Here is a 224,801-nt window from a genome sequence, read left to right as displayed (position 1 = left end):
TCGGCCAGGGCCTGGTAGTTGCCCAGCAGTCCGGCGAAACCGGCCATGGCCAGGAGGATGCCCAGGGTGGCGAGCAGGGCGGACAGGCCGGCAGCCAGGCGCGCGCCCCAGTTGCCCGGCTCGCGCGGGCGCAGGCGCTTGGCATCGAAACTGCCTTTGAGCTTCATTCCGTGTTCCTCTGTAGGTATCCGGAATCAGACCTGTGCTCGCCCGTCGGGTTCCGCCCGGCTGCCGGGCGGTTGCGCGGTCAGATCAGGCTGGCGGTCGGGGCGACACAGGCAAAGTTGTCGGCCATCACGGCCATCTCGCACTGGTGGATCTGCGCGGCCGGAATGACCGTATCCTTGAGCGCCAGGTCACGGGTGGCCGAGGCGTCTTCCACCAGGGTGCAGCGATAACCATAGTCCTTGGCACGGCGCACCGTGGTGCTGACGCTGGAGTGGCTCATGAAACCGCAGACGATCAGGTCCAGGTGGCCAAGCTGCTGCAGCGTCTCGTGCAGCTTGGTGTTCTTGAACGCGTTGGGCATGCGCTTTTCGATGACGATTTCGTCGCCTTGCGGCTCGAGGCCCGGAATGAATTCGCCGGCCACACCCTGCGGGTCGAAGCGGCCACCGACGGTGCCGAGGTGGCGGACATGGATAATCGGGCGTCCGGCCTTGCGGGCAGCCTCGAGCAACTTGGCAATGTTCGCCACGGCCTCGTCCATGCCCGACAGCGCCAGTGGACCGCTCAGGTACTCCTTTTGCGCGTCGATGACGATCAGGCTGGCTTGGCTCAGCCTGGCCGGCGGGTAATCGCGGCCGGTGAGGCGGAACATCGTGGTTGGAACGGACATCAAGGGCTCCTTGGAAGGGCTTTTATCCCTCTATTCTCCCTTGCCTCGGCGCCAATGTGAATGGTTGACAACGCAGACGGCATGGTTACTGGCCTGTGGCTATCCGAACGGGAACCGGTGGAACATTTCAGCCGGGGGGCTGTTAGACTTTCGCACAGTCTGAAAAGGAGTACTCCGTGATCACATCCCGCCTGCGCACCCTGCGCGACCACATCCGCTGGGCGGTCAGCCGCTTCCATGAGCACGAGCTGTTCTTCGGTCATGGCGCCGACAACGCCTGGGACGAGGCCCGCCTCTTGGTGCTCGGTGCCGTGCATTTGCCCTGGGAGGTGGCCGACAGCTACCTGGACTGCCAGTTGGAGGATGACGAACGGGTGCGTCTGCAGCACTTGCTCAAGCGACGTATCGAGGAGCGGGTACCGACCGCCTACCTGCTGGGCGAGGCGTGGTTCTGCGGCATGTCGTTCATCGTCGACGAGCGGGTACTGATACCACGTTCCCCGATCGGCGAACTGATCGAGAAGCGCTTCGAGCCGTGGCTGGCCAGCGAGCCGGCGCGGATCCTCGACCTGTGCACCGGCTCCGGCTGCATCGGAATCGTTGCCGCCGATGTGTTCCAGGAGGCCGAAGTGGTACTGGCCGACCTGTCCTTCGACGCGCTCGAAGTGGCCAATCAGAATATCGAGCGCCACGGCCTCGACCAGCGTGTATTCACCGTGCAGGGCGATGGTTTTGCCGGGCTCCCGGGCCAGCGTTTCGACCTGATCCTGTCCAATCCGCCCTATGTCGACGCCGAGGATTTCGCCGACATGCCCACCGAGTACCACCACGAGCCCGAGCTTGGCCTGGCCTGCGGCAACGACGGTCTGGACCTGGTGCGACGCATGCTTGCCGAGGCCGCTGATCACCTGACCGAGAAGGGCTTGTTGATTGTCGAGGTGGGCAACAGCCAGGTCCATGTCGAAGCCCTCTACCCGGAGGTGGACTTCGCCTGGCTGGACTTCGAGCGCGGTGGCCACGGCGTGTTCATGCTGACGGCGCAGCAATGCCGGGACCACCAGGAGCTGTTTGCTTCGCGGGTATGAGGCTTCGGTCGCGGGGCATGCCCCCGCGATCGGGCGTCAGCGAGTGGCAATCCAGATCAGCAGGCCGGCCTGGAACACCGCAAAGGCGACCAGGCAGGTGATGGTGAAGCGCAGGCCGCTGTCCTCGCGGCGGTACTTGGCCACACGCTCGTCGCGCTCGCGCAGTTGCGCTTCCTTCTCCTGCAGTTTCTGCTCTGCCTGTTGCAGCATGGTCGCCGCTTCGAGCATGTCGACGCGCTGCACCTTCTCGTTGCTCCAGGCGCTCTTGAGCTGGCCGACCGCCGTTTCGACGGTTCGGGCCTTGAGCATCTGGCCGTCGGCATACTCCACCTCCAGCCCTACGCTGCGCAGCACGTGGTCGCGACGCAGGCGCGAGTCTTCGTTGAGGGCATCCTTGCTGGGCAGGGCCATGCCCTCGACCTGGTAGTGCGACCATTTGCGCTGCAGCCATTGCACGGCCTGGGCCAGCACGTAGCGGCCAAGGCCGCGGTTGAGTGGCTCCAGTTGCAGGCCGGCGTCGTCACCGATGCGCACGACACGCTGTTCATGGTCGACCCGCACGTCAAGGCGGTTCTGCTCCTTGCGTACCTTCTGGCCTGGCAGCAGGATTTCCATGCGCAGCAGGCTGTTGGCCTTGTCGTGGCGCTCGGCGTAGCCGAACTGCACGAAACGCAGCGGTCGCGCGCCGCTGTTGCGGTCGGTGGGCAGCGGCGCCAGGCGCAGCAGCTGAAAGTGCTCGGCGGCCAGGTCCGCCCAGGGCAGCGGCGCGCTTTCCGGTGGTTGTTCTTCGATCGCCTCGGCGGCGGGTGCATCGGTCATCAGGGCAATCCTCAAGTGCACGGGCCGGGTGATGCCATGCCTGTGCGCGCAACGCTTGCTGCACGATAAGGCTCTTTGGCATCACCGCCTCTTGCCATGCATTATCGGCAGCACCGGGCAAGACCTGAGGGGTAAAAGTGTCAGGCGGACTGCAAGCGGTGGATGAAGGCGACGATCCGCTCGCCCAGCTCGTGGGCCAGGGGCAGGTCAGGATTGCTGTAACTGTCGCGCTGCTCGCTCATCGCTCGCGGGCTGATGCGCAGCATATGGTTCATGCCATCGATCAGCACCAGCTCGGCGTCCGGTTTGGCGGCTTTCAGGCGCTCGGCGTCGTCGACCTCGACCTGCACGTCGTTGCGGCCCTGGACGATCAGTGCCGGTACCTGCAAACGCGAGAAGGCCCTGGCCGGGTCCTGGCGGAACAGTGAGATCAGGTAGGGCTGCACCGTCGGTCGAAACACCTCGCGCAACGGCGTGGGCACATCCAGGCTAGTCTGGCCGGCCTGCAGGCGGTCTAACAGGCTGTTGCCGCGGGCAAGTTGCGCCGGCGACAGGCGCTGGGCCAGTTGTTCACGCAGCACATCGGCAATGGGGCGGCCGCTGCCGGCCAGCGTGATCACCGCGCTGGCACCGGCTTGATTGGCGGCGAGGCTGGCGATCAGCGCGCCTTCGCTGTGGCCGATCAGGATCACCGGGCCGAAGCGTGGGTCGGCTTGCAGCTTGTGCGCCCAGGCCACGACATCGGCGACATAACCTTCGACGCTCAGGTCGCGTTCGTCGGGCGCCGCCGGCTGGCTGGCGGCGACCCCGCGCTTGTCGTAGCGCACGCTGGCGATGTGCTCGTTGGCGAGCAGTTGGGCCAGGCGTTTTAGGTTGTCGATGCGCCCGGATGCCGGGTTGTTGCCGTCGCGGTCGGTGGGCCCGGAGCCGGCGATGATCAGCGCCACCGGCGGCGGTGTGTCCTGCAGCGGCAAGAGCAGGCTGCCGTGCAGCACGCCATGGCCGGTGTCGAGGTCGATGGGATGCTTGAGCACGGTAGGGGCGGCGGCCTGGGCCAGGCTTGTGAACAACAGCAGGAGCAGGGCGACGATGCGCATCTTCGGATACTGCATGGGGAGATGTTCGATTTGACCTGGGGTGCGAACGAAGGTTCTCGCGATTTTTTTCGCAAAGCTGCGGCTTTCCGTATACTGGCGGCCTCTTTCAAGTTCAGGCTGATTTTCGCGGAGCGTCCATGTCCGGCAATACCTACGGCAAGCTGTTCACCGTCACCACCGCAGGCGAAAGCCATGGCCCCGCGCTGGTCGCCATCGTCGACGGCTGCCCGCCGGGCCTGGAAATCTCGCTGGCCGACCTGCAGCACGACCTGGATCGTCGCAAGCCCGGTACCAGTCGGCACACCACCCAGCGTCAGGAAGCCGACGAAGTCGAAATCCTCTCCGGGGTGTTCGAAGGTCGTACCACCGGTTGCTCGATTGGCCTGCTGATCCGCAACACCGACCAGAAGTCCAAGGACTACTCGGCCATCAAGGACCTGTTCCGCCCGGCCCACGCCGACTACACCTACCACCACAAGTACGGCATCCGTGATTACCGCGGCGGTGGCCGCAGCTCGGCCCGTGAAACCGCCATGCGCGTGGCGGCTGGTGCCATCGCCAAGAAGTTCCTGGCCACCCAAGGCATTCGCGTGCGCGGCTACATGAGCCAGTTGGGCCCGATCGAAATCCCCTTCAAGACCTGGGACAGCGTCGAGCAGAATGCCTTCTTCAGCCCCGACCCGGACAAAGTCCCTGAGCTTGAGGCCTACATGGATCAACTGCGCCGTGACCAGGATTCGGTCGGCGCGAAGATCACCGTGGTCGCCGAGGGCGTGATGCCGGGCCTGGGCGAGCCGATCTTCGACCGCCTCGACGCCGAACTGGCCCACGCGCTGATGAGCATCAACGCGGTCAAGGGCGTGGAGATCGGTGCCGGGTTCGCCAGCATCGCCCAGCGCGGCAGCGAGCACCGCGACGAGCTCACGCCAGAAGGCTTCCTCAGCAATAACGCCGGCGGCATTCTCGGGGGTATTTCGTCAGGTCAGCCGATCGTTGCCCACCTGGCACTCAAGCCAACCTCGAGCATCACCGTGCCGGGCCGCTCGATCGACGTTAATGGGGCCCCGGTTGACGTCATCACCAAGGGGCGCCATGACCCGTGCGTGGGCATTCGCGCCACGCCGATCGCCGAGGCGATGATGGCCATCGTGCTGATGGACCACCTGCTGCGCCACCGTGCGCAGAATGCCGAGGTGAAGGTCAACACCCCGGTGCTGGGCCAGCTCTGATCTAGCCAGGCACGGCCTCTTCGCGGGCAAGTCGGAGCGCCGAACCGCCGCTCCGACTTGCTCGCGAAGAGGCCTGTACAGGTCCCCACAAGGCCCATCCATGCACCCCATCCCATACTGGCGTCTGTCCAGCTTCTACCTCTGCTACTTCGCCTTGCTCGGTGCCACCGCACCTTTCCTGGCCCTGTACTTCGACCACCTCGGCTTTTCCCCGGCACGCATCGGCGAGCTGGTGGCGATCCCCATGCTCATGCGCTGCATCGCCCCCAACCTGTGGGGCTGGCTGGGTGACCGCAGCGGTCGGCGCCTGCTGATCGTGCGCCTGGGGGCGCTGTGTACGCTGGCGACCTTTTCCCTGATCTTCTTCGCCAAGAGCTACGCCTGGCTGGCGCTGGTCATGGCCCTTCACGCGTTCTTCTGGCATGCAGTGCTGCCGCAGTTCGAAGTGATCACCCTGGCGCATCTGCATGGGCAGACCTCGCGCTACAGCCAGGTCCGGTTATGGGGCTCGATCGGTTTCATCCTCACCGTGGTTGGGTTGGGGCGGTTGTTCGAATGGTTGAGCCTGGACATCTACCCGCTGGCGATGGTCAGCATCATGGCTGGCATCGTCATCGCCAGCCTGTGGGTGCCCAATGCCCAACCGGTCGAGCACGCCGAGCGGCGCGGGGCAGAGGGCTTTCTCAAGCAACTGGCGGCTCCGGGCGTGCTGGCGTTCTATATCTGCGTGGCGCTGATGCAGCTCAGCCACGGCCCGTACTACACCTTCCTCACCTTGCACCTGGAACACCTGGGCTACAGCCGCGGCGCTATTGGCCTGCTCTGGGCGCTCGGGGTGGTCGCCGAGGTGCTGATGTTCATGCTGATGAGTCGGATCTTTGCGCGCTTCCCGGTGCGCAGCGTGTTGCTGGCGAGCTTCTTGCTGGCCTCGTTGCGCTGGCTGCTGCTGGGCAGCCTTGCCGATATTCCGGCGGTGCTGATCCTTGCCCAGTTGCTGCATGCAGCCACCTTCGGCTGCTTCCACGCGGCCTCCATCGCCTTCGTCCAGTCCAGCTTTGGCGCTCGCCAGCAGGGGCAGGGCCAGGCGCTGTATGCGGCGCTGTCCGGCACCGGTGGCGCGCTGGGTGCGCTTTATTCGGGCTACAGCTGGAAACTGCTCGGCCCGCAGTTCACCTTTGGTATGGCCAGCGTCGCAGCGCTGGCTGCAGCCGTTATCATTGCCCTTCGTTCGCAACAGACCAGGAACAGCCCCTGATGAGCATTCTCAGCGTTTTTCATTCCAGCAGCCCGCAGCTGGCGAACAAGGTGCTGACCCACCATGAAGACATTGCCGCCACCCTGGCCGAGCAGGGCGTGCAATTTGCACGGCACGACCACGGCCTGCGCATTCGCCCAGGCAGCGCCGAGGCCCAAGTGCGCGAGGAGGCCGGTGGCCTGATCGACATGTTGATGACCACGCACGGTTGCCAGACCCTGATGCTGCTGAACCGAGACGGCGATCAGCCGACCGAAGTCGACCTGCGTGATGAGCACGTGCATGACGCCGTCGAGGTATTCGCGATGGTGAGCGGGCGAGGCCAAATCAGCCTGCGTCTGGGTGAGCAGGTATTTGCGCTGCTGTGCGAGAAGGGCGATGTGCTGGTAGTGCCTGCGCAGACTCGACGCTGGATCGATCTGGGCGATACACCGTTCTGCCTGGCCGTGCGCTTGTTTGGCAACGAGCAGGGCATCCGCATGACCGGCGACGAGCAGGCACGACAGTTTGCAGGGATGAGCGAGCTGTAATAGATCGCGGGGCAATCCTCTTCCCACAGAATCCCTTCGTGGAAGGAGGATTGCCCCGCGAAACGGGCGGCACTGTCAACGATAGGTCGGCAGGGCGAAACGTTGCTGGCTTTGCAGCATGGAGATAACAGGCAGTTCGCTGGCTTGCTCGGCCAGGTCGCGGCGAATGGCACTGATGGCCCAGGACAGTTGCTCGGCGCTGTGCAGTTGCGCATAGGAAAGCACACGACGAGTCACCGTGCCGTCGGCGGCGCGCAGGGTCAGCAGGATGCCGCCGTCCGGACGGGACTTGGTGTCGACCTGATAGGCCGGGAAGACCGAAACGAATTTTTCCTGGATGAGGTCCATATCAACTCCTGACGTGTAGGTTTGCAGACGTGAGTTGATGGTTGCAGTGACCGTGCCAGGCTTTGATATAAAATAAATTCCTTTAAAAACAATTAGTTAATTTGATTCGCGGGATTGACTGCCGGGCATTGTGCATGGTCGTGCATTTTGCACAGTGCATTTTGCAAGGTCATAGAGCCTGCCTCTCGGTCCCATAGAATCTGAACCTTTGCTGCCCGGCGACGGCCTGACACAAAATTGGGCCAACACACTTGTCAGGAGGTTCCAGATGTCCGACCAACAGCCCACCGCGATGACCGAAGAAGAATCCGCCGCCTTCGCTGAAGAAGTATTCGAGCGTGCCCGCCGAGGCGATGCCGCCATGCTCGAGCGCCTGCTTGACGGTGGCCTGCCGGCTAACCTGCGCAATCACAAGGGCGACACCTTGCTGATGCTGGCGAGCTATCACGGTCATCATGAGGCGGTGAAGGTGCTGCTGGCCCATGGCGCAGATCCCTTGATCGCCAACGACAATGGCCAATTACCGATTGCTGGTGCTGCCTTCAAGGGCGACCTGGCGATGATCCGGCTGTTCATCGAGCACGGGGTGCCGGTGGACGCGGCAGCCGTCGATGGCCGCACGGCATTGATGCTGGCAGCGATGTTCAACCGCAGCGAAATCCTCGACTATCTCCTGGCCCAGGGCGCCGACCCGGCCCGCCAGGATGCGCGTGGCGCTACCGCGCTGGTCGCGGCGCAGACCATGGGTGCCAGCGAAGCGGCCGCTCGCCTGCAGGCGCTGGTCGGCTGACACCTCGGGGGGTATCCTTGGCGCCTTTTTCGCCATTCGCCAAGCAGGGCCCCCCATGAAAAACCAGTTGCTCGAATTCATCAGCCTCATCGGCGCCGGTTGCCTGCGCGAGGCGGACATCGAGCGTATCGCCGACGAGGCCGCCCAGGCTTACGCCGACCCTGCCGCTTTTCTTGCGGCCAATCCCGACATCAACTACGACGACAGTTTCCCGATCCCGCTGGGCGAATGGGTGGTGCTCGGCAGTCTGCCGGACACCGTGGTGTTCCAAGCCGACAGCTACCAGGACCTGTTCCAGGCGATCAGCGATTCGTTCGACAAGAGCGTGCCCTTCACCCTCAAGCCCAAGCAGTTGGCACGTACCGAGCCGCTGACCGCGCTCAACCGCATCCAGGTGCAGATGGGTGCACTGAACAAGGAAGCGGGCGGCTATGTGCTGCTGAACTTCAGCCAGTTGCTCGATGACGAGCTGCAGATGGTGATGGTCGGTCAGCAGGACCTGGCGCGCGTGCTGGAGCTGGGCGCCGAGTTGGGCATCAAGGTGGAGCCGGCGTTGGAGGCCTTGAAGGTCGCGGTGCACGTCTGACGCGGCGATTGCCTGTTGCAGGGGCGGCGAGCGCCGCCCTCATGGGGTTCCCGCAGATCAGCCCAGCGCAGTATCCAAAAACATCATCACCGCAAAGCCGCCCATCAGGCCCAGCGTTGCCGAGGTCTGGTGGCCGTTGCGGTGAGTTTCCGGAATCACCTCGTGCGACACCACGAAGATCATCGCGCCCGCTGCCAGGCCCATGCTGATCGGGTAGGCGAGGGCGAAGCCAGTAGAGATGCCCAGGCCGATCACTGCCCCCAGCGGCTCCATCAGGCCAGAGCCGATCGCCACCAGCGCGGCCTTGAAATTCGACAATCCTGTGGCGCGCAGGGCCATGGCCACGGCCAGGCCTTCGGGAATGTCCTGGATTGCGATGGCGCTGGTCAGCGGCAGGCCGATGCTCATGTCACCGTTGGTGAAACTCACGCCGATGGCCATGCCCTCGGGCAGGTTGTGCAGGGTAATGGCGAGCACGAACAGCCACACCCGGCTGATTCGTTCGGCGTCGGGCCCACAAGGGCCTGTGCTCTCGTGCTCGTGTGGGGTGAATCGGTCCAGGCCGAGCATCAGCAACACCCCCAGGCCCATACCCAGCACGACGACGCCCGCAGCGGCGGGGCCGTTGCCGGTGATTTCCCGTGCCGCATCCAGACCCGGCAGAATCAGCGAGAACGAACTGGCGGCGAGCATCATGCCGGCAGCAAAACCCAGCATCACATCCTGGCTGCGAGCACTGACATCGCGCAGCACAACGGCCAGCACCGCGCCCAAGGCCGTGGCGCCAAAACCCGATAGCCCGCCCAGCGCCGCCAGGTGCAGGTTCTGTGAGTGATCGCCGTTGACGGCATTCCACAGGCTGGCCAGCAGCAGGAGTACGATCGCCAGCAGGCTCAGCCCAAGGCCTGCACTGAGCCAGGGGGTACTCAGCGCTTGCTGGCGCCAGGCATCGATGAGAGAAGGGGTGGCGGCGCTGTGGCTGTGGGCGGGTGGCATGGGAACCTCGAAAGCGATGGATGACAGCAGTTTATCCAGTGACCTGCGAGCCCGGCCAAGGATTCCCTTCTATCGCGCCGATAGCAGGCTATGCTCAGCCACAGGAACGTTCACGCAGGAGTTGCAGCATGGGGTCTACCTTCAACAGCCTGGTCGGGCTGGTCATTCTGGCCCTGGATATCTGGGCGATCATCAACGTGCTGAAAAGCGGCAGCGAGACAGGGATCAAGATCCTGTGGATTCTGCTCATCCTGCTGTTGCCGGTGCTGGGCCTGATCATCTGGGCAATTGCCGGTCCGCGGGGCAACGTTCGGCTCTGACCGTTCATCGTGACAAAATTTTCACACGGCATTAACCAAACTCCGCGCCGCACATTTAATGTATGGGCCCTTGCCGGCGATTGTCCGGCACAGGACTGCGAGGCTGCGTCCAGCGCCTTTCCCAACCCGAAATCCTAGGATCTTCCCATTCATGGCTAACACGGATGCCTTGAAGCAACGGGCCGCGTCGGCACCGTTCTCGCCGACTCTCAAATCGCACCTCGCCTACACCTTGCTCAGCGGATTGCTGATCATGCTGATGCTCAGCCTGGTGCGCCTGGCGCTGCTGATCTACAACAGCGACATGATCGGCGACACCCCGTACTCCACGGTGGCCGAAGGCTTCCTCAACGGCCTGCGCTTCGACCTGCGGGTGGTGGTGTACCTGAGCATCCCGCTACTGCTGGCCCTTAACAGCCCCTGGGCCATGGCGCGGCGCGGCTTTTTCCGTTTCTGGTTGACCGTCAGCTCCAGCATCGTGATGTTCCTTGGCCTGATGGAACTGGATTTCTACCGTGAATTCCACCAGCGCCTGAACGGCCTGGTCTTCCAGTACATCCAGGAAGACCCCAAGACCGTCATGAGCATGCTCTGGTACGGTTTCCCGGTGGTTCGCTACCTGCTGGCGTGGCTGTTCGGCACCTGGCTGCTGAGCCTGCTGTTCAAGGGCATCGACCGTTTGACTCGTGGTGGCCAGGGCAGCGGCCAGATCGTCGCTCAGCGCCGTGTCGCACCCTGGTACGGCCGCCTGGCGGTGTTCATGGTCATCCTGCTGGTGGCAGTGGTCGCCGCCCGTGGCACCCTGCGCCAGGGCCCACCCATGCGCTGGGGTGACGCTTTCACCACCGACTCCAACTTCGTCAACCAGCTGGGCCTGAACGGCACCTTGACGCTGATCGACGCCGCCAAGAGCCGTTTCGGCGAAGACCGCGCCAATATCTGGAAACCGGTGCTGGAAACCGGAGTCGCCCAGCAAAGCGTGCGTGACCTGCTGCTGACCCCCAACGACACGCTGGTCGATGCCGACCAGGCGGCCATCCGCCGCGACTTCGTGCCGCCGGCCGGCAACACCCTGCCGATCAAGAACGTGGTGGTGATCCTCATGGAGAGCTTCGCCGGTCACTCGGTGGGCGCCCTGGGGAGTCCGAACAACATCACCCCGTACTTCGACAAGCTGGCCAAGGAAGGGCTGTTGTTCGATCGCTTCTTCTCCAACGGCACCCACACTCACCAGGGCATGTTCGCCACCATGGCGTGCTTCCCCAACCTGCCGGGCTTCGAGTACCTGATGCAGACTCCCGAGGGCGGGCACAAGCTCTCGGGCCTGCCGGCGCTGCTCAGCGCCCGTGACTACGACGATGTCTACGTCTACAACGGCGACTTCGCCTGGGACAACCAGTCCGGGTTCTTCGGCAACCAGGGCATGACCACCTTCATCGGCCGCAACGACTTCGTCAATCCGGTGTTCTCCGACCCGACCTGGGGCGTTTCGGACCAGGACATGTTCGACCGTGCCAACCAGGAGCTGGCCCACAACTACGGCAAGAAACCGTTCTACGCCTTGCTGCAGACGCTCTCCAACCACACCCCGTACGCCTTGCCCAAGGACCTGCCGGTAGAGAAGGTCACAGGGCAGGGCCGCCTGGACGAGCACCTGACTGCCATGCGCTACTCCGACTGGGCTTTGGGCCAGTTCTTCGAGAAGGCGCGCAAGGAGCCCTACTTCAAGGAGACCCTGTTCGTGATCGTCGGCGACCATGGTTTTGGCAACCACCAGCAGGTTACCGAGCTGGACCTGGGTCGTTTCAACGTGCCGCTGCTGCTCATCGCACCGGGTATCCAGGACAAGTTCGGTGCGGTCAACCACACCGTCGGCACCCAGGTCGATATCGTGCCGACCATCATGGGTCGCCTGGGTGGCGACACCCGTCACCAGTGCTGGGGCCGTGATCTGCTGAACCTGCCTGCCGGTGACCAGGGCGTGGGCATGATCAAGCCATCGGGCAGCGAGCAGATCGTTGGCCTGGTGCAGGGGGATCACATCCTCATCGAGTCCAAGGACATGACGCCGCGGATGTATCGCTACCAGCTGGGGCGTGAGTTCAAGGCCGAATTGATCGAGAGCCCGGATCAGCCTGAGATGCTCAAGAAGCTCGAGGCCTATATCCAGACCGCGACCAAGAGCCTGCTGGACAACACCGCCGGCGTGGTTCACGGCAAGCCTGAGTAACGCTTGCCCGTAAGCAGAAGCCCGCCGATGATGGCGGGCTTTTTCATTTACGGCATCTGTCATCGCTTGCTGAAGAAATCTTCATCTCCATCCCTCAGCCACTCTGAACATCAGCCTTTGTGTATGGTCAGCTAAGTACGGATATCACTCACCGTTGTGCTTCCAAGAGGGTCGATCAATGAAAGAGTGGGAAGTCATCTTTGCTGATCAGAAAGGTGTACCGCAGTCCCTGCTGCTCAAAAGCGAGCACCTGCCCAGTGAAGAGGATGCGGCGCGGGCCATCCGCTCCAAGCTGTTTCCGCTCATGGATGAACTGGACCTCAACGATTTCCAGGACCGAAAACCTTCCCCTACCGCGCTGTGGCTCAAGGAGCAGAACGGCGTGATCATCACCACCATCCACGAAGCGCCCTGAACGGGGCACCTGGCAAGGTGCCGTCATCCGCACTACGCTGGACAGAGGCGTCGGTCTTCTGCGGGTCTACGCCGTTTTCATTCGCGTCTTGCATCAGCTCGAACTGCCAGGCCCCTTGCGGGCTGCCGGCAGGTGCGTAGTGCACGGAAAGTCTATCCCTTGGGTTTTTCAGGAGGACGTTTCATGAGCAGCCAGAACGAAGACATCAGCAGCAGCGTGCTTCGCCAGATGAAAGCGGGTGGTTTCGACTTCACCCAGATCCATCCCATCGAGTTCTATGCCACTTTTCCAGACGAAGTCGGGGCACGCCGGGCCGCGGGGCAATTCCGCGGAGAGTCGATCAATGCCCAGGTACACGAGCGCGATGACGGCGCCTGGCACCTGGAGCTGAGCAAGGTCATGTACGCCACCTACCGAGGGATCGGGGCTTTCGAGGAGGCCTTCGAGGCGGTGATTTCGCCGCTGGGAGGCGAGGTCGAGGGTTGGGGCGTCAAACAGGAAAGACCCATCGCCTGACGCGTTCGGGGCTGCGCTGCGGCCCCGCGCATTCCTCTCAAGGTCGCCGCTTGGCCATGTGCCCGAGGTAGGCGATCAGCGCATCGAGCTCCTGCTCGCTCAACACATCCTTCGAGAACCCCGGCATGCGTGCCTGCGGCCACTGCCTGAGGCTCTGCGGATCGCGAATGTACAGGCGCAGGTAACCCGGCTGGAAGTATTCGGTGGGGTTGTGCGGCAGGTTCAGGTCCGGCCCGAACTGGGCATCCCCCGCACCGTTGAGGCGATGACAGGCCAGGCAGTTCTGCTGGAACAACGCAAAACCCTGGCGTACCGGGTCTTGCGCGGGAAGCTCGGGCGCAGGCAGCAGGGCAGGGAAGCGCTCGGCGACCGGCGCCAGGCGACGGATGCTGGCGATCTGGTAGGGCCATTGTTCGGGGCGGATGCCACTTGCCTGCGGGTTGGTCCAGACCAGGTAGAACGGGCCGGCGCCGGGCTTGTCCTGGGCCAGCGCTGGCCATGGCTGGCGCGGATCTTCGACGGCCACCCAGGCCCGGGCCGGGCCTTCCTGCAGCAGCTGCGCAGCGGGCATCTCCGCGGCAAAACCATCCAGTGCCACCGCTTGCAGGTGATCGCCGGGCTTCACCCCTTCGAGCAGGGTCGCCAGCGGCACCGCACGGTAATGCATGGGGCGTTTGTAGGCGACGTCCTGAGGGATGTCGATAGCACGCGCCTGCGGGTGCTCGAGCAATTGCTCGGACTGCCATTGGCGTTGACCGTTGCCCAGATCCAGCGTCAATTGCGCGGCCGCCAGCGGCAGGCTGACCAACAGCAACAGCAAACTCAGGCAATGGCGCATGAGCGATCTCCAACCCGGAAAGGTCGGCAGATTACCCTTGCGCGGCGTGCGAATGCCACCGCTGCCTTCAGCCGAACAAGCGTGTCAGGTTCGGCAGGATCAGCAGCAACGTGGTGGCGAAGAGTATGAGTCCGGCTTGGCGTACTTTCGATTGTCTGAACATGGCGGACCGCCTTCTTGTTGTTATTCCTGAATAGCCTTTGGCTTCCTTGTCTTGCGTCGGGTCGATCACTATGGCGTATGAAACGCAGGCCTTGCGTGCCTCTTGCGTGGATGCCTACCCCAACAGTAGGGCGAACACCGGCCTTGTTTGAGAACCCTTTGTTCTAAGCGTGTCAACAGGCATTTCCGAACGTTATGAGGCCATTGGCCATTTAGCTGGCATGCTCTGACTAGACACATTGAGGATGCTGTAGGGGCAGGGCCTGCCAGGTGACCGTTCGTCAGTGCACACCTCTTGCTTGTACGTGTCTTTCGCGTCAGTCTCTACATCAGATTCCACTACATGTCGTTCAGGACTATCCCTATGTCGTTACGCATCTGCATCCTTGAAACCGATGTCCTGCGACCGGAGTTGACCGCGCAGTACCAGGGCTACGGAAGGATGTTCGAGCAGCTGTTCTCGCGTCAGCCGATCGCCGCCGAGTTTCGCGTCTTCAACGTGATGAACGGCGAGTATCCGCCCGAAGGTGAAACCTTCGATGCCTACCTTGTAACCGGCAGCAAGGCCGACTCGTTCGGTACCGATCCCTGGATCCAGACCCTCAAGGCCTACCTGCTCAAGCTTTATGAGCGGGGCGAGAAGCTGCTGGGGGTCTGTTTTGGTCACCAGGTGCTGGCGCTGGTGCTGGGCGGCAAGGCTGAGCGCGCCGATCGCGGCTGGGGTCTGGGTATCCACCGCTACAGCCTGGCTGCCCACGCGCCATGGATGGACCCTGAGGTGACCGAACTGACCCTGCTGATCAGCCATCAGGACCAGGTGACCGCGTTGCCTGAAGGCGCAACCCTGATCGCCTCCAGCGATTTCTGCCCGAATGCGGCCTATCACGTGGGTGACCAGGTGCTGTGCTTCCAGGGGCATCCGGAGTTTGTCCACGACTATTCCCGTGCGCTGCTCGATGCGCGCCAGGACGTTCTGGGGGATGAGGTGTATCACCAGGCGGTGGCGAGCCTGGCCACCGAGCACCAGGGCGATCTGGTGGGCGAGTGGATGCTGCGGTTCGTCCAGCAACCGCGCAAGGGCAAGCAGAGCGCGGCCTGAGCCTGCCGCTGCGTCGTTCTTTTCGCGGGCTTGTATGGCGCCGCCGCGAAAAGAACGACTCGCTAGCTAGCCCGTTACAACCATCCCGAGCGCTTGAAGCTCGCATACAGCCCTGCACATCCCGCCCCGATCACGCCCAGCACCGCAAAGTACCCATAGTGCCAGCTCAGCTCCGGCATGTTCTGGAAGTTCATCCCGTAGATCCCGGCAATGGCCGTGGGGAAGGCGAGTATTGCCGCCCAGGCAGCGAACTTGCGCTGCACGATGCTCTGGCGTGACGACTCCAGTAGCATGCCGATCTCGATGGTCTGGCTGGCGATGTCGCGGATGCCGACAAGGTCCTCCATCTGCCGCGTGACGTGGATCTGCACGTCGCGAAAGTACGGGCGCATGTTCTTGTCGATGAAAGGAAAGCTCAGGCGCTGCAGCTCTTCGCCGATCTCCACCATCGGCGCCACGTAGCGGCGCAAGCGCAGGATGTCGCGCCGCAAGCTGTGCAGGCGGCGGATGTCCTGCTCTTGCAGCGAGCCGCTGAGCACGCTTTGCTCCAGCTCCTCGATCTCGCCATGGATCGCCTCGCTGACGGGCTGGTAGTTTTCGGTGACGAAGTCGAGCAGGGCGTAGAGCACGAAGTCCTCGCCATGCTCGAGCAGCAGCGGCCGCGCTTCGCAGCGCTGACGTACCAGGGCGTAGGATTTCGAATGGCCGTTGCGGCAGGTGATGATGTAGCCGTTGCCCGCAAAGATGTGGGTCTCGATGAACTCCAGCTTGCCCTCATGGCGCACCGGCGAATAGGTGACGATGAACAGCGCGTCGCCGAAGGTTTCGAGCTTGGGGCGGCTGTGCTTCTCCAGCGCGTCCTCGATGGCCAGTTCGTGCAGGCCGAACTGGCGCTGCAGGTTGGCCAGCTCCTGGGCGTTGGGCTCCTCCAGGCCTATCCAGACGAAGTGCCCAGGCTTGCGTGCCCATTCGCTGCCCTCGTCGAGGCTGATGTTGGTGACCTTTCTCCCGGCGCTGTACACCGCCGCTGCGACGACTCGACCCATGGTTGCCTGCTTCTTCGGTTGGACACCCCGACAGCTTGGGCCGTGCTGCGGCGTAGAGCAAGCTGGCGGCTCAGGCCTGCGGCAACTCCCGCTCCATACGATCGATGCACTGCTGCATCTGCAGTCGGCATTGCTCCATCAGCGCCGGCACGTCCTGCTGTCCCAGGCCATGGGTGGCGATCGGTGGCAAGGAGCGGACGATCACCGTGCGCTGTCGCCAACTGTTGAGGCTCAGGCGCTTGGAGTAGCGGCTGACGCATACCGGCACGATCGGTACGCCGGCCTCGACCGCCATGTGGAACGCGCCTTTCTTGAACGCCAGCAGGTGTTCAGTCGGGTTGCGTGTGCCTTCGGGGAAGATCCAGATCGAGGTGTCGTCGCGCAGGATCCGCGTGGTCAGTCGCATCGCCTTGCGCGCCTGGTAGGCATTCTTGCGGTCCACCAGTACGTTGCCGCCGAGCCAGAACAATTGGCCGAACAACGGAATCCAGCCCAGGCTCTTCTTGCCGATGGCGACCGTCCGCCGTGGAACCACCTGGCCGAGGATGAACAGGTCGTAGTTGGATTGATGATTGGCGACGATCACGCAGCCGGGCGGCTGGTCCCACAAGGGGCCGACTTCAGCCTTGACCCGGATGCGCATGAGCCAGGCTGCCGGCACGCTGTAGAGGCGGGCGAACAGGCGGCTGTTATCGGGGTTGAAGGGGCGGCACAGGCCGATGACCAGGCCGACGGCGCCGACCAGCAGGAAGTGCAGCGCCAGAAGGAGCATGCGAAGCATATAGAGCATGATACGGCTCACACCAGACAGTCGCGGCGCAGTGTACGACCGTGCACTGGTCAGGGCAAACCGGCGAACGGAGCCCGGTCGCGTCCTGGCTTGCTGGAGCGGCACGCGGCGACTCCAGCAAGCCTGGTTTCAGCCCATGTGGCCCTTGTCGGCCTCGATCGCCTTGTCGAGCGTCTCCAGCAGCGCCTTGCGCACTTTGCGCTTGGTATTCTTGTGCGCCAGCATGTTCAGTTTCTTCAGTTCCCGCGCCGCGCTCAGCGCCGTTTCCTGGAGTTGCTCGGCGGGTACCACCTTGTCGAGGAACCCGGCCACCACTGCACCATGCGGGTCGAAGACCTCGGCATTGTTCACCGAGCGCTGGAAGGTCGAGCGGGTCAGGCGGTCGCGGGCCAGCTCGATCCCGGCATGGTGCATGGTCATGCCGATCTGGACCTCGTTCAGGCAGATCTTGTACGGGCCTTCGACACCGATGCGGTAGTCGGCCGACAGCAGCAGGAACGCGCCCTTGGCCACGGCATTGCCAGGGCAGGCGACGATCACCGGGAACGGGTGCGAGAGCAGGCGGCGGGCCAGGGTGGAGCCGGCGGTGACCAGGTCGATCGCCTCTTTGGGGCCGGCGGTCATCACCTTGAGATCGTAGCCGCCGGAAAGAATGCCTGGCTGGCCGGTGATGATCACCACGGCACGTTCTTCCTCGGCACGGTCCAGTGCTGCGTTGAAGGCGGTGATGACGTCAGGCGAGATCGCATTGACCTTGCCGTTGTTCAGGGTCAGGGTGGCAATGCCGTCTTCGGCGTGGTAGGTAATCAGCTCGCTCATGACAGAGTCCTTTGGGTGGCGTGGCGATGACGTTACCCAGCAGCGCAGGCCAGGTAAAGCGCCAAGGCTGACTGGCCGGTCAGCCTTGGCCAGCTACCCCGTGTGGCGTCGGGGCAGGTGTCCGGAATGCGGAAAAAGCGCAGGCCAGATTGGCAGCATCGCCCTGGCTGGCCAGCCTTTTCCGGGGCGAGGCTTAAGCGCATGAAAATTCTGAAAAAAATGCTTGCCAAAGGAAAGGTCTTCTACTAAATTAGCGCGCCTCGACAGGCTGAATGGCTTGAAGAGATCCGGTGAAGTGTCCGAGTGGTCGAAGGAGCACGCCTGGAAAGTGTGTATACGAGAAATCGTATCAAGGGTTCAAATCCCTTCTTCACCGCCACATTCCACAAGAAACCCCTGAATCGAAAGGTTCAGGGGTTTTTTGTTTGCGTGAAATCCGGCTTGGCGGGCTCGCCCGCGAACACCGACCAAGCCGGTGTCCGCAGGGGACGCGATATATTCAGAAACTGACCGAAGCCGACAGTCTTGCCGTGCGCGGCGCGCCCTGGAACAGATAGTTGTCGCCCAGGTAATCCCCCACATCGCGCCAGTAGCGCTTGTTGAAGAGGTTATCGACCGTCAGGCGCAGCACGGTGTCGTAGTCACCGATGCGGATGCGGTAGCGGCTGCCGATATCGAATACCGTGTAGCCGCCGACCTCGACGTTGCCTGCCTGGCTCGCGTACTTGCTGGCGCTGTAGCGTGCACCGCCGAGCAGTGCCAGGCCCGGCACCGGGAGGTTGTATTCGGCTTGCAGCGCCGCGCGCAGACGAGGCACGTTGATCGCCTGGTGGCCCTCGTAGGCGTCGGTGCCGCTGTTCTTCACCCGGGCGCGGATTGCGGCGGCGCTGGCGTGCAACTGCAGGTTGGATGTCACCCAGCCGCTGGCGCCGAGCTCCAGGCCGGTGTTCTTCTGCTGGCCTTGTTGCACATAGATCGGGGCCGTACCCTCCTGCGGGCGGGCGTACTGGTAGGCCTGGCGGATCTGGAACAGCGCTGCGCTCAGGCTCATGCCTTTCCAGTCGCGCTTGATGCCTACTTCCAGTTGGCGCGACAGGGTCGGGGCGAGGATCTCGGCAGCGTTGCTGGCGAACCAAGGCGCGGTACCGCCCGCCGACAGGCCTTTGGACCAGCTGGCGTACAGCGTGGTGTCCGCTTGCGGTTTGTAGATCAGGGCGGCGTTGGGCAGCAACTGGTACTGGCGGGTATGGCGGCCAGCAGCACCGGTTTCGTCCCAGGTCTTTTCGTCCAGGCGCACTTCGCGGGCGCCGAGTACGGTCTGCCATTGCTCGTTGAAGCTGATGCGGTCGCTGACGAACAGGCCGTACTGGCGGCTGTCCAGGCGGCGTTCGCTATGTCCGATCGGTTTTTCGGACGGCGCCAGAGCGGGCGCGCCGGTGTAGATGTTTCCGCTGCCGAGCCACTCGTTGTAATACGGACGCTGATCAAGGGTCCGGCGCTGGGCGCTGCTGCCGACAGTCAGTTCATGCTGCAGGCCCAAGGCTTGGAAACGTCCCTCGAGGGTGGCCTGGAGTTCGTCGGTGCGCCGGATGTCGTCGGGGCTGCGGAAGTCGTAGATGCCGTAGTCGCCGTTGCCGGAGAAGAACGCGTCGTCGCCGGAGCCCCAGGCGAACGCACTGTAGTCGTCAATCACCACCTTGCTGCGCGAAGCGCTGAGCGTGCCGGTCCAGGCTTCGTTGAAGCGGTACTCGAAGCGTCCGCCCAGGTTCAACGAGTCGTTCGTCACAGGCTTGGCCCAATGCTGGTAGGCCAGGCGGTCGTCCGGGTCGATGCCGTGGAGCACCTGGGTGCCGCCCAGCAACTGGTAGCCGGGCACCGAGCGCTGTTCGCGGTGCTGATACTCGACATCGAGTTGCAGGGTGGCGTCGGGGTTGATCTGCCAGTCGAATGCCAGCGAGGCGAAGTCGCGCTTGCCGTCGGCATGGTCGACGTAGGAACGGATGTCTTCATGGGCGAGGTTGGCGCGCAGGCCGAACTGTTTCTCGCTGCCGAACCAGCCGCCGAGGTCGGTGGCCAGGTAGCGTTCGCCCTGCTCGTTGGTCGAGACGGTGACACTGCGCACATCCTCGGCGCGCTTGGTCACATAGTTGACCAGCCCGCCGGGTTCGGACACGCCGCTCTGCAGGCCCGATAATCCCTTGAGCAATTCGACCTGTTGCTTGTTCTCCAGCGCCACGTTCTGCTCGCCGGCGATGGTCTGGCCATTGATCCGGTAGCTGCTGGCGGCATTCAGTTCGAAGCCGCGCACGTTGAAGTTCTCGTAGTAGCCGATCGGCGCGTAGCTTTCGCCGACCGAGGCATCGCTTTGCAGCACCTCGCTGAGCAGGCGTACCTGGCGATCATCGAGCAGTTGGCGACTGAACACGCTGACCGAGGCCGGGGTGTCGAGCAGCGGTGCGGCATGCCAGCCGCCGACCTGGGCTTCGCGAGGTTGATAGCCGTCATCGCCGCTGCGTTCGGTGACCTGCAAGGGGGCGAGGGTCACGCGTTCATCGGCCAGACCCTGGCCAGCATGCAGCGCAAGGCCCAGGCCAAGCAGGCCAAAGGGCAGGCGGGGGCGAAGCGAGGTCATGCAAGGCTCCTTGGAAGGCGGACGCGCCGGTTGCTCCGGCGGCATTCGGTGGGGCGGTTGGCAAAGGGGGCGCAATGGTAGCAGGGGTGTCAGGGGCTGTGCGGTGTTCTTTTCGCGGGCAAGCCCGCTCCCATGGGTATCACACTGCTCTTGCGTTCAGTGGGGTACCCATGGGAGCGGGCTTGCCCGCGAAAGGAACACCTCGATCATGCAGACGAACTCGAACCCGATCGTTTTACCTGGCGCTCGAGCGCTGACGCTGGCGCCAGGTGTCGTCGATCTTCGACCAGGTCTTGCCATCGGTAATGGCCAGCAGCTTGCGGCCATCCTTGAAAGTGGCGAGAAAGGTGGCTTCCTCCTCTTTGCCGCCAAGCCACAATCCGGCGAGCATGCCGACCGGCCCGGCCACCAGGGCGCCGGCTACACCCCAGCCTAGGGTGGCGCCCAGGTTGCGGTTCGATTCCAGGCTGGCGAGCCGGAGGTCCTTGATACGGGCCAGAGAGATACGCTCACCGGCCTGGCTGCGTGGGGTCTTGAGTGTGAGCGATCCGTTGCGATACTCGCCTTCACCTTGCAAGAAATCGCCGGATTGCACCGTGAGTCTTGTCATTGTGTCGTCCTGTCAGTGGAGGGGCTGTGACCAGCACCTACTGAGCGCCGCGCCCCTCGGCAAGTCAACGAGCAGGCGACGGAGGGTCGTGCGACCGGTTGTCGCGAGGCCAGATGCCATTAACGAACAACGGTCTTGAATCATCAGCAGGACGTCGCTTTTTCATAATAAAACTTCCCGGCATTGAATAATAAACCGGTCAGTCATTATCTGGAGTATGGGTACTCCTCAATACACCTGATGCATAACAGTTTGCGCAAATAACAGCGGCACACGGCTTATTTCTCCGTTCGGAAGATTGGCGTCAAAAAACACTGGACAGAAAGTTTCTGAATGTGTCAGTTTTTTTGCGCCTCACAAGGGCGAGTGACAGGATGCTCTCGCCGAAAGTTTGAGCGTTCCTGTCGAACATCAACTTTTCCGCAAACAAGGAAGTGTCTGCATGTCGAAAGTCAAAGCAAATGCTGTTGTTTCCGCTGCCTCGGTGTTGCAACCGAACGGGCCGAGTTCGGCCTTCGGGCTGATCAACAGTTTCGCCCACCAGTACGATCGCGGTGGTGCGAACATCAATGGCAAACCTTCGTTCACCGTCGATCAGGCAGCCACCCAGCTGCTGCGCGACGGGGCGTCCTGGAAGGACCTGAACAAGGACGGCACCATCAGCCTCACCTACACCTTCCTGACCAAAGCGCCGGCGGATTTCGTCAGCCGTGGCCTGGGCAGCTTCAGCCAGTTCAACAACCAGCAGAAAGCCCAGGCCAAGCTGGCCATGGAGTCCTGGGCCGACGTGGCCAAGCTGAGCTTCACCGAGGCAGCTTCGGGCGGCGACGGTCACATGACCTTCGGCAACTTCAGCGCCAGCAACGGTGGCGCGGCGTTCGCCTACCTGCCGTTCGACGGATGGGGTTCGCACAAAGGTGAGTCGTGGTACCTGATCAATAGCGGTTATCAGGTGAACATCAATCCCGACACTGGCAACTACGGTCGCCAGACCCTGACCCACGAGATCGGCCACGTGCTCGGCCTGTCCCACCCCGGTGACTACAACGCCGGCGAGGGCAACCCGAGCTACCGTGACGCTTCGTATGCACAGGACACCCGCGGCTACAGCGTCATGAGCTACTGGAGCGAAAGCAACACCGCGCAGAACTTCGTCAAGGGCGGCGGGCAGTACTACGCGTCGGCCCCGCTGATGGACGACATCGCGGCGATCCAGAAACTCTACGGCGCCAACTACGCCACGCGTTCGGGCGATACCGTGTATGGCTTCAACTCCACGGCTGATCGCGACTTCTACTCGGCCACCTCGGCTTCGTCGAAGGTGGTGTTCAGCGTGTGGGATGGCGGCGGCAACGATACTCTGGACTTCTCCGGGTTCACCCAGAACCAGAAGATCAACCTCAACGAGGCTTCGTTCTCCGATGTTGGCGGCATGATCGGGAACGTCTCGATCGCGAAGGGCGTGACCGTGGAAAACGCCATCGGCGGTTCGGGCAACGACCTGTTGATCGGCAACGCGGTGGCCAACGTGCTCAAGGGTGGTGCCGGCAACGACATCATCTACGGCGGTGGCGGGGCTGACACCCTCTGGGGGGGAAGCGGTGCGGACACCTTCGTCTATGGGGCCATCAGCGATTCTACAGCCAAGGCGCCGGACCGGATCATGGATTTTGTCAGCGGTCAGGACAAGATTGATCTGTCAGCCATCTCGGCGTTTTCCCAGGGCAAGCTACCGCTAGAGTTCGTCAGTGCTTTCACCGGACATGCCGGCGAGGCCGTCCTCAGCTACGACCAGGCGACCAACCTGGGCAGCCTGTCCATCGACTTCACCGGCAATAGTCTGGCTGACTTCCTGGTGACCACCGTAGGTCAGGCCGTCGCCACGGATATCGTGGTCTGACGGGCCGGGAGCGGCCCGCGTAGCGCTGCGCGGGTCGCTCCCAGCCACATGGACCACGCGAGGTGGATGGATGCGAGCAATCAAACGAATGATCGCGCTGGGCGCGATTCCCTTGATGTCTATGACCGAGGTAGGTATGGCGAGCAGCCTGCTACTCCCCAACGCCGCGCAACTGGCCGGGCGCTGGGCGCTTTATCCGCAGCAGCAGCAGGCCAATGCCTGCACCCTGCGCCTGTCGGCCAGCGAGGGCGCGCTTGACGGCGACCTGGCCTGCGCCGAGCGCTTGCTCGGGATTCGTCCGGGCAGTTGGCTGGTGACACCCGACACCCTGGCACTGGTGGGCGGCGACGGCAGCACGGTGGTGCATTTCAGCCGACAGGGCGCCGGTCGCTATACCTGGACTTCAGCCGCCGGCAGTGCAGTGGTGCTGGAGCGTGTGGACAATTAATTACCCGGCCAAGTTATAACGGCAATAAGGGCGAAACATGAAACTTCCGAGCAACAGGCCCGGCGCACTTTTGTGGGCGGCACTTGGCGAATTCAAATCGACGTTGATCAGCGTCGGTTGTTTTACTGCGCTGATCAACATTCTCATGCTCGTGCCGTCGATTTATATGCTGCAAGTGTACGACCGTGTACTGACTTCGCAGAATGAAACCACCTTGTGGATGTTGACCCTGATGGTGGTGGGTTTCTTCGTATATATGGGCGTGCTGGAAGCGGTGCGCAGTTTCATTGTGATTCGCGTCGGCCATCGACTCGAACAGCGCTTCAACCTGAACATCTATCGCGCCGCGTTCGAGCGTAACTTGCGCCAAGGTGATGGCGCCGCTGGCCAGGCCTTGAACGACATGACCCAGGTGCGCCAGTTCGTCACCGGCCCTGCGTTGTTCGCCTTCTTCGATGCCCCCTGGTTTCCGGTGTACCTGGCGGTGATTTTTCTGTTCAACGTCTGGCTGGGTGTGCTCGCCAGTGCCGGAGCCTTGCTGTTGGTACTGCTGGCCGTGCTCAACGAGCGCCTGACCCAGCGCCCGCTGGCCGAAGCGAGCAGCCTGCAGCAGCAGTCGAGCAGCCTGGCCGGCAGCCAACTGCTCAACGCCGAAAGCATCCAGGCCATGGGCATGCTCGGCGCGCTGCGCCAGCGCTGGTTCGCCTTGCACGGGCGCTTTCTCGAGTTGCAGAACCGGGCCAGCGACACGTCGGCAGTGATCACTGCCACCAGCAAGTCCCTGCGCCTGTGTTTGCAGTCGCTGGTGCTGGGCCTGGGTGCGCTGCTGGTGATCGAGGGCCAGATGACGCCGGGCATGATGATCGCCGGCTCCATTCTCATGGGCCGGGTGCTCGCGCCGATCGACCAGCTCATCGCGGTGTGGAAGCAGTGGAGCGGTGCCCACTTGGCCTACAAGCGCCTGGAAACCTTGCTGCAGGAGCATCCTGAACCACCAGTGCCAATGTCGCTGCCAGCGCCTGACGGTCAGTTGTCCATCGAGCAGGTCAGCGGCGGGCCACCGGGGCGCAGGGTCGCCACCGTGCAGCAGGTCAGTTTTGCCCTGGCGCCCGGTGAGGTGCTGGGGGTGCTGGGGGCTTCGGGGTCCGGCAAGTCGACCCTGGCCAGGTTGCTGGTGGGTGTCTGGCAACCGCTGGCGGGGCATGTGCGCCTGGATGGCGCCGAGCTTTCCCAGTGGGACCGCGATGCGCTCGGTCCGCATATCGGCTATCTGCCGCAAAGTATCGAGCTGCTGCGTGGCAGCATTGCCGAGAATATCGCCCGATTCGGCGAGCTCGACGGCCATAAGGTGGTGGAGGCTGCGCGTCTGGCGGGGGTGCATGAATTGATCCTGCGCTTGCCGCAGGGGTACGACACGCGCCTGGGCGAGGGCGGTGGCGACCTCTCTGGCGGCCAGAAGCAACGCATTGCCCTGGCGCGCGCGCTCTATGGCAGCCCGTGTCTGATCGTGCTCGACGAACCCAACTCCAACCTCGACAGCCTTGGCGAGGCGGCGTTGGCCAATGCCATCGTCCAGTTGAAGGCTCTGGGGCGCACGGTGGTGCTGGTGACCCATCGCAGCGCGGCGCTGGCCCAGGCTGACAAACTGCTGGTAATGAATGACGGGCGCGTGCAGGCGTTTGGCCCTGCGCGGGATATTCTCCAGGCGCTGGGCCAGGGCACCGCACAGCGGCCGCTGCAAGCCGGAGGTGGTGCATGAGCCGCGTGACGAGCGATGCACGCTTCTACGTGCGCCTTGGCTGGCTGCTGACCCTGCTGGGGTTTGGCGGATTCATGGCCTGGGCCAGCCTTGCGCCGCTGGATCAGGGCGTGGCGGTGCAGGGCACCGTGGTGGTGTCGGGCAAGCGCAAGGCAGTGCAGTCGATGGCTGCCGGGGTGGTCAGCCGGATTCTGGTCAGCGAAGGGCAGATGGTGCGTCAGGGGGAGCCGCTGTTCCGCCTCGATCGTACCCAGGTACAAGCAGATGTCGAGGCGCTGCAGGCCCAGTACCGCATGACCCAGGCCAGCCTTGCGCGTTGGCGCGGTGAACGGGACAACGTGGGGCAGGTGCAGTTTCCTGCGGAGCTGATGGATGAGTCCGATGCGCAACTCGGCCTGGTTGTTGAAGGTCAGCGCCAGCTGTTCGATAGCCGTCGCCAGGCCCTGGCCCGTGAACAGGGCGCGGTGTCGGCCAGCATCGAAGGCTCCCAGGCCCAACTGGCCGGCATGCGCCGGGCACGGGGCGACCTGCAGGCCCAGGCTGACTCCCTGCGCGAGCAGTTGGACAATCTGCGCCCGCTGGCCGGCGAGGGCTACATCCCGCGCAATCGGGTGCTCGAATACCAGCGGCAATTGTCCCAGGTGCAACGTGACCTGGCGCAGAACGCGGGCGACAGCGCGCGCCTGGAGCAAGGCATCGTCGAGGCCCGGCTCAACCTGCAGCAGCGCCGCGAGGAATACCAGAAAGAGGTGCGCACCCAACTGGCCGAGGCCCAGGTCAAGGCCGCGACGCTGGAGCAGCAGCTCAACTCGGCACGCTTCGAGTTGCGTCACAGCGAGATCCTCGCACCCGCCGACGGCATCGCCGTCAACCTGGGCGTACACACCGAGGGTGCAGTGGTGCGGGCAGGCGACACGTTGCTGGAGATCGTGCCGCAAGGCACAGCGCTGGAGGTGGAGGGGCGCTTGCCGGTGAACCTGGTGGACAAGGTCGCGCCGCAGTTACCGGTCGATATCCTGTTCACGGCCTTCAACCAGAACAGCACGCCACGGGTCACCGGCGAGGTGGCGCTGATTTCGGCCGACCAGTTGCTCGACGAGCGCAGCGGCCAGCCGTACTACGTGCTGCGCAGCACCGTCAGCGAAGAGGCGCTGGCGCGTTTGCAGGGCTTGTCGATCCGTCCGGGCATGCCCGCCGAACTGTTCGTGCGCACTGGCGAGCGCTCGCTGCTCAACTACCTGTTCAAGCCCCTGCTCGACCGTGCAGGCAGCGCCTTGACCGAACAATAAGGACGTTGCGATGAAATCATCTGCAACCGGTCTGCTGGCGGCCTGCGTGCTGCTGCCGACACTGGCCCAGGCCGGCATGGGGCCGTTTCAGGTCTACGAACAGGCCTTGCGCCGCGATCCAACCTACCTCGCCGCCTTCAAGGCCCGCGAGGCAGGCCAGGAGTACCGCGCCATCGGACGTGCAGGCCTGCTGCCCAATCTTTCCTACAGCTACAACAAGGGTCGCAACGATTCGAAAGCCAGCTACCTCGGTGATTCGCGTCGTTCGAGCGAAGACAGGCGCTATGACAGCTATGGCTCGACTTTCATCCTCCAGCAACCGCTGTTCGACTATGAAGCCTATGCCGCCTACCGCAAGGGGGTGGCCCAGGCGCTGTTTGCCGACGAGAGCTTCCGCGACCAGAGCCAACAGTTGCTGGTGCGGGTGATGACCAGCTACACCCAGGCCCTGTATGCCCGGGATCAGATCGCTATCAGCGTGGCCAGCAAGCAGGCCTACCGCCAGCAATTCCAGCAGAACCAGCGCCTGTTCCAGGCCGGTGAGGGGACGCGCACTGACATCCTCGAGGCCCAGGCACGTTTCGAGCTGGCTGATGCCGAGGAAATCCAGGCACGTAACGACGAGGATGCCGCATTGCGCGAACTCGGTGCGCTGATCGGCGAGCCGGCTGTGCGCATCGATGAGCTGGCGCCGCTGCGCAGTGGCTTCGCCTTCCCGCAGGTTACGCCGACCAGCTATGAGGCCTGGCAATCGCTGGCGCTGGCCAGCAACCCGCAACTCGGCTCGCAGCGCCATGCGCTGGAAGTGGCGCGCTACGAAGTCGAGCGTAATCGCGCCGGGCACCTGCCCAAGGTCAGCGCCTTCGCCACTTCGCGGCGCCAGGAGTCGGACAGTGGTAACACCTACAATCAGCGCTACGACACCAACACCGTCGGTATCGAGATCAGCGTGCCGCTGTTTGCCGGTGGTGGCGTCAGCGCTTCGACGCGCCAGGCCAGCCGGCATCTGGAGCAGGCCGAGTACGAACTGGATGGCAATACGCGCAACACGCTTATCGAACTGCGCAAGCAATACAACGCCTGCGAGTCCGGCGCCAGTCGCTTGCGTGCCTATGAGCGGGCGCTGCAGGCGGCCGAGGCGCTGGTGGTGTCGACGCGCAAGAGCGTGCAGGGAGGCGAGCGGGTGAGTCTGGATGTGCTCAATGCCGAACAGCAACTGGCGACCACCCGGCGTGACCTGGCGCGGGCGCGCTACGACTACCTGCTGGCCTGGATCAAGCTGCATTACCAAGCAGGGACCTTGAGCGAAGCGCAGTTGGCGCGGGTGGACGAAGCCTTCGTGGCGGCTGGCGGATAGGGGCGGCCAGTGGGCCGCTCCCTGTCGCAATTGCTCAGGCGGCGAAACCGCCATCGGCCAGCAGGCTGGCGCCGGTGATGTAGCCAGCCTCAGGCCCTGCCAAGTAGGCGACGAAGCTGGCGATTTCATCGGCATGCCCGTAGCGTCCGATCGCCATCAACGGGATCAGGCTGTCGGCGAACTCGCCGCTGGCCGGGTTCATGTCGGTGTCCACCGGGCCAGGCTGCACATTGTTGACGGTGATGCCCTGAGGGCCGAGGTCACGGGCCATGCCGCGGGTCAGGCCGACCAGCGCGGACTTGCTCATGGCGTAGGGCGCGCCGCCTGCGAACGGCATGCGTTCGGCGTTGGTGCTGCCGATGTTGATGATCCGGCCACCCTGGCCCATGTGTCGGGCCGCGGCCTGGCTCGCCACGAACACGCTGCGCACGTTGATCGCCAGCATGCGGTCGAAGTCGCCGAGGTCGAATTCGGTCACTGGCGCCACGGCCAATACGCCGGCGTTGTTGACCAGGATGTCGAGGCGGCCGAAGGCTTTGACGGTGTCGTGCACCGCTTGCTGTACCGCGCTGGCATCAGCGCTGTCGGCGCGCAGGGCCAGAGCGCGGCCACCCTCGGCGTTGATGGCGTCAGCCAGGGCCTGCGCGGGGGCAGCAGAGCTGACATAGGTAAAGGCGACCTGTGCGCCTTCGCGGGCCAGGCGCCGGACAATGGCGGCACCGATGCCGCGGGAACCGCCCTGGACCAGGGCGACTTTGCCTTCGAGGTTCGATACGTGGGACATGCTGCTCTCCTGAAGCGAGCAAGGCGGTGTGCCTTGGATGGGGCCAGTATCGGCGTGTGATTACCTGCTGATAAGATCGCAATCGCTATCATCAGAGTGAACTTCTGGTTGGGAATCGCTTATGGAATCCTTCAGCAGCCTCGAGTGCTTCATCACCAGTGCCGAGGTCGGCAGCTTCGCCGAGGCCGCCCGGCGTTTGTCCATCACACCTGCGGCGGTGGGCAAGAACGTCGCCCAGTTGGAATCTCGCCTGGGTGTGCGCTTGTTCCAGCGTAGTACGCGCAAACTGACCCTGACCGAGGCCGGGCAACGCTTTCTCGGTGAGGTGAGCGAGAGTTTTCGCAGCATCCAGTACGCTGTGGCCAACCTGGCCAGTAGCGAAGGTCAACCGGCCGGGGTGCTGCGGGTCAGCATGGGCATCGTGTTCGGGCGTTTGTACGTGCTGCCGTTGCTGGGAGAGTTCCTGCGCCGATACCCGGCGATCGTCCCGGACTGGCATTTCGACAACCGCCAGGTCGACCTCATCGGCCAAGGGTTCGATGCGGCGATTGGCGGCGGCTTCGACCTGCCGCCGGGTGTCGTTGCGCGCAAGCTGGCGCCTGCACACCGGGTCTTGGTAGCGGCGCCTGAGTACCTGCAGCGGCACGCGCCGATCCAGATGCCGGAACAACTACCCCAGCACGACGGCATCCTGATCCGTTCACCGCAGACCGGGCGAGTGCGCTCCTGGCCGCTGACCAGCCGCAACCAGGAGCAGCGCCCGCTGCACCTGCGCCAGGCGATGACGATGAGCGACTCGGATGCAGCCTGCGCTGCGGCGGAGCAAGGGCTGGGCATTGCCTTGGTGAGCATGCCGTTCGCCGTGCCGTACTTGGCCAGCAAACGCCTGTGCCGGGTGTTGCCGGACTGGTATGTGGACGATGGCAGCGTCAGCGTCTACTACGCCGAGCGCAAGCTGCTGCCGGGCAAGACCCGCGCGTTCATCGACTATCTGTTGGCGTGTTTCGAGGCGCAGCGGTTGGCGAAGCAGTTCGATGCGATGGCAGGCGCCTGAATCCTGCCGTCAGTCGACTTCGACAACGAACTGCACCTGCGCCACCCCGGCGAGCACCAGGCTTACTTCGTCATCGAGTTTCTTGCCGATCAACTGCTTGCCCAGCGGCGAGCGCGGGGTGATCACGGTCACCCGTCCAGGGCCTTCGCCGATTTTCAGCCCGGCGCCCTCGGGGCCGAGAAACAGCAACTGCTGGCGACCTTGCTCATCTTCAAGCGTTACCCGGTTGCTCAGCTGGATGCCGCGCGCCGGATCGTAGTCGCGCAGCAGTAATTGCTGGTAGCTCAGCAGCGCCTGGCGGATTTCGGCGGTACGGCGCGCCTGGCCGGTGGCGAGATAGGAGGCCTCGAGCCCCAGGGTGTCGTACTTGTTCTCGGCGATGTTCTCTTCGGCGGTGGCGGTTTCGTAGGCGGTCTGGGCGGCGCGGCGCAGCACCTCCATGTCGTGCTCGAGGGTGTCGATGATGCGCGCGAGCAGGGTTGGCTTGTCCATGGTCAGCGGCAGAACTCCAGCACGTTGGCCTGGCTCTTGTCGGTCGGTGCATTGCGGTTCTGCTGCAGCCAGAACTGGCATTTGGGGTTGTTCAGGTTGCGCGGGTTGGCCTCGATGGCCTGTTGGGCTTGCTGCGTGTTGAGGATTTCCTTGTAGCGCTCGAACATCGCCTGCTGCGCGTCGGCCGGTTGCGGCGGGGCAACTGGGGCGAGGGCGCTGCGTGCCGGTGCCACTGCCTGGGCCAGTGGCTCGACCTGCTGTGGCCACAGCTGCCAGGCCAGCCACAGGCTTGAAGCGATGGCGACGGCGCCGAGCCACAGGCCGAAGGCCACGCAGACAATCAACTGCAAAGGGTTCAGGGTGATCTTCAGTTCGCGGCGACGGGGCATCGTGGCCTCCTGGCAGGGGTCGATCGAGGGGCCATTGTCGCATGGCTGTGCGATTTGTTTTATTGCCGGGTGCGGGTAGCGCTTTTGTCGGTGCCGGTTTATCCGCACAATCCATGGTTTTCTGCGCTGCGAGGGGAGTGGTCGTGAAAGCCACCTGGGACATTTTCTGCACGGTCGTCGACAACTACGGCGATATTGGCGTCACCTGGCGCCTGGCGCGCCAGCTCGCCAATGAGCATGCGTTGACCGTGCGCCTTTGGGTGGACGACCTGCACGCGTTTGCACGCCTGTGCCCGGAGGCTGATCCACAGGCCGCGCGGCAATATCAGCAGGGCGTCGAGGTATGCCATTGGCCGGTCGATTGGCCCGCATGCGAAACCGCCGAGGTGGTGATCGGTGCCTTCGGTTGCCGACTGCCGGCGGCCTATGTCGAAGCCCTGGCCGAGCGCTCGACACCAGCGTTGTGGCTGAACCTCGAATACCTGAGCGCCGAAGACTGGGTCGAGGGTTGTCATGGGCTGCCGTCGCCACAACCCAATGGCCTGCGCAAAGTGTTTTTCTTCCCGGGCTTCACCGCCAATACCGGCGGCTTGCTGCGTGAAGGCGAACTGCTGGGCAAGCGTGCTGCGTTCGAGCAGGATGCTGCCGCGCGCAAGGCATTCCTTGCCGGCCTCGGCGTGAAGCCTGCGCCCGAGGCGCGACTGATGTCGTTGTTCGCCTACGAGAACGCGCAGTTGGGCCATTGGCTGGAAGCCCTGGCGGCAGACGATCAGCCCACCCACCTGCTGGTCCCCGAAGGTCGAATCCTGTCCGACTTGCATGCGTGGCTGGGTGAACGACTGGCCGTGGGCGAGGTGCGCCAGCGCGGGGCGCTGACCTTGCAGGTGCTGCCATTCGTCAGCCAGGACGACTACGACCGTATCCTCTGGTGTTGCGACTTCAATGCCGTGCGCGGCGAGGATTCCTTCGTGCGTGCCCAGTGGGCCGGGCGCCCTCTCCTGTGGCACATCTACGTGCAGGAAGAGAACGCTCACTGGGAAAAGCTCGAGGCTTTTCTCAAGATCTATCGACAGGGGCTGTCGGACGATGCCGCAGATGCACTGGTGGCGTTGTGGCGTGCCTGGAACATGGATCGTGACATGAGCGAGGCCTGGCGCGGGGTGCTGAAACACTGGCCGCAACTGCAGACGCACGCCCGGCAATGGTGTCTGGAACAGGCCACTCGGCCGGACCTTGCCACAGCGCTGGTACAGTTTTACCGAAATTGGATATGATATGCGGCCTCGATTTTTATAAATCCATCCAGATTCGGATACTTCGTAATGAAAACTGGTAAAGAGCTGAAACCCGGTACCGTACTGCGGATCGACAACGACCCGTGGCTGGTCCAGAAAGCGGAATTCACCAAGTCGGGCCGTAACAGCGCGATCATGAAGACCAAGCTGAAGAACCTGCTGACCGGCTACAAGACCGAAACCGTCTACTTCGCCGATGACAAGCTGGACGACGTGATCCTGGATCGCAAAGAAGCGACCCTGTCGTTCATCAACGGTGATGAATACACCTTCATGGACACCACCGACTACACCATGTACGAACTGAACGCCGAAGACATCGACGCCGTTCTGCCGTACATCGAAGAAGGCATGGAAGATGTCTGCGAAGCCGTCTTCTTCGAAGGCCGTCTGGTATCGGTAGAACTGCCGACCACCATCAGCCGCAAAGTCGTCTACACCGAGAACGCTGCTCGTGGCGACACTTCCGGCAAGGTCATGAAACCTGCCAAGCTGGCCAACGGTACTGAAATCCAGGTCGCCGATTTCATCGAAATCGACGAGTGGATCGATATCGATACCCGCGACAACAGCTTCAAGGGCCGTACCAAGAAGTAATCCTTCTGGCGCCCACAAAAAACCCGGCCTTGGCCGGGTTTTTTTGTGTCTGGCGTTTACTCAGACCGTCACGTGCAGGCGCACATCGACGTTGCCGCGGGTGGCGTTGGAATATGGGCAGACTTTGTGCGCCTTCTCCACCAGGCCCTCGGCATCTGCCTGGGCCAGGCCAGGCAGGTTGATGTGCAGGTCGATGTCCAGGCCGAAACCACCGGGGATCTGGCCGATACCGACCTTGGCAGTGATCGAGGCGTCGGCAGGCAGGGCTTTCTTCTCCTGGCCGGCGACGAACTTCAGCGCGCCGATGAAGCAGGCCGAGTAGCCGGCAGCGAACATCTGCTCGGGGTTGGTGCCTTCACCGCCAGCACCGCCCAGTTCTTTAGGGGTGCTCAGCTTGACTTCGAGCTTGCCGTCGCTGGAGCGGGATTTGCCGTCGCGACCACCAGTGGAGGTTGCTTCTGCGATGTACAGGGGAGTGACCTTTTGCATCTTGAGCCTCGCTTGTGTGCTGTGCGCCTTGGCGCTGGGTGGGTATGGGTTTAAATTAGCGCGCAATCATTTAGTGCGCAAGATAAATTTTTGACCATTCGTCCGACAGGCTTTCACAGCATAGTCCTCAGAGGCTTTTTTGCAGGCTGTTGCGCAGGTCGAGCAGTTCGGCCTGCAGCTTCTGCAAGCGTTCCACCGTGCGCCCGGAGGCTTCCAGGATGCAGTGCGGCACCTTGCTGGCCTCGTCGCGCAAATCACGGCCCTTGTCGGTCAGTTGCACCAGCACCACGCGCTCATCCTCGCGGCTGCGGGTGCGCTTGAGCAGGCCTTCGCTTTCCAGGCGCTTGAGCAGCGGGGTGAGCGAACCGGGGTCGGTCAACAGGCGCTGGCTGATTTCGCCTACGGTCAGGCCGTCCTGCTCCCACAGCACGAGCATGGCCAGGTATTGCGGGTAGGTGAGGCCCAGGGCCTGCAACAAGGGTTTGTAGACCTTGGTCATCAGCAACGAGGTGGAGTGCAGGGCGAAGCACACCTGATTGTCCAGCAGCAGCTCGTCGCAGGGGGCTTTGATGTCGGCGTTCATGCAGGTCCTTGAATGAGTTCAGTTAAGAATCTAGCACGCTGATCGTTAGCGCGCTCATCAACCACGCAGTCCACTGCGTAGCGCCAGGTCCCAGGGAGGGACAGGACTGAAGCGGCTCTTGAGGAATTCGAGCAGCAAGCGGCTGCGAGAGTTCGTTTCATGTTCGAGTCGTAGTGCATAGATACCGGTCGTTTCCGGTTCGGGCAGGCCGTTTTCGCAGAACAGCGGCAGCAGTTCACCGCGCAGCAGGTATTCGCTGACCAGCCAGGTGGGCAGGTGGGCGATGCCGAGGCCGGCGAGGGCGCCGAACAGCAGGGTTTCGGCATTGTTGGCGGTCATGCGCAGGCGTGCCGGGCGGTACAGGCGCACCTGGCCGTCGACGGCGAAGCGCCAGGCGAACGGTGGTGCCAGGCCATCCCAGTCCAGGCCGTCGTGCTGCGGCAGTTCGCTGGGACAGGTGGGCACGCCTCTGGCGGCCAGGTACGCGGGGCTGGCGCAGGCGATGCGCACCATGTAGGCCAGCGGAGTGGCGACCAGACGTGTGTCGGCCAGAGTGCCTGCGCGCAGCACCAGGTCGACCTCGCCCAGGTGGCTGCCGTGCATGTCGACGAAACTGTCGATCAGGCGCAGTTGCACATCGAGCCCGGGGTAAGCCACCAGGAAGTCCGCGATCGCTGGCGCCAGGTGGCGGCGGCCGAAGGCTGCAGGGGCATCCATGCGGATCAGGCCTTCCGGGGCATTGCTCAGGGATACCGCTTCGGCCCGTGCCAGGCGCAGTTCCTCGATGATGCGCCGGGCGCGCTCGGCGAAGGCATTGCCTGCCGGAGTCGGGCGCACGGCATGGGTGCTGCGCACGAACAGGCGGCTGCCCACGGCGTTTTCCAGGTTGTCGATGCGTCGGGCGACTGCCGAAGGCGTCAAGGGGTGACGGCGCGCGGCCGCCGAGAAGCTGCCGGTTTCGAGTACATCGAGAAACAGACTCAGTTGTTCGGTGAGGATATCTGGACTCATGACCCTTCCCATGCTTGTGCGTAAAACGCAAAGCCATTGTGCGCTGCTGTGCGTTTCCCTGCCAGCCTCCACTGGGTAGCATGCCTGGATTGAGAATGCAGTCGAATGAGGCACTGATGATCGAGTGGTTGATGTACATCGTTTTGGGCGCGGCGCTGGGCACCATGGGCGGCCTGTTCGGGATCGGCGGTGGGTTGATTGCGATTCCTGCACTGGGAGTGCTGTTCGGTCTCGACCAGCAGCTGGCCCAGGGTACGGCGTTGGTGATGGTGGTGCCCAACGTGCTGCTGGCGCTGTGGCGCTATCATCAGCGCAACCGCATCGAGCTGCGCCATGCCGTGCCGCTTTCGCTGTGCAGCTTCATCTTTGCCTGGCTGGGCTCGATCTGGGCGGTAGGGCTCGATGCACACTCCATGCGCCTGGGCTTCGTCGCGTTCCTGGTGGCGCTGGCGGTGTGGAACGTGGCACGCATGTTCATGAAAGCCAGCCCGCCGAGCAGCCAGCTGCGTTATCCCTGGCCGTGGCTGGGTGTGCTGGGCTGTTTCGCCGGTAGCATGGGCGGGTTGTTCGGCGTTGGTGGCGCGGTAGTGGCCACGCCGATCCTGACCAGCGTGTTCGGCACCACCCAGGTGGTGGCTCAGGGCCTGTCGCTGGCGCTTGCGGCGCCGAGCACCATGGTGACGCTGCTCACCTATGGCGTTCATGGCAGCGTTGACTGGCATGTCGGTATTCCGCTGGCGGTAGGCGGATTGCTCAGCATCAGTTGGGGCGTGAAGCTGGCCCATGCGCTGCCCGAGAAAGTGCTGCGTACGCTGTTCTGCGTGTTCCTGATCGTCTGTGCGGTGATGCTGGGCCTGGAGCTCTGACAACCTTTACCTGAAACCGTCGATCACATAGTCGGCCATGCAGTCGGTGATCGGCGAATGGCTTTGCGCGTTGCGCAGCAGCATCACATTGGCCATCGGCAACTGCGGCAGGCCCTGGTCTTCGCCGAGAATGCACAGCGAGTCGCCGATCAGGCTCTGCAACTGGGCCGTAACCGCCAAACCCGCGCCGACGATGGCAAAGATCGCAGCCAGGCTCGGACTTGTGTAGGCGATGCGGTAATCGATCCCCTGATGTTCGAGGGCGTTGCAGGCCCAGGAGCGGCAGAAACAGTCGGTGTTGAACATCGCCAGGGGTATCGGGCGCTGTTCGTGGGGGCAGAAGCCCTTGGCAGCGGCCCATACCAGGCGTTCCTGGCGCAGCAGTTGGCCCACCTCGGCACCTGGCTCGCGGGTGATGATCGTCAGGTCAAGGTCCTGGCGCAGCATCAATTGCTTCGATGGCTCGCAATGCACCTCTACCTGGATCAGTGGATAGCTGCTGGCAAAGCTGGTGAGTATCGCCGGCAGAAAGCGCATGGCGTAGTCGTCCGGTGTACCGATGCGCACTACGCCGACCATGTGTGGCATGCGCAAGGTGTTGAACACCTCGCCGTGCAGCTTGAGGATGCGCCGGGCATAACCGAGCAGCACCTGGCCCTCGGCGGTCAGGCGCACCTGGCGTCCGTCGCGCTCGAACAACTGGCGCTGGAGGATGTCTTCCTCCAGGCGTTTCATCTGCATGCTCACGGCCGACTGGGTTCGGTTGACGACCTCCCCGGCACGGGTGAAACCACCTTGTTCGGCGATGGCGACGAAGGTGCGCAAGACGTCGGCGTCGAGGCTCTGGTAGGTGGACATTGCATCAATCCTCCAGATGCAAGACATAAGAAACATTCGTTGGATTGATCCTAAGCTCGGCGCGAGACTGAAGCCACTCACACGGAGGGCTTCACGATGAAAGGTCATGTCGGTTTTACCCACACTTCCTTCTCCTTGGGCCAACTGCTTGCACAGGCGCTTGAGCGACTGTTGCGCTGGCAGCAGCTGTACCGCCAGCGTCGGCAATTGGCCAGCCTCAGCGACGATGCGCTGCACGATCTGGGGTTGAGTCGGGCAGATACCCTGCAGGAGGTGGAGCGTCCGTTCTGGGACGATCCGTTGCGCAAGTAATGGTGTCGCTGCGGGGCATGGCCGCCCCGCGGCGTTTACAGGCTGTAGTAGTAGCCGCGGCTGCGCAGGGCAACGATGCGTGGACGGCCATCGGCGTGGGGGCCGATCTTCTTGCGCAGGTTGCTGACGTGCATGTCCAGGCTGCGGTCATAGAGCGTCAGTTTGCGGCCCAGGCCGATCTGCGCCAGTTCCTGCTTGTCCAATGGCTCGCCGGGTTGGCGCAGCAGGGCTTCGAGGATGCGGCTCTCGGAGAGTGTCAGGCTCATCTCGCGCTGATCGATGCTGACTACCCCGCGCACGGGGCTGAAGGCCAGGTCGCCGATCTCGATCTGGGTGCTGGGCGCCGCCGGATGACTGCGGCGCAGCACGGCACGCAAGCGAGCCGTCAGCTCACGCGGGTCGCAGGGTTTGGCCAGGTAATCGTCGGCACCCAGCTCCAGGCCCAGGATACGGTCCAGGGGTTCGCCACGGGCCGACAGCATCAATACCGGCAGTTCGGCGTGGTCGCTGCGCAGTTGCTTGAGCAGCTCCAGGCCGCTGCCATCGGGCAGCATCACATCCAGCACCACCGCCGCCGGGGCGTGGGCGGCCAGGGCCTGGCGCGCGCTCTCGCCGTCGTGGCAGGCGCGGACCGCAAAGCCCTCCTGAGTCAGCCAGCTACCGAGCAGCTCGCACAACTCCTGGTCATCATCAATCAGTAACAGCTCGCTCATGACTCACTCAATTCAACCATTGTCGGCGTCTTCTGTGTCCGCCGCTGGCTAAGATACCGCAGACTGCCGACAACAGTGCAACGACCGATCCGATCAGGAACCACTGCTGCTGGTCGGTAAGCAGGCGTAGGGGGCTGGTGGTCTGCAGTTTTTCCACCGTAGCCTGCAGGCGCTGGTTGTCCTGGCGCAGGCGTTCGAGTTGGGTGCTTTGCCGGGCGCTGTCGGCATTTTGCAGCTGTTTGCTCAGTGCAGCGCGCTGTTTCTCGCTTTCCTCCAGACGTTGCTGCAGCTCGGTGATGCGCGCACCGGCTTCCAACGACAGAGGCTGTTCGGCGAGGGCGAGGGGAGAGAGCAGCAACAGGCAGAAAAGCAGCAGGGACATCGGACCTTGGCGCATCGGAACTCCTGATTCTTGTTCGATTCAGAAGGTTGTCGGCAGTGGGTCGCAATAGATGAATCCGGGGATTGCCTGGGCCTGTGCGCGTGCAAGTCGTCGTGAAGGCTTGCCCGCGAACAGGCTCGATCAGGCTCAGGGCAGCACTTGCTTGAACGGTTTGACCACCACCTTCTCGTACACGCCTGCCGCGATGTACGGGTCGGCGTCGGCCCAGGCCTGTGCGGCGGCAAGGGAGTCGAATTCGGCGACGATCAGGCTACCGCTGAAGCCGGCCGCGCCGGGATCGTTGCTGTCGATGGCCGGATGCGGCCCGGCCAGGACTACACGGCCTTCGGCCTTGAGCTGCTGCAGGCGCTCGATGTGCGCAGGGCGTGCAGCCAGGCGTTTTTCCAGGGAGTTTTCGACGTCGCTGGCGATGATGGCGTAGAGCATGTCAATCCTTGGGCTTAGGGGTGGAAGGGTCGGTGTCGTGCAGGTGGCGCGACAGGTACACGCCCTGGGCCACCAGGAAGATCACGGTCATGCCCAGGCTGCCGAAGACCTTGAAGTCGACCCAGAACTCCTGGAACGTGAAGGCGACGAAAAGGTTGGCTGCGCCGCAGACCAGGAAGAACAGGATCCAGGCCAGGTTCAGGCGGGTCCAGATTGTTTCCGGGAGTGTCAGGGCATGGCCCATGATGCGTTTGATCAATACCCGATCGCCGATGAAGTGGCTGCCGGCGAAGGCCAGCGCGAACAGCCAGTTGACCACCGGCGCTTTCCACTTGAGGAAGGTTTCGCTGTGGAAGGCCAGGGTGAGGCCGCCGAACACAAGGCAGGCCACCAGCGTCAGCAACTGACCCTTTTCGAGCTTGCGATGGCGCAGGAACAGCGCGCCGTAGACCACCACGGAGCTGATGATGAGCATCGCCGTGGCACTGTAGATGCCGCCGAACTCAAAGTTCTGGCCGGCGAATTCGACCGGGCGTGGGTCCAGCTTGTAGACGATGAAGAACAGCAGCAGCGGGATGAAATCGATGAATTGTTTCACAATGGCAGCCAGAAGCGGGATGTGACGGCATAATAACAAACATCGATTCCGGCGAAAGCGCTCCTCCATGAATGTTGATCTGCACTGTCACAGCACGGCCTCCGACGGCGCCCTGTCGCCCACGGCACTGGTCGCCCGCGCCCACGAGCACGGGGTGCGCACGCTGGCGCTGACCGATCACGATACCCTCGAAGGGCTCCCCGAGGCGCGCCAGGCGTGTCTTGACCTTGGCATGCAATGGGTCAGCGGAGTTGAGCTGTCATGCACCTGGGGCGGTGCGACCATCCATGTGCTGGGTTACAACTTTCCCCTCGATGCGCCGCCACTGTTGGAGGCCATCGAGCAATTGCACCGTGGTCGCTGGCTGCGCGCAGAAGACATTGCCAGGCGCCTGGCGGGCAAGGGCATGCCCGATGCGCTCGAGGGCGCGCGCGCCGTGCAGCAGGAGCTGGGCGACAGCGGCAACGCGCCGGCGCGCCCGCATTTTGCCGAATTCCTGGTGCGTGCGGGGCACGTCAAGGACCGCGGCGAGGCGTTCCGCAAATGGCTGGGCGCCGGCAAGCTGGGTGACGTCAAGTTGCATTGGCCGACACTCGAGGAAACTGTCGCGACCCTTCGTCAGTCCAATGCTTGGGTGAGCCTGGCCCATCCCATGCATTACGAACTGACTCGTAGCAAGCGCAGACGCCTGATCGCCGACTATATTCAAGCGGGAGGGCAGGCACTTGAAGTGGTCAATGGCATGATGCCGCCCGAGCAAGTGGGCACGATGTCCATCCTCACCCGTGAGTTCGGCCTGCTGGCAAGCGCTGGCAGTGACTTCCACGGCCCCGGCACCTGGGGCGAGATCGGTGCCTACCGGCCATTGCCCGAGGACCTGCCACCTCTGTGGCGCCGATTCAGCCATGAACAGCCTATGGCGGTATGAACAGGACGATTACGTGAGTCAATTCTTCCAGATTCATGCGGAGAACCCGCAAGCGCGCCTGATCAAGCAGGCCGTGGAGATTATCCGCAAGGGCGGGGTAGTGGTCTATCCGACCGACTCGGCATACGCCCTGGGTTGTCAGATCGGCGACAAGGCGGCGATCGAGCGGGTCCGGCGCCTGCGAGGCCTGAATAAAACGCACAATTTCACCTTGATGTGCTGCGACATGTCGCAGCTGGGGTTGTATGCCAAGGTCGATACCGGCACCTTCCGCCTGCTCAAGGCCCATATCCCCGGCCCTTACACCTTCATTCTCAACGGGACCCGCGAGGTGCCGCGCCTGTTGCTGCATGAAAAACGCCGTACCATCGGCCTGCGCGTGCCGGACCATGGCATCACCCTGGCGCTGCTCGCGGAACTGGGCGAGCCGTTGATGAGCGTCAGCCTGATCCTGCCCGGCGACGATGAGCCGATGACCGATCCCTACGAAATCCGCGAACGCCTGGAGCACCACGTCGATCTGGTCATCGACGGCGGCTTCGGCGATCTGAAGGCGTCCACCATCATCGACCTGTCCGGTGACGAGCCACAGCTGATCCGCGAAGGCTGCGGCGATCCCACACCCTTCCTGGTCAACGCGTGAACCAGGTGCAGGCCCCCGAGGCGCCGACGGTCGAAACCGAGGCGCCGCAGCAACTGCAGTTGGCGCTGGTCTACGGTGAAGCCCTCACCGAAATGCCGGTTGATCTGTACATTCCCCCGGATGCCCTGGAAGTCTTCCTCGAAGCCTTCGAGGGCCCGCTGGACCTGCTGCTGTACCTGATCCGCAAGCAGAACATCGATATTCTCGACATCCCCGTGGCCGAGATCACCCGGCAGTACATGGGCTACGTCGAGCTGATGAAGTCGGTGCGCCTGGAGCTGGCTGCCGAATACCTGGTGATGGCTGCCATGCTGGCCGAGATCAAGTCGCGCATGCTGCTGCCGCGCTCCAGTGAAATCGAGGAAGAAGAGGGCGATCCTCGCGCTGAACTGATCCGCCGTCTGCAGGAGTACGAACGCTTCAAGGCGGCCGCCGAGGGTATCGACGAGTTGCCGCGGATCGGGCGCGAGGTGCTGGTGCCGCAACTTGAGGCGCCGCAGGCCAAGGTGCGCAAGCTGCTGCCGGAAGTCGCGCTGGAGGAGATCTTGCTGTCCATGGCCGAGGTCATGCGTCGCAACGATCTGTTCGAAAGCCACCAGATCACCCGTGAGACCTTGTCGACCCGCGAGCGCATGAGCGAGGTGCTCGAGCGTCTGAAGGGTGGAGGCTTCGTACCCTTCATCGAGCTGTTCAGCGTCGAGGAGGGCAAGCTTGGTGTGGTGGTCACCTTCATGGCGATTCTCGAGCTGGTGAAGGAATCGCTGATCGAACTGGTGCAGAATGAGCCTTTCACCCCGATCCATGTCCGTGCCCGGGCCGAGTGACAGTAAAGAGCGCCGATGAACCTGAACGAACCCCGCGACCTTGCGTCGCTGATCGAGGCCTTTTTGCTGGCCTCAGGCAAGCCACAGTCCCTGGAGCGTCTCTTCGAATTGTTCGAGGAGGCAGAGCGACCGGCGCCGGCTGTGTTCAAGAAGGCCCTGGAGGTGCTCGGCAAGTCGTGCAATGGTCGCGCCTTCGAGCTCAAGGAAGTGGCCAGCGGCTACCGTCTGCAGATTCGTGAGGACTTCGCACCCTGGGTCGGTCGCCTGTGGGAGGAGCGCCCGCAGCGCTATTCCCGGGCGCTGCTCGAGACCATGGCCTTGATTGCCTACCGTCAGCCGATCACCCGTGGCGAGATCGAAGATGTGCGTGGGGTGGCAGTCAACAGCAACATCATCAAGACCCTGATGGAACGCGAGTGGATCCGCATCGTCGGCTACCGCGAAGTGCCTGGCCGCCCGGCCATGTTCGCCACCACCAAGGCGTTTCTCGATCATTTCAACCTCAAGAGCCTCGATGAGTTGCCGCCCCTGGCCGAGTTGCGCGAGATGGAGCCAGAACCTGTGCTCGACGACCTGGACGATGCGCCGGTGCCCGCGCACCTGCAGGCGTTGGCCGATGCCAGCCTGGGCGAGGATGGGCCGGAAGACGAGGGTGAACCGAAGGAGGAGACCAGCTTCCGCAGCCTGCTGGTGGAGCTGGATGCCATGGAAGAAGGACTCAAGATCGACTTCGATGACTTACGCGAGGAAGAGGATGTGGTCGAGGACGAGGACAAGTCCTGATCTGCGCTGGCCCTTTTCACGGGCTAACCGCCGGGCAGAAAAACTTTCTCATCCCGATGCGCCAGCCCCATGAACCACGTACAATACGCGCCCTCTTGGCGCATCCGCCGCCAAACCGCTTTCACTACACCGTACACCGGGAGGTGCCCAGATGAGTGACAAAGACCTGCAAGAAACCCAGATCACCCCGCCGTCCGGCGAAAAGCTGCAGAAAGTGCTGGCACGCATCGGTGTGGGTTCACGCCGTGACGTCGAAGCCTGGATCAGCCAAGGCCGCATCAAGGTCAATGGCGTCGAGGCTACCCTCGGCCAGCGCGTCGACCTGCACGATGCCATCGCTGTCGACGGCAAGCTGATCAAGCGCGAGGAAGCCGCCGAGGCGACCCGCCGCGTCATCATGTACAACAAGCCCGACGGCGAGATCTGCACCCGTGACGACCCGGAAGGCCGTCCGACCGTGTTCGACCGCCTGCCGCGCCCGAAAGAAGGCCGCTGGATCAATATCGGTCGTCTCGACATCAACACCACTGGCTTGCTGCTGTTCACCACCGACGGTGAACTGGCCAACCGCCTGATGCACCCTTCCTACGAGATGGACCGCGAGTACGCGGTGCGTGTCCGTGGCGAGGTCGACGACGAGATGATCGAACGCCTCAAGGCGGGCGTGATGCTCGAGGATGGCCCGGCCAAGTTCACCGATATCCAGAAGGCGCCGGGCGGTGAAGGCTTCAACCACTGGTACCACTGCGTGGTGATGGAAGGCCGCAACCGTGAGGTGCGTCGCCTGTGGGAGTCCCAGGGCATGGTGGTCAGCCGCCTGAAGCGTGTGCGCTTCGGCCCGGTGTTCCTCAACTCCGACCTGCCGATGGGCCGCTGGCGTGAAATGAGCCAGGGCGAGATCGACATCCTGGCCGCCGAAGTCGGGCTGCAGCCGGTGGCGCTGCCGACCCTCAACCTCAAGGCCAAGGACAAGCTCGAGCGCTTGCAGCGCAAGTCCACGCGCCCCATGGGGCGTGGCGAGCGCGTACGTGACTTGCGCCCAGCCAAGGATGCCGGCGAGCGTCAACCGCGCGCGGCCAGTGAGCGTCCGGCGCGTCCGGCTCGTGAGGAAGCACCGCGCAAGGGTGGCCGTGGCAGCACCGTTGCCGAACGCCCTAGCGAGATGCGCAAGCGTCCTGCACGTGCCGAAGGCGACAAGCCGGTTGGCCGTGGTCGTGGCAAGCCGCGTGGGTGATCGCATCCTGCGGTGAAAAGGCCAGCCTTCGGGCTGGCTTTTTTGTGCCTGGTCGAAAACTGAGCGTCCTCAAGCCCCTGAGTACGAAGCATTTTTCGTCACGCTGGAAAGTTTTTGAACCACCTTGTAACGAAATTTATACGAAGTCTGCCGGAATTGCCGTTCGGTTTCCTGCTTTGCAAGTTGGTGTAAACAGATCTTGCCGCATGCCGCGCTGTAGGGCCTTGCGCCGGCCATTCGTACTCTTGCCCAAAGCCCCGCCTCGCGCTGATATGACGGGCATTGCCACGTGCATCAGCCCACCACTGCAGTCGGGCCTACACAACAACAAATGGAGGCGCCATGTACGCCGATCACTACGCCATTGATGGCCCTTGCCACAGGACCGCTGCGTTTTTTCCCGAGGAAACGACGCAACGCGTTGACGCCTGCGCGCTCGCAGGGGTATACAATGCGCCGCGTTTTACCTGTGACCCCCTCGCGTACCACGCATTCTCGCCGACTCCCGGCTGATCCGCCTCAGGCTCCGTGCCAGGCGCGACGCCAGGGTCCGGGAACCCAAGGTAACCACCTTGCCTCATTCCGCTGTGCCACGAGCGCGGCGGGTCCGATTCCGTCACAGATAAAAACAAGCAGGTGACTTCGTTCATGAGTGGACACAATTCGCAGTCGTCAGGCGAACTCAAGCGTGGCTTGAAGAACCGCCATATCCAGCTGATCGCCTTGGGCGGCGCCATTGGTACCGGCCTGTTCCTCGGTTCGGCCGGGGTGATGAAATCCGCCGGCCCCTCGATGATCCTTGGCTACGCCATCTGTGGCTTCATCGCCTTCATGATCATGCGCCAGCTCGGCGAGATGATCGTCGAAGAGCCTGTGGCCGGCTCCTTCAGCCATTTCGCTCACAAGTACTGGGGCGGCTTCGCGGGCTTCCTGTCGGGCTGGAACTGCTGGGTGCTGTACATCCTGGTGGGTATGTCGGAGCTCTCCGCAGTCGGCAAGTACGTCCACTATTGGTGGCCGGAGATCCCGACCTGGGTCACTGCAGCGGGCTTCTTCCTGCTGATCAACGCGATCAACCTGATGAACGTCAAGGTGTTCGGCGAGGCCGAGTTCTGGTTCGCGATCATCAAGGTGGCCGCCATCGTCGGCATGATCGCCTTGGGCGCATATCTGCTCACCAGCGGCAGCGGCGGCCCGGACGCCTCGGTGACCAACCTGTGGAGCCATGGTGGCTTCTTCCCCAATGGCGTGAGCGGGTTGGTGATGGCGCTGGCGATCATCATGTTCTCCTTCGGTGGCCTGGAAATGCTCGGCTTCACTGCCGCCGAAGCCGACAAGCCCAAGACCGTGATTCCGAAGGCGATCAACCAGGTCATCTACCGCATCCTGATCTTCTATATCGGTGCCCTGGTGGTGCTGCTGTCGCTGACCCCGTGGGACAGCCTGGTGGCCAGCATCGATGCTTCCGGCGGCAGCTACGGCAGCAGCCCGTTCGTCCAGGTGTTCTCGCTGCTGGGCAGTGACGTGGCGGCGCATCTGCTGAACTTCGTGGTACTGACCGCGGCACTGTCGGTGTACAACAGCGGCACCTACTGCAATGCGCGCATGCTCTACGGCATGGCCGAGCAGGGCGATGCGCCGGCGGGCCTGGCGAAGATCGACCGTCGTGGCGTGCCGGTGCGGGCGATCCTGGCGTCGGCAGCGTTCACCCTGATTGCCGTACTGCTCAACTACTTCATGCCGCAGCATGCCCTGGAGTTGCTGATGTCGCTGGTGGTCGCGGCGCTGGTGATCAACTGGGCGATGATCAGCTACTCGCACCTGAAGTTCCGCCAGCACCTTGACCGTACCGGCCAGAAACCGCTGTTCAAGGCGCTGTGGTACCCGTACGGCAACTACCTGTGCCTGGCCTTCGTGGTGCTGATCCTGGGCATCATGCTGCAGATTCCAGGGATCCAGATTTCGGTCTATGCGATTCCGGTGTGGCTGGTGGTGATGTATGTGTTCTATGTGATCAAGAGCAAGCGCATGGCGCAGGCGGGCACTGCGGCGGGTAGCGTGGCCAAGTAAGCCGGTAGCTTGATTCGGGAAACCCGGTGCCAGGGGCTGGCGCCGGGTTTTTTGTTGTCTGATCGGGCCCTGTGGGGTCGGGCTTGCCCGCGAAAGCGCCCAACCAGGCAACCGCTAAATCTGCTCCAACAACCATCCGCGAAACGCCTTGAGCGACGGCAGCGCCTCGTTGCGCGGCGGATAGATCAGGTAGTAGCTGCGCTGGCTTGCAAACGCCTCGCCCGGGCTGAACAGCTCGCCCTTGGCCAGTTCTTCGGCCACCAGAATCCTTGGTACCAGGCCGATGCCGATCCCGGCGCGTACCGCCTGGATCAGATGCGATGTCAGCTCGAAGCTCGGCCCCAGGCGCATGGCGCGATGCGCCAGTTCATGATGGGAAAACCATTCGCCCCAGGCATGCGGATTGTTGGCGACATTGAGCAGCAACTCTTCGCTGATGCGCGCTGGCGTCCATGTGTCGGCAGCACCCACCGCCTGCGGCGGCAGGATCACCACCAGTTCCTCGGCATGCAGCCGGTGGCAGATCAGGCCCGGCAAGTCGTGGCTGGCCACACCGATGGCGGCATCGATTTCGCTGGTGTCGAAGTTGATCGCCTCGATGCGTGAATGAATGTGCACCAGCATCCCGGGATGCGCGCTGTAGAACGCGTTCAGGCGCGGCAGCAGCCATTTCGAACCGAAGGTGGGCAGTGTCGCCAGGCGCAGGGTACCGACCCCGGACTGGTAGGCGAGTGCCTGCAGCGTGGCACTGCGAATACGCCCAAGGGCTTCGCTCAACTCGCGCTGATACAGGCGCCCGACATCGGTCAATTGCACCTGGCGCCCTTCGCGGCGGAACAAGGTCAGGCCCAGTTGCTGCTCCAGCGCCTGGACCTGGCGGCTGACTGCGCTCTGGGTCAGCGACAGCTCGACGGCCGCGCGGGTGTAGCTTTCATGCCGGGCAGCGGCCTCGAAGGCCAGCAGCAAGGACATCGATGGGGTCAGGTGGCGGTAATTCATTCATGAAACTCATCGATAGCGGCAGGATTATCCGTTTGCCCTCGGCTGGAAAGTACAGGAACATTGGCCTATCCGTCATCCGGCCCGCAGTTATTCATGCCGGATGAGCAACAAAGCGTCGCCTGCCGGTGATGCCAGACCGTGAACCTGCCCATACAAGAGGCCATCCTTCGATGATCGCCCAGTTGCCCGTCCGTGCGCCTGCCGCCGGCTACCCCGAATTCCTCGAAGCCCTGAGTGCCAGCGGCTTCCGCGGCCAGATCAGCGCCGACTACGGCACCCGTACGGTGCTGGCCACCGACAACTCGATCTATCAGCGCCTGCCCCAGGCGGCCGTCTTCCCGCTCGATGCCGACGACGTGGCGCGAGTCGCCACGCTGATGGCCGAGCCGCGTTTTCGGCAGATCAAGCTGACCCCGCGCGGCGGCGGTACGGGGACCAACGGCCAGTCGCTGACCGACGGCATCGTCGTCGACCTGTCGCGGCACATGAACACCATCCTTGAAATCAACACCCAGGAGCGTTGGGTACGGGTGCAGGCTGGTGTGGTGAAGGATCAGCTCAACGCTGCGCTCAAGCCGCACGGGCTGTTCTTCGCCCCTGAGCTGTCGACCTCCAACCGCGCCACGGTCGGCGGCATGATCAATACCGATGCCAGTGGCCAGGGCAGTTGCACCTACGGCAAGACCCGTGACCACGTGCTCGAGCTGCACAGCGTGCTGCTCGGGGGCGAGCGACTGCACAGCCTCCCGATCGACGACGCTGCGCTGGAGCAGGCCTGCGCCGCACCTGGCCGGGTCGGCGAGGTCTATCGCATGGCGCGTGAGATCCAGCAGACCCAAGGCGAGCTGATCGAGACCACCTTCCCCAAGCTCAACCGTTGCCTGACCGGTTACGACCTGGCGCACCTGCGCGACGAGCAGGGCCTGTTCAACCTCAATAGCGTGCTGTGCGGCGCCGAAGGCTCGCTGGGCTATGTGGTCGAGGCCAAGCTCAACGTGCTGCCGATCCCGAAATACGCGGTGCTGGTCAACGTGCGCTACACCAGTTTCATGGACGCCCTGCGCGACGCCAATGCGCTGATGGCGCACAAGCCGCTGTCGATCGAGACCGTCGATTCCAAGGTACTGATGCTGGCGATGAAAGATATCGTCTGGCACAGCGTCGCCGAATACTTCCCTGCCGACGCCGAGCGCCCGACCTTGGGTATCAACCTGGTCGAGTTCTGCGGCGACGAGCCGGACGAGGTCAATGCCCGCGTCGAGGCCTTCGTCGAACACCTGCGCAGCGATACCAGCGTCGAGCGGTTGGGCCACACCCTCGCCGAGGGCGCCGAGGCAGTGACGCGCGTCTACACCATGCGCAAGCGTTCGGTGGGGCTGCTCGGCAACGTCGAGGGCGAGGTGCGGCCGCAGCCGTTCGTGGAAGATACCGCGGTACCGCCGGAGCAGTTGGCCGACTACATCGCCGAATTCCGTGCGCTGCTCGATGGCCATGGCCTGGCCTATGGCATGTTCGGTCACGTCGATGCTGGCGTGCTGCACGTGCGTCCGGCGCTGGACATGAAAGATCCGGCCCAGGCCGCATTGGTCAAGCCGATCTCCGATGCGGTGGCGGCGCTGACCAAGCGCTATGGCGGCTTGCTCTGGGGCGAGCATGGCAAGGGGCTGCGCTCGGAATACGTGCCGGAATACTTCGGTGAACTGTACCCGGCCCTGCAGCGGCTCAAAGGCGCATTCGACCCTTACAACCAGCTCAACCCGGGCAAGATCTGCACGCCACCCGACAGCGCCGAGGGCCTGACGCCGGTCGATGGTGTCACCCTGCGTGGCGACCTGGACCGTAACATCGACGAGCGCGTGTGGCAGAGCTTCGGCAGCGCCGTGCACTGCAACGGCAACGGCGCCTGCTACAACTATGACCCCAACGACGCCATGTGCCCGTCGTGGAAGGCCACCCGCGAGCGTCGCCATTCACCCAAGGGGCGCGCCTCGCTGATCCGTGAATGGCTGCGCCTGCAGGGCGAGGCCAATATCGATGTGCTCGCCTCGGCCCAGCGCAAGGCGTCGTGGATCAAGGGCCTGCCCAAGCGCCTGGCCAACCTGCGGGCCCAGCGTCAGGGCCAGGAGGACTTTTCCCACGAGGTGTACGACGCCATGGCCGGCTGCCTGGCGTGCAAGTCGTGCGCGGGGCAATGCCCGATCAAGGTCAACGTACCGGACTTCCGTTCACGTTTCCTCGAGCTCTACCACGGTCGCTACCAGCGCCCGCTGCGTGACTATCTGATCGGCTCGCTGGAGTTCACCATTCCGTACCTGGCCCATGCGCCGGGCTTGTATAACGCGGTGATGGGGTCGAAGTGGGTCAGCCGCCTGCTGGCCGACAAAGTCGGCATGGTCGACAGCCCATTGATCAGCCGCTTCAACTTCCAGTCCACCCTGACCCGCTGCCGCGTGGGAGTGGCCAGTGTGCCGGCGCTGCGCGAGCTGACCCCGGCCCAGCGCGAGCGCAGCATCGTGCTGGTGCAGGACGCTTTCACACGGTACTTCGAGACGCCGCTGCTGGCTTCGTTCATCGAACTGGCCCACCGGCTGGGCTACAAGGTGTTCCTGGCGCCCTACAGCGCCAACGGCAAGCCGCTGCATGTGCAGGGCTTCCTCGGTGCCTTCGCCAAGGCGGCGATTCGCAATGGCCGGCAGCTCAAGGCCCTGGCTGATTGCGGTGTGCAGTTGGTGGGGCTGGATCCGGCGATGACCCTGGTCTATCGCCAGGAATACCAGAAGGTCGACGGCCTGGAGGGTTGTCCGGCAGTGCTGTTGCCGCAGGAGTGGCTGATGGATGCGTTGCCCGAACAGGCAGCAGGGAAGGGCGGCAGCTTCCGCCTGATGGCGCATTGCACGGAGAAGACCAACGTTCCGGCCAGCACCCGGCAGTGGGAGCAGGTGTTTGCGCGGATGGGGCTCAAGCTTGCCACCGAGGCCACCGGTTGCTGCGGGATGTCGGGCACCTACGGGCACGAGGCGCGTAATCAGCAGGCTTCGAAGACCATCTTCGAGCAGTCGTGGGCGACCAAGCTGGACAAGGAAGGCGAGGCGTTGGCGACGGGTTATTCGTGCCGTAGCCAGGTCAAGCGCATGGCCGAGAAACAGCTTCGCCATCCGCTGGAGGTGGTGTTGCAGTACCTGGTGCACTGATCTTACGGCCTCTTCGCGGGGATGCCCGCGAAGAGGCCAGCGCAGCCTTCAACTGTGCAGCTCTCGCCCCAGCCGTGCCTGGCGGTACAGATACAGGCTCAGCACCAGCCCGCAAACCGCCGCACCTGCGGCGAACAGAAAGATCGACCTGAAGCCGAAGCCTGAGGCCACCGCACCGACCAGCGGCCCGGTGATCCCCAGCGACAGATCGATGAACAGCGAATACGCCCCGACCGCAGCCCCGCGGTTGGCTGCCGAAACCTGGTTCACGGCTTCCACTCCCAGTGCCGGGAAGACCAGCGAGAAGCCGAATCCGCTCAGCGCGGCGCCGACCAGGGCCAGCTCGGCGTTGGGTGCCAGCCATAGCATCAGCAGCCCCAGGGTTTCCACCGACAGGCAGGCGATGGCCACGCGAAAGCCGCCGATGCGGTTGATCAGATTGCCGAACAGCAGGCGTGCACAGATGAAGCTGGCGCCGAACAGGCTCAGGGTCAGTGCAGCGTTCGGCCAGTTGCGGCTGGCGTAGTAGAGGGTGATGAAGGTCGCGATGGTGCCGAAACCGATCGACCCCAGCGCCAGCCCCGAACCATGCGGGAATACCTTGCCCAGCACCTGCAGGAAGGGCAGGCGCTTGCCCGCCACCACTGGTGCTGCCTGCTTGGGCCAGGCCAGTGCCAGGCCCAGAATACCCAGCAGGATGACGCTCACGCCCATGCTCCACAGCCCCAGGCCCTTGACCATCAGCACCCCTAGCGGCGCGCCGACGGCCAGCGCGCCATAACTGGCGATGCCGTTCCAGGAGATGACCTTGGCGGTGTGTTCGGCGCCGACGCGGCCGATGCCCCAGCCGATCGAGCCCGAGCCCACGAGGCTCTCCGCGCTGCCCAGCACCAGGCGCCCGATGAGCAGACAACTGAGGCTCAGCCAGGGCAAGTGGGTGAGGAAGCTGCAGGCCAGCATGAACACCCCGCTCAGGCCGCAGCCGAACAGGCCCCACATCACCGCCTTCTTGCTGCCGAGGTTGTCGATGATACGGCTGGCGGTCGGGCGGCTGAGCAGGGTTGCCAGGTACTGGACGCTGATCACCAGGCCCGCGAGTACGGCACTGAAACCCAGGTCGTTGTGCACATAGCCGGGCAGCACGGCGAGGGGGATGCCGATGTTCAGGTAGCCGATGAAGGTGAAGAGAACGATGGAGACGACTTGCAGGGTAACCGCAAGAGGACGCGGTGAGTCGGGCATGGGGGCCTTCAAGGTTCTGGACTGTGTGAAAACGTGATGACGGGGATAACCCGCAGGTCAGCCGTTTTCACACGGTCGGTGGGGATGCGCGGTTATTCCTGATCGGCGCTGGATTGATCGTCACTGTCCTGCGAAGCAGGTGCCGGCTCGGCGGCGTGGGCGGTGACGGTTTGCTCTTCGGGGTTCAGGCTTGGGAAGGGAAGATTCGGGATTTCATGCATCTCGTCGTTCCTCGCAAGTGTGAGTGAAAGGGCAGCGCTTGGCGCGTTGGAAGCTTTTTAAAAGCTGGGGCAGGATACAGCAGTCTGGATGACAGTTTGAGATTTTTCCCTCTCGCTTGTCGGTTTTGCGGGCGAATAGCGGACGGTGTGCGCCTCGGTTTTGCTGTGAATGCATTCGCGGCGGTCCAGCGCCCCGATAAACTCGCACCTGCAGGCAGGTCACTATTCCTGTAGGCGCGGGCTTGTTGGAGCGTGGAGCCGCCGCGAAGAGAACGACGCGATCCAGCTGGCGTTATTTACGCCCTTCAGCCGTCTCAGCGACCTTGTCGGTGCGTGCACACATGATGAAGTCGTTGCGGTGCAGCCCTTTGATCGAGTGGCTCCACCAGGTCACGGTGACCTTGCCCCACTCGGTGAGCAGGCCGGGGTGATGCCCTTCGGCTTCGGCGATTTCGCCGACGGCGTTGGTGAAAGCCAGGGCGTGCTTGAAGTTCTTGAACAGGAACACGCGCTCCAGTTCCATGTGGCCGTCGCGCACTTCCACGCTCCAGTCCGGGATCTCGCGAATCAGTTCGGCCAGCTCTTGGTCGCTGACCTTCGGCGCGTCAGCACGGCAGGCTTCGCAGTGGGCTTGGTTCAAGGCATTCATGGAGGTTTTCCGCTTTCGAGTTGTTGTCGGCAAGACGGCTCAGGCCGCCTTGGGTGGGAATTTCGGCGCGTGCAGGCCCAACTGCATGGCGTGCTGGACCATGCCCATGATGTCCTCGTGGGCCAGATCGAACAGGCGCTTCATGTTCGGCAGGACGAAGTACACCGGCTGCAGGATATCGATACGGTAGGGCGTACGCATGGCTTCGATCGGATCGAAGGTTTGGTGTTCGGGTTCGCTGGACAGGCTGTAGACCGTCTCCTTGGGCGAGGAGAGGATGCCGCCGCCATAGATCTTGCGGCCCTGGGCGGTTTCCATGAGGCCGAACTCGATGGTCATCCAGTACAGGCGCGCCAGGTACACCCGTTGTTCCTTGGTCGCCGCCAGGCCGAGCTTGCCATAGGTATGGGTGAATTCGGCGAACCAAGGGTTGGTCAGCAGCGGGCAGTGGCCGAAGATCTCGTGGAAGATGTCCGGTTCCTGCAGGTAGTCCAGTTCTTCCGGGGTGCGGATGAAAGTGGCGACCGGGAAGCGCTTGCTGGCCAGCAGTTCGAAGAAGGTCTGGAAGGGGATCAGCGCCGGCACGCGAGCGACCTGCCAGCCTGTGGTGGCGCCCAGCACCTTGTTGACTTCGCCCAGTTGCGGAATGCGGTCATGGGGCAGCTTGAGCTGGTCGATGCCGTCCAGGTACTCCTGGCATGCGCGGCCCTCGATCACTTTCAACTGGCGGGTGATCAGGGTGTTCCACACCGCATGCTCTTGCTGCGGGTAGTCGATAAAACCCTGCGCATCGGGCTCGCGGGCCACGTATTGCGTCTGTTTCATGGAGCTCTCCTGGTGAGGGCTTTCTTGTTATGTGGGACTTGCCCTAGGAATAGCCTTACGCAGGCGGTTTTGCACGGGTCGATCTGCGGGGTGACAAGGAAGGAATGGGGTGTTTCTGTAACGATAATTTTACAAATAGAGGGTTGCCCCGAAAAATCAAGGGTATCAGGCTGGCAGTTAAGGTATTTTTGTCAGCTTATCTTTACGAATTTTCTGCGCGCCGATGAATAAAGTCGGTTGCCTCGGGGCCTTTCATGCGTATCAAAGTCCACTGCCAGAACCGCATCGGCATCCTGCGCGACATCCTCAACCTGTTGGTGGAGTACGGTATCAACGTGTTGCGTGGCGAGGTCGGCGGCGATCACGGCAACGCCATCTATTTGCATTGCCCGAACCTGATCAACCTGCAGTTCCAGGCCTTGCGTCCAAAGTTCGAAGCCATCGCCGGGGTATTCGGGGTCAAGCGCGTCGGCTTGATGCCCAGCGAGCGGCGGCACATGGAACTCAATGCGTTGCTAGGGGCGCTGGAGTTTCCGGTGTTGTCGGTCGACATGGGAGGCAGCATCGTTGCAGCCAACCGTGCCGCGGCGCAGTTGCTCGGGGTACGGGTCGACGAGGTGCCGGGGTTGCCGCTGGCGCGCTATGTCGAGGATTTCGACCTTCCGGAACTGGTGCGGGCCAACCAGTCGCGGATCAACGGGTTGCGCATCAAGGTCAAGGGTGATGTGTTCCTGGCCGATATCGCGCCCTTGCAGTCCGAACATGACGACAGCGAAGCCCTGGCCGGCGCGGTGCTGACCCTGCATCGCGCCGATCGCATCGGCGAGCGTATCTACAACGTTCGCAAGCAGGAGCTGCGTGGTTTCGACAGCATCTTCCAGAGTTCACGGGTGATGGCCTCGGTCGTGCGCGAGGCGCGGCGCATGGCGCCGCTGGATGCGCCGTTGCTGATCGAGGGCGAAACCGGCACTGGCAAGGAATTGCTGGCCCGTGCCTGTCACCTGGCCAGCCCGCGTGGCCAGGCACCGCTGATGGCGCTCAACTGCGCGGGGTTGCCGGAGTCAATGGCCGAGACCGAGCTGTTCGGCTACGGCCCGGGTGCGTTCGAGGGCGCGCGGGCCGAGGGCAAGCTCGGGCTGCTGGAGTTGACCGCGGGCGGCACGCTGTTTCTGGATGGGGTAGGGGAGATGAGCCCGCGCCTGCAGGTCAAGCTGCTGCGCTTTCTGCAGGACGGCTGCTTTCGCCGGGTCGGCAGCGACGAGGAGGTCTATCTCGATGTGCGGGTGATCTGCGCCACCCAGGTCGACCTGTCGGAGCTGTGCGCGCGGGGCGAGTTCCGCCAGGACCTCTATCACCGGCTCAACGTGCTGTCGTTGCACATTCCGCCACTGCGTGAGTGCATGGATGGGCTGGAGGGGCTGGCGCAGCACTTCCTCGACCAGGCCAGTCGGCAGATCGGTTGTGCATTGCCTCGCCTGGCGCCGGCGGCGATGGACAAGTTGAGCCAATATCACTGGCCGGGCAATGTCCGGCAACTGGAAAACGTATTGTTCCAGGCCGTGTCGTTATGCGAGGGCGGTGTGGTCAAGGGCGAACATATTCGTTTGCCGGATTATGGTGCGCGACAACCCTTGGGTGAATTTTCGCTGGAAGGGGAACTTGCGCAGATCGTCGGTCGCTTTGAAAAAGCGGTATTGGAAAGTTTGATGGCGGAGTTTCCAAGTAGTCGGGCGCTGGGGAAAAGGCTGGGGGTTTCCCATACCACGATTGCCAACAAGTTGCGTGAATACGCCTTGGGCAAGTCGGTGGATTGAAGAGGTTTCAAGTAATGAAGATTTAATCGGCGGTGTTGTTTTCGCGGGCAAGCCCGCTCTTACAGAAGCCCGCTCCCACGGAGATGTCGAGAGCGGACGAAGGGAGCGGGCCGTGGCGTTAGCCGTTGGAGCAACCGTTGCCCATCACGCGGTATTCGAGAATGTGCTTCTGGCCCTTGGAGTCTTCGTAGGTCATGCGTGCCGGCACCACTTCGCAGACATTCGGGACTTCGCTCATGGACAGCACCTTGGCGATGTCCAGGTGTTGCGAGTAACTGTACTGTTCAACCGGAATCTGCTCGGCGTTCGTTGCAACATCGTCGGCCATTGCCGCGCTGCAAACACTGCCAAGTACCAATACCAGTAAAGCTTTCATTTTCAATTTACCTGTCTAAGGTCGTGAAGGGGCACGCGGCACTTATGGCGCCGCGAGTACATCCAGAATTTTACTGTTGAATTAGAGCGGGATTAACGTGCCTTCGTGGGGGCTGTTACAAGAAGTTAATCGCCTTGCCGTTGCTGGCGAGATGAATTCTAGGAGTGTGCCTCGAATTGAAAAAGATCTGGTTTTGATAAAGTTTTTCGGGCTTTTGACAGAATCGGTAACAATCACAGGTACGAACGTATCGAATTCTTCAGTGATGGCCTGGGGCTCCGCGGGCTAGAGCGCCTTGATGAAATTTCGCCGCGGCGCATGCTGTTCGTTACTACCAACGTCGAATGGTCATGGTCGCTCTGGTACAGTTAAAACCGTCTCATACAAAAACAACTATTACACCGAGGTAACACAGATGAGTGCGGCTCCACTGTATCCCGTTCGTCCCGAGGTTGCGGCAAACACCCTGACCGACGAGGCCACCTACAAGGCCATGTACCAGCAATCGGTGATCAACCCGGACGGTTTCTGGCGCGAGCAGGCCCAGCGCCTGGACTGGATCAAGCCTTTCACCAAGGTCAAGCAGACCTCGTTCGACGACCACCATGTCGATATCAAGTGGTTCGCCGACGGCACTCTGAACGTTTCCTACAACTGCCTGGACCGCCACCTCGAAGAGCGCGGCGATCAGTTGGCGATCATCTGGGAAGGCGACGACCCTTCCGAGCACCGCAACATCACCTACCGTGAGCTGCACGAGCAGGTCTGCAAGTTCGCCAACGCCTTGCGTGGCCAGGACGTGCACCGCGGTGACGTGGTCACCATCTACATGCCGATGATCCCGGAAGCCGTGGTGGCGATGCTGGCCTGTGCCCGCATCGGTGCCATCCACTCCGTGGTCTTTGGCGGCTTCTCCCCGGAAGCGCTGGCCGGGCGCATCATCGACTGCAAGTCCAAGATCGTCATCACCGCCGACGAAGGCCTGCGTGGTGGCCGTCGCACGCCGCTCAAGGCCAACGTCGACCTGGCGCTGACCAACCCTGAAACCAACAGTGTGCAGAAGATCATCGTGTGCAAGCGCACCGGTGGTGACATCGCCTGGCACCAGCATCGCGACATCTGGTACGAAGACCTGATGAAGGTCGCCTCCAGCCATTGCGCCCCCAAAGAAATGGGCGCTGAGGAAGCGCTGTTCATCCTCTATACCTCCGGCTCCACCGGCAAGCCCAAGGGCGTGCTGCACACCACGGGCGGCTATCTGGTCTATGCCGCGCTCACCCATGAGCGCGTGTTCGACTACCGTCAGGGCGAGGTCTACTGGTGCACCGCCGACGTGGGCTGGGTCACCGGTCACAGCTATATCGTCTATGGCCCGCTGGCCAATGGCGCGACCACCCTGCTGTTCGAGGGTGTGCCGAACTACCCGGACATCACCCGCGTGTCCAAAATCGTCGACAAGCACAAGGTCAACATTCTCTACACCGCGCCAACCGCCATCCGCGCGATGATGGCCGAAGGTCAGGCGGCGGTCGCCGGTGCCGATGGCTCGAGCTTGCGCCTGCTCGGTTCGGTGGGTGAGCCGATCAACCCCGAGGCCTGGAACTGGTACTACAAGACCGTCGGCAAGGAGCGCTGCCCGATCGTCGACACCTGGTGGCAGACCGAGACCGGCGGCATCCTGATCAGTCCGCTGCCGGGCGCCACCGGCCTCAAGCCGGGCTCGGCAACCCGTCCGTTCTTCGGCGTGGTACCGGCACTGGTGGACAACCTGGGTAACCTGATCGAAGGCGCGGCCGAGGGCAACCTGGTGATCCTCGACTCCTGGCCGGGCCAGTCGCGCTCGCTGTATGGCGATCACGACCGCTTCGTCGACACCTACTTCAAGACCTTCCGTGGCATGTACTTCACCGGTGACGGTGCGCGCCGCGACGAAGATGGCTACTACTGGATCACTGGTCGGGTAGACGATGTGCTCAACGTTTCCGGGCACCGCATGGGGACTGCCGAGATCGAAAGCGCGATGGTCGCCCACTCCAAGGTCGCCGAGGCCGCGGTGGTAGGTGTGCCGCACGACATCAAGGGGCAGGGCATCTACGTCTACGTCACCCTCAATGCCGGCGAGGAATCCAGTGAGCAATTGCGCCAGGAGCTGAAGAACTGGGTGCGCAAGGAGATCGGCCCGATCGCCTCGCCGGATGTCATCCAGTGGGCGCCAGGCTTGCCCAAGACTCGCTCGGGCAAGATCATGCGGCGTATCCTGCGCAAGATCGCCACGGGTGAGTACGATGCGCTGGGCGATATCTCCACGCTCGCCGACCCGGGTGTGGTGCAGCACCTGATCGACACGCACAAGGCCATGAACCTGGCGACCGCGTGATGATGCTTTGGGGGTAGGCTGCCTTGCCCCGCGCCTTGCAACCAGACCCCGCCGGTAATCGGCGGGGTTTTTGCATTCTGTTACCCGACATTCATCGGTAACCCGCTGCTGTCACCGTGATTGCACTCAAACGGGGCCAAGGGAAACATTTCTGTGCCTTCAGGGTGCGATCCTGTAGCCGTTTTTTGCAGCCTTGCACCCTGCACTTGCCGGATTACAAGGCTTTGCCAATAATAGGCCCGCTTATTGCTTCGTCTAAAGGTTGTTTTCCTTTTGCGCTTGCATGTTTCGCAAGAGCTGTCAATATCGCCGCCCGCAGCTTCAGGCGCTTCTGTACGTAGTTGTCGCTTTGAAGAAATATCGACTACCGGGCTGTCGTTAAAATGCCACTCACTCGCTCGTGGTCTGCGACCTTGGTCGAACCCTGCGCGGCTCGCGTTGTACTCATTCGCATATCCGGCAATCGTGTCCCTGCCTGGTATTGCCCCGTACCGATGGAGTTACCTGATGAAGAAGCTTGCACTGCTTGGCGCCCTGGCGCTGTCTGTGTTTTCCCTGGTCTCGCAGGCCGACGAGAAGCCGTTGAAGATCGGTATCGAAGCCGCTTACCCACCCTTCGCCTTCAAGCAGCCTGATGGCAGCATCGCCGGTTTCGACTACGACATCGGCAACGCCCTGTGCGAAGAGATGAAAGCCAAGTGCACCTGGGTCGAGCAGGAGTTCGATGGCCTGATCCCGGCGCTGAAGGTGCGCAAGATCGACGCCATCCTGTCGTCGATGTCGATCACCGATGATCGCAAGAAGTCCGTCGACTTCACCAAGCGCTACTACCTGACTCCAGCCCGTCTGGTGATGAAGGAAGGCTCCACCGTCAGCGACAGCCTCGACGAGCTTAAGGGCAAGAAGATCGGTGTACAGCGCGGCTCTATCCACGACCGCTTCGCCAAGGAAGTGCTGGCACCTAAGGGCGCCACCGTCGTGCCTTACGGCACCCAGAACGAAATCTACCTGGATGTCGCCGCCGGTCGCCTCGATGGCACCGTGGCCGATGCCACTCTGCTCGAAGACGGCTTCCTGAAAACCGACGCCGGCAAGGGCTTCGCCTTCGTCGGCCCGTCGTTCACCGACGTGAAGTACTTCGGTGACGGCGTCGGCATTGCCGTGCGCAAGGGCGACAAGGCCAACGCCGATCGCATCAACGCTGCCATCGACGCCATCCGCGCCAACGGCAAGTACAAAGAGATCGAGAAGAAGTACTTCAACTTCGACATCTACGGCCCAGAGTCGAACTAAATCGTCGAGTTTCACCTGTGCAATGGTGCAAACAGCAGAATCTCTGAGGTTTGCACCATTTTTCATTCCCAAGTCCTGAGGAATCCCAATCATGTTGAAAGGCTACGGGGCAGTCATCCTCGAGGGGGCGTGGCTGACGTTGCAGCTCGCCCTGTCGTCGATGGCCCTGGCCATCGTTCTGGGCCTGATCGGCGTGGCCTTGCGGCTGTCGCCGGTGCGCTGGCTGGCCTGGCTGGGCGACCTGTACTCCACGGTGATCCGTGGCATTCCGGACCTGGTGCTCATCCTGCTGATCTTCTACGGCGGCCAGGACATCATCAACCGGGTCGCGCCACTGGTCGGCTACGATGACTACATCGACCTGAACCCGATGATCGCCGGTATCGGCACGCTGGGCTTCATCTTTGGTGCCTACCTGTCGGAAACCTTCCGCGGCGCCTTCCTCGGCATTCCCAAGGGGCAGGCCGAAGCGGGCGCGGCCTATGGCATGAGCAGCCGCCAGGTATTCTTCCGCATCATGGTGCCGCAGATGATCCGCCTGGCCATTCCCGGCTTCACCAACAACTGGCTGGTGCTGACCAAGGCCACTGCGCTGATTTCCGTGGTCGGTCTGCAGGACATGATGTTCAAGGCCAAGCAGGCGGCGGATGCCACCCGCGAACCCTTCACTTTCTTCCTGGCGGTGGCGGCGCTGTACCTGGTGCTGACGAGCGTTTCGCTGCTGGCGTTGAAGTATCTCGAGAAGCGCTACTCGGTGGGCGTAAAGGCGGCTGAACTATGATCTTCGACTACAACGTCATCTGGGAGGCCATGCCGCTGTACATCGGCGGTTTGCTGACCACCCTCAAGCTGCTGGCGCTGTCGCTGTTCTTCGGCCTGCTGGCGGCCATTCCGCTAGGGTTGATGCGGGTGTCGAAGCAGCCGCTGGTAAACCTGATCGCGTGGCTCTACACCTATGTGATCCGTGGCACGCCGATGCTGGTGCAACTGTTCCTGATCTACTACGGCCTGGCCCAGTTCGAGGCGGTGCGCGAGAGCATCTTCTGGCCGTGGCTGTCGAGTGCGACCTTCTGCGCCTGCCTGGCGTTCGCCATCAACACCAGCGCCTACACCGCCGAAATCATCGCCGGCAGCCTCAAGGCCACGCCTCATGGCGAGATCGAGGCAGCCAAGGCCATGGGCATGTCGCGCTTCAAGATGTACCGCCGCATCCTGCTGCCTTCGGCCATGCGCCGGGCGCTGCCGCAGTACAGCAACGAAGTGATCATGATGCTGCAGACCACCAGCCTGGCGTCGATCGTGACCCTGATCGACATCACCGGTGCTGCGCGCACGGTCAATGCCCAGTACTACCTGCCTTTCGAGGCCTACATCACGGCGGGCGTGTTCTACCTGTGCCTGACCTTCATCCTCGTGCGCCTGTTCAAGATGGCCGAACGTCGCTGGCTCAGCTACCTGGCGCCGCGCAAGCACTGACCGCTCTGTGAGAATCGACAGCATGTACAAACTCCAAGTCCAAGACCTGCACAAGCGCTACGGCAGCCACGAGGTGCTCAAGGGCGTCTCGCTCGAAGCCAAGGCAGGCGATGTGATCAGCATCATCGGCTCGAGCGGTTCGGGCAAATCCACCTTCTTGCGCTGCATCAACCTGCTTGAGCAGCCGCATGCCGGCAAGATCCTCCTCAACAACGAGGAGCTCAAGCTGGTCGCCGGCAAGGACGGCGCGCTCAAGGCTGCCGACCCCAAGCAGCTGCAGCGCATGCGTTCGCGCCTGTCGATGGTGTTCCAGCATTTCAACCTGTGGGCGCACATGACTGCACTCGAGAACGTCATCGAGGCGCCGGTGCATGTGCTGGGCATGAACAAGAAGGAGGCGCTGGAAAAGGCCGAGCACTACCTGGCCAAGGTGGGTGTGGCGCATCGCAAGGATGCTTTCCCCGGGCACATGTCCGGCGGTGAGCAGCAGCGTGTGGCGATCGCTCGCGCCCTGGCCATGGAGCCTGAGGTGATGCTGTTCGACGAGCCGACTTCGGCGCTCGATCCTGAGCTGGTGGGCGATGTGCTGAAGGTCATGCAGTCGTTGGCCCAGGAAGGCCGCACCATGGTGGTGGTCACGCATGAAATGGGCTTTGCCCGCGAGGTGTCCAACCAGCTGGTGTTCCTGCACAAGGGGTTGGTCGAGGAGCGGGGTAATCCGCGTGAGGTGCTGGTCAATCCGCAATCCGAGCGTCTCAAGCAGTTTCTCTCTGGCAGCCTGAAGTAAAAGCTGCACTCCTGCACCAGAATAGGGCATGCTGCGCAGCGAGCGCGGCATGACCCGTGCCTCACTCGACTTCAGGTTTCGGACCTAGCCTATGACCACCCAGCGAATCGGATTTCTTATCTGGCCCGGCACCAAGCCGCTGACCCTGGCCCTGGCCGAGGAAGTGCTGCAGGTGGCGCAGCGGGTGCATCCTGATGTGGTCTACGAGCTGGCATACCTGCAGGCCGAGCCTGCCGAAGCGGGCGCCTGGCGCCTGCCGGGCGAGCCCTGGAACGGTCGGCTGGAGGGTTTCCAGAAGCTTCTGGTGCTCGCTGACGAGCCGCCGCTGGCGGTGGGTTCGGCGCTGTCGGCGGCGCTCAAGCACCTGGCCCGCAGTGGCTGCATGATTGGTGGGTTGTCGGCGGGCGTGTACCCGTTGGCCTTGCTGGGCCTGCTCGACGGTTACCGGGCGGCGGTGCACTGGCGCTGGCAGGACGACTTTGCAGAGCGTTTCCCCAAGGTTATCGCCACCAGTCATCTGTTCGACTGGGATCGCGACCGCCTGACGGCCTGTGGTGGCATGGCGGTGACCGACCTGCTGCTGGCGGTGCTGGCCCGTGATCACGGGGCAGAGTTGGCCGGCGCGGTGTCCGAGGAACTGGTGGTCGAGCGCATTCGTGAAGGCGGGGAGCGTCAGCGTATCCCGTTGCAGAATCGTCTGGGCTCCAGCCACCCCAAGCTGACCCAGGCCGTGCTGTTGATGGAGGCCAACATCGAGGAGCCGCTGACCACCGACGAGATCGCCCAGCATGTCTGTGTCTCGCGCCGACAGTTGGAGCGGATCTTCAAGCAGTACCTCAATCGCGTGCCCAGCCAGTACTATCTGGAGCTGCGCCTGAACAAGGCGCGGCAGATGCTGATGCAGACCAGCAAGTCGATCATCCAGATCGGCTTGTCGTGCGGGTTCTCATCCGGGCCGCATTTCTCCAGCGCCTACCGCAATTTCTTCGGCGCCACGCCGCGGGAAGACCGCAACCAGCGGCGCAGCAGCAGCCCGTTCGAGTTGAGTTCGGCGCCGGCCGAGCGCGGTTGAGGTCGGGGCGAGTCCGCTTCCATAGCTGCCCCACTGATTCTGAGTTCGCCGGGGTAGCTGTGGGAGCGGGCTTGCCCCGCGATAGGGCCGCCGCGGGCGCCTCCCTCTCCTGTGAACACCCGTTCTCCCAATTTGCCCAACCCTCTCCCCGCCACCCCGTCAGCCCGTTACACTGCGCGATTGCGACAGTGTTTGTCGCATTGCCGAAAACCCAGGTAAAACAGGGGTTGGCGCTGTAACAAGTTGTCGCCTGGCAGCAAGGACAGGCGCCGATCAGTCCTTACAATCCCCCCATCGCTCGCCACTTTCAGGCCAGCGTTCCTCTTCAGGAGACTCAGATGTCCGTTGAGCAAGCCCCGGTGCAGCGTGCCGATTTCGACCAGGTCATGGTTCCCAACTACTCCCCGGCGGCCTTCATTCCTGTTCGAGGCGAGGGCTCCCGCGTCTGGGACCAGTCGGGCCGCGAACTCATCGACTTCGCCGGCGGCATTGCGGTGAACGCCCTGGGTCATTGCCACCCGGCACTGGTCAAAGCGCTGACCGAACAGGCCAACACCCTGTGGCACGTGTCCAACGTCTTCACCAACGAGCCGGCCCTGCGCCTGGCGCACAAGCTGGTGGATGCCACCTTTGCCGACCGTGCTTTCTTCTGCAACTCCGGCGCCGAAGCCAACGAGGCCGCCTTCAAGCTGGCCCGTCGTGTCGGGCATGACCGCTTCGGCCCGGAAAAGCACGAGATCATCGCCACCGTGAACAGCTTCCACGGTCGCACCCTGTTCACCGTCAGCGTCGGTGGCCAGCCCAAGTACTCCGACGGTTTCGGACCCAAGATCACCGGCATCAGCCATGTCCCGTACAACGACCTGGAAGCGCTGAAGGCACAGATCTCCGACAAGACCTGCGCCGTAGTGATCGAGCCGATCCAGGGCGAGAGCGGGGTGGTGCCGGCCGACAAGGCCTACCTGGAAGGTGCGCGCAAACTGTGTGACGAGCACAACGCCCTGCTGATCTTCGATGAAGTACAGACGGGCGTCGGCCGTACCGGATCGCTGTACGCCTACCAGCACTACGGCGTGACCCCGGATATCCTGACCAGCGCCAAGAGCCTGGGCGGTGGCTTCCCGATCGGTGCCATGCTGACCACCACCGAGCTGGCCAAGCACCTGGCCGTTGGCACCCACGGCACCACCTATGGCGGCAACCCGCTGGGTTGCGCCGTCGCCTGTGCGGTGCTGGACGTGGTCAACACCCCCGAGACGCTGGCCGGCATCAAGACCAAGCACGCGCGTTTCAAGACCCGTCTGGAGAAGATCGGCCAGGACACTGGCCTGTTCACCCAGGTGCGTGGCGTTGGCCTGCTGATCGGCTGTGTGCTGAGCGAGGCCTGGAAAGGCAAGGCCAAGGACATCCTCAATGCCGCCGAGAAAGAAGGCGTGATGGTGCTGCAGGCCGGTCCTGACGTCGTGCGCTTCGCGCCGAGCCTGGTGGTCGAGGACGCTGACATCGACGAGGGCCTGGACCGCTTCGAGCGCGCTGTGGCCAAGCTGACCCAGGGCTGATCGCCCTGCGGTCCCATCGCCGGGGCGGATCGTACTGCGCCGGCGATACCTGAATTCCAGTGCGGGTGCCTGCTTGTGCAAGCAAGGGTGTGCCCGCCGTTCTTCCGTGCCGACCGGGTCGGCCCGTATTCCAAAGGAGTGACACCATGCTGGTGATGCGCCCCGCGCAAATGGCGGATCTGAATGAAGTGCAGCGCATGGCTGCCGACAGCCCCATTGGTGTCACCTCGCTGCCCGATGACGCGGGCCGCCTGGGCGACAAGATCGCCGCCTCGGAAACCTCCTTCGCTGCCGAGGTGAGCTTCAACGGAGAAGAGAGCTATTTCTTCGTGCTTGAAGACAGCACCTCCGGCAAGCTCGCCGGCTGTTCGGCCATCGTCGCCTCGGCCGGCTATTCCGAGCCGTTCTACAGCTTTCGCAACGAAACCTTCGTGCACGCTTCGCGCGAGCTGAAGATCCACAACAAGATCCACGTTCTGTCGCTGTGCCACGACCTGACCGGCAACAGCCTGCTGACCAGCTTCTACGTATTGCCCGAGCTGGTGAACAGCGGCTTCGCCGAGCTCAATTCGCGCGGTCGCCTGCTGTTCATGGCCTCGCATCCCGAGCGTTTTGCCGACTCGGTGGTGACCGAGATCGTCGGCTACAGCGACGATCAGGGTGAATCACCGTTCTGGGACGCCATCGGGCGCAACTTCTTCGACCTCAACTACGCCGACGCCGAGCGCCTGTGCGGGCTGAAGAGCCGGACCTTCCTCGCCGAACTGATGCCGCACTACCCGATCTACGTGCCGTTGCTGCACGACGAAGCCCAGGAAGCCATGGGCCAGGTGCACCCGCGCGCGCAGATTACCTTCGACATCCTGATGCGCGAGGGTTTCGAGACCGAGCACTACATCGACATCTTCGACGGTGGCCCGACCTTGCATGCACGCACTTCGGCGATCCGCTCGATTGCCCAGAGCCGCGTGGTGCCGGTCAGGATTGACGACACGCCAGTCAAGGGCGGGCGCCCGTACCTGGTGTGCAACGGCCAGTTGCAGGACTACCGCGCCGTGCTGCTGGAACTGGACTGGGTGCCGGGCAAGCCAGTGGCACTGAGCAATGAAGCTGCCGACGCCCTGGGCGTCGGTGAAGGTGGCAACGTCCGTCTGGTTGCCGCCTGAGCCTGCGCGAAGCTGGCAAGCGCGATTCGCGGCAGGCAGAGGCCGCCGCACAAGGAGATAGCATGATCGTTCGTCCTGTACGCAGCAGCGATTTACCCGCGCTGATCGAATTGGCCCGCAGCACCGGTACCACCGGGCTGACCACGCTTCCTGCCAACGAGGAGCGACTGGCCCGCCGTGTCGGCTGGGCCGAGAAGAGCTTCAGTGGCGAAGCCGAGCGCGGCGACACCGACTACCTGTTCGTGCTGGAGAACGACGAAGGCCTGGTGGTCGGCATCAGCGCCATCGCCGGCGCTGTCGGTTTGCGCGAGCCTTGGTACAACTATCGGGTCGGCCTGACGGTCAGCGCCTCGCAGGAACTGAACATCTACCGCGAGATCCCGACCCTGTTCCTGGCCAACGACCTGACCGGCAACTCCGAGCTGTGCTCGCTGTTCCTGCGCAGTGACTACCGCAGCGGGCGCAATGGGCACCTGCTGTCGAAGTCGCGCATGCTGTTCATCGCCGAATTCCCTGACCTGTTCGGCAAGAAGATCATCGCCGAGATGCGTGGCATGTCCGACGCTGCCGGTCGTTCGCCGTTCTGGGAAAGCCTGGGTCGCCACTTCTTCAAGATGGAATTCAGCCAGGCCGACTACCTCACTGGCGTGGGCAACAAGTCGTTCATCGCCGAGCTGATGCCCAAGTTCCCGCTGTACACCTGTTTCCTGTCGGAGGCTGCGCGCAGCGTCATCGGGCGCGTGCACACCGACACCGAGCCTGCGCTGGCGATGCTCAAGCGCGAAGGTTTCAACTATCAAGGCTACGTCGACATCTTCGATGCCGGCCCGGCAATCGAATGCGAGACCGCGAAGATCCGAGCCGTGCGCGAGAGTGAAACCCTGGTGCTGGCGGTCGGTACGCCGGGTGACGACGCCACGCCTTACATCATCCACAACCGCAAGCGCGAAGATTGCCGTATTACCGCAGCGCCCGCGCGTCTGGCGGCCGGGACATTGGTCGTCGATCCGCAGACCGCCAAGCGCCTGCGCCTGGGCGTTGGCGATAACGTTCGCGCCGTGCCGCTGACTGCACCCCGGGAGACCCAATAATGACCACGCATTACATCGCCGGAAACTGGCAGGCCGGCCAGGGTGACGCCCTGCAATCGCTCGACCCGGTCAGCCAGGCCGTGGTCTGGCAAGGGCAGGGTGCGACGCCTGCTCAGGTCGAAGCTGCGGCGCAGGCGGCGCGCAATGCCTTTCCAGCCTGGGCGCAACTGAGCCTGGAGGCGCGCATCGCCGTGCTCGAAGGCTTCGCCGACCAGCTCAAGGCCAACGCCGACGAACTGGCCCGCTGCATCGGTGAGGAAACCGGCAAGCCCTTGTGGGAGTCGGCCACCGAAGTCACCAGCATGGTCAACAAGGTAGCGATCTCGGTGCAGAGCTACCGCGAGCGTACCGGCGAGAAGAGCGGCCCGCTGGCCGACGCGACCGCCGTGTTGCGCCACAAGCCGCATGGCGTGGTGGCGGTGTTCGGCCCCTATAACTTCCCTGGCCACCTGCCTAACGGCCATATCGTGCCGGCGCTGCTGGCTGGCAACTGTGTAGTGTTCAAGCCCAGCGAGCTGACCCCCAAGGTCGCCGAGCTGACGGTCAAGTGCTGGATCGCCGCCGGGCTGCCGAGCGGTGTGCTCAACCTGGTGCAGGGCGCCCGTGAAACCGGTGTCGCTCTGGCGGCCAACCCGGGCATAGATGGTCTGTTCTTCACCGGTTCCAGCCGCACCGGCAACCTGCTGCACCAGCAGTTCGCCGGTCGCCCGGACAAGATCCTGGCGCTGGAAATGGGCGGCAACAATCCGCTGGTGGTCGATGAGGTCAAGGATCTGGATGCTGCGGTCTACACCATCATCCAGTCGGCGTTCATTTCGGCCGGGCAGCGTTGCACCTGTGCGCGCCGTCTTCTGGTGCCGCACGGCGCCTGGGGTGACAAGCTGCTTGCGCGCCTGGTCGAGGTCAGTCGCAGCATCAGCGTCGGAGCCTTCGATCAGCAACCGACGCCGTTCATGGGCTCGGTGATTTCGCTGCAGGCTGCCGCTGCCTTGCTGGCTGCACAGTCCGAACTGCTGGCCAAGGGGGCGCAGGCGCTGCTGGAAATGACCCAGCCAAAGGCCGGCGCGGCCTTGTTGACGCCAGGCATCCTCGATGTGTCGGCAGTTGCCGACCGGCCCGACGAAGAGTTCTTCGGCCCACTGCTGCAGGTGATTCGCTACAGCGACTTCGATGCCGCGATCGATGAGGCCAACAACACCCGGTATGGCCTGGCGGCCGGGTTGCTGTCCGACTCGCGCGCTCGCTACCAGTACTTCTGGTTGCGCAGCCGCGCCGGCATCGTCAACTGGAACAAGCAACTCACCGGCGCCGCCAGCAGCGCACCGTTCGGTGGCGTGGGGGCCAGTGGCAATCACCGGGCCAGTGCCTATTACGCGGCGGACTACTGCGCCTACCCCGTGGCCTCGCTGGAGACCGCCAGCCTTGCCCTGCCGGCGACCCTGACGCCGGGCGTCACCCTATAACAACAGGTCTCGGAGCTAGCCGATGAAATCCTATGAAGTGAATTTTGATGGCCTGGTGGGGCCAACCCACAACTACGGCGGCCTCTCGTACGGCAACGTGGCCTCCCAGAGCAACAGCCAGCAGTGCTCCAATCCGCGAGAAGCGGCACGCCAGGGCCTGGCAAAAATGAAAGCCCTGATGGAGATGGGCTTCAAGCAAGGTGTGCTGGCCCCGCAGGAGCGCCCGGATGTGACTGCCCTGCGCCGCCTGGGCTTCACCGGCAGCGACGCCGAGGTGATCCGCCGCGCCGCCAAGGAGGCCATGCCGCTGCTCGTCGCCAGTTGCTCGGCCTCGAGCATGTGGGTGGCCAACGCCGCCACCGTCAGCCCCAGCGCCGACACGGCGGATGGGCGGGTGCATTTCACTGCAGCCAACCTCAACTGCAAGTACCACCGCAGCATCGAACACCCGACCACCAGTCGCGTGCTGGCGGCGATGTTCGCTGACGAGCAGCATTTCGCCCATCACGCGGCATTGCCGGCAGTGGCCCAGTTCGGCGACGAGGGTGCGGCCAATCACACGCGCTTCTGCCGTGCGTACGGCGAGTCGGGCGTGGAGTTCTTCGTCTATGGTCGCAGCGCCTTCGACGCGCGCTACCCGTCGCCACAGAAGTATCCGGCGCGCCAGACCCTCGAGGCCTCCCAGGCCGTGGCGCGGTTGCATGGCCTTGGCGAGGAAGGTGTGGTCTACGCTCAACAGAACCCTGCGGTGATCGATCAGGGGGTGTTCCACAACGACGTGATTTCGGTGGGTAACGGCGAGGTGCTGTTCTACCACGAGGACGCCTTCCTCGAGACCGACACGGTGCTTGGCCAGCTGCAGGCTAAACTGGCTGCAAAGGGCGGTAACTTCCAGGCCATCCGCGTGCCGCGTTCGGCAGTGACGGTGGAGGACGCGGTGCGGTCCTACCTGTTCAACAGCCAGTTGCTGTCGCGCGACGACGGTTCCATGCTGCTGGTGGTACCTGAGGAGTGCCGCAACAACGAGCGGGTTTGGAGTTACCTGAGCCAGCTGACCGGCCAGCAGGGTGTGGTGAAGGAGGTCAAGGTGTTCGACCTCAAGCAGAGCATGCAGAACGGCGGTGGCCCGGCCTGCCTGCGCTTGCGCGTGGCCCTGAAGGAAACGGAACTGGCGGCGGTCAATCAAGGCGTTATCATGACCGCCCCGCTGTACGACACCCTGGTGCAGTGGGTCGACAAGCACTACCGCGACCGTCTGGGCGAAGCTGATCTTGCCGACCCGCAATTGCTGGACGAATGCCGTACGGCACTGGATGAGTTGACCCAGATCCTGAAGTTGGGTTCGGTCTATCCGTTCCAACGCCAACCTTGATAGAGAGAATTTGCAATGTCCGACGCCCTGCGCCTGATCCTGGAAGATGAAGACGGCACCCAGCTGGAAACCTCCTGCACCCGCTTTGCGGTGGTCTGGCAAGGCAAGGAGGTGTGGATCCAGCAGGATGGCCGCGGTCAACTGCTGATCGGTGTCGATGTCGAGGAAGACGATACCGAGTACGCCAACCTGCTGCTGCGCCCAATGGCCACCAACCTGGTCAGCCTGCAGCTGGAGATGGAGCCTGCCGAGGTCGGTGAAGACGACGATCACGTGCACGGTCCGGATTGCGGTCATCACCACTAAGGAAATGCCCTATGCTCGCCCTCGGCAAACTGCTTGAGCTGACCCTGACCGATCACGAACCGGCCGAGAAGACCCAAGTGACCCCCAAGGGCGTGCGTTTGCGCTGGTTGGGGGAGGGCGCGCTGGAGGTGCGTCCGGCCGAAAGCGAAGATTGCGGGCTCGACCTGTTGTTGTCGGCTGGCATTCACGGCAACGAGACCGCGCCGATCGAGTTGCTGGAGCGGCTGCTGCATGGTGTGGCCAACGGCCAGATCAAGCCGCGTGCCAGGGTGTTGTTCCTGTTCGGCAACCCTGCGGCGATTCGCAAGGGCGAGCGCTTCATCGAGCAGGACATCAATCGCCTGTTCAACGGTCGTCACGAGCTTTCCAGTGGTTTCGAGGCGCTGCGCGCCGCGGAGCTCGAGCAGTTTGCCCGGGTGTTCTTCAGCAAGCCCGAGCGTACTCGCCTGCATTACGACCTGCACACGGCCATTCGCGGTTCGAAGATCGAGCAGTTCGCCCTGTACCCGTTCAAGGAAGGCCGCAAGCATTCACGCCGCGAACTGGCCCGCCTGGCGGCCGCCGGCATGGAGGCGGTGCTGTTGCAGAGCAAGTCGTCGATCACCTTCAGTGCCTTCACCTACGAACAACTCGACGCCGAAGCCTTCACCCTGGAGCTGGGCAAGGCCCGTCCTTTCGGGCAGAACGAACAGGTCAATCTCGATAAGCTGGAGCAGCGGCTTGTCCAGCTCATCGAGGGTACCGAGCCAGAGATCGGGCCCAGCCTCGATGGCCTGAAGCTGTTCAGCGTCGCCCGGGAAATCATCAAGCACAGCGACAGCTTCCACCTGCATTTGCCGGCGGATATCGAGAATTTTTCCGAGCTCAGCAAGGGCTATCTGCTGGCCGAGGACCTGGCCGAAACACGCTGGGTCGTGGAAGAGGAGGGGGCACGTATCATTTTCCCCAACCCCAAGGTCAGGAATGGCTTGCGGGCAGGGATTCTGATCGTGCCGGATTCCGGGCAGCGCCTGGAGTAGGGGTTCAGGGGTAAGTCAGCCTGGGTGGTAGGCCTAGTTCGTGTCGCAGGGCATTTTCGTTGAACGGTGCAGGATTGGTGTCGGTGTCGGGCGTGCTTGGATCGTCGTCGAAATCGAACAGGGAGCCCGGGTTTTCTAGCCCGACAGCCAAGCGCTCGGAGTTGTCGTTCACGCTTCCGGTCGCGAAGTTCCAGACGTGACAGAGCTCATGGTAGAGCATCACCAGTGATGGTGCGTCACGCCTGTGGGCCAGCGGGTTATAGCCGATTATGCAGTTCAGGATGCGATCGCCTCGCACGCCGTTTCGGATTGTCGGATCGCCTTGGGCGGGATCAAATCCAGCATAAGCATTGTCCAGTTCCGGGATCGGCGTGATGGCGACCTTCACCTTGTGCGCCACCAACTGTTCCAGAAGCCCCGAGGCACTCGGGCTGGCCCGCAGCATCACCAACTGGCGCCTGACTTTGTCGGTGTATGCGGGATCACCCTGGATATCGAAGGTGTCGAGGTATTGCGCTGGTAGCTGCGCATCGTGTGCCTCGTAGAGCAGTGGTGCGCTGAAACCGTCCTCGACGAGAATGCTGCTGGCGTTGCCGTAGAGTCGATCGTCCAGTGGTCCTGTGGACAGGCGATTATGGCCGGCAAAGGCCTCGATGGTCGCATTGCCCGCATTGACCCTCACGACGTCGTCGCCAGCGCCGGCATACAACGTGCTGTGGGCAGCGGCGCTGTGCAGGGCGTCGTTGCCCTTGCCGCCATCGATTTCCGCTTGCCGAACCCCTTCTACCACGACGTGGTCATCGCCGGCCCCGGCGTCAATGAGCACCGAGCCGGCATTCAGGGGCTGGCCGTCAGGAGGCAATTGGCCCTCGATCCGGATTCTGTCGTTGCCCTCGCCGGTCTCGATCACGATGCGGCTGTCGAGGGTGGACTCGACGAATACGTTGTCGTCGCCGGCGCCAGTACGAATATGCAGCATCTCTGTTTTTGCCAGGGCCAGCGTGTAGCGGGTAGCTTCGATGCGCAGCACGATGCCTTCGGGGCTTGGATGAACCGACAGTTCGGTGTCTGGGGCCAGTGCTTCGATCAGCAGCGTGTTGTCATGGCGAGTGATCGCCAGTGGGCCGCTTCTGTATGGCAGTTGCTGTGTCAGCACAAGGCCGGAAGGGGCGTGGATCTTGAGGTCTTCGGGCGCCATGGGCGTCTCCTTTCGTAGGGGAGGCTGCATTCTGGCGTTCGCTCGGTGGTTCCAGTGGTACTCCTGTACCGCCTGAATGGTCAGCATGAGGCGGATGACAGGGATTTAATTTGCCGCCTATTCCCTTTTCCTTTCCCCTGGGCGGTAATTGGCTTGTCAGTGACGAAAGCTCCGATTTAGCATCCGCTCATGTCGTTTTTGCCTGTTTGCAGCGGAAAAACTGTCCGTTTGCCGGTTTCCATCGCATAAACACACTGCACCTCGATTGCAGGACCGATATAATGCGGCCCTTTGCCGTCGTTTCGTCGATCCGACGCGTTAGCCAAAACGGCCGCCGTTTCCGTGGAAGAACCTATGAAAAGCGCAGAAATCCGTGAAGCCTTCCTTCGCTTCTTCGAAGAGCAGGGACATACCCGAGTCGCCTCCAGTTCGCTGATCCCGAACAACGACCCAACCCTGCTGTTCACCAACGCAGGCATGAACCAGTTCAAGGACTGCTTCCTGGGCGCCGAGAAGCGCGCCTACACGCGCGCTGTCAGCAGCCAGAAGTGCGTGCGCGCCGGTGGCAAGCACAACGACCTGGAAAACGTCGGCTATACCGCGCGTCACCACACTTTCTTCGAGATGCTGGGCAACTTCAGCTTCGGTGACTACTTCAAGCGCGACGCGATCACCTTCGCCTGGACCTTCCTGACCTCCGACAAGTGGTTGAACCTGCCCAAGGAGAAGCTCTGGGTCACCGTCTACGCCAGCGACGACGAAGCCTACGACATCTGGACCAAGGAAGTCGGCGTGCCGGCCGAGCGCATGGTGCGCATTGGTGACAACAAAGGCGCCCCGTACGCTTCCGACAACTTCTGGACCATGGGTGATACCGGCCCTTGCGGTCCGTGCACCGAGATCTTCTACGACCACGGCGCCGACATCTGGGGTGGCCCACCCGGCTCGCCGGAAGAAGACGGCGACCGCTACATCGAGATCTGGAACAACGTCTTCATGCAGTTCAACCGCACTGCCGACGGTGTCCTGCACCCGTTGCCCGCCCCGTCGGTGGACACCGGCATGGGCCTTGAACGCATCAGTGCGGTGATGCAGCACGTGCACTCGAACTACGAGATCGACCTGTTCCAGAGTCTGCTCGATGCCGCAGCCCAGGCCATCGGTTGCCGTAACGAAGCGCAGTCGTCGCTGAAAGTGGTCGCCGACCACATCCGTTCCTGCGGCTTCCTGATCGCCGACGGCGTACTGCCTTCCAACGAAGGCCGTGGCTATGTGCTGCGCCGCATCATTCGTCGCGCCTGCCGCCACGGCAACAAACTTGGCGCCAAGGGCAGCTTCTTCCACAAGGTCGTGGCCGCACTGGTCAGCGAGATGGGTGAAGCCTTCCCCGAGCTCAAGAGCCAGCAGGCGCACATCGAGCGCGTGCTCAAGACCGAAGAAGAGCAGTTCGCCAAGACTCTCGAGCAGGGCCTGCGCATCCTCGAACAGGACCTGGCGCAGCTGCAGGGCAAGGTCGTGCCGGGCGACGTGGTGTTCAAGCTGTACGACACCTATGGCTTCCCCATGGACCTGACGGCCGACATCGCCCGCGAGCGTGAGCTGACCATCGACGAAGCCGGCTTCGAGCGCGAGATGGACGCCCAGCGCGAGCGCGCCCGCTCGGCCAGCGCCTTTGGCATGGACTACAACAGCCTGGTCAAGGTCGATACCGCCACCGATTTTCTCGGATACAGCAGCACCGAAGGTCAGGGCAAGATCATCGCCCTGTACAAGGATGGCCAGTCGGTCGATCAGTTGGGTGAAGGCGAGGAGGGCGTGGTCGTCCTGGATCGCACGCCGTTCTACGCCGAATCCGGCGGCCAGGTCGGTGACAGTGGCTACCTGCAGGCTGGCGCTGCGCGCTTCGATGTGCGCGACACCACCAAGACCGGTGGTGCATTCCTGCACCACGGTGTGGTGGCCAGCGGCGCGCTGCTGATTGGCGCCCCGGTCGAAGCCCGCGTGGATGCCGACGTGCAGCACGCCACTTCGCTGAACCACTCCGCGACCCACCTGCTGCACGCTGCACTGCGTGAAGTGCTGGGCGAGCACGTCCAGCAGAAGGGCTCGTTGGTCGACAGCCAGCGCCTGCGCTTTGACTTCAGCCACTTCGAGGCTGTGACGCCTGCGCAGATCAAGGCACTCGAAGACATCGTAAACCGCGAAGTGCGCAAGAACTCCGCGGTCGAAACCATCGAGACCGATATCGAGACCGCCAAGCGCAAAGGCGCCATGGCGCTGTTCGGTGAGAAATACGGCGACACCGTGCGCGTGCTGAGCATGGGCGGCGATTTTTCGGTAGAGCTGTGCGGCGGCATCCACGCCAAGCGCACCGGCGATATCAGCCTGTTCAAGATTATCAGTGAAGGTGGCGTAGCCTCCGGTGTGCGTCGTATCGAGGCGATCACCGGTGCTGCGGCGCTGGCCTACCTGAACGCTGCCGAAGAGCAGGTCAAGGAAGCGGCGCAACTGGTCAAGGGTAACCGCGACAACCTGATCGACAAGCTGTCGGCTGTGCTCGAGCGCAACCGTCAGCTGGAGAAGCAGCTCGAGCAGCTGCAGGCCAAGGCCGCCAGCGCCGCAGGGGACGATCTCTCCAGTGCGGCCGTTGAGGTCAAGGGTGCCAAGGTGCTTGCCGCTCGCCTGGATGGGCAGGATGGCAAGGCGCTGCTGGCGCTCGTCGATCAGCTGAAGAACAAGCTCGGCCATGCAGTGATCCTGCTGGGCAGCGAGCATGAGGGCAAGGTCGTGCTGGTGGCCGGCGTGACCAAAGACCTCTCCAGCCAACTCAAGGCTGGCGACCTGATGAAGCAGGCCGCTGCGGCGGTGGGCGGAAAGGGCGGTGGTCGTCCGGACATGGCCCAGGGTGGTGGCGTCGACGTCGCTGCGCTGGATCAGGCCCTGGCACTGGCCGTGCCGTTCGCCGAGCAGGGGCTTTGAGATGACGCGCCCCGCAGTCTGGTTGCGGGGCGCGTCAGGAAGGATTGTTTACTGGGTGCCCTTCGTGGGCTGAGGCACTTTGAAATGGCGTTGATCGTACAGAAATTTGGCGGCACCTCCGTTGGCTCTATCGAGCGGATCGAGCAGGTGGCCGACAAGGTCAAGAAACACCGCGAGGCAGGCGATGACCTGGTGGTTGTGCTGTCGGCCATGAGCGGGGAAACCAACCGCTTGATCGACCTGGCCAAGCAGGTGTCCGATCAGCTGGTTCCGCGTGAACTGGATGTGATCGTCTCGACCGGCGAGCAGGTGACCATTGCGCTGCTGGCCATGGCGCTGATCAAGCGTGGCGTGCCGGCGGTGTCTTACACCGGCAACCAGGTGCGCATCCTGACCGACAGCGCGCACAACAAGGCGCGCATCCTGCAGATCGATGACCAGAAGATCCGCGCCGACCTCAAGGCTGGCACCGTGGTCGTGGTCGCAGGTTTCCAGGGCGTCGACGAGCACGGCAACATCACCACCCTCGGGCGTGGTGGCTCCGACACGACCGGTGTTGCCCTGGCGGCAGCGCTGGGGGCCGATGAATGCCAGATCTACACCGATGTCGATGGCGTCTATACCACCGATCCACGTGTGGTACCGCAGGCCCGTCGCCTGGAGAAGATCACCTTTGAAGAGATGCTGGAAATGGCCAGCCTCGGTTCCAAGGTGCTGCAGATCCGTTCGGTGGAGTTCGCCGGCAAATACAACGTTCCGCTGCGCGTGCTGCACAGCTTCAAGGAGGGTCCGGGTACCCTCATTACCATCGATGAAGAGGAATCCATGGAACAGCCGATCATTTCCGGTATCGCCTTCAACCGTGATGAGGCCAAGCTGACCATTCGTGGCGTACCGGACACCCCGGGCGTTGCTTTCAAGATCCTCGGCCCGATCAGCGCCGCGAACATCGAAGTCGACATGATCGTGCAGAACGTCTCGCACGATAACACCACCGACTTCACCTTCACCGTGCACCGCAACGAGTACGAAAAGGCTCTGAGCGTGCTGGAGAACACCGCTCGTGAAATCGGTGCCCGTGAAGTGATCGGCGATACCAAGATCGCCAAGGTGTCGATCGTTGGCGTCGGCATGCGCTCCCACGCGGGCGTGGCCAGCCGTATGTTCGAGGCCCTGGCCAAGGAGAGCATCAACATCCAGATGATCTCTACTTCCGAGATCAAGGTGTCGGTGGTGATCGAAGAGAAGTACCTGGAGCTGGCCGTACGCGCGCTGCACACCGCGTTCGAGCTCGATGCGCCTGCCCGACAGAGCGAGTGACGCATTGCCCCGGGGGGCGCGGCTTTGGCCGCGCCCTTCGCGTTTCTGGCTGTCATGCGGGTTACTGTCCTTTCCTGCCTGACAGCCGATAAGGAGGGCTGGGCCTTCGTCCCGACCAGCCCTCTGTTTCCAACAGACTGTTGTCCCTGAATGAACTGCGTGAGGAGAAAGCTATGTTGATTCTGACTCGTCGGTGCGCCGAGAGCCTGATCATTGGTGATGGTGAGATCACCGTGACGGTCCTGGGTGTCAAAGGCAACCAGGTACGAATCGGTGTGAGTGCCCCTAAGGAAGTGGCTGTTCACCGCGAGGAAATCTACCTGCGGATCAAGAAAGAGAAGGACGAAGAACCAACCCTTTAATTTTTTTGAAGTTTTTTTCAAAAAAGGGTTTGCAAACGGGGAGGGGTCTGGTTAATATACGCCCCGTGTTGCGGTGAGGTGGCCGAGTGGCCGAAGGCGCTCCCCTGCTAAGGGAGTATACCTCATAAGGGTATCGGGGGTTCGAATCCCCCCTTCACCGCCATTCTTCGTGTAGGGCGCTGTAACTGGTCAAAATGCTTAAGTCGTTGAAATTAAACGAAAAAGTACTTGGCAAAACGGTTTAGCGAACTATAATGCGCGGCAAGACACGGACTCATAGCTCAGCTGGATAGAGTACTCGGCTACGAACCGAGCGGTCGGAGGTTCGAATCCTCCTGAGTCCGCCATACAATGAGGCGGTTTTCTTTGGAAGACGCATCATTTCACCAGTGGTAATCTGGTCTAAAACTACCATCGACGGACTCATAGCTCAGCTGGATAGAGTACTCGGCTACGAACCGAGCGGTCGGAGGTTCGAATCCTCCTGAGTCCGCCACTTTCTGAAGTGGCTTTGCTTGTCGAGAAATCTTCAAGAAGAGAAGCTTCGAAACCAGTGGTAATCTGGTCTAAAACTACCACCACGGACTCATAGCTCAGCTGGATAGAGTACTCGGCTACGAACCGAGCGGTCGGAGGTTCGAATCCTCCTGAGTCCGCCACACCAAAAAGCCCGCTCCTGTAGCGGGCTTTTTCTTTTCTGCCGTTCACGAATCTGTCAGTGCAACGCGGCTAGACTCCATATAAACCCCTGCTGCACATCGATGTGCTTTTTCGCTGTTGTGCGCCGTCGCACTGTTGGCTTCGAGCGTTGTCACAGCTTTATCGCGCAAACGATTGTTCCAGCCAAAAATTTAAGCGATCAGACAGCTTGAGCAGTGTATGATTGCGCCCGTCAGCCCCGCCGGGGCTTGTGGAATACCACCATGGACTTACCCAGTAGTTACCCCTTAATCCGCTTTATCAAGCCAGATCTGACCGATTGATTCTCCCGGCGTGCTCCGCTGCTGGGAGTGGAGTTCGCCTATGACCGAAGTCGAAGTAAAGAAAGTCCAAGAGAGCCTGCAGGATCGCCTCGCCCAGGTGATCGAGCTACTGCAGCGCCAGCGCGTCGTTGAGGACCTGACTCATCGTCAGGAAGGTCAGCACAACGACCTGGTGGAAAACCTCGTCCACCGCCAGAACCTGGTCGAGCTGCAGCGCAAGCTCGATGATCTGCACCCCGCCGACATCGCCTATATTCTCGAAGCCTTGCCCCTGGAAGATCGTCTGACGGTCTGGCAGCTGGTGCGCTCGGATCGTGACGGCGACATCCTTCTCGAAGTTTCCGACGCCGTACGTCAGACGTTGATCGCCGACATGGACGATCACGAGCTGCTGGCTGCGGCAAAGGAAATGGACGCAGACGAACTCGCTGACCTGGCGCCTGAGCTGCCGCGTGACGTTGTCCATGAGCTGATGGAAAGCCTCGATGCCCAGCAGCGTGAGCGCGTGCGTTCGGCCCTGAGCTACGACGAGGAGCAGGTCGGTGCGCTGATGGACTTCGAGATGGTCACCATCCGCGAAGACGTCAGCCTGGAAGTGGTACTGCGTTACCTGCGTCGGCTCAAGGAGCTGCCGGGGCACACCGACAAGCTGTTCGTGGTCGATTACGACGGCATTCTGAAGGGTGTGCTGCCGATCAAGCGTCTGCTGGTCAACGACCCGGACAAGAAGGTGGCGGAGGTCATGGCGACCGACCCTGTCAGCTTCACGCCCGAGGAAGATGCCTACGATGCTGCGCAAGCATTCGAACGTTATGACCTGGTTTCTGCACCGGTGGTCGACAAGAGCAATCGCCTTATCGGCCGTCTGACCATCGACGAGATGGTTGACCTGATTCGTGAAGAGAGCGAAAGCGAAGTGCTCAACATGGCCGGCCTGCGCGAGGAAGAAGATATCTTCGCCTCGGTCTGGCGTTCGCTGCGCAACCGCTGGGCATGGCTGGCCATCAACCTGATCACCGCGTTCGTTGCCTCGCGGGTGATCGGACTGTTCGAAGGGTCGATCGAAAAGCTGGTAGCCCTTGCGGCGCTGATGCCTATCGTCGCCGGTATCGGTGGTAACTCGGGTAACCAGACCATCACCATGATCGTGCGCGCCATGGCGCTGGACCAGGTATCGCCAGGCAACACCCGTCGTCTGATGCGCAAGGAGCTGGCGGTATCGCTGATCAACGGTCTGATCTGGGGCGGGGTGATCGGGGTAGTGGCGTTCCTGCTCTATGGCAGTTGGTCGCTGGGTGTGGTGATGACTGCGGCAATGACCCTGAACCTGCTGCTGGCGGCGTTGATGGGGGTATTGATCCCCATGACACTGGTGCGCCTGGGGCGCGACCCGGCGATGGGTTCGAGCGTGATGATCACTGCCGTAACCGACAGTGGCGGCTTCTTCATCTTCCTCGGTCTGGCGACACTGTTCCTGCTCTGACGGGCAGGGGTAGCCCTCCGGGCGGGCTGATTCAGCTCAAACGAAAAAAGCCAGCTTGCGCTGGCTTTTTTCGTGGGCGTTGGAAACCTCAGGAGGCGTCGGCAGCCATTTCCACATCGTGAGCGATGAGGGCGACCAGCGCGTTCTGCTGGCGGTGGGTAAGTTGACGGAAGCGTTGCAGCAATTCGCGTTCGTGCAGGGACAGCTCAGGGCTGTCCAGGCGCATGCTCAGCTCGTCGCCCAGTGCACCTTCCTGGATGAGACTTTGCTCCAGGCGGGCGATGATCTCGGAGTTCATGCTGCGGTGATGGTTGCGCGCTACCTCGGCAATGCGCTCACGCATCCCGTCAGGCAGGCGGACGACGAACTTGTCAGCGGTGCGGCTGGAGTAGATAGCCTGTTTCATTGGGCGCATATAAATTGACCGGTTGTTCTGGTTCAGGGGAAGCGGTTCTCAAATTGGCCGCACGGTAGTGGGTTCGACCGTCGCGACGACAAAATGTTCAACCGTGATGTGATTTTGGATGCTCATCTTGCCTCATGGTCGCCGTTTCCTTGGCGTCAATTCTGTGACAAATAGTGATCCGGGTAAAGGCTTTATGCCAGTACCAATTATCAGAAATGAGTACTGGTTTGAAAAGTTTTACTCTTTCCCATCTCGCCCTGTTGTCAGGCCTTTGCTGTCAAAATCTTGTAAAGTTCGACAAGACCTGGGGAAAATCATCAAACCCGCAAGATTTCCCTATCCTTGAGCATAGTGGCTATGCAACATGACGCAAGCGTTCCCCATCAGGCCGAAGCGCCCGACGTTGACGTTTTGACCGCGCCTGCGCAAAAAATTCCCTGGCGATGCCATTAATATGCAATTGAATCGCCGCGCAGCTTGGAGGCGCTGAGAAATCGCGGAAAGGGACTACATGGAAATGCCAGTATTGGGCATGACAAACGGTCGAGCGCTGGTTACCATGCTCGCCGCCGACAGCCTGCGCCGCGTCGGGTGGCTTCTCCAACCCACTGAATTTGCGTAGAATGCGCGCCGTGATGTCCCCTTAGTTCAACGGATAGAACAAGCCCCTCCTAAGGGCTAGATGCTGGTTCGATTCCAGCAGGGGACACATCCTTCCTTTCTCGCCTTTCCCTCGCTCCCGCTTGCCACTGCTATCCGATGATTCGGCTGCAGGCGTTTTTGCCTGCGCAGCAGCCTGCCGTAATGGCCAGCGTTGCACCGGCCATCGCGGTCATGCCACTCAGACGGACTGCGCCTTTTCCTTGTCTTCCTGCTGCTTGCTGGCCTCACTCCCCTGGGCCACGTCGGCCGTGTTGGCTGCTGCGCGTTCAGCCTGTTGTTGCAGCTTGGCCTGGGTCTTGAGTTCGACGTCTTCCTTCATGCGTTGGGCGATCTGCTCGTCGATCTTCTGTTTCTTCTCGGGAGGCAGGGCGTTGTAGTCCTCCTCGGTCATGCCGAGCTCCTGCAGGATCTTCTCCTTGATCTTTTCCGCTGGCGACTTGGACATGTAGTCGCGGAACTCCTGCAGCGCATTGCTGGCTGCAGGTTTCGACGAACTGGCCTGCTGACGTGCGCCAATGTCAGGGTTCTGCAGGGCCACCTTGAGCTTGGCGAAAGCTTCCTGACGAGCGTCTTCGGCATCTTGCTGCGAGGTACTGCCTTGATTGTTCTGCTGCGCTGCTGTGTTGCTGGTGGTCATTGCCTGACGCTGCGGCATGAAATCGGCCTGCACAGCGTCATGGTTGACCCGGCTTGGCTGCTGCAATGCAGTCTGCCAGCCCAGCCCGTTGAGGCTGATCATCATGTGTTTCCTCCTTGGATGGTAGTCGCGTTTTGCAAGTGGCAAAACCTGTGCCATTTGGCTCAAGCCAAGCCTGGCGGGGGTTGTAGCCGAGCAGCAGGTATCACCTGGGCAGCGGATTGCCCATCGGAGGAAGCGCATTGCCGGTATCGGCAACAGCCGCTGTTGCAAAAAAAGACCCGCAGCACCCCAAGGCGCTGCGGGTCAAAACGGCCAACGCCGCTTCAGTGCTGATCAGATATGCAAGGCATGCCCCAAAGCTCGCAATGCCGCTTCCTGCACGGCCTCGCCCAAGGTCGGGTGGGCATGGATGGTGCCGGCCACGTCTTCCAGCCGCGCGCCCATTTCCAACGATTGGGCGAAGGCTGTGGACAGTTCGGAAACCGCCACCCCGACGGCTTGCCAACCGAGGATCAGATGGTTGTCGCGACGTGCAACCACGCGCACGAACCCGCTTTTCGACTCAAGGCTCATGGCTCGCCCGTTGGCCGCGAAGGGGAACTGCGCAACGATGCAGTCCAGGCCTTCGGCGCTGGCCTGCTCAGGCGTCTTGCCAGCCACCACCACTTCCGGATCGGTGAAGCACACCGCAGCAATCGCGGTGGGCTCGAAGCGGCGGGTCTTGCCGGCGATAAGTTCGGCGACCATCTCGCCCTGGGCCATCGCCCGATGTGCGAGCATCGGTTCGCCGGCCACGTCGCCGATCGCCCAGACGTTGCGCATGCTGGTCTGGCAGCGCTCGTCGATGGCGATCGCCGCACCGTTCATCTTCAGCGCCAGGCTCTCCAGGCCGAAGCCCTGAGTGCGTGGTCGACGGCCAACGGCGACCAGTACCTGATCGGCTTCCAGGCGCAGCTGTTGGCCTGCACCGTCGCGTGCCGACAGGCAGCCATGTTCATAGCCTTCGACGCTGTGTCCCAAGTGCAGTGCGATGCCGAGTTTTTTCAGCGACTCGGCCACCGGTGCGGTCAGCTCGGCGTCGTAGGTGGGCAGGATGCGATCACGCGCCTCTACCACGCTCACACGAGCACCGAGCTTGCGGTAGGCGATGCCCAGCTCCAGGCCGATATAGCCGCCGCCAACCACCACCAGGTGTTGCGGCAGGCTTTTCGGTGCCAGGGCCTCGGTAGAGGAAATCACCGGCCCGCCCAGCGGCAGCATCGGCAACTCGACACTGCTCGAGCCGGTCGCCAACAACAGGTGTTCGCACTGTATGCGCTGGCCGTCGACCTCGACGTTCTTGCCGTCGAGGATCTTCGCCCAGCCATGGAGCACCTTCACCCCATGTTTCTTCAGCAAGGCAGCCACACCGCTGGTGAGGCGGTCGACGATGCCGTCCTTCCATTCGACGCTGCGGGCAATGTTCAGGTGCGGTGTCGAGACGCTGATACCCAGTGCCGAGCTGTCAGCATACCGGCTGGTCTGGTGGAACTGCTCGGCCACGTGGATCAGCGCCTTGGACGGAATGCAGCCGATGTTCAGGCAAGTGCCGCCCAGTGCCTGCCCTTCGACCAGCACGGTGGGAATGCCCAGTTGCCCGGCGCGGATGGCGGCCACGTAGCCGCCGGGGCCCCCGCCGATAATCAGCAGGGTGGTATCGAGGATCTGTTGCATGCTCACTCCACGAACAGGCAGGCGGGCTGTTCCAGCAGGCCGCGCACGGCCTGGATGAACAGGGCGGCGTCCATCCCGTCGACCACGCGATGGTCGAAGGAGCTGGACAGGTTCATCATCTTGCGCACCACGATCTGGCCATCGATCACCACGGGGCGCTCGACCATGCGGTTGACGCCGACGATCGCCACTTCGGGGGTGTTGACCACCGGCGTGCTGACGATACCGCCCAGGGCGCCGAGGCTGGTCAGGGTGATGGTCGAGCCGGACAGCTCTTCCCGACTGGCCTTGCTGCTGCGCGCGGCATGGGCCACGCGGGCGATCTCGCTGGCGTTGCTCCACAGGCTGCCGGCTTCGGCGTGACGCAGTACTGGCACCATGAGGCCATTGTCACCTTGGGTGGCGATACCCACGTGTACGGCGCCGTGGCGGGTGATGATCTGGGCCTCGTCGTCGTAGGTGGCGTTGATCTGCGGGAAATCGCGCAGGGCGACGACCATGGCGCGCACCAGGAAGGGCAGCAGTGTGAGCTTGCCACGGCTTTCGCCATGCTTGGCGTTGAGCTGCTGGCGCAGGGCTTCGAGCTGGGTGACGTCGATTTCCTCGACATAGCTGAAGTGCGCGACACGGCGCTTGGCATCCTGCATGCGCTGGGCGATCTTGCGGCGCAGGCCGATCACCGGCACCTGCTCGCTGTCGGTGCGCTTGCCGTAGCCAGCTGGCGCCTGGCCGAGGGCGGTCTGTGGCTTGCTGATGAAGGCGTCGAGGTCTTCGTGCAGGATGCGCCCGGCCGGGCCGCTACCGTGCACGTAGCGCAGCTCGATGCCGGCATCCAGCGCACGCTTGCGCACGGCAGGTGAAGCCAACGGTTTCTCATGCGCCTCGCGCGGGACGATGGGCGCGGCGGCGTGGCTCGTCGCTGGTTGCGGACGGTTTTCGGGCTGCGGCTCGATCTTCGTCTGGGCTGGCGCTGGCGCGGCGTGCGCCTCGGCCGGCTTGGCCTGCGGTGCGTCGATGTGGTTGCCGCTGCCTTCGACTTCGATACGGATCAGCTCGCTGCCGACCGCCATGACCTCACCGGGCTGGCCACCCAGGGCCAAGACCTTGCCGCTGACCGGCGAAGGAATTTCTACCGTGGCCTTATCGGTCATGACATCGGCCACCACCTGGTCTTCTGCGATCACATCGCCGACCTTGACGAACCATTCCACCAGCTCGACCTGCGCGATGCCTTCACCGATATCCGGCATCTTGATGACGTGCGTGCCCATTCAGACCTCCATGACCCGTTTCAATGCCGCACCTACCCGCGAAGGACCTGGGAAGTAGGCCCATTCCTGTGCGTGGGGGTAGGGGGTGTCCCAGCCGGTGACGCGCTCGATCGGCGCTTCGAGGTGATGGAAACAATGCTCCTGGACCAGCGAAACCAGCTCGGCGCCAAAGCCGCAGGTACGGGTGGCCTCGTGGACCACCACGCAACGCCCGGTCTTCTTCACCGAGGCGACGATGGTTTCCAGGTCCAGCGGCCAGAGGCTGCGCAGGTCGATGACTTCGGCGTCGACGCCACTCTCCTCGGCGGCCACTTGGGCCACGTAGACCGTGGTGCCGTAGGTCAGTACGGTGACATCGTTGCCGGGGCGGGTGATCGCCGCCTTGTCCAGCGGCACCTTGTAGTAGCCGTCCGGCACGGCACTGTGCGGGTGCTTCGACCAGGGGGTTACCGGGCGGTCGTGGTGCCCGTCGAACGGGCCGTTGTACAGGCGCTTGGGCTCGAGGAAGATCACCGGGTCGTCGCACTCGATCGAGGCGATCAGCAGGCCCTTGGCGTCATAGGGGTTGGATGGCATCACCGTACGCAGGCCGCAGACCTGGGTGAACATCGCTTCGGGGCTCTGGCTGTGGGTCTGGCCGCCGTAGATCCCGCCGCCGCAGGGCATGCGCAGGGTCAGCGGCGAGATGAATTCGCCGGCCGAACGATAGCGCAGGCGAGCCATCTCCGAGACGATCTGGTCGGAGGCGGGGTAGAAGTAGTCGGCGAACTGGATTTCCACCACCGGGCGCAGGCCATAGGCGCCCATGCCCACGGCGGTGCCGACGATGCCGCTCTCGGAGATCGGTGCATCGAATACCCGCGACTTGCCGTACTTGGTCTGCAGGCCTTCGGTGCAGCGGAACACGCCGCCGAAATAGCCGACGTCCTGGCCGTAGACCACCACGTCGTCGTCGCGCTCGAGCATGACATCCATGGCTGAGCGCAGGGCCTGGATCATGGTCATGGTAGTGGTGGCCATGGCGGTTTCCGGGTTGATGCAGTTGTTGTGATCGTTCATTTCAAACCCCCAGTTCCTGGCGTTGCCGGCGCAGGTGATCGGGCATTTCCTTGTACACGTCCTCGAACATCGAGGCGGCGCTGGGGATATGGCCATTGGCGAGGGTGCCGAACTGTTCGGCGTCCTTCTGTGCCTTGATCACCTCGGCTTCGAGCTCGGCACTGACGGCCTGGTGCTCTTCTTCGGACCAGTGGCCGGCCTTGATCAGGTGCTGCTTGAGGCGCAGGATCGGATCGCCCAGCGGGAAGTGGCTCCAGTCGTCGGCAGGGCGGTATTTGGATGGATCATCCGAGGTGGAGTGCGGGCCGGCGCGGTAGGTGACCCATTCGATCAGCGTCGGGCCCAGGCCACGGCGGGCACGTTCGGCGGCCCAGCGCGAGGCGGCGTACACCGCGATGAAGTCGTTGCCGTCGACCCGCAGCGAGGCGATGCCGCAGCCCACGCCGCGGCCGGCGAAGGTGGTCGACTCGCCACCGGCGATGGCCTGGAAGGTGGAGATCGCCCACTGGTTGTTGACCACGTTGAGGATCACCGGGGCGCGGTAGACGTGGGCGAAGGTCAGGGCAGTGTGGAAGTCGGATTCGGCAGTGGCGCCGTCACCGATCCAGGCCGAGGCGATCTTGGTGTCACCCTTGATCGCCGACGCCATGGCCCAGCCGACCGCCTGCACGAACTGGGTCGCCAGGTTGCCACTGATGGTGAAGAAGCCCGCCTCGCGCACCGAGTACATGATCGGCAGTTGGCGGCCCTTGAGCGGGTCGCGGGTGTTGGACAGCAGCTGGCAGATCATTTCCACCAGCGACACGTCGCGGGCCATCAGGATGCTCTGCTGGCGATAGGTGGGGAAGCACATGTCGGTGCGGTTCAGGGCCAATGCCTGACCGCTGCCGATGGCTTCCTCGCCCAGGCTCTGCATGTAGAAGGACATCTTCTTCTGGCGCTGGGCGACCACCATGCGGCTGTCGAAGATGCGCGTCTTGAGCATGGCGCGCATGCCCTGGCGCAGCACCTGCGGGTCGATGCCCTCGGCCCAGGGGCCGACAGCATTGCCGTGCTCGTCGAGCACACGCACAAGGCTGTAGGAGAGGTCCGCAGTGTCGGCGGGCTCTACGTCGATAGGTGGTTTACGGACTTGACCGGCATCGTTCAGACGCAGGTAGGAGAAATCGGTCTGGCAGCCTGGCCGGCCTGTGGGCTCGGGCACATGCAAACGCAGGGGGGCGTACTCGTTCATGCTTTTTACGCTCGCTCGAATGTTGTTTTTGTGAGCTCTGAAGCGGCCGCCGCTGCCTACTGGCTTGTGACTGGTAGGTCAGCGTCATTTACATCTTAGAGGCTGGGCCGAAGAATTTTTCTCTCAAGTTCATTGCCTTTATCGCGTGGCGCAGATAAACATTCTGAATAAACACAAGAATCAGGTGAATTTTCCTCATGCGTAAACTCGATCGCACAGATATCGGCATTCTCAACAGTCTCCAGGAGAACGCCCGAATCACCAACGCAGAGCTTGCGCGCTCGGTGAACCTCTCGCCGACTCCCTGTTTCAACCGGGTCAAGGCGATGGAGGAGCTGGGGGTCATCCGCCAGCAAGTGACCTTGCTGTCGCCCGAAGTGCTGGGCCTGGATGTCAACGTGTTCATCCATGTCAGCCTGGAGAAGCAGGTGGAGCAGTCATTGCATCGCTTCGAGGAGGAGATCGCCGAGCGACCCGAGGTGATGGAGTGCTACCTGATGACGGGCGATCCGGATTACCTGCTGCGCGTGCTGTTGCCGAGCATCCAGGCGCTGGAGCGCTTTCTCGATTACCTGACGCGGCTGCCGGGGGTGGCGAATATCCGCTCCAGCTTTGCGCTGAAGCAGGTGCGCTACAAGACCGCGTTGCCGTTACCGGCCAATGGCATGACCTTGCGCGAGTAGTTGTCAGTTCAGGCCCTATCGCTCTACAGGGTGCTTGATATTTTAAACACCCCCGGCCTATGTTGTGGCTGTCGCCGTTCGCGGCATGCCTACAACAACAAGGACCAGCGTCATGACGACCGAGCGCCTGACCGGCATCGACGAAATCGAATGCGTCACCCCCGACCTCAACGGTGTCCCGCGCGGCAAGGTAATGACCGGCGAAGGCTTTCTCGAAGGCCGGCGCCTGCAGATGGCGCGTGGCGTGCTGCTGCAATGCATCATGGGCGGCTACCCGCCGGCGAAGTTCTACGGCAGCGATGATGGCGACCTGGCGCTGGTCGCCGACCCTGGGCAAACCCATGTCCTGCCTTGGAGCGACAGCCCTCGGGCACTGGCCATCTGCGATGCGGTCGAGCTCGATGGTACGCCCTCGGGGCTTTCGACCCGTGGCCTGCTCAAGGCGGTGATCGCCCGTTATGCGGCGCTGGGGCTTGCGCCGGTGGTGGCCACCGAACTGGAATTCTTCGTGTTCGCCCCGAACAGTGATCCGGGCCAGCCGTTCCAGCCACCGCTGGGCAGGGACGGGCGTCGCGAGCTGGGCCATTCGGCCTTCAGCGTCAGCTCCAACAATGGCCTGCGCCCGTTCTTCAGCGAGGTCTACCGGTGCATGGCAGCACTGGGCTTGCCACGTGACACCTTCATGCACGAGATGGGCGTCAGTCAGTTCGAGATCAACCTGTTGCACGGTGATCCGCTGTTGCTGGCCGACCAGACCTTCCTGTTCAAGCACCTGCTCAAGGAGGTTGCGCTAAAGCACGGTTTGACCGTGGTCTGCATGGCCAAGCCGCTGGCGCATACCCCTGGCAGTTCGATGCACATCCACCAGAGCCTGGTGGAGATCGGCACCGGCCGTAACGTGTTCAGTGACGAAGAGGGCAGGGCAACCGACACCTTCCATCATTTCATCGGCGGCTTGCAGGCGTGCATGGCCGACTTCACCGCGCTGTTCGCGCCCAACGTCAATTCCTACCAGCGTCTGTGCCACCCGTACGCATCGCCGAACAATGCTTGCTGGTCAGAGGATAATCGCGCTGCCGGCCTGCGCATCCCGGCCAGTTCGCCGGTGGCGCGACGTGTGGAAAACCGCCTGCCTGGCGCCGACACCAACCCTTACCTGGCGATCGCCGCAAGTCTCGCGGCCGGGCTGCATGGTATCGACCACAAGCTGCAGCCCACGCCGGCGATCCAGGGCGAGTTCGTGGTGCCCGAGCACCTGAGTCTGCCCTGCACGCTGCACGCGGGGATCGAGCGCTTGCGTCGCAGCACGTTGGCGCGGGAACTGTTTGGCGAGGAGTTCATCGAAGGCTACGTCGCCACCAAGACCCTGGAATTGACGGATTTCTTCAATGAGATCACGCCGTGGGAGCGTAGGGTGCTGGCCGCGCAGGCCTGATCGCGACAGAAGCTTTGCCCGGCGCGCCGCTCCTGGCTTTTTTTCATTGCCAGGGGCCCGCGTCCGGGAAATTGCCCTTATGCTTGCCAGCAGCACCACACCTGCCCAAGGAGCCCGCGGGGACGCATGCGCCAGATCTGGAAGTCATTTCGCTCGTTGTACTTTGCCGCCCTGATGATGCTGATCGGCTCAGGCCTGTTGAGTACCTACCTGGCGTTGCGCCTGGCTGCCGACCATGTCGACAGCCTCTGGGTCGGTGCGCTGATGGCGGCCAACTATTTCGGCCTGGCAGTGGGCGGCAAGGTCGGTCACCGATTGATCGCCCGGGTCGGGCATATTCGTGCGTATGCCACCTGTGCCGGCATTGTCGGCGCGGCGGTGCTCGGGCATGGGATGACCAACTTCGTGCCCGCCTGGATCGGCCTGCGGATGATCGTGGGCCTGGGCATGATGTGCCAGTACATGGTCATCGAGAGCTGGCTCAACGAACAGGCCGATGCCAAGCAGCGCGGTGCGGTATTCAGCGGCTACATGATCGCGTCCTACCTCGGGTTGGTGCTGGGTCAGTTGATCCTGGTGGTGCATCCGGCACTGGGGCCTGAGCTGCTGATGCTGGTCGCCATGTGCTTCGCCCTGTGCCTGGTGCCGGTGGCGATGACCCGGCGCATTCACCCGGCGCCGCTGCGGCCGGCGCCGATGGAGCCGAAGTTCTTCATCAAGCGGGTACCGCAGTCGTTGAGTACTGTGCTTGGCGCGGGCCTGATCGTCGGTTCCTTCTATGGTCTGGCCCCTCTGTATGCGGCGCGCCAGGGGCTGAGCACCGAGCAGGTCGGTCTGTTCATGGGTTGCTGTATTTTTGCCGGGCTTCTCGTGCAATGGCCTCTGGGCTGGCTGTCGGATCGTTACGATCGGGCAGTGCTGATCCGCAGTGTATCGATCGGCCTGGCGGTGGTTTCGCTGCCGCTGGCGCTGTTGCCCAGTGTGCCGCTGGAGTTGTTGTTCGCGGCAGGCTTCATCGTTTCGTTGCTGCAATTCTGCCTCTACCCATTGGCCGTGGCGTTCTCCAATGACCACGTGGAAAGCGAGCGACGGGTATCGCTGACGGCGATGCTGCTGGTCACCTATGGCGTGGGTGCGAGCATCGGTCCGCTGGTGGCGGGCGTTCTGATGAAGGCGTTGGGCGCACAGATGCTCTATGCCTTCTTCACCTTCTTTGCCCTGGTGCTGGTGTGGCGTATTCGGCCGAAGGCGGTCACCGGGCTGCACCAGGTGCAGGATGCACCGCTGGGCCACGTGGCTATGCCGGCGGCAGGTTCGCCTCTGTCGGCTGCGCTCGACCCGCGGGTCGACGAGCAGACCGTGCAGGACGTGATGCAGGCGCCGGTGGCGGCGGAGGATACCGAGGCCGAGGAAGAGAAGGACACAGCTGCCAAGGCGCCGCAGGCCGAGGCAGACAAGTCGGTTTGACGCAGGCTGTGCCGGCCCTGTCGCGGGGCCCCACGGACCAGAACGAAAACGCCACCGATCGGTGGCGTTTTTCATTTGAGCTGGACGATCAGTAGTCGTCCTTGTCGAACCGCCGTGCTTCGCGCTGCAACTGATACACGAAGCTCTCGATCTTGCGCTGGCTTTGCCCATTCAGGTTGTGGAAGCGAACGCCGGCGAAGGTGGTGTTGATCCGCTCTTCGAAGTGCAGGTGGCGCAATTCCACCATGACGTCGGTCAGGCCCAAGGGATTGGCCGCCTTGAAGCGCTCGTACACCTGGCCCAGTTGCAGGCGGTCTTCGACATTGCCGTCGAAGCGCAGCTTGCAGCCGGTGGCGGACACGTCGAGCAGCTTGCCGCGCAGCGCGCCGTTGCCTTTGAGGTGGGTGCCGTCGAGGATGATGTCGACCAGTTGCGACAGTTTCAGCGCTGCGCGGAACGCATTGCGGCGCTGGTGGTAGGTCATTTCGGTGGGGAGCGGGCCGCGGTAGCAGCGGTGGCCATCGACTTCGCCGATGGTCAGCGGAGTATCGCACTCCCAGGCAATGCGTACGCCATCGTGGAAACCTTCGACACGGAAGGGTTCGCCGTTCTCGATGAATTTCTCGCCATCACGCGGGATCATTTCGTCCAGTGCCAGAACGTTGGCGTCCCGGTCCACCTGTACCACGTAACTCTGGAAGCGCTGGCTGCGCTCATGGAAGCTGATGATCAGCGGATCGTGGCTGTCCATCAGCTGGCGCAGGTTCGCCGAAATCTCCAGAGGAGTGGTCAGCACTTTTGGTGGCTGAGGAGCATCGGACTCATTGAACACGGGTAATCAATCTCCAGGCAAAAACGACACACGCAAGTAACGGCATTTTGCCAGTATGTTCCGTGCCTTGAATAGGAATAATCACACCTGGCTGATCGCCCGGGGCTTGTCCATGGGGGAGGTGGTGCCACGGCTATCGTACAGCGACGGAGAGTCGCCGCCGTTGAGGATTCTGATCTGGTTGGCCGTGGCGTGCTGTTGCACCTGGATGACCCGGCCGTTGGTCTCGTTGACCTTCTGGCAGGTGTCCATCAACTGGGTCAGCACATCGAGTTGCTGCAGGATGATCTCGCCGTTGGGCGATTGTGCAGCAACGGCCTGCACACCTGCCCGGTCGGCGCTGAGGCCGAGCCCGTTGAGCAGGTGATTGCGCCGCATGCCCTGCTGCTCGAGCAAGACGATCAGCGATTGCTTGCGGGCGAGGATGGTCTCCAGCACCTGCATGTCCCGACCGTGCAGGGCGACCGTTTCCTTCTGGAGCAGGTCGAGCAGTTCCTGGGTCGGCGCGATGTCGTCTTCGATCAGTTGCAGCAGTGTGGTGTCGTGCATGGCTGGCTCTTGGCTCTGGCGTCCTGGAAGTCAGCGCACCGTAAGGTTAGCGCTGCGCTTCGAAATCAAGCAGTTTGCTGGCGACCCGGCCGGCATCGACCTGGTAGCTGCCGTCTGCGATCGCCTGCTTCAACTGGGCCACACGGGCGCTGTCGACTGCTGGTTGATCGCGCAGCTTGTCGCTGATCTTCTGCAACTGCTGGGCCTCTTGACTGAGGTGTACCGCTTCTCCGCTGACGCTGGCAGGCTTGCCTGCATCGCTGGCAGCACCGGTTTTTTCGGTGTTGCCCGATGTGGCATTGCCGCGAACGCCGCCCGTTATGGACGGAGAGTTATTCAAACGACTGAAGTCGATGACCATGATCAGAAACCTCTGGGTAAATAGGACGCTTGCCTTTGTTTCGGCTAACCCGAAACAAACTTTAGGCACAAATGTTTTGCCGTCCGTCAGCAAACCCGCGTATCCCGATTTCTGACACAGTTTAGGAAAAGCGGTTCATCGCCGCCAGTCCCGGGGCCCTGCAATATTTCGTCGGCGAGGATCCGCCGGCGGCTTCTTTCTACATCGCCACTTCGACCTGGCCCGGCCCGACCACCGTGGCCTTGACCACGCGCTGGGAGTTGAGATTACGCACGCGGATCTGTTCGGTCAGGCCGCCTTTGCTCAGGGCTTCGCCTGGCATGCGTACGCTCAGGCCGCCACTGCGGGCGGTGATCACCACGTGGTCGCCCTTGCGAATCACATCCGCCTGTTCCAGTTGCTGCAGCGTCAGGACCTGGTCGAGGACGGTCGGGCGCAGCAGTTTCATGCCCACGGCCTGGTCGAGTTCGCTCAGAAAGCCCTGGCCCAGGGTGCTGACGTCACGCTCGCGCAGGGCCGCGTCACCTTCACCGATCACGCTTTCGCGCTTGAGCGGGCGGGTCATGACCACCACGTCGCGAAACAGCTTGACCTGTGCCGGCACGAACACTGTCCAGGGCGAAGTACCGTCGCAACGTACCCGCACCGTCACTCGCCCAAGCGGCTGTGCCGGGCTTTCCAGCGAGGCGTCCAGTTGCTGGCTGCACACCGGCATACGCAGGCGTGGGTCAAGATTGTTGACCTGGATGTCATAACGCCCCACGGTCTGGGTGCGCGTCATGTAGTCTTCGACGGTGAATTCAAGAAACCCTTGGGTGACACCGATAAGCTGTTCAGGCAAGGTAAACGAATCCGCCAGCGTGCGGGCGCCGGATGCGATCAGGCATGCAATGGCCAGGGGGATGGCCAGCAGGCGCGTCAGTCGTCGGAAAAATGTCGTTTTCGTATACATACGCTCAAAAAAGCAAAGCCCGTGCCGACTTGTTGGCAAGCGAGCAGAAAAATAGAAGGAGTCTGGCATGGCTGGCGTTATGGATTCGGTCAACCAGCGCACGCAACTGGTTGGACAGAATCGCCTCGAGCTGCTGTTGTTCCGTCTCAATGGCGATCAACTCTACGGCATCAACGTGTTCAAGGTCCGGGAAGTGCTGCAGTGCCCGGAGCTGACACTGTTGCCCAAGTCCCATCCGGTGGTGCGCGGTGTGGCGAACATTCGTGGGGCGACCATCCCCATCCTCGACCTGTCGATGGCGACGGGGCTGCCGGGCCTGAAAGAAGAGACCCGCAACAGTTTCGTGATCATTACCGAGTACAACACCAAGACCCAGGGTTTCCTGGTGCATTCGGTCGAGCGCATCGTCAACATGAACTGGGAAGAGATCCACCCACCACCCAAGGGTACCGGGCGTGATCACTACCTGACGGCGGTCACCCGGGTAGATAACCGCATGGTCGAGATCGTCGATGTCGAGAAGGTGCTTGCGGAAGTGGCGCCGTCCTCGGAGTCGGTCTCCGCCGGCGTGGTCGATGCCGAGGTGCAGGACAAGGCCGTGTTGCTGCGGGTACTGACCGTCGACGATTCGTCGGTGGCGCGCAAGCAGGTCAGCCGTTGCCTGCAGACCGTGGGCGTGGAGGTGGTGGCGCTCAACGACGGCCGCCAGGCGCTGGACTACCTGCGCAAGCTGGTGGATGAGGGCAAGCGGCCGGAAGAAGAGTTCCTGATGATGATCTCCGACATTGAAATGCCGGAAATGGACGGCTATACCCTCACCGCCGAGATTCGTAACGATCCGCGCATGCAAAAATTGCACATCGTCCTGCATACTTCGCTATCGGGCGTGTTCAACCAGGCGATGGTCAAGAAGGTTGGCGCTGACGACTTTCTGGCCAAGTTCAAGCCGGACGACCTGGCCCAGCGCGTAGTCGATCGGATCAAGGCAACGCATTGAAACGGCTGGGGCAAGCCCCGGCGCAAGTGATTGAAAAGAGGCGGCAGCATTGTCTACGGGTAATTTGGATTTCGAACAGTTCCGGGTATTCCTGGAGAAAGCCTGTGGCATCCTGCTGGGCGAAAATAAGCAGTATCTGGTGTCCAGCCGTCTCAACAAGCTGATGGAGCAACAGGGCATCAAGAGCTTGGGTGAGCTGGTGCAGCGCATCCAGACCCAGCCCCGCAGTGGCCTGCGCGAGCAGGTGGTCGATGCCATGACCACCAACGAGACCCTGTGGTTTCGCGACACCTATCCGTTCGAAGTACTGAAGAACAAGGTGATTCCCGAGTTCATCCGCAGCAACCCCGGTCAGCGCCTGCGCATGTGGTCGGCGGCCTGCTCGTCGGGGCAGGAGCCGTATTCGATCTCGATGGCCATCGATGAGTTCGAGCGCAGCAACCTGGGCCAGTTGAAGATGGGGGCGCAGATCGTCGCTACTGATCTTTCCGGCGCCATGCTCAATAACTGCAAGACCGGTGAGTACGATAGCCTGGCGATTGCCCGTGGCTTGTCGCAGGAGCGCCTGCAGCGCTACTTCGACCCGAAAGGGCCGGGGCGCTGGGCGGTGAAGCCGGCGATTCGCAGTCGGGTGGAGTTTCGCTCTTTCAACCTGCTCGACAGCTATGCGGCGCTGGGCAAGTTCGACATCGTGTTCTGCCGCAATGTGTTGATCTACTTCTCCGCGCAGGTGAAGAAAGACATCCTCATGCGTATCCATGCGACGCTCAAGCCAGGGGGGTATCTGTTCCTGGGGGCTTCGGAGGCGCTCAATGGCTTGCCGGATCATTACCAGATGGTTCAGTGCAGTCCGGGGATCATCTATCAGGCCAAGTGAATGAAAAGGCCGGTATCGAGAGATACCGGCCTTTTCGTTTTCGGGACTGCGAACACAAGACCTTGCCTGTGCCTTTGTCTTCAGGCGGCAAGGTCAGGATCGTTGGAGGTTGCGATCAGAAGTCGTACCGTATCTTCGCCGAGAACACATCGGCATTGAAGCCCGACTTGCCCACGTAGTCGTAATTGAGCCCAAGGGTTACCGCACCCAGCTTGTAGTCGGCTCCAATGCCCGCCTCGTAGCTGTTGCGCACGGCACTCGCGCCGCGGGTCACGAATGGCGTGTTGCCAAGCAGGAAGGTCGAGGTGCTGTTGGTCTGGTCGGCGGCAAAGTCGTGGTAGCCCATCAGCTTGAACTGCGGCTCCAGGGTCCCGACGCCAATGGCATAGCTGCCCGCCACCCGCACACCTGCGCCGAGTTCGAGCGCTTCGTAGCGTTCATCTTCGACCTTGAGCGCGGCGGACGAGCCTTTCTCGCGATAGCCATCGATGTCGACACGGCTGTAGCGCGCGGCCACACGCGGCTCGACCAGCAGTTGCGGGTTGATGTGCCAGGTGTAGCCACCGACCAGGTTCACGGCCAGCTGGTCGCTGTCGTAATCGGCCTTGGCTCGGGTATCAGCGATCTCGCGCTTGCCTTCGTTGTCGCCCAGGCCGTAGGTCAGGCTGGCGTCGACGAAGTAGTTGCCCAGGGTGTAGGCGCTGTACAGGGTGAAGGCATGGCTCTCTACCGAAGTCTTGTTGCCACTGCTGCCGTTGACGTCGGTGTCCAGGAAGCTGTACGCCAGGCCCAGGGTGAGCTGGTCGTTGAGCTTGCCATCGGCACCGACGGCAATGCCGCGACTGTAGGCGTTGTAACCGGCCACGCCGTCACGGTTGTTCTGGGTGGCGTCGCTGTACAGCGATTGAATCCACACGCCGGCCTGGCTGAAGCCTTCGCCCGAAGAGGCGCCACGCAGGCTGCTGGCACGGCTGCTGATGGCGTTGCCGATCATGCGCTGGCTTCCGGTGGCCGCATGGCGGGCGCCGCCGTTGACTTCCGGGGTCAGCTGGCGGGCCAGTCTCGCGACCTGGGCCTGGTCTGCGGTGGCGGCGTAGGCCAGCAGCGGGTCACCTTTGGGCAGTTGAGCCAGGAGGCCATTGTTGATGGCGTTACCGATCGCGCCCTGGGCATTGCCGTTGCCGCCGCCTTCCTTGACGATTTCGGTGATCTCGTCGACCGGCTTGGTCGTGACTTGTGCGTAGATCTTGTTGTCTTCCACCGCGCTGCTCTGCACGCGCAGCAGTGCCGAGGTGCTGGTGACCTGGATGCCGTTGGGGTCAAGGTCGTGGCCTGCGGTGTCCACCAGCTGTACCTGGCCGGCCTCGACCAGCAGGTAGCGCGATCCGGACGGCTGGAAGTCCTCTTCGTCGGCGTGCAGGGCGATGCGCGAGCCTTGTTCGAACTTGCTGGTGCCGCTGACCTTGAGTACCGCCACGCTCGGGTCGGTTTCGCTGGACAGCTCCAGGCCCAGCGCCGAGTTGCCGGCGATCGACAGGTTGCCGTCGATCACGGTGCGGGCCGCGGTCAGTGACAAGGTTGCACGGGTGTCGTCGCTCAGGTTGCCGACTTCGATCCAGCCACCAGGCTTGAGGCGGATGTCCGGGGTGCTGTGGGGCAGGTAGTGGGCCTGGAACTCGCTGTCACCTTCGATCTCGATGTTGCTCAGCCCGTCCAGCATGCCGGTGATCTGGCTGCCCTCGCGCAGGATGAGTTCGACCGGCCGATTGCTGTGGCTGGCGTCGATGGCCACCTGGGCCATGATGATGCCGCTGTTGAAGATGTTCAGGTCGCCGTGGTCGCGATACCAGGGTTGCTGGCCGGGGGCGTCATATGCGACATCGCCGATGCGAATGCCGGTGCCGCTCAGGGCGTAGATCGAGCCACGGTTGTCGATGTGTCGCCCGAGGCTGGTGGTCAGGGTTGCACCGTCGAGCGCGATGGCCTGGCTATTGGTGTCGCTGGCGACGATATTGCCGTGGTTTTCGATGCTGTCCAGGCGGGTTGGCATGCCGGTGGCGCCGCCGCGCGAAGTGGCGTTGACGCTGATGGCATTGGGGCCGCTGCTTTCGATGGCGCCGCGGTTGATGATCTTGCCCTGCACGGTGGCACCGGCGAGGTTGAGAGTGATCGCGTTGTAGCCATAGGCGCGGATCTTGGCATTCTGGGCATTGACCACGTCGCCCTTGATCAGCGTCGATTGACCGGTGGCGCTGGCCAGGTTGATGCCGTAGGCCTCTCGTCGGTTGATGATGCCGATGCCGGTGCCGGCCTGGAGCGTGCCCTGGTTGATCAGGTTGCCATCGAGCGTGGTATTGCTGATTTTCAGCGCATTGCCATCGAGGCTGGTGCTCCTGACGAAGGCCTGGTTCACCAGGTCGCCGGTCACCTGGCTGTTGCGCAGGGTGAGGGCATCGCTGCGATTGACCATGTCCACGGAGGTGCGGTCGTTGTCGTTGATCGGGCTGTTGAAGGTCAAGCCGCCCTGTACGGTGGCGTCGTCGAGCACGACCGCACTGCGGGAAATATTGGTGAAGCTGCCGCCGAACTCGAGCCCGTTCGCGTAGCTCTGGTGGCTTGAGGTGAAGCCGGCATCGGTAAGCTGGACGGTCTGGCCGTGGGCAGGCAGGGCGCAGGCGGCAATTGCCAGGGCCAGCAGGGTCTTGCGATAGGTCAGCGGGGACACGGTTTCTTCCTTGGAAGGCAATGGGGACAGTGCGCATCCATGCTGTGCCTGAAACCGTAACTAGTGGCCTCATGCCACATTTCTGCGCGGTCGCGAATGCTACTCGTAGTGATGGCAAAATAACACTGGTCTGTTGACGTCAATTTTTTGGATTGCCGCTTTTGCCGCTCTGCAATTGCCGCTCACCCGCCACCAAGCGGAAGCACTTTGCCGCTTTTCTGGCATTGCCGCTGCTCACTGATACAGCCGATGCCCGGTATTACTGGGGTTGCGCCTGTTGGCACAGGCCTTGCTATAGCTTGGCCAACGCAACGCTGGTCAACCTTCGAAGGTTCCCCGACATGAGCATCAGCTTCGACAAGGCCCTCGGCATCCATGAAAAGGCACTGGGCTTCCGCGCCCAGCGCGCCGAGGTGCTGGCCAACAACATCGCCAACGCCGACACGCCCAACTACAAGTCGCGTGACATGGACTTCTCCTCGGTGCTTGCCGCCGAGGCAGACAAACAAAGCAACGGGCGTATCTCGCTGACCCGCACCAACGGCCATCACATCGAGGCCGAAGGCCTGGCCATGGCCGACGACAGCCTCAAGTACCGCACGCCGATGCAGCCGTCGATCGATCAGAACACCGTCGATGCCCAGATCGAACAGTCGAACTATGCGCAGAACGCCATCGACTTCCAGGCCAGCTTCACCTTGCTCAACAGTAAATTCAAAGGGCTGGTATCGGCCCTGCGTGGAGAGTGACCATGTCCCTTGCCAGTGTCTTCAACATCGCCGGTAGCGGCATGAGCGCGCAGAACACGCGCCTTAACACCGTCGCCTCGAACATCGCCAACGCCGAGACCGTCTCCTCGAGCATCGATCAGACCTACCGCGCGCGCCACCCGGTGTTCGCCACCACCTTCGAGCAGGCCCAGAACGGTGCCGGCCAGTCGCTGTTCGACGACCAGGGCCAGGCCGGCCAGGGGGTGCAGGTCAAGGGGATCATCGAGGACCAGAGCAATCTGGAAGCCCGCTACGAGCCCAATCACCCGGCGGCGAACAAGGACGGCTACGTCTACTACCCGAACGTCAACGTGGTCGAGGAAATGGCTGACATGATCTCCGCCAGCCGTGCGTTCCAGACCAACGCCGAACTGATGAACACCGCCAAGACCATGATGCAGAAGGTGCTGACCCTGGGTCAGTGATTGAGGAGCGCAACGCATGGCAGTCAATATCAATGATGTGCTCGCCAATTCTGGTGTTAGCAACGGCACCAAGAAGCCAACCAGCGAGCCGACCGACAAGAACGCGCTCGGCAAGGATGCCTTCCTGCAGTTGCTGGTCACCCAGATGCAGCACCAGAACCCGCTCGACCCGCAGGACAACGGTGAGTTCGTTGCCCAGCTGGCGCAGTTCAGCAGCCTGGAGGGTATCCAGACCCTCAACGAGTCGGTCAATGCCATTACCGGTTCGCTGGGTTCGTCTCAGGCACTGCAGGCGTCGTCGCTGGTCGGTCGCTCGGTGATCGTGCAGAACGACAAGGCGTTGGTCGATCCGACCAAGAGCTTCAATGGTCAGGTCGTGGTGCCGCAGAACATCGAGAGCGGCAAGGTCACGATCAAGGACAAGGATGGCAACGTCGTCAAGACCATCCAGTTGGGCGAACAGAAGAAGGGCACTGCCGACTTCATCTGGGATGGCACCAACGACAAGGGCGAGAAGGTTGCGGCGGGCAATTACACCTTTACCGCGACGACCACCGTCGATGGCAAGGCTCAGGAGATGTACACGCTGCTGCCAGCCACCGTCACCAGTGTCACCGTGGGCGGCACTGGCGGCGAGATGATGCTCAACCTGGCGGGTATCGGCAAGGTCGGCATCTCCAAAGTACAAACCATCGGAATCTAAGGCCGGCCTGTTCGGCAGAAGGAGCAAAGCATGTCTTTCAATATCGGCCTTAGCGGTCTCTACGCAGCCAACAAGCAACTCGACGTTACCGGCAACAACATCGCCAACGTCAATACCACAGGTTTCAAGTCGTCGCGTGCCGAGTTCGCCGACGTCTACGCCGGTGCCAACCGCCTGGGCGTGGGCCAGAACCAGGTCGGTAACGGTGTGCGCCTGGCGGCGGTGTCGCAGCAGTTCACCCAGGGTGACGTGAACAACACCGGCAACGTGCTGGACATGGGCATCCAGGGCCAGGGCTACTTCGTCCTCTCCGACAACGGCTCGCTGACCTACACCCGTGCCGGTGCCTTCCGCACCGACAAGGACAACAACGTGGTCACCTCCGATGGCCTGAACCTGCAAGGTTATGCCGCCGACAGCACCGGCAAGATCCAGAAGGGCATCCTCACCAACCTGAAGATCGATACCTCGGCGCTGGCCCCCAAGGCCACCACCCTGATCGACCAGGGCATCAACCTGAACTCCTCCGCCGACACCATCCCGCTGGAAGTGTCCAACGGCGCGACCCCGCCGGTGATGGTGCCGAACAAGCCGTTCGACCCGGCCGACCAGTCGACCTACACCAAGTCCTTCCCGACCAAGGTGTACGACAGCCAGGGTAACGAGCACACCATGGAGCAGTTCTACCGCAAGACCGGCACCAACGAGTGGACCATGTACACCCTGGTCGATGGTCGCAACCCGCTGAACCCGGGCAGCACCACGCCGCTGACCGGCACCATGACCTTCAACTCCGACGGCAGCATCAAGGCCATGACCACCGACAACACCACGGTGCCGGCGGCCAACTGGAGCGTGACCAACAACACCTTCAGCCTCAAGGGCTGGATCCCGGCCGCGAAGGATGCCGCAGGCAACTGGGCGGCCAACGGTTCGGATGGCAATGCCGACGGCATGCGCCTGGCCATGAACAGCACCACCTCGTACAACACCGAGACCGCGCGCATGTCGCAGAACCAGGACGGCTATGCCACTGGCATCCTGTCGAGCCTGTCGATCGACTCCACCGGGGTGATGTTCGCAAGCTTCAGCAACCAGCAGTCTCGCGCCATCGGCCAGGTTGCGATTGCCAGCTTCGCCAACGACCAGGGCCTGCAGCAGATTGGCGGTACTCGTTGGAAGGAAACCTTCTCCTCGGGTATTCCGGGCATCGATGCGCCGAAGACCGGCACCCTCGGTTCGGTCGAGTCCAACTCGCTGGAAGCGTCCAACGTCAACCTGACCCAGGAGCTGGTCGAGCTGATCAAGGCGCAGAGCAACTACCAGGCCAACGCCAAGACCATCTCCACCGAGAGCACCATCATGCAGACCATCATCCAGATGACCTGATGGTCGCTGGCTGAGCGTGTCTGGATGAACCCCTTTCCCGTGAAGGGGTTCGTCGTTTTTGCAGGAGGGATCATGAAAAAGTTGGCTGTCGCGCTGCTTGCGGCGCTGTGTCTGCTCCAGGCCCAGGCCGGTACCGCGCCGTGGTGGCGTTGGGAAAGTCAGGTGGATGGGCGACTGGTGTGTTCGCAGTGGTCGCCGGGGGAGGGCTGGAAGCGATTTGCCGGGCCTTACAACAATGGCGGGTGTCGCGACTAGCAACACTGCTATTGCTGAACTTTGGCACCCCCTTGCCGCCAGCGGCAAAGCAGCGCCGGATAACCGACGTTGCACCCTCGATGAAATTCGCTAAAGGCCCGTATTCACGGGCTTTTTCTTGCCTTGGAGAAAGTTGGTTCGGAACTTGCTTTACAGCCTGCACAGCAACGGTGAGCGGCAATCGATCGCCAGTGCAGCGGAGGATGACTGTGGACAAGATGCTTTACGTGGCCATGACCGGCGCCGCCCAGAATGCGGTGGCACAGAAGGCCCACGCCAACAACCTGGCGAACGTTTCCACCACTGGTTTTCAGCGTGACCTGGAGCAGGCGCGCTCGATGCCGGTGTTCGGCGACAGCTTTCCGGCGCGTGCCTTCGCCATGAGCGAGCGGCCTGCCACCGACTTTACCGCAGGCCCGATGATCGAGACTGGTCGCGAGCTGGACGTGGCGGTCAGTGGCAATGGCTTCATCGCCGTGCAGGCCCCGGATGGCAGCGAAGCCTACGTACGCACCGGCAGCCTGAACATCGACGCCCTCGGCGTGTTGCGCGCCGGCAATGGCATGCCGGTGATCGGCAATGGTGGCCCGATCGCCATTCCGCCCGAGCAGAAGGTCGAGGTCGGTGACGATGGCACCATCAGCATCCGCGCCATGGGCGAAGACCCGCGCGTCATGGCCGAGGTCGATCGGATCAAGCTGGTCAACCCCGACATCAAGAGCATCAGCAAAGGCCTCGACGGCCTGATCCACACCAACAGCGGCCAGCCGGCCGATGCGGACGTCAATGTCCGCGTGGTGTCGGGCTTCCTCGAAGGCAGCAACGTCAATGCCGTCGAAGAGATGACCTCGGTGCTGGCCCTGTCTCGCCAGTTCGAGCTGCACGTCAAGATGATGAAAACAGCCGAGCAGGGCGACGAAGCCATGGCTCGGGTTTTGCAAATCAGCTAATCACTTTTGAACGAGTGCCGTAAAACAGGCGCACGAGGAGAACACTAAATGCTTCCGGCTCTCTGGGTCGCTAAAACCGGCCTGTCCGCACAGGACACCAACCTGACGGTCATCTCCAACAACCTGGCCAACGTCTCGACCACTGGTTTCAAGCGTGACCGTGCCGAGTTCCAGGACCTGTTGTACCAGACCAAGCGCCAGCCTGGTGCCCAGTCGACCCAGGATAGCGAGCTGCCTTCGGGCCTGCAGGTCGGTACCGGTGTGCGCATCGTCGGCACCCAGAAGAACTTCCAGACCGGCAGCCTGCAGACCACCGAAAACCCGCTGGATCTCGCGGTCAATGGTCGTGGTTTCTTCCAGGTCCTGCAGCCCGACGGCACTGTCTCCTACACCCGTGACGGCACCTTCCACCTGAACTCCGATGGCCAGGTCGTGACTGCCAACGGTTTCGCCCTGGAGCCTGCCATCGTCGTGCCACCGGAGGCGCAGACCTTCACCGTCGGCCAGGACGGCACCGTGTCGATCACCACCACCGGCAACCCGGCCGCGCAGATCATCGGCAACATCCAGACCGCGGACTTCATCAACCCGGCCGGCCTGCAGGCGATTGGCAACAACCTGTTCTTCGAGACCGCTGCCAGCGGTGCGCCGCAGGTCGGTACCCCGGGCCTGAACGGTTTCGGCACCACCCTGCAGCAGACCCTGGAAAACTCCAACGTCAGCACCGTCGAAGAGCTGGTGAACATGATCACCACCCAGCGCGCCTACGAGATGAACTCCAAGGTCATCTCCACCGCCGACCAGATGTTGTCGTTCGTCACCCAGCAACTGTAAGTCCTGGCTCTAGCTACCCGGCCGCTGTTGCAGCGCCTGTTACACCGTGAGGTAAGCGTCATGAATCGTCTGTTGTCCGTCGTCGCCCTGGGAGGGGCTGTGTTGCTGGCCGGTTGCGTTGCGCCGACGGCAAAGCCCAACGACCCGTACTACGCGCCTGTACTGCCGCGTACACCTTTGCCGTCGGCGGCCAACAACGGTTCGATCTACCAGGCCGGGTTCGAGCAGAACATGTATGGCGATCGCAAGGCGTTTCGTGTCGGTGACATCATCACCATCACCCTCAACGAGCGTACCTCGGCGAGCAAGAACGCCGGTTCCCAGATCCAGAAGGACAGCAACGCCAATATCGGCCTGACCTCGCTGTTCGGCACCACCCCCAACACCAACAACCCGTTCGGCGGCGGCGACCTGTCGCTCAACGCGGGGTACAAGGGCGAGCGTGCCACCAAGGGTGCCAGCCAGGCCAGCCAGGGCAACACCTTGACCGGCTCGATCACCGTGACGGTGGCCGATGTACTGCCCAACGGCATCATCGCCGTGCGCGGCGAGAAGTGGATGACCCTCAACACCGGCGAAGAGCTGGTGCGTATCGCTGGTCTGATCCGCGCCGATGATATCGCCACCGACAACACCGTGCCGTCCACGCGAGTGGCCGACGCGCGCATTACCTATTCGGGCACCGGCTCCTTCGCCGATGCCAGCCAGCCCGGGTGGCTGGACCGCTTCTTCATGAGCCCGCTTTGGCCCTTCTGAGTACGGATGACCATGTTCAACGCCAGGCAGTTGATTGCCGCGACCTTGCTCCTGTCCTTCGCGTTCGGTGCCCACGCCGAGCGCCTGAAGGATATCGCCAGCATTTCCGGCGTGCGCGCCAACCAGTTGATCGGCTACGGCCTGGTGGTCGGGCTCAACGGCACCGGTGACCAGACCACCCAGACCCCGTTCACCCTGCAGACCTTCAACAACATGCTGTCGCAGTTCGGCATCAAGGTACCGCCAGGTTCGGGCAACGTGCAGTTGAAGAACGTCGCTGCAGTGTCGGTGCACGCCGACCTGCCGGCCTTCGCCAAGCCCGGCCAGGTGATCGACATCACCGTGTCCTCGATCGGCAACTCCAAGAGCCTGCGTGGCGGCAGCCTGCTGATGACCCCGCTCAAGGGGATCGATGGCAACGTCTACGCCATTGCCCAGGGCAACCTGGTGGTCGGTGGTTTCGATGCCGAAGGTCGCGATGGCTCGAAGATCACCGTCAACGTGCCGTCGGCCGGTCGCATCCCTGGCGGCGCTTCGGTCGAGCGAGCGGTGCCGAGCGGCTTCAACCAGGGCAACAGCCTGACCCTGAACCTCAACCGTCCTGATTTCACCACCGCCAAGCGCATCGTCGACAAGGTCAACGAACTGCTCGGCCCGGGCGTTGCCCAGGCGCTGGACGGCGGTTCGGTGCGCGTCACCGCGCCCATGGACCCGAGCCAGCGGGTCGACTACCTGTCGATCCTCGAGAACCTGGAGATCGATCCGGGCCAGGCCGTGGCCAAGGTCATCATCAACTCGCGTACCGGCACCATCGTCATCGGCCAGAACGTCAAGGTATCGCCGGCCGCCGTCACCCACGGCAGCCTGACCGTGACCATCACCGAAGACCCGATCGTCAGTCAGCCGGGGCCGTTCTCCAACGGTCAGACTGCCGTGGTGCCACGGTCGCGGGTCAATGCGCAACAGGAAGCCAAGCCGATGTTCAAGTTCGGCCCGGGGACCACGCTGGATGAAATCGTCCGTGCGGTGAACCAGGTCGGCGCGGCACCGGGCGACCTGATGGCGATCCTCGAAGCCCTGAAACAGGCCGGCGCCTTGCAGGCCGACCTGATCGTGATCTGAGGACGCTGGCGATGAATCCGAAGAGCCTGGTTTCAAGTTCCGCCGACAGCGGCGCCTACACCGACCTCAACCGTCTGAGCTCGCTCAAGCACGGGGACCGTGACAGCGATGCCAACATCCGCAAGGTGGCCCAGGAGTTCGAGTCGCTGTTCATCGGCGAAATGCTCAAGGCCTCGCGCAAGGCCGGCGATGTGCTGGCTGCCGACGATCCGATGAATACCGAGACGGTCAAGCAGTACCGCGACATGTACGACCAGCAGTTGGCCGTGAGCATGTCCCGTGAAGGCGGCGGTATCGGCCTGCAGGACGTACTGGTGCGTCAGCTGTCGAAGAACAAGGGTGTGCGCCCGAACACCAGTCCGTTCCCGCGTATCGACGGCAATGCGCCGGCGCTGTGGGGCACGAAAGTGGTCGCACCTGCCCACGCCACCGAATCGACGTCCACCCGCAACGACGTTGCGGCGCTCAATGCGCGGCGTCTGGCGCTGCCGGGCAAGCTCACCGACCGTCTGCTCGCCGGCATCGTGCCGTCGGCGGGCAATCCTGCGGCGACCAACACCGCGGCGTTGCCGGGCCGTGGCGACATCCCGCCCGGTGGCGTGGCCACCGGTGACTGGGAGCCGGCCCAGGCCTTCGCCGCGCCAGGGCGTGGCATGCAGATTCTCGGGCGCGCGGTGGCCCAGCCGCCGCTGGCGCCGAAGAAAGCCTTCGCCGACAGCGACGAGTTCGTCGCCACCATGCTGCCGATGGCCGAGCAGGCCGCCAAGCGCATCGGTATCGACCCGCGTTACCTGGTGGCCCAGGCCGCCCTGGAAACCGGCTGGGGCAAATCGGTCATGCGCAACACCGATGGCAGCAGCAGCCACAACCTGTTCGGCATCAAGGCCACCGGCAATTGGCAGGGCGGCGAGGCGAGGGCGATCACCAGCGAGTTCCGCAACGGTCAGTTCGTCAAGGAGACGGCCGCGTTCCGTTCCTACGACTCTTATCAGGACAGTTTCCACGACCTGGTCAGCCTGCTGCAGAACAACGCGCGCTATCAAGATGCGGTGAAGGCGGCCGATAACCCAGAACAGTTTGTGCGAGAGCTGCAGAAGGCCGGGTATGCCACCGACCCGAACTACGCCAGCAAGATCTCGCAGATCGCAAGACAGATGAAGTCGGACACGAGCTACGCAATGCTCGGGACCACCACGCAACTTTAAGGGCAGCGAATCATGGCGAGCTTGATCAATATTGGCATGTCGGGGCTGGGTGCCGCGCAGTCGGGGATGTACACCCTGGGTAACAACATCGCCAACGCCGATGTGGACAGTTACTCGCGCCAGCAGAACGTGCAGAAGACCAAAGGCTCGCAGCAGAACGGCAACGTCTTCATCGGCAGCGGCACCACGCTGGCCGACGTGCGCCGGGTGTACAACTCGTTCCTCGAGAACCAGCTGCGCACCACCACCTCGCTGTCCAGCGATGCCAACTCGTACCTGAACCAGATCAATCCGCTCGACACTGCCCTGTCGAGCGCTGACACCGGTATCACGGCTGCCCTGAAAAGCTTCTTCACCGCCATGCAGGACGCTGCGGCCAAGCCCAACGAAGATGCCTCTCGCCAGTTGCTGCTGACCAGCGCGCAATCGCTGGCCAAGCGTTTCAACACCCTGTCCACGCAACTCAATCAGCAGAACAGCAACATCAACGCCAACATGGCGTCGATCGCCGATCAGGTGAACAAGCTCACCTCGACCATCGCCCAGTACAACGACCAGATCTCGCGCGTGTCGGCGATCCAGGGCCAGCCGAACGATCTGCTCGACCAGCGTGACGGCGCCGTGCGCGAACTGAACAAGCTGATCGGCAGCCAGGTGGTAGAGCGCGAAGGCAACTACGACATTTACCTGCCCAACGGCCAGGCATTGGTGCTGGGCAAGACCACCCAGACCCTCGAGGTCGCGCCAAACCGCAACGATCCGACGCGCATGAGCCTGATGATCAACCGCGGCAGCACCAAGATGGACATCACCGACACCACCACCGGTGGCGAGCTCGGTGGCCTGCTGCGCTACCGCAAGGACACCCTGGACCCTGCGCTCAACGAGCTGGGCCGGGTGGCACTGGTGGTGTCCGATGCGATCAACAGCCAGCTCGGCCAGGGCGTCGACAAGAATGGTGAATTCGGCGCGCTGCTGTTCGGCGACATCAACAGCGCCAAGGCCATCAGCGAGCGCAGTATCGCCCGCCAGGGCAACAGTGCAGGCTCCGGCAACCTCGATGTGACCATCAAGGACACCGGTAAGCTCGGCACCAGCGACTACCAGGTGACCTTCACCAGTGCCACCGGCTACAACGTGCGCAAGCTGCCCGAAGGCACCGACATGGGCAACTTCGACCTAAACGACAACCCACCGAAAGTGATCGATGGCTTCAGCCTCTCGCTCAATGGTGGCGCCGTTGCCGCTGGTGACAGCTTCAAGATCACCCCGACCCGCAACGCCGCAGCCGGTATCGAGTCGGTGCTCACCGATCCCAAGCGCCTGGCGCTGTCCGCGCCGTTGGGTGCAGTGAGCGGCTCGGGCAACAAGGGCACCGGGCAGATCACCCAGCCGAACCTGACCTCCAAGCTGGACATCTACAACGCCACCGATCGTACTCAGTTGCAGACCGGCCTGAAGTATTCGACCCCGGTCAAGCTGGTGTTCGGCGACGACTCCGCGTCCCCCCAGGGCTACACCCTGTACGACGCCAAGGGCAACTCCATCGGCACCGGCACCATCGTGCCCGGCCAGAGCAACAAGCTGCAGCTCTCGGTGCCGATGGTCGATGGCGCCGGTAACCCGATCATGGACGGCGCCACCCAGCGCTCGTTCACCTTCGAGATGGACGTCGCGGGCGCGCCGAAGAACGGTGACAGTTTCACCGTCTCGCTGACCGGCGCAGGCTCGTCCGATAACCGCAACGCCAAGTCGGTGATCGACCTGCAGACCAAGTCCACCGTGGAAGTCGGTGCCGACGGCAAGGGCATCAGCATGACCGATGCCTACGCCAAGCTCGTGTCCAACGTCGGCGGCAAGGCCGGCCAGGCAAGCATGGACTCCGACGCCACCAATGCCCTGCAGAAGTCGGCGCTCGATGGGCGCAACGCTGTCTCTGGGGTGTCGATCGACGAAGAGACCGGCAACCTCATCAAGTTCCAGCAGTACTACACCGCGTCGTCGCAAATCATCAAGGCGGCCCAGGAAACCTTCGCCACCTTGATCAACAGCCTTTAAGGAGCCGTAGACCGTGCGCATTTCCACTTCGCAGTTCTACAACACCAGCAGCGCCAACTATCAGCGCGGCTTTTCCAACGTGGTGAAAACCCAGCAGGAATCCAGCGACGGCATCCGCGTGCGTACTGCAGCCGACGATCCGGTAGGCGCCTCGCGCCTGCTGCAGCTCGAGCAGCAACAGAACATGCTCGACCAGTACAAGAGCAACATCACCAATGTGCGCAACTCGCTGAGCACTTCCGAAAGCACCCTCGATGCCATCGGCAAGGTGCTGCAGCGCGTCAACGAGCTGGCGATCAGCTCGGGCAACGCCGGTTTCACCGACGCCGACCGCAAGGCCAACGCCGACGAGCTGGGTTCGCTGGAAGAGCAGTTGTTCTCTCTGATGAACAGCAAGGACGAGAACGGCAAGTACCTGTTCTCCGGTTCCAAGGGCGACACCCCGCCCTACGTGCGCAACGCCGACGGCACCTACAGCTACCAGGGCGACCAGGGCCAGCTGAAACTGCAGGTGGGCGACATGCTCAGCCTGGCGGCCAACGAGACCGGTTTCGATGCCTTCGAGCAGGCACTCAACACCAGTCGCAGCCAGACCACCCTGACCGCTCCAGCGGTGGACGATGGTCGGGTCAGCCTGTCCAACGGCCAGGTGTCCGGCAGCGCGACGTTCAACGACCGCTTCCGCAGTGGCGAGCCGTACCGCGTCGAGTTCCTCAGCAGCACTCAGTACCGAATCCTCGATTCGGGCAACAACGACGTGACTCTGGAAGCCTCACAGGGCGGGACCTACAACCCGAATGCCGAGAATGGTTCGATCTCCTTCCGCGGTGTCGACCTGCGCCTGAAGATCACCCTGCAGCCGGGCGACAACCCGGATGCCGCGATTGCCGGCCACACCTTCAACCTGAGCTCCAAGCCCGACGCCATCGCTGGCTCGCGCAGCCCGGGCAACACGTCCGGCACTCAGGTCAATAACGCCACCATCAGCAACCAGGCGCAGTACAACGCCTCGTTCCCAGGTGGCGGCGCGGTGCTCAAGTTCACCAGCGCTACCGACTTCGAGCTGTATGCAGCGCCGCTCACCGACAACAGCCGGCCGATCTCCACCGGCACCCTGGCGGGCAACACTGCCACGGCCTCGGGCGTGAGCTTCCAGTTGTCCGGTGCACCCAATGCGGGTGACTCCTTCGCGATCAAGGTCGACACCCACCAGAATCAGAACATGCTCAACACCATTGGCCAACTGCGCACCGCGTTGAGCGTGCCGATGGACAGCGACCCCAAGGCGCGCCAGAACTTCCTCGCCTCGCTGGACTCGGCAATCGGCAACATCGCCAGTGCCACCAACCAGGTGAGCTCGTCGATCAGCGCCATCGGTGGTCGCGGCGCGGCATTGGATGTCCAGGCCGAAACCAACGAAGCGCTGGGCAACGAGAACGCCAAGACCCAGAGCTCGATCCGCGAAAGCGACCCGGCCACGGTGATGCTGCGCCTGCAGATGCAGACCAACATGCTCCAGGCCTCGCTGCAGTCCTACGCCAAGATCGCCGGCCTGTCGCTGGTCAACTACATCTGAACCCAGATGCGGGTGATCGCGGGGTGATCGTCCCACGAGCCTGCCTCGCCACCCGCCGGTCAGCGCCGGACCGGGTGGCAGCCGGTCCCGCGGTTCAATCGCTTGAGTGAGTCCTAGTGAACGCACATCCCCTCGTCAGCATCGCCATCCCCGCGTTCAATCCCGAGTTCTTTCGCGCCACGCTGGCCAGCGCCATCGGCCAGGATTACCCGAACCTGGAGATCGTGGTCTGCGACGACAGTCGCGGTGACCAGATCGCGGCGATCTGCGAAGAGCTGCGTGTCGGTTGCACGGTGCCCTTGCGTCATGTGCGCAACCCCGAGCGCCTGGGTTTTGCCCGCAACCTGCAGCGCTGCCTGGAGGAATCGTCGGGCGAGCTGATCAAGTTTCTCTGTGACGACGACGTGCTGTTCGGCACCTGCATCAGCCAACAGGCCAGGGTGCTCAGCGATCACGCCAAGGTCAGCATGGTCATCTGCCAGCGCCTGCTGTGTGCAGCCGACGATGTGCTGCTGCCGGCGCGTTGGCTGAACTTCGTCATTTCCCTGAACAGTGCCGTGATCAATGGCACCGACCTGCTCGAAAGCGTCGCCGATGGCGTGCCCAATCTGTTTGGCGGGATCAGCCACGCGCTGCTGCGCCGTGACGAGGTGCAGGCCTACCTGCCGGCGCTGGTCGGGGAGGGGCAGGGCTTCGCCGCACGCCTGGACCTCGCGCTGTACGCCTGCCTGCTGCGTCGTGGTCACCTGTGCAGCCTGGACCAGGTGCTGAGCCTTGAGCGCGTGCACGCGGGGCGCCTGAGCCACCAGGGCAGCATGGTCGAAGCTGCCAGGACCGAATCCGAATGGCTGCTGCAGATGCTCGCCGAGTCCACTGGCGAGCCAGCGCCGGCCGATGGCTGGGTGCGCACCCTGCCGCTGGCCGAATACACCGGGGCGGCCGATCAGGTCTGGGAGGAAATGGACCTGCGCCGCTTCTTCTCCGGTCAGATGGCCAACCTTGGCCAGCAGATCGGTACAGACAGCATCAGCTTCGACGAGCTGTATGCCGAATGGCTGGCGTCGCGCCAGTTGTCTGCGGGCCAGGTCAGCCTGCTGCCCAAACGCATCGAGCAGTGGCCCCGCCAGCCGCGCATCGCGGTGGCGGTGCTGGCCGATGCGGGCGACGAGAAGGCCTTGCGCACCACCTTGCAGAGCCTGCAGGGGCAGTCCTATCCCGCCCGCAGTACCTTGGTGCTGGGCCCGGCGGCGCTGGCTGGCCAGGTACAGGGCGATGCCCGGCACTTGCACAGCCAGGGTGATCACTTTGCCGAACTTGGCCAGTGGCTGGCCACCGCCCAGGATATCGACTGGCTATTGTTGCTGCGCGCCGGTGACCGTGCGCACCCTCATGCACTGGTGATCATGGCCGAGCGCATGGCCTTGCGTGGCGATAGCCTGTGCCTGTACATCGACGAAGGCGCCAACGACAACCTGGCGCCGTCGTGTCCGATCTTCAAACCCGACTTCAACCTCGACCTGATGCGCAGCCTGCCCTATGTCGGTCGGCTGCTTGCCTTCGATGCCAAGGCGCTGCGCGAACTTGGCGGCTTCGATTCCAGCTTCGCCACGCTCGCTCCCCACGACCTGCTCTGGCGCATGGTCGAGGCCCACGGCCTGCAGGTGGTCGAGCACATCGCCGAAGTGCTGGTGCAGTGTCACCACAGCTACGCCGACTGGCTCAACGATGCGCAGGCGCATGTGCAGGCCCCGCGTGTGCTGCAAGCACATTTCGAGCGCCTGGGCGTGCAGGCGCGGGTTTCGGGTATCGAAGGCAGCATGATGACGCGGGTCACCTACCTGCACCCCCAAGCCGCCAGTGTCTCGATCCTCATCCACGCCGCGGGCGAGCTGGCGGTGCTGATGCGCTGCGTGGAATCGCTGTTCGCCCATACCGCCTACGCTGATTTCGAAGTGTTGCTGGTGGCCAGCAGCGAGACATCCTCCGAGGTGCGCGACTGGCTGGGCGGCCTGCAGGGGTTGGGCAGTGACCAATTGCGCGTTTGCCAGGCGGATGCCACCGGGCGGGCGCAGAGCCTCAACGAGGCCAGCCGTCAGGCCCGCGGTGAATACCTGCTGCTGCTTGATGCCACTTGTGTGCTGTTCGACGGCCAATGGCTGCAGGAATTGATGCATCTGGGGCAGCGCCCGGAAGTCGGCCTGGTTGGCCCCAAGCTGTTCGACAACAATGGTTCGGTGCTCTCGGCCGGCCTGGTGATGGGCATGAATGGCACTGCCGGCACGCCGTTCCTGAGCTGTGCGGTGAATGCCGACGGCTACATGAACCGCCTGAGCCTGGTGCAGAACTGGAGCGCCCTGGGCCTTGACTGCCTGCTGGTGCGCGCAGCGCTGTTCGCCGAGCTGGGTGGGTTGGATACCGCGGCGTTCGAGGTATCGCTGTTCGATGCCGATTTGTGCCTGCGGGCGCGCGAAGCGGGCTACCTGTCGGTGTGGACGCCGTTCTCGCGGGTCGCCCAGGTGCCGGTGCCCGCTCAGGAACAGCCCGCACCGCAAAGCCTGCTGGCCGATCAGGAGCGGCTGTATGAGCGCTGGCTGGCATGGGTTGCTTTCGATCCTGCCTACAATCGCAACCTCAGCCTGAAGCTGCCGAACTTCAACTTCGAGCCGGGCCTGCGCGGTGGTTGGGATCCGTTCATTGCGCGCGCCATGCCGTCGGTGATGGGGCTGCCCAGCAGCACCTCCGCCATCGGCCACTATCGTGTATCGCAGCCGTTCGCCGAGCTGGAAAAGGCCGGCTGGATCCAGGGCCGCATCGACTACAGCGCACCGAGCCTGATCGAACTGGAGCGGGAAAAACCTGATGTGGTGATCCTGCAGTGCCGCTACACCCCGGCCAGCCTGCGCGATATCGCTCGCTTCAAGCGCTTCTCCAACACCCGGCGCATCTACGAGCTGGACGACTACATCATCGATCCGCCGAAGAAGAACGATCACGCCCGCAACCTGCCGCGCAACATGCGCGAGCTGGTCAGCGAAGCCATCGGCCTGTGCGATCGCGTGGTGGTCTCTACCGAACCGCTGGCCGATGCCCTGTCGAGCATGCACAGCGACATCCGCGTGGTCCCCAACATGCTCGCCGCCTCTTTGTGGACGGGCCTGCGCAGTGAGCGTCAGACAAGTGCGCGGCCGCGTGTAGGCTGGGCGGGCGGCACCAGCCACCGCGGTGACCTGGAACTGCTGCTGGAGGTGGTGCGCACGCTGGCCGACGAAGTCGACTGGGTGTTCTTCGGCATGTGCCCCGAGATGCTGCTGCCTTACGTGAAGGAGTTTCACCCGGCCATTTCGTTCGGTGACTACCCGCGCAAGCTGGCCAGCCTCAACCTTGACCTGGCCCTGGCACCGTTGGAGCAGAACCTGTTCAACGACTGCAAGAGCAACCTGCGGCTGCTCGAATATGGCGCCTGCGGCTTCCCGGTCATCTGCACCGACACCAAGGCTTATGCCGGCTACCTGCCGTGCACCCGCGTGGCAGACAACACCACGGCGCAGTGGCTGGAAGCGATCCGCATGCACCTCGACGACCCGGCTGCCAGCTATCGCCAGGGCGATGCTCTGCGCGAGGCGGTACTGAGCGACTACGTCCTCACCGAACATCATCTGCAGCACTGGGCCAACGCCTGGCTGGCTGACTGAAATCCAGGCGCCGGGCCCAGGCCTTGCGCAGAACCGAACACTTGAACAGGTGCCTTATGATCGATACCGCAACCGGCTCGCACACCGACGTGACCGTTGTCCTGCTTGGGCATGACCAGGCGGATCACCGCGCCCGCGCACTCCACTACTACGCCGGTCAAGGCGTTGCGTGCCTGGCGCTGGAGCCGGCAGGCCAACTCGGCGAACTGCTCGATCAGGTGAAAACGCCTTTCGTCTGCCTGGCGCTGGATGCCGACTTCGTTCTCGCCGATGCGCTGGGCAAGGCTGCTGCCTCTCTGGCTGCACAGCCCCAGTTGAAGGGTGTACAGGGGCATGCCCTGGCCTATGCGGCGGGCAACTGCAAGCTCAGCTACCACAAGCTGGGTGCATTCGCCGCGCCCGAGGCCGCAGAGGACGCTCTGGCGCGCGTGCGCCGTTATGGTCACAGCGGGCAACAGGCTTGGCGCGCGGTGCTGCGTGTCGCTACCCTGCAGACCGCGCTGGCAGGCCTGCCGCAAGCGCTGGATGCCGCGGGCTGGCGTGTGGCGCTGGGCTACGCGATCCTGCTGCAAGGCGAGATCGGCAGCCTCGAGCAGACCGATGTGGTCTGCGAACTGCTGAGCAACGACCTGGGCGCAGCCGCCCGCGAAGAGCGCCTGACCCAGACCGTGCGCAGCCTGCGCCAGTGGGATGAAGCGGCGGGTGTGTGTGCCGGCGAAGAAGGTTTCGTGGTGCTCAACCGCTTCGTGCGCAGCAGCTACGATCAGGGCGAGACGCCGCTGCTGTTCAGCTCCGACTGGGCCAGCGTGATCGACGACCCTGAACAGACCTTCGAGCCGCGCCAGTATGTCGAGCTGCCGTACTACAACGGCAGGCTGTTCCAGCGTCTGAGCGAAATAGAGTTTCTCTGCCATGCCTGGCCGACTGGCGAGCGTCATCTGCATGCGCTCGAAGGCGCCTGGGTGCGCCAGCACGACCTGCTGCAAGTGCATCCGAACGACACCAACGACAGCCTGCAGCAGCGCTACCTGCAAGCGCTGGGCCTGGGCCTGTTCAACCAGGACGTATGTCAGCGCCTGGTGCCGCTGCTGACCGGCGCCAAAGACACCCACCATGTTCGCGAAATGCAGGATTGGCTGGTGCGCCTGCGCAGCGTTCCGGCACCTGATGCCCGCGCATTGCTCGAGATGACGCCGTCCGGCAAGGTGTTGGCCGCCATTGCTGCCGCGACCCCGGCTGAAGCCGACCGAGCTCGCGCGCAGCGCTTCCTGGCGCGCCACCCGGCTGCGCAGATCGCCTTCGTGGTGCTGGACCTGGAAAACGACGACCAGGCGCTGCAGGCCACCTTCGACAGCCTGCTGGCCAGCGGCCTGCGCAACTTCAAGCTGGTGGTGCTCAAGGGCGGCAAGCCCCCGGCTATCACCACCGCGCGCGATACCCTGCACTTCATCCAGGTCAACGAAGGCAACTGGGCGACCCACCTGAACCAGGTGGTGAAACAGCTTTCCAGCGAGTGGCTGCTGCTGCTCGATGCTGGCGACGTGCTGCTGGCCGGTGGCCTGTTGCGCCTGGCTGTCGAGCTGGCCCAGGCGCCGGGCTGCCAGGCGATCGCTGCCGATGAAGTGCAGCGCGACAGCGAAGGCCGTCTGCTTGACGTGACCCGTCCGGGCAGTGACCTGGACCTGCTGCGCAGCCAACCAGGCCTGATGTCGCGGCACTGGCTGGTGCGTCGCCAGGCCGTGGTCGATCTGGGTGGCTACAGCGAGTCCTATCGTCATGCGCTGGAGTACGACCTGTTGCTGCGTCTGGTCCAGCAGCAGGGTGTCGGCTGTCTCGCGCACATGGACGACTACCTGGTCATCGGTCAGCAGCCCGAGCAGGCATTGACCGACGAAGCGGCCAAGGTCCTCAACCGCCACCTGACCGAGCTGGGCTACCGCGCCCAGATCAGCGACCAGGGCAGTGCAGGCCTGACCATCGATTTCCGTCATACCGCCACGCCGCTGGTCAGCATCCTGCTGGCGGGCGAGGGCGATACCGCGCAACTGCAGGTGTCGCTGACCGGGATCTTCCAGCGCACCCGTTATCCGCGCTTCGAAGTGGTGGTGGCCTTGCCGGGGCACGACAGCGCAGGGCAGGCGGCGATTGCCCAGACCTTTGGCACACGCGTGCGGCTGATTGCCGGTGAGGCGCATGCCTCGCGCGAGCAACTGCTGGCGCTGGCCGCCGGGCAGGCGCGTGGCGATTACCTGGTGCTGCTGTCCGAGCGCTGCCACGTAATCACTCCGGCCTGGATCGAGTCGCTGCTCAACGAGGCCCAGCGCCCTGAGGTGGGGATCGTCGGGGCCAGCTTGTGGGGGCGCGGCGAGGTCCTGCTGCATGCTGGCTACGAGCTGCTCGACGGCGGCCAGGTCAATGCACCGTGGGCCGGTGCCTCGGCGGCACGCAGCGCCGCGGCGCGCTGGCCGCTGTCGGTCCGTGATTGCCCGGCGGTATCCGGCGATTGCCTGATGATCGGCCGCGAGACCTTCGAGCAGTGCGGTGGCCTGCCGACAACGGGTGCGGCGGACCTGGCCCTGTGCCTGGCGGTACGCAGCAACGGTCTGATGGTAGTGTGGACGCCGCGTGCCAGGCTGATGGGCAACGAGCTGGTGGTGCCTGCCGGGCAAGCTGTGCAGGCGCTGGCCGAGCAATGGCCCGGCGCGTTCCAGGGGGTTGCGCGGCTCGACGGTCAGAGCGCCGCGGGTGCGCCGCAGTGGCTGGCACAGCTGGGGTGACTGGCGCGCTAATTGCAAAAAAGCCGGGTTAAGCCCGGCTTTTTCATGCCCGCTGGCAAATTATTGACAGGCCGCCACCGTGATGGTCAGCGGCCTGTCCTGATCCTGGAGTTCGCCCCCCAATGTCGACCGCTGCGCAGCTGGATGCTCTTTCGCTCGAACAGGCGCTGACGCGCCTGCGCCTGATGTTCACCAAGCCGGGGCATCCCTACTACCTGCTGGCGCCTGCCTACCGCGATACCTCCTCCGGTATCGTTTCGATGCACTACCTCTGCCACATGCTCAACCTCAATGGCCGCGAGGCATACATCTACGGCACCGATGTGGTCAATCCAGACCTGAAGACGCCGCTGTTCGACCCGGCCGTCGCCCGCCGCCACCTGGCCGAGGGCAAGGTGCCGATCGCGGTCTATCCCGAAGTGGTCAGCGGCAACCCGCTGGAGTGCCCGGTGGTGGCGCGCTACATGCTCAACTTCGAGAGCTTCATCAGCGGCAAGAGCATGAATGCGGCGGCGACCGACTTGATCTTCTACTACGCCGAACGCCTTGCCGAGGCCCGTGGCGATGTCAACGTCGACCTGCTGTGCCTGCCCACCATTGACATCGAATTGTTCGCCGCCGGCGCTGCCGATTGTGCTCGCGAGGGCGCCTACCTCTACCAGAACCGCCACCCGCTGGAGATGATCGACTACGACCAGTTGCCTGCCGGCATTCGCCTGCTCAGCGTGGCCAATGCCCTGAGCCTGGTGGAGTTGGCCGAGGTGCTGCGCCATGCCGAGGTGCTGTACACCTACGAATGGTCGATGACCTGCGTGATCGCGGTGCTGTGTGGTTGCCCCGTGCTGTTCATGCCGGGGCATGGCGTGGATCAGCAGGTGCTCGAGAACAGCTTCTTCGGTTGCGTCGGCTTTGCCATGGCCGACCAGCCGCACGCCCTCGAACAGGCCCGGGCCACCGTTGGCGATGGCCTGCAGCGTTATGTGCAACGTACCGCATCGTTCTGGCAGCAGATGGACACCTTCATCGCCAAGACCCAGGACGCAGCCGTGCGTGAAGCCGCGGGCAACCGGCACGGTATGCTCGACTGGCTGCGGCAGCGCTATCCGCTGCCCGCCCAGGTACAGCGCCTGCAGCAGGCGTTGTCCGGGCCACAGGCGCCCAAGCTTGCCGTGCTGGTGCGTGATCATGGTGACCGCCAGGCACTGCTGCATACCCTGGAGAGTCTTGACCGTGGCCTGTATCGACAGTTGCAGGTGCATGTGCTGGGTGAGTGCGACCCGCAGCGTGTCGGTGTGCAATGGCATGCCTGCGATCCACGTGAGCCGGTGGCGACGATCAACACGGTGCTGAGCGATAGCGCAAGTGACTGGTGCCTGCTGGTCGAGGCTGGCGAGACCTTCGTCGCCAGCGGGCTGCTGGCGCTGGCGGTGCGTTTGCTCGATGCGGCCGATGACTGCCAGGCGGTGTACGCCGACGAAGGGCTGCGCCGCGAGGGAGGGGAAATCGAGCTGGCGCTGCGTCCGGACCTTAACCTCGACCTGCTGCTGGCCATGCCGGGCAGCCTGTCGCGGCACTGGATCTATCGGCGCGAGGCGCTGGCGGCAGGGTTCGCCAGCGACTGCGGGCGAGCCTTCGAACTTGGCCTTCAGTTGAGTTTGTTGCTTGAGCGCGGGTTGGGCAGTGTCATGCATGTCGCCGAGCCTCTGTTGATCGGCAATGGCGAGCCGCTGGCGGCCTGTGCCGACGAACAGAGGGTCATCGAGCATCACCTGCGCCTGCGCGGCTATGAACGGGCGCAGGTCTTGGCCCTTGACGACGTGCCGGGCGGTTATCGCATCGACTACGGCCATGCGCATGTCGCGTCCGTGAGCATCATGGTGCCGTTGCGCGGGCAACTGGTCGACTTCCAGCGCTGCCTGGAAACCCTGCTCACGCACACCGCCCATGAGCAGTTCGAGGTGTTGCTGATCGAGGCGGGCAGTGAAGACCCGGCACTGCTCGAATGGCTGGATATGGTGGGGCAGATCGGCGATGGGCGCTTCCAGGTGCTGCGCTACATGCCAGGCCAGCCATGGGCTGCGTTGTGCAACGCGGCTGCGCAGGAGGCGCGGGGTGATTATCTGGTCTGGCTCGACGGCCGCGCCGCGGTGCTCGATGGCAACTGGTTAGCGGCGCTGCTCAATCATGCCCAGCGCCCCGAAGTCGGTGCCGTCGGTGGCAAGTTGCTGGTTGGTGACGGCACGGTACGCCAGGCCGGCTTGCTGCTCGGGATCGACGGCTCTGTGGGACCGGCGTTCGCCGGCCTGCCTGCGCAGTCTGCGGGCTACATGGCGCGCCTGGGGCTGGAGCAGAACTTCGCTGCTGTTGGTGGCGAGTGCCTGATGCTGCGGCGCGAACTGTTCCACGAGGCAGGCGGCTTCGATGCCAGCGAGTTGCTGGCGCCCTGGGCCGATGTCGACCTGTGCCTGAAACTGTATCAGGCTGGCTATCTGAATGTCTGGACACCGCATGCGCGTTTGCTGCTGGATGCGCCACGCGATGCGCTGGCCAGCGAAGAGCAGCACGACGCGTTGTATGCACGTTGGTTGCCGCGTCTGGCACATGACCCGGCCTACAACGGCAATTTCTCGCTGCGTGCCGGGCAAGGTTTCGTGCTGCAAAGCAATGACCTGAGCTGGCGACCGCTGCTCGGCAAGGTGCCGCGAGTGTTGGCTTGCATTGCCGAGCAGGATGAGCAGGCTCTGTCGCGTCTGATCCATCCGCTGGGTGCGATGTGCGAAAACGCGTTGCTCGACGGTGCCGCGACCGTCGGGCTGTTGTCTGCGGTGGAGCTGGAGCGTTTTGCCCCGACCAGCGTGATCCTGCAGCGACCGCTGGATGATGCAGGGCTGCTGACCCTGCGTCGGCTGAGTGCATTCTCCCGGGCGCTGAAAGTGGTGGTGCTCGACAGTTATCCCGCGCTTGCACAGTTCGAGTCCAGCGAGGATCTGCTGCAGCGCCTGCAGGCGGCGTTGATGCACGCTGACCGGGTACTGGTGTCGACCCCCGTGCTGGCCGAGCGGCTGCAGGGGCTGCACCACGATATCCGGGTGTTGGAGAGCGCCTTGCCGGTCGGCTGGGGCCGCCTGAAGGGCGAGCGACGCGCAGGAGACTTGCCACGTCTTGGCTGGATCGCCGGCAAGGACGACGAGATGCTCGAACAGGTAGTGCCGGCCTTGTCGGATGAAGTCGAGTGGGTGGTGCTGGGTGAGTGTCCCGGTAGCTTGAAGCCGTTCGTCAGCGAGTCGCACCCAGCGGTCGAGCCAGGGCGTCTCGGCGAGGCCCTGGCGGCGTTGAATCTCGATCTGGCTCTGGTGCCCATGGCCGACTCGATGGAAAACGCCTGCTCTGGCGACATGCGCGTGTTGCAGCACGCGGCCTGTGGTCATCCGGTGATCTGCAGTCGAGTGCCGGGCTTTGCCGCAGGCGATGCCTTGCCGCTGTCGCGTGCGGGCAACCAGCCCGACGAGTGGCTGCAGGCGATCCGTCTGCACTTGTCCGACCGCGACGCGTCGGCGGCATTGGGTGATGCGTTGCAGGCGGCGGTGCGTGGGCAGTGGCTGCTCGAAGGGACGCGACTGGAGAGCTGGCGCCGCGCCTGGTTACCCGATTGAGGGGGGGGCCGCAGTGAGGATGTGACGCTGCGGTGTCCATTCGACAAAAAACGCGTGACTTGAGAGTCACTTCGCGCATCTTCACTGTATATTGTCCAAACTAGGAGCCGCCGTCGCGCAGCCAAAACGTGGTCAGGAACAGGGGCGTCCCGTGTTTCCTGGCGTTTCGTCGTTGCGTACGCCGTGGGCTACTTCGCTGTTATTGAACGGGAAGCCACATGATTGGCATTAAAAGCATCGCCAGTTACCTGCCGACTCAAGGGGTAGACAACTACGCCCAGGGCGCAAAATTCGGCAAGGACCAGGATTTCATCTTCGGCAAGATCGGCTCCACGTTCTTGCCGCGCAAGGACAGCGAGCAGGAAACTTCCGACCTGTGTGTCGAGGCCGCGCGCAATCTGTTCGCCGCCAATCCTTCGCTCGACCCTGCCAGCATCGATGCAGTGATCGTCGTCACCCAGAATGGCGACGCCGAGGGCCTGCCGCACACCGCCGCCATCGTCCAGCACAAGCTGGGGCTTGCGACCCATGTTGCGGCGTTCGACGTTTCGCTCGGGTGCTCGGGCTATGTCTACGGCCTGTACGCGATGAAGGGCTTCATGGAAGCTGCGGGCCTGAAGAACGGCCTGCTGATCACCGCCGATCCGTACTCGAAGATCGTCGACCCTGAAGACCGCAACACCACCATGCTGTTCGGTGACGCCGCCACCGCGACCTGGATGGGCGAGGGCGCGGCCTGGCAACTGGGCAAGTCGCTGTTCGGTAGCGACGGTGCCGGTGCCGAGCACCTGCGCACCACCGATGGCAAGTTCTTCATGAACGGTCGTCAGGTCTACAACTTCGCCCTGGTCAAGGTACCGGCGCACCTGAACCAGTTGCTCGAGGCCAGCCAGCTCAAGGCTGACGACATCGACCTGTATTGCCTGCATCAGGGCAGCGCGGCCATCGTCGATGCGGTGTCGGCGCGCTTCGATGAGGGCGCGCACAAGGGCAAGTTCGTCAAGGACATGGTCGAGACCGGCAATACCGTTTCCTCCAGCATTCCGTTGCTGCTGGAGAAGCATGTGCTGGGTTCGACCCACAAGCGTGTTGCTCTCAGTGGCTTTGGCGTCGGCTTGTCGTGGGGTTCGGCGATCATCGAACGCACTGATTGAGTGTTGTCGCGGTATCTGCAAAAGCGCCGAACGGGTAACCGTTCGGCGCTTTTGCATTTCTGCTGTCTATTTGGCAGTTCTGCGGGCCCCGGCGGACGCTGTATTTCTGGCGTCAAACCCTTGATTTCATTGGGGTGGCAGCGTGCCACTAAAAAAAATCGCAAAACCCCCTAAAGCAAACCGCCACGACGACGATAACCATTACGAAGGTTCTCTAGGCCACACACCCGGCAAACGCCAGGGCCGGAAGCCGCAGTACCCAATCCAACGAGGAATTCGTCATGGCTTTGACCGTTAACACCAACACCACCTCTCTGGGCGTTCAGAAAAACCTGAGCCGTGCTTCCGACGCTCTGAGCACCTCGATGACCCGTCTGTCGTCCGGCCTGAAAATCAACAGCGCCAAAGACGACGCCGCTGGCCTGCAGATCGCTACCCGCATGACCTCGCAGATCCGCGGTCAGACCATGGCTATCAAGAACGCCAACGACGGTATCTCCATCGCCCAGACCGCTGAAGGCGCGATGCAAGAGCAGACCAACATCCTGCAGCGTATGCGTGAACTGGCCGTCCAGTCCCGAAACGACTCCAACAGCCAGCAAGACCGTGACGCTCTGGACAAAGAGTTCCAGTCGATGCTGTCGGAAATCGACCGTATCGCCGACTCCACCCAGCTGAACGGCAAGAACCTGCTGGACGGTACCGCTGGCGTCATGACCTTCCAGGTCGGCTCCAACTCCGGCTCCGCCAACCAGATCACCGTGACTCTCAGTGCCGCGATGAAAACCACCGGTACTGGCGCTGCGCTGACCGCCCTGGCTGGCAAGAGCATCACCGGTGCCAACAGCACCGCCGCCGAGCAGACCTTCACCGCCGCCATCAGCGCAATCGACGCTGCCCTGCAGGCAATCAACACCAACCGTGCTGACCTGGGTGCCGCCCAGAACCGTCTGACCAGCACCATCAACAACCTGCAGAACATCAACGAGAACGCCGAAGCTGCTCGTGGCCGTGTACAGGACACCGACTTCGCTGCCGAAACTGCCCAGCTGACCAAGCAGCAGACCCTGCAGCAAGCTTCGACCTCGGTTCTGGCCCAGGCCAACCAGCTGCCGTCGGCAGTTCTGAAGCTGCTGGGCTAATCTGCCTGATAGCTGCTGGCGGGGGAGTGCACTTGCGGCGCTCCCCCGCCTTTTCATTACGAGGTGGTGGACATGGACATGAGCGTCAAGCTGAACCTGTCTTATCCGGCCGCACGTTCGGCCGAGCAGGTTGCCGACAAGCCGGTCTCGCGGCCGTTGGAAGCATCCGCCGAGGGTGGCAAGAAGGACGCGGTCAAGGTGCACGACACTGACAACGTCAAGAAAGCCGTCTCGCAGATCGAGCAATTCCTGAAAGAAACCCGACGTAATCTTGAGTTTTCCACGGATGAAGAATCCGGCAAGATTGTCGTCAAGGTCATCGCCAGCGAAACCGGCGAGCTGATCCGTCAGATTCCCTCCGAGGAGGCCCTGCGGATCGCCGAAAGCCTGCGCGATGTCAAAAGTGTACTGTTCAACGCCAAGGTCTGACCGGCGGCGAGCATTGCGCGTTACGAATCATGCCGGCCTTGCAGGAGCGAGGCGGGCGCGTTGAAGAGAGGGGCAGGACATGGCAGCAATTACTCCTAGCACAGGCGTGGGCTACGGCCTCGAGATCAGCAAGATCGTTGATGCCTTGGTGAAGTCCGATACTTCGGCCAAGTCCAACCAGATTGCTCGGCAGTCGAGCAACAACTCGGCGATCCTCTCGGGCATCGGCTCCCTGCGTAGCGCTCTCACGGCGTTCCAGGACGCCATGAAGAAGCTCAACGACAAGGATGCGCCTTCCTTCAACGCCTTTGCCGGTACGTCCGCCAACGAAAGCGTGGTCAAGATCAAGACCACCAACAGTGCGGTTGCCGGTACCTACGATATCCGGGTAAGCCAACTGGCCACTGGCTCCAAGGTCGCCAGCCAGCAGTTCGCCGGGGGGGGGACCTCAGCGATCAGCGAAGGTGAGCTGACCATCAGCCAGAACGGCAAGACCTACAAGGTCAACGTTGCTGCCGGTTCCACGCTGCAAAGCGTGCGCGACCAGATCAACAAGGAACTGGGCAAGGAAGGCATCACCGCCAACGTCGTCAACGAGGCGGGCGGTTCGCGTCTGGTGTTCGGCTCTACCACGACCGGCAAGGGCAGTGACATTTCCGTTGGCGGTATCCCCGAACTTACCATCGATGGCACGCAGAAGATGGTGGGTGCGGGGGGCGGCTTTATCGACGCCTTGGCACAGGATGCCGAGTTCTCCGTCGACGGTTTGAAGCTGACCAGTTCCAAGAACGTCGTCGACAACGCGGTCAGTGGCCTGAGCCTCGAGCTTACCGGCACCACTTCGCCCACTGCCACGACCGGGGTCAAGGTGAGTGTGACACTCGATAACGATGGCCTGAAGAAATCGGTTCAGTCGTTTGTCGATGCTTACAACACCCTGCGCAAGGCTGTTACCGCCCTGACGACACCGACCAAGGACTCTTCCGGTAACGTGACCAGCCTGGGCCCGTTGACCAACGATCCGACCACGCGCTCGTTGCTGAGCGACATCGGCAAGGTGGTCGCCGAAGCCGGTTCGGGCACCCAGCTCAATACCCTTAGCCAGCTGGGTATCAACACCCAGAAAGACGGCACGCTTGAGTTCAACAGCACCAAGTTCACCGCTGCACTGAACGACAAGAAGCTTGGCTCGGAGATTCAGGGGCTGTTCACTGCCGACGGTGGCGTTTTCGACCGGATGACCAAGGCCCTCGATCCCTACGTCAAGACCGGCGGTTCGCTGGATTCGCGCAAGTCGGCGCTCGACAAGGTGACCAAGAACCTGCAGGACCAGCAGGCTGCGCTGGACCGCCGTACCGAGCTGCTGACCACCTCGCTGACCAAGAAGTACGCAGCGCTCGACACCGCCCTGGGCCTGATGAAGAAGCAGGGCGAGCAGATCGTCTCGATCTTCGATGCGATGAATGCCCAGGCCAAGAAAGGCTGATCGCTAAGCGGCGACAAAAGCCCGGTGACACCTTGCAGGTGTACCGGGCTTTGTGTTTCATGGCTAAAGTTTTTTGACGAGCTGGCGATACAGCAGGTATACGCAACCTTTTCGCTGCAATGAGGTAGTTCCATGAACCCGATGTTGGCCCTTCGGCAGTACCAGAAAGTCAACGGTGCTGCGCAGACTTCCGAAGCCAGTCCGCACCGTCTGGTGCAGATGCTGATGCAGGGCGGTCTTGACCGAATGGCCCAGGCCAAGGGCGCCATCGCGCGCAAGGACGTCGCCCAGAAGGGCATTCTGATCGGCAAGGCCATCGACATCATTGGCGGCCTGCGCGAAGGGCTGGATCTGGAGAATCACGCCGACAGCCTGACCGACCTCGACAACCTGTACCAGTACATGAGCCGTCGCCTGATCGAAGCCAACGTCCACAGTGACCCGGCGATCATCGACGAAGTGGCGCGCCTGCTGATCACGGTCAAGGAAGGCTGGGACGCCATCGGCGAACAGGTGCCGGCAGAGTAATTCCAGGAGGCGCACATGAGCGAAGTGATTGCACGTATCGAAGAGACCCGCGATGCCTTGCTGGCAGCGTTCGCTGAGCGCGACTGGGATGCGGTGGGCAAGCTCGACCTGGCATGTCGCGTGTGCGTCGAGGATATCCTGGCCGAAGCGCAGGAAAACGATGCACAGGTCAGGAGCAGTCTGGATGAATTGCTGGCGGTGTATCGGCAATTGATTGAATTTGCAAGTGGTGAACGTCAATCGATAGTCGACGAGATGACGCAGATCCGTCAGGCAAAAAACGCGACAAAGGTATACCATCTGTTCAGCTGATCGCTGGGCAATGCAAGAAGCTGCGCGCCATTAATTTGACTGTGTGCTGTTTTTTGACTTAACTAGTGGCTGTTTTCGAAATTTCAGACGTCCGAACACTGACCATTTCAGTCGGAATGATGTCGAGCACGCCTGCGGGCGCCGATATGACTAGGGAAGTTAGTATTGAATGTGGCGTGAAACCAAGATCCTCCTGATCGATGACGACAGCGAACGCCGCCGCGATCTGGCGGTGGTCCTGAATTTTCTCGGCGAAGAGAACCTCTCCTGCTCCAGTGCGGACTGGCAGCAGTCGGTAGAGGCATTGTCTTCGAGCAGGGAAGTCCTGTGTGTGCTGATCGGGGCTGTGAATGCACCGGCGAGTGTCCTGGGCCTGCTTAAGACAGTGGCTGCGTGGGATGAGTTCCTTCCAGTTCTGCTTCTAGGTGAAATTTCTTCTGCCGAGTTCCCTGAAGACCTGCGCCGGCGCGTGCTGTCCAACCTGGAGATGCCGCCCAGCTATAGCCAGTTGCTCGATTCGCTGCACCGGGCCCAGGTCTACCGTGAGATGTACGACCAGGCGCGCGAGCGCGGTCGTCAGCGCGAACCCAACCTGTTCCGCAGCCTGGTTGGCACCAGCCGCGCGATCCAGCATGTGCGGCAGATGATGCAGCAGGTGGCCGACACCGATGCCAGCGTGCTGATCCTCGGTGAGTCCGGCACGGGCAAGGAAGTGGTCGCGCGCAACCTGCACTATCACTCCAAGCGCCGTGAAGCGCCTTTCGTGCCGGTCAATTGCGGGGCGATCCCTGCCGAGCTGCTCGAAAGCGAGCTGTTCGGACACGAGAAGGGCGCCTTCACCGGGGCGATCACCAGCCGTGCGGGGCGTTTCGAACTGGCCAACGGCGGTACCCTGTTCCTCGACGAGATCGGCGACATGCCGTTGCCGATGCAGGTCAAGCTGCTGCGCGTGCTGCAGGAGCGTACCTTCGAGCGGGTTGGCAGCAACAAGACCCAGAGCATCGACGTGCGCATCATCGCGGCGACCCACAAAAACCTCGAGACCATGATCGAAGAGGGGACCTTCCGCGAAGACTTGTACTATCGCCTGAATGTCTTCCCCATCGAAATGGCGCCGCTGCGCGAGCGTGTCGAGGACATTCCGCTGCTGATGAACGAGCTGATCTCGCGCATGGAGCACGAGAAGCGCGGCTCCATCCGTTTCAACTCGGCCTCGATCATGTCGCTGTGCCGGCATGGCTGGCCGGGCAACGTCCGTGAGTTGGCCAACCTGGTCGAGCGTATGGCGATCATGCATCCGTACGGGGTGATCGGCGTTGCCGAGCTGCCGAAAAAATTCCGCTACGTCGATGATGAAGACGAGCAGTTGGTCGACAGCTTGCGCAGCGATCTCGAAGAGCGCGTGGCGATCAACGGCCATGCGCCGAACTTCTCCAGCCACGCCATGCTGCCGCCGGAAGGCCTGGATCTGAAGGACTATCTCGGCAGCCTTGAGCAGGGGCTGATCCAGCAAGCCCTGGACGACGCCAACGGCATCGTTGCCCGCGCCGCCGAACGCCTGCGCATCCGTCGAACCACGCTTGTCGAGAAGATGCGCAAGTACGGCATGAGTCGCCAGGGCGGCGAAGACCAGGCCGAAGACTGAAGCCCCGCCCCTTGCAGGCGCAACCTCGCGTTGCGCCTGCAAGGGGCTGGTGTGTTTTCAGAAACCCCATCCCCGGCACGGCTATTGCTACACCGCAGGCAAAGTACCGTTTTTATGACGGTCAGCCATGCGAGAGAGCACGATGCCCCAGGCCGCCCACATCTCCCGAGCCCCTGAGCAGCAGGGACGCACCCCGGTCGAACAGGAAAGTCGACAAGGGCTCGAGCAGGCGTTCGCCCTGTTCAACCAGGTTTCCTCCCAGCTCAGTGAGTCGTACAACATGCTCGAGGCCCGCGTCAGCGAGCTCAAGGGCGAGCTGGAGGTGGTCAGCGCACAGCGCATGGCCGAGCTGGGTGAAAAGGAGCGTCTGGCCAACCGCCTGCAGCATTTGCTGGATCTGCTGCCTGGCGGGGTGATCGTCATCGACGGCCAGGGCTATGTGCGCGAAGCCAACCCTGCCGCCTGTGAGTTGCTCGGTGCGCCGTTGGTCGGTGAGCTCTGGCGCCAGGTCATCGCCCGCAGCTTCGCGCCGCGAGAGGATGACGGCCACGAGGTGTCACTGCGTGACGGTCGACGCTTGTCCATTGCCACCCGTTCGCTGGATGCCGAGCCCGGTCAGTTGGTGCTGCTCAACGACCTGACCGAAACCCGTCGCCTGCAGGGACAACTGGCGCGTCACGAGCGTCTGTCGTCGTTGGGGCGCATGGTTGCCTCGCTGGCGCATCAGATTCGCACGCCCCTGTCGGCGGCCATGCTCTATGCCAGCCATCTGGCCGACGACCAGGGCGGCCTGGCTCTGGAAACCCGTCAGCGCTTCGCCGGCAGCCTGAAGGAGCGTCTGCACGAGCTTGAACATCAGGTGCGCGACATGTTGGTGTTCGCCCGTGGCGAGTTGCCGCTCAATGACCGGCTGACCCCAAAGGCATTGTTCCAGGCGCTGCAACAGGCTGCGCACTCCCATGTGCAGGGCCATGCGGTGCGCTGGCAGTGCGACACGCACTTGGGCGAGTTGCTGTGCAATCGCGACACCCTGGTTGGCGCCTTGCTCAATCTGATCGAGAACGCGCTGCAGGCAAGCTCGGAGCCCGCGCGCCTGAAAGTACACCTGTTGCGTCGGGGGCAGAGCCTGCACCTGTGCGTCAGTGATGCTGGCAGCGGGATCGACGCGCAGCTGCTGGCGCGCCTGGGCGAGCCGTTCCTGACTACCAAGGCCACCGGCACCGGCCTCGGCCTGGCGGTGGTCAAGGCGGTGGTCAAGGCGCATCAGGGCAGTCTTGAGCTGCGCTCGAAAGTCGGGCGTGGCACTTGCGTGCGGGTGGTGCTGCCGCTGATCGACGGGCAATCGACGGAGGTGCAGTGATGGTCAAGGTTTTGTTGGTCGAGGACGATCGTGCCTTGCGCCAGGCATTGGGCGATACCCTGGAGATCGGCGGGTTCGACTACCGCGCCGTGGGTAGTGCAGAAGAGGCGCTGGACGCCGTGGCCGAAGAGGCCTTCGGGTTGGTGGTCAGTGATGTGAACATGCCGGGGATGGATGGCCATCAACTGCTTGCGCAACTGCGTCGTCACCATCCGCAACTGCCCGTGCTGCTGATGACTGCGCACGCTGCAGTGGAGCGTGCGGTGGAGGCGATGCGTCAGGGCGCTGCCGACTACCTGGTCAAGCCGTTCGAACCCAAGGCGTTGCTGAGTCTGGTCGATCGTCATGCCGCGGGGCACCTGGGTGTCGAAGAGGAGGGGCCGGTGGCCAGTGAGCCGGCCAGTCGGCAGTTGCTCGAGCTGGCTGCCCGCGTGGCGCGCAGCGACTCCACGGTGTTGATCTCGGGCGAGTCGGGTACCGGCAAGGAAGTGCTGGCGCGTTACATTCATCAGCGCTCGGCGCGCGCCGCGCAGCCATTCGTGGCGATCAACTGCGCGGCGATTCCAGACAACATGCTCGAAGCCACGCTGTTCGGTCACGAAAAAGGCGCGTTCACCGGTGCCATCGCGGCCCAGGCGGGCAAGTTCGAGCAAGCCGATGGCGGCACCCTGTTGCTCGACGAGATTTCCGAAATGCCACTGGGCCTGCAGGCCAAGCTGCTGCGCGTGCTGCAGGAGCGGGAGGTCGAGCGGGTCGGCGGGCGCAAGCCGATCACCCTGGACATTCGCGTGCTGGCCACCACCAACCGTGACCTGGCTGGCGAAGTCGCTGCCGGGCGCTTCCGTGAAGACCTGTACTACCGCCTTTCGGTCTTCCCGCTGGCCTGGCGCCCACTGCGCGAGCGCAGCGCCGATATCCTGCCGCTGGCCGAGCGCCTGCTGGCCAAGCATGTCGGCAAGATGAAGCATGCGCCGGTTCGCCTGTCGGCCGAAGCGCGGGCATGCCTGCAGGCGCACGCATGGCCTGGCAACGTGCGCGAGCTGGACAACGCGCTGCAGCGAGCGCTGATCCTGCAGCAGGGTGGGGTGATCGAGGCGGCGGATTTCTGTCTGGCGGGCGCCATTCCCTTGTCACCAGCAAGCAGTGATATCACAGAGCCATCATCGCTTGAATCGGCTTCTGAGTCCAGTGGCCTGGGCGACGATATGCGTCGTCATGAATTCCAGATGATCATCGATACCTTGCGCGCCGAACGTGGGCGTCGCAAGGAGGCTGCCGAACGGCTGGGCATCAGCCCGCGTACGCTGCGCTACAAGCTGGCGCAGATGCGCGATGCGGGGATGGATGTCGAGGCCAGCCTGTACGGGTAAGTGCCTTTGCGGAGCGACTTTGCGAAGGCTGGCACCTTTGTTGCTTTAACCGTTTTACCCGCTGCATCAGTGTCAAAAAAATGCGGCCGCCGGAGAGAGAAGTTCATGAGCCAAGGTGTTGAATTCAATCGTCTGATGTTGGACATGCGCGCGATGCAGGCCGATGCCATGTCGCTGCCCAAGGTCGCCGCTGCGCCTGAGCTCGCCCCGGGCCAGAGCAGCTTTGCCGACATGCTCGGCCAGGCCATCAACAAGGTCAGCGATACCCAGCAGGCATCGAGCCAGTTGGCCAACGCCTTCGAGATCGGCAAGAGCGGTGTCGACCTCACCGACGTGATGATCGCCTCGCAGAAGGCCAGTGTGTCGTTCCAGGCCCTGACCCAAGTGCGCAACAAGCTGGTCCAGGCGTACCAGGACATCATGCAGATGCCGGTTTGAGGACGAATTGAGTCATGGCCGAAGCAGTCGTCGATAACGCCCCCGCCAAGAGTGGCCCGCCCGTGGCCAAGCCGCCGCTGTTCGGCATGGCGTTTCTGGAAAACATCTCGCAGATGCCCATGCTGCGTCAGGTCGGTCTGCTGGTCGGGCTGGCTGCCAGCGTGGCCATCGGCTTTGCCGTGGTGCTCTGGTCGCAGCAGCCGGACTACCGTCCGCTGTATGGCAGCCTTGTCGGCATGGACACCAAGCAGGTCATGGAAACCCTGGCCGCCGCTGATATTCCCTACACCGTCGAACCCAATTCCGGCGCGCTGCTGGTCAAGGCCGATGACCTCTCCCGTGCCCGCATGAAATTGGCCGCCGCCGGCGTGGCGCCAAGCGATGGCAACATCGGTTTCGAGATCCTCGACAAGGACCAGGGCCTGGGTACCAGCCAGTTCATGGAGGCGACCCGTTACCGTCGCGGCCTGGAAGGCGAATTGGCGCGTACCATCTCCAGCCTGAACAACATCAAGGCTGCTCGCGTGCACCTGGCCATTCCGAAAAGCTCGGTGTTCGTGCGTGACGAGCGCCGCCCGAGCGCTTCGGTATTGGTCGAAATGTTCCCGGGCCGCAACCTGGAAGCCGGTCAGGTGATGGCCATCGTCAACCTGGTCGCCACCAGCGTGCCGGAGCTGGACAAGTCGCAGGTCACCGTGGTCGACCAGAAGGGCAATCTGCTCTCCGATCAGTTGCAGGACACCTCGCTGACCATGGCCGGCAAGCAGTTCGACTACACCCGCCGCATGGAAGGCCTGCTCACCCAGCGTGTGCACAACATCCTGCAGCCGGTGCTGGGCAACGACCGCTACAAGGCCGAGGTGTCCGCCGACGTCGACTTCAACGCCGTCGAATCCACCTCCGAGCAGTTCAACCCTGACCAGCCGGCGCTGCGCAGCGAGCAGTCGGTCAACGAGCAACGTGCCAGCAGCCAGGGCCCGCAGGGTGTTCCCGGCGCGCTGAGCAACCAGCCGCCAGCTGGTGCTGCTGCACCTGAGAACGCTGCCGGTACCGGTACCCCGGCCGGTGCCATCGCCCCCGGCCAGCCGCTGGTCGATGCCAACGGCCAGCAGATCATGGACCCGGCCACCGGCCAGCCGATGCTTGCACCGTATCCGTCCGACAAGCGCCAGCAGAGCACCAAGAACTTCGAGCTGGACCGCTCCATCAGCCATACCCGCCAGCAGCAAGGTCGCCTGACCCGCCTGTCGGTGGCCGTGGTCGTGGACGATCAGGTCAAGGTCGATGCCAACGGCGAGACCACCCGCGCGCCCTGGGGCGCCGAGGACCTGTCGCGCTTCACTCGCCTGGTGCAGGATGCGGTCGGCTTCGATGCCAGCCGCGGCGACAGCGTGACCGTGATGAACGTGCCGTTCTCCGCCGACCGTGGCGAAGTGCTGGCCGACATCCCGTTCTACTCGCAGCCCTGGTTCTGGGACATCATCAAGCAAGTGCTGGGCGTGGTGTTCATCCTGGTGCTGGTGTTCGGCGTGCTGCGCCCTGTGCTCAACAACATCACCGGTGGCGGCAAGAGCGCGGCCACCGACAGCGACATGGAACTGGGCGGCATGATCGGCCTGGACGGCGAGCTCGGCAACGACCGCGTCAGCCTTGGCGGTCCGAGCAGTATCCTGTTGCCAAGCCCGAGCGAAGGCTATGAGGCGCAACTGAACGCAATCAAGGGCCTGGTGGCCGAAGACCCGGGCCGTGTCGCCCAGGTCGTGAAAGAGTGGATCAACGCCGATGAGTGACAACCGAGCCGTTACCGCCAAGCTGAGCCGCGTCGACAAGGCGGCGATTCTCCTGCTGTCCCTGGGCGAGACCGATGCAGCCCAGGTCCTGCGCCACATGGGGCCCAAGGAGGTGCAGCGGGTTGGCGTCGCCATGGCGCAGATGGGCAACGTGCACCGCGAGCAGGTCGAGCAGGTGATGAGCGAATTCGTCGAGATCGTCGGCGACCAGACCAGCCTGGGCGTCGGCTCCGACGGCTATATCCGCAAGATGCTCAACCAGGCGCTCGGCGAGGACAAGGCCAACGGCCTGATCGACCGCATCCTGCTCGGTGGCAACACCAGTGGCCTGGACAGCCTGAAGTGGATGGAGCCGCGTGCCGTGGCCGATGTCATCCGCTACGAGCACCCGCAGATCCAGGCCATCGTGGTTGCCTACCTCGACCCCGACCAGGCCGGTGAAGTGCTGAGCAATTTCGACCATAAGGTGCGCCTGGACATCGTCCTGCGCGTCTCCTCGTTGAACACCGTACAGCCGGCGGCACTCAAGGAGCTCAACCAGATCCTCGAGAAGCAGTTCTCGGGCAACTCCAACGCTGCGCGCACCACCCTGGGCGGCATCAAGCGCGCTGCCGACATCATGAACTTCCTCGACAGCTCCGTGGAAGGCCAGCTGATGGATGCGATCCGCGATATCGACAGCGACCTGTCCGAGCAGATCGAAGACCTGATGTTCGTCTTCAACAACCTGGCCGACGTCGACGACCGTGGTATCCAGGCGCTGCTGCGCGAGGTGTCCTCGGACGTGCTGGTGGTCTCGCTCAAGGGCGCGGACGAGAAGGTCAAGGACAAGATCTTCAAGAACATGTCCAAGCGTGCTTCGGAACTGCTGCGCGACGACCTGGAGGCCAAGGGGCCGGTGCGGGTCAGCGATGTGGAAACGGCGCAGAAGGAAATCCTCACCATCGCTCGACGCATGGCCGAGGCCGGCGAGATCGTGCTCGGTGGCAAAGGCGCCGAGGAAATGATCTAAGCGATTTCGCGCACCGTTCTGACTGGCGCTGACCCTGTGGGAGCGGGTTTGCCCGCGAAGGCGCCAGGTCAGGCCACGCGTTGCTCCTGCTGACGCATTCGCGGGCAAGCCCGCTCCCACGGGGATCGCGTTGGCTGAACATGGTTTCGAGAACATGACAGCATGTCCACCAAAGAACATCCCAGCGACCTGATCCGCGCCCGCGACCTCGAGGGTGTCGATATATGGGCATTGCCCAGCTTCGATCCGGAGCCCGAGCCTGAACCTGAACCTGAGCCCGAGGTGGTCGAGGAAGTCGAGGAAGTGCCGCTGGAGGAAGTCCAGCCGCTGACCCTCGAAGAGCTCGAAGCGATTCGCCAGGAGGCCTACAACGAAGGCTTCGCCACCGGCGAGCGCGAGGGTTTCCACAGCACGCAGCTCAAGGTGCGCCAGGAGGCCGAAGAGGCCCTGACGGCCAAGCTGGCGAGCCTGGAGCAATTGATGGCCAACCTGCTCGAGCCCATCGCCGAGCAGGATACCCAGATCGAGAAGTCCCTCGTGCACCTGGTCGCCCATGTCGCCCGTCAGGTGATCGGTCGCGAGTTGGCCAGCGATTCCAGCCAGATCACTCATGTGTTGCGCGAGGCGCTGAAACTGCTGCCGATGGGCGCAGACAATATCCGCATCCACCTCAATCCGCAGGATTTCGAGCTGGCCAAGGCCCTGCGCGAACGCCACGAGGAAAGCTGGAAGCTGCTTGAAGACGAGTCGCTGCTGCCAGGCGGTTGCCGCATCGAGACGGCTCACAGCCGCATCGATGCCACCATGGAAACCCGCATGGAGAAGGCCGTGGCGCAGTTGTTCGAGCAGTCCCATGACCAGTCACTGCATCCTGCCGCGCCGGATCTGTCGGTCGACCTGGACAGCCCCGATGCGCCTTGAACGCACCAGTTTCGCCAAGCGCCTGGCCGGCTATGCCGAGGCGGTGAATCTCCCGGAGCAGCCTGTGGTCGAGGGCCGTCTGCTGCGCATGGTCGGCCTCACCCTCGAAGCCGAGGGCTTGCGCGGCGCCGTGGGCAGCCGCTGCATGGTGATCAACGACGACAGCTACCACCCGGTGCAGGTCGAGGCCGAAGTGATGGGCTTTGCGGGCAGCAAGGTCTTTCTCATGCCGGTCGGCAGTATCGCCGGTATCGCCCCCGGTGCGCGGGTTGTGCCGCTGGACGACAGCGGCCGCCTGCCCATGGGCATGAGCATGCTTGGGCGGGTGCTCGATGGTGCCGGCCGTGCCCTCGATGGCAAGGGCGGGATGAAAGCCGAGGACTGGGTGCCGCTGGATGGCCCGGTGATCAACCCGCTGAACCGTGATCCGATCAGTCAGCCGCTGGATGTGGGCATCCGCAGTATCAACGGCCTGTTGACTGTCGGTCGCGGCCAGCGCCTGGGTCTGTTCGCCGGTACCGGTGTCGGTAAGTCGGTGCTGCTGGGCATGATGACCCGCTTCACCAAGGCCGACATCATCGTGGTCGGCCTGATCGGTGAGCGGGGCCGCGAGGTGAAGGAGTTCATCGAGCACATCCTGGGCGAGGAAGGGCTCAAGCGCTCGGTGGTGGTCGCTTCGCCGGCCGACGATGCACCGCTGATGCGCCTGCGCGCAGCCATGTATTGCACGCGCATCGCCGAGTATTTCCGCGACAAGGGCAAGAATGTCCTGTTGTTGATGGATTCGCTGACCCGTTTTGCCCAGGCGCAGCGGGAAATCGCCCTGGCCATCGGCGAGCCGCCCGCCACCCGTGGCTATCCGCCGTCGGTGTTCGCCAAGTTGCCCAAGTTGGTCGAGCGCGCGGGTAATGGTGAGGCGGGTGGTGGTTCGATCACCGCGTTCTATACCGTGCTTTCCGAGGGGGATGACCAGCAGGACCCGATCGCCGATTCGGCACGTGGGGTGCTGGACGGACACTTCGTGCTGTCCCGGCGCCTGGCCGAGGAAGGGCATTATCCGGCGATCGACATCGAGGCTTCGATCAGCCGGGTGATGCCGCAGGTGGTGGATGCCGACCATCTGCGCCAGGCGCAGAAGTTCAAGCAACTATGGTCGCGCCTGTCGCAGAGTCGCGACCTGATCAGCGTGGGTGCCTACGTGGCCGGTGGCGATCCGGAAACCGACCTGGCCATTGCCTTGCAGTCCAAGCTGGTGGCGTTCTTGCGCCAGGGGCTGGACGAGAGTGTCGGCATGGCCGAGAGCGGCGAGCAGCTGGGCGCGGTGTTCGCCCCGCCGGCGGGCGGCTGATAGGCCATGGCCCTGCCCAGTCGTGCCGCGCGCCTTTCGCCGGTGGTGGAGATGGCCGAGGAGGCCGAGCGCAAGGCTGTCCAGCGCATGGGCCACTTCCAGCAACTGGTGGCCCAGGCGCAGGCCAAGCTCGCCGAGCTTGAGCGTTTTCGCGAGGACTACCAGTTGCAGTGGATCAACCGCGGCAGCCAGGGCGTTGGCGGCAGTTGGTTGGTCAACTACCAGCGCTTTCTGGGGCAGTTGGAAACGGCCATGACCCAGCAGCGCCAGAGCCTGACCTGGCACCAGAACAACCTCAAGAATGCCCGCGACGCCTGGCAACAGGCCTACGCCCGGGTCGAGGGTCTGCGCAAGCTGGTGCAGCGTTACCTGGACGAAGCCCGCCGGGCCGAAGACAAGCGTGAGCAGAAGCTGCTCGACGAGCTGTCACAGCGCTTGCCCAGGCAGAATCATTTTCCAGGCTGACACCGCTCAAAGCCGCTGCGCTTGCGGCCCAGCCGGGCTGCTGCTAAACCTTCCTGAGTCGTAGCCATCATCGAAGGAATCGCACGCATGGCAGTCGAAACTGATTTTTCACCGGACGAAAAGCAGCTGACGATCAAGGTCAAGGGCCGTTTCGATTTCGGCAAGCATCAGGAATTTCGTGACGCCTACGAGCGCCAGCACCCGGCGCCGGACTCGGTCGTGGTGGATCTCAAGGATGCGACGTACCTGGACAGCTCCGCACTGGGCATGCTGCTGCTGTTGCGCGATCACGCCGGTGGTGACCACTCGGATATCAAAGTGATCAATACCAGTTCTGATGTGCGCAAGATCCTCGCCATTTCCAACTTCGAAAAATTGTTCGACGTCAGCTGAGGCCGCTCATGCCCGCCGAACAGGGATTGAGGGTGCTGATCGCCGAGGACGGTGCCGCGGACCGCTTGCTGCTCGCGCAGATCGTGCGGCGCCAGGGACACGAGGTGGTCACTGCCGAAAACGGCGAGCAGGCCGTTGCGCTGTTCGCCGAACAGAGGCCGGACCTGGTGCTGCTCGACGCCTTGATGCCGGTGATGGATGGATTCGAGGCGGCGCGACGGATCAAGGCCATGGCCGGTGAAGCGTTGATACCGATCATCTTCCTCACCTCGATGAACGAGGAGCAGGGGCTGGTGCGTTGCCTGGAAGCCGGCGGCGACGATTTCATGGCCAAGCCGTATAGCGCAGTGATTCTGGCTGCCAAGATCGGCGCCATGGATCGCCTGCGTCGGCTGCAGGCCACGGTGCTGGAGCAGCGCGACGAACTGGCCCGGCATCACCATCACCTGCTCAACGAGCAGCGCGTAGCCAAAGCGGTGTTCGACAAGGTCGCCCATTCCGGTTGCTTGAGAAGCAGCAACATCCGCTATCTGCAGTCGCCCTACGCATTGTTCAACGGCGATCTGCTGCTGGCGGCGTTCGCGCCTTCGGGCGACATGCATGTGCTGCTGGGTGATTTCACCGGTCACGGCCTGCCGGCGGCCGTGGGGGCGATGCCCCTGGCCGAGGTGTTCTATGGCATGACCGCCAAGGGCTATGGTTTGGTCGAGACGCTGCGCGAGATGAACGCCAAGCTCAAGCGCATCCTGCCGGTGGACATGTTCTGTTGTGCGCTGCTGCTGAACCTGAGTTTCGAGCGTGGCACGGTCGAGGTGTGGAACGGGGGCATGCCCGATGGCTATCGTTTGTCGGCCGCCGGCGAGGTGCTGTCTGTGCTGCAATCCCGGCACTTGCCGCTGGGCATCCTGGCGCCCGAGCATTTTGACGACCGCACCGACATACTGCCGCTGGCAGCGGGGGAGCGATTGTTCCTGCTGTCCGATGGCGTGGTCGATACCAGCGATGCGACGGATCGATTGTTTGGTGTGGAGCGCTTGCGTGAGGTGTTGGCGGCCAACCGCGATTCCGGGCAACTGTTCGATGAAGTGATGCAGGCGCTGGAGCGTTTTGGTGGTGTGCCGCGAGACGACATCAGCCTGTGCGATATCCGCATGGCCGAACCTGGTGGCCTGGCACCTGTGGCGCCGGTGTATTCCGACAGCGGTCGCTCCAGTCCGCTGGATTGGTCGTTGTCGCTGGTGCTGCATGCCGACAGCCTGAAGCGCTTCAACCCGGTACCTTATCTGTTGCAGTTCCTCCAGGAAATCCATGGTCTGCGTCCCAGCAGCGGGGTGTTGCACAGTGTGCTCGGTGAGCTGTATTCCAATGCGCTGGAGCACGGGGTGTTGGGCATGGACTCACGGCTCAAGCAGGATGCCGAGGGATTTGCCGAGTACTACCGCGAACGCGGTCGGCGCCTGGCCGCGTTGTCCGAGGGCTTCGTGCAGATCGCACTGAGGGTGGAACCCATGGCGGCAGGTGGTCATCTGACAGTTGAGATCAGCGACAGTGGCACGGGTTTTGATATCGAGAAAGTCTTGGCGCGCCCTGCGTCGGAAAAAGGTTTCAGCGGGCGTGGGCTACAGTTGGTACAGCGCTTGGGCGTCAAGGCTCAATGGCTCGACGAGGGGCGGCGGGCGCGGGTGGAGTTCGGTTGGTGAGCGGCCTCGGCGATTGAGGCATAATCAAGCTTGATCAAGGAGTGAGCAAGTGACACACGAGCATATCGATCAAAAGGTCCTTAGCGACCTGCAGGAGGTCATGGAAGATGGCTACCTGCAGTTGCTGGAAACCTTCCTGGAAGACTCCGAGCGCCGTCTCAGTCAGTTGCACGAGGCCAAGGACGCCAGCGAGTTGGGGATGGCCGCCCACAGCTTCAAGGGCAGCAGCAGCAACATGGGCGCAGTTGGCCTGGCCAGTCTGTGCCAGCAGCTCGAGGAGCGTGTGCGGCAACAGCCTTTGTATGGCATCGAGGACCTGATCAATCGGATCGACCAGGAGTTCGTCGAGGTCCAGCGCTTCTACCGTAGCGAGCGCGAGCGGGTTTCTGCAGGCTGACGGCAAAATTGGCGCGAGTTTTGCCTGTCTTCACCCAGATTCTATTTCGGTTCACTGGCGTGGAGAGTTTCAATGCCTGTCGCATCCAATCCCTTGTTGCAAGCCGGCCTCGCCAACGCGACCTCGCGGGCGACCAGTCCTGCGGCGGACAAAACCCCGCAAGCACCGGGCAACCAGGGCAGCGGCTTCGACCAGCTGATGGCCCGACAGCAGAGCGACAAGATGCCGGTGCGCAACGACAAGGCCTCTGTACCGGCGCCCAAGGACAAGCCTGACTTCAATGCCGGCGGCAAGGGCGGCAACGACCGATCTTCGCCGGTTGCCGGTAATGGCAAGAACTTGCCAGCCAACAGCAACAAGGCCGCATCGGCCGCTGACAAGAACAACCAGGGTAGCGACAGCACTCAACAGGCTGGTGACAGTACCCAGCAGGCCTCCAGCGACGGCAATCAGGCAAGTGACTCGAGCTCCCTGGACGCCAGCCTGGTGGCAGGGCAGGTGACCGACGCCCAGGCGGGTGCGCAATTGCTCCAGGCCCAGGCCGAAGCTGTCGCCCCTGTGCTGCAGGCCGCGATCCAGCAGCCTGCTGCGCAACCGGTCCCTGAAGAGCTGGCGCCGCCGGTCGCCGAGCAGGATGACAGCGACTTCGATCCCGAGGCCGACGCCCTGGCGAACATGCCGACCTTGCGCCTGGCGCTCGAGCAGAGCGCCCAGGCCAAAGGCACCACCTCGACGCACGCCTCTGGCCAGGGTGACAAGACCCAGGCCCAGGACGACAGTGCCCAGGCCAACGTCAATACCTTGGCGAACCTGGCGGTCAAGCCTCAGGGTGAATCCGAGCGTGGACAGTCACAGCCTGGCGAAAAAGGCTTCTCCGAGCTGTTGTCCAATGGTCTGAAGGACGTCAAGCATGCCGACAGCGACACCCGCGTGGACGACTTCGCCAATCGCCTGGCCAACCTGACCCAGGCCGTCACCGCCAAGACTGCCCATGCCGTACCGCCGACCAATCCGCTGCACCAGCCCCTGGCGATGAATCAGGGGGCCTGGACCGAAGGGTTGGTCAATCGCGTCATGTACCTGTCGAGCCAGAACCTCAAGTCGGCCGACATCCAGCTCGAGCCTGCCGAGCTCGGCCGTTTGGACATCCGCGTCAATGTCGCGTCGGACCAGGCCACCCAGGTGACCTTCATCAGTGGTCACGCCGGCGTGCGCGATGCGCTGGACAGCCAGCTGTACCGTCTGCGCGAACTGTTCGCCCAGCAGGGGCTGGCCCAGCCTGACGTCAACGTCGCCGACCAGTCGCGTCAGCAACAGCAGCAGGCCCAGCAGGGGGGATCGAATCTGTCTGGTGTCGCTGCGCGTCGCGCCGGGGAGGCGGGCGAGGACGGTGAGCTGGCCGATGCTTCGCGGCCGGTGGAGCAGCAGGTGGTGATCGGCGACAGTGCGGTCGATTACTACGCCTGATCATTCGGGGCTGCGTCTGACACCGGTGCGGGCTTTTGTGAGCAACTGTCTTGCTCAAAATCTAGAAACCAGCCCAAATCCCTGTGGGAGCGGGCTTGCCCGCGAAAAATACACCGCGCTGCCTGGCACGGGCTACGCCCGTGTTCGCGGGCAAGCCCGCTCCTACCACCTCCTCAAGCCCGCTCGGCCAAATCTGGCATAACACTTGCTCAGCCACGTCATCCTTTCTTGAAACCCCGATGGACGACGGATTATTGGCATGGCGAAGAGCGACGCAGTCAAAGACCCCGCCACTAAAGGCAAACTGAAGCTGATCCTGCTGCTGGTGCTGGCCTTGCTGCTGGCCGTGGGCCTGTCGGTGGGCGCCACCTGGTTCATCATGCACAAGAGCGAGCCTGCACCTGCGGCCGACCCTGCCGTGGCCAGCGTCAAGCAAGCGGCGATCTACGAGCCCCTGGCGCCGGCCTTCGTGGTCAATTTCAACCAGAACGGCCGCCAGCGCTACATGCAGGTGAGCATTACCCTGCAGGGCCGCAACCAGGCTGACCTCGATGCGCTGAAAGTGCACATGCCGGTGATTCGCAACAATCTGGTGATGATGTTCTCCGGGCAAGGCTTCGACAGCCTGGCCAGCAGTGCCGTGGGCCAGGAAATGCTGCGCCAGAAGGCCACTGCGGTGGTCCAGGAAGTGGCGCAGAAGGAAGTCGGCAAGCCGGTCATCGACCAGTTGCTGTTCACCAATTTCGTATTGCAGTAGGAGCACACTCGATGGCCGTGCAGGACCTGCTGTCCCAGGATGAGATCGATGCCCTGCTGCATGGGGTCGACGATGGGCTGGTACAGACCGAGAGCGCTGCCGAACCCGGTGGCGTCAAGAGCTACGACCTGACCAGCCAGGACCGGATCGTCCGCGGTCGCATGCCGACCCTGGAGATGATCAACGAGCGCTTCGCCCGTTATACCCGCATCAGCATGTTCAACCTGCTGCGTCGCTCCGCCGACGTGGCGGTGGGTGGCGTGCAGGTGATGAAGTTCGGCGAGTACGTGCATTCGCTGTACGTGCCGACCAGCCTCAATCTGGTCAAGATCAAGCCGCTGCGCGGCACCTCGCTGTTCATCCTCGACGCCAAGCTGGTGTTCAAGCTGGTGGACAATTTCTTCGGTGGCGACGGTCGCCACGCCAAGATCGAAGGCCGTGAGTTCACCCCGACCGAGCTGCGTGTGGTGCGCATGGTCCTGGACCAGTGCTTCGTCGACCTCAAGGAAGCCTGGCAGGCGATCATGCCGGTGAACTTCGAATACATGAACTCCGAGGTCAACCCGGCCATGGCCAACATCGTCGGGCCCAGCGAGGCGGTGGTGGTCTCGACCTTCCACATCGAACTCGATGGCGGCGGCGGCGACCTGCACGTGACCATGCCGTATTCGATGATCGAACCGGTGCGCGAGATGCTCGATGCCGGTTTCCAGTCCGACCTGGACGATCAGGACGAGCGTTGGGTCAAGGCCCTGCGCGAGGACGTGCTGGACGTCAATGTGCCGCTCTCGGCCACCGTTGCCCGTCGTCAGCTCAAGCTGCGCGACATCCTGCACATGCAGCCGGGCGATGTGATTCCGGTAGAGCTGCCCGAACACCTGGTACTGCGCGCCAACGGCGTGCCGTCGTTCAAGGCGCGTCTGGGCTCGCACAAGGGCACCCTGTCGCTGCAGATCATCGACCCGATCGAGCGCCGCTGACGGCGAGCCGGTCGCACTACGAATTGAAAGCCTGTCGAGGACTTTATGGCTAACGAAAACGAGATCACCTCCCCAGAGGAACAGGCCCTGGCCGATGAGTGGGCGGCAGCCCTGGAAGAAACCGGTGATGCCGGCCAGGCGGACATCGATGCGCTGCTGGCAGCTGACAATGGTCGCTCCTCCGGCGCAGGTCGCCTGCCGATGGAAGAGTTCGCCAGCTCCCCGCGGCCGAGCGAGAACGTCGGCCTGGAAGGGCCGAACCTGGACGTGATCCTGGACATTCCAGTGAGCATCTCCATGGAGGTGGGCGCCACGGAAATCAGCATTCGCAACCTGCTGCAACTGAACCAGGGGTCGGTCATCGAGCTTGATCGCCTGGCAGGCGAACCGCTGGATGTACTGGTCAATGGCACGCTGATCGCCCATGGCGAAGTGGTGGTGGTCAACGAGAAGTTCGGCATTCGCCTGACCGACGTGATCAGCCCCAGCGAACGCATCAAGAAGCTGCGCTGAGTGAAGGGCCTGATACGCGGCGTCGCCGCCCTGGGCACATTGCTCGCCAGCGAGGTGGTGATCGGCGCAGCTGACCCCGCGTCGGTGCCGGCCAGCACGACCACGCCCGGCGGCATGGGTGGGCAACTGGCGCAGATGGTCTTCGGTCTGCTCGTGGTGGTGGGCGCCATCTTCCTGCTCGCCTGGCTGTTGCGCCGCCTGCAGGTGGCACAGCCGCGCGGCGGGCAGGTGATCGAGATCGTCGGCAGCCGAGCCCTCGGCCCGCGCGACCGCCTGCTGCTGGTGCAGGTGGGCAAGGAACAGATCCTGATCGGTCATAGCCCTGGCAGCATCGAGGCGCTGCACGTCATGGCCGAGCCCGTGGAGGTGCCTGTCGGCGCGCGCCAGGCGGCACCGGAATTCGCCCAGCGGCTGCTCGAGCTGATGGGCAAGGACCAGAAGGACAAGAAGTGATGAGCGGCGCGCTGCGCTTACTGTTGACCCTGGCGCTGCTGCTGGCCGCGCCTGTGGCCCTGGCCGCCGATCCGTTGTCGATCCCGGCCATCACCCTGTCCAATGGGCCTGACGGCCAGCAGGAATATTCGGTCAGCCTGCAGATCCTGCTGATCATGACGGCGCTGAGCTTCATTCCGGCGTTCGTCATCCTGATGACCAGCTTCACCCGCATCATCATCGTCTTCTCCATCCTGCGCCAGGCCCTGGGCCTGCAGCAGACACCGTCGAACCAGTTGCTCACCGGCATGGCCCTGTTCCTGACCATGTTCATCATGGCGCCGGTGTTCGATCGGGTGAATCGTGACGCGTTGCAGCCCTACCTGAACGAACAGATGACCGCGCAACAGGCCATCGACAAAGCCCAGGGGCCGCTGAAGGACTTCATGCTGGCGCAGACCCGGCAAAGCGATCTGGACCTGTTCATGCGCCTGTCCAAGCGCACCGACATCGCCGGCCCCGACCAGGTGCCGCTGACCATCCTGGTGCCGGCATTCGTCACCTCCGAGCTCAAGACCGCGTTCCAGATCGGCTTCATGATCTTCATCCCGTTCCTGATCATCGACATGGTGGTCGCCAGCGTGCTGATGGCGATGGGTATGATGATGCTGTCGCCGCTGATCATCTCGCTGCCGTTCAAGATCATGCTGTTCGTCCTGGTCGATGGCTGGGCGCTGATCATGGGCACGCTGGCCGGCAGTTTCGGCGGCGTCTGAGGCCGCTCAAGGAGAGTTTTCGATGACCCCTGAAGTTGCCGTCGACCTGTTCCGCGATGCGCTCTGGCTGACGGCCCTGATGGTAGCGGTACTGGTGGTGCCGAGCCTGCTGGTCGGCCTGCTGGTGGCGATCTTCCAGGCGGCCACGCAGATCAACGAACAGACCCTGAGCTTCCTGCCGCGCCTGCTGGTGATGCTGATCACCCTGATCGTGGTCGGTCCGTGGCTGGTGCAGAAGTTCATGGAATACATGACCGGCCTGTACAGCGGCATTCCGCAGTTGATCGGATGATGAGCCCATGCTCGAGCTGAGCGCCGCGCAGATCGGCACCTGGGTCGCCACCTTCATCCTGCCGCTGTTTCGCGTGGCAGCGGTGCTGATGACCATGCCGGTGTTCGGGACGCGCATGCTGCCGGCCCGCATACGCCTGTATGTAGCGGTCGCGATCACCGTGGTGATCGTGCCCGGCCTGCCACCGCTGCCCGAGTTCGAGCCCTTGAGCGTGCGTGGCGTGCTGCTGTGCGCCGAACAGATCATCGTCGGCGCGCTGTTCGGGTTTTCCTTGCAGATGCTGTTCCAGGCGTTCGTCGTCGCCGGGCAGATCGTGGCGATTCAGCTGGGCATGGCGATGGCCTCGATGATCGACCCGGCCAACGGCGTCAACGTGGCGGTGGTCGGGCAGTTCCTGACCATGCTGGTGAGTGTGCTGTTCCTGTTGATGAACGGCCACCTGGTGGTGATCGAGGTATTGACCGAAAGCTTCACCACGCTGCCGGTGGGCAATGCCCTGGTGGTCGCGCATTTCTGGGAGATTGCCGGACGCCTGGGCTGGGTGCTGGGAGCGGGGCTGGTTCTGATCCTGCCAGTCATCGCAGCCCTGTTGGTGATCAACATCGCCTTTGGTGTGATGACCCGAGCCGCGCCACAGCTGAACATCTTCTCCATTGGTTTCCCGCTGACCCTGGTGCTGGGGCTGGCCATCTTCTGGGTCGGGCTTGCCGACATCCTCTCGCACTACCAGCAACTGGCCAGCGAGGCCTTGCAGTGGCTGCGTGAGCTGGCACGGGCGCCCTGAGCATGGCAGAGAGCGAGAGCGGTCAGGACAAGACAGAGGAACCTACCGAGAAGCGCAAGCGCGACGCACGGGAAAAGGGTGACATCGCCCGTTCCAAAGAGCTCAACACCTTCGCGGTGACCCTCGGCGGCGCCGGCGCCTTGCTGGCCTTCGGCGGCCACCTTGCCGAAACCCTGATGACGCTGATGCGCGTTAACTTCAGCCTGTCGCGCGAAGTGATAGTCGACGAGCGGGCCATGGGCGCCTTCCTGATGGCCTCGGGCAAGATGGCCATCTGGGCCACCCAGCCGGTGCTGGTGCTGCTGTTCGTCGTATCGTTCGTGGCCCCTATCGCCCTGGGCGGCTTTCTGTTTTCCGGCTCCTTGCTGCAGCCCAAGTTCAGCCGGATGAACCCGCTGTCCGGGATCAAGCGCATGTTCTCGCTGAACTCGCTGACCGAACTGCTCAAGGCGGTGGCCAAGTTCTTCCTGGTACTGGTGGTGGCGCTCGTGGTGCTGGCCAACGACCGCGAGGCATTGATGGCGATTGCCAAGGAGCCGCTCGAGCAGGCGATCATCCACAGCGTGCAGGTGGTGGGCTGGAGCGCCTTGTGGATGGCGGCGGGTCTGCTGCTGATCGCCATCGTCGATGTGCCGTTCCAGCTCTGGCAGACGCACAAGAAGCTGAAGATGACCAAGCAGGAAGTGCGCGACGAATACAAGGATACCGAGGGCAAGCCGGAGGTGAAGCAGCGCATTCGCCAACTGCAGCGCGAGGCGTCGCAGCGCAGGATGATGGCGGCGGTGCCCGAGGCCGATGTGATCATCACCAACCCGACGCACTATGCCGTGGCGCTCAAGTACGACCCGGAGAAGGGCGGTGCGGCGCCGCTGCTGCTGGCCAAGGGCACCGACTTCCTGGCGTTGAAGATCCGCGAGATCGGCCAGGAGCACAAGGTACAGATCCTCGAATCGCCGGCGCTGGCACGGGCGATCTACTACTCGACCGAGCTCGAGCACGAAATTCCGGCCGGGCTGTACCTGGCGGTGGCGCAGGTGCTGGCGTACGTGTTCCAGATTCGCCAGTACCGCTCGGGCAAGGGCAAGCCGCCCGAGCCGCTGAAGAAGGATCTGCCGATTCCCCCGGACCTGCAGCGCGACAATTGATCCTGTAGGAGCGGGCTTGCCCGCGAAAAGAACACCGCGGTGGACCGCGAAAACACCGCAACAGACCGCCTGGCCCCGCACCCCGGCAAAGTTGGAAAGCTTCTTGCAAAGCCACGCCCAAGCGCCGTCCAGGCGTCAAAGTTTTGCTTGAAGAGGATACCCGGTGGATCGCGCACAGTTAATCAGCAACGCCCGTAACAACCTGGCCGGTCTCGGTCGGGGGAACCTGGGTGTGCCGCTGTTGCTGCTGGTGATGCTGGCAATGATGATGTTGCCCATCCCGCCGTTCCTGCTCGATGTGTTCTTCACCTTCAACATCGCGCTGTCGATCGTGGTCCTGCTGGTCTGCGTCTACGCCCTGCGCCCACTGGATTTCGCCGCCTTTCCGACCATCCTGCTGGTGGCGACGCTGCTGCGCCTGGCGCTCAACGTCGCCTCGACCCGCGTGGTCATGCTCCACGGCCAGGAGGGCCACGGAGCGGCGGGCAAGGTGATCCAGGCCTTTGGTGAGGTGGTGATCGGCGGCAACTACGTGGTCGGTGCGGTGGTGTTCGCCATCCTGATGATCATCAACTTTGTCGTGGTGACCAAGGGTGCCGGGCGTATTTCCGAGGTGAGCGCGCGCTTCACCCTCGACGCCATGCCCGGCAAGCAGATGGCCATCGACGCCGACCTCAACGCCGGCCTGATCGACCAGGCCCAGGCCAAGGCGCGTCGTGCCGAGGTCGCCCAGGAGGCCGAGTTCTACGGTTCGATGGACGGTGCCAGCAAGTTCGTGCGTGGTGACGCCATCGCCGGCCTGCTCATCCTGTTCATCAACCTCATCGGCGGCATGCTCATCGGCATGCTGCAGCATGGCATGACCTTCAGCGACGCCGGCAAGGTGTACGCTTTGTTGACCATCGGTGACGGTTTGGTGGCGCAGTTGCCCTCGCTGCTGCTGTCCACTGCGGCCGCGATCATGGTCACCCGCGCCTCGGGCTCCGAGGACATGGGCAAGCTGATCAACCGGCAGATGTTCGATTCGCCCAAGGCGCTGGCCGTTTCCGGCGCGCTGATGGTGGTGATGGGGCTGGTGCCGGGTATGCCACACATCGCCTTCCTCAGCCTCGGCGTGCTGGCCGGCGGCGGCGCCTACATGGTGTGGAAGAAGCAGCAGAAGGCCAAACTCATGGCCGTGCAGGAAGCGCAGCGCCAACAGGATCTGCTGCCATCGCCCCAGCGCGCCATGGAAACCAAGGAGCTGGGCTGGGACGACGTCACGCCGATCGACATGATCGGCCTGGAAGTCGGCTATCGCCTGATTCCGCTGGTCGACCGCAACCAGGGTGGTCAGTTGCTGGCGCGGATCAAGGGCGTGCGCAAGAAGCTCTCGCAAGACCTGGGCTTTCTCATGCCCACCGTGCACATTCGCGACAACCTCGACCTGCAGCCCAGTGCCTATCGCCTGACGTTGATGGGAGTGATCCTGGCCGAGGCCGAGATCTACCCGGACCGCGAGCTTGCGATCAACCCTGGGCAGGTGTTCGGCACTCTCAATGGTATCGCCGCGCGCGACCCGGCCTTTGGCCTGGAGGCGGTGTGGATCGATGTGGCCCAGCGCGCCCAGGCGCAGTCCTTGGGTTACACGGTGGTCGATGCCAGCACCGTGGTCGCCACTCACCTGAATCAGATCCTGCAGAAGCACTGCCACGAGCTGATCGGCCATGAAGAGGTCCAGCAGTTGCTGCAGGTGCTGTCCAAGGCATCGCCGAAACTTGCCGAGGAACTGGTGCCGGGTGTCATTTCCTTGTCGGGGTTGCTCAAGGTCCTGCAGGCCTTGCTTGCCGAGCAGGTGCCCGTGCGTGACATCCGCAGCATTGCCGAGGCCATCGCCAACAATGCCGCCAAGAGTCAAGATACCGCCGCGTTGGTGGCTTCGGTGCGGGTCGGCTTGTCACGCGCCATCGTGCAAAGCATTGTCGGCGTTGAGTCCGAGCTGCCTGTGATCACCCTTGAACCAAGGTTGGAACAGATCTTGCTCAATAGTCTGCAAAGGGCCGGGCAGGGTCAGGAAGACGGTGTTCTTCTTGAACCGAGCATGGCCGAGAAGTTGCAGCGTTCGCTGATCGAGGCGGCGCAGCGCCAGGAGATGCAAGGCCAGCCGGCCATTCTCCTGGTCGCCGGCCCGATCCGTGCCATGCTGTCGAGATTCGGTCGTCTGGCCGTGCCCAACCTGCATGTGCTGGCGTACCAGGAAATACCGGACAACAAGCAAGTCACCATCGTTGCCACCGTGGGCCCTAACGGCTGAGGTAGTGGGTTATGCAAGTTAAGCGTTTTTTCGCCGCCGATATGCGTCAGGCCATGAAGCTGGTCCGTGATGAGCTTGGCGCCGATGCCGCAATCATCGGCAACCGGCGTATCGCCGGCGGTGTCGAACTGACGGCCGCGCTGGACTACAAACTGTCCGCCCTGGCCCCACGCGTGCCGAATGTCGAGCTCGAGGACGAGCTGCGCAAGACCCATTCGCGCATCGCCACCGCCCAGGCCGAGCTGGACGGGCGTGGTGACGCCGAGCTCGGCAACCGGCAATTGTTTGCCGGCCTGTCGCTGACCGCGTCCGAGCCGCTGGTCGAGCCGCATGTGGATGTTCCGGCGCCCGCGCCGGCCCCTGCGGCCCCGACGGTCGACAAGCGCGTCTTCGACGCCATGCGTTCGGAGCTTTCGGGCTTGCGCGAGCTGCTTGAAGTGCAGCTTGGCTCGCTTGCCTGGGGCCAATTGCAGGGCAACAAGCCGCAGCAGGCCAACCTCTGGCGTCGCTTGCAGCGCCTGGGCCTGTCTGGCCCGATCGCCCGTGATCTGCTTGAGCGGGCCGGTGAGATCGAAGACCCGCGTCAGGCTTGGCGCATGGTCCTGGCGCACCTGGCGCGTCTGATCGAGGTGCCTGAGGTGGAGCCGATCGAGGAGGGCGGGGTCATCGCCATGGTCGGCCCGGCCGGCATGGGCAAGACCACCACCCTGGCCAAGCTCGCCGCGCGCTATGTGCTCAAGTACGGCTCGCAGCACCTGGCGCTGGTGAGCATGGACAGCTACCGCATCGGTGCCCAGGAGCAGCTCAAGACCCTCGGGCGCATCCTCAATGTGCCGGTGACCTACGTCGATCCGGGCCAGTCGCTGGCCCAGGCCCTGGAGCCACTGCTGCGCAAGCGCGTGGTGCTGATCGATACCGCCGGCCTTCAGGCCAGCGATCCGGCGCTGCGCATGCAGCTCGAATCGCTCGCCAGCCGCGGCATCGCCGCCAAGAACTACCTGGTACTGGCCACCACCAGCCAGAAACAGGTGCTGACCGCCGCCTATCACAGCTACAAGCGCTGTGGCCTGGCCGGTTGCATCCTGACCAAGCTCGATGAAACGGGCAGCCTCGGCGAAGTGCTGAGCCTGGCCATCAGTCACGAACTGCCCGTGGCCTATCTCACCGATGGTCCGCGCATTCCTGACGACCTGCAGTTGCCGCGCAAGCATCAGTTGGTGAGCCGCGCGGTCAGCGTGCAGTTGCAGGAAGAGCCCAGCGAAGAGGCCATGGCCGACATGTTCGCTGATCTCTACCACAATCCCGATAAGCGCGCGGGTTGAAGATGAACGGCGCAGGGGGTCGACAGCGGCCCTTCAAGTGGGCAGGTCCCACGCGAGACAAGGTAAAGAACAGACATGGGTAGCATGCATCCCGTACAGGTGATCGCCGTCACCGGTGGCAAAGGTGGCGTCGGCAAGACCAACGTTTCAGTGAACCTGTCCCTGGCGCTGGCTGAACTCGGCCGCCGGGTCATGCTGCTGGACGCCGACCTGGGTCTGGCCAACGTCGACGTGCTGCTGGGGTTGACCCCCAAACGTACCCTGGCCGACGTCATCGAAGGACGCTGCGAGCTGCGCGACGTGCTGTTGCAGGGGCCGGGCGGCGTGCGCATCGTGCCGGCGGCCTCGGGTACCCAGAGCATGGTGCACCTGGCGCCGGCCCAGCATGCCGGGCTGATCCAGGCGTTCAGCGAGATCGGCGACAACCTCGATGTATTGGTGATCGACACCGCTGCAGGTATCGGTGACTCGGTGGTCAGTTTCGTTCGCGCGGCGCAGGAAGTGTTGTTGGTGGTGTGCGACGAGCCCACCTCGATCACCGACGCCTACGCCCTGATCAAGCTGCTCAACCGCGATTACGGCATGAATCGTTTCCGCGTCCTGGCCAACATGGCGCAGAGCCCGCAGGAAGGACGCAACCTGTTCGCCAAGCTGACCAAGGTCACCGACCGTTTCCTCGACGTGGCCTTGCAGTACGTGGGCGCCGTGCCCTACGACGAATGCGTGCGCAAGGCGGTGCAGAAGCAGCGCGCAGTGTACGAGGCCTTCCCGCGCTCCAAATGCGCCCTGGCGTTCAAGGCCATTGCGCAGAAGGTCGACAGCTGGCCGCTGCCGGCCAACCCGCGCGGGCACCTGGAGTTCTTCGTCGAGCGCCTGGTACAGCCCACCAGTGCGGGGCCGGTGCTATGAGCGCGAGCGGATTCAAGATGTACAGCAAGGCGTCCAAGGACGCTCAGTACGAGCTGGTCGAGCGCTATGCCCCGCTGGTCAAGCGGATTGCCTATCACCTGTTGGCACGCCTGCCGGCCAACGTGCAGGTCGAGGACCTGATCCAGGCCGGCATGATCGGCCTGCTGGAAGTGGCCAACAAGTACGACGCCAGCAAGGGTGCGAGTTTCGAGACCTATGCCGGCATCCGCATCCGTGGCGCCATGCTCGACGAGGTGCGCAAGGGTGATTGGGCGCCGCGTTCGGTGCACCGCAACACGCGCATGGTCAGTGACGCGATTCGCGCCGTCGAAGCAAGAACCGGTCGTGACGCTAAAGATCACGAGGTTGCTGCCGAACTCCAATTGAGTCTCGACGATTATTACGGGATTCTGAACGATACCTTGGGCAGCCGCCTGTTCAGTTTCGACGACCTGCTGCAGGACGGCGAACACGAAGGGCTGCACGAGGACGGTGTCAGCGGCCAGGTCGAGCCGTCGCGTGACCTGGAAGACGAACGCTTCCAGGCTGCACTGACCGATGCGATCGCCAACCTGCCGGAGCGCGAGCGCCTGGTCCTGGCGCTGTACTACGACGAAGAGTTGAACCTCAAGGAAATCGGGGAAGTGCTGGGGGTCAGCGAATCGCGTGTCAGCCAGTTGCACAGCCAGTGCGCGGCGCGTCTGCGCAGTCGGTTGGGTGAATGGCGAGCGCGGTGAACCCGGGTTCGATGCAGTCGTTTTACGTGGTGCCGAATTGATTGAGCGCGCGCTTGTGAGACGAGCGCGTTTAAGACTGCTTGGAGGTCTAATTGAACAAAGATATGAAAATCCTCATCGTTGACGACTTCTCGACGATGCGGCGGATCATCAAGAACCTGTTGCGTGATCTGGGCTTCACCAACACCGACGAAGCCGACGATGGCACCACGGCTCTGCCGATGCTCGAAAGCGGTCACTACGACTTCCTGGTGACCGACTGGAACATGCCTGGCATGTCCGGCATCGACCTGCTGCGCAAGGTGCGCGCCCACGACCGTCTCAAGGGCATGCCGGTGCTGATGGTGACCGCCGAGGCCAAGCGCGACCAGATCATCGAAGCGGCCCAGGCCGGGGTCAACGGCTATGTGGTCAAGCCTTTCACCGCGCAGGTACTCAAAGAAAAGATCGAAAAGATCTTCGAACGCGTCAACGGCTGAGCCATGTCTGGGGGCGCTATGGAATCAAGAAACGATTCTCTGGGGGAGTTCGAGTCGACCCTGAAGAAGCACGCCGAGCAACTGGTGCAAAGCCTGGAACGCGGCCAGTTCGGCGAGGCGGTGCAGCTGATCCACCAGCTCAACCAGACCCGCGACCGCGGCCTTTATCAGGAAGTGGGCAAGCTCACTCGCGAGCTGCACAGCGCTATCGTCAGTTTCCAGATCGATCCGCGCATGCCGCAGGCCGAGGAAGTGTCGCAGATCACCGACGCCACCGAACGGCTGTCCTACGTGGTCCGGCTGACCGAGAACGCGGCCAATCGCACCATGGACCTGGTCGAGCAAAGCACGCCTGTGCTCAACGATCTGGCATCCGAAGCCCAGAACCTGTCTGCCGACTGGCAGCGCTTCATGCGCCGCGAGGTGGCAGCGCCTGAATTTCGTGAACTGGTCAAGCGCGTCGACAGTTTCCTGACGCACAGCGCCGAAGGTAACCGCAAGGTGGCCGGCCATCTCAACGATATTCTCCTGGCTCAGGACTATCAGGACCTGACCGGGCAGGTGATCAAGCGGGTGACCGCGCTGGTCACCGAAGTCGAAAGCAATCTGCTCAAGCTCGTGTTGATGGCAAGTCAAGTCGACCGCTTTGCCGGCATCGAACATGACCACGATCAATTGCGCGCTGAAAAAGATGAAGAAAAACATCCAACTCGGGGTGAAGGTCCGCAGATTCATGCCGATAAGCGTGAAGACGTCGTGTCCGGTCAGGACGATGTCGACGATCTGCTGTCCAGCCTGGGTTTTTAGGGAGCACGTTTAATGAGCTTCGGCGCCGATGAAGAAATCCTTCAGGATTTCCTGGTAGAAGCCGGCGAAATCCTCGAGCAACTGTCCGAGCAACTGGTCGAGCTGGAAAGCCGACCTGATGATGCGGACCTGCTCAATGCGATCTTTCGCGGTTTTCACACTGTAAAAGGGGGCGCCGGCTTCCTTCAGCTCAATGAGCTGGTGGAGTGCTGCCACATTGCCGAGAACGTCTTCGACATCCTGCGCAAGGGAGAGCGCCGGGTCGATGCCGAACTGATGGATGTGGTGCTCGAAGCGCTCGACACGGTCAACAGCATGTTTGGCCAGGTTCGCGAGCGCAGCGACATCACCCCGGCCACGCCAGAGCTGCTCGCCGCGCTGTCGCGCCTGGCCGAACCGGCCAGCGCCGATGCCGTGGCACCGGTTGCCGTGGCGGCGGTCGTCGAGGCACCGGCTGCCGAGGCGGACATCACCGATACCGAGTTCGAGCAACTGCTTGACTCCCTCGACGCGGTCAAGGCCCAGGCCGAGGCGGCCGAGCGGTCGCACGGCGAAGCCGTTTCCGGCAGTGCCGACGAGATCACCGACGCCGAGTTCGAGTCGCTGCTCGACCAACTGCATGGCAAGGGTCAGTTCTCGCCGGAAGTCGCGGCGAGCGAACCGGAGGCTGCAGTCGCGACGCCGGCCGGTGACGAGATCACCGACGAAGAGTTCGAGGCGCTGCTCGACCAGTTGCATGGCAAGGGCGCTTTTGCCGCCGATGCACTGCCGAGCGTCGAAGCCACCGCCTCTGCGCCAGCGGCCGAACCTGTCGGCGATCACATCACCGACAACGAGTTCGAGGCCCTGCTGGACCAACTGCATGGCAAGGGCAAGTTCAGTGGCGATGCCGTCGCGGCTGAAGCGCCAGCCGTTGCCGTGGCTGCCGCGCCTGCTGCCAAGGCCGAAAGCAAGCCTGTCGCCAAGCCGGCGCCTGCCCCCGCCGCGGCTGCCAAGCCGGCCGCTGCTCCGGCACCGGCACGCGCTGCAGCGCCGGCTGCCGACAAGCATGGCGCCAGCGAAGCGGAAACCACGGTGCGGGTCGATACTGCGCGCCTGGATGAAATCATGAACATGGTCGGCGAACTGGTGCTGGTGCGTAACCGCCTGGTGCGCCTGGGCCTGAACAGCGGCGACGAGGCCATGTCCAAGGCCGTGTCCAACCTCGACGTGGTCACTGCCGACCTGCAGACCGCGGTCATGAAGACTCGCATGCAGCCGATCAAGAAGGTCTTCGGCCGCTTCCCGCGCCTGGTACGCGACTTGGCCCGCCAGCTCAAGAAAGAGATCAACCTGGAGCTGGTCGGCGAAGAGACCGACCTGGACAAGAACCTGGTCGAGGCCCTGGCCGACCCGCTGGTGCACTTGGTGCGCAACGCGGTCGACCATGGCGTCGAGACCCCCGAGGAACGCGAGGCCTCCGGCAAGGCGCGTACCGGTCGGGTGGTGCTGTCGGCCGAGCAGGAGGGTGACCATATCCTGCTGTCGATCTCCGACGACGGCAAAGGCATGGACCCGAACGTCCTGCGCGCCAAGGCGGTCGAGAAGGGCCTGATGGACAAGGATGCAGCCGACCGCCTGAGCGAGTCGGATTGCTACAACCTGATCTTCGCCCCGGGCTTCTCGACCAAGACCGAGATCTCCGACGTGTCCGGCCGCGGTGTGGGCATGGATGTGGTGAAGACCAAGATTTCCCAGCTCAATGGCTCGATCAACATCTTCTCGGCCAAGGGCCAGGGCTCGAAGATCGTCATCAAGGTGCCGCTGACGCTGGCAATCATGCCGACGCTGATGGTGATGCTGGCCAACCAGGCGTTCGCCTTCCCGCTGGTCAACGTCAACGAGATCTTCCATCTCGACCTGTCGCGCACCAACGTGGTCGATGGCCAGGAAGTGGTGATCGTGCGCGACAAGGCGCTGCCGCTGTTCTACCTCAAGCGCTGGCTGGTCCAGGACCAGCAGCATGAGGAGCAGCTCGAAGGGCATGTGGTGATCCTGTCGGTCGGTACTCAGCGCATCGGCTTCGTGGTCGACCAGTTGGTCGGCCAGGAAGAGGTGGTGATCAAGCCGCTGGGCAAGATGCTGCAGGGCACCCCGGGCATGTCCGGCGCCACCATCACCGGTGACGGTCGTATCGCGCTGATCCTCGACGTCCCGAGCATGCTCAAGCGTTACGCCGCCCGGCGTATTTGATTTCGGCGGCGTGGCCTGGCGGTCGCGCCGCCTAACGGAGTGTTTATGGCAGTCAAGGTCCTGGTGGTGGATGATTCCGGTTTCTTCCGCCGCCGTGTCTCGGAAATCCTCTCGGCGGACCCGACCATCCAGGTGGTCGGCACCGCGACCAACGGCAAGGAAGCGATCGACCAGGCGCTGGCGCTCAAGCCTGACGTGATCACCATGGACTACGAGATGCCGATGATGGACGGCATTACCGCCGTGCGGCACATCATGCAGCGCTGCCCGACGCCGGTCCTGATGTTCTCTTCGCTCACCCACGAAGGTGCGCGTGTCACCCTCGATGCGCTGGACGCAGGGGCGGTCGACTACCTGCCGAAGAACTTCGAGGATATTTCGCGCAACCCCGAGAAGGTCAAGCAGATGCTGTGCGAGAAGGTCCATACCATCTCGCGCAGCAATCGCCGTTTCAGCAGCTTCGCCAGCCACGCGCCAAGCCCGGTTGCCAGCGCTGCGTCGAGCACCAGCCATGCCCCGGCCAGCACCTTGGGCAGCGCTGCACCGACACGCCCTGCGGCGCCGGTACGCAGCGTTGCGCCTGCCGCCAGCCATTCGCCGGCGCCCAAGCGCAAGCCCTACAAGCTGGTGGCCATCGGCACCTCCACAGGCGGCCCGGTTGCCCTGCAGCGGGTGCTGACGCAACTGCCCGCCAACTTCCCGGCCCCCATCGTGCTGATTCAGCACATGCCTGCGGCGTTCACCAAGGCCTTTGCCGAGCGCCTCGACAAGCTGTGCAAGATCAGCGTCAAGGAGGCCGAGGACGGTGATGTGCTGCGTCCAGGCCTTGCGCTGCTGGCCCCGGGAGGCAAGCAGATGATGGTCGATGGCCGTGGCACGGTGAAGATCCTGCCGGGGGACGAACGCCTGAACTACAAACCCTGCGTGGACATCACCTTCGGCTCGGCGGCCAAGACCTACGGTGACAAGGTGCTGTCGGTCGTGCTGACCGGCATGGGTGCCGACGGACGCGAAGGTGCTCGCCTGCTCAAGCAGGGCGGCAGCACCGTATGGGCCCAGGACGAGGCAAGCTGCGTGATCTACGGCATGCCCATGGCGATCGTCAAAGCCAACCTGGCCGACGCCGTGTACAGCCTGGACGAGATCGGCAAGCACCTGGTAGAGGCCTGTGTCTGATGGATGTTCTTAGCCTTATCGGCCTGATCCTGGCGTTCGTCGCCATCGTCGGCGGCAACTTCCTCGAGGGCGGCCACGTCGGTGCGCTGCTCAACGGCCCTGCCGGGCTGATCGTCATCGGCGGCACCCTGGCCGCGGCGCTGCTGCAGTCGCCGCTGTCGGCGTTCAAGCGTGCGTTGCAGATCCTGCGCTGGATCTTCTTTCCGCCTCGGGTCGACCTGGCTGGCGGCATCGATCGTGTCGTCAACTGGAGCCTGACTGCGCGCAAGGAAGGCCTTCTGGGGCTGGAGGGCGTCGCCGATGCCGAACCGGACCCGTACGCACGCAAAGGTCTGCAGTTGCTGGTCGATGGCGCGGAGCCTGAGTCGATCCGCAGCATTCTCGAGGTCGACTTCCTCACCCAGGAGAGCCGTGACATCCAGGCTGCCAAAGTCTTCGAGAGCATGGGCGGCTACGCGCCGACCATCGGTATCATCGGTGCGGTGATGGGCTTGATCCATGTGATGGGCAACCTGGCCGATCCGTCGCAACTGGGTAATGGCATCGCCGTAGCCTTCGTCGCCACCATCTATGGTGTGGCCAGTGCCAACCTGATCCTGCTGCCGGTGGCCAACAAGCTCAAGGCCATCGTCCTGCGCCAGTCGCGTTATCGCGAGATGCTGCTTGAGGGGCTGCTGTCGATCGCCGAAGGCGAGAACCCACGCTCGATCGAGCTGAAGCTGCAAGGCTTCATGGAGTAAGCCATGCGTCGTCGTCGCCATACCGAGGAGCACGAGAACCACGAGCGCTGGCTGGTCTCGTACGCCGACTTCATCACCTTGCTGTTCGCCTTTTTCGTGGTGATGTACTCGATTTCCTCGATCAACGAGGGCAAGTACAAGGTCATTTCCCAGGCGCTGATCGGAGTGTTCAACGACCCCGAGCGCAGCCTCAAGCCGATCCCGATCGGCGATGAGCGCCCGCTGACGATCAAGCCGGCAGAACCGTTGATCAAGGACAGTGACCAGGTCGATGCAGGCCTGGGACAGACCAGCGTCGACCCGCTCAAGACCATCACCGACCAGGTGGCCGATGCTTTCGGCGACTTGATCAAGTCGAACCAGATGACCGTGCGTGGCAATGAGCTGTGGGTGGAGATCGAACTCAACTCGGCATTGTTGTTCGGCAGCGGCGATGCCATGCCCAGCGACATCGCCTTCGAGATCATCGAGAAGGTGGCCCGGATCCTCAAGCCGTTCGCCAACCCGGTGCATGTCGAAGGCTTCACCGACAATCTGCCGATCCGCACTGCCCAGTACCCGACCAACTGGGAGTTGTCGTCGGCGCGCGCGGCGAGCATCGTGCGCTTGCTGGCAATGGAAGGGGTGAACCCGGCGCGCATGGCCTCGGTGGGTTACGGCGAGTATCAACCGGTCGCCAGCAACGATAGCGCCGACGGCCGGGCGCGCAATCGTCGCGTGGTGCTGGTGATTTCGCGCAATCTCGAAGTGCGCCGCAGCCTGACGGGCTCCGGCAGCGCCAACGCCACCCCGGACGCAGCGTTGCGCCGTGCTGGCACACAAAGTGCACCAGCTACGCCAGCCACGACGGTCGGGAGCAATCCCGTCAAATCTCCGTCACCGAATCTATAGAACCGTTCCCGGCGGGACATTTCGCCCATGCTGGGAGGAAGCAACGCACGATGAGAGTCTGGGCAGTAGCCAATCAAAAAGGTGGCGTCGGCAAGACCACCACCACCATCGCCCTGGCCGGCCTGCTGGCCGAGGCGGGCAAGCGCGTGGTCGTCGTCGACCTCGACCCGCACGGCTCGATGACCAGCTATTTCGGGCACAATCCCGACGCCCTGGAGCACAGCTGCTACGACCTGTTCCTGCACAAGGGCGTGGTGCCCGAGGGGCTGCCGGGGCAGTTGCTGCTGCCGACCAGCCATGAGCGTATTTCGTTGCTGCCCTCGAGCACTGCACTGGCGGTGCTGGAGCGCCAGTCGCCGGGCCAGAATGGCCTGGGCCTGGTAATCGCCAAGAGTCTGGCGCAGCTGTGGCAGGATTTCGACTTTGCCCTGATCGACAGCCCGCCCTTGCTGGGTGTGCTGATGGTCAACGCCCTGGCGGCCAGCCAACAACTGGTGATCCCGGTGCAGACCGAGTTCCTCGCGGTAAAGGGCCTGGAGCGGATGGTCGGCACCCTGGCGATGATCAACCGCTCACGCAAGCAGGCGCTACCCTTCCAGATCGTCCCGACCCTGTTCGACCGTCGTACCCAGGCCTCGCTCGGCACGCTCAAAGTGCTGCGCGACACCTACGGCGAGCAGGTCTGGCAGGGTTACATTCCGGTCGACACGCGCCTGCGCGATGCCAGCCGCAACGGCGTCACGCCCTCGCAGTTCGACGGCAAGAGCCGCGGTGTGATCGCCTACCGGGCGCTGCTCAAGCACCTGCTGACCTACCGCAACGCATTGCAGGTGGCCTGATGAACCGTGCCCCGCAGATCACCAGCAAGCCGCAACTGGCCCTGCAGTCTTACCTCGATGGCCTGTTGCAGGAAGCCACCGAGCCGGTTGAAGTGCCTGAGGCGCCGCCGCTGCCGACAGTGCAGCCACAGGCAGCCGAGCCCAGCGACGAATTCGCCGCTGCGGTTCGTGAAGAACAAGCCCGCGATGCCGTCCGCCAGCCTGAGTCGGTGGTGGCGCTCAAACCCTTTGCCGAGCCTGCGCCCAGGATCCTGCCGACGCTGTTGCCGCCGGTGGAGCCGGTGGTCAGCGTGGTCGAAGAGCAAGTGCTGGCCGAGGCTTCGATTCCGGTGCTGACCCAGACCCAAGCCATAGAGCCGGTCGCCCCGCTGGTCGAAGTCCACCTGCCGTCACCTGCTGCACCGGTGCCGCCGGCTACCGTCGACGGGCGTCCGGCCTGGGCTGCGGAGCCTTTCGAATGCCTGCTGTTCGACGTCGCCGGGCTGACCCTGGCGGTGCCGCTGGTGTGCCTGGGGTCGATCTACAGCCTGGCCGGCCAGGAGCTCACGCCGCTGTTCGGCCAACCGGACTGGTTCCTCGGCATCCTCAGTTGCCAGGCCGGCAACTTGAAGGTGCTGGACACCGCGCGCTGGGTCATGCCTGATCGCTACCGTGAGGATTTCCGCCAAGGTTTGCAGTACGTGATTTCCGTGCAGGGCTACGAGTGGGGGCTGGCGGTGCATCAGGTCAGCCGCTCGCTGCGCCTGGACCCGGCCGAGATCAAGTGGCGCAGCCAGCGTGGTCAACGCCCGTGGCTGGCGGGCACGGTGATCGAACACATGTGCGCCTTGCTCGACGTTGCCGAGCTGGCCGAGCTGATCGCCAGTGGTGCGGTCAAGCAGATGAACACCAAACACAACTGAATCGGCGCCGCATCTGCCGCGGCAACGACGAGCACACCGCCGACGGCGGTACAAGAGGGCTAGGGGAATGAAAAAGTCGTCTGCACAAGGTTCCGAAGATCCGATCCTGCAGTGGGTCACCTTCCGTCTGGACAACGAGTCCTACGGCATCAACGTCATGCAGGTGCAGGAAGTCCTGCGCTATACCGAAATCGCTCCGGTGCCGGGTGCGCCGAGCTATGTGCTCGGTATCATCAACCTGCGCGGCAACGTGGTCACCGTGATCGACACCCGCCAGCGTTTCGGCCTGATGCCTTCGGACGTCACCGACAACACCCGTATCGTGATCATCGAGGCGGACAAGCAGGTGGTCGGCATCCTGGTCGACAGTGTGGCCGAAGTGGTCTACCTGCGTCAGTCGGAGATCGAGACTGCGCCGAACGTCGGTAACGAAGAGTCGGCCAAGTTCATCCAGGGCGTGTGCAACAAGAACGGCGAGCTGCTGATCCTGGTCGAGCTGGACAAGATGATGACCGAGGAAGAGTGGTCGGAGCTGGAGAACATCTGAGGTGATCTTCGAGGCTGCGGTAATCCTCCTGGCGCTGTTGTGGGCGCTGAGCCTGTGGTTCTTCCTCAACTACAGCAAGCGCCAGCGCGAGCTGGCCAGCCAGCAGGCCCAGGGAGATGCGCTGCGTGATCAGCGCATCAGGGACCTGGCCAAACGTCTGGATGACTACCAGAACGTCACCGTGCGCATGGGTGAAGCCATCCATGAACTGCGCGCGGCGGTCGCGCCACTGCCTGACAGGCTCCTGCAACTGGAGCAGCGCGACCCCAACAATGTCACCTTCTCCCAGGCGGCCAAGTTGGTGGGAATGGGCGCAAGTGTGTCCGAACTCACCGAAAGCTGCGGGCTGACCCAGGCCGAAGCGGAGTTGATGAGCAAGTTGCATCGGCGCGACTGAGTGTCGACCGGCACTGATTCGAGCCTGTCATCGCGGGCCGCTTTGCGGCCCCGTTTTCTCCCCTCATTCCCTGAGCCAGGATTGGCTGCCGCCTACCCGTACTACCGGTCCCAGCGGTAACAGCTCGTCCACCAACCGCTGCGCCTGTGCCAGGTCAACGAACAGCCATGAGTTGATGCGTTGGATACCACAGGTTGTTTATCTCGGGCAGCGTATTCAATAGCGCAGCCCCGATCATCCGACTGAGCCGGGCGGCATGGCGATAGAAACCGGCTGTTAGATAGATGTGCCCCTGCACCGGCTAGCTCAATGGCGCTACGGCAGCAGCGGGTTGCCAGGGGTGATGTCACGCTCGCCCGGCGCCGAGTCGTCGAAGTTCTCCGGTACCTTGCCACGCAATTGCCAGGCGAAGGCAATGATTTCGGCGATAGTCAGGTACAGCGCTTCGGGGATCTGCTCACCCAGCTCCAGGCGTGCCAGCAGGCTTACCAGTTCGGCGTTCTCGTAGATCGGCACTTCGTGTTCGCGGGCCAGGGCGAGGATGGCTTCGGCCAGTTCGTCCTCACCCTTGGCGCTCAGGGTGGGCGCCTGATCACCGTCGTAGCTCAGGGCAATGGCCTGGCGGGGGGCTTTGTTGCTCATGCGGTTTCATCCACCCAGCGTTGTTCCAGTCGTGTGCGCGGACCTTGTGGCGGGATGCCGGGATGACATTCCAGATCGCCAACGTCCAGGCCCCGTGCCAACAGGCGTTCGCGCAGGCTGCCAAGCTGGCTGTCGATCAGTTCGGCGGTTTGCGGGCGCTCGGCCCACAGCTGGCCGCTGAGTCGGCCTTGGGTGAGCTGGGCCTGGACCTGTAGTGGGCCCAGCGGCGGCAGGTCGAAGGCCAGGTCGATGCGCCACAACGACTCGAGCGGATCGCGCTGCTCGCGCTGCGAGTCGGCTTGCTGCCGTGGGGTGTCCTCGCGTTGCAGCTTGGCCTGCAGCGGGATGAACTCCTGGCCGTGGCGCAAGGGGATCTCGGTTTGCCAGGTGGTCTGCTGGTTGCCGCTCTCGGTGATACCGGTCTGCTGCAGGCTGGCCAGTTGATGACTTTGTACCCGCGAAATGGCGGCGGCGGCCAGGCGCAGCAGTTGCTGCAGGTCGCCTTTTTCTTCCAGGCTCTGCAGCAGACGTGAGGGCAGGGGGAAGGTGCCGGGCTGCGGGCGGCTGCTGACTTGGTCGAGCATGCCCAGGGCGCTGCGGGCCATGCCCGGCAGGACCTGGGCCAGGGCGGTGGCGGCCAGCGCCGGATTGAATGTGGGGTTGCCCGGAACGCTCGGCAAGACCTGCGCCACCAGGCGCACCAGCTGCGCCTTGAGGTCTGGAGCCACTCCCGCGCCAAGGCCGCCGAGCAGCTTGGCTTCGAGAAACGCGCCACTGTTGTTCAGCGCCTGGGCGATGCTCTTGGCGTCGCCCAACTGTGCGGGGGTTGGCAGGCTGGCCAACAGGCGCGCGGCGGTAGCGCTCAGCTCGCTGTTGCCAGCGGGGGCGTTGGCGATCTGCTGCAAGGCGTTGAGCAAGGTTGGCAGCGATGCCTGACGGCTTGTTTGGGTCAGCAGTTGCTGGGCGATGGTCAGTTGATCCTGGCGCCCGCTCAGGGGTACGAAGCGCAGCGACTGGTCGCCTTGCACCAGCGCGCTGAGCAGGCTGCCGACCGCCAACGGACGTGGGCTGTCGATGGTCAGGGTGGCGCCGGCCTGGCTGCTGTTGAGCAGGCTCACCAGCGAGCGGAACGCTGTAGTCTGCGCCGCATCGCCCGGCAGTGCCTGGCTGGTCAGCACCTTGCCCTGCAGCAAGGTGCCGATCGGTATCTTGCCGGTGTCGAGCTGAGTGAGAGTGGCGATGTTGCTGGCGCTGGCCTGTTGCAAAACCACCGCCAGGCGGTTGCTATCGGCTTGGCCAAGCGTGATCTGGCTGCCGGGGGGCAGGGGCTGGTTGGCACTGGCCTGCACCTGCGCCTGGTTGCCGTTGGGCAGGCTCAGGCGCAACAGCATCATGAAGTCCTGGCCTACCTGGCGCAGGTTCAGCACTTCGGCCTGGGCAGTCTGGCCCGGGGGGATCAGGCCGGGTTGCGCTTGACTCAGGCGCAGCAGCTCACCGGTCAGGCTGGCCTTGGCCACCTGCGCTGCGAATGCGCTTTGTGCGCCGAGACTATTGATTTCCGTCATGATTGTATACAACCTGTCGAGCCAGCCCTCTTGGCAGCGGGATGGCACATGTAATAATGCCGGTCGCGTTGCCACTGCCAGTATAACGGCCAGTGGCAGGGCGACTTGAGACAAGGGTGTTGATCTGCGGTGTTTCATTCGCGGGCAAGCCCGCTCCCACAGGATCGCTGCTGCCTCTGTGGGAGCGGGCCTGCCCGCGAAGAAGGCGCCACTGCTCGACACGCCATGAACAGCATAAGGCGAAACCGTGACCCTCCACCTCCAAGCCGCGAACCTTGCCTGCGAGCGCGACTGGCGACTGCTCTTCGAGCACCTTGACTTCGAACTGCGCCCCGGCGACATGCTGCAGGTCAGCGGCCCCAATGGCAGCGGCAAGACCAGCCTGCTGCGCCTGTTGGCCGGCCTGATGCAGCCGACGGCAGGGCAGATCCTGCTCGATGGCCGCGCCCTCGGCGAGCAGCGCCATGCCCTGGCCAGTATCCTGCTGTGGATCGGGCATGCTGCCGGGATCAAGGAGTTGCTGACGGCCGAAGAGAACCTTGCCTGGCTCTGCGCCCTGCATCGACCCGCGACCCGCGAGGGCATCTGGACGGCTCTCGAGGCGGTCGGCCTGCGCGGATTCGAGGATGTGCCTTGCCACACCCTCTCGGCCGGCCAGCAGCGCCGCGTCGCCCTGGCCCGCCTGTACCTGGACTGCCCGCCACTGTGGATCCTCGATGAACCGTTCACCGCCCTCGACAAACAGGGGGTGGCCCAGCTCGAAGCGCACCTGGCCGCGCACTGCGAGCAGGGGGGCACGGTGGTGCTGACCACCCATCACAACCTTGAGCACAGACCGTCCGGCTACCGTGAACTCAACCTGGGGCAGTGGGCGGCATGAGCGTATTCCTTCTGTTGCTGCGCCGCGAAGCGCGCCTGTTGTTCCGTCGCCCGGCGGAGCTGGCCAACCCGCTGGTGTTCTTCGCCATCGTCATAGCGCTGTTTCCGCTGGCGGTCGGCCCCGAGACGCAATTGTTGCAAACCTTGTCGCCTGGACTGGTCTGGGTCGCGGCTTTGCTGGCGGTATTGCTGTCGCTGGACGGCCTGTTCCGCAGCGATTTCGAAGATGGCTCGCTGGAGCAGTGGGTGCTATCACCGCATCCACTGCCATTGCTGGTGCTGGCCAAGGTTTTGGCGCACTGGACCTTTTCCGGGCTGGCGCTGGTATTGTTGGCGCCACTGCTGGCGCTGATGCTGGGTTTGCCAGTCGCCTGCCTGCCGGTGCTGCTCGGCTCGCTGCTGCTGGGCACTCCGGTGCTGAGCTTGCTGGGGGCGGTGGGCGCGGCGTTGACGGTCGGGCTCAAGCGCGGTGGTTTGCTGCTGGCGTTGCTGATTCTGCCGTTGTATATCCCTGTATTGATCCTGGGCAGTGGTGCGTTGCAGGCGGCGTTGCAGAATATGCCCGCGACCGGACACCTGCTCTGGCTGGCCAGCCTGACCGCCCTGGCCGTGACACTGACACCCTTTGCGATAGCGGCCGGCCTGAAGATCAGCGTCGGCGAATAACGAGTCCCGGGCACCGAAGCCCGGCAAAGACCCTGGATGTACCCTGATGAAAATGAGCTGGACGTGGTTCCACAAACTGGGTTCCCCCAAATGGTTCTATGCCATCAGCGGCCGTATGCTGCCGTGGCTGACCATCGCTGCCGTGCTCCTGCTGCTGGTGGGCATCGCCTGGGGCCTGGCTTTCGCCCCGCAGGACTACCAGCAGGGCAACAGCTTCCGCATCATCTATATCCACGTACCTGCGGCCATGCTCGCGCAGTCCTGCTACGTGCTGCTGGCGGTCGCCGGTGTGGTGGGGCTGGTGTGGAAGATGAAGCTGGCCGACGTCGCCCTGCAGTGCGCCGCCCCCATCGGGGCCTGGATGACCGCGGTGGCGCTGGTCACCGGGGCGATCTGGGGCAAACCGACCTGGGGCAGCTGGTGGGTGTGGGACGCGCGCCTGACCTCGATGCTGATCCTGCTGTTCCTGTACTTCGGCATCATCGCCCTGGGCCAGGCCATCAGTAACCGTGACAGCGCCGCCAAGGCGTGCGCGGTGCTGGCCATCGTCGGGGTGGTCAACATCCCGATCATCAAGTACTCGGTGGAGTGGTGGAACACCCTGCACCAGGGCGCCACCTTCACCCTCACCGAAAAACCGGCCATGCCCGCCGAGATGTGGCTGCCGCTATTGCTGACGGTGCTGGGGTTCTATTGCTTCTTCGGCGCCGTGCTGCTGCTGCGCATGCGCCTTGAAGTGCTCAAGCGCGAAGCGCGTGCCAGTTGGGTGCGCGAAGAGGTGCTCAGCAGCCTGGGCCGGGAGACCGTGCGATGAGTTTCGCCTCCTTCAGTGATTTCCTCGCCATGGGCCATCATGGCCTGTACGTGTGGTCGGCCTATGGCATCTGCCTGATGGTACTGGCGATCAATGTCGCCCTGCCGCTGCAGGCCCGCCGCCGCTACCTGCAAGAAGAGGCGCGCCGTCTGCGCCGGGAGAACCACCAGTGAATCCGCAGCGCAAGAAACGCCTGTTGCTCATCCTCGGCCTGCTGGTCGGCGTCGCCGTAGCCCTTGGCTTTGCCCTGAGTGCCCTGCAGCAGAACATCAACCTGTTCTACACGCCCACCCAGATCGCCAACGGCGAGGCGCCGCAGGACACACGCATTCGCGCCGGCGGCATGGTCGAGAAGGGCTCGGTGCAGCGCTCGGCCGACTCGCTCGACGTACGCTTCGTGGTCACCGACTTCAACAAATCGGTGCCGATCACCTACCGTGGCATCCTCCCGGACCTGTTCCGCGAAGGGCAGGGCATCGTTGCCTTGGGCAAGCTCAACGCCGAGGGCGTGGTGGTGGCTGACGAGGTGCTGGCCAAGCATGACGAGAAGTACATGCCGCCTGAGGTGACCAAGGCGCTCAAGGAGAGCGGCCAGGCCGCCACTGCCGGCGAGGTCAAGCCATGAACGCTGCCCTGGTGATCCCCGAGCTTGGCCAGTTGGCGATGATCCTGGCGATCTGTTTTGCCGTGGTGCAGGCCAGCGTGCCGCTGCTCGGTGCCTGGCGTGGCGACCGTCTCTGGATGAGTCTGGCGCGCCCTGCGGCCTGGGGCCAGTTCGCCTTCCTCGCCTTTGCCTTCGCCTGCCTCACCCATGCCTTCATGACCGACAATTTCTCGGTCGCCTATGTCGCCCACAACTCCAACACCGCACTGCCCTGGTACTACAAGTTCAGCGCCGTGTGGGGCGCCCACGAAGGCTCGCTGCTGCTCTGGGCGTTGATCCTGGGTGGCTGGACCTTCGCCGTGTCGGTGTTCTCGCGCCAGTTGCCGCAGGTGATGCTGGCGCGGGTGCTGGCGGTGATGGGCATGATCAGCACCGGTTTCCTGTCGTTCCTGATCATCACCTCCAACCCGTTCACCCGCCTGCTGCCACAGGTGCCCACCGACGGTCGCGACCTCAATCCGCTGCTGCAGGACTTCGGCCTGATCGTCCATCCGCCGATGCTGTACATGGGCTACGTGGGCTTCTCGGTGGCCTTCGCCTTCGCCATCGCGGCGTTGCTCGGTGGTCGCCTGGATGCCGCCTGGGCGCGCTGGTCGCGGCCCTGGACCATCGTCGCCTGGGCCTTCCTCGGCATCGGCATCACGCTCGGCTCCTGGTGGGCCTACTATGAGCTGGGCTGGGGCGGCTGGTGGTTCTGGGATCCAGTGGAAAACGCCTCGTTCATGCCATGGCTGGTCGGCACTGCGCTGATTCACTCGCTGGCAGTGACCGAAAAGCGCGGGGTGTTCAAGAGCTGGACCGTGCTGCTGGCCATCGCGGCGTTCTCGCTGAGCCTGCTGGGTACCTTCCTGGTGCGCTCCGGGGTGCTGACCTCGGTACATGCCTTCGCCGCCGACCCGTCGCGCGGTGTGTTCATCCTGATCTTCCTGCTCTTCGTGGTCGGCGGCTCGCTGACCCTGTTCGCCCTGCGCGCACCGGTGGTCAAGAGCCACGTGGGCTTTGGCCTGTGGTCGCGCGAGACGCTGCTGCTGGCCAACAACCTGGTGCTGGTGGTGGCGGCCTCGATGATCCTGCTGGGCACGCTCTACCCGCTGGTGCTCGACGCCCTGACCGGCGCCAAGCTGTCGGTCGGCCCACCTTACTTCGATGCGTTGTTCCTGCCGTTGATGGCGCTGCTGATGGTAGTGCTGGCGATTGGTGTGCTGGTGCGCTGGAAGGATACGCCTGGCAAATGGCTGTTCGGCATGCTGACGCCGGTGCTGATCGGCAGCGCGATCCTGGCGCCGGTCGCCGGGCTGATCGTCGACGACTTCGACTGGCCGGCGCTCAGCGTCTTCGCCCTGGCCGCCTGGGTGGTGCTCGGCGGGGTGCGCGATATTCTCGACAAGACCCGTCACAAGGGCCTGCTCAAGGGGCTGCGCGGCCTGCATCGCAGCTACTGGGGGATGCACCTGGCGCACCTGGGGTTGGTGGTGTGTGCCCTGGGTGTGGTGCTGTCGAGCAACAACAGCGCCGAGCGCGACCTGCGCATGGCGCCGGGCGAAAGCGTCGAACTGGGCGGTTATCACTTCCTGTTCGAGGGGGCCAAGCACTTCGAGGGGCCGAACTTCATCTCCGACAGGGGCACCATCCGTGTGTCGCGCGAGGGGCGTGAAGTGACCGTGCTGCACCCGGAAAAACGCCTGTACACCGTGCAGCAATCGATGATGACCGAGGCCGGTATCGATGCCGGCTTTACCCGCGACCTCTATGTCGCCCTGGGCGAGCCACTGGAGAACGGTGCCTGGGCGGTACGGGTACACATCAAGCCCTATGTGCGCTGGATCTGGCTGGGCGGCTTGCTGACCGCATTGGGCGGGCTGCTTGCAGCGCTCGATCGGCGTTATCGGGTCAAGGTCACGGCGCGGGTGCGCGATACATTGGGCCTGTCTGGAGCGACGGCATGAAGCGTTGGATCATGGTAGTGCCATTGGCGGTGTTCCTGCTGATGGCCGTGTTTCTGTACAAGGGGCTGTTCCTCAAGCCCGACGAACTGCCGTCGGCGATGATCGGCAAGCCATTCCCGGCATTCTCGCTGCAGAGCGTGCAGGGCGACCGGACCCTGACCCAGGCCGACCTGCAGGGGCGACCGGCGCTGGTCAACGTCTGGGGCACCTGGTGCCCATCGTGCAAGGTCGAGCACCCTTACCTGAACCAACTGGCCGAGCAAGGCGTGGTGATCCACGGCATCAACTACAAGGACGACAACGCCGCCGCGCTCAAATGGCTGGCGGAGTTCCACAACCCTTACCAGCTCGACATCCGCGACGAGCAGGGTACTCTGGGCCTGGACCTTGGTGTATACGGCGCGCCGGAAACCTTCCTCATCGACGCCAAAGGCATCATCCGCTACAAGCATGTCGGTGTGGTCGACGCCACGGTCTGGCGCGAGCAACTGGCGCCGCTTTACCAGGGGCTGGTCGATGAGGGGCGGCCATGAAGCGCTGGCTTGCCGCCGCCATACTTGGCTTGAGCCTGGCCGGCATGGCCAGGGCGGCCATCGATACCTATCAGTTCCGCGACGATGCCGAGCGCGAGCGCTACCAGCAACTGACCAAGGAACTGCGCTGCCCCAAGTGCCAGAACCAGGACATCGCCGACTCCAACGCACCGATCGCCGCCGATCTGCGCCGGGAAATCTTCCGCATGCTCGGCGAAAACCAGAGCAACCAGCAGATCATCGACTTCATGGTCGATCGCTACGGCGACTTCGTACGCTACAAACCAGCGCTGACGGCGCGTACCTGGTTGCTCTGGTTCGGCCCTGGCGTGTTGCTGGCTGGCGGCTTCGTGGTGCTGGCGGTGATCGTCCGTCGGCGTCGCAGCCCGGTGGCGCAGGGCAACTCCGAACTCTCCGTGGACGAACGCGAACGTCTCGCCAAACTGCTGGATAAAGAACAGACCCATGACTGAATTCTGGCTGAGTGCGGGCCTGCTGTTGCTCGCCGCCCTGGCTTTCCTGCTGATCCCGATCCTGCGTGGCCGCCGCCAGCAGCAGGCCGAAGAAGACCGCACCGCGCTCAACGTGGCCTTGTATCAGGAGCGGGTCGCTGAGTTGACTGCGCAGCAGGAGGCCGGGGTGCTCGACGCCGGGCAACTGGCCAAGGGGCGCGACGAGGCGGCCCGTGAACTGCTGTCCGACACCGAAGGTAGCGAGGCGCCGCGTCAGGGGCATCTGGGCAAGACCCTGCCGCTGGTGGCTGCCGTGCTGGTGCCGGTAATGGCGCTGGGGTTGTACCTGCATTTCGGCGCCGCCGACAAGGTCGAGCTGACCCGTGAGTTCGCCGATGCGCCGAAAACCATGCAGGAGATGACCACGCGCCTGGAGCGTGCCGTGCAGGCTCAGCCGGACTCTGCCGAGGGCCTGTATTTCCTCGGCCGCGCCTACATGGCCGACCAGCGTCCTGCCGATGCCGCCAAGGCCTTCGAGCGTGCGGTCGCCCTGGCCGGTCGTGAACCCGAGCTGCTCGGGCAGTGGGCCCAGGCGCAGTACTTCGCTGCCGACAAGCAGTGGAGTGCGCAACTGCAGAGCCTGACCGACGAAGCACTCAAGGCCGACCCGAACGAGGTTACCAGCCTGGGGCTGCGCGGCATCGCTGCCTTCGAGGGCGAGCACTATCAGGAAGCGATCGATTACTGGCAGCGCCTGCTGGCGCAACTGCCTGAAGGCGATGCCTCGCGCGCCGCCCTGCAGGGCGGTATCGACCGTGCCGCCGACAAGCTCAAGGCCGATGGCGGCAAACCGGTGCAGGCGGCGAGCCTGACCGTGCGTGTCGAGCTGGCCGCAGCGCTCAAGGACAAGGTCAAGCCGGACGACACCGTGTTCATCTTCGCCCGCGCCAGCAACGGCCCGCCGATGCCGCTGGCGGCCAAGCGGGTGACTGTGGCGCAGTTGCCGATCGAAGTGCAGCTGTCGGATGCCGACGCGATGATGCCGCAGATGAAACTGTCGGACTTCGCTGAAGTCCAACTGGTTGCGCGCGTATCGCGTGCCGGCCAGCCGACCCAGGGCGAGTGGATCGGCCAGAGCGCGCCGCTGGCTACCCGCGGCCAGCCAACCCAGCACCTGACCATCGACCGTCCCGACCGATAAGAGATTGCCGCCATGAACCGCAGCGTACGCCTGACCCTGATCACCCTGGCCCTGGGGCTTTCTGCCTGTACGGTGCACCAGCCAGGCGAGCGCGAGTCGCTGCCACCGATCGAGACCACGCCACCACCGCACCAGGGGCCGGTGGTCAAGCCGCTACCGGGCGGACAGCCCGCACCGCAGCCTGGCGCGCCGTCCGGTATTCCCAAGCCGATGCCACGCACCTCCGCGAGCTTCGCGCCCCCGCCAGGCGGTGCCAGCCACTGGGACCCGAAGCTTGGCGTCTATGTGCTGGAGAAGCAGCCCAACACCTTCTATCGTCAGCGCACCTACTACCGTTATGACAAGGGCTGGAGCTGGTCGCTGAGCCCCAATGGCCCATGGCAGGAAACCGACAGCAGCGGTGTGCCGGGCGGGTTGGGCAGGGCCTTCGCGCAGTAAGTATCCTTCACGTCCCTGTCGTGGGCTCGCCCCCGCGATAGAGGCCCTCGCAGTCTCCCGCCGAACTGGCATAATCCCCCTCTGAATCGAACCGGAGGGTGGCATGAGCAAGACAGTCCTGGTACTGGTGGAAACCGTCGATGATTACCTGCCGCTGCTGGAGCAGGCCGGTTACCGCCTGATTCGTGCCCCATCCCCGCAACGGCGAGCGCAAGCCATCGCCGAGCATGCCGAGCAGATCGATGCTGTCCTCACCCGTGGCCCGCTGGGCCTGACCGGTGCTGAAATCCAGGCACTGCCCAAACTCGAAATCATCTGCGTGATCGGCGCAGGCTATGAGCAGGTCGACCTGGCCGCCGCCAAGGCCCGTGGCATCACCGTCACCAACGGTGCTGGCGCCAACGCAGGTCCGGTCGCCGATCACGCCATGGCCCTGTTGCTGGCAATGTTGCGCGACATTCCCCGGGCCGATGCCAGCACCCGGCGCGGTGAATGGAACCGGGTCATCAGCCCATCGGTGAGCGGCAAGCGCCTTGGCATCATCGGCCTTGGCGCCATCGGCCAGGCCATCGCCAAGCGTGCAGCCCAGGGCTTCGACATGAGCGTCAGCTACCACAGTCGTACGCCGCGTGGTGATGTGCCCTACACCTGGTACGACAGCCCGTTGCAACTGGCCCAGGCCGTGGACATCCTGGTGATCGCCACCCCGGGTGGTGCCGGTACCCTGCATCTGGTCGATGCCCCGGTGCTCGAGGCGCTGGGGGGCGAGGGGTATCTGGTCAATATCGCCCGCGCGAGCGTGGTCGATACCCAGGCGCTCGTGCAGGCATTGCAGGCAGGCGTCATCGCTGGCGCAGCATTGGATGTCTTCGATGACGAGCCTGCCGTGCCCGAGGCACTCAAGGTGTTGGGCAATACCGTGCTGACCCCGCATGTCGCCGGCCAGTCGCCGGAAGCGGCGCGCGACACCGTGACCCTGGTGCTGCGCAATCTCCAGGCATTCTTCGCTGGCGAGCCGGTGCTCACGCCAGTACTGTCGTAATCCCAGCTTTCGATCCCGCCTGACAAGGAGTGTGTGCATGCAACTTGAGATCTTCCAGGTCGATGCTTTTTCGGCCGAACCGTTTGGCGGTAACCCAGCGGCGGTGATTCCGCTGGACAGCTGGCTGCCGGACGATGTGCTGCAGCGCGTCGCCGAAGAGAACAACCTGTCCGAGACGGCCTACTTCGTGCGTAACGGCGAAGGCTTCGACCTGCGCTGGTTCACCCCGGCCGTGGAGGTCGATTTGTGCGGCCACGCCACCCTGGCTTCGGCCTGGGTGTTGTTCGAGCAGTTGCATGAGCAGGCCGAGGTGTTGCGCTTCAATACCCGCAGCGGTGAGCTGCGCGTCAGTCGCGGTGCAGATGGCTTGCTGGCCATGGACTTCCCGGCCAAGCAACCTGTGGCGGTGGACATCCCCGATGGCCTGCTCGAGGCCCTCGGCCTGCCGAGCGCCCGCGCGCTGTACCGCTCGGATGACTTCGTGGTGGTGATCGATGATGCTGCGTTGATCGATCCACTCAAGCCCGATTTCGTCGCGCTGTCGGCCTTCGATGTGCGTGGCATTGCCGTGACTGCGCCGGGGCGCGGCTTCGACTTTGTCACCCGCTGGTTCGGCCCTCGCGTGGGGATCAACGAAGATCCGGTGACCGGCTCGGCACACACCTCGCTGGCGCCTTACTGGTCCGAGCGCCTCGGCAAGCGCAGCCTCAGCTGCGAGCAGGGCGGGGTGCGCAAGGGGCAGTTGCATTGCGAGGTGCCGGGTAACGGCCGGGTGATCATCAGTGGGCGTGGGGCGCTGTATATGCGAGGGACAGTGTTCATCTGACTGGCGAGGGTGGCTTGCGGGTCTCTTGTGGGAGCGGCGGTTCGCCGCTGCGACTTGCCCGCAAAGAGGTCTGTAGCGGTACCGCTATACTTTGCAGCTTCCCCACCCGCCAGGAGCCCATCCCATGTCTCATACCAAGCACGGCGCCTGCCTCTGCGGCGCCACCCGCCTGACTGCCACGGTCGAAAACCTCGAAGTCAACGCTTGCCACTGCAGCATGTGCCGCACCTGGGCCGGGGGCCCGATGTTGGCAGTGCACTGCACCCAGCCGCCCAGTTTCGAAGGCGCTGTTCCCAGCGTCTTCCGCTCCTCCGACTGGGCCGAGCGGGGCTTTTGCGGGCAGTGTGGCACTCACCTCTACTACCGGTTGATCGCCAAGAACGAATACGCCTTGCCGGTCGGCCTGCTCAAAGGCGATGACTGGCAGTTCACGATGCAGATCTACGTCGACGAGCGCCCGAGCTGGTACTGCTTCTCCAATCAGACCCAGGACCTCACCGGCGAGCAGGTCATGCAGCTGTTCAGCTAGGCCTGCTCCAGCAGCCATTCGGCGAACACCTCGGCGGCGGACGAGGGCGGGTTCTGTCGGTCGTGCACGAGGTAGTCGGCCTGGCCGGTGCGGACCACGAAGTCCGACACCGGTCGGATCAGCCCGCTTTTTATGCGTTCGCGAGCCATGGCTTCCCAGCCCAAGCCCACCCCCATGCCCTGCAGCACGGCATCGAACACCAGATTGACCTGATTGAAGGTCAGCGCATCGGCCGGCGGCTGGTAGCGCAAGCCGAAATGGCTGAACCAGTCATGCCAGTCCAGGCAGTTCCAGGCCGAGGCATCCAGCTGAATCAGCGGTAGCCCCTGCAACTGCGCAACGTTGTCGATGGTGGGCAGCGCGCGTGCGGTACTGGCGATCGGGAAGATCACCTCGTCGAACAGCTTGCTGGCCTGCAACGAGGCCCAGCGGCCATGCCCATAGAGAATACCGAGGTCGTAGTCGGCGATCAGGCTCTCGTTGATGTCGTTGCTGGCGTGGATATTCACCGTCAGTTCTGGATGCTGCTCGTTGAACCGCAGCAGGCGCGGGAACAGCCAGTACTGGGCGACGGCGTGGGTGCAGATGACACTGACGTGTCGATCGCCGTGCCCGCTCTTGAGCCGCTGCACGTGGGCCAACAGTTTGTCGAGCATCGGCTCGACGAAACCGTGGAACTGCGTGCCCGCGGTGGTCAGGACGATGCCTCGGGCGCGTCGCTCGAACAGCTGTGCACCGAGATGATCCTCGAGCAGGCGGATCTGCTTGCTCACCGCGCTTTGCGTCAGGTACAGCTCGCCTGCTGCACGGGTGAAGCTGCCGGTGCGTGCCACGGCTTCGAAGGCGATCAACGTGTCGAGGGGCGGAAGGTGACGGCTGTAGCGGCTCATGGTGGTTGCGCCTGCTGGGATTACAGAGCGTCAGCATACTCAGCTGAAAGCCATTCCTCCAGGGAATGGCTGCATGCCCATTCATCTTTTGTCGGTCAAGCGTGCAACCGGTAGCCTGCGCGCATCCACCAACAGGAGAGACAAGGTGAAACGCGGGGTGATGTATGCCGGCACGGCTGGCGCAATGTGGGGGGTGGTACTGATGGTTCCGGAGGTGCTGCCAGAGTTCAATCCGGTGTTGCTCAGCACCGTGCGCTATGTGATGGTCGGCTTGATCTCGGTGCTGCTGGCACTGCCCATGGCCCGCCAGTTGCGACGCCTGACGGTGGGCGACCTGTGGATGCTGTTGCGCCTGTCGGTGATCGGCAACCTGCTGTACTTCATCTGCCTGGTGGCGGCGATCCAGCGCGTGGGCGTGGCCCCCGCCTCGCTGATCGTCGGTGTGCTGCCGCTGACCATTACTCTCTATGGCCGCAACGACAGCGGGGCGGTGCCGCTGTCGCGCCTGATCGGCCCTCTGATGCTGATCCTGCTCGGCATGTCGTGCATCAACCTCGAGACATTCGCCTTCGCAGCAGGCGATGCTGGCGACAAGTTCATGGGCCTGGTCTATGCGCTGGTCGCCCTGGCCTGCTGGACCTGGTACGCCGGGGAGAACAGCCGCTACCTCAAGCAGTGCGCACGTTTCGACAGCCACCAGTGGTCGGTGCTGTGTGGCGCGGTTACCGGTCTTGTCAGCCTGGTGCTGCTGGCCATTCTGGCCCTGTGGTTCCCGCAGCAATTGCAGGCGCAGGCCAGTGTCGAACGCTGGTGGTTGTTCTGGGTTGCCGCGCTGGGTTGCGCCGTGCTCGGCTCCTGGTTGGCCATGGCCTTGTGGAATGCCGCCTCCAAGCGTCTGCCACTGACCTTGAGCGGGCAACTGATCGTGTTCGAGACGCTGTTCGGCCTGCTGTATGCCTTCCTCTGGCGCCAGTCTGGCCCAACCTTGCTGGAGGCAGCAGCCATCGTGCTGGTGATCGGTGGCGTGCTGTGGTCGATGCGCCAGCACGACGTCGCCCCCGGACTTGCCAAATCCGTGCATTCCTGAGAAAAGGGCGGCCTCGAAATCTGCCGCAAGGAAATGACCGTGACTCAGGAACTGCACATCACCGAGATCCAGGAAGGCGACGGCAAGGCCGTGGTCAAAGGCGCCCTGATCACCACCCAGTACACCGGCTGGCTGGCCGACGGCAGCGAGTTCGACTCGTCCTGGTCGCGCGGCAAGCCCTTCCAGTGCGTGATCGGTACCGGCCGGGTGATCAAGGGCTGGGACCAGGGCCTGATGGGCATGCGCGTGGGCGGCAAGCGCAGGCTGCAGGTACCCGCGCACCTGGGCTATGGCGAGCGCTCGGTGGGCAGCATCCCGCCGAACTCGGACCTGACCTTCGAGATCGAGTTGCTCGAGGTGCTGACGCGGGATGATTGATGTCCAGTTGTTGCAAGGGTGACGTAATTCGGCAACATCGATGGTCCAACATGGCTGCTGCCAGGGAGGGCCAGCATGGAAGAGCCCATCAGGCGGCCGGTGCCTTGCACCGCCGCCGGCAAGGATGGTGCACAAGCAAGGATGCTCCCCGTCCTTAGCCGAACGAGCCCTGCCATGAAGTGGATGCAATACCTGCGACGCCGTCACCTGTTTCTCGGTCTCACCCTCGCCGCGGTGCTGATACCGCTGACCCTCGATGTGGTGCAAAGCCGCGACCAGCACGGTGATGGAACCCAGACGCTGGTGTTCCTGCGCCATGCCGAGAAGCCCGGCGAGGGGCTGGGGCAACTGAACTGCCAGGGCCTCAACCGCGCCATCGACCTGGCCACGTTGCTGCCGGAGCGTTTCGGCGCTGCCGACTACGTGTTCGCCGCCGACCCCGGCCGGCATGTCGAGGAGGGCAGCGAGGATAAACGCTACAGCTACATCCGCCCGCTCATGACCATCAGCCCCAGCGCCATCCGCCTTGGGCTGCCGGTCAATATCGACTTCGGCGCCAACGACTACGACGATCTCGCCGAAGAACTGCTGCGCGCCAAGTACCGCAACGCCACGGTCTACACCGCCTGGTCGCACGGCTACCTGCCAGACCTGATAAACGCCGTGGCTGGCAAGGCCCTGGGCGAGAAGCGCGTCATCACCTCGGACTGGGACGGCGATGATTTCGACACTCTGTACGTGATCACCCTGACCTGGCATGACGGCAAGGCCACCATGCTCAGCCGCAACGTGCGTCAGGAACTCGATGGTGGGTCCGAGGTTTGCCCGACCTGATTCAGACGTTTCTGACTCGGTCGGGGTGTCCAGACTGACTTATTTCCAAGTGACGACAGGGCACTGTTCACGGGTTTCCGGAAATCCGATTCCGGGCGTGAGGAATGCGGAGTTGCATGGAAATCGATCGGTCTTATCGGTTCATCGGTCATCGCGGCGTGACCTTCGACGTCATCGAGTTCACCGTGAGGGCCGATAACTGCTGCTGGCTCAATACGCTGCATATTCCAACAGCGGGCCGACATCAGTATCGCGTGGTCGGCAAGGTGAAGGAACTGTACGAGCGGATGCAGGCCGGGCAGTTGCCCTGCGTGATGGTGGTGGCGGTTTCATTGCCGTTGACGCGTGAGCAGGCGGATCAACTCAATATGCAGCGCTGGACCGTGGCGAGTGTGGTTTCGGGAGCTGTGGGCGGTGCGGTTGCGGCCGTGGCAGGTCCGCTGGCTGGCGGGTTGACAAAAGCCAGCGTGGTTCCGCTTGTCGCCTCCCGTCTTCCCACCTTCCATGCCGGCGATGTCCTGATAGGCATAGACGCGAGAGTCCGTGGTGGTATCGGGCCGCAGCACTCCTCGATTGCTGTCAGGCTTTACCAATGATGCTGGATATGTATGAAGATCCGGTGCAGATAGGCCTGATGCTGGTAGTGACGGTTATCATTGACCATGTCATCAGATCGCCTGTCTGGCGCAAGTGGCTTGGGCTGTTCCTATTTCCCTTTGGGTTGTTCAGCCTACTTTTCGTCCAAGCCTGGTCCTACTACGGCATTGATCTAATGTTGTGGAAGGCGTGGTGCATGATGATGGGGTCATGCTTGTTCTTTCGTCGCTACCACCATGTGCAACGGGACTGATTGCACACTGTTGGCTACAACGCCCTTCGACGCTCATCCTACGGGATGTCGAGGGGCGTTGGCCTTTAAGGGCTACCGCCCCAACCGCCGCACCGCAGTTCTACTTCCCTGATACCAGAAGCTGGGGTTAAGCATGTCGCTCGATGATCTGCTGCAGCCGATTTTGATCATGATCATCTGGTGGACACTGGATCGCTGGACCGTATCACCCTGGCGCGGATGGGTAGGGCTGGCCCTTCTAGCGGGTGGCTTGGCCAGCTTTTTATGGACCGAAATGTGGAGAGTTTTCGGTCACGAAATAATCATGTGGAAGTCGTCCGCTGTATCCATCGGCATTTTTCTCATGCTGCGCAGCAACCGGCAGGTCGACCAGTCGTAAGCATCACTGGGAGAGTGGGGCAGCTTGTGACAAGGCCGCCGCGCCTTCAGGATGACGATACGGCGGCCTCGAGCTGAATTTACCGCCCCAGCCGCATCGGCCAGCCCACCACCTTCTTCACCCGTGGCGTCGCATAGGTGCGCACTTTCGACGTGCTCAGCCCCAGTCGCACCAGCGATTCGGCGATGGTCACCGCCGCACTCACGCCATCAACCACTGGCACGCCGGTACGCTGGCGAATCTGTTCGTCGAGCCCGGCCATGCCGCCGCAGCCCAGGCAGATCACCTCGGCCTTGTCGTCACGCACGGCACGCTCGGCCTGTTCGACGATGGCCTCCACGGCGCGCTGCGGATCAGCTTCCAGCTCCAGCACCGCCAGACCGCTGGCCCGCACCGAGGCGCAGCGGTCATACAGTCCGGACAGCTTCAGGCGATCCTCGATCAGCGGCACGGTGCGGTCCAGCGTGGTGACTACCGAGTAGGCATGGCCCAGGTACATCGCGGTGCTGGCGGCGGCATCGGTGATGTCCACCACCGGTACATTGAGCAACTCCTGCAAACCTTCGCGGCCGTGCTCGCCGTACCCGGCCTGGATCACCGCGTCGTAGGGCTGGTCGTAGGCCAGCACCCGGTCCATCACGGCGATGGCGGCCAGATAGCTCTCGAAATTTCCCTCCACCGACTCTGCGCCGAACCAGGGCGTCAGCCCGACGATCTCGGTGCCGGGCGCTGCAACGCTGCGCGCCTGTTCGGCAATGGCCTCGGTGATGGCTTCGGTGGTGTTGACGTTGACGATCAGAATACGCATCAAAGAACTTCCCTTGATCAATGGCTGCTGTGGTCGACGGCGATGGCTTCGCCGCTGACGTCGAGGTATTGGCGATTGCGCGGTGCGATCAGCAGGTAGAGCGCGGCCGCGGTACCTGCACCGATCAGCCAGGAGAATGGCGCGACGCTGTGGAAGTGCGGTACCAGTGCCAGCACGATCGCCAGCAGGGCCGATGGAATGAACGCCGCGAGTGCGCGCAGGTTGACGCCCCGCGAATAGTGGTAGGCACCGGCCGGGTTCTCGCTGTACAGCTCCGGCACGTTGATCCGGCCTTTGCGCAACAGCCAGTAGTCGGACATGATCACCCCGTACAGCGGGCCAAGCAGGGCGCCCAGGCCGGACAGGAAGTACACGATCACCAGCGGGCTGTTGTACAGGTTCCACGGGAGGATCAGCACCGCCACGGTGGCACTGATCAGCCCGGCGCGGCGGAAGTTCAGGTGGCGTGGTGCCAGGTTGCTGAGCACGAAGGCCGGGGCGACGAAGTTGGCCATGATGTTCACCGCAACGGTGACGATCAGGAAGGCCATGCAGCCCAGGACCAGGAACAGGGTGTTGGGGATGGTAGCGACGATCTGGGTCGGGCTGTCGATCACCTGCCCGTTGATCTGGAACTGTGCGCCGCACAGCACCACGGTGATCACCGCAAATACCAGGATGTTCACTGGCAGGCCCCAGAAGTTGCCGACACGGATGGTCCTGCGGCATGGCGAGGACCGGGCGAAGTCGCAGAAGTTGAGCACCAGGGTGCCGTAGATTGCCAGCCAGAGCGCGCCGCCGGCAAAGATGTTGCGCCACATCTCGTAGCCGGTCAGCGGATCGGCCACCGACCAGGCGATGCGCGCATCGTTCTTGAAGAACATCCAGGCGGCCAGGCTCGCCACGGTCAGCAGGATCACCGGCCCGGCGAAACCTTCGTAACGGCGCACCATCTCCATGCCGTAGGCGAGGATCACCAACTGCACGATCCAGATCGCCACGAAGCATACCCAGCCCAGGCTCGACAATCCGAGAATGCTGTCGTGGTCATAGGCGGCTACCTGTGGCCACACGGCGGTGAGCAGCACGCGCAGTACCACCGAGGCCAGGTAGGTCTGGATACCGAACCAGGCGATCGCGATCACCGCGCGGATCAGCGCGGGAATCTGCGCGCCATGGATACCGAAGGCGATGCGGCTCATGACCGGGAACGGTACGCCGGTCTTCTGGCCCATGTAGCCGGAGAGGTTCATGAAGAAGTAGACAAGCGCGGCACCGATCGCCAGAGAGACCAGAATCTGCCAGCCGCCAAGGCCCAGGGCGAACAGCCCCATGGCGAAAGAGTAGTTGGCGATGTTGTGCACATCGTTGGTCCACAGGGCGAAGATGCTGTAGCCACCCCAGCGCCGACCCTCGATGCGGGTTGGCGCAAGATCACGGTTGTGCAGGCGTGGACTCAGCTCGTACGGTCCGGCGGGGTTTTCCAGCGTGGTGGCGGTGGGGCTGGTGCTGGCAACGGAAAGTTCAGGGGCAAGGTCGAGACTGCTACTCATTCCGGCGGCTCCTGATGCGCTAGGACTGCGATGAGGCGGGCTTGCGCACGGGCTCGCCTTCTCGTCTGTGCAGCATTGGCATCACTGGGTTCTGGGCGCTAGCGGCCTGCGGGGCAGGCGCTGCGTGTTCTTGTGTATTTATGTTTTGTTTAAGTTGTATACAAAACACAAGTTCACTTAAGCCAGTTCCATGCCAGAGAGGGCACAGTTTATGAGTTGCTATTACTTTGACTTTGACCTTTTGTTTAATAACTTTATGAAAATAAAGAACTATAAACTGACCATTTGATCAGTATTTATTTTGCATTCACTTATTAGTTGATTTTAGAGTCAATTTTTATCGCCTTCCCGGTGTAACGTGTTGGGGCATGTCCGTAACCAGTGCACACAAAAATGGCACTCTAGGTGACATTCTTGTGTACAAATCTTGGGTCATGCCATCGGTGGCAGGCGCCGCTTGACCGGTGTCTTCTTGATGATCGCGGTGTTGGTCTCGGCGAGGGTGTTGAGCCGGTCAAGCAGGGTGTCCAGCTGTTCCATCGAGCGCACATGCAGGCGGGCGATGAAGCAGTCCTCGCCGGTAACCTTGTCGCATTCGGTGAACTCGGGAATGGCGACGATCTGCCGCTCGACTTCCTGCAATTGCCCCGGCAGCGGCCGGATTCGCACGATGGCCTGTAACTGGTAACCGAAACAGCGTGGGTCGATTTCCACGGTGTAGCCGCGAAGCACGCCGCGTTCCTCCAGGCGGCGCAGCCGCTCGCTGACGCTGGGGGCGGAGAGGCCGCTGATCTGCGCCAGGGCCTTGAGCGAGCGGCGCGAATCCTCCATCAGGGCATTGATCAGCAGTTGGTCGATATCGTCGGTCATACTTGCCTCGTCAGGTAAAAGTGCAAATCTGCCTTGATAGTAAAGGCGATTGGTGATTCTGGCCTTGTTTATCCGCTGGAGTGCCCATGTCCGCGCCAGCATACTGTTGCCATCTTCGACAGGAGGCATGAGATGGACAGTTCGATTCGTCGCGGCTCGCTGGAAATGGTCGCCGCCATGCTGATTTCCGGAACCATTGGCTGGTTCGTGCTGGTGTCCGGGCAGCCGGTGCTGGACGTGGTGTTCTGGCGCTGCGTCCTGGGCGCTGGCACCTTGCTGCTGATTTGTGCGGTCATGGGCTTCCTCAAGCCGGGTATCCTGAGCCGCACCACCTTCCTGTTGGCGGTGCTCAGCGGGGTCGCCATCGTCGGCAACTGGTTGTTGCTGTTCGCCTCTTATTCGCGCGCCTCGATCGCCATCGGCACGGCCGTGTACAACGTCCAGCCGTTCCTGCTGGTGGGCCTGGCGGCGGTGTTTCTTGGCGAGCGGATTACCGCAGCCAAGCTGACCTGGCTGACACTGGCCTTCCTCGGCATGCTGGCGATCGTCAGCGCTCACGGGCAAGGGCAGGGCGGCGATGAGTACCTGCTGGGTATCGGCCTGGCATTGGGGGCGGCGCTGCTCTATGCCGTGGCGGCATTGATCATCAAGCGCTTGAGCGGGACCCCGCCGCACCTGATTGCCTTGATCCAGGTAAGTACCGGCGCACTGCTGCTGGCCCCTTGGGTCGGGTTCGGCGGGCTGCCGGCAGCGCCTGCTGCGCTGGGTAGTCTGGTGACACTGGGGGTGGTGCATACCGGGTTGATGTACGTGCTGTTGTACAGCGCCATCCAACGCCTACCCACGGCGCTGACCGGCGCCCTGTCGTTCATCTATCCGATTGCCGCGATCCTGGTGGACTGGGTAGCCTTCGGTCATCGCTTGGCACCGCTGCAGTGGCTGGGCGTGGCGCTGATCCTGCTGGCGGCGGCAGGGATGCAGCAGGGCTGGTGGTTCAGGTCGCGCAGGGCGGCCTCGGCCTCACAAAGCAGGTAGAATGGCGGTTTTTCGCTATGCGGCCCGCCATGACCTCCCCGATCCACACTCTGGAGCAGCACCTGCTCACCGCCCTCGACCCCGCGCCTGTCGAAACCCGTCGTCTGTTCCATGGGCGTGGCCGTTGCTGGCCGGGCCTGGAGCAGATCACCGTCGACTGGCTCGACGGGGTGCTGTCGGTCGCGCTGTTCCGCGAGCCGCCCGATGGCCAGTTGGCCGAGCTCGAGGCGATGCTGCGTGCCCTCGCCGAGCGCCCGCAATGGAGCGGCCAGGCGATCCTGCTGCAGCACCGCTACCTGCCCGACAGCCCTGGTCAGTGGCTGCTCGGCGAGCCCTGCCAGCAGCGCGAGGTGATCGAGGACGGCTTGAAGTACCTGCTGGATCTGGGCGTTCGCCAGAACAACGGATTGTTCCTGGACATGCGCTACGGTCGCCGCTGGGTGCGGGAGCAGGCGGCGGGCAAGCGGGTGCTGAATCTCTTCGCCTACACCTGCGGGTTCTCTGTGGCGGCCATCGCCGGTGGCGCACAGCAGGTGGTGAACCTGGACATGGCCAAGTCGGCGCTGTCGCGTGGGCGCGAGAACCACCGCCTCAATGGCCATGATGCGTCATGCGTCGCTTATCTCGGGCATGAGCTGTTCAAGTCGTGGGGCAAGGTGCGCAAGTACGGCCCGTACGACCTGATCATCGTCGACCCGCCGACCTTCCAGCGCGGCAGCTTCGTGCTCACCCAGGACTACGCCAAGATCCTGCGTCGTTTACCCGAACTGCTGAGTGAGGGCGGGACAGTGCTGGCCTGCGTGAACGATCCGGCGATCGGCCCGGAATTTCTCATCGACGGCATGGCGCAGCAGGCGCCGCAGCTGGCGTTTGTCCAGCGCCTCGAGAATCCACCGGAGTTTCCCGATGCCGACCCACAAGGCGGGTTGAAGGCGCTGGTCTTCCAACGGCAGGGCTGAACCCGAGGACTCGGGTTCGGCCCGGTCGCTGATCAGTATTCGGACAGCGAAAACTCGGTCAGGCAGAAAGTCGGCACCCCGGCGGCTTGCAGGCGGCGCGAGCCTTCGAGTTCGGGCAGGTCGATGATCGCTGCAGCTTCGAATACCTTGGCACCGGTACGGCGCACCAGGTTGGCGGCCGCCAGCAGGGTGCCGCCGGTGGCGATCAGGTCATCGAAGATCAGCACCGAATCGCCGTCGCACAGGCTGTCGGCATGCACTTCCAGGAAGGCTTCGCCGTATTCGGTCTGGTAGGGCTCCGAGAGTACGTCGGCCGGCAGTTTGCCCTGCTTGCGGAACAGGATCAGCGGCTTGTTCAGTTGGTGGGCGATGATCGAGCCGATCAGAAAACCCCGTGCATCCATGGCACCGATGTGGCTGAACTCGGCCTCGACATAGCGCTCGATGAACTGGTCGGCGACATAGCGCAGCCCGCGTGGCGACTGGAACAGCGGAGTGATGTCACGAAAGATCACGCCCGGCTTGGGGAAGTCCACTACCGGGCGGATCAGGGCTTTGAGGTCGAAGGTGTCGCTGTGCATGGGGCGGGTATCCTGGAAAAACGTGGCGTCAGTATACCTTGCCGTGGCAGCGATCAGACCTCCATCGCACCACCGGCCAGCGCGCACAGTTGGATCGGGTCGAGGATGTGCACTTCCTTGCCTTCGGCCTTGAGCAGGCCGTTCTGCTGGAAGCGGGTGAACACGCGCGACACGGTTTCCACCGCCAGGCCCAGGTAGTTGCCGATCTCGTTGCGCGACATGCTCAGGCGGAACTGGTTGGCCGAATAACCGCGGGCGCGGAAGCGTGCCGAGAGGTTGACCAGGAAGGTGGCGATCCGCTCGTCGGCGGTCTTTTTCGACAGCAGCAGCATCATCTGCTGGTCGTCGCGGATCTCGCGACTCATCACCCGCATCAGTTGGCGGCGCAGTTGCGGCAGTTGCACCGAGAGCTCATCGAGGCGTTCGAAGGGGATTTCGCAGACCGAGGTGGTTTCCTGGGCCTGGGCCGAGACCGGATAGGCTTCTGTGTCCATGCCCGATAGCCCGACCAGTTCGCTGGGCAGGTGGAAGCCGGTGATCTGCTCTTCGCCGGCATCGCTGAGGCTGAAGGTCTTGAGGGCGCCGGAGCGTACAGCGTAGACCGAGCCGAAATTGTCACCCTGGCGGAACAGGAACTCGCCCTTCTTCAGTGGGCGGCCGCGCTTGACGATTTCATCCAGTGCGTCCATGTCCTCGAGATTGAGCGACAGGGGCAGGCACAGAGGGGCCAGGCTGCAATCCTTGCAATGGGCCTGGCTGTGAGGGCGCAGTTTGACTGGCTCGGACATTTCTTTCGATCCTTGTGATAAAGCACACATAAGCTGTAAGGGTAACCTACAGCTGGACTAGAGGCCAGCCTGCACTTTTTTGGTGCGGCTTGGCGACGCCCTGCGTGGATGACTTCGGGCGCCTTCTACCAATCCATGGTGTGCCTGACAAGGCGGACTGTCCATGCGGTGTAACGTCTCGGAAAAACGACTAGATGACCCGGGAAAAACGTTGGCGATTGTGCAGGTCCAGGTAGGCATCGAACACCATGCAGACCGAGCGCACCAGCAGCCGACCTGCCGGCAGCACCTTGATACCGCGGCTGTCGAGAGTGACCAGGCCGTCGCGCTGCATGGCCTGCAGTTGCGGCCAGAGCCCTTTGAAGTAACCACGAAAGTCCAGGGTGAAAGCCTGCTCGATCTGCTCGAAGTCCAGTTCGAACTGACAGATCAGTTGCTGGATCACGGCCCTGCGCACACGGTCATCCTGATTGCACAGCAGGCCACGCTGGGTCGCCAGTTGGGCGCTGGAGAGGGTGTCCTGGTAGGTGTTCAGGTCGCTGCTGTTCTGGCAGTAGAGATCGCCGATCTGACTGATGGCCGAAACCCCCAGCCCCACGAGGTCGCAATGACCGTGGGTGGTGTAGCCCTGGAAGTTGCGTTGCAGGGTACCTTCCTCCTGGGCGATGGCCAGTTCATCGTCGGGCAGGGCGAAGTGGTCCATGCCGATATAGCGATAGCCGGCGGCGGTGAGTTGCTCGATGGTGTTGTGCAGCATTTCCAGCTTGGCGGCCGGGGCTGGCAGCTCGGCGGCGTCGATGCGTCGCTGGGGCATGAAGCGTTCGGGCAGGTGCGCATAGTTGAACACCGACAGGCGGTCCGGCTGCAGGCGAATCACCTCCTCGACGGTGCGGGCGAAACCTTCCGGGCTCTGGCGTGGCAGGCCGTAGATCAGGTCGAGGTTCACCGAGCGGAATTGCAGGGTGCGTGCGGCTTCCACCAGAGCGCGGGTCTGCTCCAGGCTCTGCAGGCGGTTGATCGCTCGCTGCACGGCCGGGTCCAGGTCCTGCACGCCGAGGCTGACACGGTTGAAGCCCAGCTCGCGCAACAGGCCCATGGTCGACCAGTCGGCCTCGCGCGGGTCGAGCTCGATGCCGTAGTCACCCGAATCGTCATCCAGCAGGTTGAAATGCTGGCGCAGGCAGGTCATCAGCTGGCGCAGTTCCACATGGCTGAGAAAAGTGGGGGTGCCACCGCCGAAATGCAGTTGTTCGACCCGTTGCTTGGGGTCGAGGTGACAGGCGATCAGCTGGATCTCCTGCTCCAGGCGCTGCAGGTAGGGCGCGGCGCGGGCGCGGTCTTTGGTGATGACTTTGTTGCAGGCGCAGTAGTAGCAGATGTTGGCGCAGAACGGCACGTGCACGTACAACGACAGCGGGCGCACCGCACGGCGGCTTTCGCGCAGGGCATGCAGCAAGTCGAACGAACCCACTTCGCCATGCAATTGCACGGCGGTCGGGTAGGAGGTGTAGCGTGGTCCGGCCAGATCGTAGCGACGGATCAGGTCGGCATCCCAACGTAGGTCGTCGAGCATGTGGGCAGTCCCCGGATAGAGCAGCAGTGCCCGGAGTCTAGATATGTCTGTAGGAAGGGGTCTTGACTTGTATCAAGCCGAGTCGGCAGTCACCTGGTGCAACACTCTCAGGCGATCAATGCCCCATCAGCCAGTGCTGGTGCGGCCCAGGTAGCGTCCACAGGCCGAACAGCATCACCAACACTCCGCCCGCCATGCGCACGCTGCGCCGTCGTAGCAGCGAGTTGGCCCGTTCTGCGGCCAGGCCCGTGGCCAGCAACACTGGCCAGGTGCCGACACCGAATGCCAGCATCAGCGCCGCGCTGTACGCGGCGTTGCCCTGGCTCGCCGCCCACAGCAAGGTACTGTAGACCAGCCCGCAGGGCAGCCAGCCCCACAGTGCGCCGAGCAGCAGGGCCCGCGGCAGGCTCGAGACCGGCAGCAGACGCGACGCCAGCGGCTGGATGTGTCGCCACAAGCCTCGGCCCAGGGCCTCGATACGGGTCAGCCCGCTCCACCAGCCGGCCAGGTACAAGCCCATGGCGATCAGCAGCAAGGCTGCCACCACTCGCAGCAGTTGGGCGGCAGGGCTGCTGGCCAGGGCCCAGCCGGCCAGGCCCAGCAGCAGACCAGCGGCCGCATAGCTGAGTACGCGGCCGAGGTTGTAGGCGACCAACAGGCGCAGGCGGCGGGCGCGCTGTTCGGGCGGGATGGCCAGGGTCAGGGCGCCCATCAGGCCGCCGCACATGCCCAGGCAGTGGCCGCCGCCCAGCAGGCCGAGCACCAGGGCGGAACCGAGCAGCGGGAGCAGGTCAGACACGCGGGGTGGGATCCTTGTCGTCGGGCTGTTCGGGCTTGGCTTCTTCGGGTTTCACGGCGGCCTGGTGGCGCGGGTCCTGATCGTCGAACAGGATGCTGTGGGCAGGGCCCTCGAGGTCATCGTACTGGCCGCTGTCCACGGCCCAGAAGAAGATGTACACGGCCACGCCGACGAGCAGCAGGGCGGCGGGGATCATCACATAGAGGGCGGGCATCGGCGATTCCTGCTCAGGCCATGACGGGACGAGGGACAGCATTGGCAGCCTGCACGGTTGGCATGCGCGTCAAGCGCAGGGCATTGAGCACCACGATCAGCGAGCTTACCGACATGCCGACCGCCGCCCACACCGGCGTGATCCAGCCCAGCGCGGCAAAGGGCAGCATGAGGCCATTGTACAGCGTTGCCCAGAGCAGGTTCTCGAGGATGTTACGGCGCGTGCGGCGCGCCAGGTCGAAAGCCTGTGCCAGTGCCTGCAGGCGGTTGGACAGCAGCACGGCGTCGGCGCTGGTCTTGGCCAGATCGGTGGCCGAACCCATGGCGATGCTGATGTCGGCGGCGGCCAGCACCGGCACGTCGTTGACGCCGTCACCGAGCATCAGCACCTTGCGTCCTTCACTCTGCAGGGCCTTGACCCTGGCCAGCTTGTCGTCCGGACGCAGGCCGCCGATGGCCTGGTCGATGCCCAGTTGCGCGGCGACTTCCCCGACCATCGGCGAGCTGTCGCCCGACAGCAGCAAGGTCTGCCACCCGCGCGCCCTGCACGCGGCCAGCAACTCGCTGGCATCGTCACGCAGGCGATCGTCAAGGCTGAACCAAGCCAGCGGGCCGATCCGGTCACCGAGCAGCAGCCACTGCCCGCGCGGTTCGGGGACGGCCGGCACTTCGGCGCCGCTCAGGGCGCAGACGAAGGCGGCCTGACCGATGCGCAGCCGCTGCTGGCCGACCTGGCCCTCAAGGCCCAGCCCAGGTACGGCCTGGACATCGTCGGCAGGTTCGGCACTGTGGCCGAAGGCACGGGCGATGGGATGTTCCGAGCGGTTCTCCAGGGCGGCTGCCAGGGCCAGGCAGCGGTCAGGCGCAAGGCTGCCCAGCGGGCGGATGCTGCGCAGGGCCAGGCGTCCTTCGGTCAGGGTGCCGGTCTTGTCGAACACCACGATGTCGATCTGGTTCAGCCCTTCGAGCACGTGGCCGCGGGTCACCAGCAGGCCAAGTTTGTGCAGGGTGCCGGTGGCCGTGGTCAGGGCGGTCGGGGTGGCGAGCGAGAGCGCGCAGGGGCAAGTCGCGACCAGCATCGCCAGGACGATCCAGAACGCGCGCTCGGCATCCAGATGCCACCACCACAGGCCGATGGCCAGCGCGGCAGCCAGGCTGAACAACAGGAACCACTGCGAGGCGCGGTCGGCGATCTGCGCCAGTCGTGGCTTTTCCGATTGCGCGCGCTCGAGCAGGCGCACGATGGCCGACAGGCGCGAATCCTGGCCGAGGGCGTCGACCTCTACGGTCAACGCGCTCTCGACGTTGAGCGTGCCACCGGTGACCCGCTCGCCAGCCCGTCGGGCCTGGGGCAGGTATTCACCGGTGAGCAGCGATTCGTCGATGCTCGAACGGCCTTCGAGGATGCGACCGTCAGCGGGAATCACGGCGCCCGGCAGGACCTGCACGTGGTCGCCGCGGACCAGCTCGGCCAGCAGGATGCGTTCGGCACGCCCCTGCTCGTCGAGGCGCAGGCACGAGGCCGGCAGCAGGTTGACCAGTTGCGCGGTAGCCGCTGCCGTGCGTTCGCGGGCGCGCCGCTCCAGGTAGCGGCCGGTGAGCAGGAACAGGGCGAACATGCCCACGGTATCGAAGTACAGCTCGCCGCTGCCGGTGATCGCGGTCCAGATCCCGGCGCCATAGGCCAGGGCAATGGCCAGCGATACCGAGACATCCATTGTCAGATGGCGGGTGCGCAGGTCACGAGCAGCCCCTTTGAAGAACGGTGCGCAACTGTAGAACACGATCGGCGTGGTCAGGAACAGCGCAACCCAGCGCAGGATGGTGTGCAGTTCGGGCGATAGGTCGATGTTGAATTCCGGCCAGGTCGCCATGGTCGCCATCATCGCCTGGAACCACAGCAGGCCCGCCACGCCCAGGCGTCGCAGCGCCGTGCGGTTTTCCCGGGCCAATTGCTCGGCGGCCTGGTCGGGCTGGTAGGGGTGGGCGGCGTAGCCGATGCCGCGCAGTTCGGCGATCAGCCGCGAGAGCGGCAGTTGCCCGTCGTTCCAGCTGACGTGCAGGCGGTGGTTGGACAGGTTCAGGCGCGCCTCGCCAACGCCTTCGAGATTGCGCAGGTGCTTCTCGATCAGCCAGCCGCAGGCCGCGCAACTGATGCCTTCGATCATCAAGGTGGTTTCGGCCAGGGCGCCCTGGTGCTGCACGAAGTTCTGCTGGACGTCGGCGCGGTCGTACAGCGCCAGTTCGTCCTGCAACTGCCGCGGCAGTGCCTCAGGGTTGGCACTGGTCTCGCTGCGGTGCTGGTAATAGTGCTCGAGCCCGCCTGCGACGATGGCTTCGGCGACTGCCTGGCAGCCAGGGCAGCAGAACTGCCGGGGCTGGCCGAGTACCACAGCGCTGAAGCGGTTGCCGGCGGGGACGGGCAGGGCGCAGTGGTAGCAGGGAGTGGGTTGAGTCATCGGGGTCATGCCTGGCCGTGGGCAACAGCGCAAAACCTGTGGGAGCGGGCTTGCCCCGCGATGGCGATCACCTGGGCAACATCATTGCCTGGGCTGACGCTATCGCGGGGCAAGCCCGCTCCCACGGGGTCGGTGCTGTTGCAGCGGTTCATTCTTGATGCTCGGCGCCTTGCAGGGCTTCGTCGCCCAACTGCAAGGTCACGCCATGCTCGACCTTCTCTTCCTCGAACAGGCGCCATACCTGGCCGTTCTCGGTACCCAGCAACTCGACGAAGCGCCGGCCCTCGACCTTGTCGTCGAGCTGACCGACATAGCGCCCGGTTTCGCTACGGGCAAGCTGGACCTTGCGGTCCTTGTCCGGCTGGGTCGGCGAGATCAGGTTCAGCTCCAGGGTCTGTGGATCGCTGTTGCCGGTCAGGCGCAGTTCCACCTCGCCGGTCAGGTCGTCCAGATGCACGCTGGCCTTGAGACCAAGCGTCTGGGCCAGCAGCTCTCGGTCCAGCGAGCGGTTGATGCCTTTGCCTGCCTCGTAGTAGTTGTCGTTGACCAGGTTGTCCGGGTTGCGCACGGCGATGCTGACCATGGTCAGGCTCAGGCACACCGAGGTGGTGAGGATGCCGATGATGATCCAGGGCCAGAGGTGCTTGTACCAGGGGCTGTTGGCGGTGGCGGCAGTCATTGTCGAACGTCTCTCTCAGCGGATCTGTGGGCCGATGAAGCGGCTCTTGGCTTCAACCTGGGTGCCGTTGTCGTCGGCATCCTTGAGGATGAAGGTGATGTCGTTGGTGCTCGAGGGCAGTTTCTCGGGGGCGACCGACAGCTGCACCGGCAGGCTGACGATATCGCCGGCGGCCACGCGGATCTCGCGTTGCCCGGACAGCTGTAGGCCAGGCAGGCCGGCGGCATCGAGCACGTAGACGTGGTCGCGCTGGTCCTTGTTCATCACCTTGAGGCTGTAGACGTTCTCGATCCAGCCTTGGGCGTTCTCGCGGTATAGCACGCGGTCCTTGCTGACGTCGAAGCCGACCAGCGAGCGGGTGGCGAAGGCGGTGGCCAGTGCACCGATCATCACCAGCAGCACCAGGGCGTAGCCAATCAGGCGCGGGCGCAGCATGTGGGTCTTCTGCCCGGAAAGATTGTGCTCGGTGGTGTAGCTGATCAGCCCGCGCGGGTAGTCCATCTTGTCCATGATGCCGTCGCAGGCGTCGATGCATGCCGCGCAGCCGATGCATTCGATCTGCAGGCCGTCGCGGATGTCGATGCCGGTGGGGCAGACCTGCACGCACATCGTACAGTCGATGCAGTCGCCCAGGCCCTGGGCTTTATAGTCGACGCCTTTCTTGCGCGGGCCACGGGCTTCGCCGCGGCGCGGGTCGTAGGAGACGATCAGCGTGTCCTTGTCGAACATCACGCTCTGGAAGCGCGCGTAGGGGCACATGTACACGCACACCTGTTCGCGCAGCCAGCCGGCGTTGCCATAGGTGGCGAGGGTGAAGAAGCCGACCCAGAAATAGGCCCAGCCATCGGCCTGGCCGGTGAAGAATTCGATGGCCAGTTCGCGGATTGGCGAGAAGTAACCCACGAAGGTCAGGCCGGTGACGAAGCCGATCAGCAGCCACAGGCTGTGCTTGGCCAGCTTGCGCAGGAACTTGTTGCCGCTCATGGGCGCCTTGTCGAGCTTCATGCGCTGGTTGCGGTCGCCCTCGGTGACTTTTTCGCACCACATGAAGATCCAGGTCCACACGCTCTGCGGGCAGGTGTAGCCACACCAGACACGGCCTGCGTACACGGTGATGAAGAACAGGCCGAAGGCGGCGACGATGAGGATGCCCGACAGCAGGATGAAGTCCTGCGGCCAGATGGTGGCGCCGAAGATGTAGAACTTGCGTTCGGGCAGGTTCCACCAGACGGCCTGATGCCCGCCCCAGTTCAACCATACGGTGCCGAAGTAGAGCAGGAACAGCAATGCGCCGCCGACCATGCGCAACCTGCGGAACACGCCGGTGAAGGCGCGGGTGTAGATTTTCTCTCGAGAGGCGTAGAGGTCGACGGAATCCTTTCCTTTGTTGGCAGGCGGGGTGACGTCATGTACCGGAATCTGCTTGCTCATCATCAAGTCCCACGGCAGTGGAGAAATGCCAGGGCCAGTGCATGCCGGCCGTGGTCGCGCGCCTGTGGTGGCGCTCTGCGGCCCATGATACGCCTGTGATGGCAGGGTAGGGCTTGGCTGCGACGTTTAGTCGCGTTGGGTGGTCGTTTGAATCGTGTTATGGCGAGTGTCAATTGATCCAGGTCAGCCAGTGGTGCATTTGCCGGCCTCATCGCGGGCAAGCCCGCTCCTACAAGTACTGCACCAGCCTTGTGGGGGCGGGCTTGTCCCGCGATGAGGCCAGCCCAGGCTTACTCAGCCGGTTGAGCCGGATCCGCCTGCTGCGACAGGCTGTACACATAAGCCGCCAGCAGGTGCACCTTGTCGTTGCCCTGGATTTCGGCCTGGGCGGGCATCTGCCCCTGACGACCGTAACGAATGGTCTGCTGCAGCTGGGCGAAGCTCGAGCCGTAGATGAACGCCTGCGGGTGAGTCAGGTTGGGTGCGCCCATGGCGGGGGTGCCCTTGCCTTCAGGGCCGTGGCAGGCCACGCAGTTGGCGGCGAAGAGTTTCTGCCCGTTGGCCGCGTCGGCCTTGATGCCCTCGGGCAGGCTGCGCCCGTCCAGGTTGGTCAGCACGAAGGCGGCAACGTCCGCCACGCCTTGCTCGCCGATCACCTCGGCCCAGGCCGGCATCACACCATGACGGCCATTCATGATGGTGGTCTTGATGGTTTCCGGTTCGCCGCCCCAGCGCCAGTCGCTGTCGGTCAGGTTGGGGAAGCCGTACGCTCCCTTGGCGTCCGAACCATGGCACACCGAGCAGTTGGAGGCGAACAGGCGTGCGCCCATCTTGAGGGCCTGCGGATCCTTGGCGACGTCTTCCAGCGGCATGGCCGCGAACTTGGCGAAGATCGGCCCGAAGCGGGCATCGGCCTTGGCCATTTCCTTTTCCCATTCGTGCACGCCGGTCCAGCCCGACTGGCCATTGCTGAATTCGGTCTGCTTGTCGTTATCCAGGTACGTGTAGCCTGGCAGGATGCCTTTCCAGTTGCCCAGGCCCGGATACAGCGCCAGGTAGCCGAGGGCGAATACGATGGTGCCGACGAACAGCCAGAACCACCATTTGGGCAGCGGGTTGTCGTACTCCTCGATACCGTCGAACGCATGGCCGACGGTTTCGTCGGTGATCTCTTCGCGCTGGCCCTTGCGGGTCGACAGCAGCAGCCAGGTCAAGGCGAAGATGGTGCCCAGGGTCAGGACGGTGACGTACAGACTCCAGAAGGTTGTCATTGTTGTTTGCTCCCAGAAGCATTCTTTTGCGCGTGCTCGACATGCCGGCTGGCCTCGGGATCATCCGCGAAGGGCAGTTGCGTGGCCTCGTCGAAATCCTTCTTGCGCCGCGGGCTGAACACCCACAGCGCCAGGCCCACGAAGGCCACCAGCACGACGACGGTGCCCAGGCCGCGAATCATCCCGATATCCATCAGCGTCACCGTTTGCTCTTGATGAGGGTGCCAAGGCCTTGCAGGTACGCCACCAGGGCGTCCATCTCGGTCTTGCCCTTGACCGCATCGCGGGCACCGGCGATATCTTCGTCGGTGTAGGGCGTACCGAGGGTGCGCAGCACTTCGAGCTTCTTGGCCGTATCCTTGCCATCGAGGTGGTTTTCCACCAGCCATGGGTAAGCGGGCATCTTCGATTCCGGCACCACGTTGCGCGGGTTGTACAGGTGCGCGCGGTGCCAGTCGTCGGAGTAGCGTCCGCCGACGCGGGCCAGGTCCGGGCCGGTGCGCTTGGAGCCCCAGAGGAAGGGGTGGTCCCACACGCTTTCACCGGCCACCGAGTAATGGCCATAGCGTTCGGTCTCGGCACGGAACGGACGGATCATCTGCGAATGGCAGCCTACGCAGCCTTCGCGGATGTAGATGTCGCGCCCTTCGACCTCCAGCGCGGTGCGCGGCTTCATGCCCTCGACCGGCTTGTTGGTGACGTCCTGGAAGAACAGCGGGACGATTTGCGTCAGGCCGCCGATGCTCACGGCGATGACCATGAAGAAGGCCAGCAGGCCTATGTTCTTCTCGACTGCTTCATGCTTCATCAGTGCGCTCCCACGACGACGATCTTGGCGGCTTCATCGGCCTGCGCCGGATTGGCAGCGCGTACCGTGCGCAGCACGTTGTAGGCCATCAGCAGCATGCCCGAGGCGAAGAAGGCGCCGCCCAGTGCGCGGACGATATAGCCCGGATGGCTGGCCTGCAGCGCTTCGACGAAGGAGTAGGTGAGGGTGCCGTCATCGTTGATCGCACGCCACATCAGGCCTTGGGTGATGCCGTTGACCCACATCGAGGCGATGTACAGCACGGTGCCGATGGTCGCCAGCCAGAAGTGCGCATTGATCAGGCCGACGCTGTGCATCTGCTCGCGGCCGTACAGCTTCGGAATCATGTGGTACACCGCGCCGATGGAGATCATCGCCACCCAGCCCAGGGCGCCGGCGTGGACGTGGCCGATGGTCCAGTCGGTGTAGTGCGACAGTGAGTTGACCGTCTTGATCGCCATCATCGGCCCTTCGAAGGTCGACATGCCGTAGAACGCCAGCGACACCACCAGGAAGCGCAGGATCGGGTCGGTGCGCAGTTTGTGCCAGGCACCGGAGAGGGTCATCATGCCGTTGATCATGCCGCCCCAGCTCGGGGCCAGGAGAATGATCGACATCACCATGCCCAGCGACTGCGCCCAGTCGGGCAGGGCGGTGTAGTGCAGGTGGTGGGGGCCGGCCCAGATGTACAGGGTGATCAGCGCCCAGAAATGCACGATCGACAGGCGGTAGGAGTAGATCGGACGCTCGGCCTGCTTGGGCACGAAGTAGTACATCATCCCCAGGAAGCCGGTGGTGAGGAAGAAGCCCACGGCGTTGTGGCCATACCACCACTGGATCATCGCGTCAGTGGCACCGGCGTAGGCCGAATACGACTTGAACAGGCTGACCGGCAGCGAGATGTGGTTGACGATGTGCAGCATCGCGGTGACCACGATGAAGGCGCCGTAGAACCAGTTGCCCACGTAGATGTGCTTGGTCTTGCGCTTGACGATGGTGCCGAAGAACACCACTGCGTAGGTGACCCAGACGATGGCCAGCAGGATTGCGATGGGCCATTCGAGCTCGGCGTATTCCTTGGTGGTGGTGTAGCCCATCGGCAGGGTGATCAGCGCGCCGAGGATCACCGCCTGCCAGCCCCAGAAGGTGAAGGCGGCCATGCCGTCGGAGATCAGCCGGGTCTGGCAGGTGCGCTGCACCACGTAGTAGCTGGTGCCGAACAGTGCACAGCCGCCGAAGGCGAAGATCACCAGGTTGGTGTGCAGCGGTCGCAGGCGTCCGAAGCTGGTCCAGGGCAGGTCGAAGTTGAGCTGCGGCCACACCAGCTGCGATGCGATAAAGACGCCGAGGCCCATGCCAAGGATCCCCCAGACCACCGTCATGATGGCGAACTGGCGGACGACCTTATAGTTATAAGCAGTCGGACTGATTGCTGTGCTCATGCTAAGGTTCCACGGTTTAGGTGTTCTTGTTGGTGGAAAAATCGGCGCCAGTCTCGATAGCCGCAATGGCTATGGCAACGCAAGGTACCCTGCGCCGACCCGTGTCCATACCCTTCCCACCACCGTCCCGTGGCGTTTCGGGTCGAACGATTGTACACAAATAAATATCTGTAATGTGTACCGTTTTTCACCTTTTTCTGATCGATCGGTCAAGCTTTTTTTTCGATGTCTTTTTAGCGCGCGGCGTCAGGCAATGCGCCGCGTCGAGGCCATCGCTGCAACGCGCGGCCACTGTGGCAACAAGCTTAGTTCCGTTCGGAGGGGGTGCAAGGGAGGGGGAGCGGCGCGCCCCTGTGGGAGGGCGAGTCGCCGCTCCCACAGGAGGGTTTTGCGGGGTATTACTGGGCTGTCAGCGTTTCAGCGTTTTCATCATGGGACAGGCTGTACACGTAAGCCGCCAGCAGGTGCACCTTGTCGCTGCCCTGGATCTCGGCCTGGGCCGGCATCTGGCCTTGGCGACCATAGCGGATGGTCTGCTGCAACTGGGCGAAGCTCGAACCGTAGATGAACGCCTGCGGGTGAGTCAGGTCGGGTGCGCCCATGGCGGGGGTGCCCTTGCCTTCCGGCCCATGGCAGGCCACGCAGTTGCTGGCGAAGATCTCCTTGCCCTTGGCCACGTCGGCCTTGGCCCCTTCAGGCAGGCTGCGGCCATCGAGGTTGGTGAGCACGAAACCTGCGACATCCGCCACGCCCTGTTCGCCGATGACCTCGGCCCAGCCTGGCATCACGCCATGGCGGCCGTTCATGATCGAGGCCTTGATGGTCTCGGGTTCACCGCCCCAGCGCCAGTCCTTGTCAGTCAGGTTGGGGAAACCATAGGCCCCTTTGGCGTCCGAGCCATGGCACACCGAGCAGTTGGAGGCGAACAGGCGTGCGCCCATCTTCAATGCCTGCGGATCCTTGGCCACTTCCTCCACCGGCATGGCGGCGAACTTGGCGAAGATCGGCCCGAAGCGGGCGTCGGCCTTGTCCATTTCTTTCTGCCATTCGTTGACCTGGGTCCAGCCATTCTCGTAGCCAGGCAGGATGCCTTTCCAGTTGCCCAGGCCCGGGTAGAGGATCAGGTAGCCGACCGAGAACACCAGGGTGCCGACGAACAGCCAGAACCACCATTTGGGCAGCGGGTTGTCGTACTCCTCGATGCCGTCGAAGCTATGGCCCATGGTCTGGTCGGTGGTGTTGTTGCTCTGGCCCTTGCGGGTGCCGAGCAGCAACCAGGTCAGGCCGATCAGGCTGCCGATGGTCAGTACGCTGATGTACGTACTCCAGAAGGTGGTCATTGCCCGTTACTCCTCATGGCAGGTTCCTGCCCGGCAGGGGGCAGGCGGTCGTCGTCGAAGGGCAGCAGGCGCGCTTCGGCGAAATCACGGTCGCGGCGGCGGTTGAACACCCAGAGCGACAGGCCGATGAAGGCGATCATCACCACCAGGGTGCCGAGGCCGCGGATCATGCCGATGTCGAATTCCATCGTGCTTACCTCTTGTTCTTGATCGAGGTGCCCAGCACCTGCAGGTAGGCGACCAGCGCATCCATCTCGGTCTTGCCCTTGACTGCGTCGCGGGCACCGGCGATGTCTTCGTCGGTGTAGGGCACGCCGAGGGTGCGCAATACGCGCAGCTTGGTGTCGGTGTGGCTGTTATCGACCGGCTGTGCGACCAGCCACGGGTAGGCCGGCATCTTCGATTCCGGTACCACGTTGCGCGGGTTGTACAGGTGCGCGCGGTGCCAGTCGTCGGAGTAGCGTGCGCCGACGCGGGCCAGGTCCGGGCCGGTGCGCTTGGAGCCCCAGAGGAAGGGGTGGTCCCACACGCTTTCACCGGCCACCGAGTAGTGGCCATAGCGTTCGGTCTCGGCGCGGAATGGGCGGATCATCTGCGAATGGCAGCCCACGCAGCCTTCGCGGATGTAGATATCGCGGCCCTCCAGTTGCAGCGCGGTGTAGGGCTTCATGCCCTCGACCGGCTTGTTGGTGACGTCCTGGAAGAACAGCGGGACGATCTGCGTCAAGCCGCCGATGCTGACGGCGAACACCATCAGCAAGGCCAGCAGGCCGACGTTTTTCTCGATGACTTCATGTTTCATCAGGCGTGTCTCCTCAAGCCAGCTGGGCGTTCGCAGGGGCGGCGTCAAGCGCTGGCGAACGCACGGTGCGCCAGGTGTTCCAGGCCATCAGGAACATGCCGCTGAGGAAGATCGCCCCGCCGACGAAGCGCACGATGAAGCCGGGGTGGCTGGCCACCAGGGTTTCGACGAACGAGTAGGTGAGCGTGCCGTCGCTGTTGACCGCGCGCCACATCAGGCCCTGGGCGATGCCGTTGACCCACATCGAGGCGATGTAGAGCACGGTGCCGATGGTTGCCAGCCAGAAGTGCGCGTTGATCAGGCCGATGCTGTGCATCTGCTGCTTGCCGAACACCTTCGGAATGGTGTGGTACAGCGCGCCGATGGAGATCATCGCCACCCAGCCCAGGGCGCCGGCGTGGACGTGGCCGATGGTCCAGTCGGTGTAGTGGGAGAGGGCGTTGACGGTCTTGATCGCCATCATCGGGCCTTCGAAGGTCGACATGCCGTAGAACGCCAGCGACACCACGAGGAAGCGCAGGATCGGGTCGCTGCGCAGTTTGTGCCAGGCACCGGAGAGGGTCATCATGCCGTTGATCATCCCGCCCCAGCTCGGTGCGAGCAGGATCAGCGACATGATCATGCCCAGTGACTGGGCCCAGTCGGGCAGGGCGGTGTAGTGCAGGTGGTGCGGGCCGGCCCAGATGTACAGGGTGATCAGCGCCCAGAAGTGCACGATCGACAGGCGATAGGAATACACCGGACGCTCGGCCTGCTTGGGCACGTAGTAGTACATCATCCCCAGGAAGCCTGCGGTCAGGAAGAAGCCTACGGCGTTGTGGCCGTACCACCACTGCACCATGGCGTCGGTGGCCCCGGCGTAGACCGAGTATGACTTGGTCAGGCTGACTGGCATCTCCAGGTTGTTGACGATGTGCAGGATCGCCACGGTGAGGATGAAGGCACCGAAGAACCAGTTGCCCACGTAGATGTGCTTGGTGGTGCGCTTCATCAGCGTGCCGAAGAACACGATGGCGTAGCAGACCCAGACGATGGTGATCAGGATGTCGATCGGCCATTCCAGTTCGGCGTATTCCTTGGAGCTGGTGTAGCCCAGTGGCAGGCTGATCGCTGCCAGCAGGATCACCAGTTGCCAGCCCCAGAAGGTAAAGGCCGCCAGTTTTGGCGCGAAGAGGATGGTCTGGCAGGTACGCTGCACCGAATAATACGAGGTGGCGAACAGGGCACAGCCACCGAAGGCGAAGATCACCGCGTTGGTGTGCAGCGGTCGCAGACGACCGAAGCTGGTCCACGGAAGGTCGAAGTTGAGGCTCGGCCAGACGAGTTGCGCGGCGATGAAGACGCCGAGCCCCATGCCGACGATGCCCCACACCACCGTCATGAGGGCGAATTGGCGGACCACCTTGTAGTTGTAGGCGGTACTGCTGGTTGTGTTCATGTATGGGTTCCCATCCACGGTTATAGGCAGGCTAAACAGCGAGGCAAGCATGAAAGATGGGCAATGTGCCGGTATTGACGGGGATCAATGGGCCCAAGTGGGAAATGTCCCAGGCTTGCGCGTCGATCCGCCGCAAATCCGGGGCGATCAGGGGCGTTCCTGCAGCCTGATCCTGGCCCACGGCGCCGGTGCGCCGATGGACAGCGCGTTCATGGACGAGATCGCGCAAAGGCTGGCGGGGCTTGGGGTCGGGGTGATCCGCTTCGAATTCCCCTACATGGCCGAGCGCCGGATAAACGGCGGCAAGCGTCCGCCCAATCCGCAGAAGGTGCTGCTCGAGTGCTGGCGCGAGGTGTATGGGCAGGTGCGACCATTGGTCACGGGCACCTTGGCCATCGGCGGCAAGTCGATGGGCGGGCGCATGGCCAGTTTGCTGGCCGATGAGCTGGAGGTCGATGCGCTGGTGTGCCTGGGGTATCCGTTCTATGCCGTGGGCAAGCCGGAGAAGCCGCGGGTCGAGCATCTGGCCGAGCTGAAGACACCGACGCTCATCGTCCAGGGCGAGCGGGATGCGCTGGGGAATCGGGAGGCGGTGCGAGGGTATGCGCTGTCACCGGCGATCGAGGTGAACTGGCTGGTGGCGGGGGATCATGATCTGAAGCCGCTGAAAGCTTCAGGGTTCAGCCATGAGCAGCATCTGCAGGCGGCGGCTGAGAAGGTGGCGGGGTTTCTGAAGGGTTAGCGCTGGATTCTTCGCGGGCAAGCCCGCGAAGCGCCTGATGCTTAGTCGCGATACTCGCACAGGTAGGCGGTATCGACCTTGACCTGCAGCTGGAACTTGCTGTCGGCAGGTACATTGAATTTGTCGCCAGCGTTGAAGGTTTCCCAGTTGTCGCTGCCTGGCAGCTTGACGATCAGGGCGCCGGAGACCACGTGCATGATCTCGCGCTTGGCGGTGCCGAACTCGTATTCGCCCGGGGCCATCACGCCCACGGTGGCCGGACCTTCTTCGCCTGCGAAGGCGATCGACTTGACGGTGCCGTTGAAGTACTCGTTGACCTGGAACATGGGCGACTCCTGAACAGAAGGGCTGAAAAAAGGCTGGCCAGTATGCCCAAGCCCTGCGCGGCCGTCATCTGCTTTCAGGTGAGGCTCAAGGGCAGCAACCGCGCGGTATTGCGTGCATCCTCCAGCGCCCGGTGCTGCTGGCCGACGAACTGCATGCCCGCCAGTTGCAGCGCACCGTTCAGGCCGGTGGGGCGCTGCAGGTGGCGGGCCTTGGCGAAGCGCTGCTTGAGGTTGATGTGCGGTAACTGCGCCAGCAGGCTGCTGACCTGATGCTGCTGCCATTCCTGCAACAACTGCTGGCGGTCGTAGTCGCCCCAGCTGACCCAGGCCTGCAACTGCGCCTGGTGATGACCCAGCCAGCGCTCGAACTGCGCCCAGATTTCGGCGAACGGTGCCGCGCTGTCGATACTGGCCTGGCCGATGTGCGTCAGCTCGCGGCAGAACGGTGTCAGCTGCGGACGCCGCCGCGGCTTGACGAAGCGCTGGAAGTGATCGACCTCGCGGCCTTCGCGGGTGACCAGGCTTGCGCCGATTTCAATGATTTCCATCTCGGTGACCGGCCAGCCACCGTCGTCGGTCGTGGCTTCCAGGTCGATGACCAGCCAATGGCCCATACCAGGCTCCCTTGCAAGACGCTGTGGTCCGCGGCGTTAGGCATGGGCCAGGGCCGCGGGCCCCTGGGGTCTGTCTGAAATGTGTCTGCACTCGCGCAGACACATTTCAGACAGACCCTAGAGCGTAGCCAATCCAGAACCCTTACGGCATCCCCTGGCAGAATGCCGCTATTTTGGCATAACCAGCGGTTGTGCCCTGACAGGAAAACGCCTAGCTTAGGCGCATCAAGGTCCACGCCCGTGATTTGAGTGCCTCACTTGACGCCACTGCCCGCCCCCAAGGCCCTGTCATCCCTGATGATGCTCGCTGCACTGTGGCTGGCCGGCTCGGCCTGTGCCGCCGAAATGGTGGAGGTGCGGATCGGGGCTGCGCATTTCCCGCCTTATACGGTGCGTCCGGAGCAGGGGGCCGATACGGGGCTGTTGCCGCAGCTCGCCGAGGCACTGAACCAGCTCCAGGCCGGTTACCGTTTCGTTCTGGTACCAACCTCGATCCCGCGTCGTTTTGGTGATTTCCAGCAGGGTCGCACCGACATGGCGATCTTCGAGAACCCGCAATGGGGTTGGCAGCAGATCCCACACACGGTAGTCGACATGGGCCTGGAAGATGCCGAGATCTTCGTCGCCCATCGTCAGGCAGGGCGTGACCAGCGTTATTTCGATGACCTCAAAGGCAAGCGCCTGGCGTTGTTCAATGGCTATCACTACGCGTTTGCCGATTTCAATCCCGACCCTGAGTACTTGAAGAAGACCTTCCGGGCCATCCTCTCCTATTCCCACGACAGCAACCTGTCGATGGTGCAACGCGAGCGTGCGGACATTGCCCTGGTGACCCGCTCGTACCTGAGTGACTACCTCAAGCGCAACCCGGCCAAGGGCAGCGAGCTGATGGCCTCGGATCGGGTCGATCAGGTCTACCATCACTACGCGCTACTGCGTCCTGGCGCGCCGATCCGCGCCGAAGTCTTCACCCAGTTGATGCAGCGCCTGCGCGACAGCGGTGAGCTGGCAGCGCTTTTCGGCCCTTATCGGATCACCGTGCAAACGCCGAACAATTAAATTCGCGGGCTGCGATCACGTTCAGACACTTGAGTGTGATTCCATTTTTCCGTGAGCCATGACCATGCCTTTCGACGCTGCTTCGACGCCGCTTTCCCTTCCTCGATGGCACAGCCTGCAAGGCGACGAGACCGGTTCCCGGTTGAGTCTGACCCTGGAGGGGCGCCCGCTGATCCAGGTACGCCTGGTGCCCGCCGACCCTGTGCAGGTTCACCTGGAAACCGTCTGCCCGGATCGCGGCGCCCAGGCCCTGTGGGCTGCCTGTTACTGGCTGCTGTCGCGCGATCCCGCCTGCCAGCGCCTGGCCTGGCATGTGCCGAAGGCGCCAGCGTGGGTACCGTCGTTGCTGGCGAGCGGCCTGCTGGTGCCCAGCGAGCAAGCGCACGTGTTGATCTGCGAGCGAGCGCTGTTCTGGCAGTTGCCGCAGCCCTGGCTTGGCGAGGTACAGAGCGGTGTCTACCCGCAGCAGATGCAGATCAGCAACGGCAAGCGCCATCCACGCCGCCCACCCAAACCCCGGGGCGAGGTGTATCGCCGTTTCGATGCGCGCCTGGGGGCGTGGGTGTCGCTACGCACCCTGGAAGTCGAGCAGGACCTGGCGCGTTTCAACCGTTGGCAGAACGAGCCCCGGGTCGCGCACTTCTGGCAGGAACAGGGCAGCCTGGAGCAGCACCGCGAATACCTGAGCAAGCTCGAGGCAGACCCGCACACCCTGACACTCATCGGCTGTTTCGACGATGAGCCGTTCGCCTACTTCGAAGCCTACTGGGCCAAGGAAGACCGCATCGCGCCGTTCTATCCGGCCGACGACTACGACCGTGGTATCCATATGCTCGTGGGCGAACAGGCGCACCGTGGCCCGCACAAGGTGGCGAGCTGGATGTCGGCGCTGGTGCACTACCTGTTCCTTGACGACCCGCGCACCCAGCGCGTCGTCGCCGAGCCGCGCGCCGACAACGGCAAGATGATCGGCTACATGCACGATCAGTGCTTCCACTGCGACAAAGAGTTCGATTTCCCGCACAAGCGGGCGGCGCTGATGATCCTGGGGCGTGAGCGTTTCTTCGATCGTTGCACGCTGGTCTAGCGGCGCGCAGGGCGTGGGCCGCTGACAGGTGCCGTGCGATGCGCGCGGTACCTGTGAGGCGGTCAGCCCTCGGCCTGGCGGCTGTTCTTGCGGCAGTGGATCAGCGCGTCGCGGATCATGAAGTTGACCAGCGTTGGTGAGACCCCGAGCTCCTTGGCGATGTCTTTTTGCGGCACGCCGTGCAGGCGGTACATCTCGAACGCGTAGCGAGTGCGCTGGGGCAGCTCGTTGAGCGCTTCGGCGATGTGCTCGAGGGTCGCCAGGTTGATGTGGGTGGCTTCTGGCGAGGCATTCTGGATCACCACGTTCATGCCTTCTTCCTCGCTGCCCGAGTACTTCAGCTCCATCGCCTGCTTGCGGTAGTGGTCGATGGCCAGGTTGCGCACGATCTGGAACAGGTAGCTGAGCTGGGCCTTGAACGATGACGTGATCTGCGGCGCGGAACCGAGCCGGAAGAAGGCATCCTGCACCACATCCTCGGCGCGCGACCGACAGCCCGTGATACGGGCGGCAATCTTGACGAGGATGCTGCGATTGTCGACGAACGCCTGGAGTAATGGTGAATCGCACTTACTTGTGGATAGTTGTTCCGCCATGGAAATCACCTTGTCTCTGTGAGGAAAGGGAGCACACCGATTAGTCATGCTTCCTACAACGTGCGACAAACTATTCAGAATGATAATGATTGTCAAATACAGAAGTAAGTGAGTCTCTATTCGATTGTGGTCTAAGCTGCACCCCCTCCATGACCCCTGTGTGAACGTCGTTCGCAGGCCCGCGACGTTTCTAATTATTTCTCCGGCCCATCCGTTCCCCTGTGTACATCCGGCCGCCGACTGCCGCCCGCCCGACGTGCCTTGCGCACCCGGCCCGGCCCCGGCCCGACTTACCCAGACACTGGCAGGAATACTCCATGACGGACGCCTTCGAACTCCCGCTCACGCTGGTCCAGGCCCTGGCGCAACGCGCCGCGGCGACCCCGGACCGGATCGCCTTGCGCTTTCTGGCCGACGATCCCCGCGAACAGGCGGTGCTCAGCTACCGCGAGCTGGACCTGCGCGCCCGTACCATCGCCGCCGCCCTGCAGGCCCGTGCCACGTTCGGCGATCGGGCGATCCTGCTGTTTCCCAGCGGTCCGGACTATGTCGCGGCATTCTTCGGCTGCCTGTATGCCGGAGTGATCGCAGTGCCGGCCTATCCGCCGGAGTCTTCGCGCCAGCACCATCAGGAGCGGCTGCTGTCGATCATCGACGATGCCCAGCCGCGTCTGCTGCTGACGGTAGAAGCGCTTCATGACAGTTTGCAGGGCCTCGATGCTCTGGCGACGGATGCTGCCCCGGGCCTGTTGGCGGTGGACCGTCTGGCCCCTGAGCTGGCCGACGACTGGCGTGAACCGGCGCTGGCCGGCGAGCACATCGCCTTCCTGCAGTACACCTCTGGCTCCACCGCGCTGCCCAAGGGTGTGCAGGTCAGCCATGGCAACCTGGTGGCTAACGAGCAACTGATCCGCCAGGGTTTTGGCATCGACCTCAACCCTGACGACGTGATCGTCAGCTGGCTACCGCTGTACCACGACATGGGCCTGATTGGCGGCCTGCTGCAACCGATCTTCAGCGGTGTGCCCTGTGTGCTGATGTCGCCGGGCTACTTCCTCGCCCGGCCCCTGCGCTGGCTGCAGGCGATCAGCGAATACGGTGGCACCATCAGTGGTGGCCCGGATTTCGCCTACCGCCTGTGCAGCGAACGGGTCAGCGAAGCGGCCTTGGCCGGGCTCGACCTCAGCCGCTGGCGGGTGGCCTACTCCGGTTCCGAGCCGATCCGCCAGGACAGCCTCGAGACGTTTGCCGGCAAGTTCGCCGCCTGCGGCTTCCAGGCGAGCAGCTTCTTCGCCAGCTACGGGCTGGCCGAAGCCACTCTGTTCGTCAGCGGCAGCCGACGCGGCCAGGGCATTGGCGCGCTGGAGCTCGATGCCGAGGCCTTCGCCGCCAACCGCGCCGAGCCTGGCAAGGGCAGCGTGCTGATGAGCTGCGGCTATCCGCAGCCGGGCCATGCGGTGCGCATCGTCGAACCGCAGCAACTGGCGGTGCTGGGCGATAACCGGGTGGGCGAAATCTGGGCCGGCGGCCCGAGCATTGCGCGGGGCTACTGGCGCAACCCCGAGGCCACGGCGCGTACCTTTGTCGAGATGGATGGCCAGACCTGGCTGCGCACCGGCGACCTGGGCTTCATGCGCGATGGCGAGGTGTTCGTCACCGGGCGGTTGAAGGACATGCTGATCGTGCGCGGCCAGAACCTCTATCCGCAGGATCTGGAGAAGACCCTCGAGCGTGAGGTCGATGTGTTGCGCAAAGGGCGCGTGGCGGTGTTCGCCGTGGATGATCGAGGCGAAGAGGGCATCGGCGTGGCGGTGGAAGTCAGCCGCAATGTGCAGAAGGCGATGCCTGCGCAAGCGCTGATCAAGACCCTGCGCCAGGTCATCGCCGACGCGTGCCGCCAGGCGCCGGCCGTGGTCTTGCTGCTCAACCCGGGGGCGCTGCCCAAGACCTCCAGTGGCAAGCTGCAGCGTTCGGCCTGCCGTCTGCGCATGAGCGACGGCAGCCTCGATTGCTATGCTCGCTTCCCGGCAGATGCCGCGTCCTCCGAGCGGGGTGCCAGCGGCGATGCCCTGCAGATGCGCATCGCGGCGGTATGGCGCGACCTGCTCAAGGTCGAGGCGGTGACGGCGGACGATCATTTCCTGCTGCTGGGCGGCAACTCCATCGCCGCCACCCAGGTCACCGCGCGGCTGTCCGACGAGCTGGGTGTCACGCTCAGCCTGCGTACCCTGTTCGAAGCGCCTGTACTGGCCGACTACAGCGCGGCAGTGGCCTGCGTGCTGGAGCAGGGCGGGCAGGGCACTGGCGCCATCGCCGCCCTCGATCGCGCCAAGGCATTGCCGCAATCGCTGGCGCAGAACCGCCTGTGGTTGTTGTGGCAACTGGAGCCGCAGTCCGCTGCCTACAATATCCCGGCCGGCCTGCACCTGCGTGGCGAACTGGGCGAGGTAGCGCTGCAGGCGAGCTTCCAGGCGCTGGTCGAGCGTCACGAATCCCTGCGCACGCGCTTCAGCGAAGTGGATGGCGAGGCCCTGCAGCATGTGCTGGCGCATGCCGACTTTGCCTTGCAGCGTGTCGATCTCGAAGGGGTGGACGCCAGCGAGGTCGCCAATCGTCGCGAGCATGAGGCCCGCCAACCCTTCGACTTGCTCCAAGGGCCGCTGCTGCGCGTGACCTTGGCGCGCCTGGACGATGAAGAACACCAGTTGTGGGTAACCCTGCACCATATCGTCGCCGACGGCTGGTCGCTGAATATCCTGCTCGAGGAGTTCGCCCGACTCTACGCCGCCCACTGCCAGGGCCAGCAACCCAATCTCGCGCCCCTGGCGCTGGGCTACGCCGACTACGGCACCTGGCAGCGCCAGTGGCTGGCAGAAGGTGAGGCTGCACGTCAGCTGGAATACTGGACGGCGCAACTGGGCGACGAATTGCCGGTACTCGACCTGTGCACCGACCATCCACGCTCGGCGCTGGGCGAGCAGCGCGCTGCGCGCCTGAACATGAAGGTGCCCGCCAAACTCGGCGAAGCTCTCAAGGGCCTGGCCCGTGACCAGCAGGCCAGCCTGTTCATGGTCCTGCTGGCGGGCTGGCAAGCCTTGCTGCAGCGCTACAGCGGCCAGTCCGACATCCGCGTCGGCGTCCCCAACGCCAACCGCCCGCGCCTGGAAACCCAGGCCATGGTCGGCTTCTTCATCAACACCCAGGTCATGCGTGCCGAGTTCGACGGCCGTACGCCGTTCGACCAGTTGCTGGCCCAGGTGCGTGAGCGCACCCTTGGCGCCCAGGCGCACCAGGACCTGCCATTCGAGCAACTGCTCGAAGCGCTGCCCCAGGCCCGTGAGCAGGGCCTGTTCCAGGTCATGTTCAACCACCAGCAGCGCGACCTGTCCGCGCTGCGCCGCCTGCCCGGACTGCTTGCCGAAGAGCTGCCGTGGCACAGCCGCGAGGCCAAGTTCGACCTGCAACTGCACAGTGAGGAAGACCACCAGGGCCGGCTGACACTGGCCTTCGACTACGCCGCCGAGCTGTTCGACGCCAGCACCGTCAAGCGCCTGGCCCAGCACCTGCTGGCGCTGCTCGAACAGGTCTGCGCGCAACCGCAGCTGGCCGTGGGCGAAGTGCAACTGCTGGATGAGCCAGGCCGCGCGCAATTGCTCGCCTGGGGGCAGGCCCCTGCCGAGCCCGCCAGAGCCTTGCTGGTCGAGCAGCTCAACGAGCAGGCGCGTCTGACACCGGAGCGCGTCGCCCTGGTGTGGGAGGGCGGTCAGCTCGACTACGCCAGCCTGCACCAGCAGGCCAACCGCCTGGCTCACTACCTGCGCGACAAGGGCGTCGGCCCGGACACCTGCGTGGCCATCGCGGTCGAGCGCTCGCCGCAACTGCTGGTCGGCCTGCTGGCGATCCTCAAGGCGGGCGGCGCCTATGTACCGCTGGATGTCGACTACCCGGCCGAACGCCTGGCCTACATGCTCGCCGACTGTGGTGCGGGCCTGCTGCTGAGCCAGAGCACCCTGCTCCAGCGCCTGCCCCAGGTCGAGGGCGTCAGTACCATCGCGCTGGACCAGTTGCACCTGGACACCTGGCCCAGCCAGGCCCCGGGCCTGCGCCTGGAAGGCGAGCACCTGGCCTATGTGATCTATACCTCCGGCTCCACCGGTCAGCCCAAGGGCGTGGGCAACACCCATGCTGCCCTGGCCGAACGCCTGCAATGGATGCAGGCCACCTATGCGCTGGACGACCGCGACGTGCTGATGCAGAAGGCACCGATCAGCTTCGACGTGTCGGTGTGGGAATGCTTCTGGCCGCTGGTCACCGGCTGCCGCCTGGTACTGGCAGGCCCTGGTGAGCACCGCGATCCGCAGCGCATCGCCGCACTGGTGCAGCAGCATGGAGTGACCACGCTGCACTTCGTGCCGCCGCTGTTGCAGGTGTTTGTCCAGGAGCCGCTGGCCGCAGGTTGCACCAGCCTGCGTCGGCTGTTCTCCGGCGGCGAGGCGCTGCCTGCCAGCCTGCGCGACCGGGCCCTGGCCTTGCTCCCCCAGGTGCAGTTGCACAACCGTTATGGCCCGACCGAGACCGCGATCAACGTCACCCACTGGCACAGCCAGCGCGAGGATGGCGAGCGCTCGCCCATCGGCCGTCCGCTGGCCAATGTGCTGTGCCGTGTGTTGGATGATGAATTCGAACTGACCGCACCGGGCGTGCCGGGCGAACTGTGCCTGGGCGGCGCGGGCCTGGCCCGTGGCTATCTGGGACGTCCGGGACTCACCGCCGAGCGTTTCGTGCCGCAACCCGATGGCGACGGTCAGCGCCTGTACCGCAGCGGCGACCGCGCGCGCTGGCTGGTGCACGACGGTGCGCTGGAATACCTCGGGCGCCTCGACCAGCAGGTCAAGGTGCGCGGCTTCCGTGTCGAGCCTGAAGAGGTCCAGGCCGTGCTGCTGGCCCAGCCAGGTGTCGAGCAGGCGCTGGTGCTGATCCACCGCGACGCTGTCGGCGCGCAGTTGGTCGGTTACTACAGCGGCGTCGAGCAGAGCGCCGCCTTGCTGGCGACCCTCGGCGCGCAACTGCCCGCCTACATGGTGCCAGCGCAGTTGGTTCACCTCGCGCAGATGCCCTTGGGCCCGAGCGGCAAGGTCGATCGCAAGGCGCTGCCGGCGCCGGTCTGGCAGCAACGCCAACACGTCGAGCCGCAGTCCGCGCTGGAGCAGCAAGTGGCGGCGATCTGGCGCGAGGTGCTGAACCTGCCCCAGGTAGGCCTGCAGGACGACTTCTTCGCTCTCGGTGGCCACTCGCTGCTGGCCACCCAGATCGTTTCGCGCTGCCGCCAGGCCTGTGACGTCGAGCTGCCGCTCAAGGCGCTGTTCGAGGCCAGTGAGTTGGGTGCCTTCTGTGCCGAGATCGCGCGGATCCGCGCCAGCGGTGGGTGCAACCTGCAGGGCGCGATCACCCGTGTCGATCGCCGTCAGGCCGTGCCGCTGTCGTACTCGCAGCAGCGCATGTGGTTCCTCTGGCAGATGGAGCCGGACAGCCCCGCGTACAACGTCGGCGGCATGGCGCGTCTATGCGGCGCGCTGCATGTGGACGCTTTCGAGCGTGCCCTGCAGGCGTTGATCGTACGCCACGAGACCCTGCGCACCACCTTCCCCAGCATCGATGGCAAGCCCTACCAGTGCGTGGCCGACGACAGCGGCCTGCACCTGGACTGGCAGGACTTCAGCGCGCTGCCGGCCGACAATCGCCAGCAGCGTCTGCAGCAGCTGGCCGACGAGCAGGCGCACCAGCCGTTCGACCTGGAGCGTGGTCCGTTGCTGCGTGCCTGCCTGGTCAAGGTGCAGGAGCGTGAGCACTATTTCGTCCTGACCCTGCACCATATCGTCACCGAAGGCTGGGCGATGGACATCTTCGCCCGTGAGCTGGGCGAGCTTTACGAAGCCTTCGTCGACGAGCGCGAATCGCCGCTGCAGCCGCTGCCAGTGCAGTATCTGGACTACAGCGTCTGGCAGCGCCAGTGGCTTGAAGGCGGGGAGGGCGCGCGCCAGCTCGACTACTGGAAAGCGCGTCTGGGCGACGAGCATCCGGTCCTGGCACTGCCGACGGACCGCCCGCGTCCAGCGGTGCAGAGCCATCGCGGCGAGCTGTACCGCTTCGACCTCGACCCGGCGTTGGTCGAGCGTGTGCATGCGTTCAACAGCCAACGCGGGCTGACCCTGTTCATGACCATGACCGCCACGCTGGCCGCACTGCTGCACCGCTACAGCGGCCAGTGCGACCTGCGTATCGGCGCGCCGGTGGCCAACCGCATCCGTCCGGAAAGCGAGGGGCTGATCGGTGCTTTCCTCAACACCCAGGTGCTGCGCTGCGAACTGGATGGGCAGATGAGCGCCGCCGCACTGCTCGAGCAGATGCGTCAGACCATCATCGACGGCCAGTCGCACCAGGACCTGCCGTTCGAACAACTGGTCGAAGCCCTGCAGCCGCCGCGCAGCAGTGCCTACAACCCGTTGTTCCAGGTGATGTGCAACGTGCAGCGTTGGGCCTTCCAGCAAAGCCGCACCCTGGCGGGCATGCAGGTGGACTATCTGGTCAACGACGCCAGCGCCACCAAGTTCGACCTGTACCTGGAAGTCACCGACCTGGACGGCCGGCTCGGCTGCTGCCTGACCTACAGCCGCGACCTGTTCGATGAGCCGCGCATCGCGCGCATGGCCGAACACCTGCAGCAGTTGCTGGCGGCGATGCTCGAAGATCCGCAGCAACGCCTGTGCGAGCTGCCGATGCTGTCGGGTGCCGAGCAGCAGGAGCTGGTCGGGCAGCTTCAGGGCGAACAGGATTTCGATCTCGACCAGACCCTGCACGGGCTGTTCGCCGCTCAGGTAGAACGTACGCCGCAGGCCCGGGCCTTGACCTTCGCCGGCCAGCACCTGAGCTACGCCGAGCTCGATCAGCAGGCCAACCGTCTGGCCCGAGCCCTACGTGAGCGCGGGGTCGGCCCGCAAGTGCGGGTGGGCCTGGCGCTGGAGCGCTCGTCGCAGATGGTGGTCGGCCTGCTGGCGATCCTCAAGGCCGGTGGAGCCTATGTGCCGCTCGATCCGGAATACCCGCTCGAGCGCCTGCACTACATGATCGAGGACAGCCGCCTGGGCCTGCTGATCGGCCAGCGCGAGCTGCTCGCGACCCTTGGCGAACTGCCGGCCGGTGTGGTCACCTGGAGCCTGGAGGACGACGCAGCGTCGCTGTCCGCCTACAGCGATGCGCCACTGGACAACCTCAACCTGCCGCAGCACCAGGCCTACCTCATCTACACCTCCGGCTCCACCGGCAAGCCCAAGGGCGTGGTGGTCAGCCATGGCGAGATCGCCATGCATTGCCAGGCGGTGATCGCCGACTTCGGCATGCGCAGCGACGATTGCGAGCTGCATTTCTATTCGATCAACTTCGATGCGGCCAGCGAACGCCTGCTCACGCCGCTGCTGTGCGGGGCACGTGTGGTGCTGCGCGCCCAGGGGCAGTGGGGCGCCGAAGAGATCTGCGACCTGGTGCGCGAGCAGCAGGTGAGCATTCTCGGTTTCACCCCGAGCTATGGCAGCCAGCTGGCGCAGTTCCTGGCCGGGCGTGGCGAGCAACTGCCCGTGCGCCTGGTGATCACCGGCGGCGAAGCGCTGACCGGCGAGCACTTGCAGCGCATCCGCCAGGCCTTCGCCCCGCAGCAATTCTTCAATGCCTACGGCCCGACCGAAACCGTGGTCATGCCGCTGGCGTGCCTGGCCCCCGATACCTTGTCGGCCGATGCGGGCAGCGTGCCGATTGGCCGCATGATCGGGGCGCGCACCGGCTACATCCTCGACGAGGACCTGGCGCTGTTGCCCCAGGGCGGCATCGGTGAGCTGTATGTCGGTGGCGCGGGCCTCGCCCAGGGCTATCACGACCGCCCGGGGCTGTCGGCCGAACGTTTCGTCGCCGACCCCTTCAGCCATGACGGTGGCCGGCTGTATCGCACCGGCGATCTGGTGCGCCTGCGCGCCGACGGGTTGGTCGAGTACATCGGCCGCGCTGACCAGCAGGTGAAGATCCGTGGTTTCCGCATCGAGCTGGGCGAGATCGAGAGCCGCCTGCAGGAGCACGCCGATGTCGAGGAGGCCGTGGTTCTGGCCCTCGACCTGCCGGGCGGCAAGCAACTGGTGGGCTACCTGGTCTGCCCTCAGGCCAAGGCGAGCAGTGATGCCCAGGCGCACCTGCGCGAGGCGGTCAAAGCCCATGCCCGGCAACATCTACCCGACTACATGGTGCCTGCGCACCTGGTACTGCTCGATCGCCTGCCGCTGATGGGCAATGGCAAGCTCGACCGTCGTGCGCTGCCAGCGCCGGATCTCGAGCAGGCACACCAGTTGTACCAGGCGCCGGCCAATGAGTTGGAGGCGCAGTTGGCGCAGATCTGGCGCGAGGTGCTCAATGTCTCGCGCGTGGGTGTGCAGGACAATTTCTTCGAACTTGGCGGTGACTCGATCCTGTCGATCCAGGTGGTCAGCCGCGCCCGTCAGTTGGGCCTGCAGTTCACCCCGCGCGACCTGTTCCAGCACCAGACCATCCAGACCCTGGCAACCGTGGTCAGCCATGGCGCGGGGCCAACGCATGTGGAGCAGGGGGCGCGTCAGGGCCGTATCGGCCTGACGCCGATCCAGCATTGGTTCTTCGACAGCGAAGTGCCACAGCCACAGCACTGGAACCAGGCTGTGCTGCTCGAAGCACGCAAACCGCTGCTCGCTGACCGGCTTGAGGCTGCGCTGGCGGCGCTGGTGCAGCATCACGACAGCCTGCGCCTGCGCTTCACCCAGGTGGCTGGCCGCTGGCAGGGGGAATACGACCAGGCCGGCGCCCAGCCGCTGCTGTGGACGGCGACCGTCGCTGCCTTCGACGATTGCCAGGCGCTCTATACCGACGTGCAGCGCAGCCTCGACCTGCAGCAAGGGCCCCTGTTGCGCGGCCTGTTGCTGACCGATGGCGCAGGCGCGCAACGCTTGCTGCTGGCCATCCATCACCTGGTGGTCGACGGCGTGTCCTGGCGTGTATTGCTGGAGGACCTGCAGGCGCTGTACCGCGGTGAAACCCTGGCGGCCAAGACCCATGCCATGGGCGACTGGTCGGCGCGCCTGGCCAGCTATGCCGGCAGCGACTCGCTGCGTGACGAGCTGGGCTGGTGGGAGGGACAGCTGGGGCGTGTGCGCCGCGAGCTGCCGTGCGATCACCCGCAGGGCGGCAACCTGCACCGCCATGCGCGCACCTTGGCCATCGAGCTCGACACCGAGCAGACCCGCCAACTGTTGCAGCAGGCGCCAGCGGCCTATCACACCCAGGTCAACGACCTGCTGCTGACCGCTCTGGCGCGCACCCTGAGCCACTGGAGCGGCGATGAGCAGGTGCTGGTACAGCTTGAGGGGCATGGACGCGAAGGGCTGTTCGAAGATATCGACCTGACCCGCAGCGTCGGCTGGTTCACCAACGCCTATCCGCTGAGCCTGAGCTCGGCAACCGGCGACGACGATGCCGCGCGCAGTGCGTCGATCAAGGGCATCAAGGAACAACTGCGCCAGGTGCCGCACAAAGGGCTGGGTTATGGTGTGCTGCGCTACCTGGCCGATTCTGCGGGGCGTGAGCGCATGGCGGCGTTGCCACAGGCGCGCATCACCTTCAATTACCTCGGGCAGTTCGACCAGCAGTTCGACGCCAATGCCGTGTTCCAGCCGCTGGATGCCCCTGCGGGGCTGGCCCATGACCCGGACGCGCCACTGCCCAACTGGCTGAGCGTGGATGGCCAGGTCTATGGCGGTGCCTTGCAACTGCGCTGGACTTTCAGTACAGAGCGCTACGACGAGGCGACCATCGCCGAGCTGGCCGAAGCCTATCGCCAGGAACTGCTGGCGCTGGTCGCCCACTGCCTGGTCGAGGGCAACGGCAGCTTCACGCCGTCGGACTTCCCGCTGGCCCAACTGACCCAGGAGCAGATCGACACGCTGCCGGTGCCGGCTGGCGAGATCGAGGATGTCTACCCGCTGACGCCAATGCAGGAAGGGCTGCTGCTGCACACCCTGCTGGAACCGGGCACCGGCATCTACTACATGCAGGACCGCTACCGCATCAACAGTGCGCTGGAGCCGGAGCGCTTCGCTCAGGCCTGGCAGGCAGTGGTGGCGCGCCACGAGGCCCTGCGCGCGTCGTTCAGCTGGAACGCCGGCGAAGCGATGCTGCAGATCATCCACAAGCCCGGCAAGACCGCCGTCGACTACCAGGACTGGCGCGACCTCGACGACGCCAGCCAGGAAGCCCGCCTGCAAGCCCTGCACAAACAGGAGCGTGAAGCCGGATTCGAGTTGCTGCGCGAGGCGCCGTTCCACCTGCGCCTGGTGCGCGTGGCCGATGAGCGCTACTGGTTCATGATGAGCAACCATCACATCCTCATCGATGCCTGGTGCCGCTCGTTGCTGATGAACGATTTCTTCGAGATCTACCAGGCGCTGGGCGAAGGCCGTGCCGCGCAGTTGCCGGTGCCGCCGCGCTACCGCGACTACATCGGCTGGCTGCAGCGCCAGGACCTGGACGAAGCACGCCAGTGGTGGCAGGCCAACCTGGCCGGCTTCGAACGCGCCACGGCGATCCCCAGCGACCGTCCGCTGCGCCATGACCACGCCGGGGACGGCATGATCGTCGGCGATTGCTACACCCGCCTTGAGGTGAGCGAGGGGGCGCGTCTGCGTGAACTGGCGCAGGCTCATCAACTGACCGTCAACACCTTCGCCCAGGCGGCCTGGGCACTGGTACTGGCCCGCTACAGCGGCGAGCGCGACGTGGTGTTCGGGGTGACCGTTGCCGGGCGCCCGGTGAGCTTGCCGCAGATGCAGCGCACGGTCGGGCTGTTCATCAACAGCATCGCCTTGCGCGTGCGATTGCCGGCGGCCGGCGAGCGCCAGAGCGTGCGTCAGTGGCTGCAAGGTCTGCTCGATCGCAACATGCAGTTGCGTGAATACGAGTACCTGCCGCTGGTGGCGATCCAGGAGTGCAGCGAGCTGCCCAAAGGGCAGGCGCTGTTCGACAGCCTGTTCGTGTTCGAAAACGCGCCGGTCGAGAGCAATGTGCTTGACCACGCCCAGCACTTGAACGCCAGCTCCGACTCGGGCCGCACCCACACCAACTTCCCGCTGACGGCGGTTTGCTACCCGGGCGACGACCTGGGCCTGCACCTGTCGTTCGACCAGCGCTACTTCGACTACCCGACCGTCGAGCGCCTGCTGGCCGAATTCAAGCGTCTGCTGCTGGCGCTGGTCGAAGGCTTCGAGGGTGAGGTCCAGGCACTGCCACTGCTGGGTGCCGACGAGCAGCGCTTCCTGCTCGAGGACTGCAACCGCACCGAGCACGCCTATACCCTGGAGCAGAGCTATGTCGAGCTGTTCGAGGCACGCGTCGTGGCGCACCCCGAGCGTATCGCCGCCCGTTGCCTGGAGGCGTCCTACGACTATGCCGGGCTCAACCTGGCCGCCAACCGCCTGGGACATGCGCTGGTCGCAGCCGGTGTGAGCATCGATCAGCCCGTTGCCCTGCTGGCCGAGCGTGGTCTGCCGCTGCTGGGGATGATCGTTGGCAGCTTCAAGGCCGGTGCGGGTTACCTGCCGCTGGATCCGGGCCTGCCCTCAGCGCGCCTGCAGCGTATCGTCGAGCTCAGCCGCACGCCGGTGCTGGTGTGCAGCGCCGCCTGTGCCGAGCAGGCGGGGCAGTTGCTCGACGAGCTGGGCGGGGCGGTACGGCCGAAGCTGCTGGTGTGGGAGGATATCCAGGCTAGCCAGGTCGCTGGCCACAACCCGGGTATCCACAGCGGGCCGGACAACCTGGCCTATGTGATCTACACCTCTGGCTCCACCGGGCTGCCCAAGGGCGTGATGGTCGAGCAGCGCGGCATGCTCAACAACCAGCTGAGCAAGGTGCCGTACCTGGCGCTGGACGAGCACGACGTGATCGCCCAGACCGCTTCGCAGAGCTTTGACATCTCGGTGTGGCAGTTCCTGGCAGCGCCGCTGTTCGGGGCCCGTGTCGAGATCGTGCCAAATGCCATTGCCCACGATCCCCAGGGCTTGCTGGCGCATGTCCAGGCCTGCGGCATCACCGTGCTGGAAAGCGTGCCTTCGCTGATCCAGGGCATGCTGGCCAACGATCATCAGGCATTGGATGGCCTGCGCTGGATGCTGCCGACCGGCGAGGCGATGCCTCCGGAGCTGGCCGCCCAGTGGCTGGAGCGCTATCCGCAGATCGGCCTGGTCAACGCCTATGGTCCGGCCGAATGTTCGGACGATGTGGCGTTCTTCCGTGTCGATGCCGACTCGACCCGCGGCAGCTACCTGCCCATCGGCACCCCGACCGACAACAACCGCCTGTACCTCTACGGCGAAGAGCAGACGCTGGTGCCGTTGGGCGCGGTGGGCGAGCTGTGCGTGGCCGGCACGGGGGTCGGTCGCGGTTATGTTGGCGACCCGGTGCGTACGGCCCTGGCCTTCATCCCGCATCCGCATGGAGGGCCGGGCGAGCGCCTGTATCGCACCGGCGACCTGGCGCGGCGCCGTGCCGATGGTGTGCTCGAATATGTCGGGCGCATTGACCACCAAGTGAAGATCCGCGGCTACCGCATCGAACTTGGCGAAATCGAAGCGCGCCTGCACGAGCAGCCGCAGATTCGCGATGCGGCAGTCGGTGTCCAGGAGGGCGCCAATGGCAAGCATCTGGTTGGCTACCTGGTAGCCCACCAGGGCGTGGTGGCCGATGCGGGTCTGCTCGAGCAGATCAAGCAGCGTCTGCGTGCCGAGTTGCCGGAGTACATGGTGCCGCTGCACTGGGCCTGGTTCGATAACCTGCCGCACAATGCCAATGGCAAGCTCGATCGCAAGGCGCTGCCGGTCATCGAGATCGGTGGCCAGCACAGCCAGGATTACCTGGCGCCGCGCAGCGAGCTGGAAGAGATTCTGGCCGGTATCTGGGGCGAGGTGCTCAAGGCTGAGCGGGTCGGGGTGCGCGATAACTTCTTCGAACTGGGCGGGCACTCGTTGCTGGCCACGCAGATTGCCTCACGCGTGCAGAAGCGCCTGCAACTGAATGTGCCGCTGCGGGCGATGTTCGAGTGCAGCACCGTGGAAGAGCTGGCGGTGTATGTCGAAGGGTTGCAAGGCAGCGCGCTGGATGAGGATAAGGTGGATCGGTTGAGTGATCTGATGGCGGAGTTGGAGGGGTTGTAACAGGCCACGACACCCGCGCGGGCAAGCCGCGCGGGTGTCGTGCTGTATTTAACGCTGTGCGTTGTTGATGCTGTTTCTACGAGTGCTACGACCAGAGTCGCCCATTCTTTTTCTTACCGTCGACGGGTTACTTGACAGCGTCGAAGAGTTACTTGATAGGCTTGAGCGCCGGCTGGAGTTTGAATTGTCGTCGGTGGTGTCAGAAAACAGTGTCTGCAGGTTGAGAGTATTCTCATCGCTCGATGTACTGTGCGTGCGAGCTAGCGTCGTTACCTGTCGAGTCTCATTTGTATCTTGGCCGTCAATATTGATGGCGATGTGCTGCGGTGTAGGGGACACCTCTTCTGCGTCGGTATGTGCCGATGGACCGGGCAAGGCGGCCCTCTCTATAGCGTCGTGCGTATTCGGGCGCTGTTCCCCAAGTATGGGCGAGTGTGGTCTGCTAATGGGGTTTTGGTGAACGAATTTTCCGCCGCCTACGGAGTTGTGATTATCGGGTGATTGAGCATCATTTTCGGACGATGGAGCCTCTTCAGGCGCCAACTGAGCACGGCGAATTTGTTCTGCTTTACGATGTTTCATAAACAGCCGATATTGTGTAGGCGTTTCTCTCATCACCGATGTGGCGGCGCCAAATATGGTCAAATATATCGTGAGGGGATCATTGGGGGAGAGCCAGCCCCAGATCATTAAAACAATCGCATTAAGGATGTACAGTGTCCTTAGTGCGCTGGATCCAACATGGAGGCGGCCACCCGGTTCTCTCCAGTGTTTCCATAAGGGAGCTGTCAGTGATGTTCCGTTTCTCTCGGCATCTTTGACCTGGTAGTAGAGGGGCTGGTTGTGCGTAACAAGATTCGCGACGTTCATCAGAAGTAGCCACATGGCAAATATTTCTATGACGGTAGTCAAAACGGTCTCTGTTGGAAACATCCCTATAGCGTCACGAAAGCGCAGAGGATTATTTCTGTTCATCCGATACAGATTCGGGCCATCAACAAGCCCACCGGGATCGGCACTCAGCCATCGGCCCAACCCCGTCTGATAGTATCGCCAGCCGTAGTAGTAAAGACCGCTGGCATCGAGCTCCTTGCCGGCATGACGCGACGTACGTTGGGTTAATCCGTCGACTTCCGCTGCCTGCTCATCCAGGCCAACTGTTTCGCCATAGGGGCTGTATTCCTCACGCGAGACGATGTTTCCCGCCTCGTCCGTTTCTCCCGCACTGCTGCCCAGATGATCGCTAAATCCATAGCGCAGGTGAACCTCGGTACTCCGGCGATTTTCAATCCAACGCACCTGCTCGACTTCGCTGATCACCACCTGCTTGAGCGCCTGGGGCTGGCCTTCGAGCGTGCGCAGGCGTACCTCGCAGTCATCGATGTAGGTCGTCAGGGTGGTCTGGATTGCGTTGGCCATGCGCACCGAACTGATTTTGCGACGGCGGGTGCCGCCATTGGCGTAGCGGTACTGCTCGATATCATCCGCCGCTCCGTTGGTGCGTTTGATCAGCGACACCTGACCCAGCTGGTGATCGGCCAACCAAGCCAGCGCCCGGCCATCGACCAGTTGTTTCTGCAGGCCGCCAGGCAGGAAGCCGTTGTCTGGTGTCAGCCCGTGGCCCTCGGGCATTGCGCGGTTGCTTTGGGTCGACACACGCAGGTGCTGGGTGCGCTGACCGGCAGCACCGTTGTGACTCAAGGTGACCAGGTTGTCACCGTCGTCGTATTCATAGCGTTCGCTGTAAGGTGTCCAGACCATGCCGCCCTGGCGGTCGGACGTTCCGAAGGAGGACGACCAGTAGGCACCGACCGGGCTGCGCTCGCGCCCGCTGGCCTCGACCAGGCGGTACAGGGTGTCGTAGGCGTATTCGCGCAGACCGTCAGACTGTAGGTTGTCATGCCATTGAGGGTCGGCACCTTGGTCATCGAGGGCGAGGATGTTGCCTGCGGGATCGTAGCCATAGTGCAGGTCGCTGATCAGCAGATAGCCCAGCGCATGGTCACTTGGGCGTTGCGTACGATGTTGAATCAGGCGCTGACTGGTGGGCGAGTAGCCATAGAGGTCGACCACGCCATTGCCAGACGTCTGCGCCATGACCATGCCATCGGCCCTGCGCGTGACAGCCGCGAGCGCCATGGCCTCCTTGGCACCCTGGCGCAAATGTATCTGACGTACTGCGCCACTGACGTCCAGTGTCTTCGAGCTCGTGACCCCGGCTGCGTTGGTGCGTACCAGCACATCGCCCACTGCGTTGTATCGGTTAACGGTGATCAGTACGTTCTCTTCCAGATCACCTTCACTGCTGCCAGCCCAATCGGGTTGTTCGGCTTGAGGTTGCAACAGCTGTTGCCGGGTTTCGAGAGGTTTGCTGGTCAGCGATAGCAAGGCTGTATGGGTCAGGCCTGCGTTGTCGAAATGCTTGAGCGTGGCACCTGCCAGGTTGCGCTGGCGGTCGGCAGCTGTGGCTGGCGCATACACCAGGCGCTCGCGCATACGTGCAATGCCAGCGGCCGGGTGCTCGAAGACCGCGCTCTTGCGTCCGCCTTGTTCTGGGGTTTCATAGGTGTGCGTGTGGTGGGTGCCCTGTGCGTTGCAGGTCCACAGCGGCCGACCAGTGGCATCATCAAGCGACAGTGAAGTATCGCCGTCGGTGGTATGCAGCTTCAACTGTCGGCCGCCGAGGCTGGCGACCGTCGTGGCATCAGCCAGCGTCGTTGCGCCTGCCGATACCTGCAATGCTCGGGCACCGAACTGGCGGACGGTGCGGGTCAGTGCATCTGCATGGGTGCGGTTACGCAGCAGTTTTGCTGCGGGTATGTCTGCTCCATCCTGTGGGGAGCGCAGCAGGCGCAGCGTCACCGTAGCGCCTGCTGCACCGGAGAGCACCGTCACGTCCGGTGTTTCGGCATGGTAGCGTGCAGCCTTGATGGCAGGCATCTGCGATCCCTCTTCTCATCGCATCCTGTGCACCGATCGCGTGGCCGCGAGGGTGCGATAAGAGGAGTCTAGGGAGACTGCGTCGGTCTCGCACCTGACAGATTTATCAGGTCAGCGCTTGCCCAGGATCTTGCCGAGCATTTCCGGGCGTGGCGCGCCTTGTTGGCTTTGCAGTTGTCCCTGTTCATCCTGGTAGAAGATCGCAGGCGTTGCGCCCAGCCCCATTTCTTCCATCAACGCCTGGTTGGCTGCGAGTTGCTTCTGTGTGGGTTCGGGAATGGTGTCCAGTGCCTTGAGCGTGCTGGCCTTGCCAGCGCTTTCGTGTTCTTGCAGTGCCTTGGCAGGGTCTTTTGCCGACAACAGCGCGGCGGACTTGCCAGGGCTGTCCGGGCGGATGATGCCGACCATGATATGGCGCAATTGCACCTTGCCCGAGTCGACCCAGGGCCGCGCCTGTTGCCAGAACATGTTGCAGTACGGGCAGTTGGGGTCGCTGAACAGGTAGACGATGCGTGGCGCATCGGCCTTGCCGTCCTGGATCCAGGCGGTCTTTTCCATCTTCGCCCAGATTTCCTTGCTCATCGGTGTGTAGACCAGCTTGTCCAATGGCTCGGCGCTCAGGTCCTGGCCTTGTTCATTGAACAGGCTGCCAACCAGCACGTGCTTGCCGTCGGGGGTCAGATACAGGGCGATGCCGTTGCTATGGTACTCGGCGGCATAGCCGCGCAGGCCATTGGGCGCGTCGAACGTGCCCTTGATCACCGCGCCCTTGGCCTCCATCTGCTGAATCGGCTTGGGCCAGGGCTCTGCTTGGGCCAGGGGCGCGACGAGCAGGGCCAGGGAGAGGGGCAGGAGAGCAGTCAGTCGCATGTCATTTTCCTTGTACGGCGGGGGCGGGCGCCACGGCCCGCTTTAAAGGTTCCAGGGCGTTGTGCAGGCTGGCGCGGGACAGCTCGCCGAGATGGCTGCCTACCAGGCGGCCCTCGGCGTTGTAGAACAAAGTGGTGGGCAGGGCCATGGAGCCGACCCGTTGCGCCAGTTGCCCACTGCCGTCGAACAGCACGTGGTTCAGGCTCAGGCCGGTCGTGGCAAGGAAGGTACTGACGCTTTCGGGTGTTTCGCCTTGGTTGACGAACAGGAAGGTCACGTCGGGGTAGTCGCTCTGGGCCTGCTGCAGCACGGGCATCTCCCGTCGGCACGGTGGGCACCAGGTGGCCCAGATGTTGATGACCAGGGGTGTGCCGCGGTAGCTGTGCAGGGCCACCGACTCGCCGCTGGCGTTGCGCAGGCTCAGATCGGGCAGTTCGGTGCCTTTGCTGTAAAGGTGGCTGCCCAGGCTTGCCAGCCCCCAGAACAGGGCGCCGCTGAACAGTGCCCAGCCCAGTGGCCGGCGCAGGCCCGGACGGCGTCGACCTTGCCACAAGGCAGCAGCGACGATGCCCGCCAGGCCGCTCCAGAGTTGGAAGCCGCCATCGCGAATGTCGATGATCTGCAGTGGCTCGTCGCGGTACATCGCCCAGTACTCCAGGACGAAGCCTGCACGCGCGCTGAGGACTCCGACCAGAAACAGGTTGAACAGTGCCGACTCGGGGCTTTCGCCGCCACGGCGGGCCACCCACCAGCCGACCAGGCAAGCGATGCCCAATGCACTGAGCAGCAGCAGGTGGTTCAGGGCCATGGTCAATGGCCCCAGGGTTACCGTCAGCATCAACCTTGACTCCTGGTCTGGGCCCAGTGTTGCAGGAACGCTGCCGCGTCGATTTCGCCGGTGATGCGCCGGGTACGGCGCTCGTCACCTTCCGGGCCGATCCAGATCAGGCTGGGCGGGCCTGGAACCTGGTAGCGTTGCAGCAATGCGCGGCTGGCGGGGGTGTCGGCAGTGACATCCAGGCGCAGCAGTTGCACGCCGTCGAGGCTGGCTTGCACGTCGCTGCGGGCAAATACCTGTTTCTCCATCACTTTGCACGATACGCACCAGTCGGCGTAGTAGTCGACTAACACCCATTGGTTGCGCGCCTTGGCGGCATCCAGTTCGCGCTGCAGGTCCTGCGGGTTGTCGATGGTGATAACCCGCTGGTCATGGGCGCTGCTCATCGGCGCGGCGCCACCACCGGTGAATGGCTGCAGCGGTTGCCACAGATCGTTGCCACCGGCGGCAGCACCGACCAGCAACAGGCCACCCCAGAGCGCACCCAGCAACGGCAGGGCTCGCAGCGCCGGCAGACGCTGCAGGGCAGGCCATGCAGCCCAGGCCAGGGCAATCAGCCAGGCGCCGACCAGTGCCAGCAGCAGTGGTTCTGGCAGCAGGCTGCGCAGGGTGTACAGCGCCATTGCCAGGAAGACGAAGCCGAACACGCCCTTGACCAGGTTCATCCAGGATCCAGGGCGTGGCAGGTAGCGGTTGCCCAGGGTGACCAGCAACAGCAGTGGAACGCCCATGCCCAGCCCCAGGCTGAACAGCACCAGCGCGCCCTGCACCACATCGCCGCTCTGGGCGATATAGAGCAGCGCACCGGCCAGTGGCGCGGTCATGCACGGCCCCATAAGCAGGCCCGAGAGCGCGCCAAGCAACGCTGCGCCATACAGGTTGCCGCCACGCGTGCCCTGGCCTGCACGATCGAGGCGGTCACGCACGGCGGCGGGCAGCTGCAGTTCGAAGGCCCCGAACATCGGCAGGGCGAGGATCACGAACAGGCCGGCCAGGCTGCCCAGCAGCCAAGGTTGCTGTAGCCAGGCCTGCAGGCTGGCGCCGAGCAGCGCGGCGACCACACCCAGTGCGGCGTACACCAAGGCCATGCTCAGAACGTAGACGCCGGCCAGAATCCAGCCACGTCGTGCACTGGCACCATTGCCCATGACCAACCCGGCGAGGATGGGCAGCATCGGTAGCGAGCAGGGGGTGAAGGCCAGCAGCAGACCCAGGCCGAAGAACGCCAGCAGGTTCCAGGCCAGGCTGCTGTGCTGAAGGCCGCTGGCCAGGGCCTGGTCGCTGGCTTGTCCGCCATCCGGTGCGGCTGGCGCAGCAGAAACCGCCTGGCCGCCCAGATCGATCACGGTGGTTTGCGGTGGATAGCACAGCCCGGCATCGGCGCAGCCCTGCCAGCCCAGTCGCAGTTCGCCAGTGGCGTTGGCGGGCAGCAGCAACTCGAGTTCGGTGCGATAGACGGCGCTGTCGCCGAAGAACTCGTCATGATGGTTGAGAGCCGCAGGCAGTTGCGGTTGCTGATCGACGGGAATGCCGTCGAACTTCAGGCGCTTCTGGTAGAGGTAGTAGCCATCCTTGATCTGGAAATACAGGCGCATCTGCCCGGAAGGCAAGCGGTCCTGGCTCAGGACGAAAGCCTGATTCACCGGCAGGAAGTCCGACTTGGGAGCGAAGGGATTGGCCTGGAGCGGGCCGGCGAGCAGGAATGTCAGGAAGAGCAGGAGAACACGCATGTCGACGCCTTGGCAGTGCATTGAGTGCACCATGCTGGAGCAGACTGATTAACCGAAAGTTAACCCGGTCCGACATGAGGCCCTGTCGGTTGCTCCGACAGGGCCTGGGCCGGATCACATGTCGTCGAAGTAGCGTTCGTGCCAGTCCACCAACGGTTGGGGTGCGTTCAGTTTCTGGCCATAGATCACCGAGTACGACAGCACGTTCTGCACATACTGACGCGTCTCATCGAACGGGATCGACTCGACCCAGACATCGAAGCTCAGGTGCTTGGCGCCCTTGAGCCACTGACGTACGCGACCGGGGCCTGCGTTGTAGGCGGCCGACGCCAGCACGCGGTTGCCGTTGAACTGGCCGTGCACCTGGCTCAGGTAGGCGGCGCCGAGCTGGATGTTCTTGTCCGGATCGAGCACCTGCGCAGGCGAGGCCAGCGGAATGCTGAACTTGCGCGCGGTCTCCTTGGCGGTTCCTGGCATCAGTTGCATCAGGCCGCTGGCGCCTACTGGCGAGCGGGCATCGTCCATGAAGGCACTTTCCTGACGGGTGATGGCGAATACCCAGCTCGAGTGCAGGCCGCGGACTTTGGCTTCGCGCACCAGGGTGTCGCGGTGGGCCATCGGGAAGCGGATGTCCAGGTCGTCCCAGTACTTGGCCTGGCTGATGGTGCGGATAGCCGGGAAGTACCAGCGCAGGTCGTAGGCCAGGCGGGCCTGGGCGACCATTTCGTCACGGTTGAAGTGGCGGCTGACGTGGTACCACTCGCGGCGCCCCTCGACAATCTGGCCACGGGCGTGGAACTCCAGGGCGCGGCGCACGCCGGGGGTGTTACGCACCTTGTTGATCAACTGCTGGCTCAGTACCAGGGGTTTGTTGTTGAGCTGGTACGGTGTTTGCGCGCGATCGGCAGCAAGAAAACCATAGAAGTCGCGCTCACGCGAGACGTTCTTGTAGAGCAGCGGGATCTGCGGGTTGTTGGGTTGTGCCAGCTCCAGGCTGCGTGCCTGCCAGTAGCGCCAGCGGCTGCTGTCGGCCAGATCCTGGGGCAGGCGGCGGCTCAGTTCGTAGGCTTCTTCCCAGCGCCCGAGACGCAGCAGCAGGCGCATGCGCCATTCGCTGACGGTGTTGTCGCGCAGTTCCGGGTCGTAGCGGGTCATCAGGTCGAGGGCACGCGGATCGTAGCGCCGTGCGAGCGTGAGGCCGATTTCGCGGGCGATGGCGACCTTCTCGTCGCGGGAGAAATGCATGCGCTGGGCGTAGTCGTCGAGCAGGGCCATGGCTTGCTCGGGATCCTGCCGCGCCAGGCGGCGCAGGCCGAGGCTGACCACATCGGACATCGCTTCGTTGACCGGCATGAAGCGCGAAGGCTGCTTGAGCAGCTCGGGTTTCTGCGCCACATCGATCAGCAGCTTGCCTTGCGGGCCGAGTGTGGTGAGCGTTTGCACCAGGTTGTTGGCCAGGCTGTAGTTGCGCGCCTCGGCCGCCAGTTTGGCACGCTGCCAGCGGCGGGCCTCGGTGAGCTGGCCTTCTGCGGCCCACAGGCCGAACAAGGTGTCGCAGGCCGCAGGTTGCGACTTGCCGACGTTCCACAGTTTTTCGGCAGTGGCGAAACCTTCGGCGCGCAGGCCGTTGGTCAACTGGTACTGGCCGTTGAGGCAATCCAGTTCGGTGAAGTTCAGCTTCGGGTCGTAGTATTTGGCGAAGGTCTTCCAGTCGCCGCGTTCGGCCTGCCAGCGCAACCAGCGCAGTTTCATCCAGTTGGCCTGGGGCAGGTCACCGTGTTTGGCGAGGAAGCCTTCGACTTCCTCGTTGCTGGCAGTCTTCAGCCGCGCGGTGAGCTCGTCGTAGGCCAGGTAGGGTGTGAGCGGATAGTCGCTGAGCGCTTGGGCATAGCGCAGGTAGGGACCCTTGTCGCCTTTGGCGAGGGCACGCTTGGCCTCGTCGTAGTACTGGCGCTGCTGGGTGATGTCGAGGGCCTGTGCAGCACTCGCGGTCGTAGCGGTGAGCACCAGGCAGGAAACGAATTGGAACAGGCGGCTGCGCATGATACGTCCGGGCAGTTGAACCATGAAAAGTGACGGCGAAGCCAGCACTGTTGAAATCTAGTTTCCTTAGCTTAGCCGTTTGCCGGCGATGGATGAAAGCACTGTGCTTGTATCGAATCGTTAACACCGACCACGCGTCGCCAAGCGCTCGCTGCCATCGCACCCGGAATGTCACGCAGGGGCGAAGTAGGCGTGAAAGTCAGGTAGAATGCGCGCCCGGTTTTTGGAGATGATCATGACCCTGCTCAAATTCAGCGATGTGTCCCTCGCGTTCGGCGCCATGCCGCTGCTGGACAAGGTGTCCTGGCAGATCGCCCGTGGCGAGCGGGTGTGCATTATCGGCCGTAACGGCACCGGCAAGTCGAGCATGTTGCGCCTGGTCAAGGGTGAGCAGAAACCCGACGAAGGAGAAATCTGGCGTGCGCCGGCACTGAAGATCGGTGAGCTTCCGCAGGAATTGCCGGTGGCCGACGATCGCAGCGTGTTCGATGTGGTCGCCGAGGGCCTCGACGGCGTCGGTGCGCTGCTCGCCGAATATCACCACCTGAGCCAGAACATCCAGAATGATGCCGACCTGGACAAGCTGATGCATGTCCAGCATGAGCTGGAAGCCCGCGACGGCTGGCGCCTGCAACAGGTCGTGGAGAGCACCCTGAGCCGCCTGCAACTGCCGGCCGACAAGACCCTCGCCGAGCTGTCCGGCGGCTGGCGCCGTCGCGTGCTGCTGGCCCAGGCGCTGGTGTCCGAGCCTGACCTGCTGCTGCTCGACGAACCGACCAACCACCTGGACATCGGTGCCATCGCCTGGCTCGAAGAGGCCCTGAGCGGCTTCAACGGCGCCGTGTTGTTCATCACTCACGACCGCTCGTTCCTGCAGAACCTGGCCACGCGGATCCTCGAGCTGGACCGCGGCGGGCTGATTGACTGGAACGGCGACTACGCCAGCTTCCTGGTGCACAAGGAGGCTGCGCTGGCCGCCGAGGAAACCGCCAATGCGCTGTTCGACAAGCGCCTGGCCCAGGAAGAGGTCTGGATCCGCCAGGGCATCAAGGCCCGGCGTACCCGTAATGAAGGCCGTGTGCGTGCCCTCAAGGCCCTGCGCGTGGAGCGCAGCGAGCGTCGCGAGCGCCAGGGCAGGGCGAACATCCAGATCGAGGTCGCCGACAAGTCCGGCAAGCAGGTGATGGTGCTGGAAAACGTCAGCTTCGCGCACCCTCAGGGGCCGAAGCTGGTCAAGGATTTCTCCATGGTCCTGCAGCGCCAGGACCGCATCGGCCTGCTCGGCGCCAACGGCACCGGCAAGACCACCTTGCTCAAGCTCATGCTGGGTGACCTGGAGCCGACCGCCGGCAAGGTCGATCGCGGCACCAAGCTGGAGGTGGCCTACTTCGACCAGATGCGTCACCAGCTCGACCTCGAGAAGACGGTGATCGACAACCTCGCCGAAGGTCGCGACTTCATCGAGATCGATGGTCAGAATCGCCACGTGCTGAGCTACCTCGGTGACTTCCTGTTCAGCCCCCAGCGTGCACGCACGCCGGTCAAGGCGCTGTCTGGTGGTGAACGTGCGCGTCTGTTGCTGGCCAAGCTGTTCAGCAAACCGGCCAACTTGCTGGTGCTGGACGAGCCGACCAACGACCTGGACGTCGAGACCCTCGAGCTGCTCGAGGAAGTGCTGTCCAACTTCAAGGGCACGGTACTGATGGTCAGCCACGACCGGGCCTTCCTCGACAACGTGGTCACCAGCACCCTGGTGTTCGAGGGTGAGGGCAAGGTGCGTGAGTACGTGGGTGGCTATGAAGACTGGATCCGCCAGGGGGGCTCGCCGAAGCTGCTGGGCGTGACCGAGAGCAAGGGCGGCAAGTCCGAGCTCAACAGTGCGGTGGTCGAGAAGGTTGCGGTCGAGGTCGCCCCGGAGCCCGTGGCGCCTGTGGTGGCCGACAGTAGCAAGAAAAAGCTGAGCTACAAACTGCAGCGTGAGCTGGAGATGCTGCCTGGGCAGATCGATGCGCTGGAGCAGAAGATGGCGGTGCTGCAGGAAGAGGTGAACGCGCCTGGCTTCTATCAGCGGCCGATTGGCGAAACGTCGGACGTGCTGGCCAAGCTCGAGAAGTTGCAGGCTGAGCTGGATGTGCTGGTCGAGCGCTGGGCCGAGCTGGAAGGTTGAGTCGATCGAGCCGGCCCTATCGCGGGACAAGTCCCAGCGATAGGGCCGGCTCGGGCTATATCATTCTTTCTTCTGCAAGCGCACCGCCAGTACATCGCACGGTGCCCCATGCAGCACGTCATTGGCCGTAGAACCCAGTAGCAGCGCCAGACCATGGCGGCCATGGCTGCCGACCACGATCAGGTCGCACTTCTGATCCTTGGCCAGTTGGTGTATTTCCTGGCGCGGCTGGCCGTAGGTCAGGTGCGAATCGCCGCGCTGGATGTCTGGATATTTGTTGAACAGGCGATCCATACGTTCCTTGGCCTGGTCGAACTGCTGTTGCTGCAGTTGCGACAGGTCCATCGGCACGTCGCCACCAAATGCCATGGCCATCGGCTCGACGATATGCACCAGGGAAACCTTGGCTCCGGTGGGTTCGGCGAGCTTCATGGCACGCTTGATCACCGGATCGCATTCTTCGGTCAGGTCGACGGCAACCAGAAGATGTTCGTAGGACATGAGCGGCACTCCTGACAATCGCAATAATGAAAGTATGGTCGCTTTCTGGCAGGTCTTGCGTGAAAAAGACTAACCCGCTCATTTGCAACGCTTTATGGGAACTACAGATATGACGGTATGGCTGGTGGTGTCAATCCTTGCGCTGATTCTCAGCCCGTTGGCCTGGTTGCGACCGTCCCGCAAGCAGAGCGAACAGATGAGCCTGCGCCTGGAGGGGCGGCGCATGGGCCTGGCCATGCAACTGGCGCCCCAACAGTGGCCGCACTGGCTGCAAAGCGAGCCGCCAAGCCCATGTCCGCAGTATCACCGAGGGCGGCGCAAAGGGCGTGAGGATAGCTGGTGCTATTGGCAGGTCAGCCCGGGAGTGTGGTGGAACAAATGGCGTGAACCCTGCGAGGAGCCTCGTCTGGCGGAGTGTTTTGCGCGGTTGCCGGCCAATGTCTACAAGGTGGAGGCCGATACGCGCATGATCGCCTTGTACTGGAGCGAGCGCGGCGAAAAATCTGTATTGCAGGATATTGCCCACACACTCGAAACCCTCGCCTGAGGCATGCGCAAAAAAAAGTGGGAGCAGGGCAACCCTGATCCCACAGTGGTGAAGCTGGCCAGGCAGGCCGGGAAAACATTCGATTCGAGGGCAGTGTAGACCCTTGTCTCGAATGTGCGCATGAAAAATCAGCAGGCTGGCAGCGCAACTAACCCCACCAGCCATTGGCCGATCGTCGACATGAATGATCGACAATCACTGTCATCATGTTTTATCCCCTGGTGTTACAAAATGACTGGAAAGTCGCGTTTTCCGGGTGCTTTCGAGCATTTGACAACGCCGACCTTTTCGGAGAATGTGTGCGTACCCAAATCAAACGGGCGTATGAATTGAGCGTTTGTATGTTCACATCGCTCGTACAGAATCCCGACTAGCGCGCTGACGGGTGTGCCTGGGGGAGGGCTTGAAGATGGCCTTCCTGTCAGTGATCGGCGTGTACAGTTCAGCTTCCATATCGTGGAGATCAGTTGATGATTTACGAAGGTAAAGCCATCACGGTTAAGGCTCTTGAAAGCGGCATCGTCGAACTGAAGTTCGACCTCAAGGGTGAGTCCGTCAACAAATTCAACCGCCTTACCCTGAACGAGCTGCGTCAGGCCGTGGATACCATCAAGGCCGACGCTTCCATCAAGGGTGTGATCGTCAGCAGCGGCAAGGACGTGTTCATCGTCGGTGCCGACATCACCGAATTCGTCGACAATTTCAAGCTGCCCGAGGCCGAGCTGGTGGCCGGCAACCTGGAAGCCAACCGTATCTTCAGCGACTTCGAAGACCTCGCGGTGCCGACCGTCGTGGCCATCAACGGCATTGCCCTGGGCGGCGGCCTGGAGATGTGCCTGGCGGCGGATTACCGCGTCATGTCCAGCAGCGCCAAGATCGGCCTGCCGGA

At 63.4% G+C, this 224,801-nt stretch carries 206 protein-coding genes and 6 tRNA genes (2 of these 212 running past the window's edge); 140 read left to right on the top strand and 72 right to left on the bottom strand.

Annotation, left to right across the window (positions count from 1 at the left end):
- Positions 1 to 167, bottom strand: the 5' portion of a protein-coding gene (locus tag ACTYOL_RS20165) for a hypothetical protein (protein WP_054891990.1). It extends 154 nt beyond the left edge of the window; only the first 167 of its 321 coding nucleotides appear in the window; the start codon lies at positions 165 to 167; the stop codon falls past the left edge of the window.
- A gap of 80 nt (positions 168 to 247) precedes the next feature.
- Positions 248 to 838, bottom strand: coding sequence for a cysteine hydrolase family protein (locus ACTYOL_RS20160; protein WP_153774635.1), 591 nt, complete (start codon positions 836 to 838; stop codon positions 248 to 250).
- Positions 839 to 1,014: 176 nt separating this feature from the next.
- On the opposite strand from ACTYOL_RS20160, the gene prmB reads away from it, so the two are divergent.
- Positions 1,015 to 1,923 (top strand): 50S ribosomal protein L3 N(5)-glutamine methyltransferase, encoded by a 909-nt coding sequence (gene prmB, locus ACTYOL_RS20155; RefSeq protein ID WP_054891988.1) that lies wholly within the window; start codon positions 1,015 to 1,017, stop codon positions 1,921 to 1,923.
- A 36-nt stretch (positions 1,924 to 1,959) separates the two neighbouring features.
- Here prmB and ACTYOL_RS20150 read toward each other — a convergent pair whose 3' ends face one another.
- Positions 1,960 to 2,742: a hypothetical protein gene (locus ACTYOL_RS20150; RefSeq protein WP_054891987.1), complete on the bottom strand. Its 783-nt coding sequence runs from the start codon at positions 2,740 to 2,742 to the stop codon at positions 1,960 to 1,962.
- 140 nt (positions 2,743 to 2,882) lie between these two features.
- Positions 2,883 to 3,854, bottom strand: coding sequence for an alpha/beta hydrolase (locus ACTYOL_RS20145; RefSeq protein ID WP_232233641.1), 972 nt, complete (start codon positions 3,852 to 3,854; stop codon positions 2,883 to 2,885).
- A 122-nt stretch (positions 3,855 to 3,976) separates the two neighbouring features.
- Here ACTYOL_RS20145 and aroC point away from each other — a divergent pair, with 122 nt between their 5' ends.
- The 3 genes from aroC (at position 3,977) to ACTYOL_RS20130 (ending at position 6,853) form a co-directional block, all read left to right on the top strand.
- The gene (gene aroC / locus ACTYOL_RS20140; protein ID WP_444756971.1) at positions 3,977 to 5,068 is read left to right on the top strand and encodes a chorismate synthase; all 1,092 of its coding nucleotides are present in this window, start codon (positions 3,977 to 3,979) and stop codon (positions 5,066 to 5,068) included.
- Positions 5,069 to 5,168: 100 nt separating this feature from the next.
- On the top strand, positions 5,169 to 6,323 hold the full coding sequence (locus tag ACTYOL_RS20135; protein WP_197893494.1) for an MFS transporter: 1,155 nt from the start codon (positions 5,169 to 5,171) through the stop codon (positions 6,321 to 6,323).
- Positions 6,323 to 6,853 (top strand): oxidase, encoded by a 531-nt coding sequence (locus tag ACTYOL_RS20130; protein ID WP_151925530.1) that lies wholly within the window; start codon positions 6,323 to 6,325, stop codon positions 6,851 to 6,853. Before ACTYOL_RS20135 ends, ACTYOL_RS20130 begins: the two co-directional genes overlap by 1 nt.
- A 75-nt stretch (positions 6,854 to 6,928) precedes the next feature.
- On the opposite strand, the gene ACTYOL_RS20125 is transcribed toward ACTYOL_RS20130, so the two are convergent.
- Positions 6,929 to 7,201, bottom strand: a complete 273-nt coding sequence (locus ACTYOL_RS20125; protein WP_054891983.1) for a DUF3509 domain-containing protein — start codon at positions 7,199 to 7,201, stop codon at positions 6,929 to 6,931.
- A gap of 268 nt (positions 7,202 to 7,469) precedes the next feature.
- Between ACTYOL_RS20125 and ACTYOL_RS20120 the strand changes: the two genes are divergently transcribed.
- A complete protein-coding gene (locus ACTYOL_RS20120) occupies positions 7,470 to 7,991 on the top strand; it encodes an ankyrin repeat domain-containing protein (RefSeq protein ID WP_153774633.1) in 522 nt (173 codons plus the stop codon).
- Positions 7,992 to 8,046: 55 nt separating this feature from the next.
- Complete coding sequence (locus ACTYOL_RS20115) at positions 8,047 to 8,577, top strand: hypothetical protein (protein ID WP_054891981.1); 531 nt, start codon at positions 8,047 to 8,049, stop codon at positions 8,575 to 8,577.
- Between the two features lie 57 nt (positions 8,578 to 8,634).
- On the opposite strand, the gene ACTYOL_RS20110 is transcribed toward ACTYOL_RS20115, so the two are convergent.
- Complete coding sequence (locus tag ACTYOL_RS20110) at positions 8,635 to 9,573, bottom strand: ZIP family metal transporter (RefSeq protein ID WP_125931683.1); 939 nt, start codon at positions 9,571 to 9,573, stop codon at positions 8,635 to 8,637.
- 128 nt (positions 9,574 to 9,701) lie between these two features.
- Between ACTYOL_RS20110 and ACTYOL_RS20105 the strand changes: the two genes are divergently transcribed.
- The 4 genes from ACTYOL_RS20105 (at position 9,702) to ACTYOL_RS20090 (ending at position 13,054) form a co-directional block, all read left to right on the top strand.
- Entirely contained in the window at positions 9,702 to 9,893 is a 192-nt protein-coding gene (locus tag ACTYOL_RS20105; protein WP_054891979.1) for a PLDc N-terminal domain-containing protein, read from the top strand.
- 151 nt (positions 9,894 to 10,044) lie between these two features.
- Positions 10,045 to 12,123: an LTA synthase family protein gene (locus ACTYOL_RS20100; RefSeq protein ID WP_153774632.1), complete on the top strand. Its 2,079-nt coding sequence runs from the start codon at positions 10,045 to 10,047 to the stop codon at positions 12,121 to 12,123.
- 178 nt (positions 12,124 to 12,301) lie between these two features.
- On the top strand, positions 12,302 to 12,538 hold the full coding sequence (locus ACTYOL_RS20095) for a hypothetical protein (RefSeq protein ID WP_125931685.1): 237 nt from the start codon (positions 12,302 to 12,304) through the stop codon (positions 12,536 to 12,538).
- Positions 12,539 to 12,721: 183 nt separating this feature from the next.
- Entirely contained in the window at positions 12,722 to 13,054 is a 333-nt protein-coding gene (locus ACTYOL_RS20090) for a ribonuclease E inhibitor RraB (protein WP_151925532.1), read from the top strand.
- A gap of 37 nt (positions 13,055 to 13,091) precedes the next feature.
- Here ACTYOL_RS20090 and ACTYOL_RS20085 read toward each other — a convergent pair whose 3' ends face one another.
- The gene (locus ACTYOL_RS20085; RefSeq protein ID WP_444756970.1) at positions 13,092 to 13,892 is read right to left on the bottom strand and encodes a c-type cytochrome; all 801 of its coding nucleotides are present in this window, start codon (positions 13,890 to 13,892) and stop codon (positions 13,092 to 13,094) included.
- A 526-nt stretch (positions 13,893 to 14,418) separates the two neighbouring features.
- Between ACTYOL_RS20085 and ACTYOL_RS20080 the strand changes: the two genes are divergently transcribed.
- Positions 14,419 to 15,153 carry an amidotransferase gene (locus ACTYOL_RS20080; protein ID WP_200603770.1) on the top strand — a complete coding sequence of 245 codons (735 nt, stop codon included), beginning with the start codon at positions 14,419 to 14,421 and terminating at the stop codon, positions 15,151 to 15,153.
- Between the two features lie 74 nt (positions 15,154 to 15,227).
- Here ACTYOL_RS20080 and ACTYOL_RS20075 read toward each other — a convergent pair whose 3' ends face one another.
- From ACTYOL_RS20075 to ACTYOL_RS20065, 3 genes are all read right to left on the bottom strand, one after another.
- Positions 15,228 to 16,199: a magnesium and cobalt transport protein CorA gene (locus ACTYOL_RS20075; protein WP_153774630.1), complete on the bottom strand. Its 972-nt coding sequence runs from the start codon at positions 16,197 to 16,199 to the stop codon at positions 15,228 to 15,230.
- A gap of 70 nt (positions 16,200 to 16,269) precedes the next feature.
- Positions 16,270 to 16,989, bottom strand: coding sequence for a lysophospholipid acyltransferase family protein (locus tag ACTYOL_RS20070; RefSeq protein ID WP_151925535.1), 720 nt, complete (start codon positions 16,987 to 16,989; stop codon positions 16,270 to 16,272).
- 129 nt (positions 16,990 to 17,118) lie between these two features.
- Positions 17,119 to 17,808 (bottom strand): crotonase/enoyl-CoA hydratase family protein, encoded by a 690-nt coding sequence (locus ACTYOL_RS20065; RefSeq protein WP_054891971.1) that lies wholly within the window; start codon positions 17,806 to 17,808, stop codon positions 17,119 to 17,121.
- Positions 17,809 to 18,097: 289 nt separating this feature from the next.
- On the opposite strand from ACTYOL_RS20065, the gene ACTYOL_RS20060 reads away from it, so the two are divergent.
- Positions 18,098 to 18,187, top strand: a tRNA-Ser gene (locus tag ACTYOL_RS20060).
- Positions 18,188 to 18,307: 120 nt separating this feature from the next.
- Here ACTYOL_RS20060 and ACTYOL_RS20055 read toward each other — a convergent pair.
- Together ACTYOL_RS20055 and ACTYOL_RS20050 are read right to left on the bottom strand one after the other, a co-directional pair.
- Entirely contained in the window at positions 18,308 to 20,440 is a 2,133-nt protein-coding gene (locus ACTYOL_RS20055; protein ID WP_444756969.1) for a TonB-dependent siderophore receptor, read from the bottom strand.
- Positions 20,441 to 20,675: 235 nt separating this feature from the next.
- Positions 20,676 to 21,050 carry a hypothetical protein gene (locus tag ACTYOL_RS20050; RefSeq protein ID WP_444756968.1) on the bottom strand — a complete coding sequence of 125 codons (375 nt, stop codon included), beginning with the start codon at positions 21,048 to 21,050 and terminating at the stop codon, positions 20,676 to 20,678.
- A 442-nt stretch (positions 21,051 to 21,492) separates the two neighbouring features.
- Between ACTYOL_RS20050 and ACTYOL_RS20045 the strand changes: the two genes are divergently transcribed.
- From ACTYOL_RS20045 to ACTYOL_RS20025, 5 genes are all read left to right on the top strand, one after another.
- Positions 21,493 to 22,950 (top strand): serralysin family metalloprotease, encoded by a 1,458-nt coding sequence (locus tag ACTYOL_RS20045; RefSeq protein ID WP_054891967.1) that lies wholly within the window; start codon positions 21,493 to 21,495, stop codon positions 22,948 to 22,950.
- 136 nt (positions 22,951 to 23,086) lie between these two features.
- Complete coding sequence (locus tag ACTYOL_RS20040; protein WP_234465198.1) at positions 23,087 to 23,398, top strand: AprI/Inh family metalloprotease inhibitor; 312 nt, start codon at positions 23,087 to 23,089, stop codon at positions 23,396 to 23,398.
- Positions 23,399 to 23,435: 37 nt separating this feature from the next.
- Positions 23,436 to 25,157 (top strand): type I secretion system permease/ATPase, encoded by a 1,722-nt coding sequence (locus tag ACTYOL_RS20035; protein WP_444756967.1) that lies wholly within the window; start codon positions 23,436 to 23,438, stop codon positions 25,155 to 25,157.
- Entirely contained in the window at positions 25,154 to 26,446 is a 1,293-nt protein-coding gene (locus ACTYOL_RS20030; RefSeq protein WP_444756966.1) for an HlyD family type I secretion periplasmic adaptor subunit, read from the top strand. Before ACTYOL_RS20035 ends, ACTYOL_RS20030 begins: the two co-directional genes overlap by 4 nt.
- A 10-nt stretch (positions 26,447 to 26,456) precedes the next feature.
- Complete coding sequence (locus ACTYOL_RS20025) at positions 26,457 to 27,803, top strand: TolC family outer membrane protein (protein WP_065862102.1); 1,347 nt, start codon at positions 26,457 to 26,459, stop codon at positions 27,801 to 27,803.
- 34 nt (positions 27,804 to 27,837) lie between these two features.
- Here ACTYOL_RS20025 and ACTYOL_RS20020 read toward each other — a convergent pair whose 3' ends face one another.
- Positions 27,838 to 28,587, bottom strand: a complete 750-nt coding sequence (locus ACTYOL_RS20020; protein ID WP_054891962.1) for a 3-oxoacyl-ACP reductase family protein — start codon at positions 28,585 to 28,587, stop codon at positions 27,838 to 27,840.
- 121 nt (positions 28,588 to 28,708) lie between these two features.
- On the opposite strand from ACTYOL_RS20020, the gene ACTYOL_RS20015 reads away from it, so the two are divergent.
- The gene (locus ACTYOL_RS20015) at positions 28,709 to 29,641 is read left to right on the top strand and encodes a LysR family transcriptional regulator (protein WP_444756965.1); all 933 of its coding nucleotides are present in this window, start codon (positions 28,709 to 28,711) and stop codon (positions 29,639 to 29,641) included.
- Between the two features lie 9 nt (positions 29,642 to 29,650).
- Here ACTYOL_RS20015 and ACTYOL_RS20010 read toward each other — a convergent pair whose 3' ends face one another.
- Together ACTYOL_RS20010 and ACTYOL_RS20005 are read right to left on the bottom strand one after the other, a co-directional pair.
- Entirely contained in the window at positions 29,651 to 30,133 is a 483-nt protein-coding gene (locus ACTYOL_RS20010) for a GreA/GreB family elongation factor (protein WP_054891960.1), read from the bottom strand.
- A gap of 2 nt (positions 30,134 to 30,135) precedes the next feature.
- Positions 30,136 to 30,522: a hypothetical protein gene (locus ACTYOL_RS20005; RefSeq protein WP_197892917.1), complete on the bottom strand. Its 387-nt coding sequence runs from the start codon at positions 30,520 to 30,522 to the stop codon at positions 30,136 to 30,138.
- Between the two features lie 143 nt (positions 30,523 to 30,665).
- Here ACTYOL_RS20005 and earP point away from each other — a divergent pair, with 143 nt between their 5' ends.
- Together earP and efp are read left to right on the top strand one after the other, a co-directional pair.
- On the top strand, positions 30,666 to 31,796 hold the full coding sequence (earP, locus tag ACTYOL_RS20000) for an elongation factor P maturation arginine rhamnosyltransferase EarP (protein ID WP_444756964.1): 1,131 nt from the start codon (positions 30,666 to 30,668) through the stop codon (positions 31,794 to 31,796).
- A gap of 48 nt (positions 31,797 to 31,844) precedes the next feature.
- Positions 31,845 to 32,414 carry an elongation factor P gene (efp, locus tag ACTYOL_RS19995; RefSeq protein WP_054891957.1) on the top strand — a complete coding sequence of 190 codons (570 nt, stop codon included), beginning with the start codon at positions 31,845 to 31,847 and terminating at the stop codon, positions 32,412 to 32,414.
- Positions 32,415 to 32,474: 60 nt separating this feature from the next.
- On the opposite strand, the gene ACTYOL_RS19990 is transcribed toward efp, so the two are convergent.
- From ACTYOL_RS19990 to ACTYOL_RS19980, 3 genes are all read right to left on the bottom strand, one after another.
- The gene (locus ACTYOL_RS19990) at positions 32,475 to 32,903 is read right to left on the bottom strand and encodes an organic hydroperoxide resistance protein (protein ID WP_011532840.1); all 429 of its coding nucleotides are present in this window, start codon (positions 32,901 to 32,903) and stop codon (positions 32,475 to 32,477) included.
- A gap of 127 nt (positions 32,904 to 33,030) precedes the next feature.
- Positions 33,031 to 33,486: a MarR family winged helix-turn-helix transcriptional regulator gene (locus tag ACTYOL_RS19985; RefSeq protein ID WP_054891956.1), complete on the bottom strand. Its 456-nt coding sequence runs from the start codon at positions 33,484 to 33,486 to the stop codon at positions 33,031 to 33,033.
- Between the two features lie 57 nt (positions 33,487 to 33,543).
- Positions 33,544 to 34,497, bottom strand: a complete 954-nt coding sequence (locus ACTYOL_RS19980; protein WP_054891955.1) for a LysR family transcriptional regulator — start codon at positions 34,495 to 34,497, stop codon at positions 33,544 to 33,546.
- 116 nt (positions 34,498 to 34,613) lie between these two features.
- On the opposite strand from ACTYOL_RS19980, the gene ACTYOL_RS19975 reads away from it, so the two are divergent.
- Positions 34,614 to 35,363 (top strand): sulfite exporter TauE/SafE family protein, encoded by a 750-nt coding sequence (locus ACTYOL_RS19975; protein WP_063546849.1) that lies wholly within the window; start codon positions 34,614 to 34,616, stop codon positions 35,361 to 35,363.
- Between the two features lie 6 nt (positions 35,364 to 35,369).
- On the opposite strand, the gene ACTYOL_RS19970 is transcribed toward ACTYOL_RS19975, so the two are convergent.
- The gene (locus ACTYOL_RS19970; RefSeq protein ID WP_153774620.1) at positions 35,370 to 36,221 is read right to left on the bottom strand and encodes a LysR substrate-binding domain-containing protein; all 852 of its coding nucleotides are present in this window, start codon (positions 36,219 to 36,221) and stop codon (positions 35,370 to 35,372) included.
- A gap of 96 nt (positions 36,222 to 36,317) precedes the next feature.
- On the opposite strand from ACTYOL_RS19970, the gene ACTYOL_RS19965 reads away from it, so the two are divergent.
- On the top strand, positions 36,318 to 36,533 hold the full coding sequence (locus tag ACTYOL_RS19965) for a DUF1127 domain-containing protein (RefSeq protein WP_054891953.1): 216 nt from the start codon (positions 36,318 to 36,320) through the stop codon (positions 36,531 to 36,533).
- 35 nt (positions 36,534 to 36,568) lie between these two features.
- Here ACTYOL_RS19965 and ACTYOL_RS19960 read toward each other — a convergent pair whose 3' ends face one another.
- From ACTYOL_RS19960 to ACTYOL_RS19945, 4 genes are all read right to left on the bottom strand, one after another.
- Entirely contained in the window at positions 36,569 to 37,246 is a 678-nt protein-coding gene (locus ACTYOL_RS19960) for a response regulator transcription factor (RefSeq protein WP_054891952.1), read from the bottom strand.
- 7 nt (positions 37,247 to 37,253) lie between these two features.
- Positions 37,254 to 37,643, bottom strand: coding sequence for a translation initiation factor 2 (locus tag ACTYOL_RS19955; protein ID WP_153774619.1), 390 nt, complete (start codon positions 37,641 to 37,643; stop codon positions 37,254 to 37,256).
- 132 nt (positions 37,644 to 37,775) lie between these two features.
- The gene (locus ACTYOL_RS19950; protein WP_050706755.1) at positions 37,776 to 38,075 is read right to left on the bottom strand and encodes a YciI family protein; all 300 of its coding nucleotides are present in this window, start codon (positions 38,073 to 38,075) and stop codon (positions 37,776 to 37,778) included.
- Position 38,076: 1 nt separating this feature from the next.
- Positions 38,077 to 38,673: a septation protein A gene (locus ACTYOL_RS19945; protein ID WP_444756963.1), complete on the bottom strand. Its 597-nt coding sequence runs from the start codon at positions 38,671 to 38,673 to the stop codon at positions 38,077 to 38,079.
- A 67-nt stretch (positions 38,674 to 38,740) separates the two neighbouring features.
- Between ACTYOL_RS19945 and ACTYOL_RS19940 the strand changes: the two genes are divergently transcribed.
- The 6 genes from ACTYOL_RS19940 (at position 38,741) to ACTYOL_RS19915 (ending at position 45,155) form a co-directional block, all read left to right on the top strand.
- Positions 38,741 to 39,601, top strand: a complete 861-nt coding sequence (locus ACTYOL_RS19940) for a PHP domain-containing protein (protein WP_054891949.1) — start codon at positions 38,741 to 38,743, stop codon at positions 39,599 to 39,601.
- A gap of 13 nt (positions 39,602 to 39,614) precedes the next feature.
- The gene (locus ACTYOL_RS19935; RefSeq protein ID WP_081255296.1) at positions 39,615 to 40,244 is read left to right on the top strand and encodes an L-threonylcarbamoyladenylate synthase; all 630 of its coding nucleotides are present in this window, start codon (positions 39,615 to 39,617) and stop codon (positions 40,242 to 40,244) included.
- A 125-nt stretch (positions 40,245 to 40,369) separates the two neighbouring features.
- On the top strand, positions 40,370 to 41,068 hold the full coding sequence (locus tag ACTYOL_RS19930; RefSeq protein ID WP_197892984.1) for a segregation and condensation protein A: 699 nt from the start codon (positions 40,370 to 40,372) through the stop codon (positions 41,066 to 41,068).
- 15 nt (positions 41,069 to 41,083) lie between these two features.
- Positions 41,084 to 41,851 carry an SMC-Scp complex subunit ScpB gene (gene scpB / locus ACTYOL_RS19925; protein ID WP_063545720.1) on the top strand — a complete coding sequence of 256 codons (768 nt, stop codon included), beginning with the start codon at positions 41,084 to 41,086 and terminating at the stop codon, positions 41,849 to 41,851.
- 151 nt (positions 41,852 to 42,002) lie between these two features.
- Positions 42,003 to 43,085 carry a 23S rRNA pseudouridine(2605) synthase RluB gene (gene rluB / locus ACTYOL_RS19920; RefSeq protein WP_065862088.1) on the top strand — a complete coding sequence of 361 codons (1,083 nt, stop codon included), beginning with the start codon at positions 42,003 to 42,005 and terminating at the stop codon, positions 43,083 to 43,085.
- 648 nt (positions 43,086 to 43,733) lie between these two features.
- Positions 43,734 to 45,155 (top strand): amino acid permease, encoded by a 1,422-nt coding sequence (locus tag ACTYOL_RS19915; RefSeq protein ID WP_054891944.1) that lies wholly within the window; start codon positions 43,734 to 43,736, stop codon positions 45,153 to 45,155.
- A 114-nt stretch (positions 45,156 to 45,269) separates the two neighbouring features.
- On the opposite strand, the gene ACTYOL_RS19910 is transcribed toward ACTYOL_RS19915, so the two are convergent.
- The gene (locus tag ACTYOL_RS19910) at positions 45,270 to 46,154 is read right to left on the bottom strand and encodes a LysR substrate-binding domain-containing protein (RefSeq protein ID WP_444756962.1); all 885 of its coding nucleotides are present in this window, start codon (positions 46,152 to 46,154) and stop codon (positions 45,270 to 45,272) included.
- Between the two features lie 173 nt (positions 46,155 to 46,327).
- Here ACTYOL_RS19910 and ydiJ point away from each other — a divergent pair, with 173 nt between their 5' ends.
- Positions 46,328 to 49,348 carry a D-2-hydroxyglutarate dehydrogenase YdiJ gene (gene ydiJ, locus ACTYOL_RS19905; protein ID WP_054891942.1) on the top strand — a complete coding sequence of 1,007 codons (3,021 nt, stop codon included), beginning with the start codon at positions 46,328 to 46,330 and terminating at the stop codon, positions 49,346 to 49,348.
- Positions 49,349 to 49,396: 48 nt separating this feature from the next.
- On the opposite strand, the gene ACTYOL_RS19900 is transcribed toward ydiJ, so the two are convergent.
- The 4 genes from ACTYOL_RS19900 to phhA form a co-directional block, all read right to left on the bottom strand.
- A complete protein-coding gene (locus ACTYOL_RS19900; protein ID WP_197892939.1) occupies positions 49,397 to 50,590 on the bottom strand; it encodes an MFS transporter in 1,194 nt (397 codons plus the stop codon).
- A 92-nt stretch (positions 50,591 to 50,682) separates the two neighbouring features.
- Entirely contained in the window at positions 50,683 to 50,811 is a 129-nt protein-coding gene (locus ACTYOL_RS19895) for a hypothetical protein (RefSeq protein WP_256216352.1), read from the bottom strand.
- 292 nt (positions 50,812 to 51,103) lie between these two features.
- Positions 51,104 to 51,460 (bottom strand): 4a-hydroxytetrahydrobiopterin dehydratase, encoded by a 357-nt coding sequence (locus tag ACTYOL_RS19890; protein WP_054891940.1) that lies wholly within the window; start codon positions 51,458 to 51,460, stop codon positions 51,104 to 51,106.
- Between the two features lie 39 nt (positions 51,461 to 51,499).
- Positions 51,500 to 52,285 (bottom strand): phenylalanine 4-monooxygenase, encoded by a 786-nt coding sequence (gene phhA, locus ACTYOL_RS19885; RefSeq protein ID WP_054891939.1) that lies wholly within the window; start codon positions 52,283 to 52,285, stop codon positions 51,500 to 51,502.
- A gap of 254 nt (positions 52,286 to 52,539) precedes the next feature.
- On the opposite strand from phhA, the gene ACTYOL_RS19880 reads away from it, so the two are divergent.
- The gene (locus ACTYOL_RS19880) at positions 52,540 to 54,099 is read left to right on the top strand and encodes a sigma-54-dependent transcriptional regulator (RefSeq protein WP_151925555.1); all 1,560 of its coding nucleotides are present in this window, start codon (positions 52,540 to 52,542) and stop codon (positions 54,097 to 54,099) included.
- A 118-nt stretch (positions 54,100 to 54,217) separates the two neighbouring features.
- Here ACTYOL_RS19880 and ACTYOL_RS19875 read toward each other — a convergent pair whose 3' ends face one another.
- Entirely contained in the window at positions 54,218 to 54,475 is a 258-nt protein-coding gene (locus ACTYOL_RS19875) for a DUF2790 domain-containing protein (protein WP_054891937.1), read from the bottom strand.
- Between the two features lie 415 nt (positions 54,476 to 54,890).
- Between ACTYOL_RS19875 and acs the strand changes: the two genes are divergently transcribed.
- The 13 genes from acs to astE all read left to right on the top strand — a co-directional run bounded on the left by acs (position 54,891) and on the right by astE (position 69,456).
- Positions 54,891 to 56,852: an acetate--CoA ligase gene (gene acs, locus ACTYOL_RS19870; RefSeq protein WP_444756961.1), complete on the top strand. Its 1,962-nt coding sequence runs from the start codon at positions 54,891 to 54,893 to the stop codon at positions 56,850 to 56,852.
- 507 nt (positions 56,853 to 57,359) lie between these two features.
- Positions 57,360 to 58,145 carry an ABC transporter substrate-binding protein gene (locus ACTYOL_RS19865; RefSeq protein WP_054891935.1) on the top strand — a complete coding sequence of 262 codons (786 nt, stop codon included), beginning with the start codon at positions 57,360 to 57,362 and terminating at the stop codon, positions 58,143 to 58,145.
- 91 nt (positions 58,146 to 58,236) lie between these two features.
- A complete protein-coding gene (locus ACTYOL_RS19860; RefSeq protein WP_054891934.1) occupies positions 58,237 to 58,926 on the top strand; it encodes an ABC transporter permease in 690 nt (229 codons plus the stop codon).
- On the top strand, positions 58,923 to 59,621 hold the full coding sequence (locus ACTYOL_RS19855) for an ABC transporter permease (protein ID WP_054891933.1): 699 nt from the start codon (positions 58,923 to 58,925) through the stop codon (positions 59,619 to 59,621). The genes ACTYOL_RS19860 and ACTYOL_RS19855 overlap by 4 nt, the downstream gene beginning before the upstream one ends.
- A gap of 22 nt (positions 59,622 to 59,643) precedes the next feature.
- Positions 59,644 to 60,408, top strand: coding sequence for an ABC transporter ATP-binding protein (locus ACTYOL_RS19850; RefSeq protein WP_444756960.1), 765 nt, complete (start codon positions 59,644 to 59,646; stop codon positions 60,406 to 60,408).
- Between the two features lie 91 nt (positions 60,409 to 60,499).
- Entirely contained in the window at positions 60,500 to 61,480 is a 981-nt protein-coding gene (argR, locus tag ACTYOL_RS19845; RefSeq protein WP_054891931.1) for a transcriptional regulator ArgR, read from the top strand.
- 338 nt (positions 61,481 to 61,818) lie between these two features.
- On the top strand, positions 61,819 to 63,039 hold the full coding sequence (locus tag ACTYOL_RS19840; RefSeq protein ID WP_065862082.1) for an aspartate aminotransferase family protein: 1,221 nt from the start codon (positions 61,819 to 61,821) through the stop codon (positions 63,037 to 63,039).
- Positions 63,040 to 63,185: 146 nt separating this feature from the next.
- On the top strand, positions 63,186 to 64,205 hold the full coding sequence (gene aruF / locus ACTYOL_RS19835; RefSeq protein WP_063545713.1) for an arginine/ornithine succinyltransferase subunit alpha: 1,020 nt from the start codon (positions 63,186 to 63,188) through the stop codon (positions 64,203 to 64,205).
- A gap of 62 nt (positions 64,206 to 64,267) precedes the next feature.
- The gene (gene astA, locus ACTYOL_RS19830) at positions 64,268 to 65,296 is read left to right on the top strand and encodes an arginine N-succinyltransferase (RefSeq protein ID WP_054891928.1); all 1,029 of its coding nucleotides are present in this window, start codon (positions 64,268 to 64,270) and stop codon (positions 65,294 to 65,296) included.
- Complete coding sequence (gene astD / locus ACTYOL_RS19825; protein ID WP_444758168.1) at positions 65,293 to 66,759, top strand: succinylglutamate-semialdehyde dehydrogenase; 1,467 nt, start codon at positions 65,293 to 65,295, stop codon at positions 66,757 to 66,759. The genes astA and astD overlap by 4 nt, the downstream gene beginning before the upstream one ends.
- Positions 66,760 to 66,781: 22 nt before the next feature.
- On the top strand, positions 66,782 to 68,131 hold the full coding sequence (astB, locus tag ACTYOL_RS19820) for an N-succinylarginine dihydrolase (protein ID WP_444756959.1): 1,350 nt from the start codon (positions 66,782 to 66,784) through the stop codon (positions 68,129 to 68,131).
- A gap of 15 nt (positions 68,132 to 68,146) precedes the next feature.
- Positions 68,147 to 68,437 carry a hypothetical protein gene (locus tag ACTYOL_RS19815; protein WP_054891925.1) on the top strand — a complete coding sequence of 97 codons (291 nt, stop codon included), beginning with the start codon at positions 68,147 to 68,149 and terminating at the stop codon, positions 68,435 to 68,437.
- Between the two features lie 11 nt (positions 68,438 to 68,448).
- Positions 68,449 to 69,456, top strand: coding sequence for a succinylglutamate desuccinylase (gene astE / locus ACTYOL_RS19810; protein ID WP_153774606.1), 1,008 nt, complete (start codon positions 68,449 to 68,451; stop codon positions 69,454 to 69,456).
- A gap of 4 nt (positions 69,457 to 69,460) precedes the next feature.
- Here the strand turns inward: astE and ACTYOL_RS19805 are convergent, their stop codons facing one another.
- Positions 69,461 to 70,654, bottom strand: a complete 1,194-nt coding sequence (locus ACTYOL_RS19805; RefSeq protein WP_444756958.1) for a M91 family zinc metallopeptidase — start codon at positions 70,652 to 70,654, stop codon at positions 69,461 to 69,463.
- A 354-nt stretch (positions 70,655 to 71,008) separates the two neighbouring features.
- Here ACTYOL_RS19805 and alaS point away from each other — a divergent pair, with 354 nt between their 5' ends.
- The 8 genes from alaS to mgtE all read left to right on the top strand — a co-directional run bounded on the left by alaS (position 71,009) and on the right by mgtE (position 77,781).
- A complete protein-coding gene (gene alaS, locus ACTYOL_RS19800) occupies positions 71,009 to 73,633 on the top strand; it encodes an alanine--tRNA ligase (RefSeq protein WP_153774604.1) in 2,625 nt (874 codons plus the stop codon).
- Positions 73,634 to 73,717: 84 nt separating this feature from the next.
- Positions 73,718 to 74,953, top strand: a complete 1,236-nt coding sequence (locus ACTYOL_RS19795; protein ID WP_054891921.1) for an aspartate kinase — start codon at positions 73,718 to 73,720, stop codon at positions 74,951 to 74,953.
- Positions 74,954 to 75,126: 173 nt separating this feature from the next.
- A complete protein-coding gene (csrA, locus tag ACTYOL_RS19790) occupies positions 75,127 to 75,315 on the top strand; it encodes a carbon storage regulator CsrA (RefSeq protein WP_043209419.1) in 189 nt (62 codons plus the stop codon).
- 72 nt (positions 75,316 to 75,387) lie between these two features.
- Positions 75,388 to 75,478 (top strand) — tRNA-Ser (locus ACTYOL_RS19785).
- Positions 75,479 to 75,585: 107 nt separating this feature from the next.
- Positions 75,586 to 75,662 (top strand) — tRNA-Arg (locus tag ACTYOL_RS19780).
- Between the two features lie 72 nt (positions 75,663 to 75,734).
- Positions 75,735 to 75,811: transfer RNA gene (locus ACTYOL_RS19775), tRNA-Arg, on the top strand.
- 86 nt (positions 75,812 to 75,897) lie between these two features.
- Positions 75,898 to 75,974 (top strand) — tRNA-Arg (locus ACTYOL_RS19770).
- A 364-nt stretch (positions 75,975 to 76,338) separates the two neighbouring features.
- Complete coding sequence (gene mgtE, locus ACTYOL_RS19765; protein WP_054891920.1) at positions 76,339 to 77,781, top strand: magnesium transporter; 1,443 nt, start codon at positions 76,339 to 76,341, stop codon at positions 77,779 to 77,781.
- 88 nt (positions 77,782 to 77,869) lie between these two features.
- Here mgtE and ACTYOL_RS19760 read toward each other — a convergent pair whose 3' ends face one another.
- Positions 77,870 to 78,196, bottom strand: a complete 327-nt coding sequence (locus ACTYOL_RS19760; RefSeq protein ID WP_029613963.1) for an Arc family DNA-binding protein — start codon at positions 78,194 to 78,196, stop codon at positions 77,870 to 77,872.
- A gap of 628 nt (positions 78,197 to 78,824) precedes the next feature.
- Here ACTYOL_RS19760 and ACTYOL_RS19755 point away from each other — a divergent pair.
- Positions 78,825 to 78,896: transfer RNA gene (locus tag ACTYOL_RS19755), tRNA-Arg, on the top strand.
- Positions 78,897 to 79,028: 132 nt separating this feature from the next.
- Here ACTYOL_RS19755 and ACTYOL_RS19750 read toward each other — a convergent pair.
- From ACTYOL_RS19750 to ACTYOL_RS19730, 5 genes are all read right to left on the bottom strand, one after another.
- On the bottom strand, positions 79,029 to 79,592 hold the full coding sequence (locus ACTYOL_RS19750) for a hypothetical protein (protein ID WP_232233596.1): 564 nt from the start codon (positions 79,590 to 79,592) through the stop codon (positions 79,029 to 79,031).
- A 231-nt stretch (positions 79,593 to 79,823) separates the two neighbouring features.
- A complete protein-coding gene (lpdA, locus tag ACTYOL_RS19745; RefSeq protein WP_197892949.1) occupies positions 79,824 to 81,203 on the bottom strand; it encodes a dihydrolipoyl dehydrogenase in 1,380 nt (459 codons plus the stop codon).
- 2 nt (positions 81,204 to 81,205) lie between these two features.
- Positions 81,206 to 82,474, bottom strand: a complete 1,269-nt coding sequence (locus ACTYOL_RS19740) for a dihydrolipoamide acetyltransferase family protein (RefSeq protein WP_197892951.1) — start codon at positions 82,472 to 82,474, stop codon at positions 81,206 to 81,208.
- On the bottom strand, positions 82,475 to 83,533 hold the full coding sequence (locus ACTYOL_RS19735; protein WP_444756957.1) for an alpha-ketoacid dehydrogenase subunit beta: 1,059 nt from the start codon (positions 83,531 to 83,533) through the stop codon (positions 82,475 to 82,477).
- A gap of 1 nt (position 83,534) precedes the next feature.
- Positions 83,535 to 84,767: a 3-methyl-2-oxobutanoate dehydrogenase (2-methylpropanoyl-transferring) subunit alpha gene (locus tag ACTYOL_RS19730; RefSeq protein ID WP_063545704.1), complete on the bottom strand. Its 1,233-nt coding sequence runs from the start codon at positions 84,765 to 84,767 to the stop codon at positions 83,535 to 83,537.
- Between the two features lie 197 nt (positions 84,768 to 84,964).
- On the opposite strand from ACTYOL_RS19730, the gene bkdR reads away from it, so the two are divergent.
- From bkdR to ACTYOL_RS19715, 3 genes are all read left to right on the top strand, one after another.
- Positions 84,965 to 85,450, top strand: a complete 486-nt coding sequence (gene bkdR / locus ACTYOL_RS19725) for a Bkd operon transcriptional regulator BkdR (protein ID WP_054891915.1) — start codon at positions 84,965 to 84,967, stop codon at positions 85,448 to 85,450.
- Positions 85,451 to 85,643: 193 nt separating this feature from the next.
- A complete protein-coding gene (locus tag ACTYOL_RS19720; protein ID WP_200603933.1) occupies positions 85,644 to 86,885 on the top strand; it encodes a glutamine synthetase family protein in 1,242 nt (413 codons plus the stop codon).
- 126 nt (positions 86,886 to 87,011) lie between these two features.
- The gene (locus ACTYOL_RS19715) at positions 87,012 to 88,352 is read left to right on the top strand and encodes an MFS transporter (RefSeq protein WP_063545702.1); all 1,341 of its coding nucleotides are present in this window, start codon (positions 87,012 to 87,014) and stop codon (positions 88,350 to 88,352) included.
- A gap of 88 nt (positions 88,353 to 88,440) precedes the next feature.
- On the opposite strand, the gene ACTYOL_RS19710 is transcribed toward ACTYOL_RS19715, so the two are convergent.
- From ACTYOL_RS19710 to flgA, 4 genes are all read right to left on the bottom strand, one after another.
- The gene (locus tag ACTYOL_RS19710; protein WP_054891912.1) at positions 88,441 to 89,184 is read right to left on the bottom strand and encodes a flagellar brake protein; all 744 of its coding nucleotides are present in this window, start codon (positions 89,182 to 89,184) and stop codon (positions 88,441 to 88,443) included.
- An 81-nt stretch (positions 89,185 to 89,265) separates the two neighbouring features.
- A complete protein-coding gene (locus ACTYOL_RS19705; RefSeq protein ID WP_054891911.1) occupies positions 89,266 to 89,733 on the bottom strand; it encodes a flagella synthesis protein FlgN in 468 nt (155 codons plus the stop codon).
- 46 nt (positions 89,734 to 89,779) lie between these two features.
- A complete protein-coding gene (gene flgM / locus ACTYOL_RS19700) occupies positions 89,780 to 90,094 on the bottom strand; it encodes a flagellar biosynthesis anti-sigma factor FlgM (protein WP_153774601.1) in 315 nt (104 codons plus the stop codon).
- 199 nt (positions 90,095 to 90,293) lie between these two features.
- Complete coding sequence (gene flgA, locus ACTYOL_RS19695) at positions 90,294 to 91,046, bottom strand: flagellar basal body P-ring formation chaperone FlgA (RefSeq protein WP_444756956.1); 753 nt, start codon at positions 91,044 to 91,046, stop codon at positions 90,294 to 90,296.
- A gap of 67 nt (positions 91,047 to 91,113) precedes the next feature.
- On the opposite strand from flgA, the gene ACTYOL_RS19690 reads away from it, so the two are divergent.
- Entirely contained in the window at positions 91,114 to 92,043 is a 930-nt protein-coding gene (locus ACTYOL_RS19690; protein WP_063545699.1) for a chemotaxis protein CheV, read from the top strand.
- A 49-nt stretch (positions 92,044 to 92,092) separates the two neighbouring features.
- Positions 92,093 to 92,920, top strand: a complete 828-nt coding sequence (gene cheR, locus ACTYOL_RS19685) for a protein-glutamate O-methyltransferase CheR (RefSeq protein ID WP_054891907.1) — start codon at positions 92,093 to 92,095, stop codon at positions 92,918 to 92,920.
- Positions 92,921 to 93,035: 115 nt separating this feature from the next.
- Here the strand turns inward: cheR and ACTYOL_RS19680 are convergent, their stop codons facing one another.
- Positions 93,036 to 95,645 carry an autotransporter outer membrane beta-barrel domain-containing protein gene (locus ACTYOL_RS19680; protein WP_444756955.1) on the bottom strand — a complete coding sequence of 870 codons (2,610 nt, stop codon included), beginning with the start codon at positions 95,643 to 95,645 and terminating at the stop codon, positions 93,036 to 93,038.
- Positions 95,646 to 95,986: 341 nt separating this feature from the next.
- Between ACTYOL_RS19680 and flgB the strand changes: the two genes are divergently transcribed.
- From flgB to ACTYOL_RS19400, 56 genes are all read left to right on the top strand, one after another.
- Entirely contained in the window at positions 95,987 to 96,394 is a 408-nt protein-coding gene (gene flgB / locus ACTYOL_RS19675) for a flagellar basal body rod protein FlgB (protein ID WP_054891906.1), read from the top strand.
- 2 nt (positions 96,395 to 96,396) lie between these two features.
- Complete coding sequence (flgC, locus tag ACTYOL_RS19670) at positions 96,397 to 96,840, top strand: flagellar basal body rod protein FlgC (RefSeq protein WP_054891905.1); 444 nt, start codon at positions 96,397 to 96,399, stop codon at positions 96,838 to 96,840.
- A 16-nt stretch (positions 96,841 to 96,856) separates the two neighbouring features.
- Positions 96,857 to 97,543, top strand: a complete 687-nt coding sequence (gene flgD, locus ACTYOL_RS19665; RefSeq protein WP_063545697.1) for a flagellar hook assembly protein FlgD — start codon at positions 96,857 to 96,859, stop codon at positions 97,541 to 97,543.
- Between the two features lie 30 nt (positions 97,544 to 97,573).
- Positions 97,574 to 98,932, top strand: coding sequence for a flagellar hook protein FlgE (gene flgE, locus ACTYOL_RS19660; RefSeq protein WP_063545696.1), 1,359 nt, complete (start codon positions 97,574 to 97,576; stop codon positions 98,930 to 98,932).
- A 72-nt stretch (positions 98,933 to 99,004) separates the two neighbouring features.
- The gene (locus ACTYOL_RS19655; protein WP_054891902.1) at positions 99,005 to 99,187 is read left to right on the top strand and encodes a hypothetical protein; all 183 of its coding nucleotides are present in this window, start codon (positions 99,005 to 99,007) and stop codon (positions 99,185 to 99,187) included.
- Between the two features lie 209 nt (positions 99,188 to 99,396).
- Positions 99,397 to 100,137, top strand: coding sequence for a flagellar basal body rod protein FlgF (locus tag ACTYOL_RS19650; RefSeq protein WP_054891901.1), 741 nt, complete (start codon positions 99,397 to 99,399; stop codon positions 100,135 to 100,137).
- Between the two features lie 48 nt (positions 100,138 to 100,185).
- Entirely contained in the window at positions 100,186 to 100,971 is a 786-nt protein-coding gene (gene flgG / locus ACTYOL_RS19645; protein WP_063545695.1) for a flagellar basal-body rod protein FlgG, read from the top strand.
- A 60-nt stretch (positions 100,972 to 101,031) separates the two neighbouring features.
- On the top strand, positions 101,032 to 101,727 hold the full coding sequence (gene flgH / locus ACTYOL_RS19640) for a flagellar basal body L-ring protein FlgH (protein WP_054891899.1): 696 nt from the start codon (positions 101,032 to 101,034) through the stop codon (positions 101,725 to 101,727).
- 12 nt (positions 101,728 to 101,739) lie between these two features.
- A complete protein-coding gene (locus tag ACTYOL_RS19635; protein ID WP_065862324.1) occupies positions 101,740 to 102,849 on the top strand; it encodes a flagellar basal body P-ring protein FlgI in 1,110 nt (369 codons plus the stop codon).
- An 11-nt stretch (positions 102,850 to 102,860) separates the two neighbouring features.
- Positions 102,861 to 104,054, top strand: a complete 1,194-nt coding sequence (gene flgJ, locus ACTYOL_RS19630; RefSeq protein WP_065862064.1) for a flagellar assembly peptidoglycan hydrolase FlgJ — start codon at positions 102,861 to 102,863, stop codon at positions 104,052 to 104,054.
- Between the two features lie 12 nt (positions 104,055 to 104,066).
- Positions 104,067 to 106,112, top strand: a complete 2,046-nt coding sequence (gene flgK / locus ACTYOL_RS19625; RefSeq protein ID WP_112898870.1) for a flagellar hook-associated protein FlgK — start codon at positions 104,067 to 104,069, stop codon at positions 106,110 to 106,112.
- A 13-nt stretch (positions 106,113 to 106,125) separates the two neighbouring features.
- Positions 106,126 to 107,688, top strand: coding sequence for a flagellar hook-associated protein 3 (locus tag ACTYOL_RS19620; RefSeq protein WP_153774598.1), 1,563 nt, complete (start codon positions 106,126 to 106,128; stop codon positions 107,686 to 107,688).
- Between the two features lie 116 nt (positions 107,689 to 107,804).
- Positions 107,805 to 111,380 carry a glycosyltransferase gene (locus tag ACTYOL_RS19615; RefSeq protein WP_444756954.1) on the top strand — a complete coding sequence of 1,192 codons (3,576 nt, stop codon included), beginning with the start codon at positions 107,805 to 107,807 and terminating at the stop codon, positions 111,378 to 111,380.
- A 56-nt stretch (positions 111,381 to 111,436) separates the two neighbouring features.
- Entirely contained in the window at positions 111,437 to 114,157 is a 2,721-nt protein-coding gene (locus ACTYOL_RS19610; RefSeq protein WP_444756953.1) for a glycosyl transferase, read from the top strand.
- Between the two features lie 122 nt (positions 114,158 to 114,279).
- Positions 114,280 to 117,810, top strand: a complete 3,531-nt coding sequence (locus tag ACTYOL_RS19605; protein WP_444756952.1) for a glycosyltransferase family 2 protein — start codon at positions 114,280 to 114,282, stop codon at positions 117,808 to 117,810.
- Between the two features lie 218 nt (positions 117,811 to 118,028).
- Positions 118,029 to 118,964, top strand: coding sequence for a ketoacyl-ACP synthase III (locus ACTYOL_RS19600; protein WP_054891892.1), 936 nt, complete (start codon positions 118,029 to 118,031; stop codon positions 118,962 to 118,964).
- Between the two features lie 281 nt (positions 118,965 to 119,245).
- Positions 119,246 to 120,106, top strand: coding sequence for a flagellin domain-containing protein (locus ACTYOL_RS19595; protein ID WP_054891891.1), 861 nt, complete (start codon positions 119,246 to 119,248; stop codon positions 120,104 to 120,106).
- 72 nt (positions 120,107 to 120,178) lie between these two features.
- Entirely contained in the window at positions 120,179 to 120,535 is a 357-nt protein-coding gene (locus ACTYOL_RS19590; protein ID WP_153774594.1) for a flagellar protein FlaG, read from the top strand.
- A gap of 79 nt (positions 120,536 to 120,614) precedes the next feature.
- Positions 120,615 to 122,021, top strand: coding sequence for a flagellar filament capping protein FliD (gene fliD / locus ACTYOL_RS19585; RefSeq protein WP_153774593.1), 1,407 nt, complete (start codon positions 120,615 to 120,617; stop codon positions 122,019 to 122,021).
- 132 nt (positions 122,022 to 122,153) lie between these two features.
- Positions 122,154 to 122,549, top strand: coding sequence for a flagellar export chaperone FliS (gene fliS, locus ACTYOL_RS19580; protein WP_054891888.1), 396 nt, complete (start codon positions 122,154 to 122,156; stop codon positions 122,547 to 122,549).
- A 15-nt stretch (positions 122,550 to 122,564) separates the two neighbouring features.
- Positions 122,565 to 122,861, top strand: a complete 297-nt coding sequence (gene fliT / locus ACTYOL_RS19575) for a flagellar protein FliT (protein ID WP_054891887.1) — start codon at positions 122,565 to 122,567, stop codon at positions 122,859 to 122,861.
- A 169-nt stretch (positions 122,862 to 123,030) separates the two neighbouring features.
- A complete protein-coding gene (fleQ, locus tag ACTYOL_RS19570; protein ID WP_054891886.1) occupies positions 123,031 to 124,506 on the top strand; it encodes a transcriptional regulator FleQ in 1,476 nt (491 codons plus the stop codon).
- A gap of 142 nt (positions 124,507 to 124,648) precedes the next feature.
- The gene (locus ACTYOL_RS19565; RefSeq protein WP_444756951.1) at positions 124,649 to 125,866 is read left to right on the top strand and encodes a sensor histidine kinase; all 1,218 of its coding nucleotides are present in this window, start codon (positions 124,649 to 124,651) and stop codon (positions 125,864 to 125,866) included.
- Positions 125,863 to 127,236 carry a sigma-54-dependent transcriptional regulator gene (locus tag ACTYOL_RS19560; RefSeq protein WP_200602782.1) on the top strand — a complete coding sequence of 458 codons (1,374 nt, stop codon included), beginning with the start codon at positions 125,863 to 125,865 and terminating at the stop codon, positions 127,234 to 127,236. The genes ACTYOL_RS19565 and ACTYOL_RS19560 overlap by 4 nt, the downstream gene beginning before the upstream one ends.
- A 105-nt stretch (positions 127,237 to 127,341) precedes the next feature.
- Entirely contained in the window at positions 127,342 to 127,674 is a 333-nt protein-coding gene (gene fliE, locus ACTYOL_RS19555; protein ID WP_054891884.1) for a flagellar hook-basal body complex protein FliE, read from the top strand.
- A 14-nt stretch (positions 127,675 to 127,688) separates the two neighbouring features.
- Complete coding sequence (gene fliF, locus ACTYOL_RS19550) at positions 127,689 to 129,464, top strand: flagellar basal-body MS-ring/collar protein FliF (RefSeq protein WP_444756950.1); 1,776 nt, start codon at positions 127,689 to 127,691, stop codon at positions 129,462 to 129,464.
- Positions 129,457 to 130,476: a flagellar motor switch protein FliG gene (fliG, locus tag ACTYOL_RS19545; RefSeq protein ID WP_054891882.1), complete on the top strand. Its 1,020-nt coding sequence runs from the start codon at positions 129,457 to 129,459 to the stop codon at positions 130,474 to 130,476. Before fliF ends, fliG begins: the two co-directional genes overlap by 8 nt.
- A gap of 162 nt (positions 130,477 to 130,638) precedes the next feature.
- A complete protein-coding gene (fliH, locus tag ACTYOL_RS19540; RefSeq protein ID WP_444756949.1) occupies positions 130,639 to 131,397 on the top strand; it encodes a flagellar assembly protein FliH in 759 nt (252 codons plus the stop codon).
- Positions 131,387 to 132,745, top strand: a complete 1,359-nt coding sequence (gene fliI / locus ACTYOL_RS19535) for a flagellar protein export ATPase FliI (protein ID WP_054891880.1) — start codon at positions 131,387 to 131,389, stop codon at positions 132,743 to 132,745. Before fliH ends, fliI begins: the two co-directional genes overlap by 11 nt.
- A 6-nt stretch (positions 132,746 to 132,751) precedes the next feature.
- Positions 132,752 to 133,210 carry a flagellar export protein FliJ gene (gene fliJ / locus ACTYOL_RS19530; RefSeq protein ID WP_054891879.1) on the top strand — a complete coding sequence of 153 codons (459 nt, stop codon included), beginning with the start codon at positions 132,752 to 132,754 and terminating at the stop codon, positions 133,208 to 133,210.
- Positions 133,211 to 133,297: 87 nt separating this feature from the next.
- A complete protein-coding gene (locus ACTYOL_RS19525; protein WP_054891878.1) occupies positions 133,298 to 133,603 on the top strand; it encodes an STAS domain-containing protein in 306 nt (101 codons plus the stop codon).
- 8 nt (positions 133,604 to 133,611) lie between these two features.
- Positions 133,612 to 135,303, top strand: a complete 1,692-nt coding sequence (locus tag ACTYOL_RS19520; RefSeq protein ID WP_444756948.1) for a SpoIIE family protein phosphatase — start codon at positions 133,612 to 133,614, stop codon at positions 135,301 to 135,303.
- A gap of 49 nt (positions 135,304 to 135,352) precedes the next feature.
- Positions 135,353 to 135,700 carry an Hpt domain-containing protein gene (locus ACTYOL_RS19515; RefSeq protein WP_054891876.1) on the top strand — a complete coding sequence of 116 codons (348 nt, stop codon included), beginning with the start codon at positions 135,353 to 135,355 and terminating at the stop codon, positions 135,698 to 135,700.
- 72 nt (positions 135,701 to 135,772) lie between these two features.
- Complete coding sequence (locus tag ACTYOL_RS19510; RefSeq protein WP_444756947.1) at positions 135,773 to 137,167, top strand: flagellar hook-length control protein FliK; 1,395 nt, start codon at positions 135,773 to 135,775, stop codon at positions 137,165 to 137,167.
- Between the two features lie 259 nt (positions 137,168 to 137,426).
- Positions 137,427 to 137,924, top strand: a complete 498-nt coding sequence (gene fliL, locus ACTYOL_RS19505) for a flagellar basal body-associated protein FliL (protein WP_054891874.1) — start codon at positions 137,427 to 137,429, stop codon at positions 137,922 to 137,924.
- Between the two features lie 11 nt (positions 137,925 to 137,935).
- Positions 137,936 to 138,904: a flagellar motor switch protein FliM gene (gene fliM, locus ACTYOL_RS19500; RefSeq protein ID WP_054891873.1), complete on the top strand. Its 969-nt coding sequence runs from the start codon at positions 137,936 to 137,938 to the stop codon at positions 138,902 to 138,904.
- Positions 138,905 to 138,949: 45 nt separating this feature from the next.
- A complete protein-coding gene (gene fliN / locus ACTYOL_RS19495) occupies positions 138,950 to 139,417 on the top strand; it encodes a flagellar motor switch protein FliN (RefSeq protein ID WP_054891872.1) in 468 nt (155 codons plus the stop codon).
- A complete protein-coding gene (fliO, locus tag ACTYOL_RS19490; protein WP_444756946.1) occupies positions 139,418 to 139,870 on the top strand; it encodes a flagellar biosynthetic protein FliO in 453 nt (150 codons plus the stop codon).
- Positions 139,870 to 140,625, top strand: a complete 756-nt coding sequence (gene fliP / locus ACTYOL_RS19485; RefSeq protein ID WP_054891870.1) for a flagellar type III secretion system pore protein FliP — start codon at positions 139,870 to 139,872, stop codon at positions 140,623 to 140,625. Before fliO ends, fliP begins: the two co-directional genes overlap by 1 nt.
- A gap of 22 nt (positions 140,626 to 140,647) precedes the next feature.
- Positions 140,648 to 140,917, top strand: coding sequence for a flagellar biosynthesis protein FliQ (gene fliQ, locus ACTYOL_RS19480; protein WP_054891869.1), 270 nt, complete (start codon positions 140,648 to 140,650; stop codon positions 140,915 to 140,917).
- A 7-nt stretch (positions 140,918 to 140,924) separates the two neighbouring features.
- A complete protein-coding gene (gene fliR / locus ACTYOL_RS19475; protein WP_054891868.1) occupies positions 140,925 to 141,701 on the top strand; it encodes a flagellar biosynthetic protein FliR in 777 nt (258 codons plus the stop codon).
- 2 nt (positions 141,702 to 141,703) lie between these two features.
- Positions 141,704 to 142,846 carry a flagellar biosynthesis protein FlhB gene (gene flhB, locus ACTYOL_RS19470; protein WP_153774586.1) on the top strand — a complete coding sequence of 381 codons (1,143 nt, stop codon included), beginning with the start codon at positions 141,704 to 141,706 and terminating at the stop codon, positions 142,844 to 142,846.
- A gap of 163 nt (positions 142,847 to 143,009) precedes the next feature.
- The gene (gene flhA / locus ACTYOL_RS19465; protein ID WP_065862045.1) at positions 143,010 to 145,139 is read left to right on the top strand and encodes a flagellar biosynthesis protein FlhA; all 2,130 of its coding nucleotides are present in this window, start codon (positions 143,010 to 143,012) and stop codon (positions 145,137 to 145,139) included.
- A gap of 11 nt (positions 145,140 to 145,150) precedes the next feature.
- A complete protein-coding gene (flhF, locus tag ACTYOL_RS19460) occupies positions 145,151 to 146,461 on the top strand; it encodes a flagellar biosynthesis protein FlhF (protein WP_054895560.1) in 1,311 nt (436 codons plus the stop codon).
- A 75-nt stretch (positions 146,462 to 146,536) separates the two neighbouring features.
- Positions 146,537 to 147,370, top strand: coding sequence for a flagellar synthesis regulator FleN (fleN, locus tag ACTYOL_RS19455; protein ID WP_016393812.1), 834 nt, complete (start codon positions 146,537 to 146,539; stop codon positions 147,368 to 147,370).
- Positions 147,367 to 148,107, top strand: a complete 741-nt coding sequence (gene fliA, locus ACTYOL_RS19450) for an RNA polymerase sigma factor FliA (protein WP_313303200.1) — start codon at positions 147,367 to 147,369, stop codon at positions 148,105 to 148,107. Before fleN ends, fliA begins: the two co-directional genes overlap by 4 nt.
- A gap of 104 nt (positions 148,108 to 148,211) precedes the next feature.
- The gene (locus ACTYOL_RS19445; RefSeq protein WP_104881405.1) at positions 148,212 to 148,586 is read left to right on the top strand and encodes a chemotaxis response regulator CheY; all 375 of its coding nucleotides are present in this window, start codon (positions 148,212 to 148,214) and stop codon (positions 148,584 to 148,586) included.
- A gap of 18 nt (positions 148,587 to 148,604) precedes the next feature.
- Entirely contained in the window at positions 148,605 to 149,393 is a 789-nt protein-coding gene (locus ACTYOL_RS19440; RefSeq protein ID WP_054895562.1) for a protein phosphatase CheZ, read from the top strand.
- Positions 149,394 to 149,405: 12 nt separating this feature from the next.
- Complete coding sequence (locus ACTYOL_RS19435; protein WP_444756945.1) at positions 149,406 to 151,625, top strand: chemotaxis protein CheA; 2,220 nt, start codon at positions 149,406 to 149,408, stop codon at positions 151,623 to 151,625.
- Positions 151,626 to 151,670: 45 nt separating this feature from the next.
- Positions 151,671 to 152,801 carry a protein-glutamate methylesterase/protein-glutamine glutaminase gene (locus ACTYOL_RS19430; RefSeq protein ID WP_054895564.1) on the top strand — a complete coding sequence of 377 codons (1,131 nt, stop codon included), beginning with the start codon at positions 151,671 to 151,673 and terminating at the stop codon, positions 152,799 to 152,801.
- Complete coding sequence (locus tag ACTYOL_RS19425) at positions 152,801 to 153,541, top strand: flagellar motor protein (RefSeq protein ID WP_153774583.1); 741 nt, start codon at positions 152,801 to 152,803, stop codon at positions 153,539 to 153,541. Before ACTYOL_RS19430 ends, ACTYOL_RS19425 begins: the two co-directional genes overlap by 1 nt.
- Positions 153,542 to 153,544: 3 nt before the next feature.
- Complete coding sequence (motD, locus tag ACTYOL_RS19420) at positions 153,545 to 154,432, top strand: flagellar motor protein MotD (RefSeq protein WP_444756944.1); 888 nt, start codon at positions 153,545 to 153,547, stop codon at positions 154,430 to 154,432.
- A 50-nt stretch (positions 154,433 to 154,482) separates the two neighbouring features.
- A complete protein-coding gene (locus tag ACTYOL_RS19415; RefSeq protein WP_054895567.1) occupies positions 154,483 to 155,271 on the top strand; it encodes a ParA family protein in 789 nt (262 codons plus the stop codon).
- A complete protein-coding gene (locus ACTYOL_RS19410) occupies positions 155,271 to 156,173 on the top strand; it encodes a CheW domain-containing protein (protein ID WP_444756943.1) in 903 nt (300 codons plus the stop codon). The genes ACTYOL_RS19415 and ACTYOL_RS19410 overlap by 1 nt, the downstream gene beginning before the upstream one ends.
- Before the next feature lie 67 nt (positions 156,174 to 156,240).
- Positions 156,241 to 156,720 (top strand): chemotaxis protein CheW, encoded by a 480-nt coding sequence (locus ACTYOL_RS19405; RefSeq protein WP_016393802.1) that lies wholly within the window; start codon positions 156,241 to 156,243, stop codon positions 156,718 to 156,720.
- A 1-nt stretch (position 156,721) separates the two neighbouring features.
- Positions 156,722 to 157,117: a DUF2802 domain-containing protein gene (locus ACTYOL_RS19400; protein ID WP_054895569.1), complete on the top strand. Its 396-nt coding sequence runs from the start codon at positions 156,722 to 156,724 to the stop codon at positions 157,115 to 157,117.
- Between the two features lie 315 nt (positions 157,118 to 157,432).
- Here ACTYOL_RS19400 and ACTYOL_RS19395 read toward each other — a convergent pair whose 3' ends face one another.
- Together ACTYOL_RS19395 and ACTYOL_RS19390 are read right to left on the bottom strand one after the other, a co-directional pair.
- A complete protein-coding gene (locus tag ACTYOL_RS19395; protein WP_054895570.1) occupies positions 157,433 to 157,759 on the bottom strand; it encodes an EscU/YscU/HrcU family type III secretion system export apparatus switch protein in 327 nt (108 codons plus the stop codon).
- Entirely contained in the window at positions 157,756 to 159,324 is a 1,569-nt protein-coding gene (locus ACTYOL_RS19390) for a flagellar hook-length control protein FliK (protein WP_444756942.1), read from the bottom strand. Before ACTYOL_RS19390 ends, ACTYOL_RS19395 begins: the two co-directional genes overlap by 4 nt.
- A gap of 247 nt (positions 159,325 to 159,571) precedes the next feature.
- Here ACTYOL_RS19390 and ccmA point away from each other — a divergent pair, with 247 nt between their 5' ends.
- From ccmA to ACTYOL_RS19325, 13 genes are all read left to right on the top strand, one after another.
- Complete coding sequence (gene ccmA, locus ACTYOL_RS19385; protein ID WP_063545670.1) at positions 159,572 to 160,204, top strand: cytochrome c biogenesis heme-transporting ATPase CcmA; 633 nt, start codon at positions 159,572 to 159,574, stop codon at positions 160,202 to 160,204.
- The gene (gene ccmB, locus ACTYOL_RS19380; RefSeq protein WP_153774577.1) at positions 160,201 to 160,869 is read left to right on the top strand and encodes a heme exporter protein CcmB; all 669 of its coding nucleotides are present in this window, start codon (positions 160,201 to 160,203) and stop codon (positions 160,867 to 160,869) included. The genes ccmA and ccmB overlap by 4 nt, the downstream gene beginning before the upstream one ends.
- 46 nt (positions 160,870 to 160,915) lie before the next feature.
- Positions 160,916 to 161,683 (top strand): heme ABC transporter permease, encoded by a 768-nt coding sequence (locus ACTYOL_RS19375; protein ID WP_054895615.1) that lies wholly within the window; start codon positions 160,916 to 160,918, stop codon positions 161,681 to 161,683.
- Positions 161,680 to 161,856, top strand: a complete 177-nt coding sequence (gene ccmD, locus ACTYOL_RS19370; protein WP_153774575.1) for a heme exporter protein CcmD — start codon at positions 161,680 to 161,682, stop codon at positions 161,854 to 161,856. Before ACTYOL_RS19375 ends, ccmD begins: the two co-directional genes overlap by 4 nt.
- Entirely contained in the window at positions 161,853 to 162,308 is a 456-nt protein-coding gene (ccmE, locus tag ACTYOL_RS19365; protein WP_054895613.1) for a cytochrome c maturation protein CcmE, read from the top strand. Before ccmD ends, ccmE begins: the two co-directional genes overlap by 4 nt.
- An 11-nt stretch (positions 162,309 to 162,319) precedes the next feature.
- A complete protein-coding gene (locus tag ACTYOL_RS19360) occupies positions 162,320 to 164,293 on the top strand; it encodes a heme lyase CcmF/NrfE family subunit (protein WP_444758167.1) in 1,974 nt (657 codons plus the stop codon).
- The gene (locus tag ACTYOL_RS19355; RefSeq protein WP_063545665.1) at positions 164,290 to 164,826 is read left to right on the top strand and encodes a DsbE family thiol:disulfide interchange protein; all 537 of its coding nucleotides are present in this window, start codon (positions 164,290 to 164,292) and stop codon (positions 164,824 to 164,826) included. The genes ACTYOL_RS19360 and ACTYOL_RS19355 overlap by 4 nt, the downstream gene beginning before the upstream one ends.
- Positions 164,823 to 165,299 carry a cytochrome c-type biogenesis protein gene (locus tag ACTYOL_RS19350; RefSeq protein ID WP_197891559.1) on the top strand — a complete coding sequence of 159 codons (477 nt, stop codon included), beginning with the start codon at positions 164,823 to 164,825 and terminating at the stop codon, positions 165,297 to 165,299. Before ACTYOL_RS19355 ends, ACTYOL_RS19350 begins: the two co-directional genes overlap by 4 nt.
- On the top strand, positions 165,292 to 166,479 hold the full coding sequence (ccmI, locus tag ACTYOL_RS19345) for a c-type cytochrome biogenesis protein CcmI (RefSeq protein WP_153774572.1): 1,188 nt from the start codon (positions 165,292 to 165,294) through the stop codon (positions 166,477 to 166,479). The genes ACTYOL_RS19350 and ccmI overlap by 8 nt, the downstream gene beginning before the upstream one ends.
- 12 nt (positions 166,480 to 166,491) lie before the next feature.
- Positions 166,492 to 166,917 carry a hypothetical protein gene (locus ACTYOL_RS19340; protein ID WP_065862031.1) on the top strand — a complete coding sequence of 142 codons (426 nt, stop codon included), beginning with the start codon at positions 166,492 to 166,494 and terminating at the stop codon, positions 166,915 to 166,917.
- Between the two features lie 103 nt (positions 166,918 to 167,020).
- Positions 167,021 to 167,959 carry a 2-hydroxyacid dehydrogenase gene (locus tag ACTYOL_RS19335; protein WP_444756941.1) on the top strand — a complete coding sequence of 313 codons (939 nt, stop codon included), beginning with the start codon at positions 167,021 to 167,023 and terminating at the stop codon, positions 167,957 to 167,959.
- Between the two features lie 37 nt (positions 167,960 to 167,996).
- Complete coding sequence (locus tag ACTYOL_RS19330; RefSeq protein ID WP_444756940.1) at positions 167,997 to 168,785, top strand: PhzF family phenazine biosynthesis protein; 789 nt, start codon at positions 167,997 to 167,999, stop codon at positions 168,783 to 168,785.
- A 124-nt stretch (positions 168,786 to 168,909) separates the two neighbouring features.
- On the top strand, positions 168,910 to 169,314 hold the full coding sequence (locus tag ACTYOL_RS19325) for a GFA family protein (protein ID WP_054894747.1): 405 nt from the start codon (positions 168,910 to 168,912) through the stop codon (positions 169,312 to 169,314).
- Here the strand turns inward: ACTYOL_RS19325 and ACTYOL_RS19320 are convergent.
- Complete coding sequence (locus ACTYOL_RS19320; RefSeq protein WP_444756939.1) at positions 169,311 to 170,204, bottom strand: LysR substrate-binding domain-containing protein; 894 nt, start codon at positions 170,202 to 170,204, stop codon at positions 169,311 to 169,313. The genes ACTYOL_RS19325 and ACTYOL_RS19320 overlap by 4 nt on opposite strands.
- A 73-nt stretch (positions 170,205 to 170,277) precedes the next feature.
- On the opposite strand from ACTYOL_RS19320, the gene ACTYOL_RS19315 reads away from it, so the two are divergent.
- The 5 genes from ACTYOL_RS19315 to ACTYOL_RS19295 all read left to right on the top strand — a co-directional run bounded on the left by ACTYOL_RS19315 (position 170,278) and on the right by ACTYOL_RS19295 (position 173,732).
- Positions 170,278 to 171,291, top strand: coding sequence for a DMT family transporter (locus ACTYOL_RS19315; protein WP_444756938.1), 1,014 nt, complete (start codon positions 170,278 to 170,280; stop codon positions 171,289 to 171,291).
- Between the two features lie 39 nt (positions 171,292 to 171,330).
- Positions 171,331 to 171,669 carry an FKBP-type peptidyl-prolyl cis-trans isomerase gene (locus tag ACTYOL_RS19310; RefSeq protein ID WP_054894778.1) on the top strand — a complete coding sequence of 113 codons (339 nt, stop codon included), beginning with the start codon at positions 171,331 to 171,333 and terminating at the stop codon, positions 171,667 to 171,669.
- A 174-nt stretch (positions 171,670 to 171,843) separates the two neighbouring features.
- On the top strand, positions 171,844 to 172,503 hold the full coding sequence (locus tag ACTYOL_RS19305; RefSeq protein WP_054894750.1) for a hypothetical protein: 660 nt from the start codon (positions 171,844 to 171,846) through the stop codon (positions 172,501 to 172,503).
- A 116-nt stretch (positions 172,504 to 172,619) separates the two neighbouring features.
- Positions 172,620 to 173,099 (top strand): hypothetical protein, encoded by a 480-nt coding sequence (locus ACTYOL_RS19300; protein WP_444756937.1) that lies wholly within the window; start codon positions 172,620 to 172,622, stop codon positions 173,097 to 173,099.
- 387 nt (positions 173,100 to 173,486) lie between these two features.
- The gene (locus tag ACTYOL_RS19295; protein WP_197891571.1) at positions 173,487 to 173,732 is read left to right on the top strand and encodes a hypothetical protein; all 246 of its coding nucleotides are present in this window, start codon (positions 173,487 to 173,489) and stop codon (positions 173,730 to 173,732) included.
- Between the two features lie 79 nt (positions 173,733 to 173,811).
- Here ACTYOL_RS19295 and ACTYOL_RS19290 read toward each other — a convergent pair whose 3' ends face one another.
- The 3 genes from ACTYOL_RS19290 to ACTYOL_RS19280 form a co-directional block, all read right to left on the bottom strand.
- The gene (locus tag ACTYOL_RS19290; protein ID WP_054894753.1) at positions 173,812 to 174,540 is read right to left on the bottom strand and encodes an aspartate/glutamate racemase family protein; all 729 of its coding nucleotides are present in this window, start codon (positions 174,538 to 174,540) and stop codon (positions 173,812 to 173,814) included.
- 17 nt (positions 174,541 to 174,557) lie between these two features.
- Complete coding sequence (locus tag ACTYOL_RS19285) at positions 174,558 to 176,093, bottom strand: NCS1 family nucleobase:cation symporter-1 (protein ID WP_200602789.1); 1,536 nt, start codon at positions 176,091 to 176,093, stop codon at positions 174,558 to 174,560.
- A gap of 432 nt (positions 176,094 to 176,525) precedes the next feature.
- A complete protein-coding gene (locus tag ACTYOL_RS19280; protein ID WP_063545655.1) occupies positions 176,526 to 176,963 on the bottom strand; it encodes an Lrp/AsnC family transcriptional regulator in 438 nt (145 codons plus the stop codon).
- 132 nt (positions 176,964 to 177,095) lie between these two features.
- Between ACTYOL_RS19280 and ACTYOL_RS19275 the strand changes: the two genes are divergently transcribed.
- Complete coding sequence (locus tag ACTYOL_RS19275; protein ID WP_054894756.1) at positions 177,096 to 177,998, top strand: DMT family transporter; 903 nt, start codon at positions 177,096 to 177,098, stop codon at positions 177,996 to 177,998.
- 29 nt (positions 177,999 to 178,027) lie between these two features.
- Positions 178,028 to 178,957 (top strand): class I SAM-dependent methyltransferase, encoded by a 930-nt coding sequence (locus ACTYOL_RS19270; protein WP_444756936.1) that lies wholly within the window; start codon positions 178,028 to 178,030, stop codon positions 178,955 to 178,957.
- Between the two features lie 32 nt (positions 178,958 to 178,989).
- Here ACTYOL_RS19270 and ACTYOL_RS19265 read toward each other — a convergent pair whose 3' ends face one another.
- The 16 genes from ACTYOL_RS19265 to ccoN (ACTYOL_RS19190) all read right to left on the bottom strand — a co-directional run bounded on the left by ACTYOL_RS19265 (position 178,990) and on the right by ccoN (ACTYOL_RS19190) (position 194,581).
- On the bottom strand, positions 178,990 to 179,538 hold the full coding sequence (locus tag ACTYOL_RS19265; RefSeq protein WP_063545653.1) for an adenine phosphoribosyltransferase: 549 nt from the start codon (positions 179,536 to 179,538) through the stop codon (positions 178,990 to 178,992).
- A gap of 53 nt (positions 179,539 to 179,591) precedes the next feature.
- Positions 179,592 to 180,326, bottom strand: a complete 735-nt coding sequence (gene fnrA, locus ACTYOL_RS19260) for a Crp/Fnr family transcriptional regulator FnrA (protein ID WP_054894758.1) — start codon at positions 180,324 to 180,326, stop codon at positions 179,592 to 179,594.
- A gap of 190 nt (positions 180,327 to 180,516) precedes the next feature.
- Complete coding sequence (hemN, locus tag ACTYOL_RS19255) at positions 180,517 to 181,899, bottom strand: oxygen-independent coproporphyrinogen III oxidase (RefSeq protein ID WP_444756935.1); 1,383 nt, start codon at positions 181,897 to 181,899, stop codon at positions 180,517 to 180,519.
- A 115-nt stretch (positions 181,900 to 182,014) separates the two neighbouring features.
- Positions 182,015 to 182,698 (bottom strand): sulfite exporter TauE/SafE family protein, encoded by a 684-nt coding sequence (locus tag ACTYOL_RS19250; protein ID WP_197891579.1) that lies wholly within the window; start codon positions 182,696 to 182,698, stop codon positions 182,015 to 182,017.
- A complete protein-coding gene (gene ccoS, locus ACTYOL_RS19245) occupies positions 182,691 to 182,912 on the bottom strand; it encodes a cbb3-type cytochrome oxidase assembly protein CcoS (protein WP_054894761.1) in 222 nt (73 codons plus the stop codon). Before ccoS ends, ACTYOL_RS19250 begins: the two co-directional genes overlap by 8 nt.
- 13 nt (positions 182,913 to 182,925) lie before the next feature.
- The gene (locus ACTYOL_RS19240; RefSeq protein ID WP_444756934.1) at positions 182,926 to 185,370 is read right to left on the bottom strand and encodes a heavy metal translocating P-type ATPase; all 2,445 of its coding nucleotides are present in this window, start codon (positions 185,368 to 185,370) and stop codon (positions 182,926 to 182,928) included.
- 148 nt (positions 185,371 to 185,518) lie between these two features.
- Positions 185,519 to 186,049, bottom strand: coding sequence for a FixH family protein (locus ACTYOL_RS19235; RefSeq protein ID WP_054894763.1), 531 nt, complete (start codon positions 186,047 to 186,049; stop codon positions 185,519 to 185,521).
- 15 nt (positions 186,050 to 186,064) lie between these two features.
- A complete protein-coding gene (gene ccoG / locus ACTYOL_RS19230) occupies positions 186,065 to 187,480 on the bottom strand; it encodes a cytochrome c oxidase accessory protein CcoG (RefSeq protein WP_063545649.1) in 1,416 nt (471 codons plus the stop codon).
- A gap of 290 nt (positions 187,481 to 187,770) precedes the next feature.
- Positions 187,771 to 188,751: a cytochrome-c oxidase, cbb3-type subunit III gene (ccoP, locus tag ACTYOL_RS19225; RefSeq protein WP_197891584.1), complete on the bottom strand. Its 981-nt coding sequence runs from the start codon at positions 188,749 to 188,751 to the stop codon at positions 187,771 to 187,773.
- Positions 188,748 to 188,945: a CcoQ/FixQ family Cbb3-type cytochrome c oxidase assembly chaperone gene (locus tag ACTYOL_RS19220; RefSeq protein WP_054894780.1), complete on the bottom strand. Its 198-nt coding sequence runs from the start codon at positions 188,943 to 188,945 to the stop codon at positions 188,748 to 188,750. Before ACTYOL_RS19220 ends, ccoP (ACTYOL_RS19225) begins: the two co-directional genes overlap by 4 nt.
- Positions 188,946 to 188,950: 5 nt before the next feature.
- Entirely contained in the window at positions 188,951 to 189,559 is a 609-nt protein-coding gene (ccoO, locus tag ACTYOL_RS19215; RefSeq protein WP_054894766.1) for a cytochrome-c oxidase, cbb3-type subunit II, read from the bottom strand.
- The gene (ccoN, locus tag ACTYOL_RS19210) at positions 189,559 to 191,001 is read right to left on the bottom strand and encodes a cytochrome-c oxidase, cbb3-type subunit I (RefSeq protein ID WP_054894767.1); all 1,443 of its coding nucleotides are present in this window, start codon (positions 190,999 to 191,001) and stop codon (positions 189,559 to 189,561) included. Before ccoN (ACTYOL_RS19210) ends, ccoO (ACTYOL_RS19215) begins: the two co-directional genes overlap by 1 nt.
- 398 nt (positions 191,002 to 191,399) lie before the next feature.
- On the bottom strand, positions 191,400 to 192,341 hold the full coding sequence (gene ccoP, locus ACTYOL_RS19205) for a cytochrome-c oxidase, cbb3-type subunit III (RefSeq protein ID WP_197891586.1): 942 nt from the start codon (positions 192,339 to 192,341) through the stop codon (positions 191,400 to 191,402).
- Positions 192,338 to 192,529 (bottom strand): cbb3-type cytochrome oxidase subunit 3, encoded by a 192-nt coding sequence (locus ACTYOL_RS19200; RefSeq protein ID WP_054894769.1) that lies wholly within the window; start codon positions 192,527 to 192,529, stop codon positions 192,338 to 192,340. The genes ccoP (ACTYOL_RS19205) and ACTYOL_RS19200 overlap by 4 nt, the downstream gene beginning before the upstream one ends.
- 5 nt (positions 192,530 to 192,534) lie before the next feature.
- Positions 192,535 to 193,143 (bottom strand): cytochrome-c oxidase, cbb3-type subunit II, encoded by a 609-nt coding sequence (gene ccoO, locus ACTYOL_RS19195; RefSeq protein WP_054894770.1) that lies wholly within the window; start codon positions 193,141 to 193,143, stop codon positions 192,535 to 192,537.
- A gap of 13 nt (positions 193,144 to 193,156) precedes the next feature.
- Entirely contained in the window at positions 193,157 to 194,581 is a 1,425-nt protein-coding gene (gene ccoN / locus ACTYOL_RS19190) for a cytochrome-c oxidase, cbb3-type subunit I (protein ID WP_063545645.1), read from the bottom strand.
- Positions 194,582 to 194,630: 49 nt separating this feature from the next.
- On the opposite strand from ccoN (ACTYOL_RS19190), the gene ACTYOL_RS19185 reads away from it, so the two are divergent.
- The gene (locus tag ACTYOL_RS19185) at positions 194,631 to 195,323 is read left to right on the top strand and encodes an alpha/beta family hydrolase (RefSeq protein WP_200602794.1); all 693 of its coding nucleotides are present in this window, start codon (positions 194,631 to 194,633) and stop codon (positions 195,321 to 195,323) included.
- Positions 195,324 to 195,364: 41 nt separating this feature from the next.
- On the opposite strand, the gene ppnP is transcribed toward ACTYOL_RS19185, so the two are convergent.
- Together ppnP and ACTYOL_RS19175 are read right to left on the bottom strand one after the other, a co-directional pair.
- Positions 195,365 to 195,649 (bottom strand): pyrimidine/purine nucleoside phosphorylase, encoded by a 285-nt coding sequence (gene ppnP / locus ACTYOL_RS19180; RefSeq protein ID WP_054894773.1) that lies wholly within the window; start codon positions 195,647 to 195,649, stop codon positions 195,365 to 195,367.
- A gap of 74 nt (positions 195,650 to 195,723) precedes the next feature.
- Positions 195,724 to 196,263 carry an exonuclease domain-containing protein gene (locus ACTYOL_RS19175; protein WP_063545644.1) on the bottom strand — a complete coding sequence of 180 codons (540 nt, stop codon included), beginning with the start codon at positions 196,261 to 196,263 and terminating at the stop codon, positions 195,724 to 195,726.
- 258 nt (positions 196,264 to 196,521) lie between these two features.
- Between ACTYOL_RS19175 and ACTYOL_RS19170 the strand changes: the two genes are divergently transcribed.
- Together ACTYOL_RS19170 and ACTYOL_RS19165 are read left to right on the top strand one after the other, a co-directional pair.
- On the top strand, positions 196,522 to 197,322 hold the full coding sequence (locus tag ACTYOL_RS19170) for a substrate-binding periplasmic protein (protein ID WP_444756933.1): 801 nt from the start codon (positions 196,522 to 196,524) through the stop codon (positions 197,320 to 197,322).
- A 64-nt stretch (positions 197,323 to 197,386) separates the two neighbouring features.
- The gene (locus ACTYOL_RS19165; protein ID WP_444756932.1) at positions 197,387 to 198,409 is read left to right on the top strand and encodes a GNAT family N-acetyltransferase; all 1,023 of its coding nucleotides are present in this window, start codon (positions 197,387 to 197,389) and stop codon (positions 198,407 to 198,409) included.
- 62 nt (positions 198,410 to 198,471) lie between these two features.
- On the opposite strand, the gene ACTYOL_RS19160 is transcribed toward ACTYOL_RS19165, so the two are convergent.
- The gene (locus ACTYOL_RS19160; protein WP_054894776.1) at positions 198,472 to 199,005 is read right to left on the bottom strand and encodes an RNA polymerase factor sigma-70; all 534 of its coding nucleotides are present in this window, start codon (positions 199,003 to 199,005) and stop codon (positions 198,472 to 198,474) included.
- A gap of 317 nt (positions 199,006 to 199,322) precedes the next feature.
- On the opposite strand from ACTYOL_RS19160, the gene ACTYOL_RS19155 reads away from it, so the two are divergent.
- Positions 199,323 to 212,276 (top strand): non-ribosomal peptide synthetase, encoded by a 12,954-nt coding sequence (locus ACTYOL_RS19155; RefSeq protein ID WP_444756931.1) that lies wholly within the window; start codon positions 199,323 to 199,325, stop codon positions 212,274 to 212,276.
- A gap of 48 nt (positions 212,277 to 212,324) precedes the next feature.
- On the opposite strand, the gene ACTYOL_RS19150 is transcribed toward ACTYOL_RS19155, so the two are convergent.
- The 5 genes from ACTYOL_RS19150 to ACTYOL_RS19130 form a co-directional block, all read right to left on the bottom strand.
- Positions 212,325 to 215,216 carry an RHS repeat-associated core domain-containing protein gene (locus ACTYOL_RS19150; protein WP_444756930.1) on the bottom strand — a complete coding sequence of 964 codons (2,892 nt, stop codon included), beginning with the start codon at positions 215,214 to 215,216 and terminating at the stop codon, positions 212,325 to 212,327.
- 111 nt (positions 215,217 to 215,327) lie between these two features.
- Positions 215,328 to 216,086: a thiol:disulfide interchange protein DsbG gene (gene dsbG / locus ACTYOL_RS19145; RefSeq protein WP_444756929.1), complete on the bottom strand. Its 759-nt coding sequence runs from the start codon at positions 216,084 to 216,086 to the stop codon at positions 215,328 to 215,330.
- A 1-nt stretch (position 216,087) separates the two neighbouring features.
- Positions 216,088 to 216,924, bottom strand: a complete 837-nt coding sequence (locus ACTYOL_RS19140; protein WP_063545640.1) for a TlpA disulfide reductase family protein — start codon at positions 216,922 to 216,924, stop codon at positions 216,088 to 216,090.
- Entirely contained in the window at positions 216,924 to 218,654 is a 1,731-nt protein-coding gene (gene dsbD, locus ACTYOL_RS19135) for a protein-disulfide reductase DsbD (RefSeq protein ID WP_444756928.1), read from the bottom strand. Before dsbD ends, ACTYOL_RS19140 begins: the two co-directional genes overlap by 1 nt.
- A gap of 114 nt (positions 218,655 to 218,768) precedes the next feature.
- The gene (locus ACTYOL_RS19130) at positions 218,769 to 220,697 is read right to left on the bottom strand and encodes a transglycosylase SLT domain-containing protein (protein WP_444756927.1); all 1,929 of its coding nucleotides are present in this window, start codon (positions 220,695 to 220,697) and stop codon (positions 218,769 to 218,771) included.
- A 235-nt stretch (positions 220,698 to 220,932) separates the two neighbouring features.
- Here ACTYOL_RS19130 and ACTYOL_RS19125 point away from each other — a divergent pair, with 235 nt between their 5' ends.
- Positions 220,933 to 222,864, top strand: a complete 1,932-nt coding sequence (locus ACTYOL_RS19125) for an ATP-binding cassette domain-containing protein (RefSeq protein ID WP_054894454.1) — start codon at positions 220,933 to 220,935, stop codon at positions 222,862 to 222,864.
- A gap of 60 nt (positions 222,865 to 222,924) precedes the next feature.
- Here ACTYOL_RS19125 and ACTYOL_RS19120 read toward each other — a convergent pair whose 3' ends face one another.
- Positions 222,925 to 223,365 (bottom strand): universal stress protein, encoded by a 441-nt coding sequence (locus ACTYOL_RS19120; RefSeq protein ID WP_054894453.1) that lies wholly within the window; start codon positions 223,363 to 223,365, stop codon positions 222,925 to 222,927.
- A gap of 109 nt (positions 223,366 to 223,474) precedes the next feature.
- Between ACTYOL_RS19120 and ACTYOL_RS19115 the strand changes: the two genes are divergently transcribed.
- Positions 223,475 to 223,912 carry a hypothetical protein gene (locus ACTYOL_RS19115; protein ID WP_063545637.1) on the top strand — a complete coding sequence of 146 codons (438 nt, stop codon included), beginning with the start codon at positions 223,475 to 223,477 and terminating at the stop codon, positions 223,910 to 223,912.
- Between the two features lie 470 nt (positions 223,913 to 224,382).
- On the top strand, positions 224,383 to 224,801 hold the beginning of the coding sequence (gene fadB, locus ACTYOL_RS19110; RefSeq protein WP_153774552.1) for a fatty acid oxidation complex subunit alpha FadB. 1,729 nt of this gene lie beyond the right edge of the window; only the first 419 of its 2,148 coding nucleotides appear in the window; the start codon lies at positions 224,383 to 224,385; the stop codon falls past the right edge of the window.

Origin of the sequence: Pseudomonas sp. A014 (assembly GCF_052378495.1) — a bacterium.
Lineage (GTDB): Bacteria > Pseudomonadota > Gammaproteobacteria > Pseudomonadales > Pseudomonadaceae > Aquipseudomonas > Aquipseudomonas machongensis.
The sequence above is the reverse complement of the archived record's forward strand: the minus strand, read 5'-3'. Positions and strand labels throughout refer to the sequence as shown.

What these genes read in the sequence shown, in the direction of transcription:
- ACTYOL_RS20160 (WP_153774635.1), bottom strand. Translation starts at nt 838, where the DNA reads ATGTCCGTTCCAACCACGATGTTCCGCCTCACCGGCCGCGATTACCCG.
- ACTYOL_RS20150 (WP_054891987.1), bottom strand. Translation starts at nt 2,742, where the DNA reads ATGACCGATGCACCCGCCGCCGAGGCGATCGAAGAACAACCACCGGAA.
- ACTYOL_RS20145 (WP_232233641.1), bottom strand. Translation starts at nt 3,854, where the DNA reads ATGCAGTATCCGAAGATGCGCATCGTCGCCCTGCTCCTGCTGTTGTTC.
- aroC (WP_444756971.1), top strand. Translation starts at nt 3,977, where the DNA reads ATGTCCGGCAATACCTACGGCAAGCTGTTCACCGTCACCACCGCAGGC.
- ACTYOL_RS20135 (WP_197893494.1), top strand. Translation starts at nt 5,169, where the DNA reads ATGCACCCCATCCCATACTGGCGTCTGTCCAGCTTCTACCTCTGCTAC.
- ACTYOL_RS20130 (WP_151925530.1), top strand. Translation starts at nt 6,323, where the DNA reads ATGAGCATTCTCAGCGTTTTTCATTCCAGCAGCCCGCAGCTGGCGAAC.
- ACTYOL_RS20125 (WP_054891983.1), bottom strand. Translation starts at nt 7,201, where the DNA reads ATGGACCTCATCCAGGAAAAATTCGTTTCGGTCTTCCCGGCCTATCAG.
- ACTYOL_RS20120 (WP_153774633.1), top strand. Translation starts at nt 7,470, where the DNA reads ATGTCCGACCAACAGCCCACCGCGATGACCGAAGAAGAATCCGCCGCC.
- ACTYOL_RS20115 (WP_054891981.1), top strand. Translation starts at nt 8,047, where the DNA reads ATGAAAAACCAGTTGCTCGAATTCATCAGCCTCATCGGCGCCGGTTGC.
- ACTYOL_RS20110 (WP_125931683.1), bottom strand. Translation starts at nt 9,573, where the DNA reads ATGCCACCCGCCCACAGCCACAGCGCCGCCACCCCTTCTCTCATCGAT.
- ACTYOL_RS20105 (WP_054891979.1), top strand. Translation starts at nt 9,702, where the DNA reads ATGGGGTCTACCTTCAACAGCCTGGTCGGGCTGGTCATTCTGGCCCTG.
- ACTYOL_RS20100 (WP_153774632.1), top strand. Translation starts at nt 10,045, where the DNA reads ATGGCTAACACGGATGCCTTGAAGCAACGGGCCGCGTCGGCACCGTTC.
- ACTYOL_RS20095 (WP_125931685.1), top strand. Translation starts at nt 12,302, where the DNA reads ATGAAAGAGTGGGAAGTCATCTTTGCTGATCAGAAAGGTGTACCGCAG.
- ACTYOL_RS20090 (WP_151925532.1), top strand. Translation starts at nt 12,722, where the DNA reads ATGAGCAGCCAGAACGAAGACATCAGCAGCAGCGTGCTTCGCCAGATG.
- ACTYOL_RS20085 (WP_444756970.1), bottom strand. Translation starts at nt 13,892, where the DNA reads ATGCGCCATTGCCTGAGTTTGCTGTTGCTGTTGGTCAGCCTGCCGCTG.
- ACTYOL_RS20080 (WP_200603770.1), top strand. Translation starts at nt 14,419, where the DNA reads ATGTCGTTACGCATCTGCATCCTTGAAACCGATGTCCTGCGACCGGAG.
- ACTYOL_RS20075 (WP_153774630.1), bottom strand. Translation starts at nt 16,199, where the DNA reads ATGGGTCGAGTCGTCGCAGCGGCGGTGTACAGCGCCGGGAGAAAGGTC.
- ACTYOL_RS20070 (WP_151925535.1), bottom strand. Translation starts at nt 16,989, where the DNA reads ATGCTCTATATGCTTCGCATGCTCCTTCTGGCGCTGCACTTCCTGCTG.
- ACTYOL_RS20065 (WP_054891971.1), bottom strand. Translation starts at nt 17,808, where the DNA reads ATGAGCGAGCTGATTACCTACCACGCCGAAGACGGCATTGCCACCCTG.
- ACTYOL_RS20055 (WP_444756969.1), bottom strand. Translation starts at nt 20,440, where the DNA reads ATGACCTCGCTTCGCCCCCGCCTGCCCTTTGGCCTGCTTGGCCTGGGC.
- ACTYOL_RS20050 (WP_444756968.1), bottom strand. Translation starts at nt 21,050, where the DNA reads ATGACAAGACTCACGGTGCAATCCGGCGATTTCTTGCAAGGTGAAGGC.
- ACTYOL_RS20045 (WP_054891967.1), top strand. Translation starts at nt 21,493, where the DNA reads ATGTCGAAAGTCAAAGCAAATGCTGTTGTTTCCGCTGCCTCGGTGTTG.
- ACTYOL_RS20040 (WP_234465198.1), top strand. Translation starts at nt 23,087, where the DNA reads ATGGCGAGCAGCCTGCTACTCCCCAACGCCGCGCAACTGGCCGGGCGC.
- ACTYOL_RS20035 (WP_444756967.1), top strand. Translation starts at nt 23,436, where the DNA reads ATGAAACTTCCGAGCAACAGGCCCGGCGCACTTTTGTGGGCGGCACTT.
- ACTYOL_RS20030 (WP_444756966.1), top strand. Translation starts at nt 25,154, where the DNA reads ATGAGCCGCGTGACGAGCGATGCACGCTTCTACGTGCGCCTTGGCTGG.
- ACTYOL_RS20025 (WP_065862102.1), top strand. Translation starts at nt 26,457, where the DNA reads ATGAAATCATCTGCAACCGGTCTGCTGGCGGCCTGCGTGCTGCTGCCG.
- ACTYOL_RS20020 (WP_054891962.1), bottom strand. Translation starts at nt 28,587, where the DNA reads ATGTCCCACGTATCGAACCTCGAAGGCAAAGTCGCCCTGGTCCAGGGC.
- ACTYOL_RS20015 (WP_444756965.1), top strand. Translation starts at nt 28,709, where the DNA reads ATGGAATCCTTCAGCAGCCTCGAGTGCTTCATCACCAGTGCCGAGGTC.
- ACTYOL_RS20010 (WP_054891960.1), bottom strand. Translation starts at nt 30,133, where the DNA reads ATGGACAAGCCAACCCTGCTCGCGCGCATCATCGACACCCTCGAGCAC.
- ACTYOL_RS20005 (WP_197892917.1), bottom strand. Translation starts at nt 30,522, where the DNA reads ATGCCCCGTCGCCGCGAACTGAAGATCACCCTGAACCCTTTGCAGTTG.
- efp (WP_054891957.1), top strand. Translation starts at nt 31,845, where the DNA reads ATGAAAACTGGTAAAGAGCTGAAACCCGGTACCGTACTGCGGATCGAC.
- ACTYOL_RS19990 (WP_011532840.1), bottom strand. Translation starts at nt 32,903, where the DNA reads ATGCAAAAGGTCACTCCCCTGTACATCGCAGAAGCAACCTCCACTGGT.
- ACTYOL_RS19985 (WP_054891956.1), bottom strand. Translation starts at nt 33,486, where the DNA reads ATGAACGCCGACATCAAAGCCCCCTGCGACGAGCTGCTGCTGGACAAT.
- ACTYOL_RS19980 (WP_054891955.1), bottom strand. Translation starts at nt 34,497, where the DNA reads ATGAGTCCAGATATCCTCACCGAACAACTGAGTCTGTTTCTCGATGTA.
- ACTYOL_RS19975 (WP_063546849.1), top strand. Translation starts at nt 34,614, where the DNA reads ATGATCGAGTGGTTGATGTACATCGTTTTGGGCGCGGCGCTGGGCACC.
- ACTYOL_RS19970 (WP_153774620.1), bottom strand. Translation starts at nt 36,221, where the DNA reads ATGTCCACCTACCAGAGCCTCGACGCCGACGTCTTGCGCACCTTCGTC.
- ACTYOL_RS19965 (WP_054891953.1), top strand. Translation starts at nt 36,318, where the DNA reads ATGAAAGGTCATGTCGGTTTTACCCACACTTCCTTCTCCTTGGGCCAA.
- ACTYOL_RS19960 (WP_054891952.1), bottom strand. Translation starts at nt 37,246, where the DNA reads ATGAGCGAGCTGTTACTGATTGATGATGACCAGGAGTTGTGCGAGCTG.
- ACTYOL_RS19955 (WP_153774619.1), bottom strand. Translation starts at nt 37,643, where the DNA reads ATGCGCCAAGGTCCGATGTCCCTGCTGCTTTTCTGCCTGTTGCTGCTC.
- ACTYOL_RS19950 (WP_050706755.1), bottom strand. Translation starts at nt 38,075, where the DNA reads ATGCTCTACGCCATCATCGCCAGCGACGTCGAAAACTCCCTGGAAAAA.
- ACTYOL_RS19940 (WP_054891949.1), top strand. Translation starts at nt 38,741, where the DNA reads ATGAATGTTGATCTGCACTGTCACAGCACGGCCTCCGACGGCGCCCTG.
- scpB (WP_063545720.1), top strand. Translation starts at nt 41,084, where the DNA reads ATGAACCTGAACGAACCCCGCGACCTTGCGTCGCTGATCGAGGCCTTT.
- rluB (WP_065862088.1), top strand. Translation starts at nt 42,003, where the DNA reads ATGAGTGACAAAGACCTGCAAGAAACCCAGATCACCCCGCCGTCCGGC.
- ACTYOL_RS19915 (WP_054891944.1), top strand. Translation starts at nt 43,734, where the DNA reads ATGAGTGGACACAATTCGCAGTCGTCAGGCGAACTCAAGCGTGGCTTG.
- ACTYOL_RS19910 (WP_444756962.1), bottom strand. Translation starts at nt 46,154, where the DNA reads ATGAATTACCGCCACCTGACCCCATCGATGTCCTTGCTGCTGGCCTTC.
- ydiJ (WP_054891942.1), top strand. Translation starts at nt 46,328, where the DNA reads ATGATCGCCCAGTTGCCCGTCCGTGCGCCTGCCGCCGGCTACCCCGAA.
- ACTYOL_RS19900 (WP_197892939.1), bottom strand. Translation starts at nt 50,590, where the DNA reads ATGCCCGACTCACCGCGTCCTCTTGCGGTTACCCTGCAAGTCGTCTCC.
- ACTYOL_RS19895 (WP_256216352.1), bottom strand. Translation starts at nt 50,811, where the DNA reads ATGCATGAAATCCCGAATCTTCCCTTCCCAAGCCTGAACCCCGAAGAG.
- ACTYOL_RS19890 (WP_054891940.1), bottom strand. Translation starts at nt 51,460, where the DNA reads ATGAATGCCTTGAACCAAGCCCACTGCGAAGCCTGCCGTGCTGACGCG.
- phhA (WP_054891939.1), bottom strand. Translation starts at nt 52,285, where the DNA reads ATGAAACAGACGCAATACGTGGCCCGCGAGCCCGATGCGCAGGGTTTT.
- ACTYOL_RS19880 (WP_151925555.1), top strand. Translation starts at nt 52,540, where the DNA reads ATGCGTATCAAAGTCCACTGCCAGAACCGCATCGGCATCCTGCGCGAC.
- ACTYOL_RS19875 (WP_054891937.1), bottom strand. Translation starts at nt 54,475, where the DNA reads ATGAAAGCTTTACTGGTATTGGTACTTGGCAGTGTTTGCAGCGCGGCA.
- acs (WP_444756961.1), top strand. Translation starts at nt 54,891, where the DNA reads ATGAGTGCGGCTCCACTGTATCCCGTTCGTCCCGAGGTTGCGGCAAAC.
- ACTYOL_RS19865 (WP_054891935.1), top strand. Translation starts at nt 57,360, where the DNA reads ATGAAGAAGCTTGCACTGCTTGGCGCCCTGGCGCTGTCTGTGTTTTCC.
- ACTYOL_RS19860 (WP_054891934.1), top strand. Translation starts at nt 58,237, where the DNA reads ATGTTGAAAGGCTACGGGGCAGTCATCCTCGAGGGGGCGTGGCTGACG.
- ACTYOL_RS19855 (WP_054891933.1), top strand. Translation starts at nt 58,923, where the DNA reads ATGATCTTCGACTACAACGTCATCTGGGAGGCCATGCCGCTGTACATC.
- ACTYOL_RS19850 (WP_444756960.1), top strand. Translation starts at nt 59,644, where the DNA reads ATGTACAAACTCCAAGTCCAAGACCTGCACAAGCGCTACGGCAGCCAC.
- argR (WP_054891931.1), top strand. Translation starts at nt 60,500, where the DNA reads ATGACCACCCAGCGAATCGGATTTCTTATCTGGCCCGGCACCAAGCCG.
- ACTYOL_RS19840 (WP_065862082.1), top strand. Translation starts at nt 61,819, where the DNA reads ATGTCCGTTGAGCAAGCCCCGGTGCAGCGTGCCGATTTCGACCAGGTC.
- aruF (WP_063545713.1), top strand. Translation starts at nt 63,186, where the DNA reads ATGCTGGTGATGCGCCCCGCGCAAATGGCGGATCTGAATGAAGTGCAG.
- astA (WP_054891928.1), top strand. Translation starts at nt 64,268, where the DNA reads ATGATCGTTCGTCCTGTACGCAGCAGCGATTTACCCGCGCTGATCGAA.
- astB (WP_444756959.1), top strand. Translation starts at nt 66,782, where the DNA reads ATGAAATCCTATGAAGTGAATTTTGATGGCCTGGTGGGGCCAACCCAC.
- ACTYOL_RS19815 (WP_054891925.1), top strand. Translation starts at nt 68,147, where the DNA reads ATGTCCGACGCCCTGCGCCTGATCCTGGAAGATGAAGACGGCACCCAG.
- astE (WP_153774606.1), top strand. Translation starts at nt 68,449, where the DNA reads ATGCTCGCCCTCGGCAAACTGCTTGAGCTGACCCTGACCGATCACGAA.
- ACTYOL_RS19805 (WP_444756958.1), bottom strand. Translation starts at nt 70,654, where the DNA reads ATGGCGCCCGAAGACCTCAAGATCCACGCCCCTTCCGGCCTTGTGCTG.
- alaS (WP_153774604.1), top strand. Translation starts at nt 71,009, where the DNA reads ATGAAAAGCGCAGAAATCCGTGAAGCCTTCCTTCGCTTCTTCGAAGAG.
- ACTYOL_RS19795 (WP_054891921.1), top strand. Translation starts at nt 73,718, where the DNA reads ATGGCGTTGATCGTACAGAAATTTGGCGGCACCTCCGTTGGCTCTATC.
- csrA (WP_043209419.1), top strand. Translation starts at nt 75,127, where the DNA reads ATGTTGATTCTGACTCGTCGGTGCGCCGAGAGCCTGATCATTGGTGAT.
- mgtE (WP_054891920.1), top strand. Translation starts at nt 76,339, where the DNA reads ATGACCGAAGTCGAAGTAAAGAAAGTCCAAGAGAGCCTGCAGGATCGC.
- ACTYOL_RS19760 (WP_029613963.1), bottom strand. Translation starts at nt 78,196, where the DNA reads ATGCGCCCAATGAAACAGGCTATCTACTCCAGCCGCACCGCTGACAAG.
- ACTYOL_RS19750 (WP_232233596.1), bottom strand. Translation starts at nt 79,592, where the DNA reads ATGATGATCAGCCTCAACGGGCTGGGCTGGCAGACTGCATTGCAGCAG.
- lpdA (WP_197892949.1), bottom strand. Translation starts at nt 81,203, where the DNA reads ATGCAACAGATCCTCGATACCACCCTGCTGATTATCGGCGGGGGCCCC.
- ACTYOL_RS19740 (WP_197892951.1), bottom strand. Translation starts at nt 82,474, where the DNA reads ATGGGCACGCACGTCATCAAGATGCCGGATATCGGTGAAGGCATCGCG.
- ACTYOL_RS19735 (WP_444756957.1), bottom strand. Translation starts at nt 83,533, where the DNA reads ATGAACGATCACAACAACTGCATCAACCCGGAAACCGCCATGGCCACC.
- ACTYOL_RS19730 (WP_063545704.1), bottom strand. Translation starts at nt 84,767, where the DNA reads ATGAACGAGTACGCCCCCCTGCGTTTGCATGTGCCCGAGCCCACAGGC.
- bkdR (WP_054891915.1), top strand. Translation starts at nt 84,965, where the DNA reads ATGCGTAAACTCGATCGCACAGATATCGGCATTCTCAACAGTCTCCAG.
- ACTYOL_RS19720 (WP_200603933.1), top strand. Translation starts at nt 85,644, where the DNA reads ATGACCGGCGAAGGCTTTCTCGAAGGCCGGCGCCTGCAGATGGCGCGT.
- ACTYOL_RS19715 (WP_063545702.1), top strand. Translation starts at nt 87,012, where the DNA reads ATGCGCCAGATCTGGAAGTCATTTCGCTCGTTGTACTTTGCCGCCCTG.
- ACTYOL_RS19705 (WP_054891911.1), bottom strand. Translation starts at nt 89,733, where the DNA reads ATGCACGACACCACACTGCTGCAACTGATCGAAGACGACATCGCGCCG.
- flgM (WP_153774601.1), bottom strand. Translation starts at nt 90,094, where the DNA reads ATGGTCATCGACTTCAGTCGTTTGAATAACTCTCCGTCCATAACGGGC.
- flgA (WP_444756956.1), bottom strand. Translation starts at nt 91,046, where the DNA reads ATGTATACGAAAACGACATTTTTCCGACGACTGACGCGCCTGCTGGCC.
- ACTYOL_RS19690 (WP_063545699.1), top strand. Translation starts at nt 91,114, where the DNA reads ATGGCTGGCGTTATGGATTCGGTCAACCAGCGCACGCAACTGGTTGGA.
- flgB (WP_054891906.1), top strand. Translation starts at nt 95,987, where the DNA reads ATGAGCATCAGCTTCGACAAGGCCCTCGGCATCCATGAAAAGGCACTG.
- flgC (WP_054891905.1), top strand. Translation starts at nt 96,397, where the DNA reads ATGTCCCTTGCCAGTGTCTTCAACATCGCCGGTAGCGGCATGAGCGCG.
- flgD (WP_063545697.1), top strand. Translation starts at nt 96,857, where the DNA reads ATGGCAGTCAATATCAATGATGTGCTCGCCAATTCTGGTGTTAGCAAC.
- flgE (WP_063545696.1), top strand. Translation starts at nt 97,574, where the DNA reads ATGTCTTTCAATATCGGCCTTAGCGGTCTCTACGCAGCCAACAAGCAA.
- ACTYOL_RS19655 (WP_054891902.1), top strand. Translation starts at nt 99,005, where the DNA reads ATGAAAAAGTTGGCTGTCGCGCTGCTTGCGGCGCTGTGTCTGCTCCAG.
- flgG (WP_063545695.1), top strand. Translation starts at nt 100,186, where the DNA reads ATGCTTCCGGCTCTCTGGGTCGCTAAAACCGGCCTGTCCGCACAGGAC.
- flgH (WP_054891899.1), top strand. Translation starts at nt 101,032, where the DNA reads ATGAATCGTCTGTTGTCCGTCGTCGCCCTGGGAGGGGCTGTGTTGCTG.
- ACTYOL_RS19635 (WP_065862324.1), top strand. Translation starts at nt 101,740, where the DNA reads ATGTTCAACGCCAGGCAGTTGATTGCCGCGACCTTGCTCCTGTCCTTC.
- flgJ (WP_065862064.1), top strand. Translation starts at nt 102,861, where the DNA reads ATGAATCCGAAGAGCCTGGTTTCAAGTTCCGCCGACAGCGGCGCCTAC.
- flgK (WP_112898870.1), top strand. Translation starts at nt 104,067, where the DNA reads ATGGCGAGCTTGATCAATATTGGCATGTCGGGGCTGGGTGCCGCGCAG.
- ACTYOL_RS19610 (WP_444756953.1), top strand. Translation starts at nt 111,437, where the DNA reads ATGATCGATACCGCAACCGGCTCGCACACCGACGTGACCGTTGTCCTG.
- ACTYOL_RS19605 (WP_444756952.1), top strand. Translation starts at nt 114,280, where the DNA reads ATGTCGACCGCTGCGCAGCTGGATGCTCTTTCGCTCGAACAGGCGCTG.
- ACTYOL_RS19600 (WP_054891892.1), top strand. Translation starts at nt 118,029, where the DNA reads ATGATTGGCATTAAAAGCATCGCCAGTTACCTGCCGACTCAAGGGGTA.
- ACTYOL_RS19595 (WP_054891891.1), top strand. Translation starts at nt 119,246, where the DNA reads ATGGCTTTGACCGTTAACACCAACACCACCTCTCTGGGCGTTCAGAAA.
- ACTYOL_RS19590 (WP_153774594.1), top strand. Translation starts at nt 120,179, where the DNA reads ATGGACATGAGCGTCAAGCTGAACCTGTCTTATCCGGCCGCACGTTCG.
- fliD (WP_153774593.1), top strand. Translation starts at nt 120,615, where the DNA reads ATGGCAGCAATTACTCCTAGCACAGGCGTGGGCTACGGCCTCGAGATC.
- fliS (WP_054891888.1), top strand. Translation starts at nt 122,154, where the DNA reads ATGAACCCGATGTTGGCCCTTCGGCAGTACCAGAAAGTCAACGGTGCT.
- fliT (WP_054891887.1), top strand. Translation starts at nt 122,565, where the DNA reads ATGAGCGAAGTGATTGCACGTATCGAAGAGACCCGCGATGCCTTGCTG.
- fleQ (WP_054891886.1), top strand. Translation starts at nt 123,031, where the DNA reads ATGTGGCGTGAAACCAAGATCCTCCTGATCGATGACGACAGCGAACGC.
- ACTYOL_RS19565 (WP_444756951.1), top strand. Translation starts at nt 124,649, where the DNA reads ATGCCCCAGGCCGCCCACATCTCCCGAGCCCCTGAGCAGCAGGGACGC.
- fliE (WP_054891884.1), top strand. Translation starts at nt 127,342, where the DNA reads ATGAGCCAAGGTGTTGAATTCAATCGTCTGATGTTGGACATGCGCGCG.
- fliF (WP_444756950.1), top strand. Translation starts at nt 127,689, where the DNA reads ATGGCCGAAGCAGTCGTCGATAACGCCCCCGCCAAGAGTGGCCCGCCC.
- fliG (WP_054891882.1), top strand. Translation starts at nt 129,457, where the DNA reads ATGAGTGACAACCGAGCCGTTACCGCCAAGCTGAGCCGCGTCGACAAG.
- fliH (WP_444756949.1), top strand. Translation starts at nt 130,639, where the DNA reads ATGTCCACCAAAGAACATCCCAGCGACCTGATCCGCGCCCGCGACCTC.
- fliI (WP_054891880.1), top strand. Translation starts at nt 131,387, where the DNA reads ATGCGCCTTGAACGCACCAGTTTCGCCAAGCGCCTGGCCGGCTATGCC.
- fliJ (WP_054891879.1), top strand. Translation starts at nt 132,752, where the DNA reads ATGGCCCTGCCCAGTCGTGCCGCGCGCCTTTCGCCGGTGGTGGAGATG.
- ACTYOL_RS19525 (WP_054891878.1), top strand. Translation starts at nt 133,298, where the DNA reads ATGGCAGTCGAAACTGATTTTTCACCGGACGAAAAGCAGCTGACGATC.
- ACTYOL_RS19520 (WP_444756948.1), top strand. Translation starts at nt 133,612, where the DNA reads ATGCCCGCCGAACAGGGATTGAGGGTGCTGATCGCCGAGGACGGTGCC.
- ACTYOL_RS19510 (WP_444756947.1), top strand. Translation starts at nt 135,773, where the DNA reads ATGCCTGTCGCATCCAATCCCTTGTTGCAAGCCGGCCTCGCCAACGCG.
- fliL (WP_054891874.1), top strand. Translation starts at nt 137,427, where the DNA reads ATGGCGAAGAGCGACGCAGTCAAAGACCCCGCCACTAAAGGCAAACTG.
- fliM (WP_054891873.1), top strand. Translation starts at nt 137,936, where the DNA reads ATGGCCGTGCAGGACCTGCTGTCCCAGGATGAGATCGATGCCCTGCTG.
- fliN (WP_054891872.1), top strand. Translation starts at nt 138,950, where the DNA reads ATGGCTAACGAAAACGAGATCACCTCCCCAGAGGAACAGGCCCTGGCC.
- fliP (WP_054891870.1), top strand. Translation starts at nt 139,870, where the DNA reads ATGAGCGGCGCGCTGCGCTTACTGTTGACCCTGGCGCTGCTGCTGGCC.
- fliQ (WP_054891869.1), top strand. Translation starts at nt 140,648, where the DNA reads ATGACCCCTGAAGTTGCCGTCGACCTGTTCCGCGATGCGCTCTGGCTG.
- fliR (WP_054891868.1), top strand. Translation starts at nt 140,925, where the DNA reads ATGCTCGAGCTGAGCGCCGCGCAGATCGGCACCTGGGTCGCCACCTTC.
- flhB (WP_153774586.1), top strand. Translation starts at nt 141,704, where the DNA reads ATGGCAGAGAGCGAGAGCGGTCAGGACAAGACAGAGGAACCTACCGAG.
- flhF (WP_054895560.1), top strand. Translation starts at nt 145,151, where the DNA reads ATGCAAGTTAAGCGTTTTTTCGCCGCCGATATGCGTCAGGCCATGAAG.
- fleN (WP_016393812.1), top strand. Translation starts at nt 146,537, where the DNA reads ATGGGTAGCATGCATCCCGTACAGGTGATCGCCGTCACCGGTGGCAAA.
- fliA (WP_313303200.1), top strand. Translation starts at nt 147,367, where the DNA reads ATGAGCGCGAGCGGATTCAAGATGTACAGCAAGGCGTCCAAGGACGCT.
- ACTYOL_RS19445 (WP_104881405.1), top strand. Translation starts at nt 148,212, where the DNA reads ATGAAAATCCTCATCGTTGACGACTTCTCGACGATGCGGCGGATCATC.
- ACTYOL_RS19440 (WP_054895562.1), top strand. Translation starts at nt 148,605, where the DNA reads ATGGAATCAAGAAACGATTCTCTGGGGGAGTTCGAGTCGACCCTGAAG.
- ACTYOL_RS19435 (WP_444756945.1), top strand. Translation starts at nt 149,406, where the DNA reads ATGAGCTTCGGCGCCGATGAAGAAATCCTTCAGGATTTCCTGGTAGAA.
- ACTYOL_RS19430 (WP_054895564.1), top strand. Translation starts at nt 151,671, where the DNA reads ATGGCAGTCAAGGTCCTGGTGGTGGATGATTCCGGTTTCTTCCGCCGC.
- ACTYOL_RS19425 (WP_153774583.1), top strand. Translation starts at nt 152,801, where the DNA reads ATGGATGTTCTTAGCCTTATCGGCCTGATCCTGGCGTTCGTCGCCATC.
- motD (WP_444756944.1), top strand. Translation starts at nt 153,545, where the DNA reads ATGCGTCGTCGTCGCCATACCGAGGAGCACGAGAACCACGAGCGCTGG.
- ACTYOL_RS19415 (WP_054895567.1), top strand. Translation starts at nt 154,483, where the DNA reads ATGAGAGTCTGGGCAGTAGCCAATCAAAAAGGTGGCGTCGGCAAGACC.
- ACTYOL_RS19410 (WP_444756943.1), top strand. Translation starts at nt 155,271, where the DNA reads ATGAACCGTGCCCCGCAGATCACCAGCAAGCCGCAACTGGCCCTGCAG.
- ACTYOL_RS19405 (WP_016393802.1), top strand. Translation starts at nt 156,241, where the DNA reads ATGAAAAAGTCGTCTGCACAAGGTTCCGAAGATCCGATCCTGCAGTGG.
- ACTYOL_RS19395 (WP_054895570.1), bottom strand. Translation starts at nt 157,759, where the DNA reads ATGAGCAACAAAGCCCCCCGCCAGGCCATTGCCCTGAGCTACGACGGT.
- ACTYOL_RS19390 (WP_444756942.1), bottom strand. Translation starts at nt 159,324, where the DNA reads ATGACGGAAATCAATAGTCTCGGCGCACAAAGCGCATTCGCAGCGCAG.
- ccmB (WP_153774577.1), top strand. Translation starts at nt 160,201, where the DNA reads ATGAGCGTATTCCTTCTGTTGCTGCGCCGCGAAGCGCGCCTGTTGTTC.
- ACTYOL_RS19375 (WP_054895615.1), top strand. Translation starts at nt 160,916, where the DNA reads ATGAAAATGAGCTGGACGTGGTTCCACAAACTGGGTTCCCCCAAATGG.
- ccmD (WP_153774575.1), top strand. Translation starts at nt 161,680, where the DNA reads ATGAGTTTCGCCTCCTTCAGTGATTTCCTCGCCATGGGCCATCATGGC.
- ACTYOL_RS19355 (WP_063545665.1), top strand. Translation starts at nt 164,290, where the DNA reads ATGAAGCGTTGGATCATGGTAGTGCCATTGGCGGTGTTCCTGCTGATG.
- ACTYOL_RS19350 (WP_197891559.1), top strand. Translation starts at nt 164,823, where the DNA reads ATGAAGCGCTGGCTTGCCGCCGCCATACTTGGCTTGAGCCTGGCCGGC.
- ccmI (WP_153774572.1), top strand. Translation starts at nt 165,292, where the DNA reads ATGACTGAATTCTGGCTGAGTGCGGGCCTGCTGTTGCTCGCCGCCCTG.
- ACTYOL_RS19340 (WP_065862031.1), top strand. Translation starts at nt 166,492, where the DNA reads ATGAACCGCAGCGTACGCCTGACCCTGATCACCCTGGCCCTGGGGCTT.
- ACTYOL_RS19335 (WP_444756941.1), top strand. Translation starts at nt 167,021, where the DNA reads ATGAGCAAGACAGTCCTGGTACTGGTGGAAACCGTCGATGATTACCTG.
- ACTYOL_RS19330 (WP_444756940.1), top strand. Translation starts at nt 167,997, where the DNA reads ATGCAACTTGAGATCTTCCAGGTCGATGCTTTTTCGGCCGAACCGTTT.
- ACTYOL_RS19325 (WP_054894747.1), top strand. Translation starts at nt 168,910, where the DNA reads ATGTCTCATACCAAGCACGGCGCCTGCCTCTGCGGCGCCACCCGCCTG.
- ACTYOL_RS19320 (WP_444756939.1), bottom strand. Translation starts at nt 170,204, where the DNA reads ATGAGCCGCTACAGCCGTCACCTTCCGCCCCTCGACACGTTGATCGCC.
- ACTYOL_RS19315 (WP_444756938.1), top strand. Translation starts at nt 170,278, where the DNA reads ATGCCCATTCATCTTTTGTCGGTCAAGCGTGCAACCGGTAGCCTGCGC.
- ACTYOL_RS19305 (WP_054894750.1), top strand. Translation starts at nt 171,844, where the DNA reads ATGAAGTGGATGCAATACCTGCGACGCCGTCACCTGTTTCTCGGTCTC.
- ACTYOL_RS19300 (WP_444756937.1), top strand. Translation starts at nt 172,620, where the DNA reads ATGGAAATCGATCGGTCTTATCGGTTCATCGGTCATCGCGGCGTGACC.
- ACTYOL_RS19295 (WP_197891571.1), top strand. Translation starts at nt 173,487, where the DNA reads ATGTCGCTCGATGATCTGCTGCAGCCGATTTTGATCATGATCATCTGG.
- ACTYOL_RS19290 (WP_054894753.1), bottom strand. Translation starts at nt 174,540, where the DNA reads ATGCGTATTCTGATCGTCAACGTCAACACCACCGAAGCCATCACCGAG.
- ACTYOL_RS19285 (WP_200602789.1), bottom strand. Translation starts at nt 176,093, where the DNA reads ATGAGTAGCAGTCTCGACCTTGCCCCTGAACTTTCCGTTGCCAGCACC.
- ACTYOL_RS19280 (WP_063545655.1), bottom strand. Translation starts at nt 176,963, where the DNA reads ATGACCGACGATATCGACCAACTGCTGATCAATGCCCTGATGGAGGAT.
- ACTYOL_RS19275 (WP_054894756.1), top strand. Translation starts at nt 177,096, where the DNA reads ATGGACAGTTCGATTCGTCGCGGCTCGCTGGAAATGGTCGCCGCCATG.
- ACTYOL_RS19270 (WP_444756936.1), top strand. Translation starts at nt 178,028, where the DNA reads ATGACCTCCCCGATCCACACTCTGGAGCAGCACCTGCTCACCGCCCTC.
- ACTYOL_RS19265 (WP_063545653.1), bottom strand. Translation starts at nt 179,538, where the DNA reads ATGCACAGCGACACCTTCGACCTCAAAGCCCTGATCCGCCCGGTAGTG.
- fnrA (WP_054894758.1), bottom strand. Translation starts at nt 180,326, where the DNA reads ATGTCCGAGCCAGTCAAACTGCGCCCTCACAGCCAGGCCCATTGCAAG.
- hemN (WP_444756935.1), bottom strand. Translation starts at nt 181,899, where the DNA reads ATGCTCGACGACCTACGTTGGGATGCCGACCTGATCCGTCGCTACGAT.
- ccoS (WP_054894761.1), bottom strand. Translation starts at nt 182,912, where the DNA reads ATGCCCGCCCTCTATGTGATGATCCCCGCCGCCCTGCTGCTCGTCGGC.
- ACTYOL_RS19240 (WP_444756934.1), bottom strand. Translation starts at nt 185,370, where the DNA reads ATGACTCAACCCACTCCCTGCTACCACTGCGCCCTGCCCGTCCCCGCC.
- ACTYOL_RS19235 (WP_054894763.1), bottom strand. Translation starts at nt 186,049, where the DNA reads ATGACTGCCGCCACCGCCAACAGCCCCTGGTACAAGCACCTCTGGCCC.
- ccoG (WP_063545649.1), bottom strand. Translation starts at nt 187,480, where the DNA reads ATGAGCAAGCAGATTCCGGTACATGACGTCACCCCGCCTGCCAACAAA.
- ccoP (WP_197891584.1), bottom strand. Translation starts at nt 188,751, where the DNA reads ATGACAACCTTCTGGAGTCTGTACGTCACCGTCCTGACCCTGGGCACC.
- ACTYOL_RS19220 (WP_054894780.1), bottom strand. Translation starts at nt 188,945, where the DNA reads ATGGATATCGGGATGATTCGCGGCCTGGGCACCGTCGTCGTGCTGGTG.
- ccoO (WP_054894766.1), bottom strand. Translation starts at nt 189,559, where the DNA reads ATGAAGCATGAAGCAGTCGAGAAGAACATAGGCCTGCTGGCCTTCTTC.
- ccoN (WP_054894767.1), bottom strand. Translation starts at nt 191,001, where the DNA reads ATGAGCACAGCAATCAGTCCGACTGCTTATAACTATAAGGTCGTCCGC.
- ccoP (WP_197891586.1), bottom strand. Translation starts at nt 192,341, where the DNA reads ATGACCACCTTCTGGAGTACGTACATCAGCGTACTGACCATCGGCAGC.
- ACTYOL_RS19200 (WP_054894769.1), bottom strand. Translation starts at nt 192,529, where the DNA reads ATGGAATTCGACATCGGCATGATCCGCGGCCTCGGCACCCTGGTGGTG.
- ccoO (WP_054894770.1), bottom strand. Translation starts at nt 193,143, where the DNA reads ATGAAACATGAAGTCATCGAGAAAAACGTCGGCCTGCTGGCCTTGCTG.
- ccoN (WP_063545645.1), bottom strand. Translation starts at nt 194,581, where the DNA reads ATGAACACAACCAGCAGTACCGCCTACAACTACAAGGTGGTCCGCCAA.
- ACTYOL_RS19185 (WP_200602794.1), top strand. Translation starts at nt 194,631, where the DNA reads ATGAAAGATGGGCAATGTGCCGGTATTGACGGGGATCAATGGGCCCAA.
- ppnP (WP_054894773.1), bottom strand. Translation starts at nt 195,649, where the DNA reads ATGTTCCAGGTCAACGAGTACTTCAACGGCACCGTCAAGTCGATCGCC.
- ACTYOL_RS19175 (WP_063545644.1), bottom strand. Translation starts at nt 196,263, where the DNA reads ATGGGCCATTGGCTGGTCATCGACCTGGAAGCCACGACCGACGACGGT.
- ACTYOL_RS19165 (WP_444756932.1), top strand. Translation starts at nt 197,387, where the DNA reads ATGCCTTTCGACGCTGCTTCGACGCCGCTTTCCCTTCCTCGATGGCAC.
- ACTYOL_RS19160 (WP_054894776.1), bottom strand. Translation starts at nt 199,005, where the DNA reads ATGGCGGAACAACTATCCACAAGTAAGTGCGATTCACCATTACTCCAG.
- ACTYOL_RS19155 (WP_444756931.1), top strand. Translation starts at nt 199,323, where the DNA reads ATGACGGACGCCTTCGAACTCCCGCTCACGCTGGTCCAGGCCCTGGCG.
- ACTYOL_RS19150 (WP_444756930.1), bottom strand. Translation starts at nt 215,216, where the DNA reads ATGCCTGCCATCAAGGCTGCACGCTACCATGCCGAAACACCGGACGTG.
- dsbG (WP_444756929.1), bottom strand. Translation starts at nt 216,086, where the DNA reads ATGCGACTGACTGCTCTCCTGCCCCTCTCCCTGGCCCTGCTCGTCGCG.
- ACTYOL_RS19140 (WP_063545640.1), bottom strand. Translation starts at nt 216,924, where the DNA reads ATGCTGACGGTAACCCTGGGGCCATTGACCATGGCCCTGAACCACCTG.
- dsbD (WP_444756928.1), bottom strand. Translation starts at nt 218,654, where the DNA reads ATGCGTGTTCTCCTGCTCTTCCTGACATTCCTGCTCGCCGGCCCGCTC.
- ACTYOL_RS19130 (WP_444756927.1), bottom strand. Translation starts at nt 220,697, where the DNA reads ATGCGCAGCCGCCTGTTCCAATTCGTTTCCTGCCTGGTGCTCACCGCT.
- ACTYOL_RS19125 (WP_054894454.1), top strand. Translation starts at nt 220,933, where the DNA reads ATGACCCTGCTCAAATTCAGCGATGTGTCCCTCGCGTTCGGCGCCATG.
- ACTYOL_RS19120 (WP_054894453.1), bottom strand. Translation starts at nt 223,365, where the DNA reads ATGTCCTACGAACATCTTCTGGTTGCCGTCGACCTGACCGAAGAATGC.
- ACTYOL_RS19115 (WP_063545637.1), top strand. Translation starts at nt 223,475, where the DNA reads ATGACGGTATGGCTGGTGGTGTCAATCCTTGCGCTGATTCTCAGCCCG.